Raw genomic sequence first — 230,686 nt, 5'->3', positions numbered from 1 at the left:
TAACAGCTTGAGCTAATTGTCGATGGCGTTGATTAAGCGAATCAGTGATGTTCTGTAATTGAATCAGCAAATCTTGATTGGGGATTACGTTGGTTGTGACATTAAGCCAAACGATGATGTTTTCATGAAGCGTGTCGACGTGCTCCATCAACTCATGGGTTTTGACATTAGAGGCAACATGAATATCTTTTGTCGCACTAATAATGCTTTTCTCGATATCTTCATCTATCCATGTGTTAAGCAGTGACTCTGGCATTCTCAATTTTATATCGCGTATGTACTGGATATTTTCACGTTGTTTTTGAATTAAATAATGCAGCAACATCCGAGATCGTTCAGTTTCTGTTTCATCTAATAAGCGTTCACACGCCATCGAAATAGCTTCATAAACATCAATCAAATGATCTAATACCTCAAAAGCCTGGTTAAATCGCATGCTCACTCCTTACATAGCGGGTTTCGCTAGTTCAAATAAGCCATTTCTAGGTTAAATTTCAGCCCTAATGTAATGACAGCTTATTAAGGTGTAGTCGATAGTGTGAACAATGTAAAATTGCACCTTTATAGTGCACTGATGATGTAAAAGTCAGCACAACATTGTTTGAATCTTGAATTTTTAATCCTATTTATGATTCCGCGCGTTAATAAATTAATATTTAAAATCAATAGCTAAAGTCAGTAATTAACCAACTTGGTGCATTTTATATCAAGCTGGCATGTTCCCTGTAACGTTTAATTTAATCACACAATGATTAGCGAAATGGCAGGGGAAGAAAATGACGACTCAACCGCTTATTTTTACCGATATGGATGGCACTTTACTCGACCACTATGACTATAGTTTTTCGAGTGCAATTGGCGTGATAGAGGCGTTGGTTGAAAAACAAATTCCTATTATTCCCAATACCAGTAAAACCTTTGCTGAAATGGAAAAAATTCAACAAACCATTGGTTTTAATTCTCCATTTATTTCTGAAAATGGCGCCGTGGTATATATCCCAATTGGTTACTTTGAACAACAACCTGAAGATACTGTGACCGAGGGGTATTACTGGGTTAAAGCCTTTTGTGAAACAAGGCAACATTGGCTCAGTCTATTAGATAATCAAGCAAGTGAATTTGCAGAAGACTTCATTGGCTTTTCATCACTCAGTGCTGATGAGCTATGTGAACTCACCGACTTATCCGCAGAGAAAGCAGAACTTGCCTTAGTAAGGCATTACTCAGAGCCGCTATTGTGGACGGCTGATGAAGAGCGCAAGCAACGCTTTATTGACCATATGCAGAAGCTTGGTGCCAATATGTTGCAAGGTGGTCGATTTTTGCATGTGGGCGGCCATACCGACAAAGGGTGTGCAATGAACTGGCTGGCACAGGTTTATGCTAACGCATATCAGGTAGGGGTTAACACAATAGCATTGGGCGATAGCGGAAATGATAGTGCCATGCTTGAAGCCGCCGATATTGCGATTCAAATTAAGTCGCCAACCCATACTTTTCCAACAATTCAAACCAGCAATAAAACCATGCAAAGCCGCCACTATGGTCCCAAGGGTTGGGCTGAATGCTTGCAAGCGTTATTACTTGATTCTCCCACCCCAAGTTTATTTACAGCTGAGGAGGCATAACATGGCTGACTTTTATCAGAATGGCATTGTGACCACATTACATAATTTAACCCAGCGTACTCATGAGGAAATGGAAAAGGACCTCATGAAATTTGCCAAAACTCGACCACTGGGGTTAATTTTACCTTCGCTATATTCAGAGCTAGAAGGTGAAGCGTTACCCAATATCATTAATAAATTGAAAGATGTGCCGTATTTATCTGAAGTGGTAATAGGCTTAGACCGAGCTGATAAAGCGCAGTATCAGCAAGCGCTAAAGTTCTTCAATCAATTACCGCAACATCACCGAGTGTTATGGAACGATGGGCCAAGATTACAAGCACTAGATGCAAAACTCAGTGCACTGGGTTTAGCGCCCAAAGAGTTAGGGAAAGGACGAAATGTTTGGTATTGCATGGGCTATATTTTAGCATCAGGCAAAACTGAGTCAGTCGCCCTACATGACTGTGACATCGTCACCTATGAAAAGTCATTGTTAGCACGCTTACTTTATCCTGTTGCTAACCCGCAGTTTAATTATGAGTTCAGTAAAGGTTATTACGCCCGCATGTCAGACGGCAAAATTAATGGTCGTGTGTCACGTCTGCTGGTCACGCCATTGATCAAAGCGCTGCAAAGAGTCGTTGGCCATAACGATTACCTTGAATACATGGACAGCTTTCGGTACCCACTGGCAGGTGAATTCTCCTTTCGACGTGATGTGCTAAATGATTTACGTATTCCGAGTGATTGGGGCTTAGAAATTGGCGTGCTCAGTGAAATGCACCGTAACTATGCCCACAACCGTATTTGCCAAGTCGATATTGCCGATAATTATGATCATAAGCATCAAGATTTGTCGCTCGATAATGCCGAAGCGGGATTATCAAAAATGTCGATAGATATTACTAAGGCGTTTTATCGCAAACTGGCTACCCAAGGTGAAACCTTTAATACAGAAGCCTTTAGAACATTAAAAGCAACCTATTATCGTATCGCCTTAGATTACGTGGAAACTTACCATAATGACGCATTGATGAACGGGTTATCAACCGATATTCATACCGAAGAAAAAGCCGTTGAAATGTTTACTCAAAACATTGTGACAGCAGGTCAGCGCTTTTTAGATAACCCAATGGAAACGCCATTCATGCCAACATGGAGCCGAGTGATCAGTGCTATGCCTGACGTACTTGAGCAACTTAAATCGGCAGTAGAAGCGGATAACGCTGAGTTTATGTAATGAATAAGGTCGATAAGGCTGGTGGGCTACCAGTCTAATCTGATAAACGTTAGAAGATAGGCTTATGACAGAAATAGAAAGTTTAAAGCATAAACTGATTCAACAGCTTGGATGCATTTATAAAGATGTTGAGCTAACACAAAGTTATGATGAACTTGCTGATGTGTTGGTCGATATTATGCGCATTACTCAAGGTGGCTTTACTCCTCGACCATACAGTAATCATTGGTCTGAAAAAGATGTGGTAGTGATAACCTACGGCGATAGCATTATTGCAGCAGATCAAAAACCGTTGGCCACGTTATCCGACTTTATGGATACGCATCTTGAATGCATTAATGCGGTGCATATTCTGCCATTTTTTCCATTTAGTTCGGATGATGGCTTTGCTGTTATCGATTACTCAAGCGTCAATGATGGCTTGGGTGATTGGTCTGATATTACCGCCATAGCGTCAAAGCGCAGACTCATGTCTGATTTAGTCATCAATCATTGTTCTAGTCGAAGTGCTTGGTTTCAGAACTTTATCAAGGGTGAAGGTATTGGGCATGATTACTTTTTTACCGCCAATGTTGACGATGATTTATCTCAAGTGGTTCGCCCAAGAACCTCTGCGCTATTAAGGCCAACTCATACAAGTAAAGGCTGGCAGCATGTCTGGTGTACCTTCAGTCATGATCAAGTGGATTTTGACTTTAGAAATCCACAAGTGCTTATCGAATTTACACGTATCATTAGGCAATACCTTGATGCCGGCGTGAATATTTTCCGCCTTGATGCCGTGGCATTCTTGTGGAAAATTGTCGGCACGAAATCAATTAACTTACCGCAGACCCATGAAGTGATCCGTTTATTACGCACATTAATAGAGCATGCTCAACAAGATGCAGTCGTGATCACCGAAACCAATATTCCCAATACTCAAAACCTGACTTATTTTGGCAACGCCAACGAAGCGCACTGTATTTATAATTTCTCATTGCCGCCATTACTGATTAATACTTTGATTACAGGAAGCTGTTTGTATTTAAAACGTTGGCAAATGAGCATGCCTCCAGCACAGGATGGCACCACTTATTTTAACTTTATTGCTTCACATGATGGTGTGGGTTTAAGGCCTGTTGAAGGGATATTAGAGCAGGATGAAATTGACAGTCTAGTAGAAACCATGGTGTTGTTTGGCGGTAAGATTTCCAGCCGAACGAGCGAAGATGGCCATAAAAAGCCCTATGAAATGAACATCGCACTCATCGATGCCTTGCAAGGTACAACGAAAGGCAAAGACCAATTTGGTTTAGCGCGCTTTACCTGTGCCCATGCCATTATGTTGGGGCTGGAAGGGATCCCTGGGATATATATTCATAGCTTACTGGGCACCGAAAATGATTATGAGAAACTGGCTAATACCTCTCATAATCGCTCTATTAATCGTCATCGCTGGGATGCAGAACAATTGAATGGCTTGCTTGCCGATGACAATAGTACCCATGCTAAAGTGCTTGCTGCACTGACTAAGCTGATAACTATTCGAACCAATCAAGCTGCATTTAATCCTAATGCAACTCAATTTACCTTGCACTTAGGGTTGCAGTTATTTGGCTTTTGGCGTCAGAGCCGCGATCGTAGACAGAGCATTTTTTGTATCAGTAATATTTCAGACCAACCGATAGATTTACCCTTGGCCGAGCTGAACTTAATTGGTACCGAAACCTGGTTTGATTTGATTGACGGCGAAGTGATCCACGATATTACTGCTACGCAATTATTAGAGCCTTACCAAACGGTTTGGATTAGTAACGCACCTTAACGATCAAAGCTTATTAACGAAAAATACAATGAGGCGAAGATGCGATTCGCCTCAATGAGTTAGCGAGTACCTAAGTCGGCTTATGATTTAGCCAAACGATACTGTTTTAAAATATCATCTAATCCAACAGATGCTTGAGTGAGTTGGTTTGCAATGGTCACTGAGCGATGTGATGTTTCATGTATCGTTTCTGCTTGGCTACGAATGTCATGCAGCTGCTGAGCAATATCACGAGAAGCTGCGCTTTGTTGCTCAGAAGATGAAGCGATTTGCGAGCTCATATCAAACACATGGTTAATTGAAGTGACCATGCCATCAACATCTTCACCCACCGAGGCAATGGCTTGTTGCCCTTGCTCTGCTTGTTTAACAATGTCTTCAGTAATATGCGATAAGGTGCCCGTGTCTTTCTGTAATCCTTCTATCATGGTTTGTATTTCTACTGTCGCTTGCTGAGTGCGACTAGCCAAAGTACGTACTTCATCGGCAACGACAGCAAACCCACGACCTTGTTCACCCGCTCGTGCTGCTTCAATGGCAGCATTAAGCGCCAATAAGTTAGTTTGCTCTGAAATACTATTAATCGTGGTGACTACTTCACCAATATTGGCAGCAGCTTTTGATAGCTCATCAACAGAGATAGATGCCTGCGAGATGCGACCCGTTAAAGTGCCAATACGATTGACGGCTTCACTGATTTGCACTTGGCTATTGTTGGCTTGCGATGAGCTTGTTTGAGTTTGTTCACTGGTACTGCTTGCATGGTGCGAGACCGCTTCAATCGCCGTGGTCATTTGCGACATCGCCACCGATACTGTATCTAAAAAGTTATGTTGATATTCAGTAAGCTGCTCACTTTGCTGTGCTTGCTGATTAAATTCTTGTGCGGCATTAGACAAGGTTTGCGCATTGGCTGCAATGGCGGTCACCATTTCGCTCATGTTATCGGCACTGCGATCAATTTCTCGGGCAATAAGACTGAAATCATCCGTACCAAAAAAATTAAGGCGGCAGGTTAAGTCACCTTCAGCGAGACGTTTGATGGCAACATACATGTCCCATAGTCCGCCACCTAACGAAGTCGAAATCCAATAACACAGTAGGTACAGAGGCAATAAACCGGCAAATGCCCAAATCAGCATGCTGCTTGCGCTGGATAAGGGGTCTGCCTCTAATTTAGCGACATTCACTGTTAGAATTAACGCTGAGTTATTGACAGGTGCGCTAACGGTAATGTTGTCTTGATAGCGTGTAGCCTGAGTTAATTGGCCAACTTTTGCATCAATGAGATGAGCGAAATCAACTAATGCCTGATCATCAAGCCCTTGAGCTTGAGCGCTTTGTGCAAAAGCATTGACTCTGGATTGGGCGAATTGCTCTGAACTGTATTTAACTTGATTGGTGTAATTGACGTATTGAGTCATAGCTATAGCGGCGGTAATCGCGGTGACAAGAGCGCATATAACCCAAAACTTACCGTTTAAACTGAGCTTAATAAGTACAGCATCTACTTTACGAAAGCTAATTTGTTTCATGTCGAGCATTCCTTTAGTCAAAGCAACAATCTAGCCCTGACATTAAGTTGCAAATGCGGTCAGTGCCTACAATATATTCTGTAAATTATATTGATAATTTAATTCATCAATACAAAGTGTTACATGTAATAAGCTGGCATGTTACCGAGTATTACCAGTGAATAAATCGAGACAGATCTCAGTCTGACAGTCACTGATTGTTTTTTATCTTTTTTTAGCGATTTATCTGTTGATTAATTTCACGTTACATCACCAATCAAACCCAGTTAATTGGTTGAGCTAAGTGAGGTGACATAAACACATTGTTTATTGGCACTGATAAAAGAGATATCGGCGCAGATAACAAAAAGTTTAGCGAGAAGTGCTGTGTCATTGGGCTAATAATGTCATGGCAATTAGCGAGCGATAGTCACTAACGTTATGTTCTTTACCGCAGTTTTCCTCTATGTAAATTATTGATGTGAATGTTTGATTTTGCGATGAATACCGAGTTTATTTTGTGCCGAAAAGCATAGTGTAAGCGACTGATAATAATGTAACGGCATGAATCAATAGTGATTAATGCCAAATCATTGACCTTAAAATATTAACTTGTGAGCGAATTAACATGAAAAAATGGTTAGTCACCTTAGCTGTAATGAGCAGCTTTTCAGCGAGTACGGTTGCCGCTGAGACAGTAGAGTTTAGAGCTGCAGGAAGTTTAAAGACGGCAATGACGGAAGTCGTTGCTCAATATCAAGATCAATATGATGTAGCAGTGGCGTCGCAGTTTGCCCCATCTGGATTACTACGTAAGCGAATTGAGCAAGGCGAGCATGTCGATTTGTATGCCTCTGCAAACATGAAACACCCAACGACTCTCAATAAAGCTGATAAAGCAGGGCCTGTAGTGCGATTTGCTGGCAATAAGCTCTGTGCCATTGCCCAGCAAAATGTCTCACTTACCAGTGAGCAGTTATTGGATAAAATGCTAAGCAAGGATATTAGAGTGGGCACATCCACACCCAAAGCGGATCCTGCGGGTGATTATGCTTGGAAGTTATTTGCCAAAGCTGAACAGTTACAAACTGGTGCTGAGCAAACATTACAACAAAAAGCGTTACAGCTAACAGGTGGTGAACACTCAGCTAAAGCGCCTGAAGGGCGCAACCCTTACGGTTGGGTAATGGAAAATAATCAGGCAGATATCTTCTTAACCTACTGTACCAATGCGGTATTGGCACAAAAAGAAGTGCCAGCGTTACAAATTATTAGCGTGCCAGAAGCATTATCTGTTGGCGCACAATATGGGCTAACGCTTGTGAATGGGGCTAACCCTGATGCCGCTGGTTTAGCGCACTTTATTTTATCATCGGATGGCCAAGCCATTTTGGCTAAATACGGTTTTGATACCCCATTAAAATAGTGATTTTAGGCCAGTATCGCTGGCCTAAATCAAGCGTTTTAGCTTTATACGACACTCAGTTTCGAGCTTGATGTCATTCGCATCTGAGTGTTGCTCGTCGTTGTCGCATCATATTGCACAACCTGATTTCGCCCCGCTTTTTTTGCTCTATACATGGCGATATCAGCATGTTTATAGGCTAAGGTTGCATCGTCTTTTACTTTAGTGACTCCACCACTAATGGTGAAAGGGAACTGCGAATTGGCATCAATAATACGGCAAAGTCGATTAAGCACAGCCTCAGCTTGAGCTGCTGAGGTGTGTGGCATTAACACTGCAAACTCTTCTCCACCAATGCGAGCGACAATGTCTGTCTCACGGCATTGCTGATTTAAAAAATGGGCTAACTTTTGCAATGCAACATCACCTGCATCGTGTCCATGCTTATCATTGATGACTTTAAAATGGTCTATATCGATGATCCCTAAACATGCTTGGTAATCAGGATAACGTTTAGTGTAAACCGTGAGATTATCTAGCTCCTTGTCAAACTTACGACGATTCCAGACTCCGGTTAAAGGATCCGACTCACTTTGGTTTCGTAACTCTTCTTCAAGCAGTTTTCGTTGCGTAATATCGATAAAGGTAATCACGTACTTTTTGACTTGCCCTATGTTGTTTTTTAACGTTTGTATTCGGGTTATCAGCGTATATTGCAGGCCTGATTTGTTATGACCGACAATCTCACCTTTCCATAAGTCATCCTTTTCTAATTGTATTTTTATGGCGGCAACTTGATGCTCATTGAGCGACAGGTTTAATTGATACAGTGATTTATTGAGTAGTTGTTTTTGGGTATAACCCGAAACCCGCACAAACTCTTGATTCACTTTTATCAATGCAAACTGTGGATTAGTAATAATCACGCCCGCAACACCATTAAAAGCGGCTTCAATCAATTGGCTGTTAGCCAATTCATTTTCATGCTGGTTGTATAATTTGAAAATGTAGCCACAAATACCCGCAATCAGTAGCAAAATGAGTAAGCCATTCACCAGCAGGTGTTGTTTTTGTTGTTGCACATAAGGTGAATCTGTCGGGCTCGATATAACAATATACTGACCAAGTGGGCTGTAGGCCTCTCCAAGGGATAGCCTTGCATAAGAGTAGATTGCATCATCTTGAGTTAGGCGGCCATTTTCAGACGATTGAATTTGCTTCCATAAATTAGGCATAAGCTCAGCCAAGCTAGAGCCAGCTTTGTTATGAAGTAAATTATCTAATGTTTCATTAGGTTGATCGCTTGCAAGTAAGTGGCCTTGATGTTCAAATATTTTTGTCACGACATTATCTTGATGAATCCCATCAATGGCGCTTAGCATGTTAGAAATACTCAGGTTTATTACCATAAACCCTTGACGTTTTTGTTGGTGATAAACAGGCGAGATGATACGCATGCTTGCCTGAATAGGTTGTGATAACTCACCATTTTCAATTTCTAAGTCGACAGGCCAAGTACCAACTTCACCTTGTTTTAGCTGCTTTGCATACACAAAATACGGGCGTTGAGACTTGTTTTGTAATTGCGCTGTAGGCACTCGCAAGGGTTGAACACCTAGGTTATTAACCCTAATTAGTTCAATACCATCATTGTTTATATAACGGATCTGCGAGTATATGGCTTCATTTTTTGCCACAAAATAAAACATATTTTCAAGCGTATCGCGGCTGCTCTGACTAGGGTGCTCAGTAAATTTCATGATTTGCGGGCTGGTAGTGAGCTTTTTGATGATGTCATCAACGCCCTCAATAACAGCTGCGAGCTTGTCTATTGAAAACGTTAATCGCTGACTGTGCTTATCATTGATACGCTTCATTTCGTCATTTTCAATTTTTTGGTACTGATTAAATATGTAAAACCCCACACTGATACTGAACATCAATATGACACTAAAAATCAGCTTGAATACGCGAATATTTTTTCTTCGTTGAGTCTGTTGCATAAGCCTACTTAGATGATAAAAAGTTGATAATCAATATGGCAGCACGTCACCAAACAGCCGCTCTTGGGTGATAACTAGCTTAATAAAAGCCGTAATTAAAGAGTTACCATTTAATGCCACAGAGCCTTGTTACGACTTTTTATTGAGGCTGATGACGCTGTAGTTTTAAACAATGACGCAAGGAAGGAGAGTCAGGTAAGCGTTATAAGATGATGTTTTTAAATGTTTAATGATAATTGTAAAGTGTGATTTTAATCAAAGAGTACTATTGCACTAACGTGGTGAGCTGGGTAATCTAAGTTAAGAAACATATTGTCATTCGAGACGTGAAGGATTGCTATCGAGTACGTGAAAAGGAGCTTTCAGATTTATCCTTACACCAGCTTTTGCATATTCCTGTCATAAACTCTGCTTAATATGCCTTCGATAACCACAACAACTCTAAAAGAAAAGTGCCTAAATCAGGCAAATAAGGATTGCAAAAATGAGTGAAGAAACAACATTACAAACTCAAGAAGTGAGTCAAGACTCTAAAAACTTGGCGCTACTTTGTTGGATAGGCACCATCTTTTTTGGTTTTATTCCTGGTTTGGTTTTATATCTCGTCAAGACTGATGATGAATATGTTCGCCAGCAAGCAAAAGAATCGTTAAACCTCTCGATCACCGTTATCATTGGTTACTTTATTTCAAGCCTTCTATTTATTATCGTTATTGGCATGTTGACCATGTTTGCTGTTGGGATATTTAACTTAGTGTTTTGTATTTTAGGTGCGATTGCGGCATCAAAAGCAGAAGACTTTAAAGTGCCTTATATCTTACGTTTAATTAAATAAACGTCACTGGGTCAGTATGACCAGAAAGGCTCAATGACGAAAGCTGCGCTTTCGTCATTTTTATTTGAACGTAAGTTGAAGAATGATTGAGTGACAAGGAAAGCTAAGTGGAAACAAATGTATTTGATCGAACATATACCACAGACAAGATTATCAGTGGGCCATTATACAATTTACTGATTGGGTTAACCCTATGCTGGGGCTTTGGCATTAACTGGTGGATGGTGACTAATATTTCCCCAGAAGCGATTGCATCTGTTAATTCTTGGGTATTTTTTATTGGTTACTTTGCGTCATGTTTTTTAGGTATTTACCTATTTTCATCGTCAGATAAACCTGTGGTGAGCTTTATTGGCTACAACTTCGTGGTCGTGCCATTTGGTTTCATTATTAACTTGGTTGTGAGTCAATATGACGCTGCACTCGTGTCTGAAGCCATTCGAATTACTGGCTTAGTGACCATTGCAATGATGTGTTTAGGCACATTGTTCCCTGCTTTTTTCAGTAAAATTGCCGGAGCGTTAACCATTGCGCTGTTGTTGGTTATCGTCATCGAATTGATTGAAATCTATGTGTTTGGGATCCACCATGGCATATTAGATTGGATAGTCGTGCTGATCTTTTGTGGCTATATTGGCTACGACTGGGGGCGCGCAAATCAAATTCCTAAAACAGTTGATAACGCGATAGATAGTGCCGCAGCCTTGTATATGGACATCATTAATTTATTCCTAAGAATTTTACGTATTTTAGGTCGCAAGTAAGTGCTCATTAGGCGTTAACATTAAAGAGCCGTAAGGCTCTTTTTTTGTCTCAATTAATATAGGGAAAGTATCATTGAAACTCGTTAAACCCAGTGCAGAATACCAATCCAGTTATCTTGCTTATATTGCCGAACTAGCCGATGAAGAGCGTTATCCTTTTCCACTGGATTTTGATCATCAAGATTTTGAAGCCATGTTGCAAAAAATTCAGAACTTTGCTGATGGGGTTAACTTGCCTCAAGGGTATGTCGCCAGCGAAACCTATTGGTTAGTTGATGAGGCTGAGTTAGTTGGTGTCGCCAACTTACGCTTGCGGTTAAATGACGCTATTAGACATTGTGGTGGGCACATTGGCTTGGGCATTCGTCCAAGTTATAGAGGTCAAGGCTTAGGAGCTGAACTCATGGGGCTGGTTATTGCTAAGGCAAAACTCAAAGGCATTACTGAGCTACATATTCATTGTTATAAGCACAATGTCGCTTCAGCAAAAATGATAATGGTAAATGGTGGGATACTAGCGTCAGAGATATCATTGTCAGACGATCAGAGCTCAGATAACGCTGCGGCAATAATACAGCGTTATCGAGTGGTTTGAATGACTTAGCTAACTAATTGAACCACAGCTTGATTCAGTTCTGCGATAAGTTCTGCATTGGTTAATTGAGCTTTCTCGGCATCAAAGTTTTGATAAAAGCTAGGGACTGACATTGAGCCTTTGACCTCAGCGGCAAAGTAAGGGGCTGAACCTGTCGCCGCTGCAAGTACTGTACTCGCGCCGCCAGGGCCAGGCGAGGTGGCCAGTAGTAATGTTGGCTTACCCTGAAATACTTTTTGATCAATGCGTGATGTCCAATCAAACAGGTTTTTATATGCTGCGGTGTATGAGCCGTTATGCTCTGCAAATGAAATAACGATAGCATCCGCATGACCAATTTTGTTGAAAAAAGCTTTAGCCAAGTCAGGCTGACCCAATTCTTTCTCACGGTCTTCACTGAATAATGGTATTTCGTAGTCATTGATATCGAGCAATTCAACTTCGGCATTATCAACTAATGTCGCGGCATGGTTAGCCGCATATTGTGCGAGTTGTTTATTAATGGAATGACGACTGCTGCTTGCTGCAAATGCTAAAATTTTCATGTTATTGCCTTAGGCTATTTAAGCCAGAATAAGTCAGTTAAAACAAAACGTATGTTGGGGTAAATTACTCGTATTTATTTATGTTTAACATTAATTTACGTGCTTGTATTCAATAAATTCGATGACATTTTTGTCAGGATCTCGAATGAAGAATGAACGTCCATTAATGTGCTGCATTAGTTCACCACTGAGTGGAATGTTGCGTTCGCTTAATTGCTCAATCATGACGTCAGCATCATTAATTTCTAACGCAATATGGGTATAGCCAGTGTGTTTAGTGGGAATATCCATTAGTACATTCGTGTCAGTTTGTGCGGCATTCAAAATAAAATTAATGTTGATACCACTCGGGTGTTCGACAATCGCTACTGGCTCTGGCCCTAATGGACCAGCCACATAATTAAATCCAAGTTGCGCGTAAAATGCTTTAGCAATATCAAGGTCTTTTACGCGTAACCCATAATGATTAATTCGAGTGATCTGTTCCATGATTATTTCCTTATAGTTAACCACTTAAAGGCTTGAGCCCTCGTGCGTTGATGTGGTTACTTTAGCGATATCACGGCGTGGGATTAAGTAGGTATAAGGTAAATGATTATTTCCATATGACTTGTAATTCTTGGTTATATTAAAAATTGGTGCTATTTTGGAATGAATTTCGACCTGTGTGTCTGGCTAATTTGATGGAGAGAGTGACATATGAATCTTGACCCTAAATTGTTTGATGGCCTGGTAATTTTTAGTCAAGTTATCGAATCTGGTAGCTTTTCGATTGCCGCCGAAAAAACCGGTCACTCGACATCGCACATCAGTAAAGTGGTGACAAAATTAGAACAGCGATTACAAACCCGCTTGTTACATCGCAGTACACGCTCATTGAGTTTAACGCCAGAAGGTAAGTTATTTCATCAGCAGTGTGTGCAGATAGTCAAAGATGCAGAGCAAGCTGTCGCTATGTTAGATAGTCGCTTACAAGTGCCTAGTGGCACGTTAAAAATTAGCTGCCCGGTCACTTTAGGTTTAATGCACTTACAACCGATATTGTCCTTATACATGCAGCAATACCCACAAATAAACTTAGACATTGATTTTAGTGACCGCCATGTCGACTTAATTCAAGATGGTTATGACTTAGCGATAAGAGCAACCCAACAGCTCGATGATTCTAATTTGATTTGTAAGCGCCTCAGTCGATTTCACGCATTAGTGGTAGCAACGCCAGCATATTTAGCAAAACATGGGACGCCGCAGTCTCCAGAAGACCTTATTACTCATCAATGTATTTGTTACACCAATTTAAAGCATCCTAGTCGTTGGKTATTTGAACACCCTGAAAAAGCGACAGTGACGGTCGATGTTCCCCAAGTTATCGGTTGCAATAATGCGGATATGGAATTAGCAATGGTGCTTGATGATCATGGTATTTGCCGCCTGCCTTCTTTTTATTTATCTAAGGCATTAGAGCAGAAAAAGCTAACGGTGTTGTTTAGTGACTATGTGCAACCTGAAGTGGATATTTACGCTGTGTATCCTAGTCGCAAGCATTTAACTCCAAAGGTGCGAAGTTTCATTGATATGCTGGTGGAGCATATGCCAGCTTCATAACTTGTCCATTATTCACGATATGAACAAGCGGTATTTGATCCAGCAGATATCACAGTTTATTGGTATATCTGCTTCGCCTCAGTTGGTCAATTAGCTTGCTAACTGTGCTTCTGCATTCATTGGGTTTTTAGCTAAATACTCAAATAAACCCGTTTGCATATTCACGTTCCAAAAACGGCCTGCAAGCGTGAGTTTCAAGCAACCGTCATCTATCGTTGCGAGTCCATTTTTCTGCCATGCTTCAAACAATGGCTGCAAATGAATAACAACATCGGTTTCAATCCCATCGAATGATAATGTGCCTGAGTCTAAGCCACGTTTAAAAATAGCATCAAATGCGGCAGATGGATTTGGGCTGAGCGCCATGCCTGGTACTTGTGCTGGCAATCGTGTCTGGCTGCTCGACTCTGCATCTTCAGTGACAACTTGTGCTTGGTGCCACTCACTTAACTCTCTGGCATTCATCATGCCATGACCATGAATGCTACCGCCGCCGCCAGCACCAAAAGGCAAAATTTCGATACCGCTTTTAGCGAGTGAGTTATACACACTGCGCTCACGGTCATCTCTGCGCCAATGACAGCTAGATAATCTTTGCCATTGCTGGCTTTCTAGTGCATTAGCACCATAGGCATACATGCTGGCACGGGTTTGGCTATCAGCCTGAAATTCACTGGTTTCAGTACCTAATACTTTGCCTTTTTCGCTGGCTTTATCGATACGGTTACCCGCTAAACCAATTAACTGATATAAATCGACGCCATGGGCTCCACAGTCAATTGCAGCTTGAATATCTTGTTGCCAAATATCCATGGTTTGCCCAGGTAAACCAAAGATCAAGTCGATGACAATACTGGCGCTTGGATGTTGGCTAAGCTGTTGTAATCGCTTAAGCAAAGTCTCTTTATCATCAAAACGACCTGCTGCTTTGCGTACAGCAGTATCAAAGCTTTGAACACCAAATGAAAAACGATTAAAACCGTTATCTAGCGCATTGTTAAACTTAGCGTCATCAAAACCATTTAGGCGGCCTTCTAGGGTGACTTCTGCATTATCAGCTAATGGAAATCGTTGAATAGCTTGGCCTAACTTGGCAATTTCCTCAGCGGTAATATCAGTTGGTGTACCACCACCGACGTAAACCGTGTCAAAGGGCTGACTTTGTGCCAGCCTTGTTTGCGAGGCGAGCGTTAACTGCTGACACAATACTTCCATGTAGTGGCTAATGCGCTCAGGTTTAGCGCCATTTTCAAAGAAATTACAGAAACTACAACGCTTACGACAAAATGGAATATGAATATACAAGGCACGTTTATCTGCAGTTGTTTCCGTTTGCCACCATTGTTGCCAAAGCTGTTCATCAACTTTAATTGGACGGCTACCACTTCGACCTGCATGGGGAGCGCTTTTGACTTTAAATGCATGTTGCAAAGGGTCTGGGCTTGCAATGCCTGTCATGGAAGAAGTTAAGATCATGGTTACTCACATCAAGTAAAAATAAATATAGTTAATGATAACCATTATCATTTGCATTTTGCTTGGTTTAGATCAAGTTTTGCCGCTTTGCATTGTAAAGATTGTCAGCGAAACCGGGTTAAATAGATGCGTTAGTGATCTTGTTGTAAGGCGAGTAGTTGGATTGCTATTAAATAAAAAAGGCATGCTAATGCATGCCTTTTTAGTCACGTTAAATGGCCTATTGCTATGCTATTTGCACTAAGTCGTGGCAAACAATTGCTTAAACAATCCCGCCTCTTGTTTGAGTTGCGTCTGGTTACCTGACTGCACAATTTGGCCGTCATCTAACACAAGAATTCGATCGGCTAAATCTAGGTTATTCAGTCGATGGGCAATAATAATGCAGCTACGGTTTTGCAAAAATGCGTGTAAGTTTTGCAGTACTTTGGCTTCTGTAGCGGCATCAAGGGCTGAAGTCGCCTCATCTAAAATGACTAAATCAGGTGCTGAGATCCACATTCTGGCAATCGCTAGACGTTGCAGTTGCCCGCCTGATAATCGTGTGTCGCTGCGACCTAAGTCTGTATCTAACCCTTCCGACCAACTGGCTATAGTGGTTGATAATTCCGCTTTTTCAAGGGCTTGCCATAGTGTTGAATCACTTACATCTGCGCCGAAAGTCAGGTTTTCACGTAATGTGCCAGCGATAAGCTTAGGGTGTTGCGGCACGTAACCGACTCGACGCCTTAATGCGTTGATACCAAAGTCATCGATAGCCTGACCGTTTACTAAGATGTTCCCTGATTGAGCAGGGTAAAAGCCGAGCAGTAAATTGACTAAGGTTGATTTACCGCCGCCACTCATTGCTAGTAAGGCAACGGATTCATTGGCAGCAATATGTAAGTTAAGCTGGTGGAACAAGTTTGGCGTTTCGGCAAAACCAAAGCTGACATTATCAAATTCAATGGTTAAGCCCATGGCTTGTTGTGCTGATGTTTCAGTAAGTCGTTGTGGTTGAGTCACTTTTTGTGGCTGTTGCGTTTCCACTTCTGCGGGTTCAGTCTCTAACGCTAATAACTGATTGAGTCGTTCCATCGAGGCTTGTGCGCCAAATCGAGCATATTGAATGTTCAATAACTCTTGAATGGGTCCCATCAAATACCAAAGGTAACTGAAGATGGCAAAAATTTGGCCGACGGATAAATCTGAAACCAACACCATAAAGATGGCCATCGCACGAAAGCATTCAAATCCCAGCAAGAAAGTGGTGAAGCTGAGTTTATTGAGCGCATCTGTTTTCCATTGGTTGGCAATGGCATGCTGGCTTAAATTGGAGGCTAAGCCAAATACACGTTGATAATAGTGCTTTTCTTGCTGTGCTAAGCGTAACTCTCGTGTGGCATCAATGGTATCGACGAGGGCTTGTTGAAAGGCCTCAGTTGCTGCGTTTTCTTTACGACGTAATGTTTTGACGTGTTCAGCAAATCGAGAAGAGAAGTAGATAACCAATGGATTGAGCAAAATGATCATCAAACCCAATTGCCAGTTGAGCCATAGCAAGACACTGGCAATGGCGACGATGGTCAATACGCTGATGATCAGCCGTGACAAGGTGTCACTCACAAAGCGCTCAAGAGTATCAACATCAGTAATACAGCGAGATGCCAATCCTGCACTACCGTATTTATCAAACGCGCTTATTTGCATATTAGGTAATTGCATTAGCATGCGCTCACGCACATCTAAACTGATGCGTTTAGCGATTTTGGTGAACTCTCTGGCTTGGATAACTTGTGTCACCATCGTCAGTAACCGCAGCACAATCACAGCCACTAAAACAATAACAATATACACGCCAGCACTGTGCATACTGTCAGGCAAAATTGGGTGCAAGGTGTTTAATAGCCAACCCGGCTTTTCTAGCAACACTTCGTCTACTAGAAATGGCATTAGCATTGGGATAGGTAAGCTTAATAACGTGGCGGCAACGGCTATCATATTTGCCTGAAATAGTTGCCGTTTATGAGCAAGAATCTTTTGTTTTAACCAAGCCCAATTAAGCTGTGGATGAGGTTGTTGCAAAGTTGCGTCCTTAACCCAAATGGCAGTGACCTCCTAGCAATGGCTAGGAGGTTGCGCGACATTTGAATTTCTGTAAATTAAAAAATAAGTGGAAGGTTGCTTTTAGGGTCGATAACTAAGGTGGGCTTGTAGTGCCAAACTTTTTCGATCACTTCAGCGGTCAGCGCTTCATAAGGTGCGCCATCACTGACCACTTCACCTTGTTCAAGTATCACTAACCTGTCGGCATAACGGCAAGCTTGATTGAGGTCATGTAATACCACAATAACGCAATAGTTTTGCTCACGAGCCAAGCTTTGAGCCAGTTCTAGGACGCGATGCTGTTGAGCTAAATCCAATGCGGATGTGGGCTCATCAAGAAACAAAATTGGGTGACTCGGTGCCTGAGCAAGTTGGGTTAACACTCGCGCTAATTGCACACGTTGTTTTTCACCACCTGAAAGCGTTGGATAGCTGCGATATTTCAATGCAGACAGTGCCACTTGTTCTAATTGTTTATCCACCAATTCAGCGCCTTGTTGCTGATTAAGGGTTAATGGGTATAACCCCATCTGCACCACTTCGTGGACTTTAAATGGAAACGTGAGTGACGCATGCTGTGGTAATACGGCAAGGGATTTCGCTAGCTCTGCACGATCCCACTTGGCGAGTGGTTTGTTTTGTAAAGTGATCTCACCAGAGGTTAATGCCACTTCTTGGCAAAGGCTTTTCAACAGCGTGGATTTACCCGCGCCATTAGGGCCAAGCAGCGCCGTCACTTGGCCGGGCATAATGTCTAGATTGATATCTGTTAACACGGCTTTTTTGCCAATATGAACAGATAAATCTCTGATATTAATAACCGATGGTGAGGCTTGCACCGCAGAGTGACTGAATGCATCGGGCTTTGACTTATGTTGAGTCAATGGCGTGTTGTTGGTATCAGCGCCAGCCAATTCTAATCCTGATAATGCAGGCGCAGATTTATGTGTTTTAAGCATGGATTTTAATTCTAGATTTCTCATCATATTACACCAACTTATTGCGCTGTTTGAGTAATAGAATAATAAAGAAAGGCGCACCTAACAGTGCCGTGACAAGGCCAACGGGTAGCTCAGATGGTGCAACAATAGAGCGTGCGCCTATGTCAGCAACCACCAATATTGCAGCACCTAACATCGCGCTTAAAGGCAATAATAAGCGGTGATCTGGCCCTATCATCATTCTCACTAAATGCGGAACAACAAGACCGATAAAGCCAATAATCCCCGTAGCTGCAACAGCAATACCGACGCCAATAGCACACAAAACAATTAACTTGAGTTTGAGCTTATCAACATCAAGGCCAAGGTGCCTTGCTTCTGCTTCGCCTAGCAGTAATGCATTTAATGCCTTAGCACTTTTATTAAATTGCCAACTGATTAAGGCTAGGGCGATTAAGCTCAGTACAACATAATGCCATTGTGCTCCCGCGACCGAGCCCATTTGCCATAAGGTTAAGTCACGTAATGCCATATCGTTGGCCATATAGGTCAGCACCCCGATACCAGCACCTGCAAGTGCGGCTACGGCAACACCTGAAAGCAGCAGTAGCACAACAGAGGTACCGCTTGGGCTCGATGCTAAACGGTATACAATCAAGGTGGTAATAAGCCCAGCGAAAAAGGCGCTAAAAGCCACAAGGTATTCGCCACCTTGGGGAAATAACACAATACAAATTGCTGCACCAAGTGCTGCTCCTGAGGACACACCAATAATGCCAGGATCCGCCAGCGGATTGCGGAATAACCCCTGCATGACAGCGCCGCACTGGGCTAATGTTGCGCCCACAGCTAGCGCTAAAAGAGTTCGGGGTAAACGGACGTTATTAATCACCAGTTGCTCGTGGGGAGCAACCGCAGCTAATTCTTGTCCAGTGGCCCAATTCACCATGGCATTGAAGCTGGTGGAAGGGCTAATTTGTAATGGTCCGATGCTGACAGACAACAGGCTTGTTATCACCAAAGCGGTGAGTAAACAGGGCCAAAGCCAACGTTGATTTTCCATGATAGTTCCTAGTGCGTGAATGCAGCACGTTTAATATTTGCTATAGCCGTTCAACAAACTTAGCGCTGTTGGATCTCAATAAAGTCACTGGCAAGCTGATCGGCAGCTTCCACAGCACTGATCCCCAATCCGCCGAGCAATGCTTTAGCTGACAAGTTTTTAATCAGCTTATGTTCGCCTGCTGGGGTATGAGCAAGTAATGGCATTTGGGCTAATAACGTTTCTGCAGGATCTTCTGCCACTTCTTCGCTGCGGTTTGAAATCAGAATGACATCAGGTTGCAGGGCTAAAATACCTTCTTGAGAAACGCTCTTATAACCTGAGAAACCCGCTATATTATTGCCGCCAGCAAGGTTAATAATGATATCTGCAGCAGTGTCGTCTCCGCCAACACGCGCTGGACGGTCAGGTTGTAGCAGTAGGAAAAGGACTTTAGGGGCATCACCTTGTTTGGCGATGGTGTGTTTTTTAGCATCAATTTCTGCAAAAGACTGTTGAATTTGCTCTGTGAGTGCTGCCGCTTGAGTTTCTCTTTCTAGTAGCTGCCCCATTTTTTCAACATTTTGCAGGAGTTGTTCTTTAGTATTGGCATTAGGTAGCGATACCACTTCAACATTGGCGCCAGCTAAAACCTCTAAGGTATTTTTAGGTCCCATAGCATCAGAGCCCAATAATAACGTTGGTGATAACGCTAAAATACCCTCGGCCGACAGCATTCTATGGTAGCCAAGTTTTGCAACCGAGGTGAGTTCTTCAGGGACTTGACTAGTAGAATCGACACCAACTAACTCGTTACTCCCCTCCAAGGCAATCACTAATTCAGTGATACCAGCACCTGCACTGACAACGCGTTGTTCAGCCATAGTTGCTGAGCTAAAAATAGCCCCAGAAAGTGCCATTAAGCTGGCGAATAAAAAGGTTTTAGATTGACGTGTTTGTTGCTTGAGCATAATTAAAACTCCGAATAAATATGATAAAGGCTCAAAAATTACTGTGGAAACCCTATGCGTTTCTTTTACTGTGAGTCGATTGTCAGTATTAGAAGCGCAGTCATTAGGGTTCCATTAAAATTTGGGTATTACTGATTTGCTGTCTTTGTAATAAAGCAAGTACGGTCATCAATGGTTGTACTGGCGCATTTTTATCTGCAGCAACCACCACATTGAGATCAGGTGAAGCATTAAACGCACTAATAAAGGCTGCTTCAAACTGGTCAAATTGGTCAAACGTTTGTCCGTCGAGTGCCCAATGTGGTGCTTCATCCATGATGTTGACTGAAAGGTGTTCTTCCTGAGATAAGCCCACCAATTCTGACTTGGTTTCAGTGGGGACATCCACTGGTAGCGTCAGTAACTGGGTATTGGCTGTCAGTAGCAAAAACACCAATACGATAAAGATGATGTCGATAAGCGGCGTAAGATCGATGCCAATGCTACTTTGAGCCGACGATCCTATGCCTTGTTCAGAGCCAATCATCAGTTTGACTCCGACAAGGTTGCTGCCATTGCTGGTGTCATGTTTGATGATGTCTGTTGCTGACTTGCGTGGGTATTACTGGCTTTAAGGCAAGGTGCATTTGCGCCGCAAGGGACTTCACAACCAATATTTAATGCTTGGTCGAAGCCTTCTAGCCATAAGTTAAGTTGGTTGAGAGCATGAGCCATTTTGTTGCAGCGTTTTTCAGCCCATAACCCAATCAAATGTGACATGGTGATGGCTGGCACGGCAATGATAAGACCTGCAGCTGTGGTATTCATTGCTAGTCCAAGTCCTGTTGCCAATTGTGATGGAGTGACGGGACCGTCTGAAATTCCCAGCTGGCTGAACATTTCAATAAGACCTAATACTGTGCCCAATAGGCCGAGTAACGGGGTGATGACACCAATAATATGTAATACTTTTAAGCCCGATTGCAGTTTTTCTTTTTGCTTGATTAGCCATAAATTTAAAATTTCTTCACGCATGGCTCTAGGATGGTCACCATGTGATAACAATAGCCCCGTTCCTTTAGCCAACATACTGCGGCCTTGGCTTAGTTGAGCAATTAATTGCTGACGCTGCTCTGTTGTCGCACTGCGAGTTTGTTTTCTCAGTTCTGTTAACCAAGCGTCACGTTTTAATAACTCATTGGTCATTAACGCAAGTCGTTCAAGAATGATAAGTGATGCTAAAAAAGCACAAATAAACAGTGGCCAAGTTAAGTAGCCTAATTGCTCTGAGAGCTGCAAATATAGTGGTTGAGACATGTTGGTTTCCTATCTTCAGATTAATTTAGCGCAAACTTCACCGGGACTCTTACTGTGTAAGCAAAAGCGGTTTGCGGTGAAGGTGCGGCAAATTTCCACTTTTCAACAGCATCAATCGCTGCTGCATCAAGTAGGCTATAACCTGAACTATTAACTAAAGTGAGCGAAAGTTGCTCACCAATTTGATTAAACATGACTTCCACTGTCGCTGTGCCCTCAAAGCCTCTTTTACGTGCTTTTCTTGGGTAATTAGGTTGTGATGGCGGCGCTGAAAATGTCGGTTTCTGTAACGCGACGGTTTGTTGAGTAACGCCTTGTTGGGCCTCCACTTGTTGCTGTTCATGGGTTGCACTTGCATCTGTGCTGGCAAGTTCGGTATCTGATATTTCGGTTTGAGGTTGCTCGGTCACAGGCGTTGGTGTGGGTTCAACGACTTCTTGCTCAATGACCTCTTCAACTTTTGCGATGACGTTATCGGGTGCTGGCTTTTTAGGATCGGTTTTGACGACTTTCTCAGGAATTGGCTTAGGTTCTGGTTTAACTTCTGGCTTCGGCTCTGGTTTAATTTCTGGCTTAAGCTCTGGAAGCACTTCTTCAATGGTTTGCTCAGTGCTTTGAGCTTGTGCACTGGCTTGCATTGCCACCATGACACTAACAGCTTGATTTGACCCCATTGCAGACCCTGCCGCGAGCTGAATTTCAGGTTCAGTATTTTGAGAGGCGAGAACGCCTCCTTGGATTAAAACGGTTAAACATCCAAAAGCAAAATATCGTCTAGGTGTCATGATCTATATTCTTCTACAACAGCATTCGGTTAGATATTGACCATTTTTAAGAAAAGCAATCAGTTAGCTGAAAATCTTTACAATCTTTACAAAGCTAATAATTACAATCACTTAATAATAGTAAGTATCAAGATATCGCTAAACATACAACATAAGTAATGAGATCGCAAATGATAATGATTTTCATTTGATCTATGTTTTGTTCTCAGGTAAAGTGCGGCAATTAGTTAGGCGGTAATAATACTTTGTGATTAGTTTTTTGAATGAATCATTAGCTTTTTCACTGACACAAAGTGGTCATTACTTCTCTCGAACTAAGCCGAATTTTGTATTTATACTTTGAGGATTTAATCATGACCAAGAAGCCACTCGTAGTAGCAATGGCAATGGTTTTCAGTACAACCGCATATGCACAAGAAAGCAAAACAGTCACCGAGTTTGATGAAGTTTTAGTCACAGCAACGCGTATCAGTGAAAAAGTCTCTGATACTAGCCGAAGCGTGACAGTGATCAGCGAAGAAAAAATGCAAGAGTCACAACCTTCATCGGTTGCAGATGCACTGAAAAACGAAGCTAACGTGAGTGTGACTAATGGTCCTCGTGCTTCGTCTCAAGGTGTTGAAATCCGTGGTCTAAGTGGACAGCGAGTACTACAAACTATTGATGGCGCGCGTCAAAACACCAATTCTGGTCACCGTGGCACCTATTTCATGGACCCTGAGCTACTAAGCTCAATCGAAGTTGTGCGTGGCCCTGCAAGTAGCTTATGGGGCAGTGGTGCGATTGGTGGTGTGGTTGCACAAAATACCAAATCAGCCCAAGACTTTTTAGATGAAGGCGATACCTTTGGTGGCTACATTAAACAAGGTTTTGAAACGAACGGCGACAAGATCAAAACCAGCGGTACTTTATATGGTTTAGCTGACAATATTGATTGGTTATTAAGTGGTAGCTACCACGATAGCAACAATATCAAGATTGGTAACGACCAAACCCTTGAAAACAGTGCTTCAGAAGCAACGAGCGGTTTAGCTAAATTAGGTTGGGAACCAACTGACGATCAGCGTCTACAGTTTTCTGCACGTTTTTCAGATACTGATGAGTTAGTACCAAGTAATCCAGCGACTAACGTGGGCAGCTCAGTACCATTAGTTCAACGCAATACGACAGATCAAAACGTGACGTTAGATTACAGCTTAAATCCAACAGATAACCCATTGTTGGATTTAAACGCGACGCTATATTGGAATAGCACTAATTACGACGAAGATCGTGTGACGAAAGACCAAGTTGATAGCACGGAATACGACACCATAGGTTTTAGCCTTAATAACAGCTCTACCTTTGGCAATACTGTGCTGACATATGGTGTGGATGGTTACAAAGACACCATTAATACTGTACGTGACGATAATGGCCAAGCCGGTGAACGTCCTGATGATATCGACGGTGAGTCTACGGTTTGGGGGGCTTTCACTAAAGCCGATATTAGCCTAACCGATACCTTGGCACTGGATGCTGCAGTACGTTACGACACCTTCAAAAATGAAAGTAACAACTTAAACCAATCATCTGACGACAATGCGTTTACGCCATCTGTTGGCTTAGTGTGGAAGACGACTGATTGGTTAACCTTAAGTGCACGTTACGACGAAGCATTCCGTGCACCAAGCATGGAAGAAATGTACTCAACAGGGACACATTACTGTATTCCTTCTATCCCAGGTTTCTTGCCAGATGGCTTATGTAACACTTTCGAGATTAATCCAGATCTGAAAGCTGAAAAAGCGCAAAACAAAGAGATCAAAGCCGACATGCGTTTTGCTGATTTAGCGGGCGATGATGAGTTAGTGGTGACCTTAAGTGCATTCAGAAACGATGTTGATGATTTCATTGAACAGTCTGTATCTAACCCACTTTATGGGATTCCAGGACTTGAGCAAACGACCTCTTGGGATAATGTCGACGAAGCTAAATTAACCGGTTTTGAGTTCACCACTCGCTACCGTTATAAGCAAACTCGTTTGACCTTCAACTATGGTCAAACTGAAGGTAAAGATAAAGAGTCAGATGAGTATCTATCTAATATCCCAGCTAAGAAAATGGGCTTAGATTTATCGCAATCCATTATGGAAGGCGATATGAAGTTTGGTACTCGTTTTACGTATGTTGCTGAGCAAGATCAGTTACCAACTGACAACCTAGAGCAATATGACTCGTACAAATTGTGGGATGTTTACGTAGCTTGGGAACCAGCAATGGGGACATTCGAAGGCTTGCGTGTAGATTTTGCAGTAGAAAATATCGGTGATGAGGAATATCGCCAAGCGTGGCAAACCTTGTATGAGCAAGGCAGGAATTTCAAATTGTCAGCGCGTTACTCGTTTTAATTCTTTTACCCTGTAAACGAATTAATTAGACCGAGCTGAGAGAGCAATAGTGTGGATAACACTTGCTCTCTTATCTGGAAAGCCTCTCAAAGGTAAAAGCTTGAGCGGCTTTTTCAGGATTTAAGATTCGTATATTAGGGTTATTAAATATTTGGAGATATTCCATGGCTGTATCAGTAGAACAAATCAAGCAATACCTCGCCGACAACCCAGCAGCGATGCCTGGACAAGTTGCAGCTGAGTTAGCAATCACAGAGTTAGAAGTTGTTAAAGCACTGCCTTCAGAGCAGTTGGCTTTATTACCACTGACAGAAAAAGATAACTTACTGGCTTCACTACCAGAGTGGGGCAATATGACCACGATTGTGTCTGCATCAGGTAGCATTTTTGAATTTAAGGGTAGCTTCCCTAAGGGTAAGTACGCTCATGGTTACTACAACTTAATCACCAAAGGTGAAGGTTTACATGGCCACTTAAAGCTGGATGATATCAGTGCAATTGCCCTGATCAGCAAGCCGTTCAGAGGCACTGAAAGCCACTCAATTAACTTCTTCGGCGCACAAGGTGAAGTGGTCTTTAAAGTGTATTTAGGCAGAGACAAAAAGCGCGTGTTATTAAGTGAACAGGTTGCGCGTTTTCAGGCGCTTAAAGATAGCGTGAACATTGCAGCTTAGTTGTTGATGACAACGTTTTTGATGACTGCTTGTCATCGCTGCTGAATAGAAAATAAAGAAAAGGAATGTGTGATGTCGACAGAAAAAGAGCAACGCTTACGAGAGAAACTTCTTCCAGAAATTGAAGAATTCAAAGCGCAACGTTCAACCTTACAATTGGCAACGCAAGATGCTGATGGTGTACCTAACGCCAGTTATGCTCCATTTGCATTGGCCGATGATGGTTTTTATATTTTGGTCAGCGAGTTAGCACGCCACGGCACTAACTTAAAAGCCTCTAATAAACTGTCTGTCATGCTAGTTGCTGATGAGTCTGAGTCGAAAAGTGTGTTTGCTCGTAAGCGTTTAACCTTTGATGCGACAGCTGAAATTGTTGCCCGTGATAGTGAAACATTCACTAAAGGTGTGGCGGCATTGTCGGCACGTTTTGGCGAAATGATTGACAATCTAGCAGGATTAACTGACTTCAATCTATTTAAACTAAATCCGCATCATGGCTTATACGTTAAAGGGTTTGGCCAAGCATTTAGCTTGTCAGGTGCAGAGTTACTTGATGTAGATTGGAAGCGTGATGGTCATCATGGCACCCCAAAAGAGCCTGCTGAAAAAGCGTAATCAGAATTCAGTTAGCCTAGGTTAACTGAGTTTTATGCTACTTTCTCTACATGGGGCTTGTAATGTTTTTGCAATATATTTGTAATGATTTAGTACTAGTTAAGTGCATTTCTAGATGTTACGATATTTGCCATGACAAGTGAGTGTGCTACTGCATTATTGTGGTTTTACTTAAACAAATACAATAACTTCAACCCCAAAAGATGATATTGTTTTAATAAGATTTGTTGCTCACTTTAATGGCAAAAAGCCCAAGTTTACTTAATGTAAACTTGGGCTTTTCCTTATTGAGGCCTTGGCCAAAAATTGTCGATTTTTGCTTATAAAATAAAAGTGGCCACTAAGTCATTAAGTGCCTTTGCTTGCCCTTTTAATTGCTGCGCTTCTTGATGGGCTGTGACGGATGCTTGTGCAATTTCATCCGTGACGTCTTTAATTGCCACTGTATTTTGCGTGATCTCATTTGTCACTTGGGTTTGTTCTTCTGCCGCGGTAGCAATTTGACTGGCCATATCTGAAATTAATGCTGCTGCTTGGGTAATTTCTTCAATGGCTTTATTCGCTTCATTGGCATCTTCGACACTGTTAGTCGCGAGTGCTTGGCTGCTTTGCATTAGCTCAACAGCATTTGATGTGGTGGTTTGTAGCGTTTCAATCGTTTCATAGATTTCTTGGGCTGAATCTTGAGTACGACGAGAAAGTACACGTACTTCATCTGCAACAACGGCAAACCCACGTCCTTGCTCACCAGCTCTTGCTGCTTCAATGGCTGCGTTTAGTGCTAATAAATTGGTTTGTTCAGCAATTCCCTGAATCGTCGATAAGATGCTGGAAATAGCATTAGCATGACGGCTCAATTCACTAATCACATCCGTTGCTTGGGTGACTTCATTGGCCAATAAATGAATTGATTGACGAGTATTATCCACTAAGCTTTGGCCTTGTAAGCTGCTACTACTGGATTGTTGCGCTGCGGTAGCGGTATTTTCTGCACTGGATGCAATTTCATGTGTCGCACTGGCCATTTGAGTTACCGCAGTGGCGACCATAGTGACTTCTTGCTGCTGGGTTTGAATTTCTTTTTCAGCATGACGACTGTTCACTAAGCTATTATCAGCATTTTGATCAAGTTGGTGTGCCACTTGTCTTATTTGACTAATGAGTAAGTGCTGGCTGCTAACAAAACGATTAAAGCTATCTGCTAACACTCCCACTTCATCTTTAGACTCAACGTCAATACGCTGGGTTAAGTCACCGTTTCCATCAGCGATTTTAAACAGTGCATTTGAGACACGACCGAGAGGGAGAAGTAACTTAGTCATTAACCATGAAATCACTGCCATACTTGCTAAAAGCACTAATGCAGCTAGTCCAAGTTGTTTGACAAGTAGGCTCGCTAGAGGGGCTTCAAGCGTTGCTTGATCAAGTAGAACAATCAGTTCCCAATCCGTTTGAGGAATATCCTCAACCCAGACTAATTTGTCACGGCCTTCAAGCTCAAAATGGATTGGAATTAATTGATCACTGCGGCGCTGTTGCTGCAATACATTGAGATCCAGTTGGTTATCAATATCGCGAATATGTCCCATTGCTTTTGATGCATCTTTATAAGCGATAACCGTACCATCTTTATGCATCATGATAGCGAAGCCATTAGAAGGCAAGGTCATACGGTTAACATCATCGACTAAGTCGTTAATATTCACATCGCTGGCAATGACGCCATTATGGATTTTTTCAGCAAGGGTAATCACGACTTTTTTAGTCGGGAAGTCTATATAAGGTTTGGTAAGAATCATCGTTTGGCTGGTCATTGCTTGCTGATACCAAGGACGAGTACGAGGATCATAACCTGTATTATCAATGCTAGTGTCAGCATCGATCATCTCACCGGTATCTTTACCAAAGTATGTGGACTCGAAGCGACCTGAATCTAATGCTTGTTGCAAAACATGAATGTCGTCGCCTTGGTTAATCCGTGGTTTGAGCGCATTCAGAATATCTTTTTTAGATGATAACCAATCACTAATTCTTTCAGTTTGTTGGCTGCTGAGTCGCTGAACCTGCTCTAGATTTGAGGTTAACAACATGGTTTTTTGGCTGGAATAACTTTGCCAAGACAATAGGGCAATGACGACTGATAAGGCGATTAATACCGGAAAGATAATTTTCAATTTTAACGAATTAGATTTCATATAAACCAGTGTGACCTTGCTATTGAAAGGGGGGAAGTATTTAGCAACCAATGCTTGCCCAAATAGGGCTATTTTTCAGCGGCGGATAATGTCATAAGTGGTCGTTTTTTCATAGCAAATTGCTGATTAAATCGGCAAGCAAAACACCTTGATAACGAAACCAGAACAGACGATATACAAGCTTGCTTTATTGCAATAAAAATTCATCCTTGTTCAAAATGCTATAGCTTGAAAGTAATAAAGCGACGTAGATTTGAGCTTTCTTAAACTCATCATTTGCTGAATAAGTTTGCTACACTCATGTGAATATTATCGAGGTGACACAATGGCAAATATCGTATTTATTGCAACGAGTTTAGATGGCTATATTGCCGATAAAAATAACAACATTGATTGGCTTCATGAAACGCCTAATCCAGAAGGGTCGGACATGGGGTTTAGCGAGTTTATGGCACGCATTGATGGCTTGGTCATGGGACGAAACACCTTCGAAAAAGTATTGAGCTTTGATTGTGATTGGCCTTATACCAAACCCGTATTCGTGTTGAGTCGCACCTTATCAGAAGTCCCGAGTGAATTGACAAATAAGGTGTCTTTAGTGAAAGGCGATCTTGCGCAAGTGGTCGCTGAGCTTAACGCCAAGGGATTTAATGACTTATATATTGATGGTGGTGTGACAATTCAACAATTTTTGCAGTATGACATGATTGATGAGTTAATCATTACCACTATACCGACGCTGCTTGGTGGTGGTATTCCATTATTCGGTGATTTAGCTGAACCACTTAAATTTACGCATATAAGCAGTCAACAACATCTTGGCTGCTTAGTGACCAATCAATTTAAACGAGTTCGATAGGTGTATTTTGATTGTACGTTTGTGTTGATTATCCGTTTGTTTTGCCTATAACGGGCTTTTCACCGCAAGTTTGATCGGCGCAGCATTCATTTTGTAAAAAGACGATGACAGACTCTAATTGGGTAAATTCGGCAACGCAAAATAAGGTGCGCCCTTCACGTCGCTGAGAAATCAGCCCCGCAGAGGCTAAACTGGCAATATGGTGTGAAAGGGTTGAACCTGGAATACCGAGACTTTCTTGTAAACTGCCCACTGCAATACCTTGAAACCCTGCTCGTATCACTTTGTTATATATGGTTAACCTTGTTGGATGACCTAATTCTTTTAGTGTTTTCGCAACCGTATCGATTTCCATTGTTTAGTTCCTTAGGAGCGGTATAACAAAAATATATTTCGATAATACTAGAAATATATTGATCTATCTAGTGAGATCGCTTACATTTCGATTATTCTAGAAATATAGATATAAGGTTTACACTATGTTCGACTTCAATTCAGTTGATAGCACTATGATTAAAGAAACACTCGACATGTTTGTGTTCTTAGCCGTTGAGTTAACGATTCTGTTTATTGCTATTAGTTATTTAGTGGGCGTATTACAGCAATACATTCCACCAGAAAAAATTCAGCGGATTCTGAGCAGTAAAAATGGCCGAGGTTATGTGGTAGCAGGATTGTTAGGGGCCATTACTCCATTTTGTTCTTGTTCAACTATTCCGTTTTTAAAAGGATTACTGCGTGCTAAAGCAGGCTTTGGCACCATGATGGTATTTTTATTTGCAAGCCCACTGCTAAATCCAATCATTATTGGTTTATTTGCAGTGACATTTGGTTTGAAAGTCACACTGTTTTATTTTGTGATGGCAATGGGCGTGTCTGTCATTGCTGGTTTTACCCTTGAAAAACTTGGGTTTGAAAAGTATGTCAAACCTGAAGCCTATATTGCACCTGAGTCAAAAGGTTGTGGGAGTGGTTGTGGGGCTAAATCTGTACCTGTAAGCAAGTGGCGCAAGATTTGGAACAGCACATGGGCTGACTTTAAAACGGTTTTACCTTACCTGTTAGGCGGTATTGCCATTGGCTCATTAATTTACGGATTTATGCCGACAGAGTTTGTTGCAAGTATCGCTAGTGAAGATAATCCATTAGCCATTCCTGTGGCAGCAGTTATCGGTATTCCGTTATACATTCGAGCAGAAGCGGTGATCCCATTAAGTGCAGCACTTGCAGCAAAAGGAATGGGATTAGGTGCGGTAATGGCGCTAATTATAGGCAGTGCAGGTGCGAGCTTAACTGAAGTGATTTTGCTTAAGTCGATATTTAAAAACCAAATGATTGCGGCATTTCTGTTTGTCATTATTTCAATGGCGATCAGTGCAGGGTTTTTATATCAATTCATTTTCTAAGGGCAGGTGCCTCATTCACGATGGGTAAATAGGGTTTTACCCATCGTTTTACATGATGTTAGTAACCACAATCACTGTTAAACTAGATTACTCTTGTTCGGAGCAGGCGGTAAATTTTTCAGCTGATACGCCGAGTTTTTCCGAAAAATTAGATACCAAACAAGCCGTGGTTTTCTCATCATCTTCCTCTAGCATATGTTTCTCAACACATGCCCGCATCACTTCGCGAAATACCGATTCTACTTTTGCTTCTGATTGATTTACACAGCTGGCCATTTTGGTAAATTCATCATCCGCTTTCATTTGATTCACGGACATTTGAATCACCATATCTAATTGTTCAGCGGTGAGCTCTTCTGAGAGGGGGGAGCTTGCCATTGTAGATGATGACAGTAACAGAGTGACAATAATCGCGGCTTTCATGTATTAATCCTTTAATGTAATGTCCATATTGATCGCTAATGCTATAGCGCTAACTACACAGTATAGCCTAATAACATAAGCGTTATTACTAGCTGATTTTAATGGGCTTGCTACAATCGTAGACATTCACCAAGCCGTTATTAATGGCTATCACAATTTGTAAACGGTATCTGCCATTCGGTTAATCTTGCTGGAGACGACATGCTGACACGTTCAGATGATTTAGAAATATTACTTACTGTTGTCGATAGTGGCGGTTTTTCAGCTACGGCAGAGCACTTGGATATTCAAGTGGCACGAGTATCACGTTCTGTTAGTCGAATAGAGCAACAACTTGGTGTGACGATATTAAACCGCACCACTCGACGAGTTGATTTAACCGATGAAGGTCGTCAGTTTGTTGAGTCTATTCGCAATGGGCTGCAATGCCTTAATCAAGCAGAACATGACTTGATTTGCCGTGGCGATCTACCCAAAGGACGATTGCGAGTTAACGCAGCTAGTCCATTTGTATTTCATCAATTAATCCCATTAATTCATGAATTCAAAGAGGCATATCCAGATATTGAATTAGAAATCACCTCTAACGAGGGTTATGTCGACTTATTAGAAAAGCACACGGATGTCGCTATTCGTATTGGTGAACTTGCTGATTCTACTTTGCATGCCCGCTTATTGGGTCACAGTATGTTGTACGTAGTGGCGACACCTGAATACTTGCAAAAGCGTGATATTCCAAAGCAGGTTTGTGAGTTAAATTATCATAATTTAATCGGTTTTAGTGAGCCTAAAGTGCTGAATCAATGGCCGCTAAAGGGCGGGTACACAGCTGTGCCTGCGATGACATGTAATAGTGGAGAAACCATTCGACAATTGGTGTTAGCCGGCCATGGCATTGGCTGTTTATCTGGGTTTATGGTGAACAAAGATATTGAGGAAGGGCGGTTGGTGACCTTGCTTGAGTCTGAAAAACTGGTCAATGCTGGCTGTCGTCAGGTCAATGCTGTGTATTATAAATCATCTTCTGTGGCGAAACGCATTTCTGCTTTCATTGACTTTATCCAACCTAAATTAACGTTATAAGCCAAGCCATTCACACTTTTTAAAGGCATTTACATGAAATCGATAATGGATTATTTGCGGCTCATTTTGTTTGTTAGTGGCGTACTGCTTGGGGTGCAAGTGCCTGCTTTTGTCGATCAGTACGGTCAACGTTTACAAGCGCATACTCAAGAAGCCAAATTAAGTCTGGATCAATTTCAGCGAGATGCTGATCGGTTTTTTGCGGGTGATATCCAACGGCTTATTCAGCATTATCAACAAAACCCTGATCAAGTTGTCAATGCCGGCGGAGACAGCATTGAAGCCATTTATCAGCGGTATCAATTACTCAATGACGCCTTAAATCAATTTAACCAAACCGCTTACAGCGGTTTTGAACAAGTGGCTTTCGAGCCATTAGAGGATATTCGCCAAGAGGTTTGGCAAAATTTTAGCCATACCATTATGTTGGACACCAGAGCGATTACTATAGGCTTAGTCATTGGCTTTATATTATCCCTAGCGTGTGAATTATGTCTTGTGGGCTGCGGTAAAGGATGCCGACATGCGTATCGGGCGATGAAACCTAAAGCTAAGATGAATACTGAGTAATAAAGAGCCACGAGAAGTTAAGTGAAGCATAGCGAGCATACCAGAATAGTAGCGAGTGCTTTAGTGGCTACATTCACGTTTATTGGATAAATTAACCATACAATTCTTCGGTGTTTGTTTGAAGGATTTCGTTTTATGCTAGTCATTATGTTAATCATCATTTCACTTGATTAAGGATATCCCATGATAGAACAAGGACACACATTACCTGCAGGCATCTTATCTGAGTTAACACCAGACGGAATGCTCAATCACAATGTGAGTGATTTTTTTGCTGATAAGAAAGTGGTGTTGTTTGCAGTACCTGGTGCATTTACGCCAACTTGCTCAGAATCCCATTTACCGGGTTTTGTGATTTATGCCGATCAGCTTAAAGCCAAAGGAGTTGATGTCATTGCCTGTGTTTCAGTGAATGATGCCTTTGTAATGAAAGCATGGGGAGAGGCGCAAAATGCTTCAGAGCTGACCATGCTTGCTGATGGTGATGCGAGTTTCACTAAGGCACTAGGCTTAGATATGGATACTGCTGGGTTTGGTGGCATTCGTTCGCAACGTTATGCCATGGTTGTTGATAATGGTGTTGTGACGACCTTGAATGTGGAAGCGCCGAAATCTTTTGAAGTCAGTACTGCAGAAGCGATATTAGCGGTTTTGTAAATATTACGAGAGAGATTAGCTTTTAAAGGCGACTGATATAGTCGCCTTTTTTATTCAAATTTAACCCACCTTATCCAAGAGTTGCGTCGTAAACGTATAACTGTATTGATTTATTTTTAGGGTCATCACTGATTCTTGATCTTGGTGCAATCGAGTCAACTCTTTCAGCTACCAGTATGATATTTACGAACAAGATAAATTCAAATTAATCTGAAATACATTGATCTAAGTCAAATACATGTTTAGTATTCTTTTAAAACATGCATTTTAAATACATATTAGAGGTTGTTTATGTTAGATCAGCATACCAAAGACGTTGTTAAGAGCACGATTCCGTTATTAGAAGCAGCAGGCCCAGCGCTAACCACACACTTTTATCAACGTATGTTTGAACATAATCCTGAGTTAAAAGATGTATTTAACTTGGCTCATCAACACACTGGCGGTCAGCCAGTTGCCTTATTTAATGCCGTGGCAGCCTATGCCAAAAACATAGATAACTTAGAAGCACTTGGCGCTGCCGTTGAGCGTATAGCCCATAAACACACTGGTTTCTTAATCAAGCCAGAGCAGTATGCCATTGTTGGTGGTCACCTACTTGCGACCCTTAAAGAACTTGGCGGTGATGCAGTAACCGAAGAAGTATTGACGGCATGGGGCAATGCTTATGGTTTTTTAGCGGATATTTTTATCAATCGTGAAGCGCAGCTTTATCAGCAAACCGCTGCCAAAACGGGTGGATGGGAAGGTAAGCGCCGTTTTGTTGTTAAGGCTAAAACAGTAGAGTCTTCAGTGATTACTTCATTTTTATTAACGCCTGAGGACGGTGGATCGGTTGTCGATTTTACGCCTGGACAGTACTTAAGCGTGTCGCTTGAGCATGAACAGCTTGAGTTTACTGAAATTCGTCAATACTCATTATCGGATGCGCCAAACGGGAGTAGCTACCGCATTAGCGTGAAGCGTGAAGCGGAAGGTAAAGCTTCAAATTTACTGCATGATCATTATCATGTTGGTGATGTGATTGAGCTTATAGCCCCAGCTGGTGATTTTGTACTTTCTGCACAAGCTGATACGCCAGTGGTATTACTGTCTGCTGGAGTGGGGGTGACACCAATGAAGAGTATGCTTAATCAGTTATTGTCTCAATCTCACCAAGCAGATATTACGTGGGTTCATGCCTGTGAAGACGGTGCGCAGCATGGCTTTAAAGATGCGATAAAAGCTAAGCGCAATGCCAATACTCACCTTGAAAGTTATGTGTGGTATCGTCAACCGTTAGCGACAGATTTACCCGCTGAAGACTTTGATTTTGAAGGGACAGTTGCACTGGAAAATATCGCTGAGCGTATTGTGCCAAATGCACAGTATTATTTCTGTGGCCCTATTGGGTTTATGAAGGCGATTAAGCAGCAGTTACTCGCGCTTAATGTGCCAGAGTCGCAAATTCATTACGAAGTGTTTGGCCCACATTCAGACTTATAAACAGAGTAATAACCAATCTGAAAAAGCGACTCACTATTTACGCTATAGCAGTCGCTTTTTGGTATCAAACTTTGGGCAGTCAACAAGCTCAATAGCATTAACTATTATCTATTGGCAACCATACTTGTGCTTTTAAGCCGCCTTCTGGACGATTACTCAATTCAATTTTTCCGTGGTGGCGGTCAATAATCCGTTTTACTATCGCTAAACCTAGGCCAGAGCCCACTGAGCCACGGGCGCTGTCGCCTTGGGTGAATGGTTGAAATAGTTCATCGATTTTAGCTTCGTTAATGCCAGGGCCATTGTCTTCGACAATAAAGCTGACGTATTTGGGCTTATGTTTAGAGCTGATTTTTATCCAGCCGCCGCCATAGCGAAAGCCATTTTCGACTAAATTACTCAGTACTCGTTTAATAGCGATACTTTGAAAAGGCACCAATGGACAATCTTGTAAATCTAACTCGATTTCACCATCACGATTCACCTCTTGCTGGCTAATTTCTTGGATTAAGCGATTAATCTGATTCGGTTCGCGCACGCTTTCTTGATCATGACGAACATAAGCAATAAATTGCTTAATGATGTCATCCATATCCTCGATATCATTAATAATACCTTCTTGAAGATACTTGTCCTCATCGACCATCATCTCTGAGGCAAGACGAATGCGTGTCAGCGGGGTGCGTAAATCGTGCGAGATCCCTGCCATCAACAAGGCTCTGTCTTGCTCCAATTGCTTCATGCTATGAGACATTTGGTTAAAGGCGTGGGTCACTTCAACGATTTCAGATGAGCCGCTTAATGGTAAAGGTTTTGGAAACTCACCTTTGGAAACTGTCACCGCTGCTTGTTGTAGGCGTTTTAACGGTCGATTTAATCGCCTCGCAAATATCCATCCTCCAGCGACACTTAATGCACCAATCACTAATAAGTATAGAGTCAGGGGTGAGAGATCATTTTCATTGAGGCCAGTAAGCGGCACTTTTATCCACAAGGTGGGTGCTTGTGGTGGTCGGATCCAAACTTGTAATTGCGTTCCTTGGGAAAAGCGAACTTCAGCCTCGCCACCTAAGTATTGCGACATTTGCTCAGACAAGAAGCCATAATACGTTGCACTATCAAGCCCTGCTTTGATGGCATCTTGTTGATTGTAGATTTTCATTTCATCGTGGCGTACTTTTGCATTGAGGGCGTCGACCATGGTGAGGTGTTCACGGCTAATCGTAACGCCATCGATGAACAACAAATTAATCTGACGGGCAATCAGTTGGTTAATTTGTTCGTAGCTAGGTTTGATGAAATATACAGTGACAGATAAGTAAGACACTAGCTGATTGATAAGCAGCAAGCTGCCAATCAAGAGAACGGTTTGACTGAAAGAGTTGCGTGGCAGAAAACGCTGCCACCACTTCAGTTTAATTGCCGTTGGCTGGCTAATGGATTTACTCTGGCTAATGGGGAGTTACCCTCTTGCGGTGCCATCAGGCACAAACACATAACCCAAGCCCCACACAGTTTGAATATAGCGTGGATTAGCCGCGTCGACTTCAATTAAGCGACGTAATCTTGAGACTTGAACGTCAATGGAGCGCTCGAGTGCTGAGTAATCACGGCCTCGAGCAAGGTTCATCAGTTTGTCACGAGATAATGGCTCTCTTGGATGTGATACCAATACTTTAAGCACAGCAAACTCACCCGAAGTCAGTGCAATACTCTTATCGTCGTGGAACATTTCACGAGTGGCAAGGTTCAATGAAAAATCACCAAAGCTGATGACTTCTTCTTGCTGAGCTGGTGCACCAGGTACTTCCGTGGTTTGACGGCGCATAACGGCTTTAATACGGGCAAGTAATTCACGAGGATTAAATGGTTTTGGTAGATAATCATCTGCGCCTAACTCTAAACCAATAATGCGGTCTACTTCATCGCCTTTGGCTGTTAGCATCACAATAGGGATAGGGTTTTCTTGCTGACGTAAGCGTCGGCAGATAGAGAGTCCATCTTCACCCGGAAGCATTAAATCAAGCACTAAAAGGTGAAAGTTTTCACGTTCTAATAAACGATCCATTTGTTCAGCATTGGCAGCGCTTCGCACTTGATACCCTTGCTCAAGTAAATAGCGTTCCAATAATGATCTGAGTCGCATGTCATCATCGACAACGAGAATTTTAGATGTTTCCTGGCCCATGAAATATCCTTTAGTCTAAATTTCGGCGCTAAATACCATTAATCAGTTCAATATAGCGAGTTTATTAGAGTGCAAACAAGAGGTGTTACTGTCGATTATGGCAGAACAAGGATAATATGACTAATAATGATAATTAAGTCTATGAAATTATTTATAAATAATGAAGTGGATTTGATTTTTTGAAATTGTAACTAAATCAGTTTTTGCGCATTAATCGTGAAAAAGTATCTATGATGCCATCTTCGTTGTGATCCAGTAGAAAGATTAATTGGTCATCATGTAATTTGACATTAAAAGCCGCTGAGGCGATTTCTCCATAACGACTAAAGCCTGTTTGTTGATTGTCGTCATATTGAGTTTGAAAATACACTTCCCCAGAGTCTGATTGGTGCTGATATTGGCCCCACTCCATCCCTGTCAGTTCGTCATCATGTTCAAAGTTGATTTGCAGTTGCACATAAAGGCCGTTTTCTAGCATTAGCACTGCATAAAGGTCGTCATAGTCTTGGTTGTACCAATAGCCTTCAATTTCTCTTGGTTCTAATTGTTGGTACTCAATCACGTTATCAATTGAGTTATCACCTAAGGTGTCCATGTTTAATTGTAAGCGAGAGGCATCACTGTTGAGGTACACATGGCTTTGATTTCGTTGGGTGAGTAAGGTGATAAAGCCTTTGGTTGGATTATTGCTAAATGTCGGATTAAAGCTGATAGAAAGCGGCAATTCAGAAAACGCTTTCGTGTTAGACAAATTAAAGTAACCCCATTCGGCAAAACTGTTATCTGGCGCCTGCAGGTCTAGACCAATCTGTAAGTAACTGTGGTCATCGTTGATTTGTAAAATTTCAATGTGATCGGTTTGTTGACTTAGCCAGTTACCCACAATATGAGACGGCGGCGAGGCGTTGGCCACCCCACAAAAAATGAGCAATATACAGACGATGCTCTTGTTAAATCGCACTAACCATTGCCCATACATAAAAGCTCCATTTTTATGCCACTCAAAAAACAATAGAGATAAAAAACAGGATCTCAAGTTTAGTAGATGAGCGCTATTGCGCAAACTTATGCCAGCTAAATCGACTCAAAGTCTTATTAATCTTGGTGGATGCGCCTAAATGGGGCTTTGTTCTATTTCTTTATGGTTATTAGCTCTACCTATAAAGCTGTATAAGATATTTTGTTGATATACCAATCTTGTGGGCCTGTTGGTGTTGGAACGACAGCGTCGTCGTCGACTTCTTTTTTCAGTAAGGCGCGTGCCATGGGGGAGTCAATTGAGATATAGCCTTTGGCATCGCCGTAGATTTCGTCGGGGCCGACAATTCTAAAAGTGAGTAGTTTGCCGTCATCGTTTTCAATTTCAACCCAGGCTCCAAAGAAGACTTTTCCTTCTTGTTCGGGGGCATATTCGACGACTTTTAACGTTTCGATACGTTTACGTAAAAAACGAACTCGGCCATCTATTTGGCGAAGCAGGCGTTTATTTTCTTTGTAATCTGCATTTTCACTGCGATCGCCAAGGCTGGCTGCCCAGGTAACTTTTTTGGTGATCTCTGGGCGGTATTCTCGCCACAGGTAATTCAGTTCTTTTTTGAGTTTGGTCATCCCTTCAGGGGTGATGAGGTTGGTTTTCACTTGGGTGTGTACTCAATCTGATGGTGAGTTATTGCTTATGAGTGAAATTACCTAAAAGGAATGCCGTTGTCGACACTTAAGTCGATACGAGTCAGTTGTTAGCTGCCCATATTGCGGCTTTGACTACGACGTTGTTGACGCAGTTGTGCTAACTGATCCATTGCAGAGATGACTTTTTGACTTTGATGACATATCACCGCGAGTCTAGTATCAGTGCCTTGAGCTTGTTGGTTGTTTTGCAAAGCATCGTTGTCGGGGTGTGATTTGGCGGCTAATTCGTCAGCTTGTTTGAGACACTGCTTGGCGTAGTGCTCTGTAATTTGAATGATTAAGGCTTCTGCTTGAGTCAGGTTGTTACTGTTGATTTCTTTGACAAATAACAGCAAAAAACAGTCGAATAATGCGCTAAACACTGCTGGGGTATCGAACTTAGCTTGTTCGCAAGAGATACGACGAGATGGGTCGATTAATGCGGCGACTAGATTAGCAGTGGTCGTGGCATTCGTTGCGCCTGCAAAAAGGCTGTTAACGTAGGTATCTTGCTGCCAGAATGCGACCAGTTGATGCGACCACTCGGCCTTATCCCACTGTGCGCCCATTGCGTGAATGACTGACATAACAACTCCTACGAAAACAACATGACATGAGTGTAAAACGCGTTTATCTGAATAGCTTTCTTGGCATTGGTATAACCTTAAATGCGTCAGTAAGCTCAGCTAAATAGTCATTAGCCAATAACGCAATGGCCAGATAAAAATCTGTCTCTGCATTGGTTTTCGCTAAGGCTAAACAGCGACCCGCCCAAGGTAGCATGTGTTGCTGTAACAACACCTGAATAAACTGGGTTAATTGCTGCTCATCGACATCAGATTCAGGATTGGTTTTAGCCTCAACGAGTTGGGCAAAACTTGAATCTAATACGCTAAAGAACAAGCCAATATGATCAACGGGTTGTGGCATCTCAAGTTCGAAACTCACGCCGTACTGCTTGTAAAAATCAATTAATGCGATAGTTGATGCATCAAAATGTACTTGATCTTCACCTAAGTAAGCAGAACCTTGTGGTATCGCTTTAGGTTCACCTGGACCAAAAAATAGCTGACCATAGTCAACTTTTAAGTCCATTAGGTGCTCAGATTCATCCCATTGATTGAGGTACGCTGTTAGAGCGTCACGTCCTTGTTGATTGTCACTGCGATTGGCAAATTCAGGCCAAGTAGCAGCAACGTCATTGTCTTTGAAGTTTGCAATAAGCTCTGCTTCAGGATAATGACAAAAAAGGTTATGCAGAATACGGGCTACGGCTTGGTATTCACATAACTGTTCAACTGACTGTTCAATACTCATGTTACTTTTCCTCAAAAAGGGCAGTGGTCAATGACCACTGCCAGATCTGATTAGACTTCTTTCGGGTTCAAGATATTACCCGCACCGCCACCTGCTGGTTGACCATTGCGATTCGCTTTGATGATCAAGTTCGGGGTAGTGATTGATGGGTTTGGTAATGGTGCAATATGACCGTCACCTGAACCATACTTAGCTTGAATGTTTTCTGTTGTATCAAAGTCTAGTGCACGTAATGGGCAAGACTCAACACACACTGGCTTACGGCCTTCAGCTAAACGGTCATAACAACCGTCACACTTGGTCATCACTTTACGTTCTTGATCAAGTTGTGGCGCATCGTATGGACAAGCACGAGAACAGCTTTCACATGCAATACATAGCTCTTCTGCTACAAGCACTAAACCGTCTTCACGACGTTTGTGCATCGCACCAGTAGGACAAGCTTTAACACAAACAGGCTCGCTACAGTGGTTACAACCTACAGACATGTAGTAAGCAAATACGTCTTGCTCAAAAGTACCTGTTGCAGGGTCAACATTCCATGTACCGCCACCGTATTCGTAAACACGACGCCAGTTAACGCCGTTTAGGCTTGGCACGCCATTTTCAACTGGCTTAGTGGCATTACGGATTTGCTCGCCTTGTCTGTCTTTACAAGAGATATGGCAGGCTTTACACCCTGTACATTTAGTCGAATCGACATAAAAACTATATTGGATAGCATCGCTCATTGTAGCGCTCCCTTATAAAACTTTACGAATTTGAACACGGTTAGTGTGTTGTGGATTACCTTTAGCCACTGGGCTAGGCATGTATTTGGTTAGCGAGTTAATTGCGCCACCAATATCAACCACTTTACCTGTTGAGCCAGTACGGCCGTTTGGATCTGGTAAGAACCAAGCACCTTGACCAAGAGCTACAACACCCGGTACAACACGAGGAGTAACACGTACTACAACTTCAATTGAACCACGATCGTTATACATTTCTACTTTGTCGCCAGAAGCAACGCCGTATTGTTGTGCATCAATAGCGTTCATCCATACTGCATCTTCAACTGCTTCACGTAACCAAGGTACGTTATGGTAGCTAGAGTGAGTACGACCTTTAGTGTGATAGCCCGCTAATTGCAGTGGGTAATCTTCTTTAGTGTCTTCATCTTCATAACCGTCCCACGTTACTGTGTACTGAGGGATAGCAGTGATGGTGTCGCCTTTAACTTTGTTTTGTTCCCAGTTAGCCGCGCGCCATGCAAGTTCTGCAGAATGAATTTCGATTTTTCCTGATGGCGTACCTAGTGCTTCACCGCCGTTAACAAAACCTTGTAGTGCAACGTTGCGGTTTTCCATGTTCTTACGGAAGAAACCAATCTCTTGTGCTTCTTTGTAAGTTGACGGGAACGCAGGGCTCACACCTAAGTTTTTGCTGTTTTCACGGGTTTGTTGGTATAGCTCTTCTAGCCATTCGTCTTCAGTTTTACCTTCGGTAAACTCAGCGCCAACACCCATTTTTTCAGCGATTAATGCTGATACTTGGTACATAGACTTACAGTCCCAGATTGGGTCTACTGCAGCTTTCATTGCTGTGATGTAACCCATTGCACCTGAAGCGTAAGAATCATCAACTAAGTCGTTAGATTCTAACCAAGAGGTATCAGGAATGATGATGTCGGCAAATTTTGCGCCTGGTGTCATCCAACAATCACAAGAAACAATCAGCTCAACGCCGCTTTCATCTTTTAAGATTTCTGCAGTGCCGTTGATGTCAGCATGCTGGTTTAATAGCGAGCTGTCCGATGCTGAAATGATCACTTTGATGTTAGTGCCAAGTGGCGTATCTAAATCATCAGTACCCGTAATACCGTGGGTACGTGCCGTCATGGTTTCGCCATTGTGAATCGCTTCTGACCAAGTGAAGAAAGAGATTTTTTCTTTCACTGGGTTAGTGCCTGTTGGGATAGAACCACGGAACATGTTAGTCATGTTGGGTAGCTCACCGTTTGATGAACCTTCACGACCTAATTTACCGGCTAATACACCTAGCATGTAGATAGCACGAACGGTTTGCTCACCGTTAGCTTGACGGTTAACACCAGCGCCAGCAATGATGTATGGCTTTTCAGATCCCATTAAGTCATCAGCGACTTTCTTGATGTTAGCTTCAGAAATACCAGTGATTTTTGCTGCCCACTCAGGAGTGCGGGCTTCACGGTCAGCGAACTTGCCTTGGCCCATGATGTAATCGTGGTAGTTTTCTTCTGAATCCATCGCAGCAGCGTATTCGATTTTCTTCGCATCGCCACTGTTTAAGAAGATTTGCTTTTGTGCTTCAATTGACGCTGCGTCGTAACCGACACTGTTCTTGTTGATGAAGTCGATGGAGTTTGCATCAACCCAGCCTGAGCTGATCATCAAGTAAGCAATTGCTTCTGCTAATGCAGCATCCGTACCTGGACGGATTGGTAACCAAGATGATTCTTTACCCGTCATTGAGTCAGTGTAACGCGGGTCAATCATGGTGACTTTAAGGCCATTTGCACGTTGCAATGCCTGTAAGTAGTCATAACCTTCGCCAGAGCCTGATTGGCGAATTTCGCTTGGGTTGTAAGCAAAACCCAGTAAAAAGTCACTGCTTTCTAATGTGACAGTTGCTGAACCTGATGTACTGCCAGTACCAAAAGTATGTGCAGCGGCTTCAATCTGTTGTGCCCAAGAATAGTTACCGTAGTATTGCAAACAACCACCAACTAGGTTGAATAAACGGTTAAAACATCCGTTAGATGCAAAACCGTAGTAAGCGCCAGAACCATAGCTTCTGAAAATCGCTTTGTTACCGTGCTCAGCGATCACTGAGTTTAGTTTGCTACCAATCGTTTCTGCAGCTTCATCCCAAGTGATTGGAACAAATTTGCCTTCGCCACGCTCACCAACACGTTTCATTGGTGATTTTAAACGGTCTAATGCGTATGTACGTTGACGTAGTGAGCGGCCACGGGCACAAGCACGAACTTGGTGCATACCGTAAACATCTTCTACTTCATGGTCAGTTTCAACGCGGGTGATCATCCCGTCGCGACTGTACACTTTAACTGGGCAGTTTGAGCCACAGTTAACTAAACATGCAGACCAAGTTAGTGTTTCATCAACAGGTGGTTGCGGCGGTAGTGGCTCAGCATCTTTTGAGCTTGAATTACAGCCCGTTACTGTTGCAGCACAACCCAATGCAGCACTCATTTTTAAGAAACTTCTGCGTTCCATTATTATTTCCTCTTACTAAAATAAATTCAGCACGTTTGTTAAACGACTACAGCACATAGCTGAAATTCAGCATGATTTGATGGGCGTTATAATTGTGATTAAGCTCGCCCAGGGTAACCATGCCTGGCACTTGGTCAGGGGTCATTTGAGCGTCATCGGTGTCGTAATAGCGTTCGTAGCGGTAGGTCAGCTTTAATGCCATGTCATCACTCAAGGCATAATTAGCGTAAAGGCTCGCGCTATGGTTATAGGAGTAGTAATCCCCATATGGGCTGGTGCCATCTGCGGTGACATAAGTGTCACTGCTTGAGTTACTGAATAAGTAATCAGCACCAAGTGTCAGCTTGTCTTCCATTAGGCCGCCATAACTTACGCCAGCACCTAGGTTGATAAACTTATCTTCAATATCAGCGTACCAATCTGGACTGCTGTAGCTTTGGCTGCCTGCTTGAGCAGAGTTAATCCATTGCTGACCAGCAAAACCGTAAGCAGAGAACTGCTTGGTTAGTTGCATATTAAGATTGATGTCGTAGCTGTAATCTTCTGATTCTGTTAAGCCAATGACAGTGTCATCGTAATCGTCTTTGGCATAACGACCTGTTAAGTCGATGCTTAACCAGTCAAGGGGAGTGTGGCTAACACGCAGTTCAACTTCGTTGCGCTCTCTGTCTGCTAAATAGTATTTACGCATCAGTGAGTTTTCTTCGCTCGACGTGAGCTCTGTTGCTTGATACTCAGAGCCGCCACGGTTGCTGTGACCTGCTTTTAGATCGATAGTGAAATTGTCGATGGCACGAATAGACAGTTTTGCCCATAAGCTATCTTCATTGGTTTGTTCACGTTCGCTGTAAGTGCGTTCGATGTCTTTGCGGTCATAACCGGCTTGTAAGCGGTAGCCGCTAGCAATACGGTAGCTGGCATTAACCTTAAAGGTTGAACGCTCAATATCCGTGGCGACGTTTTCTTTGAATGTGCCACTGACGCCATCGAAGTTGTACTGTTGGAATTCAAAGACTGAACTGTTGTTTTCACGATTGCTGTAGTCGTAACTACCACCAAGGCGTAAACGGTTGTTGAGCATAGAAGTGATGCGGAAGTTTGCATCTGTGGTATCGACTTCGCCATCCCAGTTTTGAATTGGGTTGCCTGCCACTTGAATCAAATCGTCATCTTGGATCATACGACCTACAATGAAACGACCAGACATGACAGTGCGGTCTAGCTGGTACTGACCCGATAATGAGACTTGGTGCGCTTGATTATCTGGGGTTGCAGCATACACATCGTATTCAGTTGGTAAGCTTAGGTTGTCAGTATTGTTTTTATACTGACTGCCAAAATAACTTAATTCAGTTAACCAGTTATCACCGGTGAGTGCTGCGCCAGCGGTGAATGAGTCAGTGGTTGAATCAACACGTTGACCAAAGTTAATTGGGCCTGGGCTGACTAAACTACTGCTTTTATAACCCGTTTTATCTTCAGAGTCGAAACGCACATAGGCTTGATAAAAGTCTTGTTTGAAATCGGCGCCGATACCCACTTTTTCACGTTGCTGAGATAACTCAAATACGTACGGTACATCAGGCGTCATCATGCCATCGTCGTAGTATAAGTTGCTTTGGGCATCACCAGATTGATACGTGGTGATTAATGTGTAATCCGCATCAACATTGAATAAGCCTTTTTGGCCAACACTGATGTTAGCTGTGCTGTTTTCAAAGCCAAGTTGGTGCGCTTGAATGCTGGCTTGGTAGCCGTTTTCGTCTTGGTATTCAATGTCGCCACTGATTGCTGTGACAAACCCGTCTTGGTCAGTACCAAAGGCATTGGCAGCATGGACATCATCACTGTCGATGTAGCCTGCAGAGACGTTAACGTTTCCGCTGTAACCTTGTGTTGAAGTACAGCGCTTACATTGATACTTCTCTTGATTAAGGTTCTCAGTATTAGCATTGCCAACAGCAAAGTCAGCTGCCCATGCAGGGGCCGTTGCCATTAATAAAGAAGCAGTGATTAAATTCAGTTTAAAGTTCATGTTATGGCTCCTAATTAGCGCTGCAGTAAGCTGCCGGCTGGGTGGTTAGAACCATGGATTTGGCTATGACAGTTCAAACAGCTTTTTCCGCCGCCAAAGGCATCCATTCCAGGTTGAAGAACAACGCGACTTGCGTGACCGTCATCAGCGTGACATTGCTGACATAGTTGTGGTGCACGATTGTTTAGCATGCCTTCGTTAACGCTGCCGTGTGGGTTATGACAGGTGACACAGTTTTCGGTCACTGGTGCATGTTCCCATAGCATTGGGCCACGTTTTTCAGCATGACAGCTGTAACACGTGTCATTAACCGTCGGCTTGTTTAGGGCGCTTTCAGACATAGAACCATGTGGAGAGTGACAATCAATACAGGTCATTTGATCCCATTTCATTGGATGAGATGAGCGCTTGTTCATGTCAGCTTTTTCACGAGTGTGGCAGCTAGTACAGGTGTCATTAACGGTTAACTTGTCTAAGGCAGGGTCTTTAGCTGCATGTACCACGTGACAATCGGCACAAGCAATCTCTTCAAGATTGTGGGTGCTGCTATGCCATGCCATTTGCTCTGGGTCGTTATGACAACCTTGGCAAACAGTATTTTGCGTTGGTGCATCTAATTTGCTGTCTTTACCAAATTGGATCATGGGCTCTTTGCCGCCACGATTGTGGTTGCCTTGAGGGCCATGACAGGCTTCACATTGCAGTCCAGCCATTGGTGAGTCTTTACTGGTTAAGTCGCCATGTGCGCCTTTAAAGATGTCGGTAACACCTTCGGTACGTTGGTGACACATTAAGCAGCTGTCTGCTCCTTTAGGGGAATACTTACCTTCAGCGAACTTCTCAACGAGTTTTTGAGAAACCTCTTCACCTGTCATGTCATCCCATGGCGCAGCAGCGACACCAAATGAGCACAAGTAAAGGGTTACACTGATAGATGCGATTAAGTTTCGACACCAATTCATAATGTCACCTGACCTTATTAAATCTTAAATAAAAATGGAGTAATCAATTGGAGGTATTTTAAAGAAGAGGAGATTTCAGATCTAAGAATAGTGATTATCAAAAAACGACATTTGTGATCTGAATCTACATCATAGGTAGCAAAAAAAACTAAAATATATTTTCCAATAGTTCCTTTATTTAAAAAGTTCCCAAAATGATAAAATATAAATGCAGACCTGCAATTCACACAAAACTTGTTTGTGAATACTGTAATAGTATTGATTTTCTTTTGCCGGTGGAATTTGCCCATTTTAAATATTTTAATGACACAGAATGGGTTGGCATAAATATAATAACCAAATTATTAAATTATATTGAGAATAATATTGAAGACCCTTATTTCTTTCTGAATTTAGCGAAGTATTTTGTTAAAAGGGTAACTGAGTTTACTAAAATAGACTTATCTGATGATGTCGATATCGCTCAGAAATTGATTGATTTCACAATGTTTTATAGCCAGGTATCTGATCTAAATTGGGTTACTATTGATGCGGGGGATTACATTGGCCTAGTGGCTAAGCGTAATCCTATTGAACGTGCTTCTAAGTATGATGACCTATTTGTTTATCTCTCAGTGATGCAAATATTGAATTTTCACAAAGAGGTAAATAGCAACGTAATCATTGAGTTACCGTTTGAGTGTGGTTTTTACGGTTACAATGTTGCCATTTTAGAAAATGTTAAATTCAACTGTCAGAACCTGTCAATTTTTGCCAAAAAAACGCCAGGTAAGCAGTATGATATTAGGCCATTATGCATTGAAACGATTACTAGCTTGGACAGGATTCATGCGGCTGCTAAGAGTATGATTCCAGCTGAGTTATCTGTTGATACATTAGCTATTGCGTTAGGAATGTCGACACGAAGTTTGCAGCGAGAAGTGAAATCTATGGGTCTTTGTGTTAAAGATATCATTAAAGAAGTGAAAGCAAATAGATTAAAATTAGTATTAAAGAAGAACCAAGATAATATAAAAGTTACTGCATATGAGTGTGGTTTTAAAAGCTTGGCAATATTTAGTCGTCACTTTTCTAATAATGTCGGATGTTGCCCTTCTGAATATGTCAGTCGAATTAACGATAAATAAGTTTATTTTTTGTAAATAAATAAATGTATCAAATGTTACATTTGATAATAGTTATCATTTACGGCCCTTTGTTAGTATATTTTTTATTTTAAAAAACACCAAATAAATAAAGATAATCAGGATACCTCTTTATGGGTATAAATTAATTTTTATTTATTAACTTCCTCGTTTTAAATTTTCATTAACTATAATAACTCATTGTTTTTTATAACCCTGCTAAAAGTAAGTCTACTAGTGTTAAATTAAAATTTGATACGAACCTGTATTGTGATTGTTCTGTTTTAAGAATTTAGTCCATTGTGTCGCTTTGCTAATGCCTAAAAAACCGAGCTAAGTTACCGTTAAACTGAGCTGTCATCCTATTTAGGTTGAAAATACCCTGTAAAAATTCACTTTCTCAATAAACGTTTTAAGCAGGTTATGCTATCTTTGGGCGATATTTGTTATTCAACGCCGAATAAGACCTTTTATGCTAAGTATTGCTCAGATTATCGCTCAGGAATTGAATGTCCGTGAGCAACAAGTTTCAGATACCATTGCGTTACTTGATGATGGCTCCACCGTCCCGTTTGTTGCTCGATACCGTAAAGAAGCGACAGGGGGATTAGATGATGCTCAGTTAAGAACACTCGATAGTCGTTTAGGCTACTTACGTGAACTGGCAGAAAGAAGGCAAGTGATTCTTTCTAGCATTGAAACCCAAGGTAAGCTTACGCCTGCTTTGCAACAAGCGATCAATACTGCTGACAGTAAAACGCGTCTTGAAGATCTCTACCTATCTTACAAACCTAAGCGACGCACTAAAGGCCAGATTGCTATCGAAGCAGGTTTGCTACCGCTAGCTGATTTTTTATTGACGAATCGCCAAGCGGATTTAGAAAGCAAAGCCGCTGAGTTTGTGAATGCAGAGGCTGGCTTTGGGGATACCAAAGCCGTATTAGATGGTGCTCGATTTATATTAATGGAGCGCTTTGCTGAAGATGCAGACTTACTGCAAAAAATTCGTAAACACCTTAGTCAACAAGCCGTGCTTGAAAGTCGCATGGTTAAAGGTAAAGAAAAAGAAGGTGCCAAATTCCGTGACTATTTTGAGCATACTGAAGCCATAACTAAGGTGCCATCACATCGCGCATTAGCGATGCTGAGAGGGCGCAATGAGGGCGTGCTGAGTCTGTCGATGAATGCAGACCCTAAAGCAGAAGTGGCACAAAGCAGTTATTGCGTGGTTATCATTGCTGATCATTTCAATTTGAAGTTATCTGATTCGAGTGTCGATCAATGGCTTAAAACAGTGGTGACAGCCACTTGGCGAATTAAAATTGCTTTGCAAATGGAAACCGAGTTCATTAGCCAAATGCGTGAACGTGCTGAAGCGGAAGCGATTAATGTATTTGCTCGTAACTTGGGTGATTTATTGATGGCTGCACCTGCTGGAGCCAAAGCCACAATGGGTCTCGACCCTGGACTTCGTACTGGTGTTAAAGTAGCGATTGTTGATAACACTGGTAAATTTGTCGCACACACGACGATATTCCCTCATGCTCCACAAAATGTCTGGGATAAGTCTATCCGTACGCTGGCTAACTTAATAAAAATGCATAAAGTGGACATCATTGCTATTGGTAATGGTACAGCGTCACGTGAGACCGATAAACTTGCTGCTGAAGTGATTAGCTTTATGAAAGAAACACACCCGAGTTTAACCAAAGTGATGGTTAGCGAAGCGGGCGCTTCAGTCTATTCTGCTTCTGAATTAGCATCGGAAGAGTTTCCTAATCTTGATGTCTCGATTCGTGGCGCAGTTTCAATTGCTCGTCGTTTGCAAGATCCGCTAGCTGAGTTAGTTAAGATTGAGCCTAAATCTATTGGTGTAGGTCAATATCAGCACGATGTGAGCCAAAGCCAGCTATCAAGTTCACTTGAGGCCGTCGTAGAAGACTGTGTAAATGGTGTTGGTGTCGACTTGAACATGGCGTCTGCGCCATTACTGACTCAAGTGGCAGGTTTGAATAAAACCTTGGCTAAAAATGTGGTCAGTTACCGCGATGAGAACGGTCAGTTTGAGTCGCGTAAACAGTTGCTAAAAGTGGCTCGTTTAGGCCCTAAAGCTTATGAACAAGCAGCCGGTTTCTTACGCATTCGTCATGCAAAAAATCCATTAGATGGCTCAGCAGTTCACCCTGAAGCCTATAAGTTAGTGGAAACCATTGCTAAAGCTAAACAGCAGACGGTTGAACAGCTAATGGGTAACAGTGAATTATTAGCGCAGCTTAATGCCGCTGAATTTGTCACTGAGGAATTTGGTTTACCGACCATTACCGACATTTTAGCCGAGCTTGATAAACCTGGACGGGACCCTCGTGGTGAGTTCAAGACAGCGAGCTTTAAAGAAGGGGTTGAAGAGCTAAAAGATCTTAAACTCGAAATGATCCTCGAAGGGGTTGTGACCAATGTGACCAACTTCGGTGCTTTCGTGGATGTTGGGGTTCATCAAGACGGTTTAGTGCATATCTCTTCATTGACAGACAAGTTTGTCAGCGATCCACACACGATTGTGAAAGCGGGTGATGTGGTTAAAGTTAAGGTCATGGAAGTGGATGTTGAACGTCGCCGTATTGCGTTAAGTATGCGATTAGACGAGCCATTACAAGCAGCGAATAAATCTAAACCTCAGTCTAACGCTAAGACGGGTTCAGGTCATAAGCCAAGTGGCGCTAAACATGCTGCAAACAAGCATAATGGCGGTCAGCGTAAACAAAATAAAGCGCCTGCCAATGCGGCAATGGGTAATGCATTTGCTGATGCCTTTGCTAAGCTAAAAAAGTAAATTAGCTGATGTATTAACGATTTAAAATCAATGATTAAGCCCTTAGCTTTAGGTTAAGGGCTTTTTTTATGGAAGGTAACCTGAGCAGGCTTCATCAAAATGAGTGTATGGCGATAACAAGTAGTTAGCTTGTTGCATTTCAGCTAGAAGCTTGGGATCCATTAACGGGTTTTCGATACTGAATATGCGTCGTTCACTGAGCTTTGATGAGATCAACTCTTGGCAGTACTGGCGGTAAAATGTGTTATCGAATTGGCCGTTTGCCATAATACGTTTAATGCCGACCTCGATTCGCTTAGCCAGTTGTGGTTCATCGGGTGAAACATAAAAGAAGGTCGCTAACGGAATATGTAGCAGCACATTTTCATCTAGCACTAAATCTGCAAATTTAACTTTAAATGAACTTAACTCGGCTGGCGCTTCATTAACTCCACGGCCAAAACTTTCAAAGCGGCCTTTGTCTAGCATATGAAATAAACCGTCGTAACTTGAACCGACAACCACGTCAAACCCAGCCTTTTCAAATGCCAGTCTTGTTGACCAATGTATGCCGCTGCCTGTTGGGATTTGTTTGAGTTGTTCAATGGTTTTGATCTTGGAAAATTGGGCTTGAGTTTGTTTTTTGATAATGAAAACTCTAAAACCCTGGATACCTTTACGAATAGGCACTCTTATCGGAATCAGCTTTTCATTCCAAGCGGGTTTTATGGCTTCTGCAATGACGTTAATGAGCTCGCCATCGACCATTTCTGTCAAAATCCGATCACGGGTCATAAAGATTGGAGAGTGGGTGATTTCCCATTCGCCAAAATCATCTTCGGTGTTTTCAAGTATCAGCTGCATTAACTCATAGCTGTAATGGTAACGCATATCATTGGCAGAGGCTGGCTGATTGAGAATGATAATATCTTTGGCAACGGCAAAGGGAGCTATTGTGAAATAGCTAAATAGGTAAGTAACAACAATGACGAGTATGTACTTAAATAATGACAAAAGAGTGCCTTAACTGAGTCCTTCAGAATATTAGCTTATTCAATATAATTAAATAGTTACCAATACTCAATATTTACAAGATACAAAAGCAAAATTTGCTTGATAACGATCAATATTTCATGGCGCTACCAGGTCATGTTGTTGCGTTTAAGCTAAGGTAAGTAAAGCAAGATTTAGACTAAGGCAAAGAGTTGGCTTTGCTCTGCAGGTGTTGTTTGCTGCTGATAAAACTGACCGACTCGTTCACCTAGTTGCTCATAAAATGCTTGCTCTTGTTCTTGGCTAGCATCATGAAGCAACAAGCTTTGAATCGCTCGACTATTATTCTTGTCGCTGATTTTATCTGTTTCAACATTCGGGTTATTTGGGTTTTTTTGCTGAATATCACGACGTTGAATCGTTGGGTTACTATTGGCTGCCACTCGTAATAGTTGTGGAAAAATACCTTTAGGTCCCAAGGTTTGTTGCTGTGTTTGCTGTTGCTCGGCAGATTGTTTTTGCTGCTGTTTTTGATCGAGTAATTCGTGGCGAGTTAACCGTTCATTTTGCTGATTATAAGCCCGCTCTTGGAAGGCTTTAGACAACTCTTGTGGTGGCAGAATAGGCTTGGCTTGCTGATTATCCGCGCGCGCAAGATCCGTCGCAACATTACTTGTTGCTATCGGTACTTGGGGATAATTAGTGACAACCAGCATAAAACTCACTTAGATATTGAATAATAACGTACAAATTATAGTCAATATTAAAGTGGTTTTATAGCGCTAGTCTGTATATTTATTGATCCAAGTACATAATTCGTTCAAAAAATCATCTGTATGTGAAATGAACGGCGCATGGGATGCTTTATTGTGAATAACGTCTTTTATACTTGTTGCTTGCGGCAAAATAGAGATGATCTTTTTTGGAACTAAACTGTCACATTTGCCCCAAATTCGTAACCATGGCTGCTGAACATGATGTAACTGCGAACGCAAATCTACGGTACGAAGCATCCCTAAACCTTGATCAAGTACTGGCTGACTGGGTAAGGGTTTTGCTAATACCAGTTTCTTTATCATGCCAATGTCATCTTTGGCTGAATCACTTCCCATGGCTTGAATCGCTAAAAAGCGCTCCACGGTTTTCGCTAAGTTTATGCTGAGTTGCTCCGAAAATTGTGCCAACACCTTAGGGGCAATACCTGGCCAGCTTTGCTCATCGTTACTTGGTTGCTGCGCCATAAAGCAAGGTGATGACGCAACTGTGATTAAGGCTTTAACTGAGTGAGGGTGATTAATTGTAACCTGAGTGGCTACCAGCCCACCCAGTGACCAACCTAACCAAATTGCCTGCTGCGGTAATTGGTGAGCAAGTTGTTCAGCCCATGCGTTGATATCGCCTTCGTTGGCTTCACTATCGCCAAAGCCCGGCAGGTCGACAAAATGCACTCTATACTGTTCCAAAGCCGTTGCTAAAGGATGAAATACGGCAGAGTTAACTCCCCAGCCATGAAGCAGTATTAGATCTTGGCCTTCACCAACAGTGTGAACGTGTAGCTTAGAAAAAGTGGGCTGCAAAGGTTACCTCAAATCATCACGATACAGACAAGTAAGTGCCATACAGGATAAGGATATTATATGGATTGGCAACTCCCACAAGCCTATAGTCATCGTTTAACGTCGTTTTCCCATTGGCTTCGACGTCATTTACCAAATCGATGTCTATTATGCCGCCAAGACATACGTCAGTTTGATTCTGGGAAACCTCAAACGGGCATTTGTCACCACTGTTTAGTTGCTGGGCTATATCAGCACGAAGTGTGTTTAGGTTGTGGTAAGCGTATGGAGCAACTTCAAGCCTATTGTGGTCACTGTTTGCGACACAAACCTATGATGGTCATCGCACCTTGTAGTTATCATCAAAGTCTTGGCGAGTTAGTTTCAGGAATAAAATACCAACAGCAATGTGCGCCTCTTACTGCGTTAGTGAATGTGCTGGCGGTTCGGGTTATGGATCTGGTTGCCAGAGGAGTGATTACATTGCCCCAAGTGATCGTGCCTGTGCCATTACATAAGAACCGTTTACTGCAACGTGGCTTCAATCAGTCGTGGCTAATTGCAGATGAATTAAGCCGTCAATTGGGGATCCCTATGGACGACGGTTTGTTAGTGCGAAGCATCGATACCCAAGCTCAGGCAGGGCTAGATGGGCAAGCTAGGCGACGCAATTGCGCCGATGCTTTTAATACAACAAAAGCCATACCTTATCAGCGGGTGGCATTAATTGATGATGTGGTAACGACAGGGACGACAGTCAATGAAATTGGCAAGCTATTTGCGGCAGATTATGTTCATGTTCAAGCATGGTGTTTAGCACGAGCTGAAGCGCCAGGCCTGCTGTAATGTAGATAGGTAAGTCACTGATTTAAATTGAGCATTATAAATGTATGTCGCTTCAATGGTGGAGTTGTCAAATACTGATAATAAAAGTATCTTACAGCCTTATTCACTATAAGCCTTTTATACGAAACATATCGTCGAAACATGGAAGTTACTGATACAAATGGAAATTAAACAGAAAAAATTATCAAATCAGCACACATTTACCTTCAATGAACATAGCCTAAATTTTGCTTTTAAAAATAAATCGGGCGCAGAAGATGTGGATGTCGAATATGGGACTTTTCCTGATAAATCATCTTTACTCATTGAGCAAAATGACTGGCTAAGAAACGTGGGTGTGCTGTGGGTTTTATTGGGGGTATTTAATATTGGCCGTGCGGTATTCAATGATAATCCTCTTACCGGTACTGGTTTATGGCTTTTTCTAGGCATTATTTGCTTAATTTGGTTTGCAGTGACTAAGGTCAGGTATTCGGTATTTAAAACTGAAACCAGCAATATATTTGTGATTCAAAATGGGCAGCATGATCACATCATTGATGAAATTTCAAAACGAAAAAAAGCACAACTACTGCAGTGGTATGGTGATATTAATGCTGATAATGACCCTGAAAGCGAAATAAATAAATTTAGATGGTTAGCAGAGCAAAATGTGATCACCAAAGAGCAAGCAGAAGAAAAAATAGCCCAAGTTGAGTTTGCGCATAAAGATCCTGACTTACAGCATAAACTCAATTAGCTTATATTTTGATATTAAAAAAGAGCGACTTGCGCTCTTTTTTATTTGTAGATTATGCCCTGAAGGCTCAGATAAAATTACATCGCTGATGGCACAAAATACAGGGCATTGGCATACACTTTCTCTGTGCCTAGCCAGATGTTTCTGAACAATAAATTATCCGTTAAGGCAACCACTTCACCTTTACCTTTCTTTTCGACAATCATAGCCGGCGTGTTGGCAAAAGAGCGTTGATATTCTTTTGCTAGAAAGCCACTGACCAGTAGTTCATTATCGTATTCTGCCGCCACAATAAATGGTGTGGACGTTGGGCCAAAGCTGATTTCGCGATTTTTCATCACATGTAATGGGTTTGGTAAGCCAAAGGTGATGGGGTGAGTTTGGTCTAACGTTAACGACACAATAGCGCCACCAATTGACTGACGAGCATCTAATTTTGACTTGTCGCCAAACTTAAGTCCTGAAGTACTAAATAGATTATTGAGCTCACGCTTAGATTTAGGCTCTGACTTTAAAATATTGCGCTTTTTAAGCCAAACTAAGGCACGTTTTTGCGCCACAATAGTCCCCCCATCCGAAACGTATTTTCCTAGCTGTCTCGATGTTGCATCACTAATGACATGATAAGGTCCATCAGCCATAAATATATGGCTATAAGCGGACAAATCGATTGAAGTCAGTCGTTCACTGTTCACCATAGTGACAGAGATGCCTAAGGTCTTATCAAGGTAGTACCAAAGCTGGCCTGTTTCTGAAGCATTGGTATCGGAGCCGGTGACCAATAATGGTGTGACGGGCTGAACTTTAATAAAGTCATCGCTACCTAAATCCATACCTGCAGCAGTATGCGATGAACTGGCAGCCACAATATTGACTTGATATTGAGCGGCAAGCTCACTAACAATTTGTCGGACTTGCTCTTCTGATACAGGTTGCTTTAATGGAATTTGTAAGCTTCCCGCGACAAATTCAACGGGCAAGTTTTTACTGTTAGCTGCACTGAGACTAAATGGCTTGAGGGCATATTTTACTAATACTCCTTGGTGCAATAATTGCTGTAAAAAAGGGGCTGCAGCTGCTTGTTGCCAATCTATAATAAGAGCAACCGCCTCATCAGGGAACACGGTTTTTGTGGTGTTAGCACTTAGTGTTAGTGCTTTCGCTACCGGTTTATCTGCAAGGAATTTAATACTCGGCTTAGCACCTTCAATCAATGTTAACCCCAGTGCCGACTCAAAGTTCCATGTGGAAATATCGTAAAAGGTTTCATCCTTAAACTCGGTCCGCTTATCAAATAAGGCTTCAACTAAGTCGTGCTGTGGCTGACTTTTGGGAATAAAGATACTGTCTTGCTCCGAGAAGATAATGTCGTCATCTTCTATTGGTTTAGCAAGGTATTTAAAGCTGATTTTATGCTGATTTAGGATATCTGTTAGCTGTGATATATGAGCTGCGCCGCCATGAGCTTTAATCAATCTCCCCGTTTGCTTGCCATCTCGTGTGCGCTTAGCATTGCTTGAGAAAAAGTCTGTTTGATACTTCATCAGCTTCTCGCGCAAGTTATGCGCGCCTTGCAAACTCGAAATTGAAGTAGCGAACTGGTTATCAATGCTATTTGCTAGCGTCACCACACCATTTGGCGATGCTTGGGCTTGTCCACGAGAGCTGGCTTGTTCAAATAAAATGCCTACTGCGCCATTAATATCAGGATAGGTTGAGCCTTTGCCATAGAAAAAATCATCAAACATTTGTTCACTAAAATACACCTGCTTCACCTGATCTAATGCTTGGCGATGAAATGCTGCCAGTTCATTTGATAATTGCTGGTTGGCTTTACTGGTAAGCGGGTTAACCCTATCAGGCACTCCGGGCTGAAAAAAGTAAGACTGTTGATGCCACATTTCGTGGAAGTCACCGACATAATGCGGTTGCCACTTGTGAAAGAAGGCAACTCGGCCTTGAGACGCTGGATGACGTAGAAACAACCAATCACGGTTTAAATCCGCTAAGTAATGGTTAAAGCGGCCACCAGGCCAATCTTGATTATGTTCTCGATGATTGTTATCGGTGACGACCACTTGGCCCTTGTTATTATTGGCCCAGTTTGAAAAGCGATCAAAGCCATCAGGATTTTGTGTTGGGGTAATTAGAATCACGGTATCTTCAAGCAAGTCTTTAACCCAAGGCGCATTGGCAGAAGCAAGGTAATGGCTTAATGCTATTGCCGCATGGGCACCACTGGCCTCGTCGCCATGAATTGAGTAGGCAAGCCAAACGACGAGAGGTTGAGTGTTACTGCGGCTATTTTGCATGGTGCCGAATTTGACATTACTGCGATAAGCTAAAATATCAGAAAGATTTTTTTGGTTGGTTTCAGAGGTAATTACCGCAGTGAGCTGATGACGTCTTTCTTGGCTATAACCTGCTGAGTCCAACGACACACGCTCGCTCTCAGTGGCCAGAATCTGCAAGTACTGATTAATTTGATCGTGTCTTAAATGCCATTCACCCAGCGGATAACCTAAGTATTCAGCTGGTAAGGTAATATCAGCGTTGATGTCTTCGCTGAGTAATCGTTGATTAATTCGTGTGTCTGCCGCGCTCGTCTGTGAAGATACGCTTAAAGAAACAAAAAGTGGCAAGCTTGCCATCACAGCAATGAGTAGACGAACAAGGTGGCTTGGTAAACTAATCATAGGAGAAACAACATCATAAAATAAAACAATGCAATTACCATAAAGTGATTAAGCTTAAATCTCCATTAAAAACCCGCTTAAATAGGATATTTTTTGTCACACTTGCGAGATGAGGGCTATAAAGCAGGAGCAAGTAGGAGTATCATAGCGCTAAATCTTAGTAAATCACTCAAGTACTATTTAGATGGTGCACCATGTTGTACGGGTACTGATTGAGCTAAGTAGCATTTTTTTAAGTTTTTCAACGGAGCAGTTATATGATCAACATTACTGATACGGCTCAGGCGCATTTTGTAAAATTACTGGCCGATCAACCTGAAGGCACTCATATCCGTGTGTTTGTCATCAGTCCAGGCACCGCTCAAGCTGAGTGCGGTGTATCTTATTGTCCGCCAGATGCTGTAGAAGCAGATGATACTGAGCTTCCTTTTAATGGATTCAGTGCCATGGTTGATGAAAAGAGTGCACCATTTTTAGAAGAAGCTAGCATTGATTTCGTGACCGATCAGCTGGGCTCGCAACTCACGCTAAAAGCCCCTAACGCTAAAATGCGTAAAGTGGCTGCAGATGCACCGCTAAAAGAGCGTATTGAGTATGTGATTCAATCAGAAATCAATCCACAGTTAGCCAGCCATGGTGGTAACATCATGCTAGTTGAAATCACTGAAGAAGGAACCGCTGTTCTTCAATTTGGTGGTGGCTGTAATGGTTGTTCTCAAGTCGATATCACCTTAAAAGATGGTATTGAAAAGCAGCTATTAGACATGTTCCCAGGTGAGCTAACAGGCGTTAAAGACGTGACTGATCACCAACATGGTGCTCACTCTTATCAATAAGCGTTAACGCAATATTGATACTAAAAACGCGGCAATATATGTCGCGTTTTTTTATGGCTTTTTCAAGCTGAATGCCATTGAATATAGCCAGTTATTTACCCTTCCTTATTCTTTACCTTGTTACACTTGTAATGCTTTTGTTTGATGTAATGGCTGATGAGTATTAAACTTGCGCTATACCTGAAAGTATTATTAAGGAGAAACAAATGGCGTTTTTTGTAAACACTCGTAATGTTTCTTCTGCTAAAGGCTTCACCATAATCGAACTGGTTATTGCTATTATTGTGTTGGCCATTTTAGCTGTTATCGCAGCGAGTCAGTTCATCGATGTGAAACGTGATGCTGAAATCAGCCGCGTAAAAGCAGTGGCGGCTTCGTTTGAGCAGTCAGTTACCTTTGCGCATACTCGCTGGCAAATTATTGGTGGAAGTGAACCAATGAATGATTTGCCTGATTTTGCTGATAACGATTTAGATATGAATGCCTTTGGCTATCCATTAGGCACAGGCAAAGGTAATCCAATGGGGAACCCAGTTAATATTGGCCAAGGTCAGGCTGGGTGTGTGGATTTGTGGAATGCATTGATAGAAGACCCACCTAGCGTTGCCATTAGAAATACATCTGATGATGTTGATTTTGAATCCTATCGCCACAGTGCAGATGGCGGTACTGGTGCGACGCAATGTACTTATGTATTAAGAACACTGGGAGATACCAGAGGACGAAATCGCGCAGAAATCAAGATTGTTTATGATTCGGTAGCAGGGACTGTCACTCCTTTCATTGAAGATTAACCCGTACTCCACAGGGAGAGTTAGGTGTCATTTCAACGTTTAATAAAACAAAACGGCTTACTGTTCCCAGTAAGCCGTTTTTTTGTTGTCATTTTAACGGTAACTAGCGTTTCTTTTTAAAGATTCGGCGGTAAAAAGTCACCGCGCTGAATATTAAGATTACTGTGCCAATCAATGCGATGACAGTGATAAATGCCACATACTTAAACGGCATATTCATTGCGTCATGCAAAGGTCTAACAAACGTAGCGATTTGGCCTGAAAGTGGTCTATCGCTGTGAAGCAGTGCCGACGTAATTGTGCCTTTATCATAGTTCATGTTGATACTATCAGCTTGACGTAACCAAACGTCATTATGGGTATTAAATCGATAGCTATAAATTGCGTCAACAGGCTTTTTCGGTGCCTCTGCCTTCGCTTTTGGATCCGGTCTAGGCTGACGTGGCTTGCTGATTGATACTAACTCAGAAGCTGGCCATACACTTTGTGCCGTTTGAATTTGGCTTTGCCAATCTTTTGCTTGGCTGATGGGGTATTGAATACTGCTATCTGGCGTTGTTTTAAGTGCGCCTGTCCACAGCCCTTTGTAGGTAATTAAAAAGCCAGTAATACACAGTAAAAACAAAGGAACTGAGATGAAAAGTCCTAGTTGAATGTGGCTTTTTACTAAGCTACTTGACTTAGTATTGCTTGGGATTGAATGCTTTAACCTGAATGTTTTGCGAACACGCCACCAAAGATAAATACCCACTAAGGTAATAACACCACCGATCATCGATGCCCATGCATTAAGGTATTTACCAAAATCACCTAATAAGAAGTTGCGGTGTAGCCAGAACATGGTGCTATAGAGTGGAATATCTCTCATTTTATAGGTTGATAGTTCATTTAAATCGTTATCAAAAGCAATGGAGTGGCCTCTTGCAGCGATTTCGACATACGGAGAGTATTCAGTTGGAAAGCGAACCGTGCTCATTTCAGGGTAACGTTCAAAAAGTGTTTCGGTAACGTGCGCTTTTTGCTCAGACGTTAACGGCACATATTGCTGCCCTTTGTCGTCCATTCTTTTAAGCATATCCATGCCGCCAAGATAAACACCTGTCGTTAACACAATCAGCATAGAAACACTGATAACGAAACCAACCCAGTTATGAAACCATTTTAAAGCAGGGACTACATTCATAGTGAAGTTCTCAAAGTACGTTATTAATGGCCAGTCAAAGATTGATAAGCCTGCTTCACTGTCAATAAATGACCGTCAAAGCAAAAAATTTTGGGAATGATAATTAATCTCATTTCTTTACACAATTAAAGAAATGTAAAGACGCAACTTAATCAGAAAGATTGCCAAACAGGTCACAGTTTTTAATGAATGTTAAAGATTGGGTATTTTAACAAGTGAATAACTATTCTCTATTTATTCACGTGTGTAGAAGGTGCTTATTTCAATTAAACCCTTTTCACATAAGAGATATGAGCTTATACACTTTGTTATCGTTGTGTTAATTGTTGATTTTAATCGATTGTTGGGTTTGTTTTGGGTTTCGGTGGTTTTGTGATGAAAAGTAAAATTTTTTATTCTGTTAACATTAAAAACAGTTAATACGCAATATTTATTCAACAACCGTAATGGGATTTGTTCTCATTAGTGCGGTTGTTCACAGTTCTTAACTCCATTCATAAATAAAACTTCACAAAACAAAGAACGCAAATGATAATCCATCTCATTAACGATAACTGCCAAATTAAGGGCTATTTTGTATGAGAATTTCACCAATTGCGTTCGCTGTTCTAGCAAGCTTAGCGTCAGCATCAGTTGCAGCAGAAGAAGCTGCGAATAACACTGAGTCAAGTCAGGGGTTTACCGCTGAAATTGAGCGCATTCAAGTCACTGGGATGAACTTCAACAACTACAAAGTGGGTTCTTCTTCTGGCGCAATGCGTGGCGATATCGACTTAATGGACACGCCGCAGTCTGTGAATGTGATCCCTGATTTTGTTACCGACGAGCAGTTAGCAAGAAACTTATCAGAAGTACTTGTTAACGATTCAAGTGTGACCGGTGGTAGTGAAAAGTGGAACCGCCAAGTATTCAATATTCGTGGTTTTGAATTAGATTCAGGTAGCGGCTTTTTAATTAATGGTCAGCAACAATGGTCTCACTACGTACAGCCAATTGAAACGCTACAACAAGTTGAAGTGTTGAAAGGTCCATCAAGTATGTTATACGGTCAGTCAGGTCCTGGTGGCTTGATTAACATGGTCACTAAAAAGCCAACTTATGACACGCTATTTGATGTCGCATTTGATACCGATGCTCACGGTTCTACTCGTTTTCAGTTAGATGCAGGCGGCGCGTTAAACGATGCAGAATCTATTCGCTACCGCACTGTGTTAGTGAAGCAAGATACGAAATACTGGCGTGAATACCAAGACGGTAACGGTGAGCAAGAACAAGAACGTGACCGCTTTTTAGGTTACATCAACCTTGAATTTGACTTACACGATGACGTGATGCTGTCGGTTAAATATGACTACACCGATGACAAAACAGGTATCGATAGAGGTGGTTGGTTAGACGACAATGGTGACTTAGTTGGCGACCGTGAAGATATCTGGGATATGTCTTGGGCATTCACTGACAACAACGTAGAAAACTTAGGTGCTGATTTAACTTGGTATATTTCTGACGACTGGAAAATGACCACAGGTTATAACCACCAAACCTTTACTCGCCAACGTTTAGATTCGTCTCCTTCTATGGTGTCGGGTATGGATCCTGTGACCGAAGGTTACCAAATTAAAGCCTTTGACCGTTACGATGATTGGCAACACAAAACAGCTTATATGGATTTCACGGGTATCGTGAATGCCTTTGGCATGGAGCACCAATTATTAGTCGGTGCTAACATTCTTGATTATTACTACGGTCAGCTAAGAGACAGTGGCGATGCGCAAATTGTCATGCCTGGTCAAGATGTTCCAAGACCTGATCTTGATTACAACAATGACCCGACCAAGTCAGAATCTAGCTACAAGCATTATGGTTTCTATGTTCAAGATTTAATGACCATCAACGATGAGTGGCAAGTGCTTGCTGGCGTTCGTTATGATGAACAAAAGAAAGATGGTGAAGGTGAGAACAGTTATGCCGTATCACCTAAGTTTGGTGTGATTTACTCACCATCTGAGAATGGCAGTATTTATGTTAACTACTCAAAGAGCTTCAACCCTCAATCAATCGTGAGTAGTGATAACGATGTCAATGAAGGCATGAACTTAGAGCCTGAGTACGGTGAGCAATATGAAATCGGTACTAAGTGGGAACTGTTTGATGGTGGCTTATTGCTAACGGGTGCGGTGTTCGATACCACTGTGACAAACGTGACTGTGCAAGAGCAACTTGAACAACCCATTGGCGATAAAGAATACATCACAACTCAAAGTGGTAAGCAGCAACACCGTGGTTTCGAAATGGGTGCACAAGGTCAAGTTAGCGACAATGTGTTCATAACGAGCTCAATGATGTACTTAGATGCGCAATACATTACTAGCGCAGAAGATACTGCACAGCTTGATGGTAAAACACCTGTTGATGCACCTGAGTGGTCAGCTAATATTTGGACACGTTACGAAGTCACTGAAGATTTAGCGTTTAACATTGGTGCAATTTATGTGGGTGAGCGTTTTGCTAATACACAAAACACCATTGTTAAAGATGACTATGTTCGTTTTGATTTTGGTGCAGCATATACATTTGCCGTGCAAAACACTGATATGAGTGTTCGTTTTAACGTTAAAAACCTATTTGATACTGACTACTTAGGTGGCGGTACTAACACTGACGTCACTGTGGGTGAAGGTAGAAACTTTAGCTTAGCGTTTGAAGCAAAGTTCTAAGATAAGTGTAAAACAGCCTTTCAGGTAAACCGTGTTTTAGTGAAAAGCCCTAACGTCAGCGATGATGTTAGGGCTTTTTTTATTTAGATAAATACTGCAAAGCAAGAATGAGGGCTAAGCTCACTTTATAGGTTGGTAGCAAGGAATTTCTCAATCGCTTTGAAAGTCATTAAACGATGTTGATTATTGCTTAGGTAGTGATTGCCATTTTCAATTTCAACATATTCAACCGGTTTATCTAATGCGTCTAACTTGCGATACATATCTCGGCTTTGACTGACTTGAACCACTTTATCGTTGTCGCCGTGGATCAATAAAATAGGCACATTAATTTTGTCAGCATGGCGAATAGGTGAGTATTCATAAAGTTCATCATAATCATCACCAAGGGTTTTCTTAGTTAATTCATGGGTCGTATAAAAACGCGATAGTTTTACTAAATCCTCTACATCAGCGACACCAGCAAAACTGATGACACACTGATAAAGCCCTGGGTTCATGGCTGCGCCCATCATGGCAGCATAACCGCCGTAACTGCCACCAACAATACAAATTTTGTCAGGGTCTGCGATACCTTGGTTGATTAAATAGCGTGTGCCTTGATCAACATCGCCCTGCATGGCCTTACCCCAACCTTGCATACCCGCCTTCTTGAATTCATAGCCCAAGCCTGTAGACCCCCTGAAGTTCATTTGCAATACCGCGTAGCCTCGGTTGGCAAAAAACTGAGTCCAATAATCAAAACTGTCAGAGACATAACTATGAGGACCACCATGTGGAAATATGATCGTAGGCAGTTTTTTGGCTTCAATGCCCTTCGGCAGGGTGAGATAAGCTGGAATTTCTAAACCATCTTTCGATTCATAGCTGATTTGTTGTGGCTCAACTAATAGCGCGGGTGTTAATTGAGAATATTTAGCTGCAATCACTTCCAGTCGGTTGGCATCACGATCGCCATACAAAAACAATCCGGGTTGAGTGGGGCTGGTGGCATACACCATATAGCGGCGTTCATTTTTACTGAATTGAGTGAGGTAGTTTTGGGTATCGGGTAACGCCGCTTTTAAGCGCTTGTTCAGCTTTTGATAGTTTTTATCCCAAAAATGATATTCATTGTCAGTGCCGGTCGCAATGCCAATGGCTTGACGAGTTATTTTCGAATGGATAAGTCTGGCATTCACATCAGCATTATCTTGTTTATACACTAATTTTTTCGTTAATTTAGGGTCAGTTAAATCCACTTTGAAAACGGCATAAAAGTCTTCATGGTAAGCTTTTACATAAAGCGTGTTGGGGTTGACATCAAACCCCAGTGGAATAACGGTTTCTTCAGAATAAGCTTCACTTTTCCACAACAGTCGTAAGTCGCCATTGGCTTCGCTTTGCTCATAAATTCGGTACTCGGTGGTATCCCGATCTTGATAAGTGGCAATGCGTACCCGATGCTGTTGATCCGTCATCCAATCAATAACGTGTTCTCGATAATATTGTTCAGTGGTAAAGCTGCCGTTATATAAATTGACTTTGATGACTGTTGGTTCGCTGACTCGTTTACTGAAACCCGATACAGATAAAAGAATATGTTCAGGATCTTTAGGCAATAAATCAATAACGTCGCCTTGATATTGTGGGATAGAGTCGAATCGTTTTAACGCTTTTTTAGTTAACACACTGCCAGCTTCACCCGTGCTCAAATTGTATTTAATGAGTAGGCTCTCATTGGCATTTTTACCAAAACGCTTAGATGGCATGAGTGCGGTTATCAGCAGTATTTCATCACTCGCCCAAGTTAGATTAGTGATCATGAACTTTTCGTGATCGTTTTTCATTGGGATATGGAATTGACCTGTTTCAGTATTAAATAAGGCCACAATTTTATGTGGTACTTCTGCAGTATCGTCTAAAAGAAGTGAAGCAATATGCTTACCGTTGGGGGACAGTCGTACATGACTTACATCAGGAATACTGGCAAAAGCCTCAACAGGTAATTGGGTGACTTTTGATGTTTGCGCAGGGGCTGAAAAAGGCGTATTGGTGATACATAACAACAGTATCAACATAAAAATCCGTTTCATTTAAAGCTCTCTTTGGTATTGCCCACCCTCAATGTGAGGGTGGGGTTAAGTTGGTTAAAGCAAGTTTTTTTGTAGGAAGGCTTCGATTGCCATAAAGGTGTTAATGCGGTGCTTGTTATTACTTAAATAATGATCACCATTTTCAAGTTCGATATATTCAACTGGCTTGTTAAGGTCTTCGAGTTCATCAAACATATCTTCACTGTGTTGTACCCGTACCACCCGATCTTTATCGCCATGGATAAGTAACACTGGCACATTAATATCTTTGGCTTTACTCAGAGGGGAGCGCTCATATAGGGCATCATAATCATCGCCGATTTGTTTTTTGACGATTTCAAAGTTGGTGTAACGTCTTGACGACTTCACTAAATATTCGATGTCAGTGACACCGGCAACACTGACAGCACATTGATAAAGATCTTGAGTGGTAGCAACGCCCATTAGTGCGGCATAACCACCATAACTTGCGCCCACAATGCAGATTTTATTGGGGTCTGCAGTGCCACGTTCAATTAACCATCGCGTGCCATCTTCAACATCATTTTGCATATCGAGCCCCCAGTTTTTAAGGCCCGCTTTCATGAAGTCATAACCATAACCCGCAGAGCCCCTGAAATTCATTCTTAACACCGCATAACCTCGGTTGGCGAAGAACTGGGTCCAATAATCAAAACTGTTTGAGTCATAACTAATTGGGCCACCATGGGGGAAAATAATGGTCGGTAAGTTTTTAGCTTCTTGGCCTTTGGGGGTGGTTAGAAACGCTTGGATGTCTAAACCATCACGGGCTTGATACGTCAGAGTTTCGGTATCGGCTAACACATCAGGTGACAATTGTTTGTAGCGATAAGCAATAGGTAAGAGTTGGCCAGCATCTCGGTCGCCAAAAAAGTAGATCCCTGCCTCTTTCGCGTTGGTTGAATAAACGATATAACGGCGCTCATTTTCACTAAATTGAGTGATATAGTTGCGGTAATCTGGCAACGCTTTGTTCAAGCCGTTGGCAAGGCCAATGTATTCTTTATCCCAAAACGTGTATTCAGACTCATCGCCATCATCAATGCCGATCACTTTCTTTTTTAATTTTGAATAAATTAGCGAACCACTGACGTCACTAAACTCTTTGCTGAAAACTAATTCTTTAGTGAGCTTAGGATCTTGTAAGTTAACTTTAAAAATAGCCTCATAGCCTTCATGGTAGGCTTGTACATAAAGTATGTCTTTATCTTCTGCAAAGCCCATTGGCCATACTTGGTCTTCTTCAAATGCTTCGAACTCCCAAAGGAGCCTGCGGTCTTTATGGGCATCAGCTTGCTCATAAATTCGATACTGGGTGTCTTTACGATAAATACCAATTCGAATTCTATTTTGTCGGTCTGTTACCCAATCGGTAATATTACTTTCAGCAGGTTGTTTGAAGCGAACGTTGCCATTATTTAAATTCACCTGAATGACGGATTCATATTGAGGTTTGTTGCCTAAACCATTGCTACCAAGCAATATATGTTTTTCATCATTAGGCAGATAATCAATAATGTTGGATTGAATTTGCGGCATCCACTTAAACTTTTTAAGACCCAAACGGCTGAGTAAGTTCGAGGTTTTTTTCTTGCTCAGAGAATACTTAATAATCCGTGTTTCTGTGGTGGGAGTACCATAACGAACAGCAGGAAATTTTGCTTTAACAAGTAACAGGTCATCACTTGCCCAACTCATCGACAATATGACAAATTTTTCATTATCTGTTTGGATAGGGAGAAGTGACTCACGGGTATCAATATCCAAGATATTAACTATGGTGCCTTGTTGCTCGTCGGTATTAAGCCTCACTAATGAAGCAATGTATTTACCATTGGGTGACATGGTCACATGGCTAACATCAGGAATGCTGGCAAAAGCTTCTAGGGGCAGCTGTTGATTTTTAGCAACAACTGAATTAGCCAACAGCATCACTGATGCTGAAAGCAAGATTAAAATCCGTTTCATTTACACTATCCGTATTGGCTCTTTTGTTAACTTAATGTTATCAGTAACGGGTTAGAGATTGATAGACTATGGTTCTTTAAACTACTGAAAACCATATATTTGTCTAAAAGTTTTACTAAAACGGTAATGTATCGCTAAAGATAGGCTTCGACACAGCATAAATGCACTCATTGCTGCCCATAAACCGTGATTGCCAAAGTTTTGCAGTACATACCAGCAAGGGAAAAACACGCCAAAGGTGGCAATCATCATACTGTTTCTCATCACTTGCCCTTGCGCTGCCCCGATATACACGCCGTCAAAAAGATACGATCCAAATGCAAGCAGGGGCATAAACACCAGCCAAATTAAATAAATGTTAGCTTGCTGCTGTACGACCTCAATGCTGGTAAGCATAGTGATAATCGCATCACCCCCCAGATAAAATAATACACAAAAGCCCAATGAGAATAGTAACGACCAATAGCCCGCTAATGTCACTGAGTCATGCAATAGCGCTAAATCTTGTTGACCTATAGCGCGTCCGACTTCGGCTTCGGCATAATAAGCAATACCATCCAAAGCGTAAGAGATAAGCATCAACAAGTTAAGTAAAACCGCATTCGCAGCAATGATGTCATCACCTAACCCAGCACCATAAAAGGTCATAAAGGTAAAACTGGCTTGTAAGCATAGGCTGCGAATAAAAATATCACGGTTGAGTTTTAATAAGCGTGAATAACCTTTTAGGCTTAAATGAACTAAAAGCTGACGGAAGTGAAAATCGTGTTGTTGGTATAGCGCGCGCTTGGCGATAGTCGCTGCAACTAAAAACGCACAAATATCGGCAATCACAGAAGCAAGAGCCGCCCCTTTGACGTTCCATTCAAAACCAATGACGAACAATACATCAAGGATAATATTCACTATGTTGGCAATGATTAACTGCCACATTGCCGCTTTGGGTGCTTGCCTGCCAAGTAACCAACCCAATAACACTAAATTTATTAATGCGAAGGGAATCGACCAAATTCGGATGTTAACGTACTCGCGACAAAAGTGTTGTACCTGTTCACTGGCTTGACTTAATGACAGCGCAAAATCGATTATCGGTTGCTGTAATAAAATCGCTGTAAAACCAAACATCAATGCCAGGCTGCAACCTTGAACCAGCAATTTTTGCTGAGTTACGTTATCATTAGCACCATAAGCTTGGGCAACAAGACCAGTGGTCGACATACGTAAAAAGCCCAACAGCCAGACAATTAAGGTAATTATTGTACTGCCTAGTGCCACACCGCCTAAGTAATAGGCTTCACTTAAATGACCAATAACAGCGGTATCGACTAAACCTAATAGTGGGATAGTGATATTGGATAAAATCATCGGCAAAGCTAATGCAAATAGCTGACGGTTTTTTTGGCTGTTAAATAGTAATACTTTTAAGGACATAGGAATCTTATGTTAAAACAAAGTCTGTTGGGATTAATTTGGCTTTTTTCTGTTAATGCGCATGCCGTGGTCATTTTGCAATACCACCACGTATCAGAAACAACGCCAGCAATTACCAGTGTGACGCCTGCTCAATTTGAAGAGCAGATGCAGTATCTTGCTGATAACGAGTTTACCATCATTAGCTTACAAGAAGCGGTTGATGCCATAAAACAAAACAAGCCAATCGCGGATAAAAGCATTGTCATTACTTTTGACGATGGCTATGACAGCATTGCAAAAGCGGCTGCTCCTGTGCTGAAAAAGCATCACTTTTCTTACACTTTGTTTGTGTCGGTTGAACCGATTGAAAAAGGGTATGCAGGGATGATGAGCTGGGATGACATTAATCAACTTGCTAAAGATGGTGCGACGATTGCCAATCACAGTTGGGCGCATGAGCATTTGAATCGTAAGCTTGAAGGCGAAACTAAGCAGCAGTGGTTAACTCGTATTGAGAAAAATTTATTAGACACCGAAGCTGAAATTAAAAAGCACACAGGCCAAAGCGTGAGAATGCTGGCTTATCCATATGGTGAATATAATGCTGATGTTGAAAACATCCTCAAGCAGCATGATTTTATAGGATTAGGCCAGCAATCTGGTGCCGCAGGTAAATACTCTGCATTAACCGCATTACCTCGTTTTCCTGTGGCAGGCCCCTATGCAGACTTGGATAGTTTGAAAGTTAAATTTACCAGTTTGAACATGCCCGTTATCAAACAAAATATCAGCGATCCATTATTAACCGCAGGTAACTGGCGTCCAGAGCTGACTGTTGAACTGGATACTAGTGATATTTACCCACATCAAGTCATGTGCTTTGTTCAAGGGCAAGGGGCTAAAAAGCCAACGTGGATTTCTGAAACGGAATTTAGTATTCAAGCGCCAGCGAACTTACCTGCTGGGCGCAGCCGCTATAACTGCACAGCGCCGAGTAAAACCCAAAATGGCTACTATTGGTTTTCACAAGCGTGGGTGAGACCGAATAATGATGGAAGCTGGCCAAAAGAATAGTTTTTTGGTTTGATGTTTTGTTGATTTCCAAACTTCGTTTGGAATAGATCAAGGTCGTGGGTTTTCCACCCACACCCGACCAAAAGGGAGTGAACGGCAACTCCCTCTTGGAACACCCACCCGCTCCGGCGAAGTTTTAAAAAGCGAAAACTTCCAACGGAGGTTTCCATAGCTTTTGACTTCGTTTGTAGCCAGCTTCGGCAAGCTGTGAAAATCACTAACGTTTCCAATGGGGCGTCCCTTCCCCTCGAAAGCTAGCCAGACATCCATGTCTGGACTCACGTGATTTTCTTGCTTGCCTCAATTCAATTGAAGCATTCAAGCCTTTTAAGACTTTTATTCGTGCTTAACTAGGGCAAACGAATCTGCGGATACAACAGTTCCCCATTGAAACTTCTGAAATGCGTTAGCTATTTTTGAATAATCATGAGGCTTGCTCGCTTTTAAGAGCAATTTCGTAGAGGCGGCAAGGCTCTTATGAAAATCAGCGAAAAGGGAAATGCTGTTGTTTCCCTTTCGTCTGGTGTGGGCGAAGCGCCACGACCTTGAACCTAATTCAAATGAAGTTTGGAAATCAAAGTTGAATAAGTGGTATTAGGGTTTCATTAAGTATAGGTAAGTTCCAAATTCTTAAGCTTAAAAGATATCACTAGTATTTAGTTAACACTAGTGATATCGTGCCACTAGTATTAACTAAACACTAGTGGTTGTTACGTGAATGGAATTGACAAAAAAGATATCAAAGAGCATGAAGAAGCCGTTGATCTGTTGATTAAAAAGTTTAGTAAAGAACTCAACTCAGGCACTTCTGCACTTGTGCTGCTGAGTATATTGAACAACTCAGATAAACCACTTTATGGATATCAGATCTCCAAACTTTTAGGTCACTCTAATACAGACAAGCAAGGAGTGATCTATCCTGTGCTGCGGAATATGGAGGCTAAAGGCTTATTGGAAAGTCAGGTACTCCCTTCTGAAAGCGGACCTCCTAGGAAGTACTTCACTATCTCAATATTGGGCAAAAAAGTATTAGAAGAGTGGTTGCAGATTTGGCAACGCACTCAGCTTTTTGTAAATCAAATAATTACAGGCAAATCAAATGGAAACGATGAAGTCAAATAAAGCTATCGAAAAGGATATTCAACATTATTTACGTGAGTTAAGTGCCGCATTACACAATCAAGATTTATCATTAGTACAAGATGCTAAATTTGACGCGGAAAGTCACTTTCGTGCAGCACTATTAGAAACAAGTAATAAAGCCAATCCTATGCCGGATATCATCCAAGATTATGGTACTCCGCAAGTTATTGCTCAGCATTACTGTGACATGGAGTTAACTGTTGATTTAGCATTTCATGGTAGGAAAGAGTATCGATCAAAGGTTCAATCCGATTCAATTTTCTCGATATTAAAAGATACTGCGGCCTTTAAAGCGCTTATTTACTATTTTATTAGCTTCCCATTATCTATGGTCTATATAGCTTGGGTGTTATTGGTTGGGCTAAGTAGCGCCGTTGCATCCCTTGTATTGATTGGCATACCGTTATTTATTTTTTTCATCAACTCAATGCGATATTTCTCATTATTTGAAGGGCGATTAATTGAGCCGTTATTAGGTGAGCGCATGCCACATAGGCCTAAAATTCTGCATAACCTATCTCAGTTCAGGTCTCTAAAAGGAGTTATAGCTTTAATTAAAAATCGTGAGAATTGGACATCGATATTGTACCTATTGCTTCAGTTACCATTATCTTTACTGTATTTCACTATTTTCGTTTTACCAGCAGTATTTTCAATTTTGTTATTCTTATCGCCAGTTATTGACCCATTACTCAATACGATAAACCCTTCTTTGAGTATTGATATTAATTGGTACTGGCTCCCTATTTCCGCCCCTCTTAGTCTTATCGGTTTAATGCTGTCGTTACATGCAGCAAAAACTATCGGAAAACTGCATGCAAGATTTGCTAAGTCCATGCTGGTGACAATTTAACGAGAAAAGTTAAATTCTAGCTCTTAAATATGAGTATTTAACAATGAAAATATTGAAGACGTTTGGAAAAAGGTATCCTGTTAGTGCTTTTCTGATTCTTTGTTTTGGATTTACCTGGTCAATTTGGTTTACCGTTCCTTTCTTTGCAGGTTCTGATTGGTCGTTAGGGCGAATATATGTTGGTGCAGGTTTCGGGCCTGCATTAGCAGCCATTTTTATGAACCAGCTATGTGGCCATGGAGCTGACATTGGAAATAAAAAGTGGTGGTTATGCTTTAGTACTTTTTTCGCATTGTTGTTTGGATTGTATTTTTCAATACTGCTAACTGGTGATGGCATTACAGCTGAAAAATTTTCTCAGGCTAGACCAGCTGGAATTTCTGTTACAGGAATCCTAGGTGTAATAGTGTCTGCAGTAATTGGGAGCTTTGTAATCGCCTCTTTGGCTGTTAGTCGTTCAAAAGCATTAAGTTCAGTGAGCAAGTGGCATGTATCGATTAAGTGGTGGTTAATCGCTTTGTTGCTCCCTTCTGTATGGATGATGTTAGGTGTGTTAATGGCTAGCATGACTGGAGAAAAGATACAGGTAGAGGCAGTCGAGCATAATTTAGAGTTGCAGACTTGGGGGTTATACACCGCACGTTCAATTTTGCTCACATTTTTGGTGGTCGCTATTGGCGAAGAAGCAGGTTGGCGAGCGTGGATGTTACCGCGTTTACAGCAACGATTTAGTCCACTTCTCAGCTCGGTATTTATCGGTATTGCTTGGGGTTTATGGCATTTCCCATTATTCGTTATCGGGCAATATAGTGATCCGCCTGAAATGGTTTTTGCTAAAGCAGGCGCTTGTATAATGTTGGGTATTGTTTTTACATGGTTATATAACCGTACAGGGGGAAACCTATTGATGGTGGTTTTGCTTCATACCGCTATGAATAGTTCGCCAAGATTTGTACCTTTTTCTGAGCAAATGGGGGTATTTTTAATTTTATCTCTCATCTGCATGATTGTTTTCGACAAAATGTGGCGTAAAAGTAGGGTACAACTTTAGCTTATTATCCTAATGGCTTAATAGAATTTATTTAGCTGTGGATTGCGACAAACGACAATCAAAGGATTAAACCTTTAATTGCTATCTCATATATGAACCCAAAAAAGCCTCAATATTTTCATATTGAGGCTTTGTCATAATTCAATTTCTAATCAAAAAACACTATGCACTTTCAATAATCAATTTCAAATCAGCAACCAGTTCTTTATTCAAAATCTGTGGAATTTTCCCTGGTTGTTGTTTGGGTTTAAACACCGCAAACTTTTCCCCTTTAGGCGACACTAAAACATAGCTGGCACTGTGGTCTACCTGATAATCAGCGCCGTCACCCACCATGGCGTAGGCGAAGCCTAAATCACGGGTGAATGGGAATAGTTCTGTATGTGCTGCGGTTACCGCTTTAAAGTCTCGATTAAAAAAATTGATGTAATCTAAGCGCTTTGTTTGCGTGTCTCTGTCTGGATCAACTGATACAAACACCACCTGAATATCTTTTGATACCGATTGCAGTTCAGCATAAGCAGCATTGAGCTTATTTAACGTTGTCGGGCACACATCTGGGCACGAGGTAAAACCGACAAACAGTAAGCTCCACTTACCGAGTAATTGCTGATTGGTAAATTCATTGCCTAATTGATCATGCAGGGTAAAGGGGGCCAGTGGTCTTGGGTTATCAAAAAGATAACTACTTTGAAGGGCTAAGTCTGGCACCTGAGCCATCAAGGCCGTATTTGCTGATTGGCGAGGGAATAGCGCTGCAACCGCAACGCCTAAGCCCAACATGATGACGGCTAATAAAAGGATTTTTTTCAATCGGTCACTCCCCGTTTATTCATTGCAGCATTGGTTATTGCTATGTGCATAACTTAAGCCCATAACTTAGACCCATAGCTTAGACCCACAAGTAGTGATCAACTAATAACACTAAGAATAAAATCATTAAGTGGTAAATAGAGAACTTGAATACATCCATTGCCAGACCAGGTTTGTCATGGAACTTTAATTGCCAAGCTTTATAGATAAACCCACAACTTAATAAAGTTGAACCGACTAAATAAACAGGTCCACACATGCCAACCAACACAGGTAATAAACAAGCGATGGCCAGTAATAAGGTGTAGAGCAATATGCAAGTTTTAGTGAACTCTACACCATGGGTGACGGGCAACATCGGCACGTCGACTTTGGCGTATTCTTTTTTACGGTGAATCGCTAACGCCCAGAAGTGTGGTGGTGTCCAAGTGAAGATGATGATCACTAAAAGCAGGGCATTACCATGTAACTCGTTGGTGACCGCTGTCCAGCCTAGTAATGGTGGCATGGCGCCAGCTAATCCGCCAATGACGATATTTTGCGGTGTGGCACGCTTTAAATATGCGGTGTAGACCACTGCGTAACCGATTAAACTGGCGAACGTTAGCCATGCGGTTAGCGGGTTAACCAACGCATACAGAATAATGAACCCACCTAAGCCGATTGAAGTGGCGAAGGTCATGGCTTTGATTGCTGATACTTTGCCTTTAGGTAAAGGGCGGTTGTAGGTACGCGCCATTAAGCCATCAATACGGCGATCGATAAGGTGGTTATAGGCCGCTGCAGCACCTGCCATCATGGCGATGCCAATCATGCCAAAAATAAGCGGTTGAAGTGGAACAGCGCCGGGGAGCGCAAGACACATACCGACCAGCACTGTTAGCAGCATCAGTGCGACCACCTTGGGTTTGGTCATTTCAAAATAAGCACGCCACTGTAGTGGGCTAGAGCTAGTGTTGGTTTTCGTTGCGCTTGCGGACAGTGAAAGTGATTTAGCCATAATAGAATCCTTGCTTAAGCTTTACGCCACAGCGCATAGTTAATGAAAATAACGGTTAGCAGTAATAATGCTGCGCCGCCATTATGTGAAACCGCAATACCAAGCGGCAGGTGCATAACAATATTGCTAATGCCTAATCCCACTTGGATTACGACGAGTGCGAACAACAACCAAGCACTTTTACGCATCACTGATGACTGTGCTTTTAGTAATTTAAAGGCCAGCCAACATAAACAAGCGGCAGTGATAATGCCCCAAATTCGATGGGTTACATGAATAGTCATGCGGGCGGGGTATTCTAATACGCCAAATTCAAAGCTAGGGTGATCGCCTTGAAATGGCGAAAATGCTTTGGCAAACGCTAAGTTATCCATCCAATTGCCTTCACATATCGGTAAGGTTGTGCAGGCTAATGCGGCGTAGTTTGATGAGGTCCAGCCACCCAGTATGATTTGTAATATCAGTACTAGCATGCTGACCATTGCAAGCGGTGCAAGCTTTCTGGCGTAGGCATCACCACCTGGGATCCGCAAAGGTTTGGTTCTAAGATAGAGTAATAGCAGTAACGAAAATAAACTGAATCCACCAATTAAATGACCCATTACGATAATGGGCATTAGCTTCATGGTAACAGTCCACATCCCGAGTGCGGCTTGAAATAGTATTAAGGCTGAAATAAATATCGGCAGTTTTTTAGGTGCATCTGCACGCTTCAAGCACACAATTAAAATGGTTAATACTAAAAGTCCTAGGGCTCCTGCAATATAGCGGTGAATCATTTCGAGCCATGCTTTTTTAGGCTCGACGGTTTGGTTAGGGAAATTTTCTTCGACTTTGGCTAATGCGGCGGAGTCACTTGGTACGCCAATATGGCCATAACAGCCGGGCCAGTCAGGGCAACCTAAGCCGGCATCAGATAAACGGGTATAAGCGCCCATTAAGATCACGGCAAAGGTAAACACCAAAGTGAATTTGAGTAAGGTTTTGATGTTCATTAACCGACCCTCGACAATTTGAGCATTTTGCGCAAGTCGCTGATCATGGATTTACCTTGCGCAATATTCTCTTCTTCACCAGCAATACCTGGATATTGCATGACTAAGCTACCGAGGGGATCAACAATAATAAGCTGTTGCTTTTCCATCATTGAAGTTAGCTGTGGGCTGGCTTGAGCGGTTGCAAAAGGCACATTTAAACTGGCTAAAATTTGGGTGTCACTGCCGTCTTGTAACAAAACAATAGGGCTGACACGATCTTGATGTTTACCCAATGCCACATGACTTTGATGTAAAACGTATAAACGTTGTTGGCATTGCTCAAGACATTGTTTTGGCAGTAGATAAAGTAACTGCCACGACTGAGGCTGAGGGTTGTCCATTGATAAGCTCTGATAGCTTATTGAAGGTGAAATCAGTTGGCCTTTATTGGTCGCTGCACCATTATAAAGATCCATACTGAGCACGAGTTTGGCCATAGCTACGGGTAGAATAAATACCAACAGCAGTATATAAAGCGTCTTGTTGCTCTTTGGTTTTGCTGGGGAGTTCATACTTGCTCCTCTTGTTACGACTTATTTTGTTATAGGGTGTGTTGATTTCTTCAACGTTTTAAAACCAATCCATAGCATGAGCCCTAAAAAAACCGCTGCCATGGTGAACCATTGCAATGCATACCCTTGGTGTTTCTGTGCTGATAAGGGAATGGGTGTCCAAGGTTTTGCTAATGTCATTGTTGGAGTCACATCTGGCTGCAATACTGCCGGTGCCAGTTCGTGGCCTACTTTCTCTGCTAAGGCCACAAGGTTTAAATTTTGAAACCGAATCACTTCATGGTTATTCATTGAAAATGTTTCGGCATATAGCGCTTCGCTTAATGGGTTTGTTTGTTTTTGATAGACCCGCCCTGTTAACTCATATGGCTGATTAGGCATGGGAGTCAGTGCTGGCAGAATACGTCTGTCTTTATTGGCGCCAACAAACCCTAGTTCAACCATTAACCAAGGTTGTGACTCAGACACCTTGACCAATTGATATGCGAGATAACCCACTTGACCGTTATGAACTTGATTATCAAGTAATAAAATTTGTTCGCTGACTGCGATGGTATCGACAGTTAATCGGTAACCTGTCACAGGGTCATTGTTAGCTAAATTAAGTAAACTTTGGTAATCCAATGCGCTGGCGGCTTGTCGTTCAGCTAGCGTGGTTTGCCATGCTTGTTTGTACTGGGCTCTATCGAGTTGCCATAAACCTAACTTGACCAAAATAGAAAACACACTCACAGTAACAAGCAGCAATAACCCAGTAGATAGTCGCCAGACTCGCAAAGGAGAGCCCATGGCAGCGTTAGATACCTTAGTGATTTTCAAGCTTGTATTAGTACTACTGCTTGTATTCATATTATTTAATTTAGCTAGAGCCTTGTTTATTATGGTTAAAGCTGAAAACAAACAGCCAATGAGTCAATATTTGGGGCGACGCGTTATCTTTTCAGCTGTGGTGATGTTGTTATTGTTGTTGGCCCTAGGATTAGGCTGGGTAACACCTAACCCTAGGCCGTATTAGCTCGCCTCTGTAGAGGTGAGCCATACTCTTAAATGACGTAGACAAAAATAAATAAGCATAACCAGACTACGTCGACAAAATGCCAGTACCAACTACCAGACTGGAAGGCAAAATGACTTTCAGGGGTAAAGTGGCCTTTGAGCACCCTAAAGAACAGAATAATCAAGAACACAGTCCCCAATGTGACGTGCATACCGTGAAAACCCGTCAGTAAGAAGAAAGTGTTGCCGTAGATCCCTGATGATAGTGTCAGTCCCATTTCTTGATAGGCATGAATATATTCTTCAACTTGTAAAAATAAGAAGCCAATACCCAATAAGATGGTTAGTCCTAACCAGACTTTTAATGCCCCACGCTTAGACTTTTCAAGAGACACATGGGCAAAGTGTAAAGTGACTGACGATGCGAGTAATATCAGGGTGTTGTATAGGGGTAACCCTGTCCAAGGCATCGCTTCAGTCGTGGTGCCATCAGGTGTTTTAGTGAGTGGCCACATGGCTTCAAAAGTCGGCCAAAGCACTTCATGGGTCATGGCATTGTTTGAGGCACCACCTAACCACGGAATAGCGACCATTCGTGCGTAAAAAAGTGCGCCAAAGAAGGCGCCGAAGAACATAATTTCAGAGAAAATAAACCAGCTCATTCCTTGTCTAAAAGAACGATCCATTTGCGCTGAATATAAGCCAGACATTGATTCATCAATGACGTTTTTAAACCAACCAAACAGCATAAAAATGATGACTGCGATACCAGCCACGAGAATATAGCCGCCCGATGTTTCTTCGGTGGCGAGTTGTTGTACGTACGAACCTGCGCCAAAAGCAATCAGGAATAACCCAATAGCGCCAATGATGGGCCAGGCACTTTGCGCTGGCACGTAATAAGTTTCATGTTTTGTTGTCATCTTGCTGCTCCTTGCTCTATGGCCGCAGTTTGTTTGTCTGTGATGTCATAGAGGGTATAAGAGAGAGTCAAAGTTTTAATGGAATCGGGTAAGTCAGGATCCACATAAAAGATTAATGGCAGTTCAGCATCAGCCTTTGCAGCTAGGGGCTGTTGATTAAAACAGAAGCATTCCGTTTTATTGAAATATGCAGCGCCTTGGCCAGGCGATACCGAGGGTATCGCTTGGCCTACAAGAGGTTTAGCAGAAAGGTTTTTTGCTAAAAATGCAGTGCGAGTTAGCTCACCTGGATGAACCTGTATTCGGTTCACTTTGGGGCCAAACTCCCATGGCATACTGCCTTGCACTTGGGCGATAAATTCAATAGTAATGGTGCGTTCTTTATCAACGACCACCGCTTCATAACGACTTGCTGTACCTTGAGGCTTTCCGTTAATGCCTAAGGTCTCGCAAAGCACGTCATAAAGCGGTACCAGCGCAAAACCAAAGCCGAACATACCTATTGATCCTAATACCAGACCTATAAGTAAGTTACGGTTTGATTTTGTTGGCTGGCTCATATCACTTCACCTCTGGTGGTGTGGTGAATGAGTGGTAAGGTGCTGGGCTGGCAATGGTCCACTCCAGTCCTTCAGCGCCTTCCCAAGGTTTATCAGCCGCTTTCTCGCCACCTTTGACACATTTAATCACTACGGCTAAGAAAATTAGTTGTGATAAGCCAAATGCGAATCCGCCGATTGAGACAATTTGATTAATATCAGCAAATTGAATGGCGTAATCTGGAATTCGGCGAGGCATGCCTGCTAATCCTAAAAAGTGCATCGGGAAAAACAGCACATTGACTGAAATCACGCTACACCAGAAATGCCAGCGCCCTAGGGTTTCGCTATACATATGGCCAGTCCATTTTGGTAACCAATAATAGGCAGCAGCCATAATAGAGAACACCGCTCCAGTCACCAGTACATAGTGGAAATGCGCCACCACGAAGTAAGTATCATGGTATTGGAAATCAGCAGGTGTTATCGCCAGCATCAATCCTGAAAAACCACCAATGGTAAAGAGAATAATAAAGGCAATCGCAAATAACATAGGGGTTTCGAACGTGATTGAACCACGCCACATCGTTGCTACCCAGTTAAATACTTTTACCCCTGTCGGCACCGCAATTAACATGGTGCAGTACATGAAAAACAGTTCAGCAAATACTGGCATCCCTGTGGTAAACATGTGATGCGCCCAAACCAAGAAGGATAAAATCGCAATACTGGACGTGGCGTAAACCATCGAAGCGTAGCCAAACAACTTTTTACGACTAAAGGTGGGAATAATGGCCGAGATAATCCCGAACGATGGCAAAATCATGATGTAGACTTCAGGGTGACCGAAGAACCAGAAAATATGCTGGAACATGACGGGATCACCGCCACCTGCGGCATCAAAGAAACTGGTACCAAAGTATTTATCGGTTAATACCATGGTAACCGCACCTGCAAGTACGGGCATCACCGCAATCAGCAAGAATGCAGTAATGAGCCATGTCCATACAAATAATGGCAACTTCATCCAAGTCATGCCTGGTGCACGCATATTAACAATGGTCACGACCACGTTAATTGCGCCCATAATCGAACTGATCCCCATGATATGCACCGAGAAAACAAATAGTGCAGTGCTATCAGGGCTATAGGTTGTTGATAGCGGTGCATAGAAAGTCCAGCCAAAGTTAGGGCCGCCGCCTTCCATAAACAACGAACTCAACAGAATCGCGAAGGCAAATGGTAAGATCCAAAAGCTCCAGTTATTCATTCGAGGCAGTGCCATATCAGGTGCTCCAATCATCATTGGGATCAGCCAGTTGGCTAACCCTGTGAAGGCGGGCATGACGGCACCAAATACCATAATAAGACCGTGTACTGTGGTCATTTGGTTAAAGAAGTTAGGGTCAACTAACTGTAAGCCTGGCTGAAATAGCTCTGCGCGAATGACCATTGCCATCGCACCACCAGTGAGGAACATAATAAAACTGAACCATAAATACATAGAACCAATGTCTTTATGGTTAGTGGTTAATATCCAGCGCATGATGCCTTTTGGCGCGCCATGATGGTGATCATCATGGCCGTCATGAGAATGTTCATCATGAGCTGGGGTAGTATCTTGTGTAATTGTGCTCATCTGTATCCCTTACTTTCCATGACCAACAACATCGGTGGCTTGAACAGCATCACCAGTATTATTTCCCCAAGCATTTCGCTCATACGTCACAACAGCTGCGAGTTGCTGCGGTGAGAGTATGGAGCTAAATCCTTGCATTGCTGTACCAGGTTGGCCATTGATAACCACTTCAAGGTGTCCTTCAACAGGCCCCATGACTAACGGACTGCCCACTAACGCAGGGAATGCGCCAGGTAAACCTGTACCAGCGGCTTGGTGACATGCAGCACAGCTGCTGAGGTAAACTTGCTCACCCATTGCCATCAGCTCATCCATAGATAAGTCATCCATAACAACGTCAGGTGTTGCTTCTTCAACGACGTCAGCAACCACTTGTTCTACCTCAGGTTGTGTCGCTGGTAACTCAGCAGGCAAAGTGACAGGCGTTGGCTTATCACTTGCTGAACTTGCATCGCTAGGTGCCCCACCAGAGTTCACATCTGCAGCTTGAACCACATCACCAGAATCATTACCCCAAGCGTTTCGCTCGTAGGTCACAACAGCTGCAATTTCTGTTGCAGTAAGCTGTTTCGCGAAGGCTTGCATGGCAGTACCAGGCTGGCCGTTGACGACAATATCAATGTGGCCAGCAACTGACCCTTTAATGATTGGGCTGCCGATAAGAGACGGGAATACACCAGGTAGTCCTGCACCATTTGGTTGGTGACAAGCGGCACATCGGCCCATGTAAACTTGTTCACCTTGAGCCATCAACTCATCAAAGGTCAGGGTTTGCGACAGTGACGCTTCGGCCGCGGCTTTTGCATCAGCAGTGAGTTGTTTTTGATCTTTCAGCCATTGCTCAAAGTCTGCTTCAGAAACGGCTTCAACTACCACCGGCATGAATCCGTGGTCTTTACCACATAACTCAGCACATTGGCCTCGGTAGGTACCAACCTTATCAATCTTGGTCCAAGCTTCATTAATAAAACCTGGGTTAGCATCTTTTTTCACCGCAAATGCAGGAACCCACCAAGAGTGAATCACATCATCTGAAGTCATTAAAAAGCGTACTTTACGATTGATTGGCAGAACGAGGGGCTTATCGACTTCAAGTAGGTAAGTTTCAGTTTTCGTTTCTGTCCCAGTAATTTGATCGGCAGGGGTGGAAAGTAAACTGTAAAACTCGACGTCTTCATTAAAATAGCTGTAATGCCATTTCCATTGAGAGCCGGTTACTTTAATAGTTAACTCCGCATCACTTGGGTCTTCCATAGCAATGAGGGTTTTTGTGGCAGGAATTGCCATACCAATGAGGATAAGAAACGGCACGACAGTCCATGCTATTTCCACTTTGGTACTATCATGGAAATCAGCAGGTACTGCACCCTTTGATTTTCTATGATAAATCATGGAGTAAATCATGATTCCAAATACCACAACACCAATAGCACAACAGATATAAAGAATGATCATATGGAGGTCGTAAACCTTACCACTGATCTCTGTTACCCCTTGGGTCATGTTAAGCGGCATATCAGCCGCTGCAAGTGGCACTGCAAAAAACAGCACCATTAATCCATACAACAATCGCTTCACAAGACTACTCCTCTGCCAATTGCGATTTGCAATAACAACAAGGAAAAGTCACACAGTAATACTCTGCTCTATGCAAACTTTTCTATTCCCGAAAAAGTTTGATCACTTCAAAGTACACGGTGGCAGTGAGTATTAATACTCGATTATTCTATTGGGTTTTGGTGGCCACACTTGTACCTAATACTGAACTTTTCAATTCTTAAATTGACGCTTTTTTATTCAAGGCTTTCTATACCGCATGGTACCAGCACAATCTTTACAGCGTTTTATCACTTATGTTCATTTTTACCACTAAGAGAGGTCAATAAATGTTACCCCCTTGTTAACTACATTACTTGGAGATTAAATATTGATCAAGATCACTTTATCATCTAATTTGCTGAAAAAAGGCGCAAAAAAAAGCCCGTCACCGAAATGAAGGGCTTTTTTAGCAAATAGACTTTAGTGAAATGCAGATAAATTCAATTGGGTTGCAGTCACAGGATTACTGGCGTTTAATTGGTCATCACGTAAGTGAGTATTTACATCTTCGATAATGACACCTTGTGCTAAGGCGCTTTTAGCGACTAATTGAATGCGACGATTATCACGAGCATCTAATGGGGTTGTCCATGTAATCACTGCGCTGGATGTACCACTTGTGAGTGCTTTTTCCATTGCCCACAGTGTTTCGACTTCATCTTTAGTGTGAACCAGTAATACACGGTCCATTCTGACATTGGCGTTCGCTAGAATTTGTTTGTAACCAATGTGAGGCGGATTAATCAGTACAATCCATCGCCCTTGTTGACTTAATACGGCTAACTGGCCGCATAGCTGAGTTAATTCAGTTAACCCTTGGTTAGCTGTTTGTTTGGTTTCGATACCTTGCTTTACTGGCGCAGCTGCTGATGCCATGTCCATCCATAAACCTGGGTGACGTGGTGCATTACCTATTAATGTGTTCATAACCAACCTCCATTACGGATAACGCCAACAGCGAGCCCTTCAATCGTAAGGCTTTGGCATGTTAAATCGACTTTTATCGGCGAGTACTGCTCGTTTTCTGCATGCAGATAAACAACGTTGCCTTTCTTTTCAAAACGCTTCACGGTGACATCATCATCAACACGGGCAACAACGACTTGACCATTTTTAGCTTGCTGCATTTTGTGAACCGCTAATAAGTCGCCTTCAATAATGCCAATATCCTTCATACTGTCGCCACGAACACGTAGTAAGAAATTAGCATTGGGTTTAAACATTTCAGGATCAACTTGAAAGTATTGTTCAACATGTTCTAGCGCCAAAATTGGTTCACCAGCCGCAACCTGACCAATCAGTGGTAAGCCTTCTTCAACTTCCTCTTCTTCTTGGACCATACGGATACCGCGAGAGGTACCTGGAATAATTTCAATGCAACCTTTTTTAGCGAGTGCTTTTAAATGTTCTTCTGCAGCATTAGCACTTTTAAAGCCTAATCTAGTGGCAATTTCTGCACGAGTTGGTGGCATACCTGTCTCGGCAATATTGCATTTAATTAATTCTAGAATTTCAGCTTGTCGTGGCGTTAAAGGTCTCATGTTGATTCCTGTTTTTTTATACAGTGACTGTCATTATATACAGTATCTTTGGTCGCGCAAGTATTAACCAACATTTTTTGCTGATAAAGCAATAGATATGAATTTTTATCGAAGTTTCTAGTTGTTTAAAGTTAATTAAATCAGTAGTTTATTGTTTTTGCGGGGCGTCGGTAAATTAGTGTGTTTTATTATTGATGACTCAAGTGAATAAGCCAAAAAGTACTGGATACCGTCTATTTATACAGTACTGTACCTAAATGTTTTGCTACTTACTAAGTGATTGATACTTGATGTTAGAACCAACAAAACTTGCTACTTAAATGTTAACTAGATTTACCGAGGTTAGTGTAACTGAATGATATTCTGGTATCCTATGCGCAATAAATCGTTGTTGATAATGCGAAGACCCATGCTAAAACCAGATTCTATCATTGCTAAATCATTACGTTGGATTCAGAAATTAATGGTACACAGTGTTGTTGTGCCTGAAGATCCGTTCGCTGACCTTAACTTAGATCCTGACAAGCCAGTGGTCTATGTGATGAAAACGGAGTCGCTGAGTGATATTGCTGCCTTACATGAAATGACAGCTAAATATAACTTGCCAAGTCCGTATGAACGGTTAGATGTTGATGGTTTCAATACCCCTAGAATTGTGTGTGTGGAAGGGCGTAAACCCTTGTTTGGTAAGCGCCATAGTAGCGATAAATTTGTAGCAAACTTTACTAAGTTGCTCGAATTACACCAAAAGAACAAAGAACTCGACATCCAGCTTGTGCCTGTAAGCCTATATTGGGGGCGTATCCCAGGTAAAGAAGATGACACCATGACCGCTGCGGTTTTTGAGCGTGAAAACCCAACATGGTTACGTAAATGGTTAATGATTCTATTTTTAGGTCGCCATAACTTCATTCAATTTTCTAATGCCATGTCGCTGCGTTATATGGCTGATGAACACGGCACAGATGTCAGTATTGCGCATAAGCTTATCCGTGTGGCTCGTGTGCATTTTCGCCGACAACGTAAGGTGATGACGGGGCCTCAGCTTCCTAATCGTCAAGCGATGTTCAATTCGCTGTTAAAGTCAGAATCCATCAAGCGTGCCATTCAAGAAGAAGCCGTTAACAAAAAAATTCCCGAAGAAAAGGCACGTGAAAAAGCCATTGAGTACCTTGATGAAATCGCGGCAGACTATTCGGATAACTTGATTCGTATTGCTGAGCGTTTCTTAACTTGGCTTTGGAACAAGTTATACAGTGGTATTAGCATCAAGAGTGCGGAGCAAGTTCGTAAACTGCATCATGATGGTCATGAAATCGTTTATGTGCCGTGTCATCGAAGCCATATGGATTACTTGTTACTGTCATATATTCTTTATTATCAAGGCATGGTTCCACCGCATATTGCGGCAGGGATTAATCTTAACTTTTGGCCGGCAGGTCCAATGTTCCGCCGTGGTGGTGCCTTCTTTATCCGTCGTAGTTTTAACGGTAATAAGCTTTATACCGCAGTATTCAGAGAGTATTTAGATCAACTATTTGCTAAAGGCTATTCAGTTGAGTATTTCACTGAGGGTGGTCGTTCACGTACTGGCCGTCTACTTGCTCCTAAAACAGGCATGCTAGCGATGACGGTAAACAGCGTATTGCGGGGTATCGAGCGTCCTGTGACCTTAGTGCCAGTGTATCTTGGCTACGATCATGTCATGGAAGTGTCGACTTATCATAAAGAATTAAGTGGTAAGAAAAAGCAAAAAGAATCTGTATGGCAAGTGTTTGGTGCATTGCGTAAGTTGGGTAACTTTGGACAAGGTTACGTTAACTTTGGTGAGCCAATTAACGTACAGCAGTTCTTAAATCAGCAGTCGCCAGATTGGCGTGAAGAAGTGGCTAAAGATCCCGAGCAAAAACCAACATGGTTAACGCCTGCGGTTAATCAATTAGCCAATAAAGTGATGACAAACATTAACAGTGCAGCAGCTGCGAGCTCTGTTACGTTAACCAGTATGGTGTTATTAGCCGCTGAACAAAATGCATTAGAGCGCACAGAGCTGGAACGTCAGCTAGATTTATATCTTAAATTGATGAAAGAAGTACCTTACACTGATTACACCTCAGTTGCTCAAGGCAGTGCTAGTGAATTAGTTGATCAATGTCTATCACTGAAAAAGTTTACTTCGCACACTGATCAAATTGGTGAAATTATTGCGATTGAAGAGTCTTCAGCAATTGCGATGAGCTACTACCGTAATAACATCATCCATTTAATGGCAGTTCCTTCGTTAATTGCGAGTTGCTTGGTGCAATACGAAGAGTTTAATCGTCAAAAAATTCATGAAATCGTTAATGACTTCTATCCGCTACTCAAGGCTGAGTTGTTTATGGGGATTGAAGACTTACCCGCTTACATTGATAGCGTATTAAACTTATTTGTTGAGCAACAGCTTATTTCGGGTACAGACGAGTTTGAACTCAATCAAAGTAATATTACCCAGTTAATGTTATTGTCTGAAACTGTCAGTGAGACATTACAACGTTACGCGATTATCTTTAATTTATTGGCTTATAAACCGGATATTGAACGTTCAGATCTAGAAAGCGCGAGCCACTTATTAGCTCAGCGTTTAGGTGCTTTACACGGAATTACTGCGCCAGAGTTTTATGATAAAAAACTCTACAATAATTTGAGTGTAAAATTAAAAGAATTAGGGCACTTGTCGGGTAATGACAATCAGTTTGCTGTCATCCGAATTCGCGACCATGCCAATGGTATGTTGCGTTTATCTGTTCGTAAAACCATAGTAGATAGCGTCACTATGGAACATGGGTAACCACTAACTTTATGAGTTCAACACAATCACAACCGCACAATAAATCATTATTAGGCGGTGCTATGATTATTGCCGGTACCACAGTCGGTGCCGGTATGTTTTCCCTTCCTGTTGTCAGTGCTGGTATGTGGTTTGGCTATTCCATTGCCATGCTAATCGGTATTTGGTTTTGTATGTTGGTGTCAGGCTTAATGCTACTTGAAACCAACTTGCATTTTAAACCTGGCGACAGTTTCGACACGTTAACCAAAGTGACATTAGGCCAATTCTGGCGGATAGTTAATGGGCTTTCCATTACCTTCGTATTATATATTCTGACTTACGCTTATATCAGTGGTGGTGGCTCTATTGTGAACCACACCTTGTCAGGTATGGGCATTCATTTACCACAAAGTATTGCAGGCTTAGTGTTTGCCCTTGTGCTTGCTGCGATTGTGATGATTAGCACTAAAGTGGTCGACCGTATTACGACAGTAATGCTTGGCGGGATGATCATTACTTTCTTTTTAGCCGTCGGTAATTTGCTGATTGATGTGGAAACCGTGAACTTGTTAGTCCCTGACGGACAGGCGAGTTTTGCTCCATATATTTTAGCTGCCATTCCTTTTGGTCTGACAAGCTTTGGTTATCACGGCAATGTGCCAAGCTTAGTTAAGTATTATGGCAAGCAGCCTAATGTGATTATCAAGGCGATTTGTATCGGTACCTTTATCGCGTTAGTGATTTACACGTGCTGGTTAATTGCCACCATGGGCAATATTCCTCGTAGTCATTTTAGCGATATTATCGCTCAAGGTGGGAATATGGGCGTATTGGTTGCGGCATTGTCAGATGTGATGTCCAGTGCTTGGCTAAATACCATGTTAACTTTGTTTGCTAATTTGGCCGTTGCGTCATCTTTCTTAGGGGTGACCTTAGGCTTGTTTGATTATTTAGCTGACTTATTTGATTTTGATGAATCAGCTAATGGCCGAATCAAGACCGCTGCTGTGACCTTTATACCGCCAACCATCTTAGGCTTATTATTCCCAGATGGTTTTTTAATCGCTATTGGTTTTGCCGCTCTTGCCGCGACAATTTGGGCTGCTATTGTGCCAGCGATGATGGCGTATAAGTCACGTAAAATGTTCCCTGATGAGAATAGCTTTAGAGTTCCTGGTGGTACGCCGCTAGTGGTTGTAGTGATTCTTTTTGGTGTGTTAACAGCAGCTTGTCACTTATTGGCAATGGCTGATTTATTGCCTGTTTATCGATAAGCTATACGCAATATTGATAATCTAAAAAAGCCCTCTATTGAGGGCTTTTTTGATGCAATTTTTCAACGTACTGAGTCGGTGATTGATGATGTAATCGCCTAAAACTTTTACTGAAGCTGCGAACACTGGCATAGCCAAGTAGCTGCGAAATCTCTTTAACTTCTTTGCCTTCAAGCATATATTTCACTGCTAAATTTCCTAAGATATAGCGCATTAACTCTGTAAAACTAAAGCCATTACGCTGCAATCGTCGCTGTAATTGTTGTTTCGAAAAACCACATAATTCCGAAAGGGAATCTAATGTGGGTAAACCATAAAAACGTATGTAATTCACCAGCTCATAAAGCACTTTAGGCGTGTCATGGGGTTGAGGCATATTTAAATATGAGTCGAGTTGATTGAGGCTAATACTACTTTTGTTATTGCGCTGAATATGTTGGGAGGTGGATAGCGAAGCCAAAAAGTGTTGTTCAGAGCTAATCAAGGAGTCGACATCAAGCCATATCTCGGTTTGCGGCGCATTCCAGGTCACTTTGGTTCCAAATATCGCTTCGCTCTCCTGTTGGTTAATGGCGGGGCCGCTGAGCATCACTTTAATCGGGGTGAAGTCTTTGCCTAAAAAGTGCTTGCAGGTATTTAGCAGTGTTAAGGCTATGCGGAGCGAGTCATGGGATTTGGCTTTGCCGCTGACATAGTTATTGCGATAGCACCATTTAATAATCTTATTCGACTGAGCACCGTAGTAACTTGCACCTGAATGAAAACAAGCCATGGCATAGTTAATGCGCCGAAAGGTAATTGCCAAGTCTGGAGTCGCCAAGAACCAGTTGTTAGGCATATTAAATTGGTTGACGGTTAAGTAGTGTTGGAGCGTCAACATATAATCTTGAACATTCGATAATTGCTCAATCTTACTCAGCCACATTGATACTTCCGAGTAAGGGATTAATGTCATGGGCTCATTCAACAAGCTTTGAGGGATCGATAGATCCTTTGCTGTGATGCCATAGTGGGCTTCAACCCCTTTTAGCACGGGTAAAATGCAGCAAACTCGAATAAATGAAACTTCAAATGCCATGTCAATTTCTCGTTAAGTGCTTGGGATCGGTAGATGATATTTAAGTAACTATATATATCAAAAAACAATGATAATTGATACGTATGGTTACTTTGTGTTGTAGTTTTGTCGTTTGGGTGCACACTACGCAGCATCTAAGTTAACAAGAGGTGCAATCACTATGAGTTTATTCAGTATGCCATTCGTCGATTCTGGAGTTGATGTTGCACTTCATGGTGTGGCTTTAGTTGTATTGGTCGGGGCTGTCGCTGCCGCAGGATTCGGTTTTTGGAAAGTTCACGAGTTGCCGATTCATAAAGCTCACAAAGAAAAACATCAACAAATAGGACTGATTACTGCGCTCACATGGATAGGATTTATCTGGCATTGGGTTTGGGTGTTAGCAGTCATGGTCGCGTTTATTGATAGTGGTAAAGCATTAAGAAGGATCAGAGATATTTGGCGAGAGAATGAACGGGAAGAGCCTGTTACCGCCACTCCAGCAAAAGAGGAGATTAGCTCATGATTGAAGGTTTAGCTGTTTGGGCGTTGTTTATCTATATTTTACGCTTGGTAGGTATGCCTTGGAATAAAGGCACAAAAGCTTTTTCATACTTAGGCGGTGCTGGCTGGTTACTGTTTGTATGGGTAGGACTATTAAACTATGCGCCTATGGATATTACAGGTGGCTCTGTTGTGCAATCTCCGCATATTCAATTGCGTCCAGCTTCGACACAAATTAAAGGTAATGTAAAAGGTATCTATGTCGAACCTAATCAAAGAGTAACAGCAGGGCAATTAATCTACGAGATAGATGATGAGCCTTATCAAATAGCGCTGAATAAGGCTAAAGTGCAGCAACAAACAGCTAAGGTTGCATTGTCACTTGCTAAAGAAGATATAGGTATCGCTGAAAAAGTGTTACACGCTGCGCAGTCTGATGTTGCGATTAATCAAAACCAACTGCATGCGAGTAAAAAAGACTTGGTGTGGAAGCAAACCACCATGAATCGTTATGTTGAACAAAACAGTAAAGTGGCTGACACCATTACTGAAAGTCAGCTAGATGAGCAACAAACGGCTGTCGATTTAGCGCAAGCGAAAGTGGATTCGTATGTGACACAAATTGCCAAATCGAATACCCAAGTACAAAAAGCAAAGTTAGATATTCAAAAAGCACACTTAACAGTAGAAAGCCGTCAGTCTGATTTAGACAGTGAACTTGAAAATGTGGCTCAGGCGCAATGGAACTTGGACAATACTAAGGTTTTTGCACCTGCAGATGGTTATTTAACGAACTTCATCATGCGTGAAGGACAGTATGTGGGGGTTGCACCTCGTATTCAAATGTATACCGATGAGAAGTACGTGCTAATGAGGGTGAATCATCAAGCGATTCGTAATGTTGAAGTTGGACAGATGGCCGAGTTTGCTTCAGCAGTATATCCTAGCAAAATTTTCAATGCGGAAGTTGAAGGGATAATTGAAGCCACAGGCGAAGCCCAAGGTAGTTTGCTTGCTCGAGATGACAATGTGAGACAAACAACGGGGCAGAACATTAATAACAAGCACCATTTCGTGCGCTTGAAATTACATGAAGCTGAGGGCTTCGATATTCCAGTCGGCTCGGTAGGCTTAGCATGGGTATCGGCAGCTAAACCAATTGAGTTCCTTGCTTTCTTGGATGTAATTCGTGGAATTATTATCAGAATGAAGTCGCAAATATACTACATCTGGTCAATATAACCTCGAGTTATACAACCAAAGTTTGAATGGTATATCGCGTTAAAAACGCTCTCGCAAGAGGGCGTTTTTTTATGGTGCAAATTAAACTGATTATTCCCTCGACAGGCTAACTAAAACGGTCTTAACTATAGACATGATTTCCAAAATATTTGCAGTGTCAGTTTTAGTCTTGATAGTGAATATCAGATAACTTTGCCGTTAATCGCACTGAGCAAATATACTTTTCAAGGATAGGTTTATGAATGTGACTCACTACATGCAAGGTCAGCCTTGCTGGGTGGAACTGGCCACTCATGATTGGTATTCCGCAAAAGGATTTTATCAAGCGTTATTTCAATGGCATCCTGATGATATGCCTATGCCTGAAGGGCATTACACTATGCTACAAATAGACGGAGATGATATTGCCGCTATGTATCAAATGCCCAAAGAAATGGCCAGCCTTCCCACGCATTGGGAGTTGTACTTTGCGGTTGATGATGTCGCTGAAACCGTTAAAGCTATCCAGCATGCTGGTGGAGAAATTATCGCAGGGCCACATGCTGTGGGTGATTCTGGAAAAATGGCCGTCTGTCGCGACCCTGAAGGTGCTCGTTTTTCAATTTGGCAGGCGATAGAACATATAGGTATCAAGCGCACTTTTGAGCCAAACACCTTATGTTGGGTAGAGTACATGTGCCGCAATGTTGGCGTATCGAAGAACTTTTATTGTCAGGTTTTGGGTTTTGATACTGAGTCCGTGGATATGTCAGAAGTGGGTGTTGCTGAATATGTGCAGTGGCTTGTTGCTAAGCAAGCTGTTGGCGGCATGATGGAGATGACCGAAGAGTTTGGTGATATGCCATCGCATTGGATGTTGTATTTTAGTGTCGATGATTGCGACATGATGGCGCAAAAGGCAGAAGAATTGGGCGGTAAAGTTTGCGTGCCTCCTACTGATATTCCAGATGTTGGTCGCTTTGCAGTGATAGATGACCCTCAAGGTGGGACGTTTTCTATTATCAAGTTAAGCTTACCTGTTGCTAACGGATAATCTGCTTTAACTTAGGCTTTTGGTTTGATAGCTTAATGATGCTTTGCTGATGGTTTAGCAAAGCCTTCACGGAAATCAACAGAGCTCAAGGAAGCAGCATGCAGCAAACGAAAGAACACAAACTCGCTGAAATTAAAAAGAAAATGATGCTGGTGGCAATAATTGATTTACCTGGGACATTGCTATTAGCGATAGGTCTATATGGGATAGTTGTTGGCTACAGGCTTGAGGCTTTGCCAATGTTAGATAACCCCAATGTGCTTTACGTTATGATGGCCGTCGGTGCGAGTATCATGTTATGGGGATTAGTCAGTATGTTTCGGCTTGCTCGTATCAAACAGCAAATAGAACACGATGATTCTTAAATAATGTGATTATTTTTAAAAAAAAGGCGCCATTTGCGCCTTTTTTAATGTGCTATTACTAGGTGTTAACTAAGTTTAGCTGATTGTTTTTGGGAGCTTTCTTCCGTAAATCAACAAGTAAATAGCAGGTATAACAAACAAGGATAATAACGGCGCAGTGACCATGCCACCGACCATAGGGGCGGCAATTTTTTGCATCACCTCATTACCTGTACCACTGCCCCACATGATTGGTAGTAAGCCGAAGAAAATGGTCGCAACCGTCATCGCTTTCGGACGAATTCGCATCACCGCTCCATGAATTAATGCTTCGGTTAAGTCGCTGCGTTGTTGGTATTGGCCTTGGCTTTTTCTATCTTTAATACTGTTATTTAAATAAACTTGCATGACGACCCCAAATTCAGCAGCCACGCCAGCCAGCGCAATCATGCCGACAGAGACGGCAACCGAGAAATTGAAGTCCAGTAAATACAATAGCCAAGCACTTCCTACTAATGAAAATGGCAAACTCAGCATAATCACTGAAGCTTGAGTGAATGAACCAAACGTCATCATTAGCAGCATAAATATCACCGCAATCATTAAAGGAATGACTAACTCCATTTTGGCTTCGACTCGCTGCATATACTCATATTGCCCAGCGAAGGTATAGCTATATCGTGCTGGTAATTGGATCTGCTCATCTAATGCTGATCGAGCTGTCTCGATATACTCACCGATAGATATATTGTCTAAATCGACAAATACCCAACTGATTAACCTGCCGTTTTCACTGGCCAACATGGGAGCCCCATCGCTAATCGTAATGCTGGCTAAATTGCCTAATGGCAAATATTTCCCTGTTTTTGTCAGGACAGGCAATGCGGTAAGTTTTTCTATGCTGTCACGCAACTCTCTTGGGTATCGAATATTAATGGGATAACGCTCTTGCCCTTGAATCGATTGTCCGACTTGCATACCGCCAATGGCCATTTGTACTACATCTTGTATGTCTTTTAATGTCATACCATATCGAGCAGCGTTTTTAAGATTGGGCTCAATATCAATATAACGTCCGCCGCTGGTTCGTTGGGCAAAAGCTGACTTAGTGCCAGGTAGTGAACTGACGACAGCTTCAATCTCAGTACCAATACGTTGTAACTCATCAATATTGGCGCCTGAAATCTTGATACCAACGGGGGTACGCACCCCCGTGGAGAGCATATCAATACGGGTTTTAATGGGTTGCACCCATGCGTTGGTCATACCGGGGATTCTGACCGTTTGCTGTAACTCTGCAATGATCCCTTCAAGTGTCATACCTTCACGCCATGTATCACGAGGCGCTAACATGATTGTGGTTTCTAGCATGGTTAACGGTGCGGGATCTGTTGCGGTCATGGCGCGTCCGACTTTACCAAACACCCGCTTAACTTCAGGTACAGTCTTAATTAATCGGTCTGTTTGCTGCAAAATTTCAGCGGCTTTACCAGCGCTAACGCCAGGTAAGGTTGTTGGCATATAAAGCAAGTCGCCTTCTTCGAGTTCAGGCATGAACTCACTGCCCATTTTCGTCATAGGATAAACCGCACTACCTAGGGCGATTATCGCTAATAAAATGGTGAACTTGGGAAAGCGTAATACCAATCTGAGTAAGGGCTCATACATCGCAATGAGCAAGCGGCTGAGTGGGTTCTTTTTCTCGTCAGGGATCTTGCCTCGAACAAAATATCCCATTAATACAGGGATAAGGGTGATAGCCAGCAAAGCACTGGCTGCCATCGCAAATGTTTTAGTGAATGCTAACGGATGAAATAAACGTCCTTCTTGAGCTTCAAGAGCAAACACTGGAATAAAGCTTAAGGTGATAATCAACAGACTAAAGAAAAGCGCCGGACCGACTTCGATAGAGGCTTTGCGTACCAGCTCCCAGTGCGCTTCTCCTGTGGGCGCTTGGCCCTGATGTTGCTGTCGGTAATGTTCAAGATGTTTGTGGGTATTTTCCACCATGACAATGGCTGCATCCACTACCGCTCCAATGGCAATGGCAATGCCGCCTAAACTCATGATATTGGCATTAACGCCAATCAAGTTCATCGCAATAAAGCTGATTAAAATTGAGATAGGCAGTGAAATAATCGCTACCAATGTTGAGCGGGCATGAAGTAAGAAAATCAGACAAATGATGCCAACAACCAACATCTCTTCTAAGACTTTGTTTTTAAGGTTATCCACTGAATTAAGGATGAGCTGTGAACGGTCATAAGTGATGACTAACTCCACCCCATCGGGTAAGCCGTTTGCGATTTCTGTCAGCTTTTGCTTAACATTGTTGATAGTGGATAAAGCGTTTTCGCCGTAGCGCATGACAACAATGCCACCAACCACTTCACCTTCACCGTCTAATTCTGCGATACCACGTCTTGCGCTTGGGCCTGTGCGCAGTTGGGCGACATCTTTCATCAATACAGGAATACCTGAATCAGAAACAATGCCTAATGGAATTTCGTTAAAGTCAGCCAAGGTTTGGCGATAACCGGTTGAGGTAATCATGTATTCGGCTTCAGCCATTTCGATGACTGACCCGCCGGTAGAACTGTTGGAGTTATCGAGCGCATTTTTAACCGTCATCAAATCAATTTGATATAAGGCCAGCTTATGCGGATCGACAATGATTTGATAAGACTGCTCCATACCGCCAATCGTTGCGACTTCTGAAACGCCAGCCACACTTTGTAATTCAAGCTTTAAAAACCAGTCTTGCAGTGAACGAAGTTGGGCTAAATCATGCTGGCCTTTGCGGTCAACTAACGCGTACTGAAATACCCAACCAACCCCAGAGGCATCAGGCCCTAATGTAGGGGTGACATTATCAGGTAGCTGGGTTTGGGTTTGCGAAAGGTATTCCAATACTCTTGAACGAGCCCAATAAATATCGGTGCCATCTTCGAAGATGATGTAGACATACGAGTCGCCAAACATGGAAAAACCACGCACCGTTTTTGCGCCAGGTACAGCAAGCATGGCTGTTGATAACGGGTAGGTAATTTGATCTTCCACAAGCTGTGGTGCTTGCCCAGGATACGATGTTTTAACAATCACTTGTACGTCAGACAAGTCAGGCAAAGCATCCAGCGGTGTTGTTCGCATCGCTTGATAACCAACTAATGCAACAACAAGGGTGAGTAGTAACACCATTGCTCGCTGCTTAATCGAAGTACTGATTATTTTTGCTAACATGACAGTCTCCGATTAATGATGCGCATGCGCATCTGATGTGTCAGTGGTGTTGTCTGCATTACTGCCACTTAGACGTTGTAAACTGCCTTGAATGCTGGCTTCGGAATCTAACAAGAATTGACCAGAAACAATGACTTTTTCACCTTCATCTAAACCATCAATAATCTCGGCTTTACCTTGAGCAATCATGCCAACTTTTACGGGAACTGAGGCAAAGCTGTTATTGTCACGCTGCACAACAACGCGATTTTCTCGTCCAGTAAGAATGAGCGCTTCAGTTGGAATGGAAAGCACATTACGTTTTGGCCCACCAAACAATTTTACATCGACCAGAGTGCCGGGTTTTAATTGCTTACCTGGGTTATCCAGCTTGATGCGCACACGCATTGCTTTTGAGACGGGATCGAGCTCTGGGTATATGTAGTCAATGGTCGATTCTAAATCGAAAATCCCTTGAGCCGCAGAAGACACTTCAACGGGGCGTCCAATCTCAAGCCAGCTTTGCTCGTTTTCAAATACATCAGCAATCACCCAAACACTTTTTAAATCAACGATTTCAAATAATGTTGTGCCAGGTTCAACAAACATGCCGTGCCTTACCGACAGTTTGCTGACAAACCCATCTTGGTCAGCGTAGTAAGGTACGCGGTAAATGGTTTCACCTGTGCGTTCAAGTTGTTTGATGGTGCTATCACTCACTCCTAATAGCTCTAGACGCATACGTGCTTTGCGCAGCAAGCTTGCGCCGCGTGCTTTATCTTGTTTAAGGTAATCAATGGCTTGCATATAATCATCTTGTGCTGTGATCAACTCAGGCGAATAGAGTTCATAAAGCAGTTGACCTTTTTTCACTTTCTGGCCGACATTGTGCACCATTAACGTTTCCAGCCAGCCATCAACACGAGTATGGGCGTGACCAATTCGGTTTTCATTGTATTCAACGGTTCCGATTGTACGTACTAATTTCCATAAGGTTCCGCTTGTAACTTGTTCACTGCGCATACCTAAAGCTTGTTGCATACCGCCTGATACGCCGACAAGTATCTCACTAGAACTTGCATCGCCCATGGTGACTTTTTCTAAATCCATACCACAAATAGGACAGCTGCCAGGTTCATCTGAAACCACGTGAGGGTGCATAGGGCAAACGTATTTAATATGACTCGTCTGTGCTTGCTTGTTAGCAGGTGTTAGCGTGGGTTTAGGCTGGCTTAGGATATTGTCTGCTTTCGTTTGGGTAGAAGTATCGACGACAGTGGACGCCATTGCATGGGCATGTCCGGCATGTTCATCTGCGGAAAATTCCTCCTCTTCTTCTTTCACTAAAAACATATTGCACTGAGGGCAACGGCCTTTTTCGTGGCTGGTTTCTTCTGGATGCATTGGGCAAACATAAGTGGAGGTATTTTTAGTCTCTTCTTGAGCTATGTCTTTGGCAGCATGGGAGCTGGATACTTGTTCTGTCGACTGGTGAACTAAAAACATGTTGCACTGAGGGCAACGGCCTTTTTCATGGCTGGTTTCTTCTGGGTGCATTGGGCAAACATAACTCTGCTCAGTCGCTTGATGTATTTGACTATGCTGTTGTGCCTGAGATGGCATCGAAACAAGCGAGAACCCAACAGAAATCGCAATCAATATACAGTTTATGTGTTTCATAAAAACCTCAAATGGCGCTTATATGCGTCGCTGTGACGCACAAATTCGCCTAAATATCTTGTCAGTAAAGCATTGAAATTGGCTGTGGCTATAACAGCTGACTTTCAGTATGAACAAGCGGTATTACTCTGTGATGTATCTCAGTGTATACCTACCGTTGTGCTCATGCCTTCTGTACCTATGCTTTGGCACAAGTAAAGCGGCTGATATAGCAAAGGTTGTTATACGATGGGAGGTTTGAATGCGGGTAAAGTTTGATGGAAAAAGAAATGCGGCAGAGCTGTGGCTTCAGCTTTGATATTAATGGGTGTCGCTAAGGTGATATCCAGGCTTTGCAAGTGACCGGTCATTGAGATTGTTAAGCAATGTCCACAGTCGATGCTGCATCCAGACACTGAATCACAACAGGCACTTGATGCCATTTGCACCATTTCAGGCATGGTGTCGCAACATGAATGATCTTCTTCATCTGCTGAAGATGCCATTGCACTGCCCATGTGGTGCTTAACATTTGTAGCAGAGGCGAGTTCGTAAGCGTCATGTGTCATGCTCGGCATAACCATCGCATAGCCATTAGTCACCAAACCTTGTCCGAGTAAAGCGAACAAAGCGAGGAAAGTCATGATGTGATGCGATAATGAAAGCTTCATGGTTCTCCAATCGGTGCCAACAAACAAATAAGTGATGAACATTTGAGGCAAGCAATGATACAAGTGCCAAATATAGCTTGTTAACAACTTGCCAGCAATCAAAGTGTCATAAAAAGCCTAACTTTTCATCTAGACCCATTAAAACCAAGATAGTTCAATGCGTTAATATGGCGTGCTTGATATGAGGAGTATTGTATCAAGTTAAAGAATCTTTGCGAATATGCTCAGCTTGTATTAGGTTTAAGTAAGTTGTATTGAGTCACTATTTATGTGGTTATTTAGATCTGGCTCTCATTTTGAGCATAATTTGGCAACTTATTAATTAAAACATGTCCTTAAATCATTTTTTTAAGGTTAAAACAACCTAGAATATAATTATTATTTTTAGAATTTAAAAATTATATTTTAGAGTTCAAAAATTATAAATTAAATATTCTATATTGGAGATGAGTGATGAACTGGCGTGCACTTTTTAAACCTAGCGCAAAATATTCAATTATTGCACTGATTATTGTCGGTGTGGTTATGGGTGTAGTGGGCTACTTCGCTACTCAACAAACTTTACATGCAACCAGTACAGATGAATTCTGTATGACTTGTCATAGTAACCATTCACTGAAAGATGAAGTCCTTGCTTCAGCTCACGGCGGCGGTAGTGCTGGTGTGACAGTTCAGTGTCAAGATTGTCACCTTCCACACGGTCCAGTTGATTACTTGATCAAGAAAATCATTGTATCGAAAGATCTATATGGTTTTGTGACTATCAAAGACTTCAACACGCAAGCTTGGTTAGATGAAAACCGTAAAGAACAAGCTGACTTAGCACTTGAGTACTTCCGCGCAACGGACTCAGCTAACTGTCAACATTGTCATACTCGCATCTACGAAGACCAGCCTGAAACAATGAAGAAAATGGCTAAAAGAATGCATGAACGCAACGCCAAGCAAGAAGGCGATAAGAGAAAGACTTGTGTAGATTGTCATAAAGGTGTTGCTCACCCTTACCCTAAAAAGTAAGTAGACCTATACAAGGGTAGTTCATTTGGAGTGATGACCTGAGAGACTACCGATTAGAAAAACCTCGCWATWGCGAGGTTTTTTTATGGCTTAAATTTGGAATCACCTCTTAAGAATAGAAGAAACGAATAAACAGAAAAGGAAATCAAAAGGCCGGCCGTTATTACGAATTTAACAATATGACCAGTTAAAAAACGATACCAATTAACATATCGCCGACACTCAAAGTTTGTACCCTCATATTAAAGGAGCTGGGTAGCAGAGTTTATTGCGAGCGATACTGTAGTTAATGACATGGTAGGTAATGACAAGGTAGGCAATTAAAAAAGCCCCACATTTGTGAGGCTTATATCAAAGCAGAAATATGATTATTTTTCTGCTGGTGGTAGGTCTAACACCTTTTGGCGGTAGACTAATAACCCAAAGACACCGAAAAAATATACCTTAATATAATCAATGAGTTTAAGTTTAAGTAAGCTGCTAAACATCGTATGAAATATCAGTAGCTGGAAGAAATGCATCATCACTGTAATCAGCAACAAGATATTTAAAATAATACTGACTTGCCCTTCAAAAGGAATAAACAGGTTATAAAACATCACTAACCAAGTGAGTAGGGTAAAGCTTTTACCTGCAGTAATAAAAAACTTCATTATTGACCTTTAATCGATTTGATATTGGAATAAACGGTAGATCACTTGACCTGCCTTTTTCTGTTTTAGCTCCACCCAAGTATTGGGTAGCTCAAGGACATCAAGTTCAGATTCCGTCTCGACATAAATCTGCGCATTCTCGTTGAGCCATTGCTTTTCATCCAGTAAAGCAATGGTCTTGTTCGCTAAGTTTTTTCGAAACGGTGGGTCGACAAACACGATATCAAAGCCTTGTTTATCCATTGAGCCTTTTTCAAGTATAGCCAAGCTGTCGCCATTAATGACGTCTGCATTGTCGCACTGTAAGGTTTGCAAATTTTGAGTTAGCTGTTTGGCTGCGCTGGTTTGTAATTCAAAAATGCGTGCATAACTGGCGTAACGAGAAAGCGATTCAAGACTTAATGCTCCGCTGCCTGCAAAGCAATCTAATACTCGTGCACCACGAACATCACTTGAAAGCCAGTTAAACAGGGTTTCTCGTACTCTGTCTGTGGTTGGACGTAAACCTTCAAGGTTATGAATAGGGAGCTTACGTGAACGCCATTGCCCTGAAATGATTCTGACTTGGCCGCTTGCCGAGTTATTTTTGGACATTTTGCCCTCGTGATTTTGCCTGAACAAAGAAAGTGGTAGACTATGCAACCAATTAGAATACTCGATATTTTATACCAAACTGAAGTGTAAGGGTGAGCAATCCTTTGTACATTATGATGAATGGGCTATCGAGACTATTTTTCCGAATTTTTTTAGCTCAATAAGCACTGGTAGTAGACATGGCAAAGAAAGGTTTTTTTTCGTGGTTTCGTAAAGACAAAACCAAAGAACAAGAGAAAGTAACAACCGAGAGCGCACAAGAGCAAATTGATACCAGTCATGCTGATCAGCAAGCGCAAGAACAGGAAGCAGCACGCCTTGCTGAAGAACAGCGTCTGCAAAAAGAACATGAGCAAGCAGAGCTTGAGCAAGCCAAGCAGGAACAAGCGCGTCTAGAAGCCGAACGTCTTGAACAAGAACGTCTTGAACAAGTCGCCCTTGAGCAAGCCAAGCAGGAACAAGCACGTCTAGAAGCCGAACGTGTTGAGCAAGAACGCCTTCAACAAGAGCGCCTTGAACAAGAACGTTTAGCTGCGGAACAACTTGCAGCAGAACAAGAAGCTGCTCGTATTGCTGAAGAGCAGCGTCAGCAACAAGAACGTGAACAAGCCGCCCTTGAGCAAGCCAAGCAGGAACAAGCACGTCTAGAAGCCGAACGCGTTGAGCAAGAGCGCCTTCAACAAGAGCGCCTTGAGCAAGAACGTCTTGAACAAGAACGTTTAGCTGAGGAGCAACTTGCAGCAGAGCAAGAAGCAGCCGAACAAGAGGCGGCACGTATTGCTGAAGAAGAACGTTTAGCCGAAGAAGCGCAGCAAACTGATGCTGAACTCATTGATGAGCCGCAAGCAAAACCTGCTAAAGAAGGCTTATTTGCACGACTAAAGCGTGGCCTATTACGCACCAGTGAAAACATTGGTAGCGGATTTATGGGTATTTTCCGCGGGAAAAAAATTGATGACGAGTTATTTGAAGAACTCGAAGAGCAACTACTGATTGCAGATGTGGGCGTTGAAACCACAACTCGCCTAATCGATAGTTTGACAGAGAGTGCATCACGTAAACAGTTAAAAGATGCTGAAGCTTTATATGAGCTGATGCGTGATGAAATGCAAAAAATTCTCGATCCTGTTGCTATCCCTCTTGTACCTGAAAACAGTGACGGCCCTTATGTTATTTTAATGGTTGGTGTGAATGGTGTTGGTAAGACAACCACCATAGGTAAATTGGCAAAACAGTATCAAAAACAAGGCAAATCTGTCATGTTAGCTGCGGGCGATACTTTCCGTGCAGCAGCTGTTGAGCAATTACAAGTATGGGGGCAGCGTAATGATATTCCGGTTGTTGCGCAACATACTGGTGCAGACAGCGCATCCGTGTTATTTGATGCATTGCAAGCGGCTAAAGCACGAAACGTTGATGTATTAATTGCAGATACCGCAGGACGTTTACAAAACAAAGGTCACTTGATGGAAGAACTGAAAAAAGTTGTTCGTGTCATGAAAAAATTAGACCCTAATGCACCGCATGAAGTGATGTTAACGCTAGATGCAAGTACAGGACAAAATGCCATTAGCCAAGCGCAATTATTCCAAGAAGCGGTTGGTGTAACAGGTATTACCATCAGTAAGTTAGACGGTACAGCAAAAGGCGGGGTTATTTTTGCCATTGCTGATAAGTTTACTATCCCAATCCGTCATATCGGTGTGGGTGAGCAAATTGATGATTTACGTACCTTTAATTCAAACGATTTTATCGAAGCATTATTTAGTCAAGACAAGGCAGAATAGTCATATATGATCCATTTTGAGCAAGTCAGTAAAATTTATCCAGGTGGCCAAAAAGCCTTGTCAGAAGTCAATTTTCGCCTGCATCAAGGTGAAATGGCGTTTTTAACCGGACATTCTGGCGCTGGTAAAAGTACCTTGCTCAAATTGATCACTGTGATTGAACGTGCTAGTGCAGGTAAAGTCTCAATTAATGGCCATGATATAGCTAAGTTAGGCAAAAAACATGTGCCATATCTTCGCCGTAATATCGGTATGATATTTCAAAACCATCACCTATTAATGGATAAAAGCGTATTTGATAACGTGGCTTTGCCTCTTGTTATTGAAGGCTTTTCCCATGGTGAAATTCGTAAGCGAGTTGCTGGTGCTTTAGATATGGTTGGTTTATACGGTAAAGAGCGCCATCTACCGGTCATGTTATCAGGCGGTGAGCAACAACGTGTCGGCATTGCCCGGGCGATTGTTAATAAACCGCCTTTATTACTTGCCGATGAACCAACGGGTAACTTAGATCCTAAGTTATCGATGGATATTTTGCGGTTATTTGAGACCTTTCATGATGCGGGAACAAGTGTGCTTATCGCAACCCATGACTTGGGCTTAATTGCTCGGATGAAATATCGCACCTTAACCCTACGCCAAGGCAAGATGCTAGGTGGTGATGAGATTTACACGACAGATACTCAGGGACAGGCGTAATGACAAATAAGGTGAGCATTACCGCAAGCAAACTACCGTTTACTGGTCGATTAGTGATGTTTTTCGTTCGTCATATTCAACAAGCGATGGCGAGTATTGGTGAGTTGTGGCGAAACCCTATTTCGTCAGTGATGACCATGGCAGTATTAGGGGTCAGTTTAAGCTTACCTGCGGCGCTGCAAGTCTTAGTAAAAAATGCAGAGAATATTACCCAGTCGTGGAATAACGCTGCAGAAATTTCATTATTTATTAATGAAGGCCGAAGTGAGCAGTCCATTCAAAGCCTAATTTCCCGTATAAAAGTGTATGCCGAAGTGGATGTGGTTGATTATATTAACCGAGACCAAGCACTAGAAGAGTTTCAACGTTTATCTGGTTTTGGCGAAGCATTATCTTATTTAGATTCAAACCCGTTACCTGCCGTGGTGGTGGTCACACCTTTAGCGCGCCATTCTAGCCCTGAAGGGGCAAGGCAGTTGCTGGCTAAGCTTGAGCAAGAGCCTGAAGTGAGCTTTGGCCGCTTAGATATTGAATGGCTAGAGCGTTTGCAAGCCATGGTTAGATTAATAGAGCGTACTGTTTTAGCCATAGCGGCCTTATTGGTTTTGGCTGTGGTATTGGTTATTGGTAATACGATTCGCCTGGCTATTATGAATCGCCGCACTGAAATTGAAGTGATGAAACTTGTCGGTGCGACAGAAGCGKTTATCCAGCGTCCCTTCCTTTATACAGGTATTTGGTATGGTGTAATCGGTGGCGTTTTGGCGTGGATTATTATCAATTTACTGGTTTGGTACCTCGATTCTGCACTTGCTGAGCTATTGGGTTTGTATGGTAGTCAGTTGCAGATCCAATCTTTGAGTGTGGCTGAGTTAGTTAAGCTAGTACTGCTAGCTTCGTTCTTGGGGTGGTTGGGTTCATATTTGTCTGTTAGGCAACATCTTCGTGCAATTGAACCGTCTTAATAATTCTGTCGTATAGGCATGCTAGATTAAGACTATCGAAAAAATGAACATTTGTTCACTTGCATTTTCTTATGTTTCAGACGACTATCATTTAGCGCATATTTTATGTGCATTTCGGTGTTGAACCACTGTTGACATATCTTGTCTTATAATAGATAGTTCACCACTTACTTAAAATCTTTTAAGTAAAAAAAGTGTTAAAAACGCAGTAACTAGTAGGAGCTTTAATGGCCTTTCAATCGCAATCTATGTCACTCACTGTCCCTAGAGGAAGTAGCAGCTTAGAAGCATACATGCAATCAGTCACAGGCATCGAGATGCTTGGGGCAGAGGAAGAGCATGAGTTAGCTAAACGTTTGCAAGAAACTGGTGATCTACAAGCTGCGAAGAAATTAATTATGTCTCACTTGCGCTTTGTTGTGCATGTGGCGAAAGGTTATTCTGGATATGGTTTGCCACAAGCGGACCTTATCCAAGAAGGCAACATTGGTTTGATGAAAGCAGTAAAACGCTTTGATCCTGATGTTGGTGTGCGTTTGGTGTCTTTTGCTGTGCATTGGATTAAAGCGGAAATTCATGAGTACGTGCTTAAAAACTGGCGTATCGTGAAGGTTGCAACCACTAAAGCGCAACGTAAATTGTTCTTCAATATTCGTAAAACTAAAAAGCGTTTAGGCTGGTTTAGTGATGAAGAAGTTGGCATGGTTGCAGAGAATCTTGGTGTGTCTAAAAAAGACGTTACCGAAATGGAGTCGCGAATGGCGGCGCAAGATCCTGCATTTGACTTAACCAACGACAATGACGATGACAACAGCGCTGATTTTGCTCCTGTTCATTACCTAGAAGATCACTCTTCTGATGTGGCATTAGAAGTTGAAAATGAAAACTGGGAATCGGATTCACAAGCTCGTTTATTCTCAGCGATTAAAACCCTTGATGAGCGAAGCCAGCATATTCTTCGTTCTCGCTGGTTAGATGACGATAAAACCACATTGCAAGAACTTGCAGCCACTTATCAAGTATCGGCTGAACGTATCAGACAGCTTGAAAAGAATGCAATGAACAAATTGAAATCTTGTATGGAAATCTAAGTTAATTAGTGATGCTGCCAAGATGATTAAAACCTGCTCCGGCAGGTTTTTTTATGCCTTGAAAAGACTGAGTATGTCTTTAATTGTTTACTTCATTCAAGTTGGCTTTAACCGCAGCAACGATCGCTTTTCGAGGAACTTTAAGGCTCGTAGTGATGACATTTTCAGGCCATGAATAATACTGGCGAGGACGTTTAAAGCGTGCCACTTTCGCCAGGACATGTTGTTGTAACGATTCGATTATCTTTGCTGTAAGGGACGAGTGTTTATCTGTTAACTGGATAATGGCAGCGGGTAATAAGCTAAACTGCGGGTCAGCTTGAGCAAATACCACTGCATCATTAACTAGAGGGTGCGATTTTAGCGCAGCTTCAATCTCCTCTGGGTGAATATTTTCGCCGCCACAGATAAACATATTATCAGTGCGTCCAAGCAAGTATAAATTGCCTTTTTCGTCCTGTTTTGCTCGGTCTTGAGTATTGAACCAACCTTGTGAATCCAGTGGCAATGTTAGTGATGCTTGGGTGATTGCTGCGTGTGACGACTCATTTTTATCTGAGTCAGCCAAATAGCCCAAGAATAGGCAGTCGCCTTTAACCCAAATGGTGTTATCGACGATATTAAGTTGGCGATGTAATAATACTTGGCCGAGATGCCCCTGTGGATTGATAGCTGCCGTGGTGATTTGCGAACTCATCTCAGACATACCGTAACTGCAATAAGCATTAACTTGTTTGTCAGCAAGCGCTGAGACTAAATGAGGTTCTATAGCACCACCACCTAATAATAAGGCGTTGACACTATCTAATGCGTGGGGATGTTGTGCAAGTAGCTTACTTAATTGCGCCGCAACCAGCGAAACATGAGTCACCTTGCTTGCAATGATCTGTTGCCACAAAGCTTGGCTATCATTTAACACCACTGCTGCACCAGCAAGAGCGCATCGATTAATGATGGCTAAGCCACCAATATGAAATAACGGCAAGGATAATAACCAGCTATCACCCTGTGCTAACGCGATGTTGTTAGCAGAACCTACTGCACTAGCAATGTGGTTTTCTAAGCAATGTACAACGGCTTTTGGTGCACCGCTAGAGCCTGAGGTCAAAATGATATTTAACGGTTGCTGGGGATTTATTTTAGGTATCGCGCCAGCTAAAGCAGTGTTAGATAGCGAGATGGTAAGTTGTAGCTTGTTTACGACGCGATTATTGTCCGTTTTGTTATTGTGCTTAATGCTTGAGTCATCCATAAATGAAGGTTCAAGCCATATCGCATCAATGTTAAAGCGTTGACATAATTGGTTAATTTGCTGTGCAGGAAAGCGTGGGGAAATGGGTAACAACACGGCACCCAAGTCAACACAAGCCCAATATAAGCAAACCATTTCGAGATTATTTTTGCTGACACAAGCGAGTCGGCTATGTTGTTTAATACCCTGTGTTTGCAACGTATTAACTAGGTGGCAAACCATGGCACTGAGTTGCTGATAGGTTAACGAACCCACTGAACTTGATGCTTGCTTGATGGCGATAGCATTCGGTTGATTAAGGGCTGTTTGATGCAATGGAGAAATCATCTTCATACCTATTTTATGCTGCCTACTTTTGCTCAATAGCGACCAGAATTAACCTTGGTAGTGTTGAAGCAGTTGACATACCTCAAGGTTAAGTTGATTGTCTGAGTTCATTAATGGCTGAGTAAAACTGGCAAGTGTGTCAAGCCCAGGAATTTCGTCTGGAGTTAACACTGCAGCAAGTTTCGCAAGATCCCCAATCCCAAGATTGGCCTCTAAACTTGAACTTAAAATACACCGCACGCCATGGCTAGTAGCAAGGTTAATCAGCTGAACTAATTTATCAATATTACCGAGTACCATAGGTTTGATTATCAAGGCTGCGAGTCCTTCAAGCATGTCAAACTGGTAATGACCATCATTTAAGGTTTCATCAAGTGCAAAGGGGATATGTAGGCTTTGGTATACAAGTTGGCTTTGCTCGGGCGTTTTACAAGGCTCTTCGATGTACTCTATAGCTTGTTTTGGTAGGCAAGCTAAGAACTCAATAGCTTGCTCAACGCTAAAACCTTGATTGGCATCAAGGCGTAATTTCAGTTTTGGATTAATAGCTAAAATTTGATGAATAAATGTAATTTCTTGCTCGATACTTGCCTGAGCGACTTTAACTTTAATGGAATAAGTCCCTATGGGTAACGCATTAACTTGCTGCGTTAAGGTCTCAATACTGGTGTCGTCTTTATAATAAAATAGGCCAACTTTACGTTCATCAACATGGGCATATTGAAATTGTGATGACGATTTAAACCCGAGCAAACTTAACCCTAAACCTATAGATGCAAAGGGCGCTTGATTGGCAAGTTCATTCAGTGCCTTGATAGGTTGCCCTATCAGAGAAGGTAATTGTTGTTCAAGGTATTCAATGACCTGTGATAATGATTCAGGACTAAACCCAGTTAGCGGTTCACCTTGAATATCAACACCTGACAAAGGGGCTATTTCCACAAACTCTGGGGCGCAGTTATCAAATGTGGCACTGATGATTAGCCCTAAACGTTGATTAATTCGCTGACTGGCGACGGGCAGAGCCGGTTCAAGGTCAATTTTATATTGATGTATGCTCAGTTCTCGGATGCTTGCTTGCGCCACATTGTCAGTCGTTTCGCCAATTTGAGTAGAGCATGAATGGCTTAAAGGTTGTGGGGCATCAAAGTGCATAAAGCAAATATCCTATAAAGCGATGGCCACCTCGGTTAAGGTGGCTAAATTTCATTTACCGTTAAAGGTTAGCTAAGGATATAAAAGTTGTACTATCCTTGCGGCAAACATCTGTGGTTGGGCTTTATGGGTATTGTGGCCAGAATTTGGAATACTGATCACCGACATATCGATTTTTTCTTGCCACTTAAGCGCCAGCTTAGAAAACTTGCTGTCTTGCTCACCCACCAACATGTATCTTGGGCAGTGTAATTGTTTCAACACTTTTTGGCCATTATCTTGTAAACCCAATGAAGTGCTTCTAAAGCAATGGAGTAGCGCTTGCGGATCATTTTTACTGCGTATACTAATCAGCTGCTCACGCGCGCTGTCTTGTAGATCTGCAAATACAGGCTGCTGATACCATTGGGCTAAAAAGTCAGTTATCGGCATATTATCGAGTTTATCTGCCCACTTTTGGTCATGTTTCAAACGAGCTTGTTTATCTCGAGTGGAACATAAGCCTAAATGGGCGGATTCTAGCATTAAACTTAACAATGCTTGTGGGTGGAACTTCGCAATGTGCAAAGCAACGCGCCCACCAAGAGAGTAACCCAGTAAATGAAACTGCGGGTAACCTAGCTTGATCACTTTATCGACAATGGTTTGAGCTAATACTTCAAAACCAGGAGAAGGTAATATTTGATCGTTTTCACCATGGCCTGGTAAATCGATACAGATACAATGAAAGTACTGGCTTAAAATGGGCAAGCTGGCTTGCCAATCTTCTTTTGAACCTAAAAAACCATGTAATAAAACCAGTGCAGGTAATGCTGTGTCACCGTAACGTTTAATGGTTGGCATTAGCGTTGTTTCACCCATTGTGCAATGAGCTTTATTTGATCGCTTGCCTGATTGGGGGCAACATTGACTTCAATTACAGAAGTCCCTGCATAAGCCATTGCATCAGTATAAGCCTCATTAAAGCTAGATAAACAATCTACTTGGTTATAAGGCAAGCCAAACATGGCAGCGGCATAACCAAACTCCAGCCCGTGACTTAAACGGTAGAATTCATCTCTGACCGCTTCATTTGGCACAGGTAATAAATTAAAAATATTGCCGCCATCATTGTTGAGCACCACGATCACAAAAGGGGTTGTGATTTGTTTGCAGATAGCCAGCGAATTAAGGTCATGTAAACTGGATATATCACCAATTAACAAAGTACTGGGTTGTTGCGTGGCAAGGGCCATACCGCAGGATGTTGCAATTAATCCATCAATACCAGATGCACCACGATTGGTATAAATATGCGGTGTTTCACAGGTTATAGGAGAAAACATGTCGTATAAGCGCACCGGTAAACTATTTCCAATAAACCACTGGTGGTTTGAGGTCTGCGCTTTAGCAAGTTGACGTACAACTTGCGGCTCACCAAAACGACTTTGATCTATGTGCTGTGTGAACAGCGCCTCTAGCTGCTGGTTCATTTCAATTAAAGGTAAAGCCCAATTGGCTGAAGATGAACGGGGCCAAGGCGCGTTACATATGGCTGAAACACTGGCTTGCCAAATACGTTTAGATTGGTGGTTAGGATCGAGTCGTTGCTGATTGGGAAGTACTTGCCAATAACTGTGCCATTGATGTTGTGCAATAAAGCTAATAAGCCTTTTTGAGATAAATCGGCCGCCAAATACCAATAATCTATCTGCTTGCTCTACAAATTTGGTTGCTTTGGGGTGTAGCATCAATTGATCAATATGGCCGATAACACTTGGGTGTTGTCGTAATTGTGACTGAGCATCTGTGACGACTGGCCAGCCTAACTTTTGTGATAATTCAATGATGAGTGATGGATTGTCATGAGGCGAAAGCGTACCCACTACAATGATGCCTTTACCATGGACAAAACGCATCATGGTGTCTTCTGAGGGCAGGTTATTACAGGAAACCTGGCCATAGTCGGTATAAGGGTGGCTGTGATTTGCCCATTCTGAGATCGGTTGAGTATAAGATGCTGATGATGCTATCAGTGCTGGTAAACTCTCCAACTCGCTTGGGTAAAGTGGCTCACGATACATGCAATTAAAATGCACAGGTTGTTGAAGGTTAGCCACGGCTTCGTCAATTGTTGTTAAGAGTGTGTTTGGACTGATAGCGAGATCTGGCGTTGGCAAATTCACTTGCTTGGCATAATCAGCAAAAATAGCAGGTTGGATAATGGCTTGATTGGCACCGCAGCCAATAAGCTCAGGTGGCCTGTCTCCACTTAATACAATTAATGGAACTTGAGTTAACCATGCTTCAACGATGGCAGGGTATAAATTAGCAACAGCTGTGCCTGATGTTGTCACTATTGCAACTGGACTATTGCTGGATTTGGCAAGGCCTAGCGCCATAAAACCAAGTCCTCGCTCATCAAAATGCATGTGGCGCTCAAGTTTATGTTGCGCCGCCGCAGCTAGGGTTAAAGGCGTTGAGCGTGAGCCTGGAGCCATGCAAACGTGTTTTACGCCAAGCCGAGCTAGCTCTTCTAGGATTAACGCACCCCATAGTAAGTTAATGTCAGACGTAGGTTGTGTTTGCATAGTAATAAATACCCAATTAAAAGTGCCTGAAACCTAAAGTTTCAACATGGTTGTTTACGCTAAGTGTTAACCACAAACCTTACAGAATGTGAGTCACTGGCTTAATAAATGTTGGCTATTTTCATCAGTATAACCAATAAATTAATTATAAAATGTGCGTTACGCTTGATTGTTAATCCATTCGCTCATTACAACATGAGTTTTAATTTTGACAATATCGGCTTGCGCATCAATATACTCTCGGATTTCATGTAATCGCTTCATGGATGCCGCATTGACATACACCAATAAATCCATTTCTCCGGTGATTCCTTGGCATGTGATTACCTCTGGAATGGCGTGGAACACATGGACAACATCGGCGCAATTAGCCCGTTCATGCTGAATTTCAAAATAAGCAGAAACGCCTTCTTTTTGTGACTCGCTTAATAACACTTGATAGCCACGAATGATCCCTGATTGCTCGAGCTTTTTAATCCGCTCGGTTACAGCACTACGTGATAAGCTGACTGTCTCAGCGATATGAGAAATACTTTGGCGGGCATTGGCACGTAGTGCATTAATGATGAGTTGGTCGAATTTGTCCATGTGAAGTCTTACTCGCTTTAAAAGGCTGAACCGTTATAAGTGGGCCGCCATAATGTCGGTTTCTTGCATTAATTCCGTCAATATGGTGGTTTAATCCATTATCTTGTGGGGTATTTACGGCAGTTTGTTTATCATTTTAATTTTATAATTCTTTCAAACTTCACCATAGAATAAGCCAATGAATCAAATTACAGGAACGATAGGGCGCTGGCAAGGTGCCGGGTTGATGGCCACCACTTTGCTAGGTACAGGGGTATTTATTTTGCCGCAAATGACCATTGCGGTGGCAAATAGTGGTGCATTATTGGCGTGGGCTATATTAACCATCGCCATTTTGCCTGTTGCGGTGGTGTTTGGGTTATTGGCTAGTCGCTTCCCACATGCCGCAGGGCCTGCCTATTTTATTGAGAAAGCTTATGGCACCACAGCAGGGCGCACAATAGGATTAATTTTCTTGTTTGTGATACCCATTGGAGCGCCAGCAGCGATTTTAATGACCTTCCAGTTTATGGATGCACTTGTGTCTATTACTGGCTGGGGGCAATTAGCGGCCGAACTCACCATTGTGGCGGTATTGTTACTGCTTAATTATCGCGGGATTCAAGTTTCGGCCAAGTTGCAATTTGCGTTAACGCTAGCCATTATCGCTGTTGTGGCAGTGTTATTTGGTGCGAGTGGCACCAATGTCAGCCAAGTGGAATYTTTTGCAAGTATGGCTTCACCAGAAGCTTCTACAGTGATGTTAGCTATGGGGATCGGTTTTTGGAGCTTTTTGGGCATCGAAGCTATGACACATTTAGCCAATGATTTTAACGATCCTAAAAAGGATATGTTACCGGCTATGATGATAGGCACTGTCCTCGTTGGCGTGATTTACCTTATCTGTACTTTATTGCTGTTGATGGTGCCAAGTGATAAAGAAGGCTTAGCCATGATCCATGCATTCWATGTGTTATTAGGTGATATCACTTGGCAAGGCATGGGTGCACAAGTGATTGGGGTATTAGGTATTGCCAGTGGTTTGGCGACGGTCAATGTGTATTGTGCAAGTGCAGCGAGATTATTGTGGAGTTTTAGTAAAGAAGGGGTGCTGCCAAGTTATTTTAGCCAGCTTAATGGCTATGGCGTGCCATTACGTGCGTTGAACACTATTTTGACCATCATGGCATTGGTCATCACCTTAACCTTTGTGACAGAGCAAAAGCTTGAAGATCTTATTGCATGGAGTAATGGTGTGTTTGTGATTATTTATCTGCTGACCATGCTATCGGCAGTAAAATTACTCAGCAAACGTTATTTGCCATTGATTATTGGTGGTAGTGTATTTTGTATTGGCGTGGGCATCGCCTTAGCTGAAAATATGCTGTATTCATTTATTCTACTGGTGGTGATAGCTCCGTTTATGTATTGGCAGAAACAGCATCAAGCTCGCAAACAGTTAGTGTAGTATTTCCTAGATAACTTAAACAAAAGCCAAAACAAAAAACAGCGCTTAATGCGCTGTTTTTTTGTGACTAAATTATGCAAAAACTGAGTTAGCGTTGCTCCATGGCAATATTACGCATTTGAATGACTTCACTATGCTTTAAATACAGCAAATCTGCAGTTCGGCGAATGATTTGATCTTCGTTTCGGCACAATTTGCCATCAGAGTATGCCAGCTTCCACATACACAGTAGCAGCTTTTGCTTTTGTTCAATTGAGCATTGAGCATTAATTTCGGCGGTGAACTCAAATAACGACGTTGCGTTACCTTGAACTAATTTGGCCTCGTCAATTAATGCATTTGCTTCAGCTGAACTGATATTTAAGCTGTGACTAATCATGCTTGGGAGCATGGCGACTTCTTGCTCATCGAGCGTCTCATCTGCATACATGACTTCAAGTAGTAAACTCACTGCGGCTAATTTTAGCTGTTGCGCTTGCTCCTCAGGGGTCACAGCTTGAGCATGGGATTGTAAAAACTGTTTCAGTTTCGCGATCATTTTGCCTCCTACACGCCAGCTAATGAGCGCATTTAATGGGAAATCTATATTGATTAAGCTTAACAGAGACAATAATGCCGAGCGAATTGCTCGGCATTAAATTATGTTAATCCTAAATGCTGTTTGGCTTATAGCAATGAATTAACACCTTTCATCAGCAAATCGACTGTACCTTCGCTGCCGTTAGTCTCTAAATATGATTTAGCGATATCGACCATAGGCGCTACGTATTCTTTTTTGATACCAAGTTGTTCAAATGCATCATAAACCATAGCTGCGCCTTCAAATGACTGACCTAAGTCACCCGCCTGGGATAATAACCCTGACATACCAGAATCTGAAGATAGCTCAGGTACTGCTGCGAGTAATGCATCGGCTCCAGGAATACTGTTTGATAGCTGGCTGAAATCAGAACCGCCTAGGTTTGATTGCGCTAGGCTTAAAAGCGTGCCTAACCCGCCTTGGGCTTGTTCTTGGCTTAACCCGAGTTGTGACATGACATTACCAACTAAGTCAGTAGATTGAGTAGCCGCAGTGTCTACTTGTTCTACTTTCTTTTCATCGCTTCCAAATACACTGTCTAACCAACTTGCCTGTGCTGGTGAAGTTAGGGCAAACATCGCTATTAGAAGACTTACTGCAGGGCTTAATTTCATCATGGCCATCCTGTGGTTTTGTTGAATGATTAAAGGTGAGGTATCGATATTGTGTCACCATTTTAACGTTATTCACAAAAATGTGACAATTGATTTGATTAACTTCTATTAAGCTTCAATATCAATTGTGCAAAAACACTGTTTTTTCGGTATCCTTAGCAGCATATTTGTCTTATTTAGATTATTGGAAATCCCATGTCATTGTCTGCAATTTTGACTGAAGCATATAATTTCTTTCGTAACCATATTGCACAGCTTGCTTCGCTTACTGTGCCACTACTGTTAATTCAAGTAATGATCCAAGTGTGGTTAGGAACAGAACTCGCAGCGCAAGCTGAAGTAGAAATCCCACAGTTTGGCGCTATTCATGGTGCAGCCATGATGGCGTTACTGTTAATTTTTTCATTATTGATTGCCGCGCTAACCTTGTATTTAGAGGTTCGTTCACGAGGTCATGATGTGACCCCTGGTTTAGTGCTTAAAAACAGCTTTACCTTTGTGCCACCATTACTACTCGCAGGGGTATTCTCTGGTTTAGCCATTTTGGCACCTGTTATGTTATTTGCCGTGTTTGGGCCATTTTGGATTATTGGATTAAGTATTAGTTTCTACTTGTTTGCTCGCCTTGCATACGTCAACTTTATGGTTATCGTAGAACGTGTATCACCGCTTGAAGCCATTAAAAGTAGCTTTAAGTTTTCATCACCAATCGTATTGAAAACTATGCTTATTTTAATGTTATATCTGCCACTTTCTATGGTAGGCGGTGTCGTGTTGCAGTTAACAGAATTCGGTGGCTTCCCACTACGCATTATTATTGATACCTTGTTCGCATTTTTAGGACTTTTCGTTAACGTTGCCTTATTTAGATTGTATATGGTTAACCGTACGACAGATGATAGTGAATCAGATACCACAGAAATCTAAATGCGAGTAATCATGCTAAGGAGCCACGCCAGTGTTAAATGATATTGAATTTATTGGCGGCTTCTCAGCTGACATCGTAGACGATTACACCAAAGCCAAAAGCTACGTTAGAGATATTCCAACACAGGCTTTGGTGTTCGTTCGTAGTTTTACCCACCAAGTCACCTCGCTATTAGCCGATAAACATTCCGTAAAATTTAATAGCCCGAACTTATATGACCGCATCGAGCAATTGAATCGAATGCGTTTTATTGATGTACCAACCACACGTGCACTGCACCGATTACGCAGCGACGGTAACCGTGGTGCTCATCCAGAAAAATATCATTTAACGCAAGAGCAGCTTGTCTCACTGGCTGAGAAAACCATCAAGAATATCTTGTCGTTAATTACCTTGCTGTATCCAAAAGTACACCGAAAAAAAGCGCCTGAGTATCAGTTTGAAGCCTTTGATTCATATGTGGGGCGTGAGCTGTGCTATCAAGCTGTGATGCACAACGATCCGCAGGCTCAGTACTTGGTGGGTATGTCGCTTAAATCAAAAGCGTTAATGCAACAAGAGCAAGAGCAATCACTTGAGCAAGATGCCGAAAATCAAGTTGAGTCAGCTGGCACATTTAAGCAAGCGGCTAATTGGTTTGAGTTGGCTTCAGACAAGCATCAACAAGCCTTATTTGAGCATGGCGTTGCTTTACTGCATGGCTACAGTGGTGAAAAAAATGCCTTAGCTGGCGAGATAGCTATTGAACGTGCTGCAGAGGCTGGCGTCATAGAAGCGAAAGCTCTATTAGGCTTCTTTTTCTTGGTTGGTAGTGAAAACTTTGCAGTGGATTTAGCGGTAGCGGCGAATTGGTTAGAGCAAGCTGCATTAGCTGAAAACACTGAAGCAATGTCAAACCTAGGCGTTTTGTATTATCAGCAACAGCAGCTTGATAAGGCTTTTGAATGGATTAATAAAGCGGCTCAAGCGGGTTACCCTCATGCTCAATATCATCTTGCCTTGATGTTATTTAATGGTGAAGGCTGTGAAGCAAATCCAAATGCCAGTGAACATTGGTTGGCAGAGGCGGCCGAGCAAGGTCAATTAGACGCCATGTTTACCCGAGCCCAGCATATGCTTAATGATGATTCAGGTTTAGGCGCAGATGTGTGTTTAGCAGAGCGATATTTGCGAGATGTGATTAACTATGGCCGCAGTGTTCCTGCAATGATAGAGCTAAGTGTCGCGCTTGCTGATGGTGTATTTAAACGCATTGATGTGGTTGAATCGGCGTCATTGCTTAAACTAGCCAAACAATATGCTAATGATGAACAAGCTGAGATTATCGAACCGATTTGGCAATCACTTCAAATTCAAATTGATAATGTGATCGCGCTTAAACCTAGTGAAGAAGAGCTGAAATCTTTGATTCATGCACAAGGGATTTTGGCTTAATTTTGATCTTTGGGTAGTTAAGTTTAGATGTCTGGATGACCTTTTTAATTAATTTCTTCTACATGAAACAGATCAAGGTCGTGGCGCTTCGCCCACACCAGACGAAAGGGAAACAACAGCTTTTCCCTTTTCGATATCCCTAGCCGTTCCGGCGAAATTTAAAAAGCAAAATTTCCAACGGAAGTTTATCTAGCCTGAAAACACATTTGAGTGTTCTTGCTCATCTACGAAAATCGCTATCGCTTCCGATGGGGCGTCCCTTCCCCTCGAAAGCTAGCTGGCCATCCATGGCCAGACTCACGCGATTTTCTTGATGAGCTTAATTGTTATGAAAATTCAGGCCGAATTCGAAAGCTATAAGTCCTTAAAGTTTAGTTCTATCTAGGAATAAGAGATGAACTTGCAGGCTAAATGGTCTCCGTTTGAAGTGTCCGAAAGCGTTAAGTGAATTTTCGTGAGCTCGGCAAGGATGCCGTGGTAGCCTTAGATTGAGCCATGGATGGCGAATCTGAGGCGTTAGGAAATTCACTTATAAGATTGAGGGAACAACGCTTCAATGGAGCGGGTGGGTGATCCAAGAGGGAGTTGCCGTTCACTCCCTTTTGGTCTGGTGTGGGCGAAGCGCCACGACTTTAGACGTAAATTATTTAAACATAAAATGGTTTTGCCTGAGATAGATAAGAAAAGTAGTATGATATGAATCAATAGCTGATACTTTACCGTTAAAAGGCAAAAAATTTAGCAGTTAGATTTAATGGAGTATTTATATGGATTTTAGTTCGTTTGGTTCAGCAATTTCAGGTGCTGTGATTGGTGGTATTATCACTGGTTTTTTCGCTTTAAAATCTACACAGAAGTCATTTAATAATCAGAAAGTACAATCAGAAGAGAACGAAAAGAAATTAATCAAGGGTGTACTTCAAGCTATTCATGATGAATTAGAAACTATTTTTGAACGTTATCAGGATACTATGGGAAGTAAAATAGAAACCCTTAAGGAGAATGAACCTCTGGCTTTCTATTACCCTTTAGTTAGTGACTTTTTTACTGTCTATAACGCAAATTGTTTCTTAATAGGGCGGATACCAGATAATGATCTACGAAAGAAAATTATTAAAACGTACACAATTGCAAAGGGAATGGTGGACTCTTTTAGATTGAATAATGATTTAGTTTCAAAATGGGAATTTTCAGAAAAGTTGTATGCAGAATCTCAATTGGAAGTTCACAAACAGCAAGCTTTAGCACATTATTCAGCTTTGGCAGAATATGGTAAATCTTTAAAAATTAATCATACTACTTTCAAAGCAGAAGTAAATGATTTGCTAAGAGAGTTGCATAAAAATGGTGTACTAAATGAAGTTAGTAACTAATAATTCCATCATTATTTTAAAAATACTCAAACTCTCATAAGCCTTAATAAACATCATGGTCAATCAATCTCAGGGGAATCAAGGTTAACTGACCATATGAATGTTTAGTCAGGTTGATGGTCGAAGGTGCGACCGCTACGTTGCCTGTGATTGCCTGTTTGCTTAAACATATCTGATTGGTAAACCGAACGTTCACGTTGGATGTTCGGATCGCCTCGATAAACCTCATCTGGTGCTTGTTGACCGAAAATTGGCTGCATCTTTGGGGCTAGGTACTTGCGCCCAAGTAGGTTTAACCCGATAAAGCTAACAACGGCAAACACAATTAAAAATGGCAATAAAACAATCGACATCAAGCCGATAGCGATAATCGATAGTAGTGCAAAAATAGGATTCATGGTGCCAACTTTTTGTTTCAGTTGGGCTTGATTTATAAACTGGTTAAAATTCATTAATATTCCTCAATTTACTGGCTAGACACGAATCAAAAGGCGATGGAAACGTCTCTAGAATGGCTTGTTAAATTCGAAGCCGTAGAATTTGTATATTAATAATGCAATGGAACAGCTATTAACGTCACGTTAAACCTGGTTAATGTTTGTTAGCTAAGGTTACGGGTTTGGGGCTGCAAGCATTAAGTCATTGGTTTTAATCAGTATCGTTTATTTGAATCTAGGAAAATTAAACATCGCTTTGATTCACGGCTTTCGCCACACTTTCACAAATAATATTCCGTAGCCATAAATGTCCAGGTGCTTGACTGTTACGTTCATGCCATAACAACACATAAGCCATTGGCATAAATTCAAATGGCAAGGGGACTTGTACCAAAGGGTAAAGTTTAACCGCGTGGCGGGCAAAGCTCGATGGTAAGGTAAAGATTAAATCGCTGTACGCGCAAATACTGGCAGCGCCATAAAAATCGGGCACTGTGGTGCTGATACGACGATGTAAGTTTTGTTCTGCTAGGTGATAATCTAGCGCCCACCAATCATTGCCTTCGCAGCGCACTTGCACATGTGACATTGTGAGGTAGCTTGCCAAATTCCATTGCGGGCTTTGTATTATTGCTAGCATGGGGTGATCTTGGCGAACCAAGCATACTTGCTTATCTTTAAATAGGGTTTGATGCTCGATACCGTCTGGTAGTTGCTCAATTTTTAAATCGGCTTGAGGGTGAGTGTCACGACCTGCAATACCAAAATCAATTTGTCCTAACTGTAAATCTTGCATCGACTTTTCGGTCCAAACATACGAGTCGAGTTTGACGTTAGGGGCATCATGTAACAATGTGCCGATAAAATACGGTAGCAAAGTTTCGTAAGCACTTTCGACCATGGAAAATGAAAAATGTTGATTACTGCTTGCAGGCTCAAAAGTTGGTGGTTGGGTGAGCTGATGCAATGTCTGTAATATTTGTGGCAATTGCTCGCCTAACTGAATGGCATGCGCGGTAGGTTTAAGTCCGTGTGCGGTTCGCTGAAATAATGGATCATCTAAGGTTGAACGTAAGCGATTGAGACTTTTACTCAATGCTGACTGGCTTAAGTGCAAGCGGCTGGCGGCGCGCGTGACGCTTTGTTCTTCAAGTAAGACTTGAAGAATGACCAATAGGTTGAGATCAATTTTAGCCAGATTATCAATATTCATATGATATTCCTCTAGGGAAATTTACTTAGGAAATCATACCATTTCTATTCATACCATGAGTAGTCTAAAATGCGCGCCTAAATCAATACCCGAAATTAAGAAAGAGACTAGAACAAATGAGACGTAACCTGCTACCCACCTTGATGTTTATGGTGCTACTAAGCCCATTAGCCATCGATATCTACTTGCCTTCTATGCCAACGATGGCGATAGAGTATGGTGTGAGTGGTAGCCAAGTTCAGTCGACATTAGTGCTGTTTTTGTTTGCGATGGGCTTAGGTCAAATCCTGATTGGTCCTTTAGCAGATCGTTTTGGGCGCCGTCCTATCGCATTATTTGGTATCGTCCTTTATGGCGTTAGCAGTCTTATTGGCGCAATGGCACAAGAGTTTGAAGTGCTACAATTAGCTCGAGTTTTACAAGGGTTAGCAGCTTGTTCAACCTCAATTGTAGTATTCAGTGCGGTGCGTGATTGCTATAGCAGCAAAGAAAGCGTCAAAATGTACAGTTATTTGAATGGCGCTATTTGTGTTATTCCTGCTTTGGCACCAACACTAGGTGGCTTACTCGCGCTGCAATTTGGTTGGCGTTCTACATTTATTTTTATGGCACTGTACGCCATTATCGTACTCGCTATTGTCCTCATTAAATTCCCAGAAACTCGTCCAGAAAACACCGATACCAGTGGCCCTTTATATCGTTGGGCACGTTATAAGCCAGTGCTAAGCGATCCGCATTTTATGTTTTATGCGAGTACTTGTATGGTGGCTATGGCTTCTATTGTCACGTACGTATCGTATTCACCTATGTGGCTGATTGGCGAGTTAGGGGTAAGTGAACTTGAGTTTAGTGGCTTATTTGGCTTAAATGCTGCGGTAAATATTGCTGCGTGTTTTGCTGCGCCAGTGTTGGTTAAGCATATTGGCAATCGCCCAGCAGTTATTGCTGCACTCGCAATGATGTTGTTAGCTGCTGTTATTGAAGTCGTCATGCAGTTAGCTGGACCTGAAACTGGTCTTGCAGCAGGGTTTGCCTTCATGTTGCCAATGATGTTGTTATGCATTGGTTTTGCAGTATTACTTGGCCCTGCAACGTCAATGGCTTTATCTGCTTTCGGTGAAAGAGCGGGTACTGCAGCAGCCATGTTAGGTTGTATTCAAATGAGTGGGGCATCTGTGTTAGCAGGCTTAATTCAGATGACTGACATCACCGCTCCTTATGCCGTAGCCTTCTTAATGGGTGGTTTATCGTTAGTATTGCTATTAATCATGTCGATAAAAAGTTTAAGCCATTTGCATATGGAGCAAGTACAGCCAGAGCATTAAATTTTTTCGTTATTTTATAGATGTTGCTCAATGCCGCTGATGAATTATTAGCGGCATTGTTGTTTTGGTTCTAGAAACGAGCGTTAATCGCGATACCGAAACTGGTATCTGAATCGCTATCAATAAAAAGCTGCTCTATTGAAGCTCTAGCGGAAATGTATTTAGAGAACTTCCAGAAATAGCTGGTATTCACTGTATAAACATTAAAGCTATCATCACTAATGTAGTTACCTGTGTCGTTTATTGAACCTTCAGGGCTTTGGCTTGAGTATGAGTAAGTGCTTTTACCATCAAAGTTTAGATATTTATAGCCAGCACCAACAGACCAAGCATTTGTAATGTACCAGTCTGCATCGATAATTAACGTCGTCTCCTCATCTTTCCCTTTGTGACTTGACTCAACCATTTGTGGAATAAAATCATTAGTTCCGTTTGGAATATACGTAGTGTATGCACTGTGATACTCCGACTTCATTTCGGCATAGGTCACTCCTGCAGTTAGCATTAAACCAGACGTTTTTTCAAAAGGTAAGTAATGCTCGTATTTGGCGGCTATGGCATCGTAATCTTCTGAACGGTGAGAATTGTATGAATCATACGAATCATGATTGGAGTTTGAAGAAGTTAAGTATGACAACGTAATTTTAGCGTATGGATTGAAATAGTAACCAGCATTGATTTCATAGGTATCTTCATCATTAGCATCAAACGAATCTCGCTCTTTTGTTACTAGGGAGTATGCTCCACCGATAAAAAAGCGAGAATTGAAAATATATTCACCTCTAAGTGCATAAAGATCTTGGTGATCTGTTGTAGCGTAACGAGCTGAAACAACAGATGATTGGCTTAAATACGGTGCAAGTTCAAGAGGGACATCGGTTTGGTCTACGCCTTGAAAAAAATAACTATATGAAGCGCTAGCTAAACCGTCTGAGCTTTCACTGGTGTCAAGAAACCCAATTTCGGCTTGGTGATGAAAGCGACTTTCTGAACTTGATGGAGAGGTATCTGCTGCAAAAGAGGCGCAGCTTGCAAGGTATAGTATCACCGAAAGTGATATTTTATTGATAGTCATAATTCTTCCCTGAGTTAAAATATATCCTAAACATAGGCTTAATTAGCAAATGTTATTTAAGTAACATTACATATAATTTCTTTTATTACAACAGGCTATAATTTTAATGAGCAGAGCTTTTTGCCAAAAATGTGCTTATCCAAAGTCGGCGTGCGTGTGTAGCAGCGTGAAAACGGTGAAGGTCAAAACAGAAGTGATTGTGCTGCAGCACCCTTCAGAGGTTGAGCATGCTAAAAATACGGTTAAGTTATTGTGTTTAACCTTACCAGAGACCCAAGTTGTGGTAGGGGAAACAGCAGAAGACTTTGCTGAGCTGCAAGTGTATCTGCAACAAGCCAGCAAGCCTGTATTTTTAGTCTATCCAAGCGAAACAAGCCAACGTGCTTCAGAGTCAAATTCACCTGAAGATTGTATTATTTTATTGATTGATGGCACTTGGCGAAAAGCCTTCAAAATGCTGCAGCTTAATCCTTGGTTACTTGATTTGCCGGCATTGCATATTGAGTTTGAAGGCGTGTCACAGTATCGCATTCGTAAAGCGAAACGAAGTGATAGCTTGTCGACGCTTGAAGCGACAGCATATATGCTGCAAGCCATTAATCCGACATTGGATATAGCGCCAATGTTTGCAGCCTTTGATGCGATGGTGCAACATAAGCTAGATGCCATGCCGCCAGCTGTGCGTGCTCGTTATGATCAAGAACAATAACAAGGAAGATATACCGCATGTTGAATCAAACGCGATTGGGTAACACATATTTCATTGCTGTCACGGTAATGGCAATCTTGAGTGCGATCAGTTCATGGCACGTGAGCGCAAGTGAAAAGCCTAGGCTGACATTATCTCAAAAAGCGGATCAAGGGCGAATTGATTCCAAAAAGACTGAGCAAGAACAGTTAGAAAAAGCTCGTAAAGCAGCAAGTGATACCCAAAATCGTGAGCAAGAAGTCTTAGCCCGTCAAGAGTCTGGTGAGTGGGAAAAAGAGCAGATAAAAAAGTCTCAAGCACAATTTAATGAGCGTGAATCTCGTGCCGACAAATATCTGCGTGAAGCAAAAGAAGCTGCCGCGAAAGAGCGAAAAATTGAAGAGAAATAGCTTCCAGCAGTTAACGCTGTTAGCAGTGTATTACTCACTAATCACTGCTCGGTAACCTTCACCATTTTCTTTGGCCACAAATGTTAAGTAGTTGTCAATACTATCGATACTGTCTTCATGATAATGGGATACAAACAATAACTGGCTCAGGTTCTCTTTGGCGATCAACTCAAGGGTCTTTTTAACTAAACGTATTCCCAAGTAATCTAAGCCTTGATAAGGCTCATCTAAAATCAGTAGCGTAGGCTGTTTAACGAGTGCTCGAGCAATCAGTAATAATCGTTGTTGGCTATAGTCTAATTGCTTTATCGGTGTATTGGCGTACTCAACCATGTGCAGCATGATGAGCCAATCTTTTGCGACAGCTTTCTGGTCAGCACTGGCTTGCTGATATAAGCCTATCGAGTCATAAAAACCTGATAAAATCACATCTGTCGCACTGCAATTTACCCGATATTGTAAGTGGAGTGCTGAAGATACCATGCCAATATGCTGTTTAATTTCCCATATGGTTTCACCGGTGCCTCTTTTTTTGCCAAAAATATGAATATCATTGCTATAGCATTGAGGGTGGTCGCCAAATATTAACCCTAACAAGGTGCTCTTACCGCAACCATTTGGGCCTTTAATTTGCCAGTGTTGGCCGTTATCAATTCGCCAATTCACATCGGTAAAAATCGTTTTTTCGCTATAGGCAACTTTGCCATTTTTAAGTTCAAAAACCGGATTGTTAAAATGACTCAGGTGGCGATGTCGTTGCATTGTCGCCAACATTAATTCGCTTTGTACCTGAGTTTGTGAGGTTATTTGGGCGATGACAGGGTGCTGCTCCCAATCGTGCTTGTTCATCTTTCTGTCTAACTTTCCGTGGCTGAAAATAGCAATGTTATCTATCCACTTGGGTTGATCTTCTTCTCTTGAAAACACCAGTAACATCGGGATTGGTAATTGGCTTAAATAGTCAGATAATGCATCTCGATGCTGAATATCTAACCCTGAAAATGGATTATCAAGCACTAAAAAGTCTGGCTGACTGGCGATGGCAATTGCCAGCATGACTCGTCGTGTTTCCCCTGTCGATAATTCTCGAAACCCTTGCTCTTGTAGTGAGTGTAGATCTAGCTTTGTCAGTAGTGCATCAATGGGCTCGGGGTTATTGGTTTGTCTGCTACCCGCTGCGGGCAGTGCTTGTTTTATCAGTTCGATGACTTTAGTGCCTGTATCGACAATATCTTGAAAATCTGTGTCGTCACTTTCAAGCTCTAAGGCTAATAACCTTTGCTGCTCGGTTAATGAAACTTGGGCAATGCGATGCGCCGATATAATCATGTCACCTGACAACACCTCAATATCTTTGGGTTGGTTAGTCAGTTTGTTATCAAATAATGCAGCGGATTGCTGGCAAAGCAGATCGCCTAGTATGGATCCAATATCACCATGAGCACTAAACACTCCCCACGACTGGTTGTGAATATGCCAATCGGCAATATCCAGTGTCAGAGAGTGACTCAATGCAGTGAATTGATTAAATTTGATATCCATTAGCTAATGTCCTTGTGTTGCAACCACTGGCGAAAGGGTAACGATTCGCACAGGTCAATCGTACAGAAGTTCACTAAGTAAACAAATCGAAACAATTTCTTAGGTCCTCCTTTAACAAAATATTTAACAACTCGAGTCAGACCTTGTAGATTGGAATGCTACAAAAAATGATAATAACCATGGATGATAATATGCGCCTCTCTACTTTAGCCTTATGTGTTGCGACACTGTCAGGCACGTTTGCTCCTGCCGTTTTTGCCAATAGCCCTGATGCAGCTAAATTGACTGCGAATGTTGAACAAAAAGTCATTGAGTGGCGCCGGGATTTACATCAGCATCCTGAGCTATCTAATCGAGAATTTAGAACCAGTAAAGTGATTGCTCAGCACCTAGAATCATTAGGTTTAGAAGTACAAACTGGTGTGGCTCACACAGGCGTTGTAGCGATTTTAAAAGGGGCAAAACCTGGGCCATTAATTGGTATTCGTGCTGATATGGACGCATTGCCTGTCACTGAAGTGGTGGACTTACCTTTTGCCTCAAAAGCCACTGATACTTATCGCGGTCAAACTGTAGGCGTGATGCATGCATGTGGTCATGATACCCATGTGGCGATGTTAATGGGCGTGGCCGAAAACCTTGTTAATGCTAAAGATAGCCTTGCTGGTGACGTGATGTTTATCTTTCAACCGGCAGAAGAGGGCGCACCAGCAGGTGAAGAAGGTGGTGCAGAGTTAATGCTTAAAGAAGGCTTATTTGCCAAGCGTAAACCTGAGCAAGTGTTTGGCATGCATGTGACTTCAAGTTTACCTACGGGGGTTATTGGCCTTCGTTCAGGCCCCGCGATGGCATCAGAAGATTCATTCACTATTACCGTTAAAGGCCGTCAAACTCACGGTTCTCGTCCTTGGGGCGGAGTGGATCCTATTGTGGCATCGGCGCAAATTATTAACAGCGTACAGACCATAATTAGCCGCCAAGTCGATGTGACTAAAGCACCTGCTGTGGTGAGTTTTGGCGCCATTAATGGCGGTATTCGTTCAAACATTATTCCTGATGAGGTAGAGCTTATCGGAACGATACGTACGTTCGATCAAGATATGCGAGCAGATATTAAAGTTAAGCTTGCCGAAATTGCAGAATTATCAGCTAAAACCCTTGGGGCAACTGCCACAACAGAAATTGATGCAGGTTATCCTGTGACAGTAAACAATCCTGAATTAGTCGCTAAAATGCGCCCTGTCATTCGCAGTGTTGTAGGCGAGGATAATTTAATTGAGCCAGGGCTGATTACTGGCGCTGAAGACTTTTCTTATTACGCATTAGAAACCCCAGGTTTGTTTTATTTTCTGGGGGTCACCCCAGCAGGCAAAGATCCTGCAACAGTGGCCAGCAACCATTCACCGGCGTTTTATGTGGATGAGTCTGCATTAAAAGTTGGTGTGCAAACCATGACACAATTGGCGTTAACGGCCTTAAGCGCTAAGTAAAAAACGAATTACCTGACAAGTAACAATCTTGTGTCAGTTAACAAGACCATGAAAGATATCGTCGCTGTGACGGATGATTAAAAGGAAACCAACATGAAACGCAGAATGACCGCGTTATTGGTATTACTCAGCGCTTGGGTTAGCGTAGCGCAAGCTACCACTCAAGAAGATGTAAATACTTTTACGTTAGATAATGGCATGAAAATTATGGTGCTAGAAGACAGCAGCATACCCAATGCCAATATGTATCTATTTTGGAAAGTCGGTTCACGTAATGAAGTGCCAGGGATTACCGGTATTTCACACTTCTTTGAGCACATGATGTTTAACGGTTCAAAAAAGTATGGTCCGAAAATGTTTGACCGAACGATGGAAGCTGCTGGTGGTGCTAACAATGCCTACACCACTGAAGACATAACCGTGTATACCGATTGGTTTCCTGCCAATGCATTAGAGACCATTTTCGACTTAGAAGCCGATCGTATCGCCAACTTAGATATAGCCCCTGAAATGGTCGAAAGTGAACGTGGCGTAGTGCAATCTGAGCGAACCACTGGCCTAGAGAACTCTAACTGGCGCACCATACAAGAGGAAGTTAAAGGTGTGGCATTTAGAGCGCATCCTTATAGCTGGTCAGTGATTGGTCATGAGTCAGATATCGCAGCTTGGAGTTTAGAAGATTTACAGCAATACCATAAAACTTATTATGCACCCAATAATGCCGTCGTGGTGATTGCTGGGGATGTGAATGTTGCTGAAGTCAAAAAGCTGGCCAAACAATACTTTGGCGTCATTCCTGCGCAAACGCCACCTCAAGCTGTGCGCACTGTAGAGCCACTTCAAAAAGGCGAGCGTCGCGTGTTTGTGGAAAAAGCGTCAGTGAGTACGCCAAACGTGATGTTGGCGTATCATGTACCCTCAACAAAACATGAAGATTATTATGCACTTGATTTGCTAAATACCATTTTTAGTGAAGGTAATAGCTCTCGTTTATATCAAGGGCTAGTTGACAAGCAAGTTGCATCAAACGTGGTGTCTTATCTGCCATTATCATTTGATCCTAACCTGTTTTATTTTCTTGGTGTGGCAAATGCGGGAGTCGATGCGGAGCAACTTGAAGCCAACATGATTGCGGAAATTAACCGTATTAGCACTGAAGGGGTGACTCAACAAGAGCTTGAAAAAGTTAAAAATATCAAACTGATGAATTTCTATCGTACGATGCAAACCATTAATGGTCGTGCCAATACCTTAGGCCGTTACGAGCTGTATTTTGGCAGTTATGACAAACTATTCAGTGCCCCAGAGGCATATAACAAAGTCACAATAGAAGACATTCAACGTGTGGCGCAAACCTATTTACGTAAGGCCAATCGCACCGTGGGCGTGTTAGCTGCAACAGAAGGAGCTGACCTATGATGTCATTAGCAGGATTTACCTCAAAACGTACGCTTACAGCCATGGCGCTGGCATGCTCATTAGCCGTAACAGGGTGTGCAAGTACTACAGGCACCAGTAAAACGGTTGATACTGGCAGCTTTAGCATGCCTCAATACGAATCAATGACCTTAGATAATGGCCTAAAAGTGAACTTTATGGTGCAGTCTGAAGTGCCGATTATTAACATCAATGCGGTTGTCAGAGCTGGTGCTGTTAATGACACTACCTCGGGCGTGTCGTATATGACTGCTAAGAGTTTATTATTAGGTGCTGGTGGCAAATCGAAGGCGGAAATTGAGCAAACCATTGATTTTCTTGGTGCAAGTTTAAAGACAGCTTCGGGGCGTGAAAGCTCGCAAATTGATGCTGACTTTATGAGTAAGGATCTCGACACCGTACTTGCGATAATGCAAGATGTGTTGATATCACCAGACTTTGATAGCGCTGAATTTGAAAAATTAAGACAGCGTGAAATAGTGGGATTATCGCAAGCAAAAGAAAGCCCCCGCGCGGTTATTGGTCGTTACTACACTAAAATGGTATTTGGGCAGCACCCTTACGCTAACCCAACAACGGGTAACAGCGTTTCGTTAGCTGAGATTAATATTGCACAATTACGTGCTTTCCATAAAAGCTATTATCAGCCAAGTAACATGGCCATTAATGTTGTCGGTGACTTTGACCCAGCCCAAATGAAGGCAAAGCTAACTCAAGCTTTTGGTCGCTGGCAGGGAACTGAAAAAGCCGTCCAACCTGATTTATCACAGGGATTACCGTCACTTAATGCTAGCCGAGTATTGTTAGTTGATAAACCTGATGCGATTGAAACAACATTTGTTTTTGGTGGTTTAGGTATTCGCCGTGATAACCCTGATTATGTAGGGCTAACGGTAGTCAACACCATTTTAGGTGGCCGTTTTACTTCATGGTTAAACGATGAGTTAAGGGTCAACGCTGGATTAACTTATGGCGCTCGTTCTGGCTTTAATCCTTTTTCTGATTCTGGGGTTTTCCAAGTCAGCACCTTTACCAAAACCAGTACGACTAAAGAGGCCATGGACTTAGCGTTAAAAACCTATGCGCGTTTATGGGAACAAGGGATAGATCAGCAAACCTTAGATTCAGCTAAAGCCTACGTAAAAGGCCAATACCCGCCTAAATTTGAAACAGGTGGTCAGCTAGCTGAGCTAATGGCAGATATGTATATCTATAAATTTGATGATTCTTTCATCAATGAGTTTCAAGCCAAAGTCGACGGCTTAACCCTTGAAGATACTCAGCGTTTAATAAGCACCTATTTCCCTCAAGACAATTTGCAGTTTGTGTTGATTGGTAATGCTGCTAAGGTTGCTGATATTGCTAAAGAATATGGTGAAGTCACGCAGATTAATATGACGGACGTGGGCTTCGGTCAATAACATTCATCTCGTCTACTTTTGATTGTAAATGCCTTTCTTATTTGAGAAAGGCATTTTTTATTGGTCAAATTTGTCGGTTCAATAACTGCCGATATTTGCAAAAATAGTTTAGTTATTTGAAAATCGTGATGGAATAAAATAATGTGCTAGCTAATCACTGATTAAGCTTACTTCAAGGCCTTTTTGTCCATGTCTTATAATATTGGAATCTCAAAAATAAGCTGTAGCTTAGCCCTCTTGTTAGGATTTATAGGGATGCTGCCCGCAGCCAGCGTGAGCGCGGCGAAAGTGGATTTGAGCCAGTTTTGTCCACGACTTGATGGTGACTGGGTTGGCTCGGCGGCTAAGTCGGGCTCCAGACCAAAACAAGTGACAACTGCTGCAATTTGCTCATCTGATAAACGGAATCTAATGCTGACGGTGAGCCGTGGCGACAGTAACCCCAATAGTGAAGTTTGGTGGTTTCGTGCACATAGTGGTGATGTACTCCTGACATACACTGACGGTGTTGGTGCAGATAGAGAGCAAGTTTTTAGTTTATATCAGCGTGGGGATAGTTTTACTTTTTTAGGAAAAGGGCAACTTAATCAGCGGCCTGCATTGATTCGTTTAAGCTTTGAGCCCTTATCATCGACGACTAGCGCTCCAATTGATAATGCCCAAAGCGCAATGGAAAATGACAGTTGGTTGTGGCGTCAAAGTGCGCATTATCTTGATGATGATAGCCAGCAATATCAATTGATCCGCGCGATTGAGCTGACAACAGTTCAGCCCAATTAGCCAGCGCTACAAGTTAAATTAGCTATTCGGCTCCAGCGTAATCAAGCTGACGCCAAGCTTCATAACTAATAATCGCCACAGAGTTGGATAGATTTAAACTGCGATTACTCGCAGCCATCGGAATGCGTAAGCGTTGGCTGGTGGGAATAGATTCAATGATATCCATCGGTAATCCACGGGTCTCAGGACCAAATAACAATACGTCATCAGCGGCAAATTCAAGCTCACTATGTGGGCGGCTGCCTTTAGTCGTGCACGCCATGATGCGCTTGCCTTGCATTGCCTCAAGGAAGGCTTCAAAATTCTTGTGGCGAGTGATATTGGTTAAATCAGCATAATCTAAGCCAGCTCTACGAAGCTTTTTCTCTTCTAAATCAAAGCCTAATGGCTCAATCAAGTGAAGTTTTGCCCCATTGTTGGCACACAGACGAATTATATTACCCGTGTTTGGAGCAATTTCTGGTTCATAAAGCGCAATATGGAACATGTTAAATACCTTGATTGAATGAATCGAGAATTATACTCAAAACATCATAGCCAGGGAAAGAAATCATCAAGATGATGATGTTTTGCCTGACATTCTGCATATGGCTCCTGCTAACGCTTATCTGAGAGTTAGAAAGGTAGCCTTAGGTTACTGCATGGTTTTAGGCAGGCTAATGACAACACTTAGGCCATGGGGAGAGATATTTTTTGCCTCAATGTTACCTTGGTTGAGCTTAATGGCTGCTTGGGTAATGGCCAGACCTAATCCCCAGCCACCTGACTCACGATCGCGAGCATCATCAGGTCGGTAAAACGGCTTAAAGATTTCTTCTAAGTCGGCTTCATCAATCCCTTGTCCATCATCATCAATGGTGATCACCACTCGATCTTGTACCTGTTCTGCCGTAATATAAATCACAGATTCGGCATAGCGAATCGCATTTCTCAGCACGTTTTCTATCGCGCGAGATAAGGATTTTGGGTAATGGTCGAGACTGATTGTTTCAGGGATCTCAATATCTAAGCGTTTTTGCTGCTGCTCGGCTTCAAACTCTGCATCATCAAGAATATGGCTAAGCGATTCAGCCAGTTCAAGATGGACTTTATTTTCAGTGTTGCTGATGGTGACACGAGATAGGGTTAATAGCTCAGATATGAGGGCTTCTAACTGCTCAGCTTCATAGCCAATACGTTCTATATCAGGGCTACTTTGATCTTTCTTACGGGCTAATGCCAATGACAATTGCAGCCGGGTTAACGGCGTACGTAGTTCATGAGAAATATCACCCATTAAGCGTTGCTGATTATTCATCATGGTTTCGATGGACTCTGCCATGGTATTAAATGCTTGGGCCAGCTCGCCAATTTCATCCCCACGTTTTACCACGCTGGTTTCGACTCGACTTGATAAGTCTCCTCGCGCTAGCGCATTAGAGCTTTGCTTGAGTGAACGTAATGGCTTACCTAAGTTCCAAGCTAAAAGGCCGCACAGTAGACCAGACATTAACATGGCGATAATGGCTGTCAGCAGCTTGTTATCACTGAAAAAGAAAAACCAAGGGCGTGGGTGATTATCTGAAATACGTGCATAGACGCGGTAAGGCTTCTCACCTGCTATAAATTCGTAAGGACCGAAAATTAACTCAGTGCGGAATTGGTGACTAATAGGGGCACCATTGTCTTCGCTGATAAGTAAAAACTCACGAAAAGTACGTGGTACTTTGTTCGTATTTAACACCCTACTTTGCTCGTCAAGAATATAAAACTTAAAGCTTTTTCCATCACGATTTCGGTGACGATTTAAACGTCTTAACGCTTGTTCATCTTCAAGTAGCGACGGCTCTTCTATAAAGTGCTTTGCCGCACGTTTGAGCAGTTGTGTTTGTTTGTCCGACAAAGGGAGTTGATCATGGCTTTGTTGTAAAAAAGGCAAAATCGCCACAAAGGCGATGATGAGCGAGCTGCATAACCAAAAACCCAGTAATAACTTAACAAATAAGCGATTTATAGAAGAGAGGAAAGTCATTACGGGATCCAAATATAGCCTTTACCACGGATGGTTTTTACTCTTGGTCGACCATCGCTGCGTTCAGGTAATTTTTTGCGCAAGTTAGATAAATGCATGTCTAAGCTGCGATCAAATGGCATTAATTTTTTACCGAGTACGGTTTCGCTAAGTTGTTCTTTTGTGACCAAATCGCCCGCTTGGGTGATCAAGCTATGCAGTAAGGAAAACTCAGTACCCGTTAAGATAATAAGTTGTTCGTTACAATAAAGCTCTTGTCTTGCTTGGTCTAAACTGAGGTCACCAAAATCTAATCTAACTTGCTCATTTTTGTCAGCTTGAGTTAATACCGAGCGGCGTAAAATCGCGCGCATACGTGCAATTAACTCACGGTCGTTAAACGGTTTTGGTAGGTAGTCATCAGCGCCAATTTCAAGGCCCACCACGCGGTCAATTTCATCACCACGAGCAGTTAACATGAGTACTGGCGTTTGCTTTTGAGTTCTGAGGGCACGTAAGACTTCAAAGCCATTAAGTTTCGGTAGCATTACATCAAGTAAAATTAAATCAAAATCTTGGTTCTGTGCATAATCAAGGCCTTGTTGGCCGTCAAATGCTTGGGTCAATTCAAACCCTTCAAGTACCAAAAGCTGGGCTAATAATTCTGATAAACCTGCGTCATCATCAACTAATAAAATACGACTCATTGCGATCCTCACTCTTTTATTAATTGCACTATATAACGAATGAGGATCCAAGTTTAGCAACATTGCACTCTTTTACATAAAGATGAGTAAGTGCGACATAAATTTTGCTACGCGTTACCACCTAGCCGCACTATTTTTCTGCGACGTGATATTTTCCATCAGTGCGAATATATACCATTGCCCCTTGCGCTGACGTTGTCACGTTATGGCTGAATTTACCGTTAGAGCCAAAATAACTGCCCGCGGTTAATCCTTTTCTGTTTGGTGTTTCAACAGATTGATAGCTAAGGCTACCTTTGATAACAATGGCTCTAAACTCTTCAGCATCGCTTGTCAGTGTTCCACTAAAGTTGGCTGGCAATTTTATCATTGCACCGCCGAGTTCCCCGACTTTGTTACTGCCCCATAATGCGGTTATTTCAGCATTATTTCCATTGATAGACTTCATGTCGGTTTGGTCTAGCCAAACAAGATTTGATTGATGAAGATTTATTGGTCGTTCGCCATTGTCAAATTGCTCATTAGATGGTTTAACCAAATAAGGGCCACTATCAATTTCAAGGAAGATGAGGTTGTCTTCTCCATTGGCTGCAGTGATGTGGTTCTCGCCAGCAGGTTGTGTCCAAAAAGAACCTGTTGGCATCCACATGGTTGCAGCATCGGGATCGTCATTATGCATTTTCCCCTCAATAACCACACCACGATAAGTAATGTTATGAATGTGGGGAGGTGAGGAAAACCCTTTATTGAATTTCACTAACATACCCGTTGGCACATTTTGGGTGCGATCGCCCCAAAGGTTGGCCGCCCCAGGGCTTTTATCGCCACGAAGTGGGTTTAAATATCCCCAGTCAATATCAGCTGTCGTGATGACTTCTGACTGAGGGGAGGTTTCTGCAAAGACAGCGGTGGCAGGTAAAGTGCTGAGTAAAATAGCCGGTAATAGTGTGTGTAATAGATTCATGTTTGCGATCTCTGTCGGTGCTGAATATCGTGATTAAAATAAGATTTTTAAAATTAATCTCAAAGTATCAGTTAATTATAGTTACTGAAGGAAATACAAAAAGGTCACTTGGTGAGAAACAGTATCAAACAAATCGGCATAATCCAGCACTTCATAATTTCAATTATTACAAAATATTATTAAAAACATAAATATTGATAATTTAACTTTTTGATTGTAGTTCTCCTATACTTTTCTCATCGAAATTAGCCCGACTTTATGAACAACAACTGGAGAGATAAATATGTCTGCACCTATGCCTTACCCAAGAACGTTTTCTCATATTGGTATTTCAGTACCTGATTTAGAAGCGGCAGTGAAGTTCTACACCGAAGTACTAGGTTGGTACTTAATTATGGAACCAACAGAAATTACTGAAGATGATTCTGCCATTGGCGAAATGTGTACGGATGTATTTGGTGCAGGTTGGGAGCGTTTTAACATTGCCCACCTCTCTACCGGTGACCGTATCGGCGTCGAACTGTTTCAATTCAAGAATCAAAAGAATCCAGAAGATAACTTTGAATATTGGAAAACTGGCGTGTTCCACTTTTGTGTTCAAGACCCTGATGTTGAAGGACTAGCAGAGAAAATTGTTGCTGCAGGTGGCAAAAAACGAATGAAAGCACCGCGTTATTATTACCCAGGTGAAAAACCGTACCGCATGATTTACATGGAAGATCCATTTGGAAATATCCTAGAAATCTACAGCCACAGCTATGAATTACATTATGCCAGTGGTGCATATAAATAACATTCACAGGGGTTATGGAGGCTATTAGGTTTTTCGTCATCCCCGTTTTCAATCTGTTAGACATCCTCTATTGTATTGCCGTTATAGGAACACACTATGTTTATCAATCATCCCAGTCGAAGAGAATTCATGAAGTTACTGGGTGTCAGTTTAGGGGCCGCCGCTTTGCCTATGGCATTAACGGGTTGTGCGTCTGCCACCTCGCAACAAGAGGCTACTGCTGAGGCCGCAGCAATGCCAGATTCACTTACACCGTACCCTAGAACCTTTTCTCATATCGGTATCTCGGTGCCAGATTTAGAGGCTGCAGTTAAGTTTTACACTGAAGTCTTAGGTTGGTACTTAATCATGGAGCCGACAGAAATTGTTGAAGATGATTCAGCCATTGGTGAGATGTGTACCGACGTTTTTGGTCCAGGGTGGGAGCGATTTAAGATAGCACATTTATCTACTGGCGACCGAGTTGGAGTGGAGTTGTTTGAATTTAAAAACCAGCAAAACCCTGACGATAATTTTGAATATTGGAAAACAGGTATCTTCCATTTCTATGTTCAAGATCCAGATGTTGAAGGTTTGGCTGAAAAAATTGTTGCCGCTGGGGGTAAAAAACGCATGAAAGCGCCTCGTTATTATTACCCTGGTGAGAAGCCATATCGGATGATTTACATGGAAGACCCTTTCGGCAATATTTTAGAAATCTATAGCCATAGCTATGAGTTAACTTACTCGGCTGGAGCTTACCAATAAAGTTTATTGGAAAACTAAATAACAAAAGCGAGTCTTAGGTATAAGACTCGCTTTACTGGTTACTGAGCTTTATAGCGAGATTAAGACTTTTGCTTCAAGCGTTTAATCTTAACGATGACATAAGTCAGCAAGATAGAACCTACAATCAAGCCTACAGAGAACACCACGTTTTGCAGCGCCATCGGGTCGATAACAAGCATGCTGCCTAAACCTAACATCATAATACCTGACATCAGCTTGAGCACTTCACCTTCTTTTTCAGTGAGTTTACGTTTACCTAATGTCGCCGAGAATACAATCACAATGATGGCTAATGGGATAACGTAAATGACGTTATAAGCGATGAGATACATATAACGCTCAATGGTATCTAACCCCGAAATTGATAGCACAGACGTGTAAATCATCGGGAAACCAGCAGTACAAAGTAGCTCATAAGCGTTGGCCATAATCGCCAATAACGCAGAACCGAATATTAAGGTTGGTAAAGAGCTGGTTTTAGACAATTTCCCCATCCGCTTTATTAAGCTGCCACGGTTTTCAACCGACATAGACAAGCTGACATCGCCCTTACCAAAGAAGAAGTCCTTTATGTTGACCAAGGCGGCCACCAGTGCAATTAATCCCGCACCTGTGATAATCCAGCCTCCGTCTCCACCACCTAGTAATTGGAACAGGTTGAGCCATGCGCTCATGAAGATGAAGTAAATAAAGCCAGAGAAGAAAACGAAAATTCCGCCTACTAATAGCATGCGTCCACGACTGCCCGCATTCACCATGATGCTTAATAAAAAGAGCAATACGAAGAAGGCGCAAGGGTTAAAGGCATCGACGCCAGCTAGCACTAAGGTCAATACAGGTAGCGACATTTTTTCAGGCTGAACAGCGCCGATCAGTGGAATATCAACAGGCTGTACGTGAGGGGTATCATCTAGCTTAGCTTGGCTTGCTGCATTTGAACCAAAATCCATATCACAGGTACTAGGGTTGTTTGGATCTGAATTATCCGAGCAAGTTTCAAATAACGGTGCATCAGCGGTGGTTTTATCTTCATAAAAATCACCCATTAAATCTTCAGCTGGCATGGTGCCGCCATTTCGCTGATAACATGCTTCTAGGCGTTCAAGAATATAGCGACCTGTCACATCATGGCTATTATAGCCTGTAATGGCTTCGCCACAGACGGCAAAGTAAGGCACAGACTTAGGCTCGACGCCGGTTTTCTCGCCTATGGCCATCAGTTTATCAACATTGCCTGGTTCTGATATAAGGTAATCATGTTGATTTATCCAGCTATATCGCTCAGCAAGTGCATCAATGAATGGGTGTGCTTTACGGCAGTGTGGACAGGTTTCTGACCAGAAAAAATGTAAATTTACCGAGGGTTCAGCGGCGCTATTATCTATCCATAAAGCATCATCGTTTGCCTGCGCCATACTGGCAAAAGAGAGCAATAAACCACATAACAAAATTAATCGGCTGAAAACCTTACTCATCCATAACCTCAACTTATACACCTTATTAAAACGTTCAATTAGTGTTATCTCAGATACATATGTCCTATGTAGGTTCAGTATGAAAATGATCCCTTTTTATATACGTGAACTGGCTCCCATTATGGTGTATGAGATTACTTTTGTTCCAGAAATGAGATCTTTACATAGCTTTACCGAGGCTAAACCCTTACTGACATTGCAATTGCTAAACTAGCTTCATATCAAAAACGCATTAAATACACATAAATTCGTTTTGGGATATTGAAGACAACATTCTGTTAGCAGTGTTACTTAAAAAAGGGATTAAGCGCTGTTAGCCCATTGTTTTAATTGAGTAAAACACATAGATAGGTGACATTATGAAATCACGTTTAACAGTAAAAAATAGTTTATTAGCCTTTGTTGCTACTTCAGCATTATTAGCTGGTCAAGTGTACGCAACAAGCACAGACACCAATACTCAAACTGAACAGACTCAAAAAAAGGGTGAGCGAGCACATGGTGGTAAGCACCATGGCAAGAGCATGCATAAAAGTATGCGTAAAATGCTTCGTTCACTTGATTTAACTGACACTCAACGCACAGATGTAAAAGCGATTATTGAGAAGTACAAAGAAGAGAAAGGCGAGCGTCCATCAGCAGAAGAACGTGCGGCACATAAAACTGAAATGCTAGCGCTTATCAGTAATGCAAACTTTGACGATGCCAAGGCTGATTCAATCATTGAAGCGAAACAGTTGAAGCAAAAAGAAGGCATGAAAAACTTCATGAAAATGCAAAATGAAATCTACCAACTACTGACTGAAGAGCAAAAAGCGAAGTTTGACTCACGTTTTACCAAAACCAAAGGTAAAGGTCGTGGTTAATTGTTAACTGACTCCGTTATACTGGAGGTTACCACTGCATTTATTTAGGCGTGATGACCTCTATTATGACAACAGATTCAGACTACGATTTTTGGGTTAAGTTAGCTAGTCGCGCAGCTGTAGCCACAGCGTTAATCCTTATTGTGATCAAATTGCTCGCATGGCTCTATTCTGGGTCTGCGAGCATGCTTGCATCGTTAACCGATTCGTTTGCCGATGCACTTGCCTCAATCGTTAATTTTATTGCTATTCGTTATGCCATTTTACCTGCTGATGATGATCATCGTTATGGTCATGGAAAAGCTGAACCATTAGCCTCGCTTGCTCAATCTGCCTTTATTCTTGGTTCTGCTTTCTTGCTGATGTTTTATGGCGGTGAGCGACTCTTTAACCCTGTTGAAGTTACTCATGCTGGTTTAGGCGTAGTCGTTTCGATAATTGCCCTTATCATGACCTTTGCGTTAGTACTTCTTCAAAAGAAGGCCTTAGCTAAAACCAACAGCACTGTGGTTGAAGCTGACTCACTGCATTATAAGTCTGACTTGTTCTTAAACGGCGCCGTGTTATTAGCTTTAGTACTGGCACAATATGGCTGGTGGTGGGCTGATGGTTTATTCGCGGTATTAATTGCTTTATACATAGGTCATCAAGCAATAGATTTAGGTTATCGCTCTATTCAGTCTTTGCTTGATCGTGAGCTAGATGAAGCAACCCGTGAAGACATCATCGCAACTGTTAAGCAAGACCCTAGAGTGAATGGCTTACATGACTTACGTACTCGACAAGCGGGTAAGACCACGTTTATCCAGTTTCATATCGAGTTAAAAGGCTCATTACTATTACGTGAAGCCCATGAAATAACCGACAACACTGAGAAACGTTTATGTGAAGCGTTTGATAGTGCGGAAGTGATAATTCACCAAGACCCCATAGATTAAATGCATTTCAAACAGCTCTTTGCACCGCTAACTGTGTTGAATTTACTTGCAATAGACCCGCTATTGACGCGTAAATTCGCCTTATTATCAGCGCAAAGCTCAAGTTTGAATTTAACTGATTTATTTTAAATGAGTGAATATGGCTATTTAAACATAACTTATTGAACTCTTATCCCGAGTTCAGGTTATTTAGATTGCTACTAGATTCATATAAAGACTAAAAGCCGCCAACAAGTTTAATTGTTAGCGGCTTTTTTATGTCTGTTTGAGCAAGTAGGCTAATAACCTAGCTGTTTAAATTGCTTAACAGCGAGTGAAACAATATTGTCGATACTGTTATCGACATTAACAGTGACGACTAAATTTTCTTGGCTAGGATCTTCAAGGGTAGCAAACTGGCTGTCGACCATGTTTTGTTTCATAAAGTGGCCACTTCGAGCCTGCATTCTTGCCAAGATAAGATCGTAACTGCCTTGTAGATATAGAAAAGCGACTTGTTGGTTACCTTCTCGTATGGTGTCTCGGTATTGTTGTTTTAGTGCAGAGCAAACAATGATGGCGGTTTCATTTTTTGATTCGATACTGTATGCGGCATCACGAACGCGCTCTAACCACGGTGCGCGATCATCATCGTTTAATGGCTCGCCACGGGCCATTTTTTGAATATTAGCTCGTGGGTGTAGGTCGTCACCATCAATAAATTTCGCATTCAAGCTATTTGCTAACTTTTCGCCAACGGTGCTTTTACCACAAGCACACACACCCATCACAATAATGGTTTTACCGGTCATTTACGTACCTCAAATCAGGGTTGATCTATATACTTTAGCCGTTTCGAAAGTATATCTCGAAGCTGAGTGATAGTACCGCGTTGAGTTGATTTTTTTTGACTAGATTAGATTTAATCAACTTGATAAAGAATACCTAAAAGAACGATGGAACATACCATGGACACTTTAGCTCAATCTGCTGATCCTACCTATTTACTAATGGTCGCTGCTGCGGCTATTACTGCTTTACTCGTACTGATAATAAAACTCAAAATGCACGCTTTTGTGGCATTAACATTAGTGAGTTTATCGACAGCCCTTGCGACAGGGATCTCTACTGAACAAGTTGTTCCAACAATGATGTCAGGCTTTGGCGGAACGCTAGCTGCGGTTGCGCTATTAGTGGGCCTTGGCGCAATGATTGGTAAAATTTTAGAAGTGACCGGTGGGGCGCAAGTATTAGCTGATAGCCTCATTGGCCGTTTCGGGGCAGAAAAGGCGCCACTGGCATTGGGTGTCGCCTCATTGCTGTTTGGCTTCCCGATTTTTTTTGATGCGGGCCTCATTGTGATGATGCCGATTATATTCAGTGTTGCGAAACGTTTTGGCGGTTCACCATTAAAATATGCGCTGCCATCTGCAGGTGCATTCGCTGTCATGCATGCTTTTGTGCCACCGCACCCAGGCCCGGTTGCCGCAGCTGATTTACTTGGGGCAAACATAGGTATGCTACTAATGATTGGTATTTTAGTGGCGATCCCAACTTGGTATATAGGGGCTTATTTGTTTGGCTTATATGCAGGCAAGAAGTTTGATATTCCTTTATCTAAGGTTTTCTTAAGTTCTGAGACCGTGATTGACCCTGCTAAACAGCCTAGATTCATTACTGTATTAATGATCTTACTGCTACCAGTATTGCTAATTTTTCTAGATACAGGCTTGAACACCTTGAGTGTAGCAGGTGTGATAGATGGCAGTGCCACTTGGGTTGAGAGCCTGCGAATGCTAGGTAAAACTCCTATTGCATTGTTAATAACCTTACTCGTTTGTCTTGCTGTGTTTGCTAAAGATTACGGTATGAAGCAGCTTGAGAAATTGTGTGGTGATTCTCTCGCCCCCATTTGTGGTGCAATTTTAGTGACAGGTGCTGGTGGTATGTTTGGTGGTGTATTACGTGCCAGTGGTATCGGGGAGGCCTTAGCAGGTGTATTGAACGATACTGGTATGCCAATCATTGTGGCTGCTTTTGTTATCGCAACTTGTTTACGGGTTGCTCAAGGCTCTGCAACGGTTGCTTTAACGACAACAGCAGCGTTGATTGCGCCAATGGTCGCTGTGACATCAGGCCTTACCCAGTATGATCTTTGCTTTATTGTTATCGCTATTGCAGGTGGTTCGACCGTCTTGTCTCACTTTAACGATTCAGGTTTCTGGCTTGTGGGTCGTTTAATGGAAATGGATGAGAAAACCACTTTAAAGACCTGGACTGTGATGGAAACATTACTCGGAACTATCGCCTTTATTATTGTGGGCGTATTGAGCATGATTATTTAGCCTGAATTCAGGTTTTTAATAAGTTAAGCCAGTATTAACCTATTAGTTAATGATAAGAAGGAGCAGCAATGCTCCTTTTTATTAGCTTATCGTTATTGACACATTTTCGAACAAATACCTACATTTGAAATGATTGATGAGTGAGTGCTTTCTGCTATGCTGCCTGCGCTGATAGAATTATTAAGGAATGATAATGAAACGCTTATCTGTAGTAGCAAGTGCAATATTAATGGTCGGTTTATCTTTTAATGTCACAGCCGAAGAACATAAAGCCCGCGATACGGGTTGGTATGTGGGTGGTGAACTGAGTAATGTACAACTGGAAGTCGGCAGTTTTGACGATTCTGGTGCAGGTTTCGGTGCTTATGGTGGTTATAACTTCAATCATTGGTTTGGCATTGAAGGAAAATGGATGCTGACCAATGATCTTCAAGATGGTCGTGTTGATCTTGGTTTAGCTGTTTTTTCGGCTGCGCCGAAATTTACTTGGGCTATCAATGATACCTTTTCTGTTTTTGGTAAAGTGGGCTTAGCGATTCGTGCACTCGAAGTTGACCCAGATTACGATTATGACGAAGGCTTTGATACTGCCGATTGGAGTGGTGTTAATGTGCTTTACGGTGTTGGCATAACAGCTGCTGTTTCCGAATCACTGCGCTTACGTTTAAGTTATGAGTATGCCACCGGTGACTTAGATGCCGATCGTTCTGAAATGCTAGATATTGATGCAGATACTTCGCAGTTAGCATTAGGGCTGCATTACCAGTTTTAAACTGAGTGGTCTTTAGTATAAAAAGATAAAGCGAGTGTAAATAAAGAAGGATAGCTTTCGCTATCCTTTTTGTTTTAACTCTTGTCGTAAATTAATCCATTTCTAATTCTTTGAGTTTACGCGTGAGGGTGTTTCGCCCCCAGCCTAAACGTTTTGCCGCTTCTTGCTTATGACCTTGAGTATGCTTGAGCGCTGTTTTTAATAATATCCGCTCAAAGGCTGGTTGCACTTCTGTGAGCAAATCACTTTCACCCGCTGATAGCTTTTCATCAATCCATTGGGTTAATGCCACTTGCCAATCTGAAACACCGTCAGTTCTTTCACCTGAAGCGACTGGGTCTTTAAGTAACTCAGCGGGTAAATCCTGAGGCAAAATCTCTTGGCCTGAGGCCATCACCGTTAACCAGCGACAAGTATTTTCAAGTTGTCTAACATTACCGGGCCAAGGTAATTGCTCTAATTTGGTTGCTGTTTCTTTTGTCAGTACTTTTGGCTCTACACCGATTTCTTTTGCTGCAGAAATCAAAAAATGGGTGGCCAATTGAGCAATATCTTCACGACGCTGCGACAGTGGTGGTAGGTGAACTCGAATCACGTTTAAGCGGTGAAATAAATCTTCACGAAAATCGCCTTTTTGCACCAATAATTCTAAGTCTTGGTGTGTTGCGGCAATAATCCGCACATCGACTTGTACTGCCACATGGCCGCCGACGCGATAGAACTGCCCATCGGCAAGAACACGTAAAAGGCGGGTTTGCACATCAAGTGGCATGTCGCCAATTTCATCTAAAAACAGAGTTCCGCCATTGGCTTGTTCAAAGCGACCTTGGCGGACATTGGCTGCACCAGTAAAGGCGCCTTTTTCATGACCAAATAGTTCAGACTCTATTAGGTCTTTTGGAATAGCAGCCATGTTCAATGCGATAAAAGGGCTATCTTTACGAGGGCTGTGTTTATGCAGTGCGCCAGCAACCAGTTCTTTACCAGTACCAGATTGACCATTAATTAATACACTAATGGATGAACGAGATAGGCGACCAATCGCACGGAATACCTCCTGCATTGAAGGTGCTTCGCCAATGATCTCAGGGGTTTTCACCACTTCGGGTTCTTCAGCTGGCGGAGGGACTTGTTCGGTTGCATGAGTCAGTGCACGTTCCACTAACGCAATGGCTTCATCAATATCAAATGGTTTTGGTAAATACTCAAATGCCCCCGCTTGGTAAGCGCTGACGGCACTGTCTAAATCAGAGTGCGCCGTCATGATAATGACTGGAATATGCGGGTAGTGCATTTGTAAGCGATCAAGCAAGGTTAAGCCATCAGTTCCAGGCATGCGGATATCTGACACAATCACAATAGGCTGTGAGATTTCTAATGCTTGCCATAATGATTCGGCCGCAGCGAAGCTGGCAGTAGAAATCTTGGCACCCAGTAGGGCTCTTTCTAATACCCAGCGAATAGAACTATCATCGTCGAGGATCCAAACTTGTTCGCTTATACTCATGTTACTTCCTCAATAGCCATCAATGGCATGTTATTGTAATGGCAGGATAATGGTGAATTCTGTGTGCCCTGGTGCCGATACGCAATCAATGCGACCTCCATGTAATCGTGCAATATTATGCGCAATCGATAAGCCTAAACCTGAGCCGTCCTCTCTGCCTGTTACCATTGGATAAAACAATGTATCCAGTAGTTCTGCCGGGATCCCAGGTCCGTTATCAATAATCGATAGCGCCAATACTAATTTGAACCTTTGAGTGCCAATAGTGACTTGATGCTGGGTTCTACTTCTAATGAGTATTTCGCCACCGGTTTTCTCAAGCGCCTGAGTGGCATTTTGTACTATGTTAAGCACGGCTTGTTGCAGTTGATCAGGATCCATATTCATATCGGGAATGGATGGATCGTAATCTCGCGCTAACGTGACATTATCCGGTAGGGTTAACTCAATCAGTTTTAAGACTTTTTGCACTACTTGGTGGATATTGTGTTCGGTATGCTGGGTAGGACGCTGTGGTCCCAATAGCTTATCAACCAAGTTTCTTAGCCTATCGGCTTGCTCAATAATTAGATCGGTGAACTCTTTTAATTGCGGCTCAGCTAACTCACGTGAAAGTAACTGGGCTGCACCTCTGAGGCCGCCTAATGGGTTTTTAATTTCATGGGCAAGGTTGCGCACTAAGAATTGCGCAGCTTGTTGTTGGGCATCTAAGTTTAGTTGCTGGTGGATACGATGTTGCTGATCGACTTGTCTTAGCTCGAGCAGACTTAAGTCATCTTCATGCTCCATGGGGATCAAGGTGATATCAATAATGTGGTGCACACCGTCAAGGGTTATTAACGCAGCAGTATTAACTGTAATCCCTTGGCTGGCTTTTACCGAATCAATTAAGAGTTCAGATTCTACTCCCATAAACTGATAGAGTTCAGGCAAACGCTGTTCTCGCAATTTATTTACACTGATCCCTAACAACTGCTCAGCTGCCGCATTGGCATAATGAGGCATCAGCTTGCTATCGATAACAAGAACAGCGGTAACTAAATGATTCAGCAGATTATTTGTATCCATCAATTGTCCTGCATATTGAAGTTGCACCACCATGTTGCACCAGTATGGTGCACTAAGCAACTTATTCTACATCGACAATCAATTTAATAATCTTTTAATATTGTTTCTCTATCTATATGAAAAACAATATTTTTATTCAGTCCTAGGTGTTGGTCTAGGTTTATTAAGAATGGAAGCCTGATGTAGAAATATCTTTCTAGCAGAACTTGATGCAAGGACTTTGCCGTTTTGGGTCAAAATCTTAACGACAAGATTATGTTCACCGCGATTTACTTCAGTGACATTGAAGATTGCACTGGATTGAGGCTGACCATAAAGAATGTCGTCAATATACAGTGCAAGTAAATAACCATTGGGTAGTTCTGGCGCCGCACTGGCGACAACAGTGAAGTTTCCTTGGTTACTTCTGATGGTTTCTTCTTGAGTGGGATTAACGATTCTCACCCTGTAGGTAACCGCTTCAGCTGGTTTTGTATTGGAATCCACTTCGGCAGGAACACGAACAGAAATGCTATTTTGCGTATTTTGATTGAGCTCTACTGTTTCGGCATTTTCCCTTGGCTCGTCGCTGTAGTGGACTTTACCATTCTCATCTACCCAGCGATAAACCGTTGCATGGCTGCTTGAGAGGACAATACTGGTTAAAATGAGACTAATGATTAAGACTAAGCGCATGTGGGATTCCTTCACCTTTGGCGTTCAACACATTAATACTAGCTTCTTTTTAACATAAAATCAGCAATTACTGATGAACTGCTGACGCTAATTACTTGTACTGGCAGCGATATTCACTGATTTCGTTAGTGCGAATTTTAAAGTTAACATTGGCATCTAATTCAAATAATTCGCCTGCTTTGACGGTTGTCCAATCTGTGGCATGAGGTAATAACACCTCAAACTTACCAGAAGTGATGTTCATGATTTCAGCTTGGCTGGTATCAAAGTTATATTCACCAGGTAGCACAACCCCAAGGGTTTGATGACTACCATCAGTAAAATGAATTGTGCGGCTGATGACTTTACCATCAAAGTAAATATTGGCTTGATTAGCCACGTTAACATTTTGAATCACAGACATTTTGCGATATTCCAACCTAAGAGATAATAAGTAGGGGTGAATATATATTCGTTTAAAGTGAATATAAAGACTGTTAGGTTATAGGTTAGATGAAATCAGTTTTTTATTTGCTGTACTGGTACTTATTAGAATTACAGGCAATAAAAAACCCGCCTGAGCGGGTTTTCATATTCAAATTACGTTAGCTAAACTTAGCTACCTGAGCGGCTAGCACGCTTACGGTCATTTTCTGTTAAATGACGCTTACGAACACGAATATTTTCAGGTGTTACTTCAACTAACTCATCATCATCGATGAACTCAAGTGCTTGCTCAAGTGTCATTTGGATGTGCGGAGTTAACACTTGTGCTTCATCTGTACCTGATGCACGCATGTTGGTTAGCTGCTTACCTTTCAGACAGTTAACAGTTAAGTCGTTAGAACGTGAATGAATACCAATCACTTGACCTTCGTAAACTTCTGCAGCGTGACCGATTAATAGACGACCACGGTCTTGTAAACCGAATAATGCGAATGTTAGGGCTTTACCTGTTGCATTAGAAATCAATACACCGTTAGCACGTTGACCGATATCACCGCCTTTCACTGGACCGTAATGGTCGAATGAATGGTAGATAAGACCTGTACCAGAAGTTGCAGTCATGAACTCAGTTTGGAAACCGATTAAGCCACGGCTAGGAATGATGAAGTCGATACGTACACGACCTTTACCATCTAGTTGTAGATCTTTCATGTCACCTTTACGCATACCTAATTTTTCAATTACGGTGCCTTGGTGCTCTTCTTCAACGTCAACAGTTAATGTTTCGAATGGCTCGCACATCTCACCGTCGATTTCTTTGGTGATAACTTCTGGACGAGATACTGCTAATTCGTAACCTTCACGACGCATGTTTTCAATTAAGATCGAAAGGTGAAGCTCACCACGACCAGAAACACGGAAACGATCTGGAGAATCAGTTTCTTCAACACGTAGTGCAACGTTGTGGACGAGTTCTTGTTCTAGACGCTCAAGGATATTACGTGAAGTAACGTACTTACCTTCTTTACCTGCGAACGGAGAAGTGTTCACTTGGAAAGTCATTGTTAACGTTGGCTCATCAACTGATAATGCAGGTAATGCTTCAACTTGGTTAACACCACAAACAGTGTCAGAAATCTGTAAGTTACCTAAACCGGTAATCGCAACGATATCGCCGGCGTTGGCTTCAGCAACTTCGTGACGGTCTAGACCCATGTAACCTAATACTTGGCCCATTTTACCGTTACGAGTTTTACCTTCAGCATCAACGATTGTGACTTGCTGGTTAGTTTTAACACTACCACGCTTAATACGACCAACACCGATAACACCTACGTATGAGTTGTAATCAAGTTGAGAGATTTGCATTTGGAACTCACCTTCAGCATCCGCATCAGGAGAAGAAACCTTCTCAACAATCGCTTGGAAAAGCGGTGTCATGTCTTCGCTTGTTTCTTCAGGATCAAGCGTCGCGAAACCGTTTAATGCAGAAGCATAAACGATAGGGAAATCTAACTGTTCGTCAGTTGCACCTAAGTTGTCGAATAAGTCGAATACTTGGTCGATAACCCAATCAGGACGTGCACCTGGGCGGTCAATCTTGTTGATAACAACGATTGGCTTAAGGCCTTGTGCGAATGCCTTTTTAGTAACAAAGCGAGTTTGAGGCATTGGGCCGTCAACTGCGTCTACTAATAATAAAACTGAATCTACCATAGATAGAACACGTTCTACTTCACCACCGAAATCGGCGTGACCAGGAGTGTCTACGATGTTAATACGGTAGTCGTTCCATTTGATGGCAGTGTTTTTTGCCAGAATGGTGATACCACGTTCTTTTTCAAGATCGTTAGAATCCATTACACGTTCTGCGGCTTCGCCTCGACTTTCAAGGGTGCCTGACTGAGCCAATAGCTTGTCTACCAAGGTCGTTTTGCCATGGTCAACGTGAGCAATAATGGCGATGTTACGTAAATTCTCTAACACGGATAAAACCTCTATACCATCAAATAAAAAATAGGAGTTTATAGGGCTGATAAGTATAGCCACTATAAAAAAGCGTGCCATTCTACTCCACCGAGCGCCGAGTAGATAGGATTATTTTTGAACAGGTCGTTTTTAATAAAAAATTAAACACTAAAGATAGAAGATAAAAACGAAAAAGGATCATACTGCCGCAATAAAATGACGCTTTAATGAACTAGATCAATTCATGCGCTAAAAACCCTGCACCGAAATGGACTTTTGCACCAATTGTGATCATAGTGGTGCACCGTATTTGTGCAATATGGCTTTTTCTATGGCTAGTGATTTTTTTATTAAGCTTTAAATCAATCACTTACCTTTCTGGCATGGAAATAGCTTTTAATTGAACAAATTCGCAAAGCAGATAGTTTGTCTGACGAATAACAAGATTATATTAAGGGACAACCCTTTACCCTACCGGAGGCTTAAGAATGTCAGTTGAATCAATATTAAAACAAATTGAAGAACTAGAAGTTAAGTTCGTAGATTTACGTTTTACAGACACTAAAGGTAAAGAGCAGCACGTCTCTATTCCTTCTCATCAAGTAAACGAAGATTTCTTTGAAGATGGCAAAATGTTCGATGGTTCATCTATCAACGGTTGGAAAGGTATTAACGAATCTGACATGGTATTGATGCCAGATCCTTCTTCTTTCTTACTTGATCCGTTTACTGAAGAAGTGACTGGTCTTATTCGTTGTGACATTTTAGAACCTTCTACTATGACAGGTTATGAGCGTGACCCACGTTCAATCGCTAAGAAAGCAGAAGAGTACTTAAAATCTACCGGTATTGCTGACACAGTTTTAATTGGTCCAGAGCCAGAGTTCTTCTTATTTGACGACGTTAAGTTTGGTACTGACATGTCAGGTACTTTCGTAAAAGTTGACGCGAAAGAAGCGGCATGGAACTCAGGTACTAGCTACGAAGATGGTAACACGGGTCACCGTCCATTCGTTAAAGGTGGTTACTTCCCAGTTGCACCAGTTGATTCATCACAAGACATTCGTAGTGCAATGTGTCTAATTCTTGAAGAATTAGGTCAAGTAGTTGAAGCGCATCACCACGAAGTTGCTACAGCGGGTCAAAACGAAATTGCGACACGTTTCAACACGCTTTCAAACAAAGCTGATGAAATCCAAATTATGAAGTATGTTGTTCATAACACTGCTCATGCATACGGTAAAACTGCGACATTCATGCCTAAGCCAATTGTTGGTGATAACGGTAGTGGTATGCACGTTCACCAATCTTTAGCTAAAGATGGCGTTAACTTATTCTCTGGCGATAAATATGCAGGTTTAAGTGAAACTGCACTTTACTACATTGGTGGTATCATCAAGCACGCTCGTGCATTGAATGCATTCACTAACCCAAGTACTAACTCATACAAGCGTCTTGTTCCACATTTCGAAGCGCCTGTAATGCTTGCATATTCTGCTCGTAACCGTAGTGCTTCAATCCGTATCCCAGTGGTACCAAGCCCGAAAGCTCGTCGTATTGAAACACGTTTCCCAGATCCAACCGCTAACCCATACTTAGCATTCTCTGCATTGCTAATGGCTGGTCTTGACGGTATCCAAAACAAGATTCACCCAGGTGAAGCAATGGATAAAGATCTATATGACCTACCTGCTGAAGAAGCGGCTGAGATCCCACAAGTTGCAACGTCTCTAGAGAATGCTCTTGAAAACTTAGCAGCTGACCACGAATTCTTAACTAAAGGTGATGTATTCAGTAAAGACTTTATCGAGTCTTACATTGCACTTAAGTCTGAAGAATGTGAGCAAGTATCTCGTACTACTCACCCAATGGAATTCCAACTTTACTACAGCTTATAAGCCTTAGCTTAACGCTCATGTAAATTGGCCATCGGCTAAATTCGAAGCCCTTGATGATAATCATCAAGGGCTTTTTTGTTACAGCTTTATTATTTCAATCTCTAACGTAAAAAAAAGATAAAGATTGTTTAAAATTTCTTCAATTATGCTAGCGTTAAAGGTATAGAAGCATCGCCAAGGAATTGTTATGAAAGAAAAACTACCAAGAGTGTTTATCAAATTAATGTGTATTTTAGTGTGTTGTCTTTCATCCTTTTCTGCAATGGCTCTCGAATGGCCTCAAGAAGTCGAAACTAAGCTAGGTACGTTAGTGGTATATCAGCCACAACCAGAGTCTCTTAATGGCAATGTATTGCAAAGTCGTGCTGCTATGTCGTTTGAAGTGAAAGATCAAGCAGACCCAGTATTTGGCGCTTTTTGGTTTAGTGCCAGAATCGATACTAATGACGATGTCACCACTGTGCGTAATATTCAGGTGACTGAAGTCCGCTGGCCGTCATCAACTGAAGAAGATCAGCAAACCTTTACCGATACGGTATCTGAAGCATTAGCGAGCACCAGCTTTGAAATCTCAATGGCACGCCTTTCTGCCAGTTTAGAAACTGCAGACCAAGTTAAACGCAGTTTAGATAATATTAAAAATGACGCGCCAGAAATTATTTTCAGCTCAAGGCTGAGTGTGTTGCTGTCTTATGATGGCGAACCTCAATTCCGTGATATCGACAATAGTGATTACGAGCGAATACTGAATACGCCATTCGCAGTGGCTAGAGATAAAAAGTCTAAAAAACTGTACTTGAGCAGTGGGACTTATTGGTACGTTGCGGACGATCCAATGGGGCCTTGGCAAGTCACTCTTTATCCACCTGAAGACTTGGTCAGTATGGTTAATACCGAAGATGACGAGCCAGCTAAAAGTACGGCTAATGCGCCGCACATTATTACTTCTGATGAACCAACTGAGTTAGTTTCGACAGATGGTGCCCCTAAATGGCTGAGTCTGATTGATGGTAAGTTATTGTACGTTAGTAATACCGAAACACCGTGGATTAGAGAAACCAGTTCAGGCGACATGTATGTTTTGCTTTCTGGACGCTGGTTTAAGTCGAAAAAACAAGCTGGTCCTTGGGCCTTTGTGAGAGGTGATAAGTTACCTGAAAGCTTTAATGATATTCCACCTGAGTCTGATATTGGTGGCTTGAGAGTATCAGTTGCTGGCACTGATGAAGCTAATCAAGCGATGCTCGATGCGCAAATTCCACAAACTGCAGCCATTAAACGTGATGAAGCCAAGCTAGAAGTCGAATATGACGGCGAACCTAAGTTTGAAGCTGTAACTGGCACAGCCGTTTCTTATGCTGTGAATACCTCTACCCAAGTCTTGTTGATTAATAAGGTGTATTACGCCGTTGATAATGGTGTGTGGTTTACATCAAAAACGGCTAAAGGTCCGTGGATTGTTGCTGATGAGATCCCGAATGAAGAAATCGCGCAAATACCGGCTAGCTCACCTGTTTATAACACGACCTATGTGCAAGTTTATGATTCAACCCCAGAGGTGGTGTATGTTGGATATACCCCAGGTTATATGTGGTCGTATCCATACTATGGCGTACCAATTTACGGTACGGGCTGGTATTACCCACCTTATTGGGGCCGCTATTATTATCCTCGTCCACCCACCTGGGGCTTGCATGTTGGCTATAACCCTTGGACAGGCTGGAATGTGGGTGTGACATGGAGTAATGGTTTTTTCCGTGCAGGCGTCGTGTGGGGCGGAGGTTATGGTTATCATCGACCTTATCGTTGTTGTGGTGGTTACTATGGTGGCGGGTATCGCCGTCCTGTAGTGATCAATACTGGTGACATCAACATTGGKAACAGTATCAATGTCGGTAATCGTWCTAAAATTTCCAATAGAATGAATAAAGCTAATATTAATGGTAATCGAGTCGGTCGAGATAACTTATATCAACGCCCTGCGACCCGAGATCGGTTAGCCAGCCCTGCAATTGCTAATCAAAACCTTAAAAAAGCGACGCACAACAAGAATCGTACAAATGATGTGTTTGCCGATAAGCACGGCAACGTGGCTCGTGATAATCAAGGTAAGTGGGAAAATCGCAGTGATGGTAAATGGAATACTGCGCCGTCTACTCGTGATTTGAGTAAACCTAGCAGTGTAAGCAAGCCTTCAACTTTGCCGTCTAGTCGTCCATCGACTCAGCCCACGTCTAGGCCTTCTACTATGCCGTCAAGTAGGCCGACAACACGGCCTTCAAATATGAATAATTCAATTAACCGTAGCCGTCCTACTGGCGGCTTTGATCATCAAAGTTTGAATCGTTCACGACAAGCTCGTCAATCCGGTATGGCAAGAGAAGGTCATGCTAGGGGACGTCGCTAGTTCAGATGAATAAAGCCTGTTTTTACAGGCTTTATTCACTTCTGCATCATTGAAATAAAGATTGAAATCAGATGTTAATAATGGAATGGATTTATGTGGAACACACTTAAAGCTTATCGCTCATCGATAATTCTACTTGTGGCGTTAATGCTGGGTGGGATATTGGGTTTTTTACTGCCAGAAATGGCAATAAAACTTAAACCTATCGGGCAAATTTTTCTGAATTTATTGTTCATGATTATCGTGCCATTAGTTGCAGTTAGCGTTATGTCATCGATTGCCAAAATGACTGACTTAAAAGCATTAGGAGCGATTCTCGCCTCGATCATGGCGGTATCGGTGATGATGGCTATGATCCCCGCAATGGGCATTGTGTTGTTAGCACTGGCATATGATCCTGCTCAAGGGGTGACGCTTGAGCTAAAAGAGACTGTGGAAACCGCAGGGAGTATGGATTTTGTAAGTTTATTGACAGCGAATGATTTTGTGGGGTTATTGTCTAAATCGAATATTTTGGCATTAATTATTATGTCAGTGATTAGTGGCATTGCCATTGGTCAATCAGGCGAAGATGGGCGTAAAGTTTCTGCGTTACTGGATAGCTTAAATACTGTCATCATGAAAATCATTGCCATATTAATGTATCTTGCGCCCATTGGCTTGGGCGCCTATTTTGCTGCCACTATGGCCAGCCAAGATGCAGAGTTAATGGGCACCTTTGCCCGTGCCGTGGGATTATTCTTGGTGGCGACTCTGGTCTACCTCACCTTAGGGTCAACAGTATACGCATGGCTTGGTGGCGGTATTCAGGGCGTAAAGCGCTTTTGGCAACATATGCTGGCACCAGCAGTAACAGCATTGGGCACCAGTTCATCACTTGCGACCTTACCGGTCAATATTCGCAGTGCCAGCAAAATGGGCTTGAATGAGCAGATTGCTGAGATAAGTTTGCCGTTATTGGTGAACTTAAATAAAGGCGGTGCAGCAATGATCACGGCCCTTAAAATTGTGTTTATATACTCGTTACTGGGGATGGAGTTTACCTCTGAGGTATTCATGCTCACCATTTTAATTTCGGTATTGTCTGCGTTTGTGATAGGTGGAGTGCCGGGAGGCGCTTTTCTTGGAGAAATCTTTATTGTCACCACCTTGGGACTGCCCCTTGAGGTGATCCCTATCTTGGTGATTCTGGGAGCAATTACAGATGCGGCATCAACCGTGATTAACGTAGTGCATGATTTAACCGCAACGCAGATTATTGAGCGAATTAATGGTAAACAATATCAGGCCGAATCAGTCGGTTAAATCGTTTATCAATCAGCGTGTTTTATTATCTAAATAACGAGGTTTGATGATTGTGAGAATGGCTTTTACTGCTTATTGCTATAGGCCATTCATTGCAACTAGAGTAACTATTCAGTTTTCGACGCTAATGGTTGAACAGTCTTTGAGCATATGTAACAATGCGCATCAAATTTTGTAACATTATTTTACACTTAGCTCATGCAACATTATGTAGATTAATTGACTAAGTATGAGAAAAATAAACGTCATTTTAAGGCGTATAACAGATGCTAATGAGTGATGATATGACTGAGCCGCGTTTCTATACACGGTTTTATTATTGTAAATTAGCGAAGTAACCTGAGCATGGAATCTCAATGAAATTACCTTTTCGTCATTTACTGTTTCTGGTGATGACTTTTATGTCAATAATCCCCATTACAGCAATTTCATTTTGGTCTGCAAATTCTGCCCTCGAAAACGAATATAAGATGGTCTATGACAAGCACTTATTGCTTGCCAATAACATCACCACGGCATTAAATCGATATGCTGTGGATGCCTTAGCCATATTTACTGCGGTGACCAATACCAGCGCCAACAAAGCTGAATTAGACAATGATATGCAGCTGCTATTGAACTCTATTGATGTCGCATCTATTGCCATGTATCAGCCAAATGGTCAGCGTAAAAGGGTGCTTTTGGGCTCAGAGCAAGCTCAACCTGAAGACTTAACCAGCGAGCTCAATCCTTTTGAATTAACAGGGCTAGCGCAAGCACGATTTACTCCTGTACATAAACAAGGTGTCGATGTGCCCACTTTGTACATGATCCGTCAAACCGCTGATGGGAATATTTGGTTAGCTACCTTAAAAGCGACTTATATTGAACAAGTGCAAAATGCGGTCATTTTTGGTGAGAAAGGGCATGCTGCTATTGTCGATCAGTTAGGAAATGTATTGGCGCACCCGAATAAGCAATGGCAGTCTGAAGCTAAAAACATCAGCAAGATCAGTATCGTTCAGCAAATGATGGCGGGAGAGTCTGGCGTAAGCCAGTTTTATTCTCCTGCAGTGAAAGCAGATATGATTGCGGGATTTGATGTTGTGCCAGCAACAGGTTGGGGCGTGATGATACCGCAGCCATTGACTGAGTTAGATCAACGTGCATTTGATGTGATTAAAGTGACCTTATTGATTGCGTTTGTTTCGTTACTGGTGTGCTGCGCTATTAGCTGGTGGATTGTTGGTTTAATCACTCGCCCAATTGATATTTTAACGGCTAAAACACGCCTTATTACTGAAGAGGCTAACGATACTGTTTCTCGACGTTATCGTGGTTTTCATACTGCTGAATTTGCCAAGTTATTCGATAGTTTTAGACAAATGTCATTAGAAATTCGTAATGGTCGAGAAGAGCTAGAAATTAGAGTAGCACGCAGAACCGCTGATTTGGCTCAAGCGCAGGCTAAAGCGCTTCATTTAGCTAACCATGACACAGTGACTGGGCTTGCCAACCGTGTGGCAATCAGGGAGCAAATAGCGTCGTTATTGCACGAGAGTAAACACTTTTCTTTATTGTTTATAGATCTCGACGGTTTCAAAGCCGTCAATGATCAATACGGCCACAAAGTCGGTGACATCTTATTGAAAACCTTGGCTGACAAGGTCAATAAACATTTGTTCATTGATGATGTATTAGCTCGATACGGTGGCGATGAGTTTATTGTACTGATGCCAAATATGGATTCTATCGTGGCAGCTGAATGTGCCGCTGAAAAACTACTACAATTATTCAGTGAACCATTGATTATTGAGGATAAAGTGATAGCAATTAGCGCCTGTATTGGGCTTGCGCTATCAATAGGGAAAGATAAAGACACGGATAGCTTAATTCATCGTGCTGATACCGCAATGTATCGTGCAAAACATCAAGGTAAAAACCAAGTTGCGGTGGCAAGTTGATGATGCTTTGTTGTTATTTTTGGAGGGGATATGCGCAGTCTCTATATACCTTATAAGCCTCAGCAGATGGCTTGTTTTTCTAAACGTGAGCAAGGGTTTAGTTTAATTGAGCTTGTCGTCGTGATTATTGTTTTGGGCATTTTATCTGTCATTGCTGCGCCGAAATTCATTGACTTAAAACAAGATGCTTACGCAGGCCAAATGCAAGGCGTGTCAGGTGCTATTGGTAGTGCTAAAGAGCTCGTTCACTCAGCGTGTGTTATCAGTCGAGATTGTGACTCAACTGCGCCAGCAAGCGGAAGCAATACTATTGTTGTTGAAGGTGAACGAATAAGTTTAGCTTATGGTTATCCAAGAAATACTGAAGCGGGTATAGCGCGAGCAATAAATATTGTTGATGGAGATGACTTTGAACTGACCCGTTACAATATTGGTGGCCGAAGTGGCTTACGTATCAGGCCTGCTGCAGATTACTCTGTGAATGACTGTGAAATTCGTTACTCAGAGCCTCAAACTGCCATCGAAACCCCACTAATTGAGAGGGATCTTGCTGGCTGTTAGTTTGCTGGTTTTGTTTAGTACTCTGCTTGGATTCGATCAATAAAAGTGTGGATGTCATCAGCATCAGTATAAATATGTGGTGACACTCGTATTCCCATATTACGTGCATCAACACTGATATTATGGTTTTTAAGCATTGTCATAATATGTTGTTGTCGCGCTCCAAAATCTAAAATGACTGTTGCGCTTTGGCGTGAAGCATCTCGCGGCGATACCGTAAAGTCAGCAAGGGCCTTAGTGAGTTTTTGGATCATTTGTTGATTGTGCTGGCGCAAATGCTCAATGCCGATACGGTGAAAATATTGCAGACTATTTGTCGCAATAGCGTATGGCGCAATCGAAGGCGTTCCTCCCCAAAACCTCAGTGCACTCGGGTGATAGCTAAAGTGATGGATATCAAACTCGAAAGGGTTTTCATGGGAAAACCAGCCGACATCTTGCGGGCGACAATTTTCTAATTGCCACGGGTTAATCCATAAGTAAGCAGCGCCCGGGCCTGAGCATAACCACTTAACACTAGAGCCAATCATAAAATCTGGGTTCAGTTCGCTTAGGTTAATGGGAATGATCCCTGCTGACTGAGCGACGTCAATTAAACTCAGGCAACCTTGCAGCTTTGCGTGGTTAATTATATGGCGAATTGGTGCCTGTTGACCGGTATTGGAATAAACATGGCTAATAAAAACTAAGTCTACATCCTCGTTGATGTGCGACTGCCACACGGCTTCATTGGTGATATCTAGCTGTTTAGGAATAAAACGAATTTCACAGTCTGGTAATGCTTTTTTTATTGCAAATCCCATACTCGGAAAGTCAATTTCACTCATTAAAATGACGCTGTTACGACATTGCAATCGAGGAATGGACATCACTAGCTTAGTGAGTCCACTTGACAAGTTTACCTGGGGGCAAAACGCATCGGCTTGGTGATGAAATAGTCTTGCTAGGGCGTGTTGAAAATCGGTTATTATTGCAAGCCATTGCTGCCAAGGCTCAATATTGCTTTGTTGCCACGGCGCCCAGAAAGCTTCCCCGAAGGCTTGTTGGGCACTAATAAGCGGCCTGCCCACCGAATGGCTGAGCAAATATGTGCCATCGGCTAAACAAAAGTCCTGTTTCAACGTGTCGCTCATGCTTTGTGATTGATTCATTTTAAGCTGGCCTGTAATGTTTTTATATCGTCAAAACGAGTGTGAATATCATCACGTTTGTTTGCTGCACGGCGGTCTCGAAGCTTCTCTAGCGCTGCAATCAATACTGGCAATGGCGGACCACTGGCGGTGACTTTTGCCATATGTTGTTGTGCCATGTCGGTAGATGGCTGGCTAATATACTTATTTACAAGTTGGTCGTGATGCTGAATGGCGCCTTGACCATGGCGTTGGCACACCACAAGAAATTGTTGCAGATTTTTTTGATACCAAGCTTGTTGACTGGCTGAACGTTGAAGTAAAAAGTCATCCATGATGCTTTGACGGCGCATACAGTCACGTAAAATCCGCTGATCCTCAGGCATCATGTATAAAAATTTATCGACTAAAAGTTGAGAGTAAGATTGGTCGTTGGCAGCACATAGCCCTAGCTGTAAATCAATCACATTGATACCCGCAAAGTCACCCGCATTGGCGCCACGATAAACCTGTGAACCTACTCGATAGGGTTTGTAATAAGGTCTAACACAATAGAAAAATCGGTCTGCATCTAATTTATTGAATAAGCGGCTATTTGAATCTATAACTTCAGATAATGCCTGTTCTGCGACGGTTAATAGGTCGAAGCAAATCGGGTGGGAAATACCTAAAGGTTGGATTTTTAGTAGGGCATCAGCTGCCCGTTTATATGCCAAAATCCCTTTGGTGTTGTAGTCGACAAATATCTGCTCGTCTTCGAGGCTGGTAAAGCGTTTATATGTGCCATTAAGTGCGCGGTTGTGGGTGGTTAAATGTGCGGTTGCGAATCTGGGCGTGACACCAATAGAGGCGCCAATATGCATCGCTAATGCCGATGCTTGTTTCAGAGGCGAGTGGGTTTCTCTGGAAGGCTCTGTAATTTCATGGCGACGACACGCTGCCATAAATAATCCCACATTACCGAGCAAATCGAAGGCACTGTCAAATCCTTGATCGGTATTGCCTTCCTCCAATAAATGACTGATTAAGTCATTACCTTGAGTGAGTAACACTTGTTTTATGTCATCGCCAATACCTTCGACATTGTTTTTATCAGCTTGCTCAAAATAGGCCTGCTCAAGCTGATCATTTAACGCCACAAATCGATGACGGATCCATTCATCAAAAGCTTGGGTATGGCGGGTCGGTGTTTTCATCGATGACACTCTTATGCTGGTATAGGTTTAATGCAATGGGATCTAGGCTAGCATTATGCCGAGGGGGAATTTCACCAAATTGAGTGGCTAAAAATTCATCTTTGCGCAGGAATTAACTCAAAAATGTGATAATTTGAGTGAAATTCACTCATTTTTAAGCTGGGTTACTCACGATGGACAAAAAGGATCGACAATTACTCAATGTGCTACAGCATCAAGGTCGTATTGCGATATCTGAGTTAGCTAACCAACTAAATATGTCAGACACACCCTGTTTACGGCGAGTGAAAAAACTCGAACAGCAGGGCGTCATTATTGGGTATGGTGCCCACTTAGAACCTAAAAAGTTGGATTTAAATGTCGTGGTATACGCTTTTATTCGATTAAAAGAAAATTCTGATAATTCGGCGCGCTTGTTTGAGTCTACTGTTGCTCAATTGCCACAAGTTATGGCGTGTTCTGTGGTGACAGGAGCACATGATTACCTATTAAAAATTGTGGCAGCCGATTTATTGAGTTATGAGCAATTTGTGAAGTCAGCTTTAGGGAGCATTGATTGTGTTGCTGGGATTGAATCGACTGTGGTGCTTAAACAAAACTTCAGTCGTACTGTGTTACCCATCTAACTTTTGAAAAGGCTGTAAAACATAGGGTGAAATTAAGAGATTGCAGTCTTAAGTTGATGTAATACTGTTAGTTTATACGATAGGCTAGGTGCAATATTGCCTCTGGTTTTTTAGTGAACACTCAATATCATTTACTAGGTGGTTGCAAATGATAGACGTTGTTGGAAATGGACTTTGAATGAAAAGCGTTAACTTTGCTTGGCTTATTTTAATCGCATTATTGCTTATGAGTGGATCTATTCAGGCTAATGTATTTAATACTCAAATTAGTATCCAATGTAATCATTGTGGTACAGATGCCGATTTTCATCATGCGGCGCTTAATGCTTTACAAGATAGAGAGCAAAAACAGATTGATGTTGTCAACTTTAGTCACTTTGAGGTGCGACGTTTTGATGTCAAAAAGCTTGAAGTGGAAGTATGTAGTGATTACCGCCGCTCGGCAACAAAGGGGTATTGTGAGCTCTCCGATTACTCCACGATAAAGCGCCTGACATTGCCACACATTGTGCGTGAGCAATACATTGTATTGGCGGAATATCTACTACAACACGATTTCTTTAGCCCGTTTAATATTCAGGTTGATCCAAACCTAGTCGCTTCAGCTTGGACCTTGTTACAAGATAAATACCAAACACAGGTCGTTAAAATGTGGCAGCAAGATGCCTCATTTACGTCACTTTATCAGCGCTGGCAGGCCGGTAAATTCATGACGAATCAAATGGGGTTTACCTTTAAGCATCTGTCACCCAATTTGGTGTTTCATTTTGCTGATCAATCTCGGTTTGATGCGATTATTGATACACAGGCGATAAATGCGACAGGGGGTGATGAAGCTGCAATTACCGCTGCTGAGGTTACCCGCTTAGGTGTTGATAATATACTTAATGTTGAGTTTACCTATTTAAATGATAAGCATGCTAACCACCTAGATGCCACGCAGGCTGAGCCATTAGATGATGGTGACTTGTGGTCCTTTCGCTCTGTCGATGATGCAGACTTTATTGCGATGAAACAAAAAGCAGCGCAATTGAGTTTACAGGTTTTACAGCAAGATACTGCCACAGGTATTAAGGTTAATTTATCAGCCTGTAAAGCAGACTCTCGACCTTGTAATCAATAACGAACGATTTAAAAAATAAAGAATAACAACAATAAAAATGACAGTAAGCCGCCACAAATCACCGGATAAATAATATAACCGTCCGTGGTGCGTTTAGCTCTTTTGGTACAAAGCTTACCGAGAATTAAATTAAAACCCAGAAGCAATGCTAAGGTTAACAGCCCTTGGCGAAAAGTCATTTTACTGATTGTTGAGGTCGTATAAATCAGTAAAAACCATTCCAACAATATTAGATAAAGAAAGAGCTTTTGTAAGCCATCAGGTCCTTTTCTTCTATCTCTGGCGCGCATAATTCTCTCCCTATCGTTTACGACAGAAACATTAGTGATTCAGTGGTTTACGGTCGTTACGCTTTGGCGTTATTGATATACACCAAGAGTTTGTTGATGTCGTCTGGCTTTGATTTCCACTTGCCGCCAATAAAGTTTAATCTTTGGTTAATTGGATACTGTCGCATAATGGTAAATTCAAATAAGGATTGCTCCACTTCGAGCCAAATCGATTGATTTAGCTCAAGCTGAAGAGGAGTGATTAATCCTACTCCGCCTAAGCTAATATCTTTGATATTGGCAATCCCTAACTCTTGAGTGATAAACCAGATTTTTTGATGTAACTTTACACTGATCCCATCGCAAGCTTGTGCGAGCTCTTCATTGGACTCTCTTAGACTGTGTCTAATATGATCTCGGTTATCTGTGACAACAGGTGCGGTGGTCTCCTCGCGTTGCTCTCGCTCAATAAATTCCGTCACCTGCTCTTGATCTGTATTCATTAGTTTGGATACCGTGTTCTTGGCATGTTTTGTTCGGCAGCTTTGATTGCTGAATCAACTTTAAGATTAATATCTTGATTATCTTTACTGTGGCGGCTTTGTAGCCCAGTCATCATCCTCAGGCTGTCTTCGGCCTCTTGGGTTAATACCAGTAGCTCAATCCGCCTGTTTGCCGCCGCTGCAGGCTCGTCTGGAACATAAGGCGACTGATCTGCCATACCTGTAACTTGTACGACTTGCTTATAGTCAACACCACCGGCCTCAAGAATGCGTCTAGCAAGTAATGCACGTTGGCTCGACAGTTCCCAATTGGTGAATGTACTACCGGCAAATGGCAATGAGTCGGTATGGCCAGAAATACTCAAACCGTTATTGATTTGCCCTAGCAGTTCACCCAAAGCCAGTAGTAAATCTTCAAAGTAAGGTTGGATAGTGGCACTACCACGGGTAAACATGAATTGCTCAACATTGTCATGAACAAGAATTCGAACCCCTTGAGGCACTATTTGTAAGTTCACATTGGCGCTCATATCGACATTGGCAATAATCTTGTCGATTTCGCGCGCCAACAACTCTAATTGTGCTTGGGTTTCAAACTCACCCGGTAAGATTGAGTTCAGCTCATTACCTTTGCCTGACGGAGAGCTTTGTTCACCTAGAGCGTGACGCTTATCGATAGCGATATCATTCTTACCTTGTCCTGCTGACGGCACGATAGAGGTTTCGATACTCATGCCGCCTTCTAAATCGATAATGGACGATGAGTTGCTTAAATCAAACGGGTTTATTGGACCCGATGAGAACATGTCGCCTTTGAGGTATTGCACGATTAAGGTGCGTTCTCGTTGATCGGCCACTTGCATGATCCACAACACCATAAACAATGCCATCATGGCCAAGGTAAAGTCGGCAAAGGCCACCTTCCAAGCGCCGCCATGAGCGGCATGTTTTTTCTTGCGCTTTTTCCGGCTAATGATCACCGGTTCGGGTTGAATTGCCATTAGCCACGTTGCTCCTCAATCCAGCGTTCAAGCTCAATAAATGAAGGACGGTTTTCTGATTGAATCTGTTTGCGACCGGCATCAAGTGCGAGCATCGGAGGTTTGCCTTTAGCAAAGGCGGTGAGCGCCGCCGCAACACAACGCAGTTGTGCACTTTTACGATCGACTAAATGTTCAAGAGATTTCGATAATGGGTCAAAAAAGCAATAACAGGCGAAAATACCAATAAAGGTACCGACTAGCGCGGCAGCGACTTTGACGCCAATCATGGTAATTGGACCGTCAATATTAGACATGGTAATGATAATGCCCATTACCGCGGCTAAGATACCAAACCCTGGCATGGCTTCAGCTATTTTGGCTAAAGCATGAGAAGGCCTAAGACTGTCGTCTTCAATCCGTTCAATCTCTTCAGCTAGCATATGTTCTAGATCGTGAGGTGACAGCTTACCAATCGACTGTAAGCGCAAGTTGTCGATGAGGAATTGCAGTACTTGAGGGTGTTCTAGCACTGCTGGGTACATTAAGAAAAGGGAACTTTCGTTGGGCTTATCGATATGTTCATCAAGAACTTTTAGCCCTTGAGATTGGATTTGGCTCATTAGCATACCCATTAAACCAAACAACTGCGGGTATAGCTCTGGATCTTCTTTTTCGGTTGAGAAAACAGATTTGACTTGCTCAACCATTTCATCGAGAACGGCGCGGGGAGAGGCGATAACTAATGCGCCTAAACCAGCGCCAAAGATAATCAGGATTTCAGCAGGTTGCCATAATGAGGTTAGGCTGCCCCCTGCCCATACATATCCACCAAATACTGAAAAAATAATGATCGATATCCCAATTAACTTGCTCATATTTCCTGCCTGGTATTATCGCTCCCACTGTTGATATATTTGCTGAAGATTCACAATAGCCTGTTTATGTAGTTGGCATATTCGTGTTTCAGTTAAACCAAGAGTCGCAGCGATTTCTTTTAAATTAAGTTCATGTTGATAGTAAAGCGACAGGATTACTTGCTCTCTTTTGTTTAATTTCGAAATTGCTTTAAATAATGTGTCTTTATTGGTTATTTGCTCAATAAAGCAACTCTTATCCTTAAAGTTAACCCCTTCGGTTAATAACTCATCAAGACTCTTCATTGACTCTGATTGAGTCGCAAATAAGCGATCACGGTACTGTTCTTTATTGAGCCCTAAGGACTTAGCCACTTCGACATCAGTTGGTTCACGGCCAAGTTCTCTGATGAGCTTTCTGACCGTGTCATTGAGTTCATGTGCTTGTTGTCTTACTGGACGAGGGCGCCAGTCTTGACGGCGCAATTCATCTAAAATAGCGCCGCGGATCCGTTGCCCAGCAAAAGAAATAAACCCATTGTCATATTCACCCGGATAACGTCTTGCTGACTCAAGTAAAGCCATCATGCCTATTTGTTCCATGTCCTCTATGGCCAAAGCTGCACCGCAATGGGTTCTAAGGTGAGAAACTGATTTCTTAACTAACGGCAAGTATTGCTGCATAACCTGCGCTTCAGATAAGCGGTGGACATGCTTCTCTTCAAAAGCTTCTTGATAAGCGAGTTGACCGGATTGCATATGACAGCCCCTTTTATTGAATAACCATTCTGGTAAATAAAACGTCGTCTAATTCAATGGAAAAATTGTTTTCATTTAGCACCGTTGCCAATAACACTTGCGCTTCGGTTTGCAGTAATTCCAGTTGGTGGCTGGCATGAAGTTCTTCATATTCTTTTTGGGAAAACATTTTCATCAGTGCATTTTTGATCAGTGGATCTGCATCTCGAATGATGTTGGCAGCATCATCAGATCGGCTTTTTAATGCCATCTCTAATAACAAATAGTGCGAGGTGTCTTTACCCGGCACCGAGAATATGAATTTTTCGAGCGGGTAAAATTGCGCCACCTTAGGCGCGGGTTCAAAGGCGGTGAAAGGCTCGCCGAACAACTCTGGTGACTTCCAACCTACCCAGAATACCCCTGCAGACCAGGCAAGAAATACCATAGTTAATCCGCTTAATTTCCCGATTTTTTTGCTACCTATAGCCATTGTGTTTTTCCTTTGTTAAGCGAGTAAATCAACTTGTTCAGGCTTTAATGAGTCTGATTGAGTGAGTGAGCTAATGTCTTGTTGCTCATGTTGTTGATTCGCTTCTTCTGAAATGAATTGCTGCGCTATTGCGTCACGCGATGTGTGTTGCTGCTCTGATGAGGTGTCCGACATTTCAAAATCAATTTGACCACCATGTTCCATTTCTAAATCATGACGCAGTCTCTCTAACCCCATTTGTAGGGCATCACGTACGCTATTGTTGGCTGCGTGCATTTGAATATGTAGGCGATCACCATCAAGGCGAATATTGAGCTCTACTTTGCCAAGTTCTGGTGGGTCTAAACGTAATTCAGCAGATTTAATTTGCTGATCAATTTGAAACCTGAGCTGATCTCGAAGCGGAGAAAGCAGCTCGTTTGACTGCTGTAACATGGGCGCAGATTGAGACACTGAAACAGGGCCCCACTGGCTCGTTGCTTGCGTTTTAGCTGCGGTTTGACTGAGTTGGTTAATGACTTGGTTAATATTATCTAACTCTGTGCTTACCCCGTCAGTCACTGGCGGTGTTATTGCCGCTGCTGGAGCCATATTGAGGTGCATTTCCATCGCAGGCTGCATGCTTTGTGGTGCCAAGGAGGTCGTTACCGATGTCGGCTGTTGACCATTGGGCAAACCAGAGGCTAATTGATTAACCTGTGCTTGTGATGGCGCTGACGACTGGCTAACTTGCTGGTTTAGTAAAGCTAAAAAGTCACGTAATTCAGGGCTAATTGATGATGGAGAATTCGCGCTATTTTGCATTAACGAAAGTTCGCTTAAAACTGACTTAACTTGCTCTGAAGCCAGAGATAATGCCGCTGGATTTTTACTATCAAATTCATTTGTTAATGCCGATAACGCCCCTGCAAGATAGGGGGTTTGCTTTATCTCACTGATAAGGTGGGCAGGGATGTGGCTTATCGTACTATTTTGTACAGTCACATTTTCTTGAGGCAATGTGACGACGTTTTTATCTGGTGAGACAAGGGATGATGGCAAGGGCATCACAAACCCCATATCGCCTTGAGATTCATGCTCAAAATCTGATTGTGTCTCACTTGAAATACTAAAAGGTTGCGATGATGAATGACTCGCCATCGCAGATAAATTGGACACATTAGTTATCATAAATTTCACCGCAAAGACTGGTTAGCTTATAAGCTGAGATACCGTCTTTTGTTGCTTGGAACTGCTTCATCTCTTTATTCAGCAAGTCTTTTTCTGCTGTAGCCTGAGCAATCACCAATTGATGGGTTTTCGAAAGGGATTGGCGAGCCAATAATTGCTGCTGAGTTTTGGGCTTACCCTGAACGGTAAGCGCCATCATCATTAGCTCATTAACTTTTTCTACCTTCTTCCAGTCTTTTGCTTTGGCATATTTAATCAGTGCAGCTTCAAATTGCTGCCACTGATTAGTTGAGGTTGGCCCAGCCGGCTCTGACATCTGTAATTACCTTAATGACGGGGGTAAGCTCAGTGACGCTGTTTTCAACACTCGCGGTCACTAATTGACGACTGCAGTAGTCGTAGAGGCGGTTTAGTGTGATGGCGACTTCACCACCATTTTCTAAATCCAACATCGAATCCAAACCATGAACAATGTTGAGACACTTGTTGACACTTTTCCCTTTATCTTCATAGCTTTGTCGCTCCATGTATCCACTGGTACGCTCAATTTCTTCCAGTAAACCGTCCAACAACATACGCACCATTTCATGGGGATTAGCTGAGGCGACTCTGGCGTCTAGTGTGGTTTGCTTGTAAGCATTAAAAGGATCGTATTCGTTCAACATTGTTCATTTTTCCTAATTAAAATAGGCCACTAGCCGTATTTAACTTGTTAATGGTGTTTTCCATTGCAGTAAACTGAGTGAGTAAAATTTGGTAGCGTTGACTCATGTGGTTGTCATGACGAGACATGTTGTCTTCGATTTGTTCCACTTGAGAATCAAGGTTTTTCTGCTTTAAATCGATGTAGCCATTGTTTTTAGTGAATGGGTCGATGATTGAATCGATACGATCAATGTAACCACCGTCAGCGGTAAACATTTCCTTGATCGACTCTGAGTCACTGCTAATGGCTTGAGAGAGCTTTTCATCGTCGACAGACAGCTTGCCATCACGACCCATTTCAATGCCGATATCAGAGAGGCGCATGCCATTGGGGGCTTCATCGAAAATGGCATTACGAACACTGTTTTGCAGCATACGCAGGCTTGAATCGCCTTTTAAAATACCAATCTGATCTTCGCCGACTGATGAGTTTTCATCATCATCATCGTCTTCATCGTCATCATCTTTGTCTTTGTCGCCATTAATATCATCTAAAACCGAGCTCCCCATTGAGCGGGTGAGTTGGTTTAGTTGCGTCATTAATTCATTGAAAGAATCAACAAAATCATTAACGGCTTTTTCGGTGCCTTCGGTATCGTTACCAATGGTAATCGTGGCGCTTTCACCGACGTTATGGGCTTTTTTCAGCTCGATATTGACGCCATCAATGACGTTATCGAGGTAATTGCTGCTACTGGTGATATCAATGCCATTAAGGGTAAACTCGGCATCTTGGGCTTTAATTCTTTCTTGAGTGCCCCAGTCTGTGCCATTCATCTCCATGGTGACTGTGCTGTCTTTTCCGGTCTCATCAGATGTCAGCATCAATTCAACTTGACCACCTGTTCTGACTAAAGAAGCTGTGACACCAGGGTTGTCAGGATGCTTGTTGATTGCATCACGTAAGTCACTTACCGTTGCGTTACCTGAAGCGTTAAGCTCAGCCATATCAATGTCGATGCTATTGCCACCGACATCGATGCTGACCACACCAGTGGTTGGTAGAATTTCATCTTCACTTGTGAAGGATTTAGTGATTTGATGCGCTTGAGCCAGCTGCTTAACATATAAATCGTAAACGCCAGCAGGTGCATCACTGTCTACTGTGATGGTGGCACTGTCATCGCTAATTTCAGACGTTTTACCTTCGAAGGCATCACCGTTTAAGTTGTCCAGATTACTGGTCATCTTGTTTAAGGTGCGTTCTAAAATTTTATAAGCATCAATTTGTGCTTTGCTGTTATCTAAGTTGTTTTTAAATAAAGCATCTTTACTCATTCGTTCTGCAGCAACTAATTGCTCGGCAAATGAGGCGGCACTCATACCTGAAATCATGGCAACTCCTATTGGCTAACTGACTTGAATGGCAATCTTTATGCCAATGGTTAAGTTATTGTTTAATAGTTATTTATTGGTTTTTCGATTTTTTTGTCGGTTAAGCAACTTCCGTTTTGTGCAGCACAATGGAAGCTGAGCTTCCGTTTGATCTACCGAGTGTCGAAAAAGGGTTTGTAACAGTGATTAAAGGCGACAGGGATAATGAGTGGCTGAAGTGCAATAAACATTTATTATCAATAAAATTAGATGCTTGCAGTGACTATTCAGGCTTGAGTTGATAACAATGAAAGACGTACTGAATAAAAACAGAAAAAGGGCCAAGCGGCCCTTTTTATCAAGGTTATTAACGCGATATTAGCGTAATAGACCCATAACTAAGCCAGTGTTTTGGTTAGCGTTAGAAAGTACAGTAGTACCTGCTTGAACTAATAACTGGTTTTTAGTCATGTTAGCTGATTCAACGGCGAAATCTGCATCCATGATGCGGCCAGCTGCAGCTTTAGTGTTTTCAGTAACGTTAGTTAGGTTAGACGCTGTGTGGCCTAAACGGTTGATGTTAGCACCAAGTGTTGAACGCTCAACACCAATAGCATCGATGAAGTCATCAACGTTATCGATTGCTGCGTTAGCTGCAGTTTCTAGATCATCAGTTAGACCAGCTAATGCAGATGCACCTAAAGTTACGTTTAATACTTCGTTTGAACCTGCACCGATTTGGAAATCAATATCGTCTAAAGCAGTGAATAGGTTGTTACCTGAGTATTCAGTGTCACCGATAATACGGTCAACTTCAGCACTTAATTCAGCAAATTCGTCGTTTAGAGCAGTTAAGTCTTCAGCTGAGTTCACGCCGTTAGCTGCTTGTGTAGCAAGCTCTTTTTGACGCATTGCGATAGTTGTTAGCTCTTCAAGTGCACCATCAGCAGTTTGTAGCATAGATGTCGCATCATTCACGTTACGGCTAGCTTGCTCCATGCCTGTTACGTTTGCATTTAAGCGAGTCGCAATTTGTAGACCAGCAGCATCATCAGCAGAGCTGTTGATACGAAGACCTGTTGATAAACGCTCCATAGCGTTGGTCATTAGATCGTTACTTTTAGTCACTGAGTTTTGAGCAATGTTCGAAGCAGTATTAGTATGAACAGATAACATAATGTTTTCCTATAGTTTAAAGTTTTGGTCTCACAATTAATTAAAACGACACAGGAAAACGAAACTGAATCGGAGTGATAAAAAAAATACTAAAATTTTGTTCAAATGAGGGAGTAAAACAGAATCTTGTAGCTTGGTATAAACCCCAAAGCCCATCAAATATAGGGCATGAGGGATGTGTGGTGAGGGGCGAAATGAATTACAACAAGGGACTTTTCACGAATAAAACCTCATTATCGTGAGAAACAATATATTTATGGCTTACTTTTTAATAGCGATGACACATGGTCACGGCTGACATTAGCTTGCGCCATTAAGGACGTCACCTGGGCATAAAAAGGTGTAGGCTGCATCAGTTCTTTGAGTTTAGCCATGTTGTTATCAAGGTTGCCATGAAGTTGTTCTTGGTAGTTAGTTCGCTTTAATTGCTGCTGCACTTTTTGTTTGCTGCTGCGTAACTCCATCAACTGTTGATTCACTTTTTGCTGAGTTTTAGCAATTTTAGCCTGTGTTTGTTTAATGTCTTCGGGCTTATCGAAACGCCACTCTTTTGGATCTTGCCACGATAATATCTCTACCACTTTTACTGTGCGAGCTTCGCCAGCTGGCAGGCGTTGTCCTTGGCCTGACATCAGTAAACCCGCTTGTATCTGTTGCCATTCACTATGTTCACTGCTGAGCATAGCTGAATCTCGTGCAGGTGCTTGTACCGTTATCCCAATGTCTTTTAAAGCATGAGTCAGTTGCTTGGCTAAGTACTGGCTATTTTGATGCGCGGGTAATAACGCACTTGCAGCTTGATTCCCATATTGCACAGTAATGCGTTCATCACGGGTTTTTACCCCAATTAAATCAACCGACTTGAGTTGAAAGAAATGCTTAGCTGCTGGGCGTTGGCTATTGATTAAGTTCAGTTGGTGATCAACTAACGGTTGCTGTTGATAACTGATATCGAGCGCTGCTAGTTGTTGTTGGAGTTGCTTTGCGGTATCAGATTGTTGTTCTGACAGGCCATGCTGCAAAGAGGCATTACTGAGAGGAACTTGCAGTTTTTTGAGTAATTGCGACACCTTTAGTAAGCCTTGTTCAGCCACTTGATTAGCTGAAATAGCATGCTGGCCTTGAGTGACTTTCGCCCACTTTTGGTAGCTTGCTAATCTGTGGGTTGGAATCGAAGGCGCTGGTTTGGCTGTCGCTGGCTGTGAGCTTGGCACTGCGGTAGGTGCGGGCGCAACCGTTTGGTTGCGCTGCAATACATTGAGACTCTCGGAAATACCTTTAAGCATGGATTTGGTTAACTAACTTACATGTGGTTGAACAATGATAACTGACTTACCTGCACAAAAGACTGTTGCGTCACCTGTAATGTGGTCAACTTCAAATTAAACTCAGCTGTGGCTTGAGCATAATCTAAGCCTTCGGTTTCACCGATGACTTCTTCGCTGAATAAAATGCGCTCTGTATGAGTTGTTTGCATCAAACTAAGGGCATTTTGTTTACCACCAATATCAGTAATAGCGCCGCTAATGCTTGCTAAAGAATCATCTAATGTCGCTAACATATCTTCAGCTGCTTGGGTAAAAGCATCATCGCCAGGACTTAAATCTGGGTCATTCAGTACGTCGATGAATTGCTTGGTTTGATTCAGGATATCAGTGCCGCCTGATGAGAATAAAAATTCTTGAGCAGTCACGTTACCCGTCATCCAAGCTGAGCCGGATATCTGTACTTCTCGGTGGCCATCATCGCCCTGATAAAAGTAGTTACCATCAGCATCAATACCGATAGGAGCTGTCCCTGTCTCGTTACCTGAAAACAGGTAGTTTCCGCCATCATCTTTTGCATTAACCACATCCACAAACGACTCGAGTAACTCACTTAACTCCGCCGCATACGCTGCTCTATCTTCTGGTGAGAGTGCACCGTTATTGGCACCGATGGTGATTTCGCGCATCCGCATTTGCAGGTTAGTCATGCTTGAAAGGTAGGTTTCAGAGCGATCTAAACTGGTACTAAGTGATTCAGTGTTTTGTAAGTATTGCGATGTAGACGCTAAATCTCGCTGTGTTGTGATGACCTTAGCCATGCCAATAGGATCATCTGAAGGACGCAAAATGGACTTACCTGTGGCCATTTGCTGATTCACTCTAGCCACATCACTGGTGAGGTTTTGCATGCTTTGTAGGTTTTGGCTGTACATATTCATCATGCTAACGCGCATTACAGAATTCCTTCAGTTAGATAGACATTAAAAGCGTTTGGAACAATTGATCAGCGGTAGAGATGACCTTGGCATTGGCTTGATAAGATTGTTGATAAATAATCAGATTCACCCCTTCTTCATCCATGCTAACGCCACTGGTACTCGCCCATTGTGATTGCGCTTCCATTTGCAGTTTTAATGCCGTGTCCTGGGCCATTTGTGCTTGGCGAGAGGCTGAGCCGAGTTGACCGACTTTACTGGCATAAACATCACCCATAGTGGTCGTGACACCCATAGACTCGAACGTAAACTCGGTATTGGCGAGTTCTAATATGTCTTTTAAGTTGTCGTTATCACCGGGTGTACCATCCTTACCAAATGCCAGCATTTCAGCGGTAAAGCCGTCACTGATTTTGATGGTGCCCGCAGGGTTACTCGGGTCGTAAGTGAATAAATCCAGGGTCGGCTTTTCGCCGTTAAGGTCCGTACCTTCGCGCAATACTGCATTAAACTCGTCAGCGACGGTTTGTGCTAGCTCGTTAATAAACGCCATTGACTCAGCTAAGCTGGTATCACGGTAATCGAGTAATGCTCCAAAGCTACCTCCGGCGGTTTCATCAATCGGAAAGCTGGAGTTACCAAACTGGATACTGACCTTAGATAATTGTGGGTTATCAGGATCTGGCTGAGTTGATAGCGTTGAAGACTGGGTGCCAGAAACCAACGGCTGTCCTTGAGCCAATGAGATGTTCTTCATCCCTTGAGAATCTTCAACGACGCGGATATCAACAATCACGGCTAAGTCATCAATCGCAGCATCGCGCGCATCAAGTAACGACAGCGGTGGATTACTTCCTGATGATTGGATTTCTGCATTAAAGCTGGCAATTGTCTCAAGCAAAGCATTGATTTCTTTAGTTGAGGCGTTAATTTGTCCTTCGACCTGCTTAAGCTGTGAGTCGATACCGTCACTGATAGAATTGAATCTTTGGGTCAAGGCACGAGATTCATTTAATACACTCTGACGATGGGCAATTTCATTGGGTTGCTCCATCGCTGAGTTGAGCGAAGCGAACAATAAATCTAAACCCGCGGAAATGTTATTGCCCTCAGAACCAAATATTTGCTCGGCTTGAGTGTAATAACTGGCTTGAACACTGGTAAAGCCGACATCACTGGTGGTTTTCCACAGTTGCGCCACTTCATACTGATCTGAAATACGACGAACACCGTCAACCATGACCCCCATACCGCTACCGTAAGCACTGCTGCCTACAGAACTCATCAATACAGATTGGCGTGAATAGCCTGGTACCATTGCATTGGCAATGTTATTTGATGTGGCATTGAGTGCTGCCATACTGGCATTAATGCCTGACATCCCAATATTGAGCATGCTCATATCTAATCCTCATGTCACAGCGTCGAATCCAGTCGGTATTGCGAATTGTTCGCCGCTGTTATTTGTTCGGTTTGGCCATTAGTGGAATATTTAACGCTGGCTGCATGGCTGTTGTGTTCACAGTCATCACTGAACTTTGTTCAGTTTTTGCAGGTATTTGCGCGCTGGTATTCTCAACTTGAGTGACGTGTTCAGTATGGTTATTAGAAGCGACACTATCAGGAGCCGACTTAAGCCCAGCGGACAATTGTTTTGTCATTACGCTAGCAAGGCCAGTGCTTTGTAGCTGACTTAATCTGCCTGCAAGTTCTGCATCGTGCCAGTCTCGGTACATGCCATCGTTTTGAGATGATAATGGACTGTCTTTATCGGCCATGACATCCGATGCTGAGCGCATTTGTTTGAGCACTGTCTGTAAAAATTGGGCTTCAAATTGCTGGCTCACCAGCTCTAAAGCACCATGCTCACCATTAGCTTCGATTAAGTCTTTTGCATTGAGGTTATTCAGATAACCGTGGTTATTATCTAATTTCATTAAATCACCACTAATTCAGCTTCTAATGCGCCAGCTTCATTAAGCGCTTGCAGGATTGCCATTAAGTCCATTGGTGAGGCGCCTAAGCTATTGACTGCTCTTACAACATCATTGAGTGCAATGCCTTCTGGCCACACAAACATATGCCCATCGCCCGTATCAATATCGATTTCACTGTCACTACCAACCACAGTTTGTCCTTGCCCTTGGCCTATAAACGGCGCATTGGGCTGGCTGACAAATTCTTGTTCAACGATGGAGACGACTAAGTTGCCGTGGCTGACTGCTGCTTTTCTAACAACAACATTACCACCCATCACTACTGTGCCTGTACGGCTGTTAAACACTACGCGAGGGGATTTTCGCCCTTGTTCAATTTGCAGCTCTTCAAGGATAGACATAAAGGTCACACGCTCACGATTTGATTCAGGCGCACGAACTAAAACCTTAGCGCTGCTATCGGCTTCTGCGACATCAGGGCCAAATAACTCATTCACAGCTCGCTCAATATTGCGGGCAGTTTTAAAACTGGGATCGCGCAAGTTAAGGACAATGTGTTCGGTTTCGTTAAAGTTACTGTGGATCTCTGCCTCTAGCAGCGCACCGTTAGGAATTGCCCCTACGGTCGGGGTATTAATCGTCAAAGACGTACCGTTACGACCTTGAGCTGAAATGCCGCCAACGACCAAGTTACCTTGTGCCACGGCATAGACTTCGCCATCGACAGCACGTAGCGGGGTCATCAGTAAGCTGCCGCCACGTAAACTTTTTGCATCACCCAAAGATGACACGGTCACATCAATGGTTTGGCCCGCACTTGCCAGTGGTGGAATGGTGGCATGTACAGCGACTGCTGCGACATTTTTCAATTTAGGGTCGGTTCTATCATCAATTTGCACGCCAAACTGCTTGAGCATATTAACGATAGATTGGCTGGTAAAGCGCACTTGGTTTCGGTCACCGGTGCCATCGAGCCCCACAACTAAACCGTATCCTACGAGTTGGTTATCACGGATACCTTGCACATCAACAATATCCATCAAATAACGATTTTGAATGGCTTGTTCTGTTTGCGGTGCAGCAGTGGTTTGAAATGACAAAATAGTCATTAACACGCTCGCAAAAAATGCGATAGCTTGTTTCATTTAACGCTCCATGCCTGCACGAATTGGCAGGCACTAACAAAAGTAAACTGGATGAGATGACGCTGTGCAAGTCGTGTCATTACAGCGGAAACCAAGGGCTATTAAAGTATCGAGACGCCCAACCCATTTGGTTACTGTCTGAAATTGCACCCTGACCGCCATAGATAATTCTGGCATCAGCAATACGTTGAGATGAAATAGTATTGTCGTTGCCTATGTCATCGGTGCGGATCAGTCCGAGTAATCTAAGGTACTCATCACCTTGGTTCAGCCTGAGCCATTTCTCGCCTCGAATGAGCAAGGCGCCGTTAGGTAACACTTTGGCGACCGTGACAGTAATGGAACCGGTTAATTGGTTTTGTTGAGTGCTTGAACCTGTGCCGTTAAATGAACGCCCCGTATCTGCGCCACCGCTGCCAGCAAAACTGCTGTTGCCTGACGAGCCTTGTGCGCCAATAGACATCGAGCTTTCTTTATTGGTTTTGGTATCAGCTTTTTTGCTCGAATAAGTTTTTTCATCCAGTGACACAGTGAGGATATCGCCTTCACGAAATGCCCGTTTATCTTTAAAAAGTGTCAACATATAACCTTGTCGATAAACACTACCATTACTGGCTTCTGGCAAGCTGTAATCAATTTCTGGGGGAGCCCACTCTGGCTTACCCGGTGCCGTTTCTGGCTCAGGAAGGTGAGATGCACAACCCGATAGCAGTAGTACTATCGCAATCCAGCTATGTCGCATAATATTCCTTGTCGAGACGAAGTTAACCTGACCATGAGTCAAAGTATTACAAGGGTATTGAGCAAGGTTATGCTTTGCTCAATACCTGTCGTGAGTGTTTACAGTGCTTGGTTTAAGAATTTGAGCATGTCATCTGATGAGGACACGACTTTGGCATTCATTTCATAAGCACGTTGAGTCGAGATCATTTCAACCATCTCTTCAACAACATTAACGTTGGCACCTTCAAGAGAACCTTGGCGAATTTGGCCAATAGCTTGATCGCCTGCAACCCCTTCAATCGCAGCACCTGATGCGCCTGTTTCACGGTATAAGTTGTCTCCGCGCGCCTCTAAACCAGCAGGGTTGGTGAAGTTAACTAAGGTGATTTGGCCTAATTCTTGTGCTTCGGCTTGCCCCGCCATTTGTGCAGACACTTGGCCGTCTGATGCAATCGTTACGGTTAACGCATCTTCCGGAATTTCGATATTGGGTACTAAAGGCAAACCTTGTGATGTCACCATTAAGCCGTCGCTACTACGGAAAAATTGGCCATCACGGGTATAACCTAAGTCACCATTTGCTTCTTCGATTTGGAAGAAACCTTGGCCTTGAATCGCCATGTCTAGCTGCTGGCCTGTAGTGAGAATATCGCCTGTGGTAAATACTTTTTGGGTACCAGCGACACGGGTACCTGTACCTAGCTGTAATCCAGAAGGTAATTCATTTTGCTCATCAACTTGGCCGCCAGGCTGGCGTTGTACTTGATAAAACAAATCGTTAAATGCCACACGGTCACGCTTAAAACCTGTGGTGTTAACGTTAGCCAAGTTGTTGGCAATGGTGGTCATCTTAGTGTCTTGAGCACTAAGGCCCGTTTTACTTACCCATAATGCAGATTGCATGATGTGATTCCTTTTATTTTATTCTGTCGTGCGTGCTTTGTTATGCATCACGCATTAAACGATTGCCTGATTCAGCCAGTTTCTCGGCGCTTTGCATCAGTTTCACTTGCACTTCAAATTGGCGGCTTAAGTCCATTGATGCGATGAGTTCGCTTACCGCTTTAACATTACTGGCCTCAAGAAAGCCGCTACGTACTAGCACTTCATCGTCTGCGGCTAATGGCATTCCATCGTTACTGTAAAACAGTCCGTCTTGGCCTTTTTGAATTTGCTGTAAGTCTGGGTTAACCAGTTTTAGCTGACCGACTTCTTCGGTAATGTTGCCTGTGTCGGCAACGATACTGATACGACCATCATCACCAATGAATAGCTCTCGGTATTCAGGTAGCACGATTGGACCATCAACGCCTGCGACAGGGCGACCATCTATGGTTAATTGCCCCGCTGCATCAGGCACGACGACACCAGAGCGGGTATAAGCTTCTCCATCAGGTGTCATCACACTAAATAGACCGCCATCATTGATGGCTAAATCCAATGTTCTGCCTGTTGGGTTGAGCACACCAGCCTGTTGGCTAAAGCCGCTACTTTCAGTTTGCGCTAAGACTCGAGTGTGTAAGCTATTACCTGTAGGGGTGACCACTTTGGCATTCACACGCTCAAGATCTGCCTTAAAGCCAGTGGTATCAGCATTTGCCAGGTTGTTGGCTCTGATAGCTTGGGCTTCCATGACTCTGGTCGCGCCTGTTGCAGCGGTATACAGCATCTTATCCATGGTTCAGCCTTAAATAACGTTTAGTAATGCTTGCTGCATAGTCGAGTTGGCATCTAACACTTTGGCATTTGACTGGTAGTTTCGCTGGGCTGTCATTAAGTTAACCATTTCAGCGGTGTTATCGACATTTGAGCTTTCTAGGTAACCTGCATTAATTGACCCTAAGGTGCCAGTTGTTGGCGTGCCAATCATTGGTTGACCCGCTGAGTTAGTGGCAATCCACGCATTTTGACCTACAGGGCTTAAACCATTTGGGTTGTTGAAATCGGCTAACACCACTTGCCCTTGAAGTTGCTCTTCACCATTGGTGTAAGTGCCGTACAAGTTACCGCCATCGTCAAGGCGAATACCGTTAAGCTCACCTGATGTGTAACCGTTTTGGCTTAGGCTTGAGTTGTTATAGTCAGAAGCGTATTGGGTGCTTTTATCAAAGCTGAGTGCTAATACCATTGCGGCTGCACCGCCAGTAATATCTCGTGGGATGTCTAATTCAAAATCAGCGCCAGCAGTCAGCAAACCGTTTTCATCAAATGACAGTTGATGACCCGCAGCTGGCGTAATATCTTCATCGCCCATCACATAATGTACCGACCATTCATTGTCAGCTGTTTTTACAAAATATTGCGTCAGTGCGTGCTCATTACCTTGTGAGTCATAGGTCGTCACAGTACTTGAAGAGTGATACGTCGATGCATCATCTTTATCAAACGGTGTGTCAGTTTGGTCGATAGCATCGACTCGAGAATCAAGGTTTGACACTAGGTTAATGGTGTCAGTTGCAGACGCGGGAAGCGAGCCAGCCTGTATTTGTAAGTCAGTCACATTACCGTTTTGTAATTGCCCGCCAGGCCCGACACTGTAACCTTGTAAACGGTTACCCGCTGGATCGGTTACATAGCCATTGGCATCTTGATTGAACATACCTGCACGTGAGTACATGGTGCTGCCATCTTGACCGCTAAGAACAAAGAATCCATCACCTTGAATTCCCATATCAAGTTGACGACCTGTGTAAGCAAGGCTGCCTGCCATTGAGAAGTTTTGGCTAGTCGACATGGTATTTACACCGCCAGGTTGGCCACCATTGTAAACGGCTGCAAATTCGCTACGGCCACTACGGAAACCAACAGTAGAACCGTTAGCAATGTTGTTACTGATGGTGTTTAAGTCTTGTGTTGTTGCTTGTAAACCACTTAATGCGATATTGAACGACATGGTGTAATCCTATTAATTTTTGTTATGAGACTTCAGAGATTTCGAGAACAGAAACGGTGCCAAGCCCGTTACCTAATTCGGCCATCATGACGCCGGAGGCACTGACAAAGTGCACTTTTTCAATGGTTGCAGCGATGAAGGTATCTGCGGTTTCTGTCACATCATCAGCAGTGATATTGGCTTCGATACTGTATTCGCCAGCAGGCAAATCTAGGGCTTCTGGATCAATGGTAAAGGCCACATCACCAGGCTCTTGAGAACCTAACTCTAAGGTATGTACCACATCACCATTTTCGTCGATGATATCGATACTGAGCTCTTCAACCGCATTACCTAGATAGACTTTGCCATCAACAGGTAAGCCGTCTATTTCAAGCTCTGATGCAGGCACCATGGCCGTTTTGCCCACAAGTTGCGCTGATTGCACAATGGCTAAATTTTCCATCATCACCATGCTGGTGGCTTGATTTGCGCGCATGTGCTCAAGACTTTCTACTTGTGAGAACTGTGCCAGTTGAGTGACGTACTCAGTGCCATCAATAGGGTTGGTAGGATCTTGATTTTGAATTTGCGCAATCATCAGGGTTAGAAATTCATTGCGGATAGATGAAGCATCATTGCCTGGTGAATTCATAACTTCTGTGGCAGTTGCAGCAGGGTCATTACTGGTTGTACTTGGGGTAACATTCATTATTTGTTTCCTAGCTGCAATAGCCCTTGTTGCATAGAACGAGCACGGTTCATCACTTCTACATTGGTTTCAAATGAACGACTTGCTGCCATCATGTCAGCCATTTCTTCAACTGTGTTGACGTTTGAATAGGCGACATAACCGAGTTCGTCAGCAAAGGGATGATCAGGCTCGTATCGCATATCTAACGGAGCATCGGTTTCGACAATGGCGGCGATTTCAACTTGTGCACCAGCGGCTTTGCCTTCTTGGGTTTGGTTGTAGATCGTTGAGAAAACCGGCTTCAATGCACGATATGCATCATCAGGATTTTCTGCCGCAGCACCTGAATTAGCCAAGTTACTGGCCACGGTGTTTAAACGAATGGTTTGTGCGTGCATACCTGCACCCGCAATTTGGTATATTTCTCCAAATGACATATCAGTTCCTATTGTCCTTCGATAGCCGAGCGTAAGCCGGAAATTTTCATGTTCAAGAAGGTGAGACTCGTTTGATAATCCATGGCATTTTGCGAATACCTCGCCTGTTCTTTACCCAGCTCAACGGTATTGTGATCCGCAGAGCTTTGGTAAGGCACACGGTAGGCTGTTTGGTAGTCTCGACCGACATCCATTCCCGCATTGATTTGCGTCATGACAGCTTTGAAATCTAAATCCTTCGCTTTATAACCAGGAGTTTCAGCATTGGCTAAGTTACCCGCCAACATCTTGCTTCGCTCGACTCGAAAATCTAATGTTTGTGCGTGAATGCCTAAGGCGGTGTCGAGGTTGATAGCCATTAAAACTCCTAGTATGGTATGGACGATTTCAATATTTGCCTTGTCTATCCAATTAGTGTGCCAAAAGTTTAAAGCGAGTTTTATCAATGGTTTGTGACTATTTTAAAGATAAGATCGGAACGCTTGTTTCCTGTGTGGCACTGGCGGCATCCTGTTTGCTTCCGCTGACAATACATGCGCAAGATCACAGCAATGCCACAGGGCAACTAAAGCAGTCTTTTACGCAAATGGTAGAAAAGGAACTAGCCAACTGGCAGCGACAAGCAGGGCTTGATGCCATCAAACACACGATTGATGTGCATTTACCTTCAGGGGCCGCTAACTTGCAGCAATGCCCAAACGCGCTGGTGATTAGCAGCGGTGCTAGATTGCCTTTTGGCAATGTTCAACGTCGAGTGACATGTGAATCATTAGGGTGGAGTTTATTTATTCGTGCTCGTGTTGATGTCACTGCCAATGTCCCTGTGGCAAATAGACCGTTGGCAAGAGGCGAGCATATTTCTGCCAGTGATATTGAGCTGCAATGGCTTAAATTGACTCCAGCAGACCGAGATCTTATTACTCAAAAATCGCAATTAATCGGTCATCAAGTCAGCCACAAACTGCGTCGGTTCAGAGCGATAAAAACCAGCCAAGTGACTAATCCTCAATGGATTAATATTGGTGACCGGGTGATTATAGAAGCTAAAATGAATGGCTTTTATGCCAATATGCCAGGAGAAGCATTAGAGTCTGGCGGAGAAGGAGCGACTATTCGAGTCCGCAATTTAAGTTCTGGTAAAATTATTCATGTTTACCCCACTGCGAAAGGCAGAGTGAAGACCTTATTTTAAGCAGGTCAAATAGACTCACTGACCGGCGAACTTTTCAGTCTAAGCTATCAAATTTCAAGTTCAGTATTACAGCTCAAAGCTTGTCAACGTCCATAGGCTAAATTGTGCATCATTCCGCTTAAGTTATCAGGCTGATTTTATGATGATGACATTTTAGTTTTCTTGTTTATTAGCCGCCTTTAATAGATATCGACGACATATATGGTGAACCATTATGGATATCAACAAAATTTCTAGCGCAGTCACCGCTGACATGGGCACAACGAAAAGCAAATCCAATACCTCGCAACAGCATGAAGTTGCCGAGCTTAAAACACGGAAAATGCCTGTGCAAAGTACCGTGAGTGATGATTGGAAACTGATTGAAAAAAACCAGCCTAACCTAGCCGATATGGACGACTTTGACGCCGCAAAAGTGGCTGAATTACGTCAAGCATTGCAAAACGGCACATTCAGTTTAGATGTGAAAAAAATAGCAGAGGCGATGAAGCAAAATCATGGGTAATCAAGTGGAACAATCACATCAAGGTTCGGCTGCACCAGTATCTAAGCGGGAGCAAGTGCAAGGGTTATTGCGTGGAATAAGAGTGGATATTGATGGCTACAAACAGCTTCATGGCTTATTAATCCGCCAACGTGAATTAATGAAACGCCGTGATAATGCTGGTTTAGCGTTGCATAATGAAGCGCAAACACAATTATGTGAAAAGCTAATGGAGCGCGCTAAAAACCGTTCAAGAACCTTAGTTGCTTTAGGTTTTACTGGCAACAGTAAAGGCATGGAAGATCTCATCGCCAGACTGCCTCAAGCCAGCCAAAAACAAGTACTGATATTGTGGCGCAACTTGGTTGATTTAGTAAAAGAAAGCCAACAGTTTAACGAAGAAAATGGCAAGTTGTTGGTCAGCCAACAAGAAGTGATTAACTCGTTATTGAACAAGCAACCAGAAAGTCAAAACGACTATGGGTATGCTAGGTAAACTTTCGGCTATAATCCAGATATAAAGTTGCTGAAAGCAGCGCTAAATACTCCTTGGGCAAGCAGTTTCCGGTTAGATCTAATTAGTAACTGCTTATCTCGGACGATTTTAAGCCAACATACATATAGCTCAAATAGCTCATCATTAAATTTCAATGGGTTAGATTCTTTTTCTATCTTAGTTAATATCAATGCTAAGCCCTCTAAAAGCGAAATAATATTGAGCTTTAAAGATATTGCTAGTTTTAACTTAATTAATTCAGTTTGCATAAAAGATGCTTTTTGACCTCCTTTGAATGTTCCATTTGAATTGAGGTAAGTAAGAAAATAGCGTGAGTCCAGACATGGATGTCTGGCTAGCTTTCGAGGGGAAGGGACGCCCCATCGTAAGCGTTAGTGATTTTCACAGCTTACCGAAGCAGGCTACAGATAAAGTTAAACGATATGAAAATCCCCATTGAAATCTTTCGCTTCTCAGAAAATTTCGTAGGGGCAGCGGGGTGTTCCAAGAGGGTATTGCTGTTGATACCCTTTTGGTCGGGTGTGGGCGAAGCGCCACGACGTTAATCCAAACGGAGTTTGGAAATATGGGAGAAATCACGAATGTTAGAATTGGGTGTGGGCGAAGCACCAGGGCTTTGATCTAATCCAAACGAAGTTTGGAAATACAAAGAATCTTTCACCTTGAAAGTTAGCAATTTTTGCTTCTAAAATAAGTTCTGTGCTTTCTTGATAAGTAAGCTAGCGCAAAGCTCATCACTATAATGGGGATTGAGTAGTACGTTACCTTTACTCCAACGTAAGTTAAGTTCATCACAAGGAAAAGATATAACAAAGTTGTTCCTATGCAGGTGATTGCCGACCATTTATGAAGGTTGCCCAAAATGACACTCTTATTTATTTTCAAATTAACCTCTGTGCACTAATAAAGTAAGGGGGAGGGGAAACCTAAACGAAGTTTGGCAATAAAAAACATCATTTAAGTATGTTTACTTAAGCTGATACCGACAGGCCAAATCATCCATTTGTTTTTGTTCTTGTTTATTAATATGAGCTTGTCGTTGTTTGAGACGATCTTGATAGAACCAATTAATGCCTTGTTGGCGCCCTAACTGGCTACGCCAGATTTTATCCACTCTTTGATGTTCTTGTTCTAATAATATTTTTTGACGTGTGAGCTTCTTTTGTAGGGGCTGAATTGCGTTAATCATTTGTACGCTATTTTGCATTAATAGCGGGTTGGCGCATTGTTTTGGGTAAGCGTGATATTGGCTGACCATGCTTGATAGTTGTTGCTGCTGCTGGGCGATTTCAAGCAAACGCTGTTGGCTGGCATTCTTTTGCTGGCTGAGCTGATGCAGTTTCTTTTCTTCTTGTTGGCATAACTGTAAAAGCTGTTTCATTTTACGTTCTCTACAATGCGCTTTGGTTGATGACGTACTGCTGCATCTGCCTTATTCAGTCGAAGGAGGTGCTTGGTAACCCAGACCTTCAACTAACTGCTGTAATTGGCTGATGCTATGTTGATGGTCTGCTTGACTATGGGTCGCTTGCTGTAAAAAAGCGGCCATTTGTGGGTACGCTTGTACTGCAATATCCAGCTCTTTATCTTGCCCTGGCTGATAACCACCTAAAGGCAATAATTCTTTCACCTGCTGATATTTACTATTTAAATGCCTAAAAACTTGTCCGTGAGACAAGCTGTCAGCGCTGGCAACTTGAGCTGCAAGTCGGCTTACCGAAGCGCCAATATCAATGGCAGGGTAATGGCCTTGTTCAGCCAGTTTTCTATCTAGCACTATGTGGCCATCAAGGATGGCTCGAGCTGCATCGGCAATAGGATCTTGTTGATCATCACCTTCCGTTAATACGGTATAAAATGCAGTTAAGGTGCCTGTAGGGTGTTGGCCGTTTCCTGCCATTTCGACCAAGCTAGGAAGCTGGGCAAACGCTGATGGCGGATAACCTTTGGTTGCCGGTGGTTCACCTAAGCTTAAGGCAATTTCTCGCTGCGCTTGTGCATAGCGGGTTAAAGAGTCAACTAATAGCAGAACTCGCTTTCCTTGATCTCGGTAAGCGCAAGCAATGTGATGGCACAGTCGCATGGCACGCATACGCATCAATGGGGTGGTATCTGCTGGAGCGGCGATGACAACTGAACGTTGTCGGCCTTCTTCGCCCAATGATTGCTCGATAAATTCACGCACTTCACGGCCACGTTCACCAATTAGCCCAACGATGACAATGTCAGCCTCAGTAAAGCGGGTCATCATGCCTAACAGCACACTTTTACCAACACCAGAGCCAGCAAATAACCCTAAGCGTTGACCACGGCCTACGGGCAATAAAGCATTGATAGCTCGGATCCCGACATCTAAAGGTTCGGTAATTGGCTTACGCTGTAGCGGGTTAGTGCTCATTTGCACCATAGGAATGGTTTGTATCTGGCTAAGAGGGCCAAGGTCATCAAGTGGCTTACCTAAGCCATTAAGTACACGGCCAAGTAAGCCTTTACCAACAGGTATTTGGCAGCGCTCAGCGATAGGGATCACTCTTGCGCCAGGCATCAGTCCTGTGGTGTGTTCAATTGGCATTAAACAGACGGTGTCTTTGTAAAACCCGACAACCTCAGCTTCGACGACTCCACCATTGCGACACTCAATATGACAGCGATCGCCTGTACCTAGTTGGCAGCCGACAGCCTCAAGCAGTAAGCCATTGACTCGAGTGAGCTTGCCATACACTTGTGCCACTGGCACAGACGGCCAGTCAATGATCTCGGCGCTTGTTTGAGCCGAACTAGTGCTCACTGGCGCCTCGAGTTTCGTCTGTAGTATCTGTTGTTGCCTGATTGACACTTGTATCTGATGACAGTTGTTGCTCGATATCTGTGCGCTTTAAGTGATTCTCTACTTGATCTAAACAGGCATTGAGACGGGTTTCCATTGAGGCATCGGCATCGGATTTATCGCCCACAATACGACAACCGCCCGCACTGATAGTGTTGTCAGGGACTAAAGTCCAGTCTTGCACTTTATCAGCTGCGATGTCTTTTAATTGCGTGACAGCTGATGGCTCAAGATGAATTTTCACGTCAGTGGGAGCATCAGGAATCGCGGCTAGTGTTTCTTCAACTAAGGCAAGAATTTGTTGAGGCTGTAAGGTCAGTTCACAACGGATAACTTGAATTGATACTCGACGAACCAAATCTAAAATCAGCTCCTGTTGCTGCATCACCTGCTGAGTATGACCCTCTTCGAGCAAAGATTTCATTGCTGACAATGGCGTAATTAAGTTATTAAGTTGCTCATCAATCGCTTCTTTACCCTTTAATTGCCCTTCAATTCGTCCTTGATTAAATCCTGCTGCATAGCCAGATTGTTGGCCTTCTTTGTGGCCTGAAACTAAGCCAGCTTCATGACCTTTTACGACGCCTTCATCATAACCTTTATCAAAAGCTTGTTGGTAATCTTGCCATGATGGCTCTTCATGGTTTTGGGCAAGCTCGTCTGCATGTAATGGGCTAAATTGGTGACGGCGTACACGCTCGCCGCTGAGGCGAAAGCGTCTGTCAGAATGCGGTGACTTGTTCATGGCTTTACTCTTTTGATCAGTCAAAAATGTGCTCATTACTCAACAACCTGTTCTTCAAACAGCTGTAATTCTATTTGGCCTTCGTCCATCATTTGCTTAGCCAGTTCCATAATGTCTTTGCGGGCTGCTGTGGCTTGACTCAATGGTACTGTGCCTATGGCTTCAATTTGGGTTTCTATCGCTGAAGACATACGCTTTGGTAACGCTTGCAGTAAGGTTTTCTTAAGGTCTGATTCAATACCTTTAAGCGCTAGCGCTAACGTATCGGCAGGCACAAGCGCCATGATTTCTTGCAAGGTTTCCGCTTTTTGACGACCTAAAATAATAAAGTCGAACATGTTGTCTGCCACTTCACCCGCCAGTTTTTTATCGTGGAGCTTAATCATCTCCATCAATTGCTCTCGGTTACCTTCAAAGCGATTGAGAATGTCGGCAACTTGGCGAATACCAGATACTTGAGTATGACTCTTTTCCATTGCGATGAGCATGCATCGTTCTACGAGGTGGCGCAGTTCTTCAACGACACCGCGCTCAAGCTCTCCTAATTGAGCGATACGAACCAGTAATTCGTCTTGGCCTGCTTCTGGTAAACCAGATAATACTTGGGCTGCACTTTCAGGTGGCAATAAACCTAAAAGTACCGCTTGAAGTTGGCTATGTTCATTGGTGATTTCACGGGCAAGTAACTTAGGGTCGACCCACTCAAGACGTTTAACCAAGGTTTTGATTTCGTCACCATAGATGTTGTCTATCAAGCTTTTTGCTACACGATCCCCTAGGGCTAAATCGAGGGTTTTTTGCAGGTATGAGCGTGAGGCGCGGGCAATACCTGATTGCTCTTGGTAGCGCTTAAAAAAGCGTCCTATGACAAAGTCGGCTTCATTTTGAGTAATGCTCGATAGGCGAGCCATTTTATGGCTCAAATGCTGCACATCATTACGGTCTAAATGAGCCATCACTTGCGCTGCGCCTTTCTCGCCCATGCTCAATAGGATCATGGCAGCTTGGTCGAGATTATCTAAGTTAATATCAAGTTCATTCATCATTAGTCTTTTCCTATCTCGCTATGAGTGTTGTTTAGCATCTTTGTCGCTGATCCAGTGGGCAATGACTTCTGCTACACGAGCGGGCTCTTTTTCAGCGAGAACACTGAGGTGCTCCATTTTCACTTTTAGCGGAGAACTGGTTTCTGGTAGTCCAATATTCATTAGGTCATCATCAGCTTGAGGCTGACCGAGTCCCATTAGCTCATCTGCAAGAGACTGTGCATCACTATTGCTACTGTCTAATTTCGCAGGGCTAGGCTCTTGATATTGATAATTATCCTGCTCTTCAACTTCCTTCATCGCACTTAAGTCAACGGTTTTAGTTAAGTGGCGAACTAACGGACGTAAGACAAAGAAAATCAGTCCAATACCGAGTAGTAACCCAATAAAGTAACGCAGGTATGACTCGTAACCTTCTGTTTGCCACCATGGCATAGGCTGGAATTCAGCTACTTTCACTGGCGCAAAATCAAAACTATTGATACTAAATTGATCGCCACGCGCAGCGGTAAAACCAATGGCGTCTTGTACCATGTTGCTCATTGATTCAAGTTGCGCTTCAGTCCAACCGTTTTCGCCTGCAGCTTGATTATTTAACAACACAGAAATTGACAGGTTCTCTAATTGCATTTGTTGGTAGCGGGTATGTTTAACCGAACGTCCCACATCAAAATTACGTTGAGTTTGCTGAGTGACATTGCGGCGTTGATTGGTTTCAGCACCTTCTGCAGCTGGAGGCTGGTTACTGAGCGCACCGGGTATTCCCATGGCCAAGTCACCATTGACTTCATTTGAGCTTTGCTGTTCGTTGCGCATAACAGATTGAGGATCGAGTGACTCATTCGTTTCTTCGACTTGATTAAAATTAACTTGCGCAGCGACCTGAACTTGGAAATTTTCTTGCCCAAGGATTGGCATTAACATACTTGAAGCACGGTTGATGAGGCTTTGCTCTAGCTCGTGGGTGTACTTGAGCTGGCGGTCTCGTGCTTGGGTAATGTCATTATTGAGGGTTAACGCTGAGCTTAAGTGATTACCTTGTTGGTCGACAACTTGTACTTGCTCTGCAGTCATTCCTGTGACACTGCCTGCAACCAGATTGACAATGGATTCAACCTGTTCTGATTGAATGTTGCTACCTGCATAAAGATCAAGCATGACCGATGCCGAAGGTAATTCAGGTTGCTGCCTAATAAATAGGGTTTTTTTAGGAATCGCTAAATGCACTCTGGCTGTACGAACGGCACGTAGCGCCATAATGGTACGAGAGAGTTCACCTTCAAGACTGTAGCGATATTTAGCTTGCTCCATAAATTGGCTAGTACCAATCCCTGAACTATCTAGTGACTCCATTCCCATCGGCATTTGTGCTTTCACGCCACGGGCTGCCAAAATCATTCGCGCTTTGCCGAGTCTGTCTTCAGGCACTAAAACTAACCCAGAATTAGTATCAAGACGATAGCTTATTCCTTCAGTTTCAAGGACTTCAATAATTTGCGCCGTTTCGACTTTTTCCTGGCTGCCGTATAAAGGTCGGTAGCCTTGGCTTGCGGTCCATAACATCAGCACGATGACGCAGGCCACGACGATGGCGAAAACCGCAAGCACGGCAACTTGTTTATCGCCTTGATTGAAACTGGTCCATTTCTCTTTTATCGTCGCAAAAGGCGATTTTTTCTCTCCAACCTCGGTAACGGGTTGGCTAGTTTGAGTAAGAGTTGTAGGCATTGTGTCTAATTTCCTTGCACTAAGGCGGTTTAGGCTATTGAAACTTATCGTTAATGAGCTGATTTATATCAATATTGATTAAATCGGCATTTTCATTACGTCATCGAACGCTTGTACCAAACGGTTTCGAATTTGAATCATAGTGGCGAATGACAAACTGGCTTTTTGTGAGGCCACCATGGCACCAACTAAATCATCACTTTCGCCACTATCGACAGCACGCATAAGTGCTGATGAGGTGTTTTGGTCGGTGTTAACTGCAGCAACCTTTTGCTCCATCAATTCAGTGAATGAAGGGTGTTGAGTGCCAAAGTCTCTCGGATTTGGACCGACTTTGATGGCGCCTTTGGCCATTTCTGAATGGACATTCATTTGGTCCATTAATGTTTGAACATTGGTCATTGGTGCACTGACCATGGTTGCATTAGCCATTGGTTTTCCTATCTATTTGCTAGAGGGTAATTACGCTACTTTGCCAAGAGCAAGGTCTATGTCTATCCCTTGTTCGCGCATTTGAGCAAGCTTGTAACGCAATGCACGTGTTGTCATGCCAAGAGATTCTGCGGTGAGGTTTCGTTGACCATTGAAGCGTTTCAGTGTGTCTATGATGTATTGAAACTCTGCTTGTCGTTTAGAGTCTTTCAGGCCACTTTGTTGAGGCGCTAACTGAGCAGTTTGTTCTGCTTCTATGCCTAAGTCAGCGGTCTGAATCGCTTGACCACGGCGCATGATTAATGCGCGCTGAATTGTATTTTCAAGCTCTCTTACATTGCCACTCCAGTCATGGCCGAGCAGTACACTACGGGCCTGATCACTGAAGTAACAGACTTGTTCAGAGTTATTGTTGTGGTACATGTCTAAAAAGTGCTCTGCAATAGGCATGATGTCTTCACGACGTTGTCTTAGTGGGGTAATTTTTAGCGGTAATACATCTAAGCGGTAGAATAGATCTTGCCTAAACTCACCATTCTCAACAGCTTTGCGTAAGTCTTTATTTGTTGATGCAATCACGCGAATATCGAGTGGTATCGCTTTATGGCTGCCAATTCTTTCAACTTCGCGCTCTTGTAAAACTCGCAGTAATTTAGCTTGTAAGACGAGCGGCATTTCGCCGATTTCATCTAACAGTAAAGTGCCACCATTGGCTTGTTCAAACTTACCTGATTGATCGCTGACAGCTCCAGTAAAGGCGCCTTTGACATGGCCAAATAGAATTGACTCTAAAATACTTTCAGGAATGGCCGCACAGTTGATCGAAATTAAAGGGGCTTGTGAACGATTGGAGTGACGATGAATATAACGGGCTAACGGCTCTTTACCTGTACCACTTTCACCAGTCAATAATACCGTAGCATTGGTGACTGCTGCACGTTGAGCAAGCATCAATAATTGACGACTGACAGCGGATGATGCAACGATGTCTGAATCAATTTTATCTAAAGTTTTTAGACGGGTTAACAGTGCAATAAGTTGTTGATTATCAATCGGCTGCAACAGGTAATCTTGTACTCCTGACTGCATTGCAATACTAGCCAATTCGGTTTGTTCTGGATCAAGTAAGGCAATCTGATTCTTACTCGGGTACATGGCTAAACGCTGTGCTACTTGTTCAGGTTCACAATCTGATAAATTCACCAGATTCAGCCAAGGCGATGGCTGTTGATTGCTCCATAACTGAAAGCCATTGCTTAGCAATAATGCGGCAGCGGTTTCACACAGTTGGCAATCGACCAACTGGATTGAGTATTGCTGACTCATCGACTGGCCTTCTGTGTTTTGAGAGCGGTAAGGTTATTCGTTTTAACTAATCTCACCATAACGCGACGGTTCAGCTCACGTCCTTGGGCACTATTATTACTGGCAATGGGGTTTCTTGTGCCATGATGGCGCACTTGAATCATTGTATTGGGCACGCCAAGCTCAATTAATCTTGCTTGAACTTCATAAGCGCGCTCCTTGCTTAATTGCAAGTTCACAAAGTGATCTCCTGATGCGTCAGCATGCCCATCGATAAGGACTTCTGTGACATTGTCATCAGCCGCAATATAGCGAGCAATTGCGATTAAATCCTGCTCGTACTCAGGAGATAGATGTGTCGAGTTGCTATTAAACTGCATATCCACTCTGCGTACATAGGAAAAAGGCTTAGGCAGCAGGTTTTGCTTACATAATCTAAATTCTCTTACGATGGCACGAGTGGAAACGGGTGAAGAATTCACCTTATATTTGATATTTTTACCTGGATCAATATTGACTTGCCACGTCAGCCCTTGCTCTAAGGCCTCTAAAAAAGCTGCGCTGTTTCGGCTCGTTTTAGCGGTATGACCTTGCCAGTTTAGTTCTGATTGTGCAAAAGGGGCGTTGTTCTGCTGCTGCCATGAAGAAGATTCAATTATTATTTCGCTTGCATGATCACGCAGGCTCAGCCAGTCAGCAGTTAAACTAATGAATAACTCGTCACCAGGCGTGGCGGTGAGCATAAAGTCTCCGAACCCATCCACTTGGTGGCTTATTTCACAGTGAAATATATTTCCACTGAACTCCCAAGAAGATTTTTCCATCTTGGTTTGATATTTATTCTCTATTACTCCTGCATACGATTTAAGCGGTAAAATAAATGCGATAATTGTAATCAGTATTATTTTTTTCAATTACTAACATCCTATTTTTATTTGTTATGTCTGTAACGTAATAAAGTTTTGCAGTATTAAACACTAAAAGAAAAATGATTAAAATGAATTTTTATAAAAAGTTTTAAATAGTGCAAGCTTTATTGTTTGTTCATATATATGTCATTGTCTTTCGTTATTTAAATGATGTAGTATCTTGCCGAAATACTGATTCCTCTAAGTTATGCAGAAATTAGACACAGTTATAATTTTTTTAAGCATCTGATTTTGTTGAGTTTAAAAATTATTTTTTGTTATTTTAAAATAAATTTAAAGTTTTTTACGATTATAGTCGCTTTGTAATAATATTTATTTTTTTGTTTTTATATTTGGAATTTATTTATTATTTAAGTGTTGTTGGTTATTTGTTTTGATTATCTGTTTCTGTGGTCGTTGTTATATGTACTACTAGCTGATTTATTATATTTGGTTGTCAAAATATATTTGTTTGCCAAAAAAATGTCGCCTGAATTGTTTGTATATTAATAAGGTGGTCGTTTTTAGTTCAGTTGCATGTGGGTGATAATATAATTTTGATACATATTATTACGGTTATTAATTTATGGATATTTTATAGTTAAGTGAGTTTTAAATTAAAATGAAAACCACAGCTAAAGCAAGTTTGATTAAGAAGCAGCAGCTTCCAAAAGTGAGAACCGTTGCGTTAGTTCAAGAGAAACTTGCACGCAGCCGACTAGTATTGCAGCTAGAGCGTTGCCATAGAACGCTGCTCGACAATATAAATGACTTATTAGGGCCGATTATTGGCCAAGGTCATCACGCATTGTCAAAAGTATCGCTTTCAACCGATCTGAATACAGTAACACCTGACTTAAACCACGCGTGGTTTTTAATGAGTTACCGTCGAACCCCGCTGGCTTGGTGGCGAATTGATAAATGTACGTTAGATCAGTTAGCTAGCGGTTATTATGGTAGTTTCTCTAGCCCGTTACAATCACCTTTACGGGCGCCTAGTTTGTCTGAGTTTCGTTTGGTGAAGCGTTTATTGCGCTCTGCGTTGGACGTTTTACCGATTACTGAACTCGATGACGACGGCTTAGATCTTGAATTGGTGGTGAATACCACGCCATTAGAGGTGCCTCTTGCTTGGACTCTGAGCTTTCCAGCAGAACATGTTGGCCCGCCAATGATGTTATGCATGACTGAATTTGCTTTGGGATTGATGGCTGAACAGCCAAGTGAATATCAAGCTGCTGAAAACCTCAATAGCCAATTAAGTCAGCGTTTAAGACAAATTCCGATAAAAGCCACGTTAGAAATTGGTCATCAATTAATGCCTGTGACGTCATTAGAAGGCTTGAAAGTCGGTGATATTTTACCGATGAGTTTGCATTCTCGCTGCCCAGTGACTATCGGTCGCAGACCCCTATTTTATGCCACTGTTCATAATGATGATGGACAAATGGTCGCCAAACTTACCCAGGAAGCGTTTCACCCAGAGGACTCTACCCATGCCTGAAAATATACTTTTACAAGATGATGAATTCTTACTTGATGATGATCTGTTATTAGAAGATACCCTAGCAGAGCCACAACCTGCTCCAAAGGCTAAAACCTTAAAAGAGATGTCATTTTTTCACCAGTTACCAGTGCAAGTGACATTGGAATTAGCGAGTACAGAAATGTCTTTAGGTGAGCTAACCCAAATGGGAGAAGGCGACGTTGTTGCATTGGATCGCATGGTAGGCGAACCATTGGATATTCGTGTTAATGGTGCTTTGTTAGGTCGTGGTGAAGTGGTTGAAGTGAATGGCCGATATGGTGTGAGATTGCTTGAAGTGGAAGCGATAAGCTTAACTGGAGCAAACGACTAATATGGTTCGTGTCATCCTGCTTCTGTTATGCCTATTAGCACCCAGTGCTTATGCTAATGATGGATTAACCTTATTCACTTTAGCGGACGGCGACCAGTCGCAAACCGTGAACGTCAAGTTAGAAATCTTAGCCATGATGACCTTGCTAAGTTTTTTACCTGCGATGTTGATGATGATGACAAGCTTTACTCGAATTATCATTGTGTTAGCAATTTTGAGGCAGGCGTTGGGCTTACAACAAAGTCCACCTAATAAAGTGTTAATTGGCATTGCTTTAGTCATGTCTATTTTTATTATGCGCCCCGTTGGTGATGTGATTTATGAAGATGCATTTTTACCCTATGACAAGGGTGAAATTGAATTAACAGAATTGATTGTGAGGGCAGAAGTGCCTTTACGACAATTTATGTTGGCGCAAACTCGTGAAACAGATTTAGAGCAAATGCTAAAAATTGCTAATGAGCCAGTGACATTAACCGCAGACGAAATCCCCTTCTTTGTTTTGATGCCTGCATTTGTATTGAGCGAGCTGAAAACAGCATTTCAAATTGGCTTCCTACTTTATATTCCCTTTCTAGTGATTGATTTAGTGGTTGCGAGCGTCTTGATGTCGATGGGGATGATGATGCTGTCGCCATTGATTATATCTCTACCATTTAAACTCATGGTGTTCGTGTTAGTGGATGGTTGGGCAATGACTGTGGGTACGTTAACAGGCAGCTTTGGCTAGCTAGGGTAGACGATGATACATCTAGCATGGATTTTAATGACCAGTACAAATCAGATGATTGAACAGCTGAAGCGGCCACCTGCGGGAGCAATAAGATGGATGTAAACGAGCTAACGTCATTTTTTGCTGAAGCGATATTTTTAGTGGTGATGATGGTGGGCGTATTGGTCGTGCCAGGCTTGATTGTGGGACTGATTGTCGCTGTGTTCCAAGCAGCGACCCAAGTGAATGAGCAAACATTAAGCTTTTTACCTCGCTTAGTGTTAACGCTGTTGATGGTGTTATTTGCAGGTGAGTGGTTGTTGATGAAAATCAGTGACTTGTTTGAGCGGCTATTTTTCAGTATTCCCCATGTGATTGGTTAGGCGAGTAGATGAACGCATTTAGCATGGCTGAGCCGCTGAATTTTGACTGGGTAGATAGCCACTGATGTTGTCGTTAACATCGGTACAAATCAGTGCTTTTATTGGCTCATTTTGGTGGCCATTTTGTCGGTTTATGGGGGCATTTATTGTGATGCCTTTTTTAAGCAGTAACTATATTCCGGTAAAAATACGACTGCTATTTGCCATGCTGTTGAGTGCTCTGGTGGCGCCAATTTTACCCCCAGTGCCTGCCGTTGACGCTATCTCACTAGGGGCTGCGTTATTGGCCGTTGAGCAATTGCTTGTTGGCTTTATGTTGGCATTATTTTTACTGATCATGATCAGTGTAATGACCAAGATGGGCGCGATGATGTCAATGCAAATGGGCTTGGCAATGGCCATTATGAACGACCCTGCTAACGGCAACTCTAATCCTATTCTTGGTCAATGGTTTTTACTGTATGGCACGTTATTATTTTTGGCGTTAGACGGTCACTTAGTTGCTATTGGCGTTATCGTTGATAGCTTTTATTTGTGGCCAATTGGCATGGGCATATTTGAGTTGCCTTTAATGGGACTGGTTGAGCGAGTTGGCTGGTTATTTGCGGCCGCATTTATGCTGGCTTTACCTGCGATTGTCGCCATGTTGATGGTTAATTTAACTTTTGGTGTGTTGAGTAAATCTGCGCCTTCATTAAACGTGTTTGCCTTAGGTTTTCCTATGTCGATGTTAATGGGGCTGCTGTGCGTATTCTTTTCGTTTAGCGGCCTTGCCAGTCGCTATAGTGACATTTGCCTCGATGCTTTATCTAGCATGCATCAGTTTATCGGGGGCTAGTGATGAGCAATAAAGATACCGGTCAAAGTAAAACTGAACAGGCTACACCACAAAAACTCAAAAAAGCCCGCGAGCAAGGGCAAGTTCCACGCTCTAAAGACTTAGCCGCATCAGCGCTGATCATTGGTTGCGCTGTCATGCTAACGAGCAGCGCCGAGTGGATAGGCAGTGAAATGGCCGAAATTACTCGCTTCAATATGAATCTCACTAAAGAGCAGTTAAATGAGCCCAAAATGCTAGAAATGCATATGGGGGCTGCGATTGTCGGAATTCTACATCTCCTTGGGCCGTTATTTATCTTAGTGGCCGCTATCGGCATGATTGCTGGCGCATTACCTGGTGGGCCGCTATTTAGTATTAAAAATGCCTTCTTCAAATATAGCCGTATTGATCCCATTGCTGGCTTAGGGCGAATGGTGTCAATTAAATCATTGGTGGAGTTGGTTAAATCGGTCTTAAAAATCACTTTGCTAGTCAGCATCATGCTGTATTTTTTGCAGAGTAACTTGCAAGGCATTATGGCAAGTAGTCAGCTGCCAGTAGATGAAGCCGTTAAATACAGCATTGATACAATATCAACTGGGATGTTTTATTTAGGCGTCGGTCTGCTGATTATCACGTTTATCGATGTGCCATATCAGTATTGGCATCATCATAACGAGCTAAAAATGTCTCATCAGGAAGTGAAAGATGAGCATAAACAGCAAGATGGTAAGCCAGAAATTAAAGCTAAAATTCGCCAAATGCAGCAAAAAATTAGCCGCTCTCGTGCTGATGTTGCTGTGCCACAAGCCGATGTATTACTGGTTAACCCTACTCATTATTCAGTTGCACTTCGTTATGACGCGGATAAAGCAGATGCGCCTTATGTTATTGCTAAAGGAGTGGACGAACTGGCGCTTTATATGCGTGATGTAGCAAAACGTAATGCGGTTGAAATTATTGAAATCCCAGCACTGGCTCGTGCGATTTATTATTCCACTAAGATTGAACAACAAATTCCAGCGGCACTGTTTGTCGCTATTGCGCATGTGCTGAGTTACGTGTTGCAAATCAAAGCAGCAAGAACAGGTAGCCAAGAGAAGCCTGAACCATTGCCGCATTTTTATATTCCTCCCCATTTACGACATGATTAAAGGAACCATTAAACCATGAATTGGTTTGCACAAGTCTTTACTGGCAATCGAAGCTACATCGGTATTCCGATAATGTTATTAGCCGTTCTGGCGATGGTCATCTTGCCATTGCCACCTTGGCTGTTGGATATTTTATTTACGTTTAACATCGTACTTGCAGTAATGGTGTTGCTAGTCAGTGTATCCATACGTCGGCCTTTAGAGTTTTCGGTATTCCCGACGATATTGCTACTCGCCACCTTAATGCGATTAACTTTGAACGTTGCCTCAACTCGTGTGGTGTTAATCGAAGGCCACAATGGTGGAGACTCGGCAGGTAAAGTCATTCAAGCATTTGGTGAAGTGGTGATTGGCGGCAACTATGTTGTAGGCGCCGTGATCTTCTTAATTCTGATGATTATCAACTTTGTGGTGATTACCAAAGGTGGTGAAAGGATATCAGAGGTTTCAGCACGTTTTACTCTGGATGCGTTGCCTGGTAAGCAAATGGCAATTGATGCTGATTTAAATGCTGGGATTTTAAGTCAAGAACAAGCCCGTGTTCGACGTCAAGAAGTTGCTCGAGAAGCAGACTTCTATGGTTCGATGGATGGTGCATCTAAATTTGTGCGTGGTGACGCTATTGCTGGCATCTTGATCCTGCTGATTAACATTATTGGTGGTATTGCCATTGGTGTGTTTATGCATGGTATGGGCGCAGCTGATGCATTTAAGACGTTTGCCTTACTGACCATTGGTGACGGTCTTGTTGCTCAAATCCCATCATTACTATTAGCTACCGCAGCGGCGATTATTGTAACCCGTGTTTCGGATGCTGAAGAAATGCCTGAGCAGTTGCAAAAGCAACTGCTTGCAAACCCAAAAACCTTAGCAACAGCAGCATTGGTAATGCTGATTTTAGGTTTAGTGCCAGGTATGCCTGGCATGGTATTTATTTCTTTCGCTGCTTTATTGGCTTTTGCTTCTTGGAAACAAAGCCAGCATAAACCCGCCGTTGTTGAAACCAAGCTTGAAGAGCGACTGGAAAGCAATACTACAGAACCATCGCCACCAAGTTGGGATGCATTACCTTATACCGATTTGATTGAAGTACGTTTGGGGTATCAGCTAGTGCATTTAGTTGAGCGGACTAAAGGCGCTGAGTTACAAAAACGCCTAACAGGGATCCGCCGCACCTTGTCTGAACAAGCGGGCTTTTTACTCGCAGAAGTGCGGGTGAGGGATAACTTATCGTTAGCGCCAAATGCTTATCAAATTAATATGATGGGTAACCCAACAGCGACAGCGGAGTTGCAAGCTGAAAAACTGATGGCGATTCAAAGTGGGCCGGTATTTGGTGATATTGATGGAATCATTACTAAAGAGCCTGCCTATAACATGGACGCGATTTGGATTGACCAAGATGCTAAAGCGAGAGCATTAAACTTAGGTTATTCGGTGGTGGACAATGCCACTGTGATAGCGACACACGTCAGTAAGCTGATCCGTGAAAATTTGCCTGACATGTTGCAACACGATGATGTGTTGGCACTCAGCGATCGCTTGGCAAAGCAATCGCCCAAGTTAGCGGAAGCGCTTAACGGTGCGTTAAGTCCAATTGTGCAGTTAAAAGTGTATCGGTTATTACTGAAAGAGCAGGTGTCATTAAAAGATATCCGCACAATTGCAACCACACTACTTGATTGCAGTGAAAACAGTAAAGATCCAGTGCTGTTAGCTGCAGATGTGCGTTGTGCTTTAAGAAATAACATAGTGCATAGTATTGCTGGCGCTGAGCCTAAATTGAGTGTACTGACATTAGCGCCAGAGCTTGAGCAAACCTTAATGAACGCCTTAACCCAATCGCAGCAGCAAGGTCAGGTCGCGCTGGATAGCTTCCCTGTTGATCCAACGTTACTGGCTCAGTTGCAACAAGGTATGCCGCAAATCTTAGCTGATGCTAAAGAGCAAGGACATAGTCCACTGTTGTTGGTTGCACCACAGCTTAGGCCTATACTGGCCCGCTATGCTTTAGCATTTGCAAGAGGCTTACATGTATTGTCGTACAATGAAATACCTGAGAGCCGAGAGCTTATGGTGGCAGGTCAGCTTGGTTAACACCTTTGTCTGAACCTTGTGTAATAAAAAGGCCGAAGCGTTTTGCGCTTTGGCCTTTTTTTGAATGTTAATCTTGTGACAAACACCAATAAAGCTAATCGCTACGCAGTGATGAATAGCAGTGATGAATAAAAGCGGTGATGACGATAAAAGTGGTGCATAGTATTAAAACCTGACTTGGTTACGACCTCTGTCTTTAGCTCGATACAGGGCTTTATCTGCCAGTTTCATGCTTTGCTCAAAGCTGTGTTCAGGTTTGTGTTCGGCACAGCCAATAGAGACGGTAACGTTGACGGTTTTCTTTTTTACAGGGGCTTTATTACGCTGTTTCTTTGAGCTGTTCTTTCTATTTTCATCTCTCAGCACAATGTCATAATCTTCAATACTTTGCCTCACATCATCAAGATGAGAGTAAACTTGTTCTATGTCTTTACGGGGAAATACAATCGTGAACTCTTCGCCGCCATAACGGAAGGTTTTGCCGCCACCAGTGACTTTGGATAATTTTACTGCCACCAATTTTAATACATCATCACCCACATCGTGCCCATAGGTATCATTAAAGCTTTTGAAGTGATCGATATCGACCATAGCAACCGTGTACTTTCTGCCTAAAGCTAGGCTTAAATTAAACAAGGCTCGACGTGACGGTAGTCCCGTGAGTTCATCCCGATAAGCTAAAAAGTAAGAGTCGAACAGGACTGTGATTAAAAAGCTAATCGCAATACAGCTAAATAGTACAGATAACGGCAGGTTAGTCGGCACCAAAAAGTAGCCCAGCCATAGCAGTAAACAAATACCAAGGCTGGTTTGTGCTAAGTTGCTTTTCCAACTGAGCTTACACAGTAAGATGATTGCCAGTGGATAAATAGGGAGCAGATACAAGGGGGACTGCTCGGTTGTTAACCCAATACTTTGCTGAAATTGACTAATCGTTGCCGAGTATTGGCCAGTGAGATACACCCAGCAATAGGCGATTAAACCACAAAGAACAATGCCACCGATACGATAAAAACTGTGCACACTGATGACGCCGCGATCTTTAATAAAACAAAATAGCGTGATCACCAAGGTGCCAAAAAGCGGTAAAAATTGATGAATGACAGGCGATAAAAACAGGCGGTTACTTTGCAATGCGTAAAAAGTGAGTAACATTAAACCTATATAAAACAGTCGACTACGATTAAATTGCAAACAAATTAATGAAGATGCAGCCAATAACCAATAAGGTGCAAAATGTAGGGTGTCTTGCCAATCAATCCAATGAGTTTGAAAGTGTTCTAATAAGCCTAATGATAGAAAAGTGATAATAATCGGCAGTATAAAAAAGCGCATGGTATGCATTAGGCTGCTCATTGAATCCACCATAGTAAACTAATAAAAGTAAGCATTAAAAAGTTAGCAATTAATATAAGACGTTACGGGTTAAATGTATGTAGCGAGTAGACTTCCATATTGGTGCAGCTTGCGATGCTGTTGCCATTTATACCTGTTACCATTTTAGGCTTATTACCGTTTAGACATGGTGCGTTTATATAAAAACTGCTACTAACAGAGCGACCTTGAATGCGGCAAACTGAAATATAAATCAAATCGGTTTAAGTTAACATCTTCTTACCCGATAACTGTGGACTAGGCGAAAGGGCGGGCTAGGCTCAATAAAAATGGCGCCGAAGGAAGAGGTCTTCAAGCGCCATTTTATGCTTCATGATATCAATGGTGGCAGTTAGCCTTTTTCCATTGCCTCAATAAACTTATTTGATTCAGCAATTGATTTATTCATTTCTGAAATCAAGCTAGAAATGTCAGACTGTAAGCTATTAAACTCGCCTTTAATTGCGCCAATGGCTTGGGCATTAAGGTTATGCTTTAAGTACAGCATGTTATCTTTCATCGCGGTTAAAATCGGAGGCATTTTGGCTTCTGCACGGCGCATGCCTTTGACTAATGAATTATACGAACGCTCAGTTTCGTTTAACTTATTAGTGCTATTACGACGAAGGCTTGCTTTACTGATTTCTTGAATTTCAGCTTCCCACTCTTCGAATAAGGCTTCGGCCACATCTTCAACTTTATCAATGCGGCTACCAACTTCATCGGCTGCTGATTGAGCTGATTCATATTCATCTTTAGCTTTGTTATAGGCGTCTTCTAAATCGCCGCCATCGAAAGCGAGTAGTGCTTGCATCTCTTCGAGAGCTGAACTGAATTGTTCTTGTGCTTCTTCTTGAGACTCTTTTGCTTCTTGAACGCGATCCACCATGATGTCACGCTTGTGATAGCCAACTTTTTCCATTGCACCGTAATAGGCGCTTTGGCAGCCACTTAGTAACAAGCTTGCGCTAAGGAAGGCAAGTGATATCCATTTCTTCATCTTATGCTCTCTTAAATGTTGTCGTTAAATTAATCTGCTTTAAACATGGCAGCATCAATGATGCTCCAAAGATGAAACACCGCTCCAATAATGGCGGGAATAATAAGTACCCAGAAGAAATAACACACTGCAGTGATCACGAAGAATAAAATTGCAGCAATGATACGGCCTTGAACGAGTTGCCCTAAGCCTGGGAAGAAAACACTGGCAATGGCGGCGATGACATTGCCAGCTGAACCTTGTTGAGACATTAAAAAACTCCCTTGGAGTGTAACTATCGTGTTATAACATTGTACGAAGTTAACTCGGTAATTGAAAATAAATAATCAGAGAAAATTGTGACAAATAAGATAGATGTAGCGTATTTAAAAAATATTAATCTCAGTATTTGGAAATTTATCGTCCATGTAAAGCGACGTGTGGTTGAAGATCAAATTAACGTTAAGGCAGGTCATTTAACTTATGTCACCTTATTGTCGTTAGTTCCAATGGTTGCTGTGACCATGTCGATGCTGTCTGCTTTTCCTGTATTTCAGGGGATCCGCGGCAAGATTGAAAGTTTTATTTATGACAATTTTTTACCTGCAGCGGGTGACACAGTACAAATTTATATCAATGAATTTGTTGAAAATGCTTCGAAAGGCACGTTTGTCGGTGTCATTGCGTTAGTGGTCGTAGCGTTGATGTTGATTTCTGCCATTGATAAAGCATTAAACAATATTTGGCGTACCACAGAGACCCGCTCTTATGTGGTGTCTTTTTCGATGTATTGGATGGTACTGACCTTAGGTCCAGTGTTAATTGGGGCAAGTTTAGTGGCAACCTCATATGTCGTGTCACTTAAAGTATTTGAAATGGCAGAAATTTCAGGGCTGATGACTTGGCTGGTTGAGCGTTTACCAATGTTGTTTTCTGTAGCATCAATCTTACTTTTATATATGGTTGTTCCTAATAGAAAAGTTCGATTTTTACATGCGCTACTCGGGGCTATCGTTGCGGCAATGCTGTTTGAAGCAGGTAAGAAAGGGTTCGCGTTTTATGTGACTCAATTTCCGAGTTATGAGGCCATTTATGGGGCTCTGGCGACGATTCCTATCTTATTCGTTTGGGTCTATGTGTCTTGGATGATCGTGTTACTTGGCGCTGAAATTACCGCTGCAATGCCAGAATATTTACAAAGAGACATGTTGGCTGACAGCACTTCGGAAAATAGTGAGGTGCAAGCCAGTGATGACAGCAATGGTATCGCTGCAAGTGAGCAAGAAAAGAGTAATCAAGCAGCGTCTACTTTTAACACTCAGGCATCTAATAAAACGTGATTGCTAAGAGTCTAATAAAGCGTATATCAGCAAAATATTAAGTAATTTTGTTGGGCTTCTGTCATTATCATGGGCAAGTGGCCTGACTTTTTCGCTCCCATTTGGGGTAATTATAAATGTCATTCAATAGCAGAAGTCACTATGAAAGCCTACTGCTATGGCAGTAGTGCAGTCTGTATTCTATAAGGAAAGCAAATGAAAAAATTGATTTTAGCGGCATGTGTATTAGGTTTATCGGCTTGTGCAACAACAGATAATAACACTTCAGAAAGTGTTGTATCAGCTGCCCCTGCCAGCATTGACATGACAGGAATGACGGACCAACAAGCTGCTGATGCGCTTTATAATGCATTGATTAAGTCTAGTTATTTAGCGACTAAACTCAGCCCTACCAGTGTGGCTGTGCAATTTGGCGATAATCAATTTGTATTGCAACCAAGTATGAGTGAAAAGGGGATAGACCGCATTTTAACGAACCGTTTATTTGCCGTTCACCCGCAATTACATGGCAGTAAAGAACTGTTGGTTTTGATTGGTTCATTAAACCAAAAGCTTAATTTTGCAAAGTTTGTTGTTCGTGAAAATGGCGGTGTGATTCAGGTTCAAGGTGCTGCGACATTTGTTGATTCTATTCAAGTTGAAGAATTACGTCGCTTTATGTTGTGGACCGATGAAGGCTTAAAGCAAGTGGGTAAATCTTTACCTAAAGGTTCTGAGCACTTGATCAAACCTATTCCAGTGATTAAGCCTGACACGGGCGCATAATCTTGTAGAATATCGGCTCTCTCGGGTCGATTAATAGGAAGTAACTTTGATTGGGTTAATTCAACGGGTGGCACATGCCAGTGTCACCGTTCATCGTGATGATGATAAGCATGTAACAGGTAGCATTAATAAAGGTTTATTAGTGCTGCTTGGTGTTGAAAAAGATGATGACTTGGAAAAAATGCGTAAGTTGGCTAAAAAAGTGATGGCTTACCGTGTTTTTGGTGATGAAAATGGCAAGATGAACCTCAACCTGCAACAGGTAGGTGGAGAACTGTTAGTCGTGTCTCAATTCACCTTGGCAGCAGATACTGGCCGCGGGTTACGTCCTAGCTTTTCTTCTGCAGCAACCCCTGAACAAGCTAATGAGTTGTATGAAGCTTTTGTTGCCTATTGCCAAGAGCAAGGCGTGGTGACGCAAACGGGTGAGTTTGGTGCAGATATGAAAGTTGAATTGCTCAATGATGGTCCAGTTACCTTTAACCTTCAGGTATAACGGAAAGGCATCATGAATACTGACTCATCCAGGATAGCGGTTTTACTTAATGAGTTAACGCAGACGTGGTATCAAACCATTCCTGTGAGTCAGTTTATGCAAGTTACTCCGCTCAGTTTTGACAATCAATGCTTTACTGTTACAGCGCCACTTTCCCCCAATATCAACCTTCATCAAACTATGTTTGCTGGCAGTATTTATACCTTAATGACCCTAACGGGGTGGGGAATGTTGTGGTTACAACAACGCTTGGCTGGAGTAGAAGGCAATATTGTTTTAGCCGATGCAAACATTCGATATTTGGCTCCTGTAACCGAAGCGCCAATAGTGACAGTGATTTGGCCAGAATCACTGACTGATAAATCAGCTTCTTCTGAGACGGGGTTACCCGATATGAGTGTCTTCGAAACAATTAATAATGGTAAAAAAGCGAAGGTTAAGCTTGAGGTGCAATTACATTGCGCAGGTAAGCTCTGCGCTACGTTTAGTGGCTTATATTTTAGTTACTAATTTATAGATAATCGTTAGGTATTATTCAAGGACACAACCACGTCGTATAGGCCTAGCTGAGGGTATCCTTCACTAAATTACTGACTTAAAGATTCGCAGCACAGTAAGTCCTTCATTGCTCCACCATTTACTGCACAATTGAACCCTTTAGACTCGAATATATCGCAACCCTTTTGCGCTCTTATCCCGGCGCCACAATATACGACAAATTGCTGCTCTACATGATGGGCATCAAGCCAAACCGGTAATTCAGTTAACGGCACGTTTATGGCTTGTGGTAAATGGCCACTCGCAAATTCATCAGGGTTTCGTACATCAATTAGCATTGCACCATGCTTAATTAACTCCCAACAGATTGCAGTGGCTTGTGCCCCTGTCAGCTTGGTATTTACCGAAATCGAAGTTGTGCTTGCTGTGACCATTAGAACCTCACTTTGATTTGCATTAGATTTTATTCAATAAGATTATTCTAATGCATTGTAAAGATCAAGGTTGTTAATAACAAGAGCATGAAGTGGTCATGCTCTATAACTAATGTTGATGACAAATTGTTTATGACTTACCGCTTATTGCTTAGGGATTAACGCCCATGCATCACTAATCAATGGGCTTAATAAAACTTCGCTAAATATTTAGTGGCGTATTTGCGTAGTTTTTTCTGTTTTGCATTTTGTGCGACGGCTTCCACATCTGCTTTAAAGTCTTCATTACCTGAGGTCGCTAGTGCACGTGTTATCCAAGCGTAAGTATCTATGGCTAGCTTATTGTCGTCGATTAAACGCATAGGACTAAGTTGTGTAGCTAGTTGTTGCAGCATGTAATTATCAAATAATCGCTCATTTGCTATACGTTTTGCCGTCGTTCTCATCAGCTCAAGGTTGTCACTACGTAGTGCTGCGGCATAGACATTAGCTCGATGTGATTGCTCGGGGTTATATTGACTTTTGTCTTGTAAAATCGGGTTCCACTGCTCGAATTTTGATAAGTCATCTAGTGCACGTTTGGCGTATTTACGGATTTTCTTATGAGCATCACCTTGTGCCAGTTGGTTTAGGTATTCACGAAATTGAGGATCGCCAGAATAGCCAAGCCCCTTTATTAACCAGGCAATATTATCAATGACATGCTTATCTTTGGCCAATGGTAATAAGGTATCTATCTTGGTTTTAATCGATTGATAGGTACTGGGATCATTCAAACCAACGAAGAAAATAGACTCAATGGCTTGCTCTTGTTTATAGGTATCATCACCTGCAAATATCTGTTGGTATTCTTCCTTTGTATAAGTATCAGCCTGAGCGATTGGACTGAGTAAACTGAAGCTGGCAATTAGGGCTATTGGCAATAAGCACATTGGTTTCATGACATATCCTTATGACTGGAAGTTAATGGTGAGCTTAGTAAGATTGTAATTGCTTCTAATTTTATTTGTCTGCAAAGTTGTACTTAATCGTTTTTTCATTAAGCTGTATTGATTGTTCAGTTTAACATCATTAAGAAGTCTATGTCCTTAAGCGAAGATTCAAGAAAAGCATTAAAAACGATAAACGCTTTGATTCTAGATAAGCGTTTTTCAAAGGCAGATGAGTTGCTTCAACCTTTGGTTGATTTAGCTATCGAAGAAGCGTTATTGATGAAGGCTGACTTGTTGTTACAGCAATCGCCACAAATAGGTTTAAAGTACCTTTTTGAACTGTGCAAAGGGAAGGTTGCTGGTGCTAATTTTAAAGCCGCTTTTATATTGTATTTTCACCCTGAGGTGGGAGTGGACTTCCGACCATATCTGTTTAGTGCTTTCAAACAAGGCGATCCCGAGGCAATTATTGCTGCTGCCAATTTGTATTTACAACAGGGCTTTGTTGCTAAAGCTAGTCAGGTTTTAACAAAGAATCGTCATATTTCAGAGGTGAATCAGTTAACTGAGTCACTTGGTTTAATTTCTGACAATGAAGAAGCGTTATTAGACTTTAATGATATCCGTAGGGCTGACCTTTCTAAGTTAACGTATGAATCGGTAGCGCCTGAGATTAACTTATTTTATGTTGATGATTTCTTAACTGACTTTGAGTGTTTGTGGCTAAAAAACTGCGCACTTTGCGAGCTTAAGCGCTCTATGGTTGTTGATGGCGAGAGTGGCTCAAATATTGTGAGTAATGTTAGAACGGGCTCTGTGGCTCAACTAGCGCCTACTGCAAATGATTGGGTGCTACTTAACATTGAGATGAAAATCGCTGCTTATTTCAACATCCCTATCGAAAACGGTGAGTTAAGTAATGTTCTTAAATATGAGGTTGGGGAAGAATATAAGCCACATTATGATTTTTTTCACCCAAACGATAAAGGCAGCGAACAAGCTTTAAAAGATGGCGGTCAACGATTCAAAACCGTTTTAATTTACCTTAATGATGTCGAGCAAGGGGGAGACACGCACTTTCCAAGGTTATCGAAATCGGTGCGATCAAAACAAAAACGGTTGGTTGTGTTTAATAATACCGACAATAGTTATGGCCCTTTACCGTTATCGTTACATCAAGGAATGCCTGTCATAAAGGGTGAGAAATGGCTTTACTCAAAATGGTTAAGAGTAAAGCCGACGTCCTACCTAAAATGTTTACAACAGTTACATGTACGTTAGGTAAGCGTCTTATCCCTGCCAACGTTTAAAAATAAGCGAAGTATTAATCCCGCCAAAGGCGAAGTTATTGCTCATGACATAGTCAGTGCTGATAGAGCGAATTTCGCCTTGAATGTAATCTAACGGTGCACACTCAGGGTCAACTTCATCAAGGTTTAAGCTGGGTGCAAACCAATTTGCATTCATCATTTCTATACTGACCCAAGCTTCAAGTGCGCCGCATGCACCTAAGGTGTGCCCTGTATAGCTTTTCAATGATGATATAGGGGTGTGTGAACCAAATACTGCGTAAGTTGCTTGTGATTCTGCAATATCGCCTCGATCAGTTGCTGTGCCATGGGCATTGATATAACCCACTTGCTCAGGTGCGATTGCAGCATCCTTTATCGCCAATCGAATCGCCACTTCCATTGTTTCTGCATTGGGTTGAGTGATATGCAACCCGTCTGAATTAGTGCCAAACCCAACGAGCTCCGCGTAAATTTTAGCGCCACGGGCTTCAGCGTGTTCAAGTTGCTCAAGCACTAAGGTGCAAGCGCCTTCTCCAATAACTAAACCGTCGCGCTGACGATCAAATGGTCTTGGTGTCGTTGTTGGTGAGTCATTTTTCGTGCTGGTGGCAAATAAAGTATCAAATACCACAGCTTCTGTTGGGCAAAGTTCTTCACCGCCACCTGCAAGCATCAGTTTTTGTTGTCCAAACTTAATGGCTTCATAGGCGTAACCAATAGCTTGGCTTCCTGAAGTGCAAGCACTGCTTGTAGTATGCACTCGGCCTTTTAGACCGAAAAATACACCGACATTGACAGCGGTAGTATGGGCCATCATACGAATATAACTAGTGGCATTGATGCCGGACATATCGCCATGTTTCAGCATGTCACCAAAACCAATAATGGGGTCTGTACTGCCAGTTGATGAGCCGTAAGCGATGCCCATATCTCCTGATGACACAACCGGATCGTCGAGTAAGCCTGCATCTTCTAATGCAATTTCACTGGCACGCGTTGCCATGATTGAGACACGTCCCATGGAACGGGTTTTTTTCCGAGAGTAATGCTTGGGTTGCTCGAAATCGGTTATTGGCGCGGCAAGACGAGTATTGAGATTAGGGTATTTATCCCACTCAGTCATCGTGATCACACAGTTGTATTTATCTTGTAGCCGTTTAGCGATAGTTGGCCAGTCTTGGCCCAATGCTGAAATACCGCCAATACCTGTGATAACAACTCTATGGCTCATATCATGCCTCCATTGACCGAAATCACTTGGCGAGTAATGTAGGCTGCATCTTCAGACATTAAGAAATTGGCGAGCCCGGCGATTTCATTCACTTTACCCATACGGCGCATCGGTACGATTTGATTAACCATGTCCTTAGGGAAGTCGTTAACCATGTCGGTTTCAATTAACCCTGGTGCGATACAGTTGACGGTAATTTTGCGTTTGGCAAGCTCTAAAGACAGTGCTTTTGTCGCTCCGATAAGTCCAGCTTTTGAGGCGCTGTAATTCACTTGCCCTCGATTACCAGCGATGCCAGAAACTGATGCCATAGTGATGATTCTACCGCCTTTACGTGCTTGGATCATTGGCATGATGGTTGGCTGAATGACATTATAAAATCCATCCAGGTTGGTGTGAATAACACTGTCCCATTCATCTTCTGTCATTGCCGGAAAAGCGGTATCTTTGGTGATACCTGCATTTAAAATCACGCCGTAATAAGCGCCATGTTGTTCAATATCAGCTTCAATTTGCAGCTTCGCAGCCTGGCGGTCTGCTACATCAAATTGAATTAAACTGGCTTCGACACCCAAGGCTTGGATTTCTGATTGAGTTTGCTGCGCCGCTGCAGTGTTACTGTGAAAATGGATGGCAATATTAAAGCCTTGCGCTGCAAGTTTGAGCGCGATGGCTTTACCTATACCACGACTTGAACCTGTCACTAGGACTCTATTTGTTGTTGTCATTGTTTCTCCGTAGGGACTGCAGGTTTACATTAATCGTTGTGTTCATAGTACGCTCGTCATTGATATCGAGCTTAAGTTGATAAGGTTTCATTGATATAAGCTTGGGTATCTTGAGGCTGAAATACATTAACATTGGCTGAGGCAATCATTTCACTATCAAGAGTAATTTGACAATCGAACACCGCAAGTCCTGATGCTTCTTGATATAAACGAGTCACATCAACTTGATATGTGTTATTGAGCAGATACGTTGGCTGCATCATGCTCAGTTTACGGGTGCCCAATAAAAAGCCGACTCGAATTTTATCTTCAATAAGGTGCGCCTCAACGCCTGCTAATGCGGCAATACTTTGCGCCATGTATTCGATACCTACATAGTTAGGGACGCCATTCAATTGTTGATTGAAATAAGCGCTTTGCTCAGTGATCTCGACTTCAGTGGTGAGGCTATCAGGTTGATGTTTAATAATGCGTGTCACTAATATCATCGGTGCTTTATGAGGCACAAAGGCTGATATATCTTGCGATAGCAATGTTTCAGGAGCGATTTGCTTGGTCTGTTGCTCAGTCATGTTAATGCTCCGCATTTTGCAAAAATAACACTGGCATTACTGCCGCCAAAGGCAAATGAGTTACTCATGATGAATGTGAGCTCGGCTGATTGTCCTGGAGTAACGAATGGCAATATCGGGTTATTCATATCTTGTTGCTGATCCCATACGTGCGGCGGTAATTGTTGCTGCTGATTAGCGTCACTGAGCAATAAGTAACAAAAAGCCGCCTCAATGGCGCCAGCAGCGCCCAAACAATGGCCAACTAAGGGTTTTGTCGAGCTACATAAAGGGATGCTTGCCGCTTCGTTGTTATTGCTTGAATTAAAAACTTGCTGCATGGCTAAGGATTCCATCGCATCATTTTTAGGTGTTGCTGTACCATGCAAGTTAACGTAAGAAATTTGTGCAGAAGTGATACTGGCATCGGCAAGTGCTGCCTGCATAGCGCTAATTGCACCTAAGCCTTGAGGGTGGGGCGCTGAAATATGGTGAGCGTCTGATGACTCGCCAATACCCGCTAAATAGACCTGAGATTTCGAGCGTGATTGCGCATCCTCCTGTGCTTTTTTCAGCACAAATAAGGCGGCACCTTCACCTATATTAATTCCATCACGGTGTTGGCTAAAGGGATTACATAAGCCTTTAGACACTGACTCTAAGGCATTGAAGCCGTTTAACGTTAATTGACATAAACTATCCACACCGCCAACAATAACAACGTCACATAAGTCAGCTAAAAGTAATCTCTTAGCACTAGCAAATACTTTGGCACTCGATGAACATGCCGTAGAAACTGTGTAACAAGGGCCGCTTAATTGATATAGCTGACGTAAAAAGTCGCTCGTGCTGCCAAGCTCTTGTTGGGCATAATGATAGCTAGGTGGAAATTCACCATGTTGTTGATGATAGGCAAGGGCTGCCTCACCTTTAGAGATGCCTGATGTGCTGGTGCCTAGCACCACTGCCACTCTATCTGCACCGTATTGCTTTTTAGCGTGCTCGATATCGGCTGTTATTGAGGCTGCGGCTGTGTAAAGCAATTGATTATTACGACAATCAAATTGCGTCAATTCAGCAGGAATGCCCAAAAGGTTGGCATTATTAATGGCGCCGACTCGTGTGCTTGCATTAAACAGCAAGTCATCACGCAGTACCATGGCGTCAGTGCTTGCTGATAGCAAGTTTTGCAGCACGTCTTCACTGCTATTGCCTAGTGGCGTACAAAGCCCGATTTGTGTAATTGCTATGGCACAGCTCATAGTTAATGTTTCATCTCAAATTCAGTGATGTTAGAAAAGCCAGATAGCACTTTGCTGGCTCAACATTTTTGCATTATAGCAATGGCGTAATCACTAGGGTGATATTCGCGGCTGGAAAATGTAAGCTCACATTGGACTTCCAAGGGTTAACATCGGAGTAATCAATTGTGATCGCGTATTTTTCATTCACCATTAACGCACTGCATCGTGGTTGTTGGCAATCAAAGTCAATCATTTCACCTTGATTAAAATAGCCATTGATCTGCTCATGAGGCCAATATATCAGCTGCATAATTGCCATTAAATACTCAGCTTTAAAATCTTCACCCATTAACACGTTCTGTTGGCTTAACACTTCATCGCCGTTATAGGTGACCGTAAATAATGGCTGTCCAATTGGAGCAAGGCCGACTAAGGCCATTTCTGAGGCGTCTAATGCAAGTTCTGTGAGTAGTTCGTGATGCTTTTCACCATGGGTAAAGCTAATCTTCTGACTTAACACTTGCTCGCTATTGGAGCTGCTTTGTAACAAAGGTGCCAAGCAATAATTCACTTCTGGCGTCAGCTTTACGCAAGTTTGTCGCTGTAGCTGGTGGCTACAGCCTGTGGTTAACATGACGAGTAGTATTCCTATGGCTGGCATTAATTGACGCATGATTAACTCGCTATCGTTTGTTCACGGCACAAATCAACAATCATATTGAGTCGGCGCTCTGAATCTTTAACAAAAGGGTTGTTCGTATCCCAAGCGTAACCTGCGAGGATGGAACAAATCATTTGTTTAATGGTTTGATTAGGATCGTCGTAAAAAATCACATCTTGGAAGCGTCCGTCATACCAAGCTTGAACATAAGTTCTAAAGGTATTTACGCCAAGCATTAAGGGCTTGGCATAATCTTGCTCCCAATCAACTTGTTCGCCATCGAGCTGCTTCACTAATGTCGTTGCAGCCATTTGTGCTGACTGCATTGCAATGGTGACACCGGATGAAAATACCGGATCTAAAAACTCACCAGCATTACCTAATAGTGCAAATTGAGGCGTGGCTAACGTTGACACATTGGCTGAATAACCTTTTAACGTCGCACATTCTTGCACGACCTTAGCTTGGCTTAATAACGCTTTTAAACCAGGCTCTTCGTTAATCAGTTGCCATAATTGCTGCTCTAAATCACCTTGGTGATGTTCAATTAAGTGAGGCTCTGCGACCACCCCAATTGAGCAGCGGCCATTACTGAACGGAATAAGCCAATACCAAATATCTTTTTGTGTCGGATGGACGCTGATGAGAATTTTTTCTCTGTCAAAATTTGCATCAGTAATATTATCGTCAATATGAGTGAATATTGCACTGCGTGAAGGCAGGCTAGATGCTTGCTCAAGATCTAATAACCTTGGAAGCACTCGACCAAAACCGCTGGCATCAAGTACATATTGTGCCGTAATTTGATAACTGTTTGCTTGCTCATCGGTCACCGTTAGCACTGGTGAGGCATGTTGGTTTTCGCCTAAGTCGATAGCATTAACGCTATGGCCATAGCGAATCTCTACCCCTTGCGATACCGCTGTATCTGCCAATATCTTATCAAACTGGCCTCGTTGTACCTGAAAGGTGGTGCCAGGACCGGGAGTAAATTTTTCAGTAAAATTAAACGTCGTGTACTGATTATTTCGGCGAAATGCTGCGCCATTTTTAAATTGAAATCCCGCCGCTTCAACCGCTGGCAACATGCCGGCTTGTTCAATAAATTGCATGCAGCAAGGCAATAAACTTTCTCCAATAGAGAATCGAGGGAAGTGCTGCTTTTCTACAACCAATACGCGTTTTCCTTGCTGGTGTAATAAGCTTGCCGCTACTGCGCCGGAAGGGCCTGCGCCAATAATCACTACATCGACGTGCAGATGTTGAGGTAAGTTTGCACTGTTTTCATCCATGCTAGTGCCGAATGGGTTACTTTCCATATTGGGTAACTTCTCTTGTTATAAAGCTAAAATAGGGTCTTGTTATGAAACTGATAAGTGGTGCGAGTAAAAAGGTAAACCCGATCCCAAACAACAATGTTAAGCCAAAATAATGTATCGCATTGGTTTGACTGAGTGCTAACAATCCAAAAGCGAGTAATGTTGAGCAAGCCGACATAAAGACTGCCATCATCACTCCATTAGCCCCTGTCTTTTTGTCCGTTTTTACCGAAGCAAAAAACAAACTGTAATCAATTCCAATACCGAGCACTAAAATTAATGCCAACGCGTGGAACAAACTTAATGGCGAACCGACAATACCCAAACTGGCTAAGGTCAGTAGAATGGAACTGACTGGAACCAGCACAATCGCTGCCGCCAATTTAAGACCAAATCTTACACTAAAGATGACAATAGCGATGGCGCAAACCAGGGCCAACAATTGCAATGTAATGAGCCGAAACTGGCTCATTAATTGAGAAATTTCACCGACTTTATCTACTACAGCAATAGATAATTGGCTGTCATTAACTCGTTGTGTTAACGCTGTTAAATCATTAATCCCGCCGAGTAAGATAATACTGCCATATTGCTGGCTTTGAGAGTGTTCTGATGGTGCTAACCATAATGCCGCTAAATCATCACCTGCAATGTTAAGCACTGCGTTTGGTTCGATGAATTGGCTGCTTGCTTGCTCAAGCTGCTTGAGCAGCGTTGGTTTAATGGATTCATCGATTCCAAGGCCTGCAGTAATGTCATCTAAGTGCTGCTGGTAGAGTGCCTGATATGCTTGATAGTTTTGCTGCTGTTGCAACTTGCTAGGTAAATAGGGGCTTAGGCCAACAAAGCTTTGTATCTCGTTTGCCTCTACTGCTTGGGATAATAGTGATTGAGTCTGTTCAAGCTGAGATAATAAACCTTGTTCGCTATCAGCGCTGGCGAGAATAAACTGATTGTCAGTGCCACCACTCAGTATTTGCCTCAGCTGGTTTTCGGCTTGGACAATGCGATCAGGGCTTTGCTGTAAGTGACGAATATCATCATCGCTACTGAGTTGGGTAAAACCTAAGCCGATAAATAGAGGCATGCCAACCATCATCACTATTGCTGTTTTGGATAGCTTGCGATCAGTGTGGCTGATGATGATTGTATTTAACCAATTTAGGTAACGACTTGCCCATGATAATGCCTTAGTCGCGTTAGGTAAGCGATGATTGGCTAATAAAGGATAGGCAAACACTAGGGTTAAATAAGCACCAAACAGGCCTGCAGCGCAAAAGATTGCGACTTGCTGCATGCCGGGAAAAGGGGTTAAACCAATCGCGATAAATGCGATGCTGCTAGTCACTAATGCCAGTGTCAATGCTGGCAATATTCGTTGAATGACTTGAGTGGCCGATTGGTTTTTTAACGCCACCTTTTCACAGTAAAAATGGAAGCTATAGTCGATTGCCACACCAATTAAGCTAGTACCGAATACCAGCGTCAGTAAGTGCATTTCACCAAATAGGGCGAGTGTGGCCACTGTGGCAAATAAAAAGCCGCTAGAAAGTGTCACAACGGCTAGTGACAGTGGCATAACACTTCTAAAAGCGAACCATACTAACAGCATCACGCCAATTAAGGAGATGCTGCCAATGGTCGAAATCTCAAATTTGGCGGTTTCAGTTGCTGCTTGGGCATGAAATAAGGTGCCAGCCTGGATCGTGTCTATCTGAGGATATTGACGGCTTATCTCCGCTAAGCTGTCGGTTAGCACTCGGCTTTGATCTGCTTGCCCTTGAGGACTAAAAGCGCTTTGTACTCCTTTGGCAATCACAATAGCAACGGGCTGAGATTGACTAGAACCAAGCAGTATTCCTTGTTCAGTAGAAAGCGAGTTGATTGGCGCGAGTGCCAGTAAATTATCAGGAAAAAGCAGTAGTGGATCTTGCGTTAACAATGCGCTACTGGCAAAACCAAAACTGCTATATAGCTGTTGCTGCGCGGCAGTGAGCAATCCTTGCCATTGAGGAGGCAAGGGCTTGGGTGTGCTCGACGTTAATAAGGGCGAGCCTTGTGCTGTGATGCCAAGTGTCGATCGTTGTTTTTCTGTCAGTAACATAAACCGCTTTGAAAAGTAGTATTTGCTCAAGGCTTGCATGGTATGACTGTCGCCACTACGAACATCAGTAAAGACGCTTGGCTCTTGTTTTAGCTGGTTAATCAGCAGGGTCGCCGCATTAACTGCTTCCACTTTGTTATCGGCAATCAGGCCGATATAAACTTGATCGGCTAAGCGTTTTTCGACACGGTTTAATGCGGTTTGGGTCAGTGGCGCTTCTGATATTTTAGGCAGCATCGCCAAAATATTACTTTGAATCGTCGCACCGGCTTGCCATAAATTTATCCCATATCCACTGACGAGGATGATGAGTAAACACCAAACGATAAAGCGTGATAATGCGTGTTGCGGTGAGTTAAACCAGCTGGCAAGGCGTGACATTATTGACCCTCTGTCACGGATGATGTGGGTTTAAGGTCAAATTGTTGCAAGTCCATTTTGCTAAGGGTTGGGCTGACATGCGCAAACTCGATAACGGTTTTATCTCCGCTCAATTGGTCTTTTTCGGCGATTGTTGGCTTTTCAGATAGCATGGTAAGACGATGTATTTGCTGCTGTCCTTCGAGCACCATAGCCCCGATGGCTTTAGCAATTAGCGGGTCTTTGGCCACTAACCCCAGCTGCCAATATGGGTTGTGTTGGTCAATATCAGGGGCCATGTATAGATGAAAATCTTTAGCTAACGCATCAACATCCCCCGTGAGAAGACCTTGCATTAATTGCGGTAGTTGCTCTGCCATGGCTGAACTGGTTTGGTTTGCTGTTGTTTGTTGAATATTGCCAAAGCTGTCTTGTTGTAACAGGGTATTTTGCTTCAATAACAAGGTGCTTTTAAAAGGGGTTTGCTGTTGCCATAGTAAGCCAATGTCTTGGCTAAACATAAACTGACCAGCACTTTTTAGTGGACGTTTTAACACCGCTAAATGGCGAGTTTGTTGAAACTGCCCCTTGGCTTGCGTCCCGAGTTGTAGTTGGCTCGCAAGATGGGTTAACTGCTCGTTGGAGGCGGTCGTATTAAAGAGAGTGACAACTTGCGCTGCGCTGAGTGCTGTTGGCTGTATTTTTTTAGGGACTGTATTAGCAGGTAGGGTTGTCTGTGTGGTGTCGACGACACTTTGCTCGCTTGTTTGAGCTTGCTTAAGCTCAAAGCCATTCGTCTTGTCTGCGCCATTGCCATATGCGTAAGTTTGACCTACTAGCAGGAAAAATACGAGTACACAGTAACAACCGCCTAGGGACTTCATGACGCACTCACCTTTAGCGATGATATTAGCGATGATAATCGCTCACGTTCTTGAATGAGCTCATCAGTGAGGCTTGATTCATCCAGTAATGGAAGGATTCTCGCGCGAAAGATATCTGGAGTAACGAAACACAACTCTTCAGTGCTAATCTCAACGGCGGCTTGAATAGTATATCCCTTAGTAATGCGCTGCTGGGTATTAGCATCTTTAATTTGATAATTAATCCGTAATCGATTTTCCCATTCAACAATTGCGGCATGGACAATGAGCTTTTGATCAAAGGTGCTACTTTTTACATATTTAAGCTGGGTATCAACAATCGGCCAAGCATAGCCCGAATTCATCATTTGACGATAGTTATAGCCAAGTTCGTCAAGTAACTTACAACGGGCAACCTCGAAATAGCGTAAGTAGTTACCATGCCAAGTGATGCCCATAGAGTCGACATCATGAAAAGGCACTATCATTTCTAATTCAGTGCTAAAAATGGCTTTCATTGTTAACAGACCTCCCACTCAGCAAGCTGAATCTTGCTAACAGTTTGACGTAAAACGGCTTCAAGTGGGCGATCTTCGGTTAATAACTCAAAGTCTGCACTGACTTGCTGAACGGTTTTCGCCAAAGAAGGGGTTAATGATTCTTCTGCCAACTCTTGTTGAGCAATTCGCAGGTGAATACCTTGAGTCATCGCGAGCAGTGCAGCAGCTGCGACTTGTTCAGTCAACTGTAATACTCGCATACAGTCTCGAGCTGCAATGGTGCCCATACTGACTTTGTCTTGGTTGTGGCATTCAGTTGAGCGTGAAAAAACACTGGCTGGCATTGTATTTTTAAGTGCCTCTGCAGTCCAAGCGGATACGCCAATTTGTACTGCTTTAAAGCCATGGTTAATGGATTGTCGTGCGCCAGTTGCTGCAGATAAATTAGCAGGTAACCCATTGTTGAATTTAGGATCCATGACTAAGGCCATTTGACGGTCAATTAAATCAGCTAAATTAGCAACAGTATTTTTCATTGAATCCATGACAAAGGCTATGTGGCCACCATAGAAATGACCACCGTGAAGAATATGCTCTCCTTCACCATCGACAATCGGGTTGTCATTAGCACTGTTTAATTCAGTTTCAATAAACTGACGCATAAAAGGTAATGCATCTTGTAGTACGCCAATAATATGTGGAGCACAGCGAATCGAGTAGCGATCTTGCAGTCTGTCAGAGTTTCTTGGATGGGTATGGTGATTTAAGTCTTCACGAATCCAGGTGGCAATTTGGTTTTGGCCTGGATGAGGCTTAGCGTCAAATAAAATATCATCAAAGTGGTTCGAGTTTCCTTTGAGCGTTAATGATGCCATGGCAGTGATACGACTTGATAATCGTGCCAAGTACTGAGCTCGGTCATACGCTAAACAAGCTAAAGCCGTCATAACCGCAGTGCCATTCATTAAGGCTAAACCTTCTTTTGGACGAAGGGTTAATGGCACAATATTTAGCTCAGCGTATACGTCTTTTGTAGCGCGACGTTGACCTTGATATGTCACTTCTCGCTCACCGACTAAAACGGCTGCTAAATAAGATAACGGGGTTAAATCACCACTTGCACCTACCGATCCTTCTTCTGGTATTACTGGGCAAATGTCTAAATTCAGTAGTAGCTCAATACGCTGTAATAACTCGTAAGTGACACCTGATTTACCAACAGCCAAGGAATTGAGACGACAAGCCATAATGGCACGCGACTGCATTGGCGAGAATATATCCCCTAAACCACAGCCGTGAAAACGTGATAAATGCAGCGGTAGTTCGTGGACTAAATCTAATCCGACTGTCACAGTACATGAGTCGCCATAACCGGTTGTTACCCCGTAAACCACACCTTCTTCATGTAAGAGACTATCAATAAAGCGTGCGCCTTTTTGAATGTACTCTTGGTATTGCTGGCTATCATTTAGCTTTACTGGTGCGCCTTTTGCGACACTGACAACTTGCTCTAAGCTAATAGATTGCTGACCGAAAGTGACCGTTGCCAAAGTTGCAGCTGAAGAAGTGGTTGGTTGGCTCATGGTATTACTGTTCCTGCTTGAAATTGGGATTGCTTGAATGTGAGGGCGACGACAGCTCAGTCGAAGGTGTCACTTCTGTGGGGCCTGAATCTCTTTGGGAGTCTTCATCACGGCGCCAAAAATCGTAAAAATTAAACCATTGCAATGGTTGTTGTGTCGCAAAGTGCTCAAGTCGGCGGCTATATTCTGTCGCCGCGTCAGCTAATCGCTCTGTTCGTCCTTTACGAGGCCCTTTTAAACTGTCTGACAAGTGTTCGACATGGACACGATAACGACCATGCTCTTGTAAACAAAACATAGTGTAAACCGGACAATCAAGTAGCCCAGCTAGAATAAAGGGGCCTTGTGGGAATGCGGCTTGTTGATCAATAAAGTCGTTATAAAAAACGCGACCTGCCGTATCAGATGAGGTGCGGTCTGCTGCGATAACGACTAATTCTCCAGCGGCAATTTTGTCTTGTAATAGCATCGCCGTGCTTGGTCCCAATTCATTGACTTGAATCAGATTTAAACCACTATTTGGGTTTAATTGTTTTAGCACGTTATTAAAGTTTTCTGCATGACTGGTCAGCACCATCACATTGACTTTGACTTGTTGCTGGTGGATAGAGATCGCACGACAAAGTTCAAGGTTACCTAAGTGAGACACCAATAATACTGCACCTTGGCCAGATGCCACTTGGTCTGCTAAAACGTGTCTGTCAGGAAAGTCTACCTGTGCCAGTTTAATACGATCGCACCATGCATCGATTCTATCCAGTGCCGCATTTCCAAAAGCAAAAAAGTGCTTCAGGCTGTCTCGCCATGTAACAGGATCAGATAATTGTTCATGCTGCGGATGTTTACGCTTAACTCGACGTAAAAAGTCCATGGAGGCGTTTCTTGCGGTTACGCCAGTAAGGAAGAAGTAGCAAATCACAGGGTACATGATTGCTCTACAAAGCCAATGACCGCCTAAACGATAGCTGTCAGCAATGAGCTTAATGCCCCAATAACTGCCACGCTCACCCATAGCTGACCAGTGTTTATTAGCGTTTTTTTTTGACAGAATTTGCGGCAAACGTTTTAGCATCCCGAAAAATAAGCCGGTATGCATTGCTGAAATGCGGACATTATCTTTAATACCTTGAAAGTGACTAATGCCATCTTCAGGGTAAATCACCTTGGTAGAAATATGCTTTATTGGTACACCTTGCCAGTGCAGCTTGACCATAATTTCAATATCAAAGTCCATGCGCTCGCCTAGCGCTTGCTGTTTAAATAACTGCTCTGTAGCAGCAAGAGGGTAAACTCTAAAACCGCACATTGAGTCTTGAATATCAAAACTTAGGGTCTCAACCCACACCCAAAAGTGGGTGATATAACGGCCATATAAACGCCCTTTAGGAACTGACTCATCATATTCGGGTTTGCCTGAAATCAACGCAAGAGGCTGTTCTGATGCGGCTTCAATCATGGCTGGAATATCATCTAGACAGTGCTGACCGTCGGCATCAATTTGCAAAGCATGGCTATAGCCATCTGCATAAGCTGCCCGCAGACCTGTGGTGACTGCTGCGCCTTTACCTCGATTAAAGGGATGCGTTAGTAAGGTTACCCAATCATACTTATCTGCTAATGATTGCAATAAATAACGCGTTTCATCATTACTACCATCGTTAACTAAATAACAAGGTAAGCCTATAGGTGCTAAAGCGATTAATGTGTCAGCAATGGCTTGTTGATGATTATAATTGGGAATAATCAGAGCCAGTTTCATGATTGGCCATCCTTATTGCATGTTGCAGAGGCCAAAGCTAATGCGATGCGGCCTGAAGCATACCGTTTGTCACCATCACGGTAACTAAAGGTTAATTTTGACTTGGCGGCATTGTGGCTAATGAATAGCTCAACTTCAGTATCAGGTAACATTAATTGTTGAAACTTAAGCACTTCTAGCGTGGCAACGGTAGGCTCGTAACCAAATGCTTGGCAGCCAAGCTGAATTGCCCAATCAAGTTGGGTGACGCCAGGTAATACGGCTTGTTCTTCAAAGTGGCCTTTAAAATAATCTAACTCGGCAGACACAAAGATCCGCCAACAGATCTCATCTTCATTGCTGTGTTGCGCTAATATTTGGGGTAACGCTGATTTAATCATCATTGAATACTGCTAATAGATCGGTTTGTACACGCTTACCCTGTGCGTTAAGCGGTAATGTATCAGGATAGCGCCAGCGGCGTGGTAACGTGACTCGTTCGAACTGACTTAATAGATGCTTTTTAAGGTGATTATTGACACTTAATTTACCGGCATCATCAAGCTGCTCTAATCCTTCTTCAGATAAGCAAATTGCCGCACCTAGCATGGTTCTTGGCTCGGTTAGCTGAATCACTGCAGCTTCTTTCACAAACGGATGAGTGCAGAGCAAGCCTTCCATTTGCGCTAGAGATAAACGTTTTTCTTCCACCTTTACGATGCGGTCGAGTCGGTGTAACAAGGTAAAACGGCCATCTTCAGCTAATTCAATCTTGTCATCACACTTCATCCATCCATTACTGGCAGGTAAATAAGGTGATTTGAGCATCAATGCGCCATCTTCATCATTCTCACATATCTCAACGCAGCTGAAAGGAAGCCAAGTTCTGTTTGGCTCCATTTGACGTCGATAGGCAATACCGCCAGTTTCTGTGCTGCCAAAGACCTCTATAGGGAACTGACCATAGCAGGTATGAATGTGCTGAGAGGCATCGTATGACAAAGGGCCACCTGAACTGAAAATCAGACTTGGTGCTAACTGTTGTTGTTCAAACTCTAAAGCTTCTGGCAAGCGTGATAATTGGGCAGGGCTACTTATCAAGCATAAGTTCGGCATTAAGGCGATGTAGTAACTTAAGGTTTCAGGGTATTCAACGAGATCACTTAAAAACGGACGACTTGCAGCTAAAGGCCACAATATTTTGAATAACAAACCATAAATATGTTGATGTGAAACGGTAGAAATAACGCTGCACTGTGGCAGTCGAGATGCAAAGGTTTGTTCTAAAATGCTGACTTCAGCATCCAGTTGTTCAATTGACTTTGCAATGGCTTTAGGTTCGCCGCTACTCCCTGATGTGAATAAAACTAACTCGCCAATTTGGCTGGTTTCAGGCCAAGATTTATTGGCAAGGCCGAGCTCTTTTTTAAGCAAAATAAATTGCTTAACTTCACTAAGAGGCTGATCTGAAATTACCCCATCAAAGGCATGGTTTAGCTCAGTTAGCGTGCCACCTTGGATATTAGCGGGCAAAACCACTTGCTTACCTGCAAGCAAGGCTGCACACATGCCAGCAGCAAATAAATCACTGGTTTCAGCTGCGAGTAACCAACGTTTGATTGGGCTGGCATTAAGTTGTTCAAATAGATGGGCAACATGGGCTGTAAACAGTGAACCCGTCACAATGTCATGATGATTGAAACTAATTAATTGTTGCGTTTTAGGGCCATTATGTAGCCAGTTTATCAGCAAGTTATTCATGTTTTTTCAACCAAAATTTGCGATATAACCATTCTCCACCGAGTAATAAACCCATGAGGATATAGGCAATGAATCCATTATAAAGCGTCCACCATTCAAGCGAGGCAAACTGTGCAGTGTAGAGCGCGAAACTGCCATTGATGATAAATAATCCACACCATAAACGGGTGACATTATTTAAATAACCAATGGCCGAATCAGGTAAATCTGGTTCTTTTAATCTGGCCAAACGTTCAATCATACTTGGGCCTTGTTTTAGTGAGTAACTAAATAGCCCTAGCATGGTGAGGTTTATCACCACTGGGTAGAACAGTAACCAATCATTGCGTTTAGCAATAAAGCTCGCCGCTGTGAGTCCAATGCCCACCAGTAGCGGCAGCGCCATAGACTTAAGTTGTTGCTTACTCAGCGCAAGTCGCGCAATTAATACAGCACAAAGTAGTAATGCTATTGTGCCTGGTGGTAAGAACTGCAAACCTAAATACACCGCTATCGGGTAGCAAATAAGTGCGATGGCGGTGATAATTTGCAGTACTAGCACCATTAATCTTTCATTAAACCTTCAATCGCATTAACGACATCTTCAACTGTACGCACTGTTTTAAATTGCTCTGGTTGAATCTTTTTTCCGGTCATTTGTTGAAGCTTTATCACTAAATCCACAGCATCAATACTGTCTAAATCAAGTGCTTCATAAAGTGAAGCATCTAAGGTGATATCTTCTGCTTCAATTTCAAAATCATCGACTAAAATTTGCGTCAACATGTCTAGGATTTGATCACGATTTTCCATGATGACTCCTAAGAACGCTGTGATTCAATAAAGCTAGCTAAGCTTGCTACGCTGTAAAAGTGTGCTTTAGTTGCTTCTGAGTTAGCTTCTATTTTGATATCGAATTGCTTTTTAATTGCTAAACCTAGCTCAAGCGCATCGATTGAGTCTAATCCTAAGCCTTCACCAAATAGTGGTGCGTCAGTTTCAATATCGTCGATACTGACATCTTCTAAGTCGAGGCAGTCAATAATGAGCTGCTTAATTTCGTTGTGTAAATTCATATTAATATTCTAATTGTGATTGGTGTAATTAATGTTTGCTCATGTTGCGTAATGGCGGTAATGCTGTGAGTTGCTCAGCGTAATACTGCTGTAACTCTCTTGTCAGAACTCTGGCCATTTTAGCTTCATTGTTTTGACTAGCATCATACCTTAGGTACTCAAAAGGTGCGCCCATTTCTACAGACATATTGATTGTTTGCCTTGGTAGTTCGTACCAAGGTTGCTGTTTTGTCAGTCCGGCCACATCAATACGAAGTATGACAGGCATGATATCAGTTTGTGTACGTAATGCGATATTTGCAGCGCCACGTGCAAATGGATTTGTTTTAGCTCCCACAAGGGTACGAGTGCCTTCTGGGAAAATAATTAAGTTTGTATCCGTTGCTAACACTTGCTGACAGTCTTTTAGTAACAAGTCTGCACCACGATTAGGAATATACCCTGCTGATGCTAATACACCGCGTATAAAGGGGTTGCGCCATAATCCTTGTTTAACAATACAACCGGCATTGGGCATTAAACTGATTAACACCACCACATCAACCAAGGTTGGGTGGTTAGCCACCACTATCACTCCTTTTGCCTCGCTTAAGCTAGGGAGCGTTTTGGTACTGACTTTAATGACTCCGGTTGCACTGAGCATCCACACAAAACCTTTAAACATAATGTGGACCGCTTTTTGTACTCTGGCAATTCGTTGCTGTTTTGTACCCGGCCACAAACGTAATACAGGTAAAACAGTGAGCGAGCTTAATAGTCCACCTAAACCAAAAACAACATAACATAAGGTGCCACCTATCCAACGAGGTACATATGCTAGCCCCGTTAAGTAAGGGGCGGGTTCAGGGAACTCTACTGAGCTGTTTCTATTCGTCATACTCTGCAACTTATTATATCAACGACTTTCATGTCGCTGGGTCGTGTGGTCATGACCTAATTGCGGGGTCAATTGCCACTGCCAATGAGCCAATTGACCTGTTAGCGAAGTTTGCGAAGCAATAGCATGAATAAATTGCGCATAACTGATTGGCTGGGACTCGTTTGTATTGCCGTTTGATAGCGTCAATTGACCTAGAACAGTGTGCTGATGCTCAGTGCTGTTGGCTGGGGCAAGATATAAGCCCATTGCCAAAGGTAATTCATATTCTTGGGTGTATTGATTGTAAATAGGCGGGACAGGATCGTCACCAAAGACAAGCAGAACCGGTTCAGGGTTTTCAGCTAGCTGCGCAAATACTTCAATCATGGCTTGGGATAGGCTTTCTTCACCTGCTGCAACAGAAGTTGAAGCTGCGGTATTGCCACTCACTATACCGTAAATGCCACTGGCTGTGTTGTGTACTGACTGGCTGAAAGCTAATGGAGAAAGCGCTTCTTTATCAACAATATCTTGTAATAAATCCAGTGTGCGAGTGAGTTCGCCATGACGAGAAGCAAACACGCTGCGGCAATGTTTTGCGGGTTGGCAGTCATGGGCTGCAGTCAGCATCATTTTAGTTAAGCGGCTAAAGCGGCGACGTTGCATGGCTGGCACGTGAGCTAAAGCGGGAGAGGTTTTATTTTCTGTAGTCGGGGTGACAGCATTATCCCATTGGCGCCAGCTTTCTTTATCTTGAAAGTCTAGAGACCATGCGCCCCATGAAAGAATATCAAATACTAATTGCACTACATTGCCTCTGGTACGACTCAGGTATCCCTTGCTGAGATGGCCACATCGATAGGGTTTGGACGCTATGAATATGGCAGCTTGTTGTTAATTTAATAACGTCAGCAATTGTACCGTAATATTTAGCATCACAAAAACAAAAAATAGCGACATAAGGTCGCTATTTTGTTGGTGCTTGAACTGCAAACCTGATCGAGTAACTTGCTCTTATTAGATTAGGGTTTGGCAGCGATAGGTTGGCTAGTACTAAAAATACCTACCAAAGCTAGTTGTTTAGCTGTTGTTTAAGCTTTCTTACAGCACCTTTGATTTTCTTGGTATTTTCAGGCCCCATGCGCACCATTAATTTTTGAATGTTGGGTAGCGACTCAAGTTTAGGGTCAACAAATAAATAGTTAACACTGATTGATGACAGCTCAATTGGATCTTCGATAATAGGGGCTGCCAAAATCACATCAAATGCTTCTACCATGCGTTCATTGAAGCTCATGTCACTATAACCAAGTTCTTCGAATGCTTCGTCAAATAAAGGCGATAATTCTTCAAAAGTACTGATTAGCTGTTCATCATTCATGCCCGCTATCATGTCTGCATAGAGATCATAACGGTGGTAGCTGTCTGGGTTTAAGTAGATTTTGTCGGTAATTTCACTGACGCTAAAGCTGTCTTTAGGACCTTTCAAAGGGCTGGCTTTATGAATGACTTCACCTTGTGCCATGTTGTCGACAAATACCACAAACTGGCGAGCAATGTCTTTTTTAAGGATGATGGATTCGATTTTCATTCCATCAGCCATTTCAATGGTTTTTTGCTCTACAAAATCATCACTTTCGGTCAGTACTGGTAACGGTTCAACGACCACTTCAGGTTCTGTTGGAATGATTTCGGTCGGCTCAACCACTTCTGGTTCAACAATCACTTCTTCAATTGGCTCTTGCTCGATGGGCTGTTCAGGCACCGGCTCTGGCAATTGTACTGGTGTTGGGGCTATCACCTCAGGTTCAGACGGCTCTGACGTGAAATAGAAATAACCTGCACCAGCCAAAATAACGGCAATGGTTACGCCGATAACACCTGCATTGCTGCCACCTGCACGGCTCGATTGTGGTGTTGCTCTGTCTTCTTGATTGACTTGCATTTCTATTCCTTAGCTTTAAACATCAAAAGTGGAACTGAACACGAGATAAATATTGTTTAGCCTCAAGCTCATCACTCATTCTGCAATATTATTAACGCTTGTCTAGTGATAATAGACCTAAGTTAACAATAATTTATGCTTGTACGTATTGCTGGCGATCACCTAACCAACGGTGAATGATGCCATCAACATTTTCAGGTACTTGTCGCATGACATGTGCGGCAAGTTTTTGGGTGTTTTCAATTAAATACTGGTCTCTGACCAAATCTGCTATTTTCATTTCTGCCAGCCCAGTTTGACGAGTGCCGAGCACTTCACCTGGGCCGCGGATCTCTAAATCTTTTTGGGCAATAACAAAACCGTCATTACTCGACCTTAATACACCAAGTCGTTTTGTTGCTGTTTGCGACAATGGCGCTTTGTAAAGCAGTAAGCAATGACTCACGACTGAGCCGCGACCGACACGACCACGTAATTGGTGTAATTGCGCTAAGCCCAGTCTTTCGGGGTTTTCAATAATCATCAAACTGGCATTGGGTACATCAACACCAACTTCAATCACAGTGGTTGCCACTAGTAAATGTAGCTCACCCGCTTTAAATTGAGCCATTATTTGCTGCTTTTCTGCGCTTTTCATTCGTCCATGCACCAGACCAATATTGAGCTCTGGTAATAAACGACTGAGTTCTTCTGCTGTATCTTCAGCAGCTTGGCATTCCAGCACTTCAGATTCTTCAATTAAGGTGCAGACCCAATAAATTTGTCGATTGTCGTTTAAGGCTGCTTGCTTGACCCGCTCAATGACTTCATCACGGCGATTATCACTCACAGCAACTGTACTGACAGGCGTTCTGCCAGGCGGTAGCTCATCAATGATAGAGGTTTCTAAGTCTGCATAAGCTGTCATTGCTAACGTGCGAGGTATCGGAGTGGCTGTCATGATCAATTGATGAGGATGAAAACCTTGGCTAATGCCTTTTTCACGTAGGCCCAACCGTTGATGCACTCCAAAGCGATGCTGCTCATCGATAATTATCAGTGCTAATTTGTCAAAACTGACTTGCTCTTGGAAGATGGCGTGGGTGCCAATGACCATATTGGCGCTACCATCAGCGATATCCGCGAGTGATTGAGCCCTTGCCTTGCCTTTTAGTTTACCTGCAAGCCAGCCGACTTTTAGTCCGAGCGGCTCAAACCACGCTGCAAAATTAATGGCATGTTGTTCAGCCAGCAACTCGGTGGGTGCCATCATCGCCACTTGGTAGCCATTTTCAATGGCTTGTAGCGCTGCCAGTGCAGCAACTAAGGTTTTTCCTGAACCGACATCACCTTGCACTAAACGCATCATTGGTGTTGGTTTCTCAATATCTTGGCTTATGTCTGCACCCACTCGCTGTTGAGCCCCTGTGGGTTTGAAGGGCAGGGCTTTTAAAAACGGGTTTAGTAGTTGGCCTGTTGCCGAAAGCGTGACAGCTTTATCAAGGTTGTTACGTTGACGCAGCTTTAGCATACTTAAATTGTGCGCCAATAACTCTTCTTGTACTAACCGCTGCTGAGCTGGATGCATCCCCATCTCCAAGTCAGCTTGTTCGATGTCATTGGGAGGCCTATGTATTAACTGTAAAGCATGGCTAATACTCATATTATTGGGTTGCAACTCGGCGGGGAGTAACTCGGTTAACCCGCCGTGAGTTAGGTGAGTCAGTGCTTGTTCGGTTAGTTTAATCCAACTGGCTTGTTTAAGACCTTCTGTTGAAGGGTAAATGGGGGTCAGTGAATCACTTAATTCTGGATTCTCGCCTTCTTTGATTATCTTGTATTCGGGATGAATAATCTCAAAGTGTCTTTTACCGCGCTTAATTTCACCATAAGCACGAATAATCGCGCCGTTTTGCATGSCATTACGTTGGGCAACTGAAAAGTTAAAGAAACGTAGGGTTAGCATTCCTGTGTCGTCTGCAATAGTGCAGGTCAGCATGCGTTTACGGCCAGGAACAATTTGGGTAGAAATGATTTCTGCTTCGACAGTGCCATACATGGCAGGATATAAACTCGCAATGGGATAGATTTGGGTGCGATCTTCGTAGCGCATAGGCAGATGAAACAGCACATCTTGTACTGTTTTAATGCCCAGCTTATCGAGTTTTTCAGCGACTTTTTTGGCTACGCCTTTTAAGTCGGTAATAGGAACCTGATCCAATGGTTGCAAATCCACAATGCCTTCATATTGTCGAGTGTTGGCGCTATCATGCTAGCAAGGGTTAACAGAGTTATCCAATAAGTTATACAGTTCACTATCGAGTGAGAATGCTTGCTAGAGACAATAGTACTGTAAATATATACAGATATTTATGCCTATCTTAGCAGAGTTTGAATACAAGGCAATAATATTCCCCTTTTTGGCAGCTAAGCAACGCTATAACCAGCCTTTTTGTTTAGCGATACGGGCAGCATCAATACGATTACTGGCATTAAGCTTACTGATCGCTTCAGACAAGTAATTCCTGACTGTCCCTTCGGCAATGAACAGCTTCGCGGCAATATCACTGGTAGATAATCCTTCGCTGGCAAATCGTAACGCTTTTCGTTCCTTATCATTTAGCGGATCAATATCCCCGATGGCACTGATTGCAAGCTCAGGATCGATCACCTTTTTGCCAGCCATGACCTGCTTGATTGCCGATAATAAACTTTCTGTGGGGGCATCTTTTAATAAAAAGCCATCGACGCCACAGCCAAGCGCTCGCTTGATATAACCGGCTCGACCAAAGGTGGTTAAGATAATGATTTTAGTTTGCAGCGCAGCACCTTGCTGTTCTTTAAGCCATTGCGCTAATTCAAGGCCTGTATGCCCTGGCATTTCGATGTCACTGAGCAGTAAATCAAACGAGTGTTGTTTGAGTAACGCAATAGCCTGAGTGCCGTCTTCGGCTTCTGTGACTTCAACTGGGCCAATGGTTTCATCATTGCTAAGAGTGAGCAGTGCTGAAAGCGCTCCTCTCACCATAGCTTGATCCTCTGCCAGTAAAATTTTCATGAATCAGCTGTCCTTATCGGTAGAAAGAGGCAATGAAATCGTGAACTGATAACCATCGGTAATTTGATAGTTAAATGCGCCTTTGAGCAATTGAGCCCGTTCTGCGATACCTTTTAGTCCATTCCCTTCCACTATCGCTTGTGTTGATGAATTATCAGATAAACGTACGTTTAGGGTGTTGTTTTGATGGCTAAACTGCCACCAACATTCAGTTGCGGTGCCGTGTTTGAGCATGTTATTGACTAGTTCAGTAAACATTAACCCTAGTTGTGATTCATATAACTCGGGCATCTCAGGTAATTGGCCGTTGACGTTCACTTCTATGCTTTGTTCTCGAAGGGATGCGGTTAATTGCTGTAAGGTGTCAGCCAAGCCTTTATGTTTATAATCCGATACTGTTTGTCTGATTTGACTAAGGCTGTCTCTGGCTATTTCTGCTAATTGACTCAAATGTTCTTTTGCTAAAGGCAGGTTTCCTGCTTCAACGAGTTTTTCCGCTAACTGCGCTTTAAGGGCGATAGACGATAAGTTGTGACCCATAATATCGTGAAGATCTCGAGCAATTCTTTCTCGTTCTAGGGCTGTCGCTAAACTGGCAATTTCATCATTTGATTGACGTTGCTGACGTCTAATTCGCTCATTGTTATGTTCTACTACACCAAATAATCCCACCACAAACACGATTAACATGCCGTATAGCGGGAAATAAAATGCGGGATACCCTACAAGGTAGTTTAGTGTCCATAACCCAATACTGATGGCGATAAAACTGATAATGCTGGTGCGTAATGAGTAAAAAAAACCAATAAAAAAGCCCGCAAAACTAAAAAATGAAATTCCGCCGCTGGTAAATAAACTGGCGATAACCGCAGTCGAAATCATTAACGATATGGGGTATATGGCTTTTGCTTGGCTACTTTTATAAGCCCAAAAATAACCGTATAAGAACGGAATTAATAGCAATAGACTAATGCTTACACGCATAACATCATCACGCATAAACCAAATAGGTATGAAATAAAAAATGAGGTTTAACAAATAGACCCAAGCCGTTTTTTGCTTGTAGGCTTTTTCTGGGTGGTTGTTTTCGTTAGTGGTCATATCCGTGTGAACCATTCCTTGAGCAGACTGATTGGCAGTATCTTGAGTATTCATAACCTTTCCTTAGCAAGTTAGCATACTGCAACCCATCGGCAATGGGTAGCAGTAGCTAACAGCGCCCTGTGGCATTATTGACTAGCATTCACTGTAGAGGTTGGGTTTAGCAGGAAGTTAGCCCAACCATAGTCTGGATTAATGGTTAACGCCTGTTGCCAGTCCTGCTTTGCTGCATCTTGTTGACCGAGCTCTTGTTTGGCAAGACCTCGCCAAGTGTAAGCTTCAGCATGTCCCCAACAGATCTCATCACAAGGGTTTTGATAGCGTGCAATGGCTAATGAGGCCAACTCACTGGCTTTGTCGTAACCTCCACCATATTGCGCAGGCGTGTAAAATGCACTCATAGCTTTAACTAATGCAATTCGAGGGTTGTCGGGACTTAATTGTTCAGCCTGCTGTAATAAAGCGCCTGCTTTAGATGATAATTGTTGGGCTTTAGCGCCGTCATAAGCGATTTGCATGCCATAGATTTGCGCTAATAATGTCATCGATTCAGCATGATCTTCACGACTGATAACAGCTTCAAGTGTGGCTTGTGCATCAGTAAACGCACGTTTTGCGACACCACGTTGTCCTAAAATATTGGCAGTAATTGCAATACGGTATTGGGCATAGGCATGTTCATAATCAACACTTTGCTGGCTGATTTGATTGAGCGCTTCAAGGTTCATGGTATTGGCTGCAGCATCAATACTACTGATATCTGCGACACTGGTTTGACTGACTAAAGATAAGGTTGCGGCAATAAATAATGTTTTCATGATTAACTCCGTTTATTCAAGTGTGTGTTGAGTGCAGAGTTAGTATTCAATATTGGCGTGAATGTGTGCAGGCACAAACGTCATCAGTTTATAATGACAAATGTCATTAATAAAAAAGCCAGCATACTGAATTAGCATGCTGGCTTATGGTTTAGTCCTGATGTTATCGTCTTAGGCTTTTTGTTTGACTCTATCGCATAGACTGAACCGTTTTATACTTACGCTTGGATCACTAAGTAACTGATATAGCCTAAATAGCTGGCGACTAAAACAGCAGCTTCTCGGCGACCAATCCGCAGGCCTGTGTAAGCAAAGGGCAGTAGTACTGCTGCTAATGCGATCATGACCACCCAGTCTATTTGGCTTATCTCATTACTGATAATAGGGTGGATAAGGGCCGTTACCCCTAAAATCCCTAAAATGTTAAATAGGTTTGAACCAACAACATTACCAATCGCTATATCACTTTCGCCTTTCAGTGCTGCCACAATAGAGGTGACAAGCTCCGGCATACTGGTGCCTATCGCGACGATGGTGAGGCCAATAACCACCTCACTAATACCTATCGACTTTGCCATGGCAACTGCGCCATCGACAAACAAAATGCCGCCACCGACCAGCATAGAAATACCGACAATAATCATTAGTACTGAAAGAAGGTTGCTTTGATTTGTTGCACTTTCAGAGTCGTCATTTTGTTGTTTGTCTGCTGTGAAATAGCTAAATAGTAAGTAACTGATAAGCAACGTAGTGAGAATGACGCCATCAAAAAAGCTTAAACCACCATCCAGTAATAACCCCCAAAACAATAATGAGGCCGCAATCATAATAGGGATATCTCGGCGCACCATCTGTGATTCGATTTTTATTGGACGGATAAGCGCGGTTATTCCTAAGATTAAACCGATATTGGCAATGTTTGAGCCGATAACGTTGCCCAACGCAATTCCGCTATTACCTGCAATAGCTGACTTAACACTCACTGCAAGCTCAGGGGCGCTGGTGCCAAAGGCCACGATTGTTAAACCGATAATAAGCGGCGTAAGTCCCAACTTGAGCGCTATTTGACTGGCTCCTCGCACGAGCGCTTCTGCACCTAGGGTTAAAATCAAAAAACCGCCGATAATCGACAACATAATTAGCATGATTCACTCTCAAAAATGGCTGAAACCGAAATGGACGGCAAGCATAGTGATTTTTTAGTTTTGCGCAATTTAAATTATCGAGCCGGAGGTTAAATTTTGTTCATATAGCTTAGGTATAGCATAGGGGTATTTCGCAAATACCAGGAACAAAAAAGCACACCAATAAGGTGTGCTTTAATCAGTCTAACCAAACAGCGGGTTAAATTTCATCTTCCCAGCAAATTTTCGCACCACGAATACCATCAACTTTGGCACTAAACTGCTTTTCTAGCACGTGGCGTTTAATTTTAAGCGTTGGTGTCATTGCATCATTTTCAATGGTCCAAGGCTCTGTTACCACAACCATTGCGTCAACATGCTCGTGTGATTCTAAGTTAGGGTTAATGCTGTCTAAGGTCGCCTTGAGTGATGAGCGTACTTCTTCACGAGGTTGCAACGCAGCACCTTCTGATAATTGAACCAATGCCACAGGGTGCGGTAAACCCGAACCAATGACACACAATAATTCAATATGCGAATCTTGAGCTAACTTACGCTCAATTGGGACTGGCGCAACATACTTACCTTTTGAGGTTTTGAAGTTGTCTTTAACGCGACCCGTAATTGAGATAAAGCCTTCATCATCAATTTCACATAAATCGCCAGTATGGAAAAAACCATCTTCATCAAAACAAGCTTTGGTGACTTCTTCTTGTTTGTAATAGCCTTGCATTAAGCCAGGGCTTTTAACCATCAGCTCACCTTCGTCACTACGGCGCACTTGGCAACCTTCGACTGGGCGTCCCACTGTACCAATTTTAGTGGCATCGAATGGGAAGTTAATTATCGAGTAAGCACAGTTTTCAGTCATGCCCCAAGCTTCAGAAATGTTCATGCCGATTTTGTGGTACCACTCAAGCTGGCTTGGTGGAATAGGCGCTGAACCTGAACCCAGCAAACGACAATGTTCCAGCCCTAGGCCTTTTTGGATCTTACGTTTAACTAAGCTACTAATGATGGGGACTTTAAGCAGGAAGTCCAATTTAGCTTCACCGGCTTTTTCAATAATATTGAGCTGGAATAGTGTCCATAAACGTGGCACCGAGAAAAACACCGTAGGACGACAGCGCTGCACATCTGCAACAAACGAGTCTAGGCTTTCAACAAAGGCGACCGAAGAACCTGAGTAGAATGATGATCCTTGAATTGCGACACGCTCAGTAATGTGGGCTAATGGAAGGTAAGATAATAATCTGTCAGTGGTATTGGTTTTTAAATCACGCACGACGGCTTCACAAGTCCAACCGTAGCTACCAAATGTTTGAATTGCGCCTTTAGGTTTACCGGTAGAGCCAGAGGTATAAATCAGCGTCATGACTTGCTCTGCGGTTGGCGTTGGTGCATCAACTAATGGCGTGCCAAGTTCAAGAATTTTATCCCAGTGATACTGAGAAGGCATGGTGTCATATGGCATTGCAAGACGTAAGATTTCACCACCTACACCGGCTTCTTGATCAGCCCAGAAATCTAATTTACCTGTAAAAATGGCTTTAGCTTCACTGTGCTCAAGGACATAGCGAATAGTCTCAGCATTTGCTGTTGGGTAAATCGGCACACTGATATAGCCGCCATGCATTAATGCTAAATCAGTGATAAACCATTCAGCACAGTTTTTAGAAAGTACCGCGACTTTATCGCCTGGTACTAAGCCTAAATGACGCAGTGCACCGGCAACTTGCTGAACTTTTTGTTGTACTTCACGCCAAGTAAAGTCAACGTACTGACCATTGATAGGTTGGCGTAAATAGACTTCATTACCCTGGGTTTCTACCCAGTGCGACAACATTTCTACTGGCGTTTTCATTAGATTTTCCATTGACGATTCCATGTTCTTTTTTGTTTTAATGTAGGTCGTGTTTATTTCAATGTCTTTAACGTAATAATCTATTGTAATCGCATTGAATATTTAATCAGTTCAGACCAGTTACATTCGCCTATAAGGTTAAATATGTGCATAAAGTGCGAATAACACTTACATATGTAACATTGTGCTGGGCGAGCATTACTGGCTCCCATTGAACGAGCAAATAATGAACACGATGATTATCAGTATGGCGATTTAACGCATTCTTCGCAAACGTTAAGCTGTTAATTTTTAATAAATACAACTAATAAACTAGCATATTCAGCTGAGATGTGAACCGTTATCGAGTAATAGCTCTAATAAAAAGGGCGCCTATTGGCGCCCTGTAGAGGAAAAGTCGGTTTGTGACCTAGATCTCCATTATTCCATCCATTTCGACTAAAGAGCCTTTTGGAAGCTGTTTTACACCAATTGCAGCACGTGCAGGATAAGGTTGGCTGAAGTATTTAGCCATGATGTCATTTACAGTTGCAAAGTGAGAAAGATCAGTTAAGAAGATATTGAGCTTCACAATATCTGACATGTTGCCGCCAGCGGCTTCACATACTGCTGTTAAGTTTTCGAATACTTGCACCACTTGCTCTGAAAAGTCATCGCTGACCATTTCCATTGTGCTTGGGACTAACGGAATTTGGCCTGATAGGTAAACAGTGCTACCCACTTTTACAGCTTGAGAATATGTGCCAATTGCTTGTGGAGCTTTATCGGTTGCGATAATGATTTTTTCTGCCATGACGCCCTCTGCGAAAGTAAAAACTTCAAAATTGAAAATAAAATGCAAGCAAACCTAAGCTGCCTCATAGAGTTAGAGTCATTCAGCTTAGGAAAGTTAGATTAGCAATCTTACTAGCGATTACGTGAGGTGCGCAAGACTTCTGGCAATACGCGAATACGACGCATGACATTGGCGAGGTGAACACGATCATCAACCGAGATACGCAGGTTAATGAGGTAAACACGGCCATCGCGCTCTTCAGTGCTCAAGTTATGAATGTTTGAGCCTGCGGCAGCGATAATATTGGTGATCTTAGCTAGAGCGCCTTGATGGTTAACAATTTCAACCCGCAAGTTAGCTTGGTAAGTTTCGCCTTCAACGTTATCCCAATGTACTGGAATATATTTATCAGGCTCACCTTGATAACCACGAATATTGGCGCAGTTTTCCATGTGAACCACTAAGCCTTTACCAGGACTCACGTGGGCAACGACAGCATCACCAGGAATAGGGCGACAACAGTTTGCGAAGGTAACAAGCATACCTTCAGCACCACGAATCGGCATTAAATGCTCTTCGTGATCGTCGTCATCTTCGTTCTTAGTCGTGAGGTTCTTACCCAGTAATCGCTGAGCAATCACAATGCTCATGGCATTACCTAAGCCGATATCTGCCAAGAGTGACTCTAAATCGTCATGTTTGGTTTCAGAGATGACCTTATCCAGTTGCTCAGCATCAATGCTATCAAGTTTGGTTTCACCCAAGGCATGATTTAATAGGCGTTTACCTAATGCTACAGCATCGTCACTGGTCAAGCTCTTCAGTACTTGACGGATTTTACCGCGCGCTTTACCGGTTACCACAAAGTTTAACCAAGCGGCATTTGGACGTGCGCCCTTAGCRGTAATAATTTCCACTGTTTGACCGGAAATCAATGGCTGACTGAGTGGGTATGCTTGACGGTTGACGCGTGCGCCAACACAGGTATTACCTACATCAGTATGCACTTCGTAAGCAAAATCGACGGCAGTCGAGTTAACCGGAAGTTCTAAAATACGACCTTCAGGCGTGAAGACGTAAATTTCTTCTGGGAAGAGTTCGGTTTTAACGTTTTCCACAAACTCAAATGAACTACTGGCGCTTTGTTGCAGCTCCAGCAGACTTTGCATCCATTTATGGGCACGAATTTGAGTGGTACTTTGTTGCGAACTACTGGTGCCGCTTTTATACATCCAATGAGCAGCAACCCCTTTATCTGCCATTAAGTCCATTTCTTCAGTACGAATTTGAACTTCAACAGGAACCGCATGAGGGCCAAATAATGAGGTATGCAATGATTGGTAACCATTGGCTTTTGGAATCGCAATATAATCTTTAAAACGCCCAGGGTGCGGCTTGTAAAGACCATGCATGGCACCTAATACGCGGTAACAGGTATCAATGGAATCGACCATGACTCTGAACGCATAGATATCCATGACTTCTTGAAACTGCAGTTCTTTATTGCTCATCTTACGATAGATGGAATAAAGGTTTTTCTCACGACCTTTGACAGTGCCTTTAATGCCGGCATCTTCAAGACGAGTCGTAATCGCACCTTCAATACTGTTAATCAGTTCTTTTCTATTACCACGGGCTGCTTTAACGACTTCTTTAAGCACACGGTAGCGCATTGGATAATAGGCTTGGAAACCTAAATCCTCTAACTCGCTTTTGATATTATGAATACCAAGACGGTTGGCGATCGGTGCGTAAATTTCTAAGGTTTCGCGAGCAATACGACGACGCTTGTCGGGACGTAATGCACCCAAAGTACGCATGTTATGCGTTCTGTCAGCAAGCTTGATTAGAATAACGCGGATATCCTGCGTCATTGCCATCATCATCTTGCGGAAGTTTTCGGCTTGGGCTTCTTTTTTATCGCGAAACTTAATTTTGTCGAGTTTTGACACACCCTCAACGAGTTCAGCCACGGTTACGCCAAATAACTCAGTGAGTTC

The 230,686-nt window shown here is 42.6% G+C and carries 218 protein-coding genes (2 of these 218 only partly in view); 79 read left to right on the top strand and 139 right to left on the bottom strand.

Features of this window, described 5'->3' with window-relative positions; genetic code table 11:
• A protein-coding gene (locus A9267_RS18405; RefSeq protein WP_065110240.1) for a hypothetical protein crosses the window boundary here: on the bottom strand, positions 1–436 show its 5' portion. The gene continues 20 nt to the left of window position 1, outside the view; 436 of the gene's 456 nt are visible here — the first part of the coding sequence; it begins with the start codon at positions 434–436; the stop codon falls past the left edge of the window.
• Between the two features lie 340 nt (positions 437–776).
• On the opposite strand from A9267_RS18405, the gene A9267_RS18400 reads away from it, so the two are divergent.
• The 3 genes from A9267_RS18400 (at position 777) to A9267_RS18390 (ending at position 4,657) form a co-directional block, all read left to right on the top strand.
• Positions 777–1,628, top strand: coding sequence for an HAD-IIB family hydrolase (locus A9267_RS18400; protein WP_055025931.1), 852 nt, complete (start codon positions 777–779; stop codon positions 1,626–1,628).
• Position 1,629: 1 nt separating this feature from the next.
• Entirely contained in the window at positions 1,630–2,850 is a 1,221-nt protein-coding gene (locus A9267_RS18395; RefSeq protein ID WP_055025932.1) for a hypothetical protein, read from the top strand.
• Between the two features lie 64 nt (positions 2,851–2,914).
• Positions 2,915–4,657, top strand: coding sequence for a sugar phosphorylase (locus A9267_RS18390; protein ID WP_065110239.1), 1,743 nt, complete (start codon positions 2,915–2,917; stop codon positions 4,655–4,657).
• Between the two features lie 80 nt (positions 4,658–4,737).
• Here A9267_RS18390 and A9267_RS18385 read toward each other — a convergent pair whose 3' ends face one another.
• The gene (locus A9267_RS18385) at positions 4,738–6,192 is read right to left on the bottom strand and encodes a methyl-accepting chemotaxis protein (RefSeq protein WP_065110238.1); all 1,455 of its coding nucleotides are present in this window, start codon (positions 6,190–6,192) and stop codon (positions 4,738–4,740) included.
• A 607-nt stretch (positions 6,193–6,799) separates the two neighbouring features.
• On the opposite strand from A9267_RS18385, the gene A9267_RS18380 reads away from it, so the two are divergent.
• Complete coding sequence (locus tag A9267_RS18380) at positions 6,800–7,597, top strand: molybdate ABC transporter substrate-binding protein (protein ID WP_065110237.1); 798 nt, start codon at positions 6,800–6,802, stop codon at positions 7,595–7,597.
• Positions 7,598–7,641: 44 nt separating this feature from the next.
• Here the strand turns inward: A9267_RS18380 and A9267_RS18375 are convergent, their stop codons facing one another.
• A complete protein-coding gene (locus A9267_RS18375; RefSeq protein WP_065110236.1) occupies positions 7,642–9,579 on the bottom strand; it encodes a sensor domain-containing diguanylate cyclase in 1,938 nt (645 codons plus the stop codon).
• 484 nt (positions 9,580–10,063) lie between these two features.
• Here A9267_RS18375 and A9267_RS18370 point away from each other — a divergent pair, with 484 nt between their 5' ends.
• From A9267_RS18370 to A9267_RS18360, 3 genes are all read left to right on the top strand, one after another.
• The gene (locus A9267_RS18370) at positions 10,064–10,414 is read left to right on the top strand and encodes a DUF4870 domain-containing protein (protein WP_055025937.1); all 351 of its coding nucleotides are present in this window, start codon (positions 10,064–10,066) and stop codon (positions 10,412–10,414) included.
• Positions 10,415–10,521: 107 nt separating this feature from the next.
• On the top strand, positions 10,522–11,178 hold the full coding sequence (locus A9267_RS18365) for a Bax inhibitor-1 family protein (RefSeq protein ID WP_055025938.1): 657 nt from the start codon (positions 10,522–10,524) through the stop codon (positions 11,176–11,178).
• Between the two features lie 73 nt (positions 11,179–11,251).
• On the top strand, positions 11,252–11,773 hold the full coding sequence (locus A9267_RS18360; RefSeq protein ID WP_082972450.1) for a GNAT family N-acetyltransferase: 522 nt from the start codon (positions 11,252–11,254) through the stop codon (positions 11,771–11,773).
• 5 nt (positions 11,774–11,778) lie between these two features.
• On the opposite strand, the gene A9267_RS18355 is transcribed toward A9267_RS18360, so the two are convergent.
• Positions 11,779–12,318, bottom strand: coding sequence for an NADPH-dependent FMN reductase (locus tag A9267_RS18355; protein ID WP_065110234.1), 540 nt, complete (start codon positions 12,316–12,318; stop codon positions 11,779–11,781).
• Positions 12,319–12,408: 90 nt separating this feature from the next.
• Complete coding sequence (locus A9267_RS18350) at positions 12,409–12,807, bottom strand: VOC family protein (protein ID WP_065110233.1); 399 nt, start codon at positions 12,805–12,807, stop codon at positions 12,409–12,411.
• A 210-nt stretch (positions 12,808–13,017) separates the two neighbouring features.
• Here A9267_RS18350 and A9267_RS18345 point away from each other — a divergent pair, with 210 nt between their 5' ends.
• Entirely contained in the window at positions 13,018–13,923 is a 906-nt protein-coding gene (locus A9267_RS18345; protein ID WP_065110232.1) for a LysR family transcriptional regulator, read from the top strand.
• 90 nt (positions 13,924–14,013) lie between these two features.
• Here A9267_RS18345 and hutW read toward each other — a convergent pair whose 3' ends face one another.
• The 8 genes from hutW to A9267_RS18305 form a co-directional block, all read right to left on the bottom strand.
• Entirely contained in the window at positions 14,014–15,399 is a 1,386-nt protein-coding gene (hutW, locus tag A9267_RS18340; protein ID WP_065110231.1) for a heme anaerobic degradation radical SAM methyltransferase ChuW/HutW, read from the bottom strand.
• Positions 15,400–15,639: 240 nt separating this feature from the next.
• Positions 15,640–17,463 carry an ABC transporter ATP-binding protein gene (locus tag A9267_RS18335; protein WP_065110230.1) on the bottom strand — a complete coding sequence of 608 codons (1,824 nt, stop codon included), beginning with the start codon at positions 17,461–17,463 and terminating at the stop codon, positions 15,640–15,642.
• Between the two features lie 77 nt (positions 17,464–17,540).
• Complete coding sequence (locus tag A9267_RS18330) at positions 17,541–18,470, bottom strand: heme ABC transporter ATP-binding protein (protein WP_231919210.1); 930 nt, start codon at positions 18,468–18,470, stop codon at positions 17,541–17,543.
• Between the two features lies 1 nt (position 18,471).
• Positions 18,472–19,488, bottom strand: a complete 1,017-nt coding sequence (locus A9267_RS18325; protein ID WP_055025945.1) for a FecCD family ABC transporter permease — start codon at positions 19,486–19,488, stop codon at positions 18,472–18,474.
• Positions 19,489–19,547: 59 nt separating this feature from the next.
• Positions 19,548–20,438, bottom strand: coding sequence for a heme/hemin ABC transporter substrate-binding protein (locus A9267_RS18320; protein WP_055025946.1), 891 nt, complete (start codon positions 20,436–20,438; stop codon positions 19,548–19,550).
• A gap of 103 nt (positions 20,439–20,541) precedes the next feature.
• Positions 20,542–20,964, bottom strand: coding sequence for an ExbD/TolR family protein (locus A9267_RS18315; RefSeq protein ID WP_055025947.1), 423 nt, complete (start codon positions 20,962–20,964; stop codon positions 20,542–20,544).
• The gene (locus A9267_RS18310) at positions 20,964–21,734 is read right to left on the bottom strand and encodes a MotA/TolQ/ExbB proton channel family protein (RefSeq protein ID WP_065110229.1); all 771 of its coding nucleotides are present in this window, start codon (positions 21,732–21,734) and stop codon (positions 20,964–20,966) included. The genes A9267_RS18315 and A9267_RS18310 overlap by 1 nt, the downstream gene beginning before the upstream one ends.
• Positions 21,735–21,754: 20 nt before the next feature.
• Positions 21,755–22,519 (bottom strand): energy transducer TonB, encoded by a 765-nt coding sequence (locus tag A9267_RS18305; protein ID WP_065110228.1) that lies wholly within the window; start codon positions 22,517–22,519, stop codon positions 21,755–21,757.
• 353 nt (positions 22,520–22,872) lie between these two features.
• Here A9267_RS18305 and A9267_RS18300 point away from each other — a divergent pair, with 353 nt between their 5' ends.
• From A9267_RS18300 to hutZ, 3 genes are all read left to right on the top strand, one after another.
• Complete coding sequence (locus A9267_RS18300) at positions 22,873–24,909, top strand: TonB-dependent hemoglobin/transferrin/lactoferrin family receptor (protein WP_065110227.1); 2,037 nt, start codon at positions 22,873–22,875, stop codon at positions 24,907–24,909.
• 164 nt (positions 24,910–25,073) lie between these two features.
• Positions 25,074–25,583: a heme utilization cystosolic carrier protein HutX gene (gene hutX / locus A9267_RS18295; RefSeq protein WP_065110226.1), complete on the top strand. Its 510-nt coding sequence runs from the start codon at positions 25,074–25,076 to the stop codon at positions 25,581–25,583.
• Between the two features lie 72 nt (positions 25,584–25,655).
• Positions 25,656–26,198 carry a heme utilization protein HutZ gene (gene hutZ, locus A9267_RS18290; protein ID WP_055025952.1) on the top strand — a complete coding sequence of 181 codons (543 nt, stop codon included), beginning with the start codon at positions 25,656–25,658 and terminating at the stop codon, positions 26,196–26,198.
• Positions 26,199–26,518: 320 nt separating this feature from the next.
• On the opposite strand, the gene A9267_RS18285 is transcribed toward hutZ, so the two are convergent.
• Positions 26,519–28,393 (bottom strand): methyl-accepting chemotaxis protein, encoded by a 1,875-nt coding sequence (locus A9267_RS18285; RefSeq protein WP_065110225.1) that lies wholly within the window; start codon positions 28,391–28,393, stop codon positions 26,519–26,521.
• A 325-nt stretch (positions 28,394–28,718) separates the two neighbouring features.
• Here A9267_RS18285 and A9267_RS18280 point away from each other — a divergent pair, with 325 nt between their 5' ends.
• The gene (locus tag A9267_RS18280; RefSeq protein WP_065110224.1) at positions 28,719–29,252 is read left to right on the top strand and encodes a dihydrofolate reductase family protein; all 534 of its coding nucleotides are present in this window, start codon (positions 28,719–28,721) and stop codon (positions 29,250–29,252) included.
• Between the two features lie 28 nt (positions 29,253–29,280).
• Here the strand turns inward: A9267_RS18280 and A9267_RS18275 are convergent, their stop codons facing one another.
• Positions 29,281–29,607 carry an ArsR/SmtB family transcription factor gene (locus A9267_RS18275; protein WP_065110223.1) on the bottom strand — a complete coding sequence of 109 codons (327 nt, stop codon included), beginning with the start codon at positions 29,605–29,607 and terminating at the stop codon, positions 29,281–29,283.
• A 124-nt stretch (positions 29,608–29,731) separates the two neighbouring features.
• Here A9267_RS18275 and A9267_RS18270 point away from each other — a divergent pair, with 124 nt between their 5' ends.
• Complete coding sequence (locus A9267_RS18270) at positions 29,732–30,658, top strand: permease (protein ID WP_065110222.1); 927 nt, start codon at positions 29,732–29,734, stop codon at positions 30,656–30,658.
• Positions 30,659–30,745: 87 nt separating this feature from the next.
• On the opposite strand, the gene A9267_RS18265 is transcribed toward A9267_RS18270, so the two are convergent.
• Positions 30,746–31,081 (bottom strand): hypothetical protein, encoded by a 336-nt coding sequence (locus A9267_RS18265; protein ID WP_065110221.1) that lies wholly within the window; start codon positions 31,079–31,081, stop codon positions 30,746–30,748.
• A gap of 201 nt (positions 31,082–31,282) precedes the next feature.
• Here A9267_RS18265 and A9267_RS18260 point away from each other — a divergent pair, with 201 nt between their 5' ends.
• The 4 genes from A9267_RS18260 (at position 31,283) to hmpA (ending at position 34,876) form a co-directional block, all read left to right on the top strand.
• Entirely contained in the window at positions 31,283–32,164 is an 882-nt protein-coding gene (locus tag A9267_RS18260) for a LysR family transcriptional regulator (RefSeq protein ID WP_065110220.1), read from the top strand.
• Between the two features lie 33 nt (positions 32,165–32,197).
• Entirely contained in the window at positions 32,198–32,734 is a 537-nt protein-coding gene (locus A9267_RS18255; protein WP_065110219.1) for a DUF2937 family protein, read from the top strand.
• 183 nt (positions 32,735–32,917) lie between these two features.
• Positions 32,918–33,391: a peroxiredoxin gene (locus tag A9267_RS18250; RefSeq protein ID WP_055025960.1), complete on the top strand. Its 474-nt coding sequence runs from the start codon at positions 32,918–32,920 to the stop codon at positions 33,389–33,391.
• 291 nt (positions 33,392–33,682) lie between these two features.
• Positions 33,683–34,876 (top strand): NO-inducible flavohemoprotein, encoded by a 1,194-nt coding sequence (gene hmpA, locus A9267_RS18245; protein ID WP_055025961.1) that lies wholly within the window; start codon positions 33,683–33,685, stop codon positions 34,874–34,876.
• A gap of 97 nt (positions 34,877–34,973) precedes the next feature.
• Here the strand turns inward: hmpA and envZ are convergent, their stop codons facing one another.
• The 10 genes from envZ to A9267_RS18195 all read right to left on the bottom strand — a co-directional run bounded on the left by envZ (position 34,974) and on the right by A9267_RS18195 (position 46,303).
• Entirely contained in the window at positions 34,974–36,296 is a 1,323-nt protein-coding gene (gene envZ / locus A9267_RS18240) for a two-component system sensor histidine kinase EnvZ (protein WP_055025962.1), read from the bottom strand.
• Positions 36,297–36,338: 42 nt separating this feature from the next.
• Positions 36,339–37,064, bottom strand: a complete 726-nt coding sequence (ompR, locus tag A9267_RS18235; protein ID WP_055025963.1) for an osmolarity response regulator transcription factor OmpR — start codon at positions 37,062–37,064, stop codon at positions 36,339–36,341.
• 196 nt (positions 37,065–37,260) lie between these two features.
• A complete protein-coding gene (locus A9267_RS18230) occupies positions 37,261–38,043 on the bottom strand; it encodes a hypothetical protein (protein WP_065110218.1) in 783 nt (260 codons plus the stop codon).
• A gap of 179 nt (positions 38,044–38,222) precedes the next feature.
• The gene (greB, locus tag A9267_RS18225; protein ID WP_055025965.1) at positions 38,223–38,702 is read right to left on the bottom strand and encodes a transcription elongation factor GreB; all 480 of its coding nucleotides are present in this window, start codon (positions 38,700–38,702) and stop codon (positions 38,223–38,225) included.
• A gap of 98 nt (positions 38,703–38,800) precedes the next feature.
• Positions 38,801–39,319 (bottom strand): hypothetical protein, encoded by a 519-nt coding sequence (locus A9267_RS18220; RefSeq protein ID WP_065110217.1) that lies wholly within the window; start codon positions 39,317–39,319, stop codon positions 38,801–38,803.
• Positions 39,320–39,362: 43 nt separating this feature from the next.
• A complete protein-coding gene (locus A9267_RS18215; RefSeq protein ID WP_065110216.1) occupies positions 39,363–40,049 on the bottom strand; it encodes a TorD/DmsD family molecular chaperone in 687 nt (228 codons plus the stop codon).
• A 50-nt stretch (positions 40,050–40,099) separates the two neighbouring features.
• On the bottom strand, positions 40,100–40,780 hold the full coding sequence (locus A9267_RS18210; RefSeq protein ID WP_055025968.1) for a DMSO/selenate family reductase complex B subunit: 681 nt from the start codon (positions 40,778–40,780) through the stop codon (positions 40,100–40,102).
• Between the two features lie 12 nt (positions 40,781–40,792).
• Complete coding sequence (locus A9267_RS18205) at positions 40,793–43,306, bottom strand: DMSO/selenate family reductase complex A subunit (RefSeq protein ID WP_065110215.1); 2,514 nt, start codon at positions 43,304–43,306, stop codon at positions 40,793–40,795.
• Positions 43,307–43,352: 46 nt separating this feature from the next.
• Complete coding sequence (locus A9267_RS18200) at positions 43,353–45,341, bottom strand: MtrB/PioB family decaheme-associated outer membrane protein (protein ID WP_065110214.1); 1,989 nt, start codon at positions 45,339–45,341, stop codon at positions 43,353–43,355.
• Positions 45,342–45,355: 14 nt separating this feature from the next.
• Entirely contained in the window at positions 45,356–46,303 is a 948-nt protein-coding gene (locus A9267_RS18195; protein WP_055025971.1) for a DmsE family decaheme c-type cytochrome, read from the bottom strand.
• A gap of 194 nt (positions 46,304–46,497) precedes the next feature.
• Here A9267_RS18195 and A9267_RS18190 point away from each other — a divergent pair, with 194 nt between their 5' ends.
• Positions 46,498–47,430, top strand: a complete 933-nt coding sequence (locus tag A9267_RS18190; RefSeq protein WP_065110213.1) for a helix-turn-helix transcriptional regulator — start codon at positions 46,498–46,500, stop codon at positions 47,428–47,430.
• A gap of 469 nt (positions 47,431–47,899) precedes the next feature.
• The gene (locus A9267_RS18185) at positions 47,900–50,257 is read left to right on the top strand and encodes a Tex family protein (protein ID WP_065110212.1); all 2,358 of its coding nucleotides are present in this window, start codon (positions 47,900–47,902) and stop codon (positions 50,255–50,257) included.
• 66 nt (positions 50,258–50,323) lie between these two features.
• Here the strand turns inward: A9267_RS18185 and A9267_RS18180 are convergent, their stop codons facing one another.
• The 3 genes from A9267_RS18180 to bioH form a co-directional block, all read right to left on the bottom strand.
• Positions 50,324–51,250: a hypothetical protein gene (locus tag A9267_RS18180; protein ID WP_065110211.1), complete on the bottom strand. Its 927-nt coding sequence runs from the start codon at positions 51,248–51,250 to the stop codon at positions 50,324–50,326.
• A gap of 173 nt (positions 51,251–51,423) precedes the next feature.
• A complete protein-coding gene (locus tag A9267_RS18175; RefSeq protein WP_065110210.1) occupies positions 51,424–51,945 on the bottom strand; it encodes a hypothetical protein in 522 nt (173 codons plus the stop codon).
• A 66-nt stretch (positions 51,946–52,011) separates the two neighbouring features.
• Positions 52,012–52,806, bottom strand: a complete 795-nt coding sequence (gene bioH / locus A9267_RS18170) for a pimeloyl-ACP methyl ester esterase BioH (RefSeq protein ID WP_065110209.1) — start codon at positions 52,804–52,806, stop codon at positions 52,012–52,014.
• A 60-nt stretch (positions 52,807–52,866) separates the two neighbouring features.
• On the opposite strand from bioH, the gene A9267_RS18165 reads away from it, so the two are divergent.
• Complete coding sequence (locus A9267_RS18165; protein ID WP_065110208.1) at positions 52,867–53,631, top strand: ComF family protein; 765 nt, start codon at positions 52,867–52,869, stop codon at positions 53,629–53,631.
• A 160-nt stretch (positions 53,632–53,791) separates the two neighbouring features.
• Positions 53,792–54,370 (top strand): hypothetical protein, encoded by a 579-nt coding sequence (locus tag A9267_RS18160; protein WP_065110207.1) that lies wholly within the window; start codon positions 53,792–53,794, stop codon positions 54,368–54,370.
• Between the two features lie 77 nt (positions 54,371–54,447).
• Here the strand turns inward: A9267_RS18160 and A9267_RS18155 are convergent, their stop codons facing one another.
• Positions 54,448–57,066, bottom strand: a complete 2,619-nt coding sequence (locus A9267_RS18155) for a M14 family metallopeptidase (protein ID WP_065110206.1) — start codon at positions 57,064–57,066, stop codon at positions 54,448–54,450.
• Positions 57,067–57,323: 257 nt separating this feature from the next.
• Here A9267_RS18155 and nfuA point away from each other — a divergent pair, with 257 nt between their 5' ends.
• Both nfuA and A9267_RS18145 read left to right on the top strand, forming a co-directional pair.
• The gene (gene nfuA / locus A9267_RS18150) at positions 57,324–57,902 is read left to right on the top strand and encodes a Fe-S biogenesis protein NfuA (protein ID WP_055025978.1); all 579 of its coding nucleotides are present in this window, start codon (positions 57,324–57,326) and stop codon (positions 57,900–57,902) included.
• 206 nt (positions 57,903–58,108) lie between these two features.
• Positions 58,109–58,696 (top strand): type II secretion system protein, encoded by a 588-nt coding sequence (locus A9267_RS18145; protein ID WP_065110205.1) that lies wholly within the window; start codon positions 58,109–58,111, stop codon positions 58,694–58,696.
• Between the two features lie 103 nt (positions 58,697–58,799).
• On the opposite strand, the gene A9267_RS18140 is transcribed toward A9267_RS18145, so the two are convergent.
• The gene (locus A9267_RS18140; RefSeq protein WP_065110204.1) at positions 58,800–59,879 is read right to left on the bottom strand and encodes a PepSY-associated TM helix domain-containing protein; all 1,080 of its coding nucleotides are present in this window, start codon (positions 59,877–59,879) and stop codon (positions 58,800–58,802) included.
• A gap of 578 nt (positions 59,880–60,457) precedes the next feature.
• On the opposite strand from A9267_RS18140, the gene A9267_RS18135 reads away from it, so the two are divergent.
• The gene (locus A9267_RS18135) at positions 60,458–62,596 is read left to right on the top strand and encodes a TonB-dependent siderophore receptor (protein WP_065110203.1); all 2,139 of its coding nucleotides are present in this window, start codon (positions 60,458–60,460) and stop codon (positions 62,594–62,596) included.
• A gap of 125 nt (positions 62,597–62,721) precedes the next feature.
• On the opposite strand, the gene A9267_RS18130 is transcribed toward A9267_RS18135, so the two are convergent.
• The 3 genes from A9267_RS18130 to dinF form a co-directional block, all read right to left on the bottom strand.
• The gene (locus A9267_RS18130; protein ID WP_065110202.1) at positions 62,722–64,671 is read right to left on the bottom strand and encodes an alpha/beta hydrolase family protein; all 1,950 of its coding nucleotides are present in this window, start codon (positions 64,669–64,671) and stop codon (positions 62,722–62,724) included.
• Positions 64,672–64,725: 54 nt separating this feature from the next.
• Positions 64,726–66,660, bottom strand: a complete 1,935-nt coding sequence (locus tag A9267_RS18125; protein ID WP_065110201.1) for an alpha/beta hydrolase family protein — start codon at positions 66,658–66,660, stop codon at positions 64,726–64,728.
• An 81-nt stretch (positions 66,661–66,741) separates the two neighbouring features.
• The gene (dinF, locus tag A9267_RS18120; RefSeq protein WP_065110200.1) at positions 66,742–68,091 is read right to left on the bottom strand and encodes an MATE family efflux transporter DinF; all 1,350 of its coding nucleotides are present in this window, start codon (positions 68,089–68,091) and stop codon (positions 66,742–66,744) included.
• Positions 68,092–68,100: 9 nt separating this feature from the next.
• On the opposite strand from dinF, the gene A9267_RS18115 reads away from it, so the two are divergent.
• The 4 genes from A9267_RS18115 to A9267_RS18100 all read left to right on the top strand — a co-directional run bounded on the left by A9267_RS18115 (position 68,101) and on the right by A9267_RS18100 (position 72,194).
• Entirely contained in the window at positions 68,101–69,147 is a 1,047-nt protein-coding gene (locus A9267_RS18115) for a polysaccharide deacetylase family protein (RefSeq protein ID WP_065110199.1), read from the top strand.
• Positions 69,148–69,861: 714 nt separating this feature from the next.
• A complete protein-coding gene (locus tag A9267_RS18110) occupies positions 69,862–70,269 on the top strand; it encodes a PadR family transcriptional regulator (RefSeq protein ID WP_197495561.1) in 408 nt (135 codons plus the stop codon).
• Positions 70,247–71,143 (top strand): sensor domain-containing protein, encoded by an 897-nt coding sequence (locus A9267_RS18105; RefSeq protein ID WP_082972449.1) that lies wholly within the window; start codon positions 70,247–70,249, stop codon positions 71,141–71,143. The genes A9267_RS18110 and A9267_RS18105 overlap by 23 nt, the downstream gene beginning before the upstream one ends.
• 43 nt (positions 71,144–71,186) lie before the next feature.
• Positions 71,187–72,194 carry a CPBP family intramembrane glutamic endopeptidase gene (locus tag A9267_RS18100; RefSeq protein WP_065110197.1) on the top strand — a complete coding sequence of 336 codons (1,008 nt, stop codon included), beginning with the start codon at positions 71,187–71,189 and terminating at the stop codon, positions 72,192–72,194.
• A 162-nt stretch (positions 72,195–72,356) separates the two neighbouring features.
• Here A9267_RS18100 and A9267_RS18095 read toward each other — a convergent pair whose 3' ends face one another.
• The 5 genes from A9267_RS18095 to A9267_RS18075 all read right to left on the bottom strand — a co-directional run bounded on the left by A9267_RS18095 (position 72,357) and on the right by A9267_RS18075 (position 76,345).
• Positions 72,357–72,977: an SCO family protein gene (locus A9267_RS18095; RefSeq protein ID WP_065110327.1), complete on the bottom strand. Its 621-nt coding sequence runs from the start codon at positions 72,975–72,977 to the stop codon at positions 72,357–72,359.
• A 109-nt stretch (positions 72,978–73,086) separates the two neighbouring features.
• Complete coding sequence (cyoE, locus tag A9267_RS18090; RefSeq protein WP_065110196.1) at positions 73,087–74,007, bottom strand: heme o synthase; 921 nt, start codon at positions 74,005–74,007, stop codon at positions 73,087–73,089.
• 14 nt (positions 74,008–74,021) lie between these two features.
• Positions 74,022–75,002 (bottom strand): COX15/CtaA family protein, encoded by a 981-nt coding sequence (locus A9267_RS18085; RefSeq protein WP_055025404.1) that lies wholly within the window; start codon positions 75,000–75,002, stop codon positions 74,022–74,024.
• Positions 75,002–75,556: a hypothetical protein gene (locus tag A9267_RS18080; protein ID WP_055025403.1), complete on the bottom strand. Its 555-nt coding sequence runs from the start codon at positions 75,554–75,556 to the stop codon at positions 75,002–75,004. Before A9267_RS18080 ends, A9267_RS18085 begins: the two co-directional genes overlap by 1 nt.
• A 21-nt stretch (positions 75,557–75,577) precedes the next feature.
• Entirely contained in the window at positions 75,578–76,345 is a 768-nt protein-coding gene (locus tag A9267_RS18075) for an SURF1 family protein (protein ID WP_065110195.1), read from the bottom strand.
• Here A9267_RS18075 and A9267_RS18070 point away from each other — a divergent pair.
• Positions 76,344–76,571, top strand: a complete 228-nt coding sequence (locus A9267_RS18070; RefSeq protein ID WP_055025401.1) for a DUF2909 family protein — start codon at positions 76,344–76,346, stop codon at positions 76,569–76,571. The two genes, A9267_RS18075 and A9267_RS18070, sit on opposite strands and share 2 nt — an antisense overlap.
• Before the next feature lie 28 nt (positions 76,572–76,599).
• Here the strand turns inward: A9267_RS18070 and A9267_RS18065 are convergent, their stop codons facing one another.
• The 6 genes from A9267_RS18065 to lexA all read right to left on the bottom strand — a co-directional run bounded on the left by A9267_RS18065 (position 76,600) and on the right by lexA (position 82,793).
• On the bottom strand, positions 76,600–77,475 hold the full coding sequence (locus A9267_RS18065; RefSeq protein WP_055025400.1) for a cytochrome c oxidase subunit 3: 876 nt from the start codon (positions 77,473–77,475) through the stop codon (positions 76,600–76,602).
• Positions 77,472–78,035 (bottom strand): cytochrome c oxidase assembly protein, encoded by a 564-nt coding sequence (locus A9267_RS18060; RefSeq protein WP_065110194.1) that lies wholly within the window; start codon positions 78,033–78,035, stop codon positions 77,472–77,474. Before A9267_RS18060 ends, A9267_RS18065 begins: the two co-directional genes overlap by 4 nt.
• Position 78,036: 1 nt before the next feature.
• Positions 78,037–79,653 (bottom strand): cytochrome c oxidase subunit I, encoded by a 1,617-nt coding sequence (ctaD, locus tag A9267_RS18055; RefSeq protein WP_055025398.1) that lies wholly within the window; start codon positions 79,651–79,653, stop codon positions 78,037–78,039.
• A 9-nt stretch (positions 79,654–79,662) separates the two neighbouring features.
• Positions 79,663–81,231, bottom strand: a complete 1,569-nt coding sequence (gene coxB, locus A9267_RS18050) for a cytochrome c oxidase subunit II (protein WP_065110193.1) — start codon at positions 81,229–81,231, stop codon at positions 79,663–79,665.
• A 441-nt stretch (positions 81,232–81,672) separates the two neighbouring features.
• A complete protein-coding gene (locus A9267_RS18045) occupies positions 81,673–82,179 on the bottom strand; it encodes a cell division inhibitor SulA (RefSeq protein WP_055025396.1) in 507 nt (168 codons plus the stop codon).
• Positions 82,176–82,793, bottom strand: a complete 618-nt coding sequence (gene lexA / locus A9267_RS18040; protein ID WP_055025395.1) for a transcriptional repressor LexA — start codon at positions 82,791–82,793, stop codon at positions 82,176–82,178. Before lexA ends, A9267_RS18045 begins: the two co-directional genes overlap by 4 nt.
• A 409-nt stretch (positions 82,794–83,202) precedes the next feature.
• Between lexA and plsB the strand changes: the two genes are divergently transcribed.
• Entirely contained in the window at positions 83,203–85,623 is a 2,421-nt protein-coding gene (plsB, locus tag A9267_RS18035; RefSeq protein ID WP_065110192.1) for a glycerol-3-phosphate 1-O-acyltransferase PlsB, read from the top strand.
• 11 nt (positions 85,624–85,634) lie between these two features.
• A complete protein-coding gene (mtr, locus tag A9267_RS18030) occupies positions 85,635–86,879 on the top strand; it encodes a tryptophan permease (protein WP_055025393.1) in 1,245 nt (414 codons plus the stop codon).
• 34 nt (positions 86,880–86,913) lie between these two features.
• Here mtr and A9267_RS18025 read toward each other — a convergent pair whose 3' ends face one another.
• Positions 86,914–87,957, bottom strand: a complete 1,044-nt coding sequence (locus tag A9267_RS18025) for a helix-turn-helix domain-containing protein (protein WP_065110191.1) — start codon at positions 87,955–87,957, stop codon at positions 86,914–86,916.
• A gap of 160 nt (positions 87,958–88,117) precedes the next feature.
• Between A9267_RS18025 and A9267_RS18020 the strand changes: the two genes are divergently transcribed.
• The 4 genes from A9267_RS18020 (at position 88,118) to A9267_RS18005 (ending at position 91,080) form a co-directional block, all read left to right on the top strand.
• The gene (locus A9267_RS18020) at positions 88,118–88,462 is read left to right on the top strand and encodes a hypothetical protein (protein WP_055025415.1); all 345 of its coding nucleotides are present in this window, start codon (positions 88,118–88,120) and stop codon (positions 88,460–88,462) included.
• Positions 88,459–89,682, top strand: coding sequence for an HlyD family secretion protein (locus A9267_RS18015; protein ID WP_065110190.1), 1,224 nt, complete (start codon positions 88,459–88,461; stop codon positions 89,680–89,682). The genes A9267_RS18020 and A9267_RS18015 overlap by 4 nt, the downstream gene beginning before the upstream one ends.
• 238 nt (positions 89,683–89,920) lie before the next feature.
• The gene (locus A9267_RS18010; protein WP_065110189.1) at positions 89,921–90,715 is read left to right on the top strand and encodes a VOC family protein; all 795 of its coding nucleotides are present in this window, start codon (positions 89,921–89,923) and stop codon (positions 90,713–90,715) included.
• 98 nt (positions 90,716–90,813) lie between these two features.
• Positions 90,814–91,080 (top strand): tetraspanin family protein, encoded by a 267-nt coding sequence (locus A9267_RS18005; protein ID WP_065110188.1) that lies wholly within the window; start codon positions 90,814–90,816, stop codon positions 91,078–91,080.
• 75 nt (positions 91,081–91,155) lie between these two features.
• On the opposite strand, the gene A9267_RS18000 is transcribed toward A9267_RS18005, so the two are convergent.
• The 3 genes from A9267_RS18000 to A9267_RS17990 form a co-directional block, all read right to left on the bottom strand.
• Positions 91,156–94,299, bottom strand: a complete 3,144-nt coding sequence (locus A9267_RS18000) for an efflux RND transporter permease subunit (RefSeq protein WP_065110187.1) — start codon at positions 94,297–94,299, stop codon at positions 91,156–91,158.
• Positions 94,300–94,311: 12 nt separating this feature from the next.
• A complete protein-coding gene (locus A9267_RS17995) occupies positions 94,312–95,958 on the bottom strand; it encodes an efflux RND transporter periplasmic adaptor subunit (RefSeq protein ID WP_082972447.1) in 1,647 nt (548 codons plus the stop codon).
• 221 nt (positions 95,959–96,179) lie between these two features.
• On the bottom strand, positions 96,180–96,608 hold the full coding sequence (locus A9267_RS17990) for a hypothetical protein (protein ID WP_156669196.1): 429 nt from the start codon (positions 96,606–96,608) through the stop codon (positions 96,180–96,182).
• Positions 96,609–97,061: 453 nt separating this feature from the next.
• On the opposite strand from A9267_RS17990, the gene A9267_RS17985 reads away from it, so the two are divergent.
• A complete protein-coding gene (locus A9267_RS17985; RefSeq protein ID WP_055025386.1) occupies positions 97,062–97,625 on the top strand; it encodes a NapC/NirT family cytochrome c in 564 nt (187 codons plus the stop codon).
• A 368-nt stretch (positions 97,626–97,993) separates the two neighbouring features.
• Here the strand turns inward: A9267_RS17985 and A9267_RS17980 are convergent, their stop codons facing one another.
• Together A9267_RS17980 and rsmD are read right to left on the bottom strand one after the other, a co-directional pair.
• Positions 97,994–98,278: a DUF1145 domain-containing protein gene (locus A9267_RS17980; protein WP_055025385.1), complete on the bottom strand. Its 285-nt coding sequence runs from the start codon at positions 98,276–98,278 to the stop codon at positions 97,994–97,996.
• A gap of 9 nt (positions 98,279–98,287) precedes the next feature.
• The gene (gene rsmD / locus A9267_RS17975) at positions 98,288–98,872 is read right to left on the bottom strand and encodes a 16S rRNA (guanine(966)-N(2))-methyltransferase RsmD (RefSeq protein ID WP_065110185.1); all 585 of its coding nucleotides are present in this window, start codon (positions 98,870–98,872) and stop codon (positions 98,288–98,290) included.
• A 179-nt stretch (positions 98,873–99,051) separates the two neighbouring features.
• On the opposite strand from rsmD, the gene ftsY reads away from it, so the two are divergent.
• From ftsY to rpoH, 4 genes are all read left to right on the top strand, one after another.
• Positions 99,052–100,659 carry a signal recognition particle-docking protein FtsY gene (ftsY, locus tag A9267_RS17970; RefSeq protein WP_065110184.1) on the top strand — a complete coding sequence of 536 codons (1,608 nt, stop codon included), beginning with the start codon at positions 99,052–99,054 and terminating at the stop codon, positions 100,657–100,659.
• A 6-nt stretch (positions 100,660–100,665) separates the two neighbouring features.
• The gene (ftsE, locus tag A9267_RS17965; RefSeq protein ID WP_055025382.1) at positions 100,666–101,358 is read left to right on the top strand and encodes a cell division ATP-binding protein FtsE; all 693 of its coding nucleotides are present in this window, start codon (positions 100,666–100,668) and stop codon (positions 101,356–101,358) included.
• Entirely contained in the window at positions 101,358–102,323 is a 966-nt protein-coding gene (gene ftsX / locus A9267_RS17960) for a permease-like cell division protein FtsX (protein WP_065110183.1), read from the top strand. Before ftsE ends, ftsX begins: the two co-directional genes overlap by 1 nt.
• A 227-nt stretch (positions 102,324–102,550) precedes the next feature.
• A complete protein-coding gene (gene rpoH / locus A9267_RS17955) occupies positions 102,551–103,414 on the top strand; it encodes an RNA polymerase sigma factor RpoH (protein ID WP_065110182.1) in 864 nt (287 codons plus the stop codon).
• A 79-nt stretch (positions 103,415–103,493) separates the two neighbouring features.
• Here the strand turns inward: rpoH and menE are convergent, their stop codons facing one another.
• The 5 genes from menE to A9267_RS17930 form a co-directional block, all read right to left on the bottom strand.
• On the bottom strand, positions 103,494–104,993 hold the full coding sequence (gene menE, locus A9267_RS17950; protein ID WP_231919207.1) for an o-succinylbenzoate--CoA ligase: 1,500 nt from the start codon (positions 104,991–104,993) through the stop codon (positions 103,494–103,496).
• Between the two features lie 48 nt (positions 104,994–105,041).
• Positions 105,042–106,148: an o-succinylbenzoate synthase gene (gene menC / locus A9267_RS17945; RefSeq protein ID WP_082972446.1), complete on the bottom strand. Its 1,107-nt coding sequence runs from the start codon at positions 106,146–106,148 to the stop codon at positions 105,042–105,044.
• Positions 106,149–106,220: 72 nt separating this feature from the next.
• Complete coding sequence (menH, locus tag A9267_RS17940) at positions 106,221–106,991, bottom strand: 2-succinyl-6-hydroxy-2,4-cyclohexadiene-1-carboxylate synthase (protein ID WP_065110325.1); 771 nt, start codon at positions 106,989–106,991, stop codon at positions 106,221–106,223.
• Positions 106,991–108,718 carry a 2-succinyl-5-enolpyruvyl-6-hydroxy-3-cyclohexene-1-carboxylic-acid synthase gene (gene menD / locus A9267_RS17935; protein WP_065110180.1) on the bottom strand — a complete coding sequence of 576 codons (1,728 nt, stop codon included), beginning with the start codon at positions 108,716–108,718 and terminating at the stop codon, positions 106,991–106,993. Before menD ends, menH begins: the two co-directional genes overlap by 1 nt.
• A 159-nt stretch (positions 108,719–108,877) precedes the next feature.
• A complete protein-coding gene (locus tag A9267_RS17930) occupies positions 108,878–109,306 on the bottom strand; it encodes an Lrp/AsnC family transcriptional regulator (RefSeq protein WP_055025377.1) in 429 nt (142 codons plus the stop codon).
• A 178-nt stretch (positions 109,307–109,484) separates the two neighbouring features.
• Between A9267_RS17930 and yjeH the strand changes: the two genes are divergently transcribed.
• The gene (yjeH, locus tag A9267_RS17925) at positions 109,485–110,753 is read left to right on the top strand and encodes an L-methionine/branched-chain amino acid transporter (RefSeq protein ID WP_065110179.1); all 1,269 of its coding nucleotides are present in this window, start codon (positions 109,485–109,487) and stop codon (positions 110,751–110,753) included.
• Between the two features lie 88 nt (positions 110,754–110,841).
• Here the strand turns inward: yjeH and A9267_RS17920 are convergent, their stop codons facing one another.
• A complete protein-coding gene (locus A9267_RS17920) occupies positions 110,842–111,291 on the bottom strand; it encodes a tellurite resistance TerB family protein (RefSeq protein WP_055025375.1) in 450 nt (149 codons plus the stop codon).
• Between the two features lie 128 nt (positions 111,292–111,419).
• Positions 111,420–111,947 (bottom strand): DUF2780 domain-containing protein, encoded by a 528-nt coding sequence (locus tag A9267_RS17915; RefSeq protein ID WP_065110178.1) that lies wholly within the window; start codon positions 111,945–111,947, stop codon positions 111,420–111,422.
• 195 nt (positions 111,948–112,142) lie between these two features.
• On the opposite strand from A9267_RS17915, the gene A9267_RS17910 reads away from it, so the two are divergent.
• From A9267_RS17910 to A9267_RS17900, 3 genes are all read left to right on the top strand, one after another.
• Entirely contained in the window at positions 112,143–112,874 is a 732-nt protein-coding gene (locus A9267_RS17910; protein ID WP_065110177.1) for a hypothetical protein, read from the top strand.
• A gap of 31 nt (positions 112,875–112,905) precedes the next feature.
• Positions 112,906–114,309 (top strand): tetratricopeptide repeat protein, encoded by a 1,404-nt coding sequence (locus A9267_RS17905; protein WP_065110176.1) that lies wholly within the window; start codon positions 112,906–112,908, stop codon positions 114,307–114,309.
• A gap of 767 nt (positions 114,310–115,076) precedes the next feature.
• The gene (locus A9267_RS17900; protein WP_065110175.1) at positions 115,077–115,682 is read left to right on the top strand and encodes a hypothetical protein; all 606 of its coding nucleotides are present in this window, start codon (positions 115,077–115,079) and stop codon (positions 115,680–115,682) included.
• A gap of 104 nt (positions 115,683–115,786) precedes the next feature.
• Here A9267_RS17900 and A9267_RS17895 read toward each other — a convergent pair whose 3' ends face one another.
• Positions 115,787–116,134, bottom strand: a complete 348-nt coding sequence (locus tag A9267_RS17895; protein ID WP_055025371.1) for an NfeD family protein — start codon at positions 116,132–116,134, stop codon at positions 115,787–115,789.
• Positions 116,135–116,363: 229 nt separating this feature from the next.
• Positions 116,364–117,332, bottom strand: coding sequence for a LysR family transcriptional regulator (locus A9267_RS17890; RefSeq protein ID WP_065110174.1), 969 nt, complete (start codon positions 117,330–117,332; stop codon positions 116,364–116,366).
• A gap of 116 nt (positions 117,333–117,448) precedes the next feature.
• On the opposite strand from A9267_RS17890, the gene A9267_RS17885 reads away from it, so the two are divergent.
• Positions 117,449–118,657, top strand: a complete 1,209-nt coding sequence (locus A9267_RS17885; protein ID WP_065110173.1) for a multidrug effflux MFS transporter — start codon at positions 117,449–117,451, stop codon at positions 118,655–118,657.
• A gap of 70 nt (positions 118,658–118,727) precedes the next feature.
• On the opposite strand, the gene A9267_RS17880 is transcribed toward A9267_RS17885, so the two are convergent.
• Positions 118,728–119,732, bottom strand: coding sequence for an outer membrane beta-barrel protein (locus A9267_RS17880; protein WP_065110172.1), 1,005 nt, complete (start codon positions 119,730–119,732; stop codon positions 118,728–118,730).
• Between the two features lie 106 nt (positions 119,733–119,838).
• On the opposite strand from A9267_RS17880, the gene A9267_RS17875 reads away from it, so the two are divergent.
• Entirely contained in the window at positions 119,839–120,441 is a 603-nt protein-coding gene (locus A9267_RS17875) for a tRNA-uridine aminocarboxypropyltransferase (RefSeq protein WP_065110171.1), read from the top strand.
• Between the two features lie 68 nt (positions 120,442–120,509).
• The gene (locus A9267_RS17870) at positions 120,510–120,830 is read left to right on the top strand and encodes a hypothetical protein (RefSeq protein ID WP_174567616.1); all 321 of its coding nucleotides are present in this window, start codon (positions 120,510–120,512) and stop codon (positions 120,828–120,830) included.
• 30 nt (positions 120,831–120,860) lie between these two features.
• On the opposite strand, the gene A9267_RS17865 is transcribed toward A9267_RS17870, so the two are convergent.
• Positions 120,861–122,372, bottom strand: a complete 1,512-nt coding sequence (locus tag A9267_RS17865) for an ATP-binding cassette domain-containing protein (protein WP_065110170.1) — start codon at positions 122,370–122,372, stop codon at positions 120,861–120,863.
• 179 nt (positions 122,373–122,551) lie between these two features.
• Here A9267_RS17865 and A9267_RS17860 point away from each other — a divergent pair, with 179 nt between their 5' ends.
• The 4 genes from A9267_RS17860 (at position 122,552) to A9267_RS17845 (ending at position 127,500) form a co-directional block, all read left to right on the top strand.
• The gene (locus tag A9267_RS17860; protein ID WP_231919205.1) at positions 122,552–123,862 is read left to right on the top strand and encodes an amidohydrolase; all 1,311 of its coding nucleotides are present in this window, start codon (positions 122,552–122,554) and stop codon (positions 123,860–123,862) included.
• Between the two features lie 93 nt (positions 123,863–123,955).
• Positions 123,956–125,281: a M16 family metallopeptidase gene (locus A9267_RS17855; protein WP_065110168.1), complete on the top strand. Its 1,326-nt coding sequence runs from the start codon at positions 123,956–123,958 to the stop codon at positions 125,279–125,281.
• Positions 125,278–126,720, top strand: coding sequence for a M16 family metallopeptidase (locus A9267_RS17850; protein ID WP_065110167.1), 1,443 nt, complete (start codon positions 125,278–125,280; stop codon positions 126,718–126,720). The genes A9267_RS17855 and A9267_RS17850 overlap by 4 nt, the downstream gene beginning before the upstream one ends.
• A 255-nt stretch (positions 126,721–126,975) precedes the next feature.
• A complete protein-coding gene (locus tag A9267_RS17845; RefSeq protein WP_231919203.1) occupies positions 126,976–127,500 on the top strand; it encodes a hypothetical protein in 525 nt (174 codons plus the stop codon).
• A gap of 22 nt (positions 127,501–127,522) precedes the next feature.
• Here A9267_RS17845 and trmL read toward each other — a convergent pair whose 3' ends face one another.
• From trmL to A9267_RS17825, 4 genes are all read right to left on the bottom strand, one after another.
• Positions 127,523–127,987: a tRNA (uridine(34)/cytosine(34)/5-carboxymethylaminomethyluridine(34)-2'-O)-methyltransferase TrmL gene (trmL, locus tag A9267_RS17840; RefSeq protein ID WP_055025361.1), complete on the bottom strand. Its 465-nt coding sequence runs from the start codon at positions 127,985–127,987 to the stop codon at positions 127,523–127,525.
• 147 nt (positions 127,988–128,134) lie between these two features.
• Complete coding sequence (locus tag A9267_RS17835; RefSeq protein WP_065110165.1) at positions 128,135–129,511, bottom strand: ATP-binding protein; 1,377 nt, start codon at positions 129,509–129,511, stop codon at positions 128,135–128,137.
• On the bottom strand, positions 129,511–130,197 hold the full coding sequence (locus tag A9267_RS17830) for a response regulator (protein ID WP_055025359.1): 687 nt from the start codon (positions 130,195–130,197) through the stop codon (positions 129,511–129,513). Before A9267_RS17830 ends, A9267_RS17835 begins: the two co-directional genes overlap by 1 nt.
• A gap of 130 nt (positions 130,198–130,327) precedes the next feature.
• On the bottom strand, positions 130,328–131,161 hold the full coding sequence (locus A9267_RS17825) for a DUF4437 domain-containing protein (protein WP_065110164.1): 834 nt from the start codon (positions 131,159–131,161) through the stop codon (positions 130,328–130,330).
• Positions 131,162–131,444: 283 nt separating this feature from the next.
• Here A9267_RS17825 and A9267_RS17820 point away from each other — a divergent pair, with 283 nt between their 5' ends.
• Positions 131,445–131,954 carry a lactoylglutathione lyase family protein gene (locus A9267_RS17820; RefSeq protein WP_174567600.1) on the top strand — a complete coding sequence of 170 codons (510 nt, stop codon included), beginning with the start codon at positions 131,445–131,447 and terminating at the stop codon, positions 131,952–131,954.
• Positions 131,955–132,188: 234 nt separating this feature from the next.
• On the top strand, positions 132,189–132,701 hold the full coding sequence (locus A9267_RS17815) for a lactoylglutathione lyase family protein (RefSeq protein WP_065110323.1): 513 nt from the start codon (positions 132,189–132,191) through the stop codon (positions 132,699–132,701).
• Between the two features lie 80 nt (positions 132,702–132,781).
• Here A9267_RS17815 and A9267_RS17810 read toward each other — a convergent pair whose 3' ends face one another.
• Positions 132,782–134,197 carry a cytochrome C biosynthesis protein gene (locus A9267_RS17810; protein ID WP_065110163.1) on the bottom strand — a complete coding sequence of 472 codons (1,416 nt, stop codon included), beginning with the start codon at positions 134,195–134,197 and terminating at the stop codon, positions 132,782–132,784.
• Between the two features lie 359 nt (positions 134,198–134,556).
• On the opposite strand from A9267_RS17810, the gene A9267_RS17805 reads away from it, so the two are divergent.
• On the top strand, positions 134,557–135,063 hold the full coding sequence (locus A9267_RS17805) for a Spy/CpxP family protein refolding chaperone (RefSeq protein WP_065110162.1): 507 nt from the start codon (positions 134,557–134,559) through the stop codon (positions 135,061–135,063).
• Between the two features lie 65 nt (positions 135,064–135,128).
• Positions 135,129–136,001, top strand: coding sequence for a cation efflux pump FieF (gene fieF, locus A9267_RS17800; RefSeq protein ID WP_065110322.1), 873 nt, complete (start codon positions 135,129–135,131; stop codon positions 135,999–136,001).
• 278 nt (positions 136,002–136,279) lie between these two features.
• Here fieF and A9267_RS17795 read toward each other — a convergent pair whose 3' ends face one another.
• On the bottom strand, positions 136,280–136,792 hold the full coding sequence (locus tag A9267_RS17795) for a gluconokinase (protein ID WP_055025354.1): 513 nt from the start codon (positions 136,790–136,792) through the stop codon (positions 136,280–136,282).
• Between the two features lie 156 nt (positions 136,793–136,948).
• Here A9267_RS17795 and A9267_RS17790 point away from each other — a divergent pair, with 156 nt between their 5' ends.
• Complete coding sequence (locus tag A9267_RS17790; RefSeq protein ID WP_065110161.1) at positions 136,949–138,325, top strand: GntP family permease; 1,377 nt, start codon at positions 136,949–136,951, stop codon at positions 138,323–138,325.
• A 193-nt stretch (positions 138,326–138,518) separates the two neighbouring features.
• Complete coding sequence (locus A9267_RS17785) at positions 138,519–139,097, top strand: outer membrane protein (RefSeq protein ID WP_055025352.1); 579 nt, start codon at positions 138,519–138,521, stop codon at positions 139,095–139,097.
• Positions 139,098–139,188: 91 nt separating this feature from the next.
• Here the strand turns inward: A9267_RS17785 and glnG are convergent, their stop codons facing one another.
• From glnG to typA, 5 genes are all read right to left on the bottom strand, one after another.
• Positions 139,189–140,604: a nitrogen regulation protein NR(I) gene (gene glnG / locus A9267_RS17780; RefSeq protein WP_055025351.1), complete on the bottom strand. Its 1,416-nt coding sequence runs from the start codon at positions 140,602–140,604 to the stop codon at positions 139,189–139,191.
• 30 nt (positions 140,605–140,634) lie between these two features.
• Positions 140,635–141,672 carry a nitrogen regulation protein NR(II) gene (gene glnL / locus A9267_RS17775; RefSeq protein WP_055025410.1) on the bottom strand — a complete coding sequence of 346 codons (1,038 nt, stop codon included), beginning with the start codon at positions 141,670–141,672 and terminating at the stop codon, positions 140,635–140,637.
• 132 nt (positions 141,673–141,804) lie between these two features.
• On the bottom strand, positions 141,805–142,347 hold the full coding sequence (locus A9267_RS17770) for a DUF4124 domain-containing protein (protein ID WP_055025350.1): 543 nt from the start codon (positions 142,345–142,347) through the stop codon (positions 141,805–141,807).
• 91 nt (positions 142,348–142,438) lie between these two features.
• Complete coding sequence (gene ppnP, locus A9267_RS17765; RefSeq protein WP_055025349.1) at positions 142,439–142,750, bottom strand: pyrimidine/purine nucleoside phosphorylase; 312 nt, start codon at positions 142,748–142,750, stop codon at positions 142,439–142,441.
• 191 nt (positions 142,751–142,941) lie between these two features.
• Entirely contained in the window at positions 142,942–144,759 is a 1,818-nt protein-coding gene (typA, locus tag A9267_RS17760; RefSeq protein ID WP_055025409.1) for a translational GTPase TypA, read from the bottom strand.
• 470 nt (positions 144,760–145,229) lie between these two features.
• Here typA and glnA point away from each other — a divergent pair, with 470 nt between their 5' ends.
• From glnA to A9267_RS22190, 5 genes are all read left to right on the top strand, one after another.
• Positions 145,230–146,639: a glutamate--ammonia ligase gene (gene glnA / locus A9267_RS17755; protein WP_055025348.1), complete on the top strand. Its 1,410-nt coding sequence runs from the start codon at positions 145,230–145,232 to the stop codon at positions 146,637–146,639.
• 187 nt (positions 146,640–146,826) lie between these two features.
• Positions 146,827–149,046: a carbohydrate-binding family V/XII gene (locus A9267_RS17750; RefSeq protein WP_065110160.1), complete on the top strand. Its 2,220-nt coding sequence runs from the start codon at positions 146,827–146,829 to the stop codon at positions 149,044–149,046.
• A gap of 93 nt (positions 149,047–149,139) precedes the next feature.
• The gene (locus tag A9267_RS17745; RefSeq protein ID WP_065110159.1) at positions 149,140–150,351 is read left to right on the top strand and encodes a dicarboxylate/amino acid:cation symporter; all 1,212 of its coding nucleotides are present in this window, start codon (positions 149,140–149,142) and stop codon (positions 150,349–150,351) included.
• Between the two features lie 356 nt (positions 150,352–150,707).
• Complete coding sequence (locus A9267_RS17740) at positions 150,708–152,294, top strand: sensor domain-containing diguanylate cyclase (RefSeq protein ID WP_065110158.1); 1,587 nt, start codon at positions 150,708–150,710, stop codon at positions 152,292–152,294.
• A 30-nt stretch (positions 152,295–152,324) separates the two neighbouring features.
• On the top strand, positions 152,325–152,855 hold the full coding sequence (locus tag A9267_RS22190; RefSeq protein ID WP_065110157.1) for a type II secretion system protein: 531 nt from the start codon (positions 152,325–152,327) through the stop codon (positions 152,853–152,855).
• A gap of 14 nt (positions 152,856–152,869) precedes the next feature.
• Here the strand turns inward: A9267_RS22190 and A9267_RS17730 are convergent, their stop codons facing one another.
• Together A9267_RS17730 and A9267_RS17725 are read right to left on the bottom strand one after the other, a co-directional pair.
• Entirely contained in the window at positions 152,870–153,988 is a 1,119-nt protein-coding gene (locus A9267_RS17730; RefSeq protein WP_065110321.1) for an aminotransferase class V-fold PLP-dependent enzyme, read from the bottom strand.
• 14 nt (positions 153,989–154,002) lie between these two features.
• Complete coding sequence (locus tag A9267_RS17725; protein ID WP_065110156.1) at positions 154,003–155,181, bottom strand: PrnB family protein; 1,179 nt, start codon at positions 155,179–155,181, stop codon at positions 154,003–154,005.
• A 173-nt stretch (positions 155,182–155,354) separates the two neighbouring features.
• On the opposite strand from A9267_RS17725, the gene A9267_RS17720 reads away from it, so the two are divergent.
• Both A9267_RS17720 and A9267_RS17715 read left to right on the top strand, forming a co-directional pair.
• The gene (locus tag A9267_RS17720) at positions 155,355–155,807 is read left to right on the top strand and encodes an Lrp/AsnC family transcriptional regulator (RefSeq protein WP_055025342.1); all 453 of its coding nucleotides are present in this window, start codon (positions 155,355–155,357) and stop codon (positions 155,805–155,807) included.
• 178 nt (positions 155,808–155,985) lie between these two features.
• A complete protein-coding gene (locus tag A9267_RS17715; RefSeq protein ID WP_065110155.1) occupies positions 155,986–156,930 on the top strand; it encodes a hypothetical protein in 945 nt (314 codons plus the stop codon).
• An 8-nt stretch (positions 156,931–156,938) separates the two neighbouring features.
• Here the strand turns inward: A9267_RS17715 and A9267_RS17710 are convergent, their stop codons facing one another.
• The 23 genes from A9267_RS17710 to A9267_RS17600 all read right to left on the bottom strand — a co-directional run bounded on the left by A9267_RS17710 (position 156,939) and on the right by A9267_RS17600 (position 175,505).
• A complete protein-coding gene (locus A9267_RS17710) occupies positions 156,939–157,220 on the bottom strand; it encodes a hypothetical protein (protein WP_055025340.1) in 282 nt (93 codons plus the stop codon).
• 56 nt (positions 157,221–157,276) lie between these two features.
• Positions 157,277–157,702, bottom strand: a complete 426-nt coding sequence (locus A9267_RS17705; RefSeq protein WP_055025339.1) for a hypothetical protein — start codon at positions 157,700–157,702, stop codon at positions 157,277–157,279.
• Complete coding sequence (locus A9267_RS17700; protein WP_065110154.1) at positions 157,702–158,703, bottom strand: flagellar motor protein MotB; 1,002 nt, start codon at positions 158,701–158,703, stop codon at positions 157,702–157,704. The genes A9267_RS17705 and A9267_RS17700 overlap by 1 nt, the downstream gene beginning before the upstream one ends.
• Complete coding sequence (motA, locus tag A9267_RS17695; RefSeq protein ID WP_065110153.1) at positions 158,703–159,560, bottom strand: flagellar motor stator protein MotA; 858 nt, start codon at positions 159,558–159,560, stop codon at positions 158,703–158,705. The genes A9267_RS17700 and motA overlap by 1 nt, the downstream gene beginning before the upstream one ends.
• Positions 159,561–159,575: 15 nt before the next feature.
• Positions 159,576–160,298 carry an RNA polymerase sigma factor FliA gene (locus A9267_RS17690; RefSeq protein ID WP_065110152.1) on the bottom strand — a complete coding sequence of 241 codons (723 nt, stop codon included), beginning with the start codon at positions 160,296–160,298 and terminating at the stop codon, positions 159,576–159,578.
• Between the two features lie 13 nt (positions 160,299–160,311).
• Positions 160,312–160,770, bottom strand: a complete 459-nt coding sequence (locus A9267_RS17685; protein WP_065110151.1) for a flagellar basal body-associated FliL family protein — start codon at positions 160,768–160,770, stop codon at positions 160,312–160,314.
• Positions 160,771–160,785: 15 nt separating this feature from the next.
• Positions 160,786–161,940 (bottom strand): flagellar hook-length control protein FliK, encoded by a 1,155-nt coding sequence (locus tag A9267_RS17680; protein WP_065110150.1) that lies wholly within the window; start codon positions 161,938–161,940, stop codon positions 160,786–160,788.
• Positions 161,930–162,256, bottom strand: a complete 327-nt coding sequence (locus A9267_RS17675; protein WP_065110149.1) for a hypothetical protein — start codon at positions 162,254–162,256, stop codon at positions 161,930–161,932. The genes A9267_RS17680 and A9267_RS17675 overlap by 11 nt, the downstream gene beginning before the upstream one ends.
• A complete protein-coding gene (gene fliS / locus A9267_RS17670) occupies positions 162,225–162,605 on the bottom strand; it encodes a flagellar export chaperone FliS (protein ID WP_055025332.1) in 381 nt (126 codons plus the stop codon). The genes A9267_RS17675 and fliS overlap by 32 nt, the downstream gene beginning before the upstream one ends.
• 16 nt (positions 162,606–162,621) lie before the next feature.
• Positions 162,622–163,980, bottom strand: coding sequence for a flagellar filament capping protein FliD (gene fliD, locus A9267_RS17665; protein WP_065110148.1), 1,359 nt, complete (start codon positions 163,978–163,980; stop codon positions 162,622–162,624).
• Between the two features lie 357 nt (positions 163,981–164,337).
• The gene (locus A9267_RS17660; protein WP_065110147.1) at positions 164,338–165,135 is read right to left on the bottom strand and encodes a flagellin N-terminal helical domain-containing protein; all 798 of its coding nucleotides are present in this window, start codon (positions 165,133–165,135) and stop codon (positions 164,338–164,340) included.
• A gap of 254 nt (positions 165,136–165,389) precedes the next feature.
• Positions 165,390–166,421: a hypothetical protein gene (locus tag A9267_RS17655; protein ID WP_065110146.1), complete on the bottom strand. Its 1,032-nt coding sequence runs from the start codon at positions 166,419–166,421 to the stop codon at positions 165,390–165,392.
• Positions 166,422–166,438: 17 nt separating this feature from the next.
• Complete coding sequence (flgL, locus tag A9267_RS17650; RefSeq protein ID WP_065110145.1) at positions 166,439–167,356, bottom strand: flagellar hook-associated protein FlgL; 918 nt, start codon at positions 167,354–167,356, stop codon at positions 166,439–166,441.
• Between the two features lie 16 nt (positions 167,357–167,372).
• On the bottom strand, positions 167,373–168,740 hold the full coding sequence (flgK, locus tag A9267_RS17645) for a flagellar hook-associated protein FlgK (RefSeq protein WP_055025318.1): 1,368 nt from the start codon (positions 168,738–168,740) through the stop codon (positions 167,373–167,375).
• A 58-nt stretch (positions 168,741–168,798) separates the two neighbouring features.
• Entirely contained in the window at positions 168,799–169,275 is a 477-nt protein-coding gene (locus tag A9267_RS17640) for a rod-binding protein (RefSeq protein ID WP_065110144.1), read from the bottom strand.
• Entirely contained in the window at positions 169,275–170,384 is a 1,110-nt protein-coding gene (locus A9267_RS17635; RefSeq protein WP_443018809.1) for a flagellar basal body P-ring protein FlgI, read from the bottom strand. The genes A9267_RS17640 and A9267_RS17635 overlap by 1 nt, the downstream gene beginning before the upstream one ends.
• 115 nt (positions 170,385–170,499) lie before the next feature.
• Positions 170,500–171,162, bottom strand: coding sequence for a flagellar basal body L-ring protein FlgH (flgH, locus tag A9267_RS17630; RefSeq protein ID WP_055025315.1), 663 nt, complete (start codon positions 171,160–171,162; stop codon positions 170,500–170,502).
• 98 nt (positions 171,163–171,260) lie between these two features.
• Entirely contained in the window at positions 171,261–172,046 is a 786-nt protein-coding gene (gene flgG / locus A9267_RS17625) for a flagellar basal-body rod protein FlgG (RefSeq protein ID WP_055025314.1), read from the bottom strand.
• 40 nt (positions 172,047–172,086) lie between these two features.
• The gene (locus A9267_RS17620) at positions 172,087–172,821 is read right to left on the bottom strand and encodes a flagellar basal body rod protein FlgF (RefSeq protein WP_065110142.1); all 735 of its coding nucleotides are present in this window, start codon (positions 172,819–172,821) and stop codon (positions 172,087–172,089) included.
• A gap of 9 nt (positions 172,822–172,830) precedes the next feature.
• Positions 172,831–174,036, bottom strand: coding sequence for a flagellar hook protein FlgE (flgE, locus tag A9267_RS17615; protein ID WP_065110141.1), 1,206 nt, complete (start codon positions 174,034–174,036; stop codon positions 172,831–172,833).
• Between the two features lie 22 nt (positions 174,037–174,058).
• Positions 174,059–174,727 carry a flagellar hook capping FlgD N-terminal domain-containing protein gene (locus A9267_RS17610; RefSeq protein WP_055025311.1) on the bottom strand — a complete coding sequence of 223 codons (669 nt, stop codon included), beginning with the start codon at positions 174,725–174,727 and terminating at the stop codon, positions 174,059–174,061.
• Positions 174,727–175,146, bottom strand: coding sequence for a flagellar basal body rod protein FlgC (gene flgC / locus A9267_RS17605; protein WP_055025310.1), 420 nt, complete (start codon positions 175,144–175,146; stop codon positions 174,727–174,729). The genes A9267_RS17610 and flgC overlap by 1 nt, the downstream gene beginning before the upstream one ends.
• Before the next feature lie 8 nt (positions 175,147–175,154).
• Positions 175,155–175,505 carry a flagellar basal body rod protein FlgB gene (locus A9267_RS17600; protein WP_055025309.1) on the bottom strand — a complete coding sequence of 117 codons (351 nt, stop codon included), beginning with the start codon at positions 175,503–175,505 and terminating at the stop codon, positions 175,155–175,157.
• Between the two features lie 155 nt (positions 175,506–175,660).
• On the opposite strand from A9267_RS17600, the gene flgA reads away from it, so the two are divergent.
• The 3 genes from flgA to flgN all read left to right on the top strand — a co-directional run bounded on the left by flgA (position 175,661) and on the right by flgN (position 177,318).
• Complete coding sequence (gene flgA, locus A9267_RS17595) at positions 175,661–176,338, top strand: flagellar basal body P-ring formation chaperone FlgA (RefSeq protein WP_231919201.1); 678 nt, start codon at positions 175,661–175,663, stop codon at positions 176,336–176,338.
• Between the two features lie 214 nt (positions 176,339–176,552).
• Positions 176,553–176,843 carry a flagellar biosynthesis anti-sigma factor FlgM gene (flgM, locus tag A9267_RS17590; protein WP_065110139.1) on the top strand — a complete coding sequence of 97 codons (291 nt, stop codon included), beginning with the start codon at positions 176,553–176,555 and terminating at the stop codon, positions 176,841–176,843.
• 4 nt (positions 176,844–176,847) lie between these two features.
• The gene (flgN, locus tag A9267_RS17585; RefSeq protein WP_231919200.1) at positions 176,848–177,318 is read left to right on the top strand and encodes a flagellar protein FlgN; all 471 of its coding nucleotides are present in this window, start codon (positions 176,848–176,850) and stop codon (positions 177,316–177,318) included.
• Positions 177,319–177,326: 8 nt separating this feature from the next.
• Here flgN and A9267_RS17580 read toward each other — a convergent pair whose 3' ends face one another.
• The 9 genes from A9267_RS17580 to A9267_RS17540 form a co-directional block, all read right to left on the bottom strand.
• The gene (locus A9267_RS17580) at positions 177,327–177,587 is read right to left on the bottom strand and encodes a hypothetical protein (protein ID WP_065110137.1); all 261 of its coding nucleotides are present in this window, start codon (positions 177,585–177,587) and stop codon (positions 177,327–177,329) included.
• A gap of 719 nt (positions 177,588–178,306) precedes the next feature.
• Positions 178,307–178,720 (bottom strand): flagellar FliJ family protein, encoded by a 414-nt coding sequence (locus A9267_RS17575; protein ID WP_065110136.1) that lies wholly within the window; start codon positions 178,718–178,720, stop codon positions 178,307–178,309.
• A 51-nt stretch (positions 178,721–178,771) separates the two neighbouring features.
• Positions 178,772–180,127 (bottom strand): FliI/YscN family ATPase, encoded by a 1,356-nt coding sequence (locus A9267_RS17570; RefSeq protein WP_197495560.1) that lies wholly within the window; start codon positions 180,125–180,127, stop codon positions 178,772–178,774.
• Positions 180,117–180,947 (bottom strand): flagellar assembly protein FliH, encoded by an 831-nt coding sequence (gene fliH, locus A9267_RS17565; protein ID WP_231919199.1) that lies wholly within the window; start codon positions 180,945–180,947, stop codon positions 180,117–180,119. The genes A9267_RS17570 and fliH overlap by 11 nt, the downstream gene beginning before the upstream one ends.
• Positions 180,947–181,957: a flagellar motor switch protein FliG gene (locus tag A9267_RS17560; protein WP_055025292.1), complete on the bottom strand. Its 1,011-nt coding sequence runs from the start codon at positions 181,955–181,957 to the stop codon at positions 180,947–180,949. The genes fliH and A9267_RS17560 overlap by 1 nt, the downstream gene beginning before the upstream one ends.
• 18 nt (positions 181,958–181,975) lie before the next feature.
• Positions 181,976–183,685, bottom strand: coding sequence for a flagellar basal-body MS-ring/collar protein FliF (gene fliF / locus A9267_RS17555; RefSeq protein ID WP_065110135.1), 1,710 nt, complete (start codon positions 183,683–183,685; stop codon positions 181,976–181,978).
• A 78-nt stretch (positions 183,686–183,763) separates the two neighbouring features.
• Positions 183,764–184,117: a flagellar hook-basal body complex protein FliE gene (gene fliE, locus A9267_RS17550; RefSeq protein WP_055025290.1), complete on the bottom strand. Its 354-nt coding sequence runs from the start codon at positions 184,115–184,117 to the stop codon at positions 183,764–183,766.
• Positions 184,118–184,147: 30 nt separating this feature from the next.
• Positions 184,148–185,443 (bottom strand): sigma-54 interaction domain-containing protein, encoded by a 1,296-nt coding sequence (locus tag A9267_RS17545; RefSeq protein ID WP_082972444.1) that lies wholly within the window; start codon positions 185,441–185,443, stop codon positions 184,148–184,150.
• Positions 185,440–186,336, bottom strand: a complete 897-nt coding sequence (locus A9267_RS17540; RefSeq protein ID WP_065110134.1) for a MotY family protein — start codon at positions 186,334–186,336, stop codon at positions 185,440–185,442. Before A9267_RS17540 ends, A9267_RS17545 begins: the two co-directional genes overlap by 4 nt.
• Positions 186,337–186,952: 616 nt before the next feature.
• Here A9267_RS17540 and A9267_RS17535 point away from each other — a divergent pair.
• The 7 genes from A9267_RS17535 to flhA all read left to right on the top strand — a co-directional run bounded on the left by A9267_RS17535 (position 186,953) and on the right by flhA (position 193,355).
• Complete coding sequence (locus tag A9267_RS17535) at positions 186,953–187,834, top strand: flagellar motor switch protein FliM (RefSeq protein ID WP_065110133.1); 882 nt, start codon at positions 186,953–186,955, stop codon at positions 187,832–187,834.
• On the top strand, positions 187,827–188,189 hold the full coding sequence (gene fliN, locus A9267_RS17530) for a flagellar motor switch protein FliN (RefSeq protein ID WP_055025287.1): 363 nt from the start codon (positions 187,827–187,829) through the stop codon (positions 188,187–188,189). The genes A9267_RS17535 and fliN overlap by 8 nt, the downstream gene beginning before the upstream one ends.
• A gap of 1 nt (position 188,190) precedes the next feature.
• Complete coding sequence (fliP, locus tag A9267_RS17525; RefSeq protein WP_055025286.1) at positions 188,191–188,919, top strand: flagellar type III secretion system pore protein FliP; 729 nt, start codon at positions 188,191–188,193, stop codon at positions 188,917–188,919.
• 95 nt (positions 188,920–189,014) lie between these two features.
• Positions 189,015–189,284 carry a flagellar biosynthetic protein FliQ gene (locus tag A9267_RS17520; RefSeq protein ID WP_055025285.1) on the top strand — a complete coding sequence of 90 codons (270 nt, stop codon included), beginning with the start codon at positions 189,015–189,017 and terminating at the stop codon, positions 189,282–189,284.
• A 64-nt stretch (positions 189,285–189,348) separates the two neighbouring features.
• The gene (fliR, locus tag A9267_RS17515; protein WP_055025284.1) at positions 189,349–190,122 is read left to right on the top strand and encodes a flagellar biosynthetic protein FliR; all 774 of its coding nucleotides are present in this window, start codon (positions 189,349–189,351) and stop codon (positions 190,120–190,122) included.
• A 2-nt stretch (positions 190,123–190,124) separates the two neighbouring features.
• A complete protein-coding gene (gene flhB, locus A9267_RS17510; RefSeq protein WP_055025283.1) occupies positions 190,125–191,258 on the top strand; it encodes a flagellar biosynthesis protein FlhB in 1,134 nt (377 codons plus the stop codon).
• A gap of 15 nt (positions 191,259–191,273) precedes the next feature.
• Complete coding sequence (flhA, locus tag A9267_RS17505) at positions 191,274–193,355, top strand: flagellar biosynthesis protein FlhA (RefSeq protein ID WP_065110132.1); 2,082 nt, start codon at positions 191,274–191,276, stop codon at positions 193,353–193,355.
• A 165-nt stretch (positions 193,356–193,520) separates the two neighbouring features.
• Here flhA and A9267_RS17500 read toward each other — a convergent pair whose 3' ends face one another.
• The 3 genes from A9267_RS17500 to A9267_RS17490 all read right to left on the bottom strand — a co-directional run bounded on the left by A9267_RS17500 (position 193,521) and on the right by A9267_RS17490 (position 195,980).
• The gene (locus A9267_RS17500; RefSeq protein ID WP_065110131.1) at positions 193,521–194,711 is read right to left on the bottom strand and encodes a GGDEF domain-containing protein; all 1,191 of its coding nucleotides are present in this window, start codon (positions 194,709–194,711) and stop codon (positions 193,521–193,523) included.
• A gap of 370 nt (positions 194,712–195,081) precedes the next feature.
• Entirely contained in the window at positions 195,082–195,729 is a 648-nt protein-coding gene (locus A9267_RS17495; protein WP_055025280.1) for a DUF2959 domain-containing protein, read from the bottom strand.
• Between the two features lie 29 nt (positions 195,730–195,758).
• Positions 195,759–195,980 (bottom strand): hypothetical protein, encoded by a 222-nt coding sequence (locus A9267_RS17490; RefSeq protein ID WP_055025279.1) that lies wholly within the window; start codon positions 195,978–195,980, stop codon positions 195,759–195,761.
• Between the two features lie 87 nt (positions 195,981–196,067).
• Between A9267_RS17490 and A9267_RS17485 the strand changes: the two genes are divergently transcribed.
• The 4 genes from A9267_RS17485 (at position 196,068) to A9267_RS17470 (ending at position 198,819) form a co-directional block, all read left to right on the top strand.
• Positions 196,068–197,048 carry a virulence factor BrkB family protein gene (locus tag A9267_RS17485; RefSeq protein WP_055025278.1) on the top strand — a complete coding sequence of 327 codons (981 nt, stop codon included), beginning with the start codon at positions 196,068–196,070 and terminating at the stop codon, positions 197,046–197,048.
• Between the two features lie 195 nt (positions 197,049–197,243).
• On the top strand, positions 197,244–197,813 hold the full coding sequence (locus A9267_RS17480) for a hypothetical protein (RefSeq protein ID WP_055025277.1): 570 nt from the start codon (positions 197,244–197,246) through the stop codon (positions 197,811–197,813).
• A gap of 46 nt (positions 197,814–197,859) precedes the next feature.
• Positions 197,860–198,309, top strand: a complete 450-nt coding sequence (gene dtd / locus A9267_RS17475) for a D-aminoacyl-tRNA deacylase (protein ID WP_055025276.1) — start codon at positions 197,860–197,862, stop codon at positions 198,307–198,309.
• Between the two features lie 12 nt (positions 198,310–198,321).
• Positions 198,322–198,819 (top strand): thioesterase domain-containing protein, encoded by a 498-nt coding sequence (locus tag A9267_RS17470; RefSeq protein WP_065110130.1) that lies wholly within the window; start codon positions 198,322–198,324, stop codon positions 198,817–198,819.
• A gap of 77 nt (positions 198,820–198,896) precedes the next feature.
• On the opposite strand, the gene A9267_RS17465 is transcribed toward A9267_RS17470, so the two are convergent.
• Positions 198,897–199,241 carry a rhodanese-like domain-containing protein gene (locus A9267_RS17465; RefSeq protein ID WP_065110129.1) on the bottom strand — a complete coding sequence of 115 codons (345 nt, stop codon included), beginning with the start codon at positions 199,239–199,241 and terminating at the stop codon, positions 198,897–198,899.
• Positions 199,242–199,429: 188 nt separating this feature from the next.
• Positions 199,430–200,182, bottom strand: a complete 753-nt coding sequence (locus tag A9267_RS17460) for a hypothetical protein (protein WP_065110128.1) — start codon at positions 200,180–200,182, stop codon at positions 199,430–199,432.
• A 141-nt stretch (positions 200,183–200,323) separates the two neighbouring features.
• On the opposite strand from A9267_RS17460, the gene A9267_RS17455 reads away from it, so the two are divergent.
• Positions 200,324–201,454 carry a 2OG-Fe(II) oxygenase gene (locus A9267_RS17455; protein WP_065110127.1) on the top strand — a complete coding sequence of 377 codons (1,131 nt, stop codon included), beginning with the start codon at positions 200,324–200,326 and terminating at the stop codon, positions 201,452–201,454.
• A gap of 9 nt (positions 201,455–201,463) precedes the next feature.
• Here A9267_RS17455 and A9267_RS17450 read toward each other — a convergent pair whose 3' ends face one another.
• The 27 genes from A9267_RS17450 to spoT all read right to left on the bottom strand — a co-directional run.
• Positions 201,464–202,696 (bottom strand): beta-ketoacyl-ACP synthase, encoded by a 1,233-nt coding sequence (locus A9267_RS17450; RefSeq protein WP_055025272.1) that lies wholly within the window; start codon positions 202,694–202,696, stop codon positions 201,464–201,466.
• Positions 202,693–203,424, bottom strand: a complete 732-nt coding sequence (locus tag A9267_RS17445) for a 3-ketoacyl-ACP reductase FabG2 (protein WP_065110126.1) — start codon at positions 203,422–203,424, stop codon at positions 202,693–202,695. Before A9267_RS17445 ends, A9267_RS17450 begins: the two co-directional genes overlap by 4 nt.
• A gap of 71 nt (positions 203,425–203,495) precedes the next feature.
• Positions 203,496–203,996 carry an ApeP family dehydratase gene (locus tag A9267_RS17440; RefSeq protein WP_065110125.1) on the bottom strand — a complete coding sequence of 167 codons (501 nt, stop codon included), beginning with the start codon at positions 203,994–203,996 and terminating at the stop codon, positions 203,496–203,498.
• Positions 203,993–205,237 (bottom strand): beta-ketoacyl-[acyl-carrier-protein] synthase family protein, encoded by a 1,245-nt coding sequence (locus A9267_RS17435; RefSeq protein ID WP_065110124.1) that lies wholly within the window; start codon positions 205,235–205,237, stop codon positions 203,993–203,995. Before A9267_RS17435 ends, A9267_RS17440 begins: the two co-directional genes overlap by 4 nt.
• A 73-nt stretch (positions 205,238–205,310) precedes the next feature.
• The gene (locus A9267_RS17430; RefSeq protein ID WP_065110123.1) at positions 205,311–205,892 is read right to left on the bottom strand and encodes a DUF3261 domain-containing protein; all 582 of its coding nucleotides are present in this window, start codon (positions 205,890–205,892) and stop codon (positions 205,311–205,313) included.
• Positions 205,893–205,894: 2 nt separating this feature from the next.
• Entirely contained in the window at positions 205,895–207,172 is a 1,278-nt protein-coding gene (locus tag A9267_RS17425; RefSeq protein ID WP_156669200.1) for an NAD(P)/FAD-dependent oxidoreductase, read from the bottom strand.
• Positions 207,173–207,188: 16 nt separating this feature from the next.
• Positions 207,189–209,684 (bottom strand): MMPL family transporter, encoded by a 2,496-nt coding sequence (locus A9267_RS17420; protein WP_065110121.1) that lies wholly within the window; start codon positions 209,682–209,684, stop codon positions 207,189–207,191.
• Positions 209,684–210,547, bottom strand: coding sequence for an outer membrane lipoprotein carrier protein LolA (locus A9267_RS17415; protein WP_065110120.1), 864 nt, complete (start codon positions 210,545–210,547; stop codon positions 209,684–209,686). Before A9267_RS17415 ends, A9267_RS17420 begins: the two co-directional genes overlap by 1 nt.
• A complete protein-coding gene (locus tag A9267_RS17410) occupies positions 210,544–211,044 on the bottom strand; it encodes an acyl-CoA thioesterase (protein ID WP_065110119.1) in 501 nt (166 codons plus the stop codon). Before A9267_RS17410 ends, A9267_RS17415 begins: the two co-directional genes overlap by 4 nt.
• Before the next feature lie 2 nt (positions 211,045–211,046).
• The gene (locus A9267_RS17405; RefSeq protein WP_065110118.1) at positions 211,047–212,609 is read right to left on the bottom strand and encodes an HAL/PAL/TAL family ammonia-lyase; all 1,563 of its coding nucleotides are present in this window, start codon (positions 212,607–212,609) and stop codon (positions 211,047–211,049) included.
• A gap of 4 nt (positions 212,610–212,613) precedes the next feature.
• Positions 212,614–214,368, bottom strand: coding sequence for a glycosyltransferase family 2 protein (locus A9267_RS17400; RefSeq protein ID WP_065110117.1), 1,755 nt, complete (start codon positions 214,366–214,368; stop codon positions 212,614–212,616).
• Entirely contained in the window at positions 214,365–214,748 is a 384-nt protein-coding gene (locus A9267_RS17395) for an ApeI family dehydratase (RefSeq protein ID WP_065110316.1), read from the bottom strand. Before A9267_RS17395 ends, A9267_RS17400 begins: the two co-directional genes overlap by 4 nt.
• Entirely contained in the window at positions 214,741–216,108 is a 1,368-nt protein-coding gene (locus A9267_RS17390) for an AMP-binding protein (RefSeq protein ID WP_065110116.1), read from the bottom strand. The genes A9267_RS17395 and A9267_RS17390 overlap by 8 nt, the downstream gene beginning before the upstream one ends.
• Complete coding sequence (locus A9267_RS17385) at positions 216,101–216,652, bottom strand: hypothetical protein (protein ID WP_065110115.1); 552 nt, start codon at positions 216,650–216,652, stop codon at positions 216,101–216,103. The genes A9267_RS17390 and A9267_RS17385 overlap by 8 nt, the downstream gene beginning before the upstream one ends.
• Positions 216,652–216,900 carry an acyl carrier protein gene (locus A9267_RS17380; protein ID WP_065110114.1) on the bottom strand — a complete coding sequence of 83 codons (249 nt, stop codon included), beginning with the start codon at positions 216,898–216,900 and terminating at the stop codon, positions 216,652–216,654. The genes A9267_RS17385 and A9267_RS17380 overlap by 1 nt, the downstream gene beginning before the upstream one ends.
• Positions 216,901–216,908: 8 nt before the next feature.
• Positions 216,909–217,163 carry a phosphopantetheine-binding protein gene (locus A9267_RS17375; RefSeq protein WP_055025258.1) on the bottom strand — a complete coding sequence of 85 codons (255 nt, stop codon included), beginning with the start codon at positions 217,161–217,163 and terminating at the stop codon, positions 216,909–216,911.
• A gap of 28 nt (positions 217,164–217,191) precedes the next feature.
• The gene (locus tag A9267_RS17370; RefSeq protein WP_065110113.1) at positions 217,192–218,040 is read right to left on the bottom strand and encodes a lysophospholipid acyltransferase family protein; all 849 of its coding nucleotides are present in this window, start codon (positions 218,038–218,040) and stop codon (positions 217,192–217,194) included.
• A gap of 18 nt (positions 218,041–218,058) precedes the next feature.
• Positions 218,059–218,829, bottom strand: a complete 771-nt coding sequence (locus tag A9267_RS17365) for a beta-ketoacyl synthase chain length factor (RefSeq protein ID WP_065110112.1) — start codon at positions 218,827–218,829, stop codon at positions 218,059–218,061.
• A gap of 265 nt (positions 218,830–219,094) precedes the next feature.
• Positions 219,095–219,967, bottom strand: coding sequence for a DUF3014 domain-containing protein (locus tag A9267_RS17360; RefSeq protein WP_065110111.1), 873 nt, complete (start codon positions 219,965–219,967; stop codon positions 219,095–219,097).
• Between the two features lie 133 nt (positions 219,968–220,100).
• Positions 220,101–222,176: an ATP-dependent DNA helicase RecG gene (gene recG, locus A9267_RS17355; protein WP_065110315.1), complete on the bottom strand. Its 2,076-nt coding sequence runs from the start codon at positions 222,174–222,176 to the stop codon at positions 220,101–220,103.
• A gap of 207 nt (positions 222,177–222,383) precedes the next feature.
• Positions 222,384–223,004, bottom strand: coding sequence for a response regulator transcription factor (locus tag A9267_RS17350; protein WP_065110110.1), 621 nt, complete (start codon positions 223,002–223,004; stop codon positions 222,384–222,386).
• 3 nt (positions 223,005–223,007) lie between these two features.
• Entirely contained in the window at positions 223,008–224,159 is a 1,152-nt protein-coding gene (locus A9267_RS17345; protein ID WP_225442152.1) for a sensor histidine kinase, read from the bottom strand.
• 74 nt (positions 224,160–224,233) lie between these two features.
• Positions 224,234–224,923 (bottom strand): tetratricopeptide repeat protein, encoded by a 690-nt coding sequence (locus tag A9267_RS17340; RefSeq protein WP_065110109.1) that lies wholly within the window; start codon positions 224,921–224,923, stop codon positions 224,234–224,236.
• Between the two features lie 218 nt (positions 224,924–225,141).
• Positions 225,142–226,068 (bottom strand): calcium/sodium antiporter, encoded by a 927-nt coding sequence (locus A9267_RS17335; protein ID WP_065110108.1) that lies wholly within the window; start codon positions 226,066–226,068, stop codon positions 225,142–225,144.
• 199 nt (positions 226,069–226,267) lie between these two features.
• Positions 226,268–227,923 carry an AMP-binding protein gene (locus tag A9267_RS17330; protein ID WP_055025251.1) on the bottom strand — a complete coding sequence of 552 codons (1,656 nt, stop codon included), beginning with the start codon at positions 227,921–227,923 and terminating at the stop codon, positions 226,268–226,270.
• A gap of 397 nt (positions 227,924–228,320) precedes the next feature.
• Positions 228,321–228,704, bottom strand: a complete 384-nt coding sequence (locus A9267_RS17325; protein ID WP_065110107.1) for a RidA family protein — start codon at positions 228,702–228,704, stop codon at positions 228,321–228,323.
• Between the two features lie 113 nt (positions 228,705–228,817).
• Positions 228,818–230,686, bottom strand: partial view of a bifunctional GTP diphosphokinase/guanosine-3',5'-bis pyrophosphate 3'-pyrophosphohydrolase gene (spoT, locus tag A9267_RS17320; protein ID WP_055025249.1) — the 3' portion only. Its footprint extends 249 nt past the window's final position; 1,869 of the gene's 2,118 nt are visible here — the last part of the coding sequence; its start codon lies off the right edge, out of view — the gene reads right to left on this strand; it ends in the stop codon at positions 228,818–228,820.

It is taken from the genome of Shewanella sp. UCD-FRSSP16_17, assembly GCF_001675935.1.
Classification (GTDB): domain Bacteria; phylum Pseudomonadota; class Gammaproteobacteria; order Enterobacterales; family Shewanellaceae; genus Shewanella; species Shewanella japonica.
The sequence above is the reverse complement of the archived record's forward strand: the minus strand, read 5'-3'. Positions and strand labels throughout refer to the sequence as shown.

Excerpts from the sequence above, each read along its gene's own strand:
- A9267_RS18400 (WP_055025931.1), top strand. The coding sequence starts at position 777 with ATGACGACTCAACCGCTTATTTTTACCGATATGGATGGCACTTTACTC.
- A9267_RS18395 (WP_055025932.1), top strand. The coding sequence starts at position 1,630 with ATGGCTGACTTTTATCAGAATGGCATTGTGACCACATTACATAATTTA.
- A9267_RS18390 (WP_065110239.1), top strand. The coding sequence starts at position 2,915 with ATGACAGAAATAGAAAGTTTAAAGCATAAACTGATTCAACAGCTTGGA.
- A9267_RS18385 (WP_065110238.1), bottom strand. The coding sequence starts at position 6,192 with ATGAAACAAATTAGCTTTCGTAAAGTAGATGCTGTACTTATTAAGCTC.
- A9267_RS18380 (WP_065110237.1), top strand. The coding sequence starts at position 6,800 with ATGAAAAAATGGTTAGTCACCTTAGCTGTAATGAGCAGCTTTTCAGCG.
- A9267_RS18375 (WP_065110236.1), bottom strand. The coding sequence starts at position 9,579 with ATGCAACAGACTCAACGAAGAAAAAATATTCGCGTATTCAAGCTGATT.
- A9267_RS18370 (WP_055025937.1), top strand. The coding sequence starts at position 10,064 with ATGAGTGAAGAAACAACATTACAAACTCAAGAAGTGAGTCAAGACTCT.
- A9267_RS18355 (WP_065110234.1), bottom strand. The coding sequence starts at position 12,318 with ATGAAAATTTTAGCATTTGCAGCAAGCAGCAGTCGTCATTCCATTAAT.
- A9267_RS18350 (WP_065110233.1), bottom strand. The coding sequence starts at position 12,807 with ATGGAACAGATCACTCGAATTAATCATTATGGGTTACGCGTAAAAGAC.
- hutW (WP_065110231.1), bottom strand. The coding sequence starts at position 15,399 with ATGATCTTAACTTCTTCCATGACAGGCATTGCAAGCCCAGACCCTTTG.
- A9267_RS18330 (WP_231919210.1), bottom strand. The coding sequence starts at position 18,470 with ATGATGAGAAATCTAGAATTAAAATCCATGCTTAAAACACATAAATCT.
- A9267_RS18325 (WP_055025945.1), bottom strand. The coding sequence starts at position 19,488 with ATGGAAAATCAACGTTGGCTTTGGCCCTGTTTACTCACCGCTTTGGTG.
- A9267_RS18320 (WP_055025946.1), bottom strand. The coding sequence starts at position 20,438 with ATGCTCAAGCAACAAACACGTCAATCTAAAACCTTTTTATTCGCCAGC.
- A9267_RS18315 (WP_055025947.1), bottom strand. The coding sequence starts at position 20,964 with ATGATTGGCTCTGAACAAGGCATAGGATCGTCGGCTCAAAGTAGCATT.
- A9267_RS18310 (WP_065110229.1), bottom strand. The coding sequence starts at position 21,734 with ATGTCTCAACCACTATATTTGCAGCTCTCAGAGCAATTAGGCTACTTA.
- A9267_RS18305 (WP_065110228.1), bottom strand. The coding sequence starts at position 22,519 with ATGACACCTAGACGATATTTTGCTTTTGGATGTTTAACCGTTTTAATC.
- A9267_RS18300 (WP_065110227.1), top strand. The coding sequence starts at position 22,873 with ATGACCAAGAAGCCACTCGTAGTAGCAATGGCAATGGTTTTCAGTACA.
- hutX (WP_065110226.1), top strand. The coding sequence starts at position 25,074 with ATGGCTGTATCAGTAGAACAAATCAAGCAATACCTCGCCGACAACCCA.
- hutZ (WP_055025952.1), top strand. The coding sequence starts at position 25,656 with ATGTCGACAGAAAAAGAGCAACGCTTACGAGAGAAACTTCTTCCAGAA.
- A9267_RS18285 (WP_065110225.1), bottom strand. The coding sequence starts at position 28,393 with ATGAAATCTAATTCGTTAAAATTGAAAATTATCTTTCCGGTATTAATC.
- A9267_RS18280 (WP_065110224.1), top strand. The coding sequence starts at position 28,719 with ATGGCAAATATCGTATTTATTGCAACGAGTTTAGATGGCTATATTGCC.
- A9267_RS18275 (WP_065110223.1), bottom strand. The coding sequence starts at position 29,607 with ATGGAAATCGATACGGTTGCGAAAACACTAAAAGAATTAGGTCATCCA.
- A9267_RS18270 (WP_065110222.1), top strand. The coding sequence starts at position 29,732 with ATGTTCGACTTCAATTCAGTTGATAGCACTATGATTAAAGAAACACTC.
- A9267_RS18265 (WP_065110221.1), bottom strand. The coding sequence starts at position 31,081 with ATGAAAGCCGCGATTATTGTCACTCTGTTACTGTCATCATCTACAATG.
- A9267_RS18260 (WP_065110220.1), top strand. The coding sequence starts at position 31,283 with ATGCTGACACGTTCAGATGATTTAGAAATATTACTTACTGTTGTCGAT.
- A9267_RS18255 (WP_065110219.1), top strand. The coding sequence starts at position 32,198 with ATGAAATCGATAATGGATTATTTGCGGCTCATTTTGTTTGTTAGTGGC.
- A9267_RS18250 (WP_055025960.1), top strand. The coding sequence starts at position 32,918 with ATGATAGAACAAGGACACACATTACCTGCAGGCATCTTATCTGAGTTA.
- hmpA (WP_055025961.1), top strand. The coding sequence starts at position 33,683 with ATGTTAGATCAGCATACCAAAGACGTTGTTAAGAGCACGATTCCGTTA.
- ompR (WP_055025963.1), bottom strand. The coding sequence starts at position 37,064 with ATGGGCCAGGAAACATCTAAAATTCTCGTTGTCGATGATGACATGCGA.
- A9267_RS18230 (WP_065110218.1), bottom strand. The coding sequence starts at position 38,043 with ATGTATGGGCAATGGTTAGTGCGATTTAACAAGAGCATCGTCTGTATA.
- A9267_RS18220 (WP_065110217.1), bottom strand. The coding sequence starts at position 39,319 with ATGTCAGTCATTCACGCAATGGGCGCACAGTGGGATAAGGCCGAGTGG.
- A9267_RS18215 (WP_065110216.1), bottom strand. The coding sequence starts at position 40,049 with ATGAGTATTGAACAGTCAGTTGAACAGTTATGTGAATACCAAGCCGTA.
- A9267_RS18210 (WP_055025968.1), bottom strand. The coding sequence starts at position 40,780 with ATGAGCGATGCTATCCAATATAGTTTTTATGTCGATTCGACTAAATGT.
- A9267_RS18205 (WP_065110215.1), bottom strand. The coding sequence starts at position 43,306 with ATGGAACGCAGAAGTTTCTTAAAAATGAGTGCTGCATTGGGTTGTGCT.
- A9267_RS18200 (WP_065110214.1), bottom strand. The coding sequence starts at position 45,341 with ATGAACTTTAAACTGAATTTAATCACTGCTTCTTTATTAATGGCAACG.
- A9267_RS18195 (WP_055025971.1), bottom strand. The coding sequence starts at position 46,303 with ATGAATTGGTGTCGAAACTTAATCGCATCTATCAGTGTAACCCTTTAC.
- A9267_RS18190 (WP_065110213.1), top strand. The coding sequence starts at position 46,498 with ATGATAAAATATAAATGCAGACCTGCAATTCACACAAAACTTGTTTGT.
- A9267_RS18185 (WP_065110212.1), top strand. The coding sequence starts at position 47,900 with ATGCTAAGTATTGCTCAGATTATCGCTCAGGAATTGAATGTCCGTGAG.
- A9267_RS18175 (WP_065110210.1), bottom strand. The coding sequence starts at position 51,945 with ATGCTGGTTGTCACTAATTATCCCCAAGTACCGATAGCAACAAGTAAT.
- A9267_RS18165 (WP_065110208.1), top strand. The coding sequence starts at position 52,867 with ATGGATTGGCAACTCCCACAAGCCTATAGTCATCGTTTAACGTCGTTT.
- A9267_RS18160 (WP_065110207.1), top strand. The coding sequence starts at position 53,792 with ATGGAAATTAAACAGAAAAAATTATCAAATCAGCACACATTTACCTTC.
- A9267_RS18155 (WP_065110206.1), bottom strand. The coding sequence starts at position 57,066 with ATGATTAGTTTACCAAGCCACCTTGTTCGTCTACTCATTGCTGTGATG.
- nfuA (WP_055025978.1), top strand. The coding sequence starts at position 57,324 with ATGATCAACATTACTGATACGGCTCAGGCGCATTTTGTAAAATTACTG.
- A9267_RS18145 (WP_065110205.1), top strand. The coding sequence starts at position 58,109 with ATGGCGTTTTTTGTAAACACTCGTAATGTTTCTTCTGCTAAAGGCTTC.
- A9267_RS18140 (WP_065110204.1), bottom strand. The coding sequence starts at position 59,879 with ATGAATGTAGTCCCTGCTTTAAAATGGTTTCATAACTGGGTTGGTTTC.
- A9267_RS18135 (WP_065110203.1), top strand. The coding sequence starts at position 60,458 with ATGAGAATTTCACCAATTGCGTTCGCTGTTCTAGCAAGCTTAGCGTCA.
- A9267_RS18130 (WP_065110202.1), bottom strand. The coding sequence starts at position 64,671 with ATGAAACGGATTTTTATGTTGATACTGTTGTTATGTATCACCAATACG.
- A9267_RS18125 (WP_065110201.1), bottom strand. The coding sequence starts at position 66,660 with ATGAAACGGATTTTAATCTTGCTTTCAGCATCAGTGATGCTGTTGGCT.
- dinF (WP_065110200.1), bottom strand. The coding sequence starts at position 68,091 with ATGTCCTTAAAAGTATTACTATTTAACAGCCAAAAAAACCGTCAGCTA.
- A9267_RS18115 (WP_065110199.1), top strand. The coding sequence starts at position 68,101 with ATGTTAAAACAAAGTCTGTTGGGATTAATTTGGCTTTTTTCTGTTAAT.
- A9267_RS18105 (WP_082972449.1), top strand. The coding sequence starts at position 70,247 with ATGGAAACGATGAAGTCAAATAAAGCTATCGAAAAGGATATTCAACAT.
- A9267_RS18100 (WP_065110197.1), top strand. The coding sequence starts at position 71,187 with ATGAAAATATTGAAGACGTTTGGAAAAAGGTATCCTGTTAGTGCTTTT.
- A9267_RS18095 (WP_065110327.1), bottom strand. The coding sequence starts at position 72,977 with ATGTTGGGCTTAGGCGTTGCGGTTGCAGCGCTATTCCCTCGCCAATCA.
- cyoE (WP_065110196.1), bottom strand. The coding sequence starts at position 74,007 with ATGGCTAAATCACTTTCACTGTCCGCAAGCGCAACGAAAACCAACACT.
- A9267_RS18085 (WP_055025404.1), bottom strand. The coding sequence starts at position 75,002 with ATGAACATCAAAACCTTACTCAAATTCACTTTGGTGTTTACCTTTGCC.
- A9267_RS18080 (WP_055025403.1), bottom strand. The coding sequence starts at position 75,556 with ATGAACTCCCCAGCAAAACCAAAGAGCAACAAGACGCTTTATATACTG.
- A9267_RS18070 (WP_055025401.1), top strand. The coding sequence starts at position 76,344 with ATGGCAGCGTTAGATACCTTAGTGATTTTCAAGCTTGTATTAGTACTA.
- A9267_RS18075 (WP_065110195.1), bottom strand. The coding sequence starts at position 76,345 with ATGGGCTCTCCTTTGCGAGTCTGGCGACTATCTACTGGGTTATTGCTG.
- A9267_RS18065 (WP_055025400.1), bottom strand. The coding sequence starts at position 77,475 with ATGACAACAAAACATGAAACTTATTACGTGCCAGCGCAAAGTGCCTGG.
- A9267_RS18060 (WP_065110194.1), bottom strand. The coding sequence starts at position 78,035 with ATGAGCCAGCCAACAAAATCAAACCGTAACTTACTTATAGGTCTGGTA.
- ctaD (WP_055025398.1), bottom strand. The coding sequence starts at position 79,653 with ATGAGCACAATTACACAAGATACTACCCCAGCTCATGATGAACATTCT.
- A9267_RS18045 (WP_055025396.1), bottom strand. The coding sequence starts at position 82,179 with ATGAACACATTAATAGGTAATGCACCACGTCACCCAGGTTTATGGATG.
- lexA (WP_055025395.1), bottom strand. The coding sequence starts at position 82,793 with ATGAGACCTTTAACGCCACGACAAGCTGAAATTCTAGAATTAATTAAA.
- plsB (WP_065110192.1), top strand. The coding sequence starts at position 83,203 with ATGCTAAAACCAGATTCTATCATTGCTAAATCATTACGTTGGATTCAG.
- mtr (WP_055025393.1), top strand. The coding sequence starts at position 85,635 with ATGAGTTCAACACAATCACAACCGCACAATAAATCATTATTAGGCGGT.
- A9267_RS18025 (WP_065110191.1), bottom strand. The coding sequence starts at position 87,957 with ATGGCATTTGAAGTTTCATTTATTCGAGTTTGCTGCATTTTACCCGTG.
- A9267_RS18020 (WP_055025415.1), top strand. The coding sequence starts at position 88,118 with ATGAGTTTATTCAGTATGCCATTCGTCGATTCTGGAGTTGATGTTGCA.
- A9267_RS18015 (WP_065110190.1), top strand. The coding sequence starts at position 88,459 with ATGATTGAAGGTTTAGCTGTTTGGGCGTTGTTTATCTATATTTTACGC.
- A9267_RS18010 (WP_065110189.1), top strand. The coding sequence starts at position 89,921 with ATGAATGTGACTCACTACATGCAAGGTCAGCCTTGCTGGGTGGAACTG.
- A9267_RS18005 (WP_065110188.1), top strand. The coding sequence starts at position 90,814 with ATGCAGCAAACGAAAGAACACAAACTCGCTGAAATTAAAAAGAAAATG.
- A9267_RS18000 (WP_065110187.1), bottom strand. The coding sequence starts at position 94,299 with ATGTTAGCAAAAATAATCAGTACTTCGATTAAGCAGCGAGCAATGGTG.
- A9267_RS17995 (WP_082972447.1), bottom strand. The coding sequence starts at position 95,958 with ATGAAACACATAAACTGTATATTGATTGCGATTTCTGTTGGGTTCTCG.
- A9267_RS17990 (WP_156669196.1), bottom strand. The coding sequence starts at position 96,608 with ATGAAGCTTTCATTATCGCATCACATCATGACTTTCCTCGCTTTGTTC.
- A9267_RS17985 (WP_055025386.1), top strand. The coding sequence starts at position 97,062 with ATGAACTGGCGTGCACTTTTTAAACCTAGCGCAAAATATTCAATTATT.
- A9267_RS17980 (WP_055025385.1), bottom strand. The coding sequence starts at position 98,278 with ATGAAGTTTTTTATTACTGCAGGTAAAAGCTTTACCCTACTCACTTGG.
- rsmD (WP_065110185.1), bottom strand. The coding sequence starts at position 98,872 with ATGTCCAAAAATAACTCGGCAAGCGGCCAAGTCAGAATCATTTCAGGG.
- ftsY (WP_065110184.1), top strand. The coding sequence starts at position 99,052 with ATGGCAAAGAAAGGTTTTTTTTCGTGGTTTCGTAAAGACAAAACCAAA.
- ftsE (WP_055025382.1), top strand. The coding sequence starts at position 100,666 with ATGATCCATTTTGAGCAAGTCAGTAAAATTTATCCAGGTGGCCAAAAA.
- rpoH (WP_065110182.1), top strand. The coding sequence starts at position 102,551 with ATGGCCTTTCAATCGCAATCTATGTCACTCACTGTCCCTAGAGGAAGT.
- menE (WP_231919207.1), bottom strand. The coding sequence starts at position 104,993 with ATGATTTCTCCATTGCATCAAACAGCCCTTAATCAACCGAATGCTATC.
- menC (WP_082972446.1), bottom strand. The coding sequence starts at position 106,148 with ATGCACTTTGATGCCCCACAACCTTTAAGCCATTCATGCTCTACTCAA.
- menH (WP_065110325.1), bottom strand. The coding sequence starts at position 106,991 with ATGCCAACCATTAAACGTTACGGTGACACAGCATTACCTGCACTGGTT.
- menD (WP_065110180.1), bottom strand. The coding sequence starts at position 108,718 with ATGCAAACACAACCTACGTCTGACATTAACTTACTATGGGGTGCGTTA.
- A9267_RS17930 (WP_055025377.1), bottom strand. The coding sequence starts at position 109,306 with ATGGACAAATTCGACCAACTCATCATTAATGCACTACGTGCCAATGCC.
- A9267_RS17920 (WP_055025375.1), bottom strand. The coding sequence starts at position 111,291 with ATGATCGCGAAACTGAAACAGTTTTTACAATCCCATGCTCAAGCTGTG.
- A9267_RS17915 (WP_065110178.1), bottom strand. The coding sequence starts at position 111,947 with ATGAAATTAAGCCCTGCAGTAAGTCTTCTAATAGCGATGTTTGCCCTA.
- A9267_RS17910 (WP_065110177.1), top strand. The coding sequence starts at position 112,143 with ATGTCATTGTCTGCAATTTTGACTGAAGCATATAATTTCTTTCGTAAC.
- A9267_RS17900 (WP_065110175.1), top strand. The coding sequence starts at position 115,077 with ATGGATTTTAGTTCGTTTGGTTCAGCAATTTCAGGTGCTGTGATTGGT.
- A9267_RS17895 (WP_055025371.1), bottom strand. The coding sequence starts at position 116,134 with ATGAATTTTAACCAGTTTATAAATCAAGCCCAACTGAAACAAAAAGTT.
- A9267_RS17890 (WP_065110174.1), bottom strand. The coding sequence starts at position 117,332 with ATGAATATTGATAATCTGGCTAAAATTGATCTCAACCTATTGGTCATT.
- A9267_RS17885 (WP_065110173.1), top strand. The coding sequence starts at position 117,449 with ATGAGACGTAACCTGCTACCCACCTTGATGTTTATGGTGCTACTAAGC.
- A9267_RS17880 (WP_065110172.1), bottom strand. The coding sequence starts at position 119,732 with ATGACTATCAATAAAATATCACTTTCGGTGATACTATACCTTGCAAGC.
- A9267_RS17875 (WP_065110171.1), top strand. The coding sequence starts at position 119,839 with ATGAGCAGAGCTTTTTGCCAAAAATGTGCTTATCCAAAGTCGGCGTGC.
- A9267_RS17870 (WP_174567616.1), top strand. The coding sequence starts at position 120,510 with ATGGCAATCTTGAGTGCGATCAGTTCATGGCACGTGAGCGCAAGTGAA.
- A9267_RS17865 (WP_065110170.1), bottom strand. The coding sequence starts at position 122,372 with ATGGATATCAAATTTAATCAATTCACTGCATTGAGTCACTCTCTGACA.
- A9267_RS17860 (WP_231919205.1), top strand. The coding sequence starts at position 122,552 with ATGGATGATAATATGCGCCTCTCTACTTTAGCCTTATGTGTTGCGACA.
- A9267_RS17855 (WP_065110168.1), top strand. The coding sequence starts at position 123,956 with ATGAAACGCAGAATGACCGCGTTATTGGTATTACTCAGCGCTTGGGTT.
- A9267_RS17850 (WP_065110167.1), top strand. The coding sequence starts at position 125,278 with ATGATGTCATTAGCAGGATTTACCTCAAAACGTACGCTTACAGCCATG.
- A9267_RS17845 (WP_231919203.1), top strand. The coding sequence starts at position 126,976 with ATGCTGCCCGCAGCCAGCGTGAGCGCGGCGAAAGTGGATTTGAGCCAG.
- trmL (WP_055025361.1), bottom strand. The coding sequence starts at position 127,987 with ATGTTCCATATTGCGCTTTATGAACCAGAAATTGCTCCAAACACGGGT.
- A9267_RS17835 (WP_065110165.1), bottom strand. The coding sequence starts at position 129,511 with ATGACTTTCCTCTCTTCTATAAATCGCTTATTTGTTAAGTTATTACTG.
- A9267_RS17830 (WP_055025359.1), bottom strand. The coding sequence starts at position 130,197 with ATGAGTCGTATTTTATTAGTTGATGATGACGCAGGTTTATCAGAATTA.
- A9267_RS17825 (WP_065110164.1), bottom strand. The coding sequence starts at position 131,161 with ATGAATCTATTACACACACTATTACCGGCTATTTTACTCAGCACTTTA.
- A9267_RS17820 (WP_174567600.1), top strand. The coding sequence starts at position 131,445 with ATGTCTGCACCTATGCCTTACCCAAGAACGTTTTCTCATATTGGTATT.
- A9267_RS17815 (WP_065110323.1), top strand. The coding sequence starts at position 132,189 with ATGCCAGATTCACTTACACCGTACCCTAGAACCTTTTCTCATATCGGT.
- A9267_RS17810 (WP_065110163.1), bottom strand. The coding sequence starts at position 134,197 with ATGAGTAAGGTTTTCAGCCGATTAATTTTGTTATGTGGTTTATTGCTC.
- A9267_RS17805 (WP_065110162.1), top strand. The coding sequence starts at position 134,557 with ATGAAATCACGTTTAACAGTAAAAAATAGTTTATTAGCCTTTGTTGCT.
- fieF (WP_065110322.1), top strand. The coding sequence starts at position 135,129 with ATGACAACAGATTCAGACTACGATTTTTGGGTTAAGTTAGCTAGTCGC.
- A9267_RS17795 (WP_055025354.1), bottom strand. The coding sequence starts at position 136,792 with ATGACCGGTAAAACCATTATTGTGATGGGTGTGTGTGCTTGTGGTAAA.
- A9267_RS17790 (WP_065110161.1), top strand. The coding sequence starts at position 136,949 with ATGGACACTTTAGCTCAATCTGCTGATCCTACCTATTTACTAATGGTC.
- A9267_RS17785 (WP_055025352.1), top strand. The coding sequence starts at position 138,519 with ATGAAACGCTTATCTGTAGTAGCAAGTGCAATATTAATGGTCGGTTTA.
- glnG (WP_055025351.1), bottom strand. The coding sequence starts at position 140,604 with ATGAGTATAAGCGAACAAGTTTGGATCCTCGACGATGATAGTTCTATT.
- glnL (WP_055025410.1), bottom strand. The coding sequence starts at position 141,672 with ATGGATACAAATAATCTGCTGAATCATTTAGTTACCGCTGTTCTTGTT.
- A9267_RS17770 (WP_055025350.1), bottom strand. The coding sequence starts at position 142,347 with ATGCGCTTAGTCTTAATCATTAGTCTCATTTTAACCAGTATTGTCCTC.
- ppnP (WP_055025349.1), bottom strand. The coding sequence starts at position 142,750 with ATGTCTGTGATTCAAAATGTTAACGTGGCTAATCAAGCCAATATTTAC.
- glnA (WP_055025348.1), top strand. The coding sequence starts at position 145,230 with ATGTCAGTTGAATCAATATTAAAACAAATTGAAGAACTAGAAGTTAAG.
- A9267_RS17745 (WP_065110159.1), top strand. The coding sequence starts at position 149,140 with ATGTGGAACACACTTAAAGCTTATCGCTCATCGATAATTCTACTTGTG.
- A9267_RS17740 (WP_065110158.1), top strand. The coding sequence starts at position 150,708 with ATGAAATTACCTTTTCGTCATTTACTGTTTCTGGTGATGACTTTTATG.
- A9267_RS22190 (WP_065110157.1), top strand. The coding sequence starts at position 152,325 with ATGCGCAGTCTCTATATACCTTATAAGCCTCAGCAGATGGCTTGTTTT.
- A9267_RS17730 (WP_065110321.1), bottom strand. The coding sequence starts at position 153,988 with ATGAGCGACACGTTGAAACAGGACTTTTGTTTAGCCGATGGCACATAT.
- A9267_RS17725 (WP_065110156.1), bottom strand. The coding sequence starts at position 155,181 with ATGAAAACACCGACCCGCCATACCCAAGCTTTTGATGAATGGATCCGT.
- A9267_RS17720 (WP_055025342.1), top strand. The coding sequence starts at position 155,355 with ATGGACAAAAAGGATCGACAATTACTCAATGTGCTACAGCATCAAGGT.
- A9267_RS17715 (WP_065110155.1), top strand. The coding sequence starts at position 155,986 with ATGAAAAGCGTTAACTTTGCTTGGCTTATTTTAATCGCATTATTGCTT.
- A9267_RS17710 (WP_055025340.1), bottom strand. The coding sequence starts at position 157,220 with ATGCGCGCCAGAGATAGAAGAAAAGGACCTGATGGCTTACAAAAGCTC.
- A9267_RS17705 (WP_055025339.1), bottom strand. The coding sequence starts at position 157,702 with ATGAATACAGATCAAGAGCAGGTGACGGAATTTATTGAGCGAGAGCAA.
- A9267_RS17700 (WP_065110154.1), bottom strand. The coding sequence starts at position 158,703 with ATGGCAATTCAACCCGAACCGGTGATCATTAGCCGGAAAAAGCGCAAG.
- motA (WP_065110153.1), bottom strand. The coding sequence starts at position 159,560 with ATGAGCAAGTTAATTGGGATATCGATCATTATTTTTTCAGTATTTGGT.
- A9267_RS17690 (WP_065110152.1), bottom strand. The coding sequence starts at position 160,298 with ATGCAATCCGGTCAACTCGCTTATCAAGAAGCTTTTGAAGAGAAGCAT.
- A9267_RS17685 (WP_065110151.1), bottom strand. The coding sequence starts at position 160,770 with ATGGCTATAGGTAGCAAAAAAATCGGGAAATTAAGCGGATTAACTATG.
- A9267_RS17680 (WP_065110150.1), bottom strand. The coding sequence starts at position 161,940 with ATGATAACTAATGTGTCCAATTTATCTGCGATGGCGAGTCATTCATCA.
- A9267_RS17675 (WP_065110149.1), bottom strand. The coding sequence starts at position 162,256 with ATGTCAGAGCCGGCTGGGCCAACCTCAACTAATCAGTGGCAGCAATTT.
- fliS (WP_055025332.1), bottom strand. The coding sequence starts at position 162,605 with ATGTTGAACGAATACGATCCTTTTAATGCTTACAAGCAAACCACACTA.
- fliD (WP_065110148.1), bottom strand. The coding sequence starts at position 163,980 with ATGATTTCAGGTATGAGTGCCGCCTCATTTGCCGAGCAATTAGTTGCT.
- A9267_RS17660 (WP_065110147.1), bottom strand. The coding sequence starts at position 165,135 with ATGTTATCTGTTCATACTAATACTGCTTCGAACATTGCTCAAAACTCA.
- A9267_RS17655 (WP_065110146.1), bottom strand. The coding sequence starts at position 166,421 with ATGCTTAAAGGTATTTCCGAGAGTCTCAATGTATTGCAGCGCAACCAA.
- flgL (WP_065110145.1), bottom strand. The coding sequence starts at position 167,356 with ATGCGCGTTAGCATGATGAATATGTACAGCCAAAACCTACAAAGCATG.
- flgK (WP_055025318.1), bottom strand. The coding sequence starts at position 168,740 with ATGAGCATGCTCAATATTGGGATGTCAGGCATTAATGCCAGTATGGCA.
- A9267_RS17640 (WP_065110144.1), bottom strand. The coding sequence starts at position 169,275 with ATGAAATTAGATAATAACCACGGTTATCTGAATAACCTCAATGCAAAA.
- A9267_RS17635 (WP_443018809.1), bottom strand. The coding sequence starts at position 170,384 with ATGACTATTTTGTCATTTCAAACCACTGCTGCACCGCAAACAGAACAA.
- flgH (WP_055025315.1), bottom strand. The coding sequence starts at position 171,162 with ATGCGACATAGCTGGATTGCGATAGTACTACTGCTATCGGGTTGTGCA.
- flgG (WP_055025314.1), bottom strand. The coding sequence starts at position 172,046 with ATGCAATCTGCATTATGGGTAAGTAAAACGGGCCTTAGTGCTCAAGAC.
- A9267_RS17620 (WP_065110142.1), bottom strand. The coding sequence starts at position 172,821 with ATGGATAAGATGCTGTATACCGCTGCAACAGGCGCGACCAGAGTCATG.
- flgE (WP_065110141.1), bottom strand. The coding sequence starts at position 174,036 with ATGTCGTTCAATATCGCATTAAGTGGTTTACAAGCAACAACACAAGAC.
- A9267_RS17610 (WP_055025311.1), bottom strand. The coding sequence starts at position 174,727 with ATGAATGTTACCCCAAGTACAACCAGTAATGACCCTGCTGCAACTGCC.
- flgC (WP_055025310.1), bottom strand. The coding sequence starts at position 175,146 with ATGTCATTTGGAGAAATATACCAAATTGCGGGTGCAGGTATGCACGCA.
- A9267_RS17600 (WP_055025309.1), bottom strand. The coding sequence starts at position 175,505 with ATGGCTATCAACCTCGACACCGCCTTAGGCATTCACGCACAAACATTA.
- flgM (WP_065110139.1), top strand. The coding sequence starts at position 176,553 with ATGGATATCAACAAAATTTCTAGCGCAGTCACCGCTGACATGGGCACA.
- A9267_RS17580 (WP_065110137.1), bottom strand. The coding sequence starts at position 177,587 with ATGCAAACTGAATTAATTAAGTTAAAACTAGCAATATCTTTAAAGCTC.
- A9267_RS17575 (WP_065110136.1), bottom strand. The coding sequence starts at position 178,720 with ATGAAACAGCTTTTACAGTTATGCCAACAAGAAGAAAAGAAACTGCAT.
- fliH (WP_231919199.1), bottom strand. The coding sequence starts at position 180,947 with ATGAGCACATTTTTGACTGATCAAAAGAGTAAAGCCATGAACAAGTCA.
- A9267_RS17560 (WP_055025292.1), bottom strand. The coding sequence starts at position 181,957 with ATGATGAATGAACTTGATATTAACTTAGATAATCTCGACCAAGCTGCC.
- fliF (WP_065110135.1), bottom strand. The coding sequence starts at position 183,685 with ATGCCTACAACTCTTACTCAAACTAGCCAACCCGTTACCGAGGTTGGA.
- fliE (WP_055025290.1), bottom strand. The coding sequence starts at position 184,117 with ATGGCTAATGCAACCATGGTCAGTGCACCAATGACCAATGTTCAAACA.
- A9267_RS17545 (WP_082972444.1), bottom strand. The coding sequence starts at position 185,443 with ATGAGTCAGCAATACTCAATCCAGTTGGTCGATTGCCAACTGTGTGAA.
- A9267_RS17535 (WP_065110133.1), top strand. The coding sequence starts at position 186,953 with ATGAAAACCACAGCTAAAGCAAGTTTGATTAAGAAGCAGCAGCTTCCA.
- fliN (WP_055025287.1), top strand. The coding sequence starts at position 187,827 with ATGCCTGAAAATATACTTTTACAAGATGATGAATTCTTACTTGATGAT.
- fliP (WP_055025286.1), top strand. The coding sequence starts at position 188,191 with ATGGTTCGTGTCATCCTGCTTCTGTTATGCCTATTAGCACCCAGTGCT.
- A9267_RS17520 (WP_055025285.1), top strand. The coding sequence starts at position 189,015 with ATGGATGTAAACGAGCTAACGTCATTTTTTGCTGAAGCGATATTTTTA.
- fliR (WP_055025284.1), top strand. The coding sequence starts at position 189,349 with ATGTTGTCGTTAACATCGGTACAAATCAGTGCTTTTATTGGCTCATTT.
- flhB (WP_055025283.1), top strand. The coding sequence starts at position 190,125 with ATGAGCAATAAAGATACCGGTCAAAGTAAAACTGAACAGGCTACACCA.
- flhA (WP_065110132.1), top strand. The coding sequence starts at position 191,274 with ATGAATTGGTTTGCACAAGTCTTTACTGGCAATCGAAGCTACATCGGT.
- A9267_RS17500 (WP_065110131.1), bottom strand. The coding sequence starts at position 194,711 with ATGAGCAGCCTAATGCATACCATGCGCTTTTTTATACTGCCGATTATT.
- A9267_RS17495 (WP_055025280.1), bottom strand. The coding sequence starts at position 195,729 with ATGAAGAAATGGATATCACTTGCCTTCCTTAGCGCAAGCTTGTTACTA.
- A9267_RS17490 (WP_055025279.1), bottom strand. The coding sequence starts at position 195,980 with ATGTCTCAACAAGGTTCAGCTGGCAATGTCATCGCCGCCATTGCCAGT.
- A9267_RS17480 (WP_055025277.1), top strand. The coding sequence starts at position 197,244 with ATGAAAAAATTGATTTTAGCGGCATGTGTATTAGGTTTATCGGCTTGT.
- A9267_RS17470 (WP_065110130.1), top strand. The coding sequence starts at position 198,322 with ATGAATACTGACTCATCCAGGATAGCGGTTTTACTTAATGAGTTAACG.
- A9267_RS17465 (WP_065110129.1), bottom strand. The coding sequence starts at position 199,241 with ATGGTCACAGCAAGCACAACTTCGATTTCGGTAAATACCAAGCTGACA.
- A9267_RS17460 (WP_065110128.1), bottom strand. The coding sequence starts at position 200,182 with ATGAAACCAATGTGCTTATTGCCAATAGCCCTAATTGCCAGCTTCAGT.
- A9267_RS17455 (WP_065110127.1), top strand. The coding sequence starts at position 200,324 with ATGTCCTTAAGCGAAGATTCAAGAAAAGCATTAAAAACGATAAACGCT.
- A9267_RS17450 (WP_055025272.1), bottom strand. The coding sequence starts at position 202,696 with ATGAGCCATAGAGTTGTTATCACAGGTATTGGCGGTATTTCAGCATTG.
- A9267_RS17445 (WP_065110126.1), bottom strand. The coding sequence starts at position 203,424 with ATGACAACAACAAATAGAGTCCTAGTGACAGGTTCAAGTCGTGGTATA.
- A9267_RS17440 (WP_065110125.1), bottom strand. The coding sequence starts at position 203,996 with ATGACTGAGCAACAGACCAAGCAAATCGCTCCTGAAACATTGCTATCG.
- A9267_RS17435 (WP_065110124.1), bottom strand. The coding sequence starts at position 205,237 with ATGAGCTGTGCCATAGCAATTACACAAATCGGGCTTTGTACGCCACTA.
- A9267_RS17430 (WP_065110123.1), bottom strand. The coding sequence starts at position 205,892 with ATGCGTCAATTAATGCCAGCCATAGGAATACTACTCGTCATGTTAACC.
- A9267_RS17425 (WP_156669200.1), bottom strand. The coding sequence starts at position 207,172 with ATGGATGAAAACAGTGCAAACTTACCTCAACATCTGCACGTCGATGTA.
- A9267_RS17420 (WP_065110121.1), bottom strand. The coding sequence starts at position 209,684 with ATGTCACGCCTTGCCAGCTGGTTTAACTCACCGCAACACGCATTATCA.
- A9267_RS17415 (WP_065110120.1), bottom strand. The coding sequence starts at position 210,547 with ATGAAGTCCCTAGGCGGTTGTTACTGTGTACTCGTATTTTTCCTGCTA.
- A9267_RS17410 (WP_065110119.1), bottom strand. The coding sequence starts at position 211,044 with ATGAAAGCCATTTTTAGCACTGAATTAGAAATGATAGTGCCTTTTCAT.
- A9267_RS17405 (WP_065110118.1), bottom strand. The coding sequence starts at position 212,609 with ATGAGCCAACCAACCACTTCTTCAGCTGCAACTTTGGCAACGGTCACT.
- A9267_RS17400 (WP_065110117.1), bottom strand. The coding sequence starts at position 214,368 with ATGAAACTGGCTCTGATTATTCCCAATTATAATCATCAACAAGCCATT.
- A9267_RS17395 (WP_065110316.1), bottom strand. The coding sequence starts at position 214,748 with ATGATTAAATCAGCGTTACCCCAAATATTAGCGCAACACAGCAATGAA.
- A9267_RS17390 (WP_065110116.1), bottom strand. The coding sequence starts at position 216,108 with ATGAATAACTTGCTGATAAACTGGCTACATAATGGCCCTAAAACGCAA.
- A9267_RS17385 (WP_065110115.1), bottom strand. The coding sequence starts at position 216,652 with ATGGTGCTAGTACTGCAAATTATCACCGCCATCGCACTTATTTGCTAC.
- A9267_RS17380 (WP_065110114.1), bottom strand. The coding sequence starts at position 216,900 with ATGGAAAATCGTGATCAAATCCTAGACATGTTGACGCAAATTTTAGTC.
- A9267_RS17375 (WP_055025258.1), bottom strand. The coding sequence starts at position 217,163 with ATGAATTTACACAACGAAATTAAGCAGCTCATTATTGACTGCCTCGAC.
- A9267_RS17370 (WP_065110113.1), bottom strand. The coding sequence starts at position 218,040 with ATGACGAATAGAAACAGCTCAGTAGAGTTCCCTGAACCCGCCCCTTAC.
- A9267_RS17360 (WP_065110111.1), bottom strand. The coding sequence starts at position 219,967 with ATGCAAGTCAATCAAGAAGACAGAGCAACACCACAATCGAGCCGTGCA.
- A9267_RS17350 (WP_065110110.1), bottom strand. The coding sequence starts at position 223,004 with ATGAAAATTTTACTGGCAGAGGATCAAGCTATGGTGAGAGGAGCGCTT.
- A9267_RS17345 (WP_225442152.1), bottom strand. The coding sequence starts at position 224,159 with ATGAATACTCAAGATACTGCCAATCAGTCTGCTCAAGGAATGGTTCAC.
- A9267_RS17340 (WP_065110109.1), bottom strand. The coding sequence starts at position 224,923 with ATGAAAACATTATTTATTGCCGCAACCTTATCTTTAGTCAGTCAAACC.
- A9267_RS17335 (WP_065110108.1), bottom strand. The coding sequence starts at position 226,068 with ATGCTAATTATGTTGTCGATTATCGGCGGTTTTTTGATTTTAACCCTA.
- A9267_RS17330 (WP_055025251.1), bottom strand. The coding sequence starts at position 227,923 with ATGGAAAATCTAATGAAAACGCCAGTAGAAATGTTGTCGCACTGGGTA.
- A9267_RS17325 (WP_065110107.1), bottom strand. The coding sequence starts at position 228,704 with ATGGCAGAAAAAATCATTATCGCAACCGATAAAGCTCCACAAGCAATT.